Raw genomic sequence first — 230686 nt, 5'->3', positions numbered from 1 at the left:
AAATGATAAACAGAAGTGTTTATTTTTGGAAAAAAGCCGTTACCGATTACATTTGTCGAAATGCTCCTAAATCAGGGTATTGTAAATGTTCGTATTTAGAGAGACTACAGGAAAAACCGAAAACACCATGAGCCAGGAACAACTGCTGACAGCCGATTATATTGATTCCCAAATAGGAAACGTCATAGAGTATTATATAAAATGGGATTTCGAGGAAGATCCGTTTTATGGAAAAGCCAGAATTAAAGGGTTGGCCGATGATGACTTCGGGAAATTAAAAATCATATGTGATGTCATCGAAGGAAGTGACCTGGAACTTGCTTTTGAAGAAGAAGAAGTTTTTATGCATTCGGACAACCGCCCTATTTATGCCGGATCGCTTCCGGAAATATACTCGGCCAACTGGGTATCAACTGACGGAAAAAAGAAAAAGCAGATTTTCATTTCGCCACCTAATGAAAATGCAAAGGAGTATGCGATTTCCCAAACCAATAGCAAGGTAATTGTTAAGCGTATTCTTTAATAACTCATAAAGCAAGAAAGGCCGTTTCTAAATCAGAAGCGGCCTTTCTTGCTTACAAACCCTTTCTACTTTATTTTCACGAATTTCTTTGTTAACACCTTGTCTTCAAAAACGGCCCTGACAATATAAAGACCGGCAGAGGCAGAATTAAGTGTAAAATCATAAACATTTGTACTTACAACGCCATTGGTAGTCAGTCTTTGCTCAACCAGTTGACCTGACGAATTGTAAATGTAAATACCTTTAAGACCAGCCGGATGCGGGTAAAATTGAACCGATATGGCCCCGTCTGTCGGATTAGGTGTAACAAGAAATCCTTCTTCTTTAAGATTTGGATTTACCGTGACCGTCCTGATGTTGATATCATCCAGATACAAATCATTTTCGTTGCCTGCAATGTTCAGAAAGGCGATCAGTACATTTCCGCTATTGATAAAGCTGCCAATATTAATTTCTTCTTTACGCCATTCTGTTGGGCCGGGTACAAAGGCGGTTCTGGTTGTGCCTGAACGCGTAATAAGCGTTGATCCCCATTTTTTGTATAAACTTGTATAGGTCAGCCCGCAATCTGTACTGATTAAAACCTGCAATGTATCCCAAACATTATTCTGCGTGCTGGTACTTGTGTAAGACGCAGCTGCCACCTGAAATGAAACGAAAGCCGAGTCGGTGTTGGCAATATTTACAGTCGGACTTCGCAGATAGTCCTTTTGACCCACTGTCTGCAGACTATTGAAATTGGCTATCCTGACAGAAGCAGAGCCTGTTTTTGCTCCCAGTGCTGTCTTTTCCCAGGTTGTGCTGCCTGCATCTTCATTGACAATATCCCATCCAACCGGAAGAAACGTATTCTCAAAACTTTCCAGTACAGGTGGAGCAACCGGTTGATAAAACATAAATTCCTCACTTATCGCATCATTTGACACATCCTCATCGGCGGCACCGTTTGGAAGTGTGGTATAAATGGTCAAAACGTGGTTGCCTTCCTGGGTTGCCAGTGCAGAAAGTGTCACAGTTGCTTCCTGGTAGGTTGCCAGAGAACCTGTCCATCGGTAGGACGTCACAGTACCGTCATCGACCCGGGCATTGATGGTCACCGAAGTTAGTGTTTCCAGCCCCTGGTTTCGTAGAGTAATCTGCGGTGTAAAGTTTGCAGAGCACAGACGCTGGCTGGGCGATAAAATGGCTTTGGTATAGGCATCCCTGTTTTTCAAGTTGACCGGTGTAGCTCCGTTTGAAGAGGCAAGTATTGACCGGTAGGTGGTAAAAGCAGCTTCCATTCTGGCTACCTGCAGGGTTGTGAACATAAACAAACCTGCGTCCGGTGTATAGTCCATATAATTCTGATACATGATCCCGGGAGATGTCGTCGTACAATTATCAGTCAGAACACCTGTATGCAGTGAACTTGTACTATTTCCCTGGTTAGGCGTGTCGGCAATCTGATCCGTTCCCGAGCAGGATCCATTATCATCTCCCCAAATATGATATAAATTGAAGAAATGGCCCAGTTCATGTGTAAGGGTTTTACCATAATTGTAATTGGTAGTGCTGCCACCCGGAAGGCTTCCATAGTCAATTGCCACTCCCTGTTCAGCTTTGTTGCCATCATCAGGGAAAGTGGCATAACCCAAAGTGCTTCCCGACAAATCGCAAATCCAGATATTTAGATATTTATCCGTATCCCAGGATTCAGCCCCGCCGGTTGAAACATGTTTTACATAATCAGTGGTATAGTCAAAAGAAGAACGCGTGGTGGAATACCGAACGATACCTGTTGCAGGCTCGTCATTGGGCGTGCGCTGCGCGAGAGCAAACTTGATCCCGCTTTTGCCAAATAAAGACTGAAAATATGACGGAATCTTAGAAGCACTTCCGTTTAATCCGGCATAATCCTGGTTAATTGTATCCAGCTGCGCTCTGATTTGCGCATCTGTCACCAAGGATTGCCTGCTTAAAACCACATGGAAGACAACCGGAATTGTAACCAGCTCTCCTGTTTTTAACGTGTTACCAGCAGCAATCCGCTGATTTATCATTCGCTGCAAAACAGCCTCCCGGTTGGTAAAACTTGCTTTTAAGGAAGGATTGGCTCTGAATTTCTGATCAAGCAGTTCCATCGACCCACACCTGTCCTGGGCGGTAACGTAAAAAGAAGATAAAAATAAAGCTCCAAAACAGATAAGTCTTGATAATTGCTTTGTATAAGGTAATTTTAAATTCATTATAATAGTCAGGTAAAACAGTATGGCCTGCCAACTTTCAGAAATACCGTTTGAAATAAGTCTTTAATCTTTTTTATACTTACGAAAAAAGTGATCTAAATGATGCAGCAGGGAAATGTTTTAATTCGAATTTAATTGATCAGCTATTTTTCTAAAATTGCATTTACGACCATAGCGTCTAGGAAGGAATTAAATTTCTTCCAAACGGGTTCATTTTAAGTTAAGGATTCTACAAAAACCCTTACAAATCCTGGTCTGCATTATGGAAAAGTCATCTGGTGTGATACGTAAAATAATCCATATCGATATGGACGCTTTTTATGCTTCCGTCGAGCAGCGGGACAATCCTGACTACCGTGGAAAGCCTATTGCGGTGGGAGGCTCCCCTACGGGACGCGGCGTTGTCGCTACGGCTAGTTATGAAGCAAGAAAGTTCGGAGTCCGCTCAGCAATGTCATCCAGGAAGGCTATGCAGCTCTGCCCACATATTATTTTCGTATACCCAAGGTTTGAAGCGTACAAAACTGCGTCCCGAAGCATCCGGGAAATTTTTCAAAGATATACAGACATCATAGAGCCGCTTTCATTAGACGAGGCATTTTTGGACGTAACCAGTGACAAACAAAACATTGGTTCCGCCCTTGAAATTGCGCAGCAGATAAAGAAGGCGATAAAATCAGAATTAAATCTGACCGCTTCTGCCGGGGTTTCTACCAACAAGTTTGTTGCCAAAATTGCTTCTGACATTAATAAGCCAGATGGACTCACATTTATTGGTCCATCTAAAATAGAGAAGTTTATCAATAACCTTCCAGTCGAAAAATTCTTTGGTGTTGGAAAGGTAACTGCTGATAAAATGAAGAGCATGAACCTGTTTACCGGAGCTGACCTGAAGAAGTTGACAGAGGATGAACTTGTAAAACGATTTGGGAAAACAGGTTATTTTTACTACAAAATTGTTCGTGGGATAGACGAGCGGGAAGTTCAGACGCACAGGGAAACCAAATCACTTGGAGCTGAAGATACGTTCATGTATGATCTGGATACAATAGAAGAAATGCATAAAGAGCTCGACAGGATTGGCATCACTGTAGTAAACCGGCTTAACAAAAGCCAGCTTGCGGGAAGAACCGTAACTCTGAAGATAAAATATAGTGATTTCACACAGATAACCAGAAACCATTCTTTCTCAAATCCTGTCTCTGATTTAGAGACCATCACAGACACCGCCAAACAACTTCTTGGCAAAGTAGATCTTGAAGAAAAAACGGTAAGACTGCTGGGAATTTCACTCTCCAACTTTGGAGAATCAGAAATCAGATCCAGAAGATATGGCGATCCGGAACAGTTGCGGTTGTTTGATGAATATTAAAAATTAATTCAGCTTCAAAGTTGCCAGGTAAAATGAAAATTGGCTATTTAAAGTTAATTACTTTAAATTTTTGAATTACAAAAGCAATGCATCCACCCTGTGAGCCTGGACCTTATTCTCACAGCCGGACCAGGAGAAAATAGTAAAACGGCCATCCTGAGAAGCTACAAGCGCAATGGCATCATGCTGATCATGCACAAACTGCGCTGCTGATAAATGACGCGTTCCTCCGCTTTGAACTGGATGAACCACTACACCCCTATTACCGATTATTGGCTCAGTCACAAGCATCTCTTCTACCGGTTTGCCATTTGGCGATCTGCCTATCTTTGCTCCAAATGCAAGCAGTTCATATTTATCGTTGATTATCGTAGCACCATCCACAGCCGTAAGACCCGCCAGATTATTGACTGCCGAATTCAGCTTGCTCTGCCATAAAACGGGTGTAAGCTCACCTGAGTGTTGTTTGTGTAGTTCCGCAAGTTCAGAGAACGCGGGTTGCACTGCGTAAGAAATCGGATGAATAATTGATTCGCGCCAGTCCTGACTTTTAGAAGGTACCACGAGCAAAATCCCCCCGCGCCCATGATCACGCATCGAGACGGACAGTTGTACCAGCACGTTCAGCGAATCATTCCAAAGAGAGGAGGAAGTAAAACCAATCATCGATGAGATCAGTGAAGGACAATCACGCACTTTGCCGCTCTCTTCATTAATAATCTTGACCTGATCTCCTTTCAGTACTGCCACGTTGACAAATTTGCCAAAACCGTCCACACGGCGATGCTTGATCACCAGCATACCAGGCTCAATTACTTCGAGTACAAAGCATAACCCGGGAATGTGACGTGTAGTGCCCCATATATAAAGTTCATTTTCATAAAACCAAACCCCCAGATGAATCCCTGACCGTTCAACGGCTGGTGCCAGTTTAGTCAGTACATTGGCTGTAAACTTCAACCGCTCGCCGAAGATCAGCGGACTTTCAGAATTTTCCGGAGCTAAAAACGCGATCGAAACCTTTGGTGACCGGCCTTCTTCCCTTCTTAAACTTGCCCAAAAGGTTGTATCAATGATGGCCTCAATAATTTGCGCATTAGGGCGGGGAGCAACCTCCTGCTCATAGTGTTTAATCGCAGAAACATGATGTTTTTCGAAGTGGCTTTCAACCACACCTGCAACCGCACGGGCAGCCTTATAAGTGGTAACAGGTACAGTATCTCCAGGCTGAATTTTATCTTCAAAAGTATTCATTAACATACTAAGACGTTTTATCAGGTATTAATCGTTTCTTCTCCAAAAAACCACTTGCCTTCTTAAAAAACAAGTCCATATTTCATGCTAACAAGTAACGCCGGTAAAAAGTTAACGTTAATTGCATCCAATGGAATTTATTTAAGCCTTATAGAATCAGAAAAAACACAGCCCGAAAAGTTATATATACGTCTAAAGTCTATACCTTACCTGCCAGCTGGCTGAGAACAAAATCTGTTTTAAAAGTTTTTTGGCAAGCAGATTTATAGGCTTTAAGCCTTTTGGACTACGACCTGAGAATATTTTTACCCACTTTGCACGAAAATGTTTCTCTTGTAAACTTAAAAATGCCCCCTGACAATCAGGTGTTTTCTATTGATTTTTTTACAGATTGAAAAAAAACTCAGTTTTTTACGATTCATTTTACAACCATTTTTAAAGTTTCCCCGTCTAAGATAAGTCTCAATGAAAAGCTCGTGTGACAAACAGAGCTTATGCAGATTCGGTATGTGGAAACTTATTGCTGATACATAGGCCTCCGCTACCCGTAATGTTTAACAAGGGTATGTCAATCATAATCAACAAATTCCAAATAATGAAAAATAAAAACCGTCATTATCAATATTACTCTCCTACCCGTTTTTTAAAGCTTAAATATCAGCTAGTATCTTAGTTTTTATTAGGATTATTCCGCTTTCTGATACCTGGATTAAAAGTTGATTCAGGACCTTTTTCAAAAAATAATAAGCTGTTTTGTAACAGACCCATTAAAACCGGCGTATTCGCTAATAGGTTAATTGTGTTTTGGTGTAATTATTGCTTGTCCAGGCCTGACGATAATACAGCAGCGCAGAAGTTGCACAACAATTTGAACAAGCTAACACTTCAAACTTAACTGTATACTGACTATCGGATACACGCTTTACGTTACACTTAACTAGTAAATGTTGATGAGAAGCATCTCTGTGGTGATTCCGAACTATAACGGAAAACATTTGTTCGAGAAATATTTCGAACACAACCTGAAAATATTAAATACGCTGGGAACAGATGTTCAGATCATCGTCATTGACGATGCCTCCACAGATGATTCGGTGACATATCTTCAAAAACAATATGGTGATCAGATTACGCTGATTCAAAAAAAGGTTAATTCCGGTTTTTCAAATACATGTAATCTGGGCATTGAAGAAGCTAAAAACGAGTTAATCTTCCTTTTGAATACCGACGTTACCCTAGAACTGGGCTATTTCGAAAAACTTTATAAATACTTTGAAAGAGAAGATACTTTCGGAGTGATGGGAAGAATTATCGGAATGGATGACGATTTGATCCGGGAGGCTGCACGCTCTCCAAAAATCATGGGACGTAAAATTAAATCAGGGGACTTCTTCCACCTGGGTGACAGAGAGAGCTTTACGCCTACTTTTTATCTCTCCGGAGCCATTGCGTTAATGGATACACGTAAATTGAAAGCAATCAACGGTTTCAATGAAATGTTCAATCCGTACTACGGCGAAGATCAGGAGCTGTCTATCCGTGCATGGCGGCTCGGCTGGAAATGTTATTACGAGCACAATGCGGTCTGCCGGCACGAAGTCTCTGCAAGCACCAAAATGCACAACCATAAACGAGCCATCAAGAAGATCCATTTCAGGAACCGATATTATGTTCACTTCCTGCATTTGTATGGCACCGATCTTCTGCTTTGGCATATACAGGTACTTTTGTGCGATGTTTTGCTGGGAATATTTACCATGCAATTCTACAAGGTTGAAGCTTATGTTGATTTCCTTAGAAACCGCAAAGGACTTCGTCAGAAGAAAAACTCATTCAATCGTCAAATGAAGCGTTACCACTCGGAAATTGGTATCATCGACGTGATTCAAAAAATTCACATCATGCTGAAATACAAGCAGGTAATCAAACTCTGACAGAAAATTTATTGCGATTTTTATCATTAGCACCCCGGAATGCACAATCTTTGTAAACGCTTTGCGCCTTACTAGAGATTCACGGCCCGATTTTTCAGGGCTTTAATTCGAAAAATGAAAACTTATTTTAGATTATTATCCTTTGCCCGACCCATTGAAAAATTTGCCATCCCTTATGTCATTTGTACGCTGCTGGGAGTAGTTTTCAATACACTTAATTTAGCCCTTCTAACCCCTCTTCTGGATACCCTTTTTATAAGAGGCAATGAGGCTCCGGTAATTGTTAAAGAACCTTCCAGCTGGGCTAACATCACGGGCTACATGAGCTATTATGCTCAGGAAATACGTCTGGAATATGGGGCCTTCGGCGCTTTAAAATTAGTGTGTGGGGTAATTATTCTCTCCGTACTGTTTAGTAACATTTTTAAATATTTTTCTCAGCGTATCATCGAAAACCTGAGAATATATACCTTATTAAACCTAAGAAAAACAGTATTTAATAACGTAATGAACCTGCATGTTGGTTATTTCAGTAATCAGCGGAAAGGTGACATTATTGCCAAAATTTCTTCTGATGTCGGCGTGGTGCAATTCTCAGTGACGGGGACTTTGCAGGTTGTCTTCAAAGAGCCATTGCAGCTAATAGCTTATATTCTGATACTATTTTCCATTTCCTTTAAGCTTACCATCTTCGCTATTCTGGTTATTCCGATATCAGCGTTTTTAATTTCTAAAATTGTCAAGAGACTAAAAGAGCAGGCTGCACTCGCCCAGCACCTTTTCGGCGTAATGATCAGCTATCTGGACGAAGCACTGACCGGAATTAAGATCATAAAGTCCTTTAATGCGACAGAATCAATAAAAGATAAGTTTAACTCTGAAAACGTACGATTCTCAGAATTGGGAAGAAAAATGGCCCGCCGTCAGCAAATGAGTGCTCCGGTATCTGAGTTTTTAGGTGTATCGATGGTTTGTACAATTGTTCTTTACGGCGGATCACTGATCCTTAACAACGAACCGGGTAGTCTTTCAGGACCTGAATTTGTAGCTTACATTGCCATGTTTTCCCAGGTAATGCGTCCTGCAAAGGCGCTTACGGATTCTTTCAGCACCATTCACGCCGGTCTTGCGGCAGGCGAAAGGGTCCTTGACCTTATTGATGAAAAACCGCTGATCACAGATTCACCAGACGCGGTAGCGGTTACTTCTTTCAATGAATCGATCAAATTGGAAAACCTTTCATTCTCTTACCCAGGAAGGCCTGTATTAAAGTCTGTCAGTTTGACTATTCCAAAAGGGAAAACCATTGCATTGGTAGGACCATCAGGCGGAGGAAAGTCTACCTTAATGGATCTGATACCCCGGTTTATCGAAGCCGAAAGCGGCACTGTGACCGTGGATGGAAAAGATGTAAGAAAAATAAAAATGGAATCGCTTTGGTCCATTATCGGCATGGTCAACCAGGAATCGATGCTGTTCAATGACACGATCTTTAACAACATCGCTTTCGGAAATCCGGACGCAACCTATGAGCAGGTAGAGCACGCTGCCCGGATCGCAAACGCGCACGATTTCATTCTTCAGACAGAAAAAGGGTATGACAGCAATATTGGCGACCGTGGGATGAAACTTTCAGGAGGGCAAAAGCAACGTATATGTATTGCCAGAGCTGTATTGAAAAACCCTCCGATCATGCTTTTGGATGAGGCTACGTCTGCACTGGATACCGAATCTGAAAAACTGGTACAGGAAGCATTGAATAACCTGATGAAAAACAGAACATCGCTCGTTATCGCCCACCGCCTTAGCACGATCCAATCAGCAGATATGATTGTGGTTCTGGAAGACGGACAGGTTCGCGAGCAGGGAACGCATGTTGAGCTGATTCAGCACAATGGCCTTTACAAAAGACTGATTGACATGCAGACTTTCAATGAGTAAGAAAAATTTAGAGGAATTAAACGTTAGCAGGCATGTTTAAAAAGAAAAATCTGGCAGCAAGGCTTTGGCTGAAACACACAGACCGGATCAAATACAAGCAATACAAGTGGGAACTTGCCAACCACAAGCATGTTGAATTTGCCAACTTTATCACCAATGCAGAAAAATTAACGAGTCCGGGCAAGATCATTGAATATGCCAAAAAAAATGGCAGAATCCGTCTGTGTCATAGCGGCAATGCGGGTGATGTAATGTATGCGCTTCCTACCATCAGACAAATAAAGGCGCTCACAAATGTACCCGTTGAGCTTTATCTCAGGTTGGGCCAGCCCCTAAAACTGGCAGGTTATCACACACATCCACTTGGAAATGTAATGCTTAACGAGAAAATGGCAGAAATGCTCATTGCCCTGCTACGTCCACAGCACTACATTGATGTCTGTGAAATTCTTACAGATCAGACTGTTGACATTGACCTCGATTATTTCCGGGCCGGCGGAGTGCCGCTCGACAAAGGCAATATTGCCCGCTGGTGCAGTTATCTAACCGGCGTGAACCCTGTATTGTATACTCCGTGGCTGACGGTAGAACCCAATAAAGAATATGCAGGCACGATCGTAATGGCGAGAAGTGAACGTTACCGCAATTTTACGGTCAACTATAAGTTTTTGAACAACTACAAAAATATCGTATTCATCGGCGTTGAGTCTGAGTATAAAGACATCAAAAAAACGATTCCGCACATAAAGTGGGTGCAGGTGGACAATTTCCTGGAAATGGCTCAGATTATTGCCGGAGCTAAATTCTTTATAGGCAACCAGTCGTTTCCTTTTTCCATTGCCGAATCATTAAAAGTCCCGCGTATTCTGGAAACGTCATTTGAAGTAATCAACGTGGTGCCCGAAGGAGAAAACGGTTATGATTTTTTCTTTCAGGAACATCTTGAATCAATTGTCGAAATGCTTGATAAAAAATAACAACTGCGTTTTATTTTATGACAAGTAAAAAACAGGTCGCGGTTGTGATTCCCTTTTACAAACCGGAGCTTACCCGTTTTGAAGAAATCTCGCTCACACAATGTTTGAAAGTGCTTTCGGCACATCCGGTTTTCGCCATTAAACCTGAATCTCTGGATTTAACCAAAATACAGGGCAATCATCAGCTTACCGGAGTTGAATGTTTTGAGGATTCGTATTTTGACGGTATCCAGGGTTATAATAAACTGATGCTGTCGCCGGACTTTTATGATAGGTTTTTGGATTATGAATTTATCCTTATTCATCAGTTGGATGCATTTGTTTTCAGGGATGAGCTTTTACAGTGGTGTTCCAAAGGTTTTGACTACATAGGTGCTCCCTGGCTGAAACGTCTTGCAAATCCTGATTTCGTAAAAGAGTGGAAAACCCGGCTCAATACACGTTATCACATTTTTGTTAATACGCTCGAAAATGACATTCCCAGCGACCGGCAGTTTGACAACATGGTTGGTAATGGCGGTTTTTCCTTACGCCGCGTCAAAAGACTTTACGATCTTTCGATCAAGCTAGCGCCACAAATAAATCAGTATCACAAAAGAGAGGAGCATCAATTTCATGAAGATGTGTTCTGGAGCATAGAAGCAAACCGGAAATGGCGTAGGCTCAAAATTCCGCTGTACAAAACTGCACTGCGATTCTCGTTTGAAAATCGCCTCAAACAATCCATGATGCACAATAGCAATCAGCTTCCTTTTGGATGCCATGCGTGGGACCAGCATGTAAAGTTCTGGACTCCATACTTCAAAGAATTAGGCTACGACATTGCTGCAAACGCTCAATAGGCTTTACCTTCCCGTCTTCTCTTCTTACGGACTTTTTGCAAATCCAGATATATTTTGATTAAAATACGAAGTGGAAAAATTCGCGATTTTCTGCTGTCCCAGATAATCTTTCTGAGCCGCTTGTAAGACATTCCTGAATCGAGCATTCTATTGAAAAATGCTTTAAATGCCCTCCTTTCATACCTTTTCAGTGTTTTCTCCTCCAAATTATCGGTATTAACCGGAAGCAGGTGACTCCACTTTTTATGGACTTTAAGTGTATCTTCCAGCCATGCTTCACTAAAATTACCTTCTGAAAAATGCTTCAAAAGAATCTCATAGCTAACTCCAACCTGATACTGCTGATTTACAGAAAGAGAAAAATCCAGATCATAACCATGAAAATGGCGGAGCAACTGTGCATCAAAGGGATATTTCTCAGCGATCGTTTTTCGGGTGCACATCCAGCAGCCGTCAATGCAGGCTACCCGTGATAGATTTTCATTTTTAGGGTTTCTGTAATCATAAAATTCCTCACGTCCTGAATATTTAAATCCTTGTATCAAAGAGCAATAGAACTCGCCGTTCACTTCCAGGTCCGCATTATACCAACTGGATGGCACAACTGACTTATATCCTCCACCGGCAAGTCCAACCAGGCCAAATTCTGTATTTTTTTCAAATATTTCAATAACCTTCTCTCCCCACCGCTGACTGACCATTTCAATATCCTCATGCATGAAACAGAGAATGCCATATTGAGCTGCCCGGGTACCTTCATTATAAATCTCACAAATACCTTTCTGTGCATCACCATTATCAAAAGCCAGAATTTCGTAGGGTACACCAATCGTTTGTTCAATATTTGTTTTTACTAAAAGCAGATCATCCGGACTCGCCGAACATATGATTACAGATATCATTCTTTTAAATCGAAGTAATCAAATTTACAATTTTCTTTCGGCCAGCCTCGTCAGGCAGCCTGCCCAGGGCTGCCCCCAAATTATCAACGAGATGTTTTACATCGGACGTGCCCGGAATAACGCAGGTGACCGCCGTATTGGATAGTATGTATTTCAAAAAAAGCTGCGCCCAGGAGTTAATATCGTATTCGGCTGTCCACGAAGGAAGTTCCTTTCCTTTCACAGCTCTGAAAAGCGCACCCTGATCAAAGGGCTCATTAATTAAAACAGCCACACCATTATCTTTTGCAGCCTGCAGGAGACTTTTTTCTGCGTTTCTGGACCGTATAGAGAAATTAAACTGGACAAAATCCACCTGGTTTGATTTAACAATCGTTTCAAGCTGATCATGTGCAGAATTGGTATAGTGCGTCACACCAATGTAGCGAATCTTACCGGCTGCCTTCCAGTCTCTCAGTGTGCCCAAATGCGTTTGCCAGTCCTGCAGGTTATGGATTTGCATTAAATCAATCTTGCTTCGTTTCATTTTACGAAGTGAATCATTCATCTGAGCGATTCCGGCCTGCTTTCCGGTTGTCCATACTTTGGTGGCCATAAAAAACCGGTCGTTAAGTTTGAGTCCCTCACTCAAATCGCCTATTACCTGTTCGGCACGCCCATACATCGGTGAAGCGTCGATAACCTTTCCGCCCATCTCATTCATTTTTGTAAGCACGTCTTTTAACGGCAGACGTTCAGCATCTGATGGACCGACATCAAATTGCTGCCACGAACCAAGTCCGACAGCGGGCAGCTTTTCTCCTGATGACGGAATAGAGCGAAGTAACATGGCTGCATTTGTTTTAGCAGATAAAAAATCTGAGCCGGTCATTAACATACCTGATGTGAGCCCCGCAAGTTTTATCACTTCTCGTCTGGAAAGCATATTATGCTATTTTATTATTGCAATATAAAAACATACTGGCAAACAAATCATGCCATGACTTTACTTGCAAAAACAGCTTACCGCATTTGTAACGGATAAAAAATGGCAACGCACACAGGACCAGAGGCACTTTGCCATATCGAAATGAAATCCGACTACAGATTACCTGGCTGTTTGCCGGGCTTAACCGGTAATGTCACACTCAACCCTTTCCATTTTGCGTTTAAGTTTTCATTATCCTTTGAAACGATAGCCTTCTGTGTTTTTACTTTTGTTTTTCCATCCGTCAAATTGAAAGTAAATCCTAAAACAGCTTCGTTAATCGCCGACAAATCAAAGTCAGTCTCTGCTCCGGAATAAATCACGTAATCAATCCAGGAAACTTTTTCGTTTCCTCCCTTTTCCCAATGACCCTTATTATGACCAAAAATGGAGGTGAACAACTGAATATTAAACTTCAATCCATTTGAACTGATCGTGAATGCATCATGGTCTGCCCCGGGGACTACCAGTTTTTCCGGCGGCAGGTTGCCAAACTCAAATCTCAGCCGTAAATCCTTTGCTTTGAACTTTCCTGCCTGAAGCTTGTCAATGTTAATGTGTTTATCTCCGGCATTGGTCATAAAATTAATCCCAGCAAGAATGTCATTTTCCTTCTGAGCACTGTAAAAGGCAGATGCGCTAAAATCATAGTCATCGTGCAAAAACCTGACCTGTAAATACGATGGTTTTTCCGGCGTTCCCCAGTAAGCTAAAAATGGCCTTCTCTGATTCCACAAACTGGAACGGTTGGCAGAAGACAAGGCATAGCGACTGGTCAGATAAGTTGTCCCGATCACTTTTGGATCATTCGTGGTAAGCTGATCGAGCTGTGTCCGGGGAAATTGGGGATTTAAAAAATAAGGCATCAGGTACGCCGGAATTTTATGTTTGATCTTTACATCACTTCTTGGGGTTGCTCCGGGAGGATCTATTTTGCCATCGGAAGCCTGCTTCAAAAGGCCATTTACATTGGACTGCAGCAGTGAACTGTAAGAACGGCTATGAGGTCCAGCCCACTGAGCGGATGGTTTGTGATAATGCCTGGCAATAATGTCCCAGGCTGTGTTGTAAAGTGAATCGATCATTGTCTTAGCTTCGCTGGCGACGATATGCCGTTTCATTCGGTCTAGCTCGTCAAGGGCCACGATGGTGTACGTCGGGCTATTGTATTCTGTAAAACCCCGTTCAAGCGTATAATTGTAAAACTTCTTTAACCTTGCATACGCGTACACTTTCATTTCAGGGATATCAAAAAGATGCGAAATCACGTAAGTTACATAGGTTCCCATAATTGCGATGTTGGTATAATTGGGCTGGACATCCCGTTTTTGTATGGATCTGGCAGCGTAAATCAGAGATGTGCGGATTTCTGCTTTTAGCTCAACAGGAAGTTTATCGTAATGTCCCATGTAAACATCAAGCAGGCTGACTGCATTAAAATCAGCCCAGTTCCAGTCTGCCGGCGACTTTTTGGTAGCTAATGGCTCCTCCATGTAGTAGGGCCATACTCCGCATGTTTTCGAGCCTGAAATTGTATCCTGCAAGGTGATCGTTTTGTGGATCAGATCAAACGCTCTTTGCCGGTACTGCTCTTCTCCAACATCAAGCAAGCCCACAGCGTAATTGAATGATGATCGTACCTCATGGAAGGTGCCCGTTTGCGCATCGGTGTGATAGTTCCAGGCATTCAGCGTCCTGGTAAGCATTTGCTGCTGCGGATCGTATCGGTCGTGTAGTTTTCCAATCACCTCTTTCAGTAACAACTTATCTTCCGCTGTTAGATTTACCGCTTCATATTGAATAAAATCATCTTTGTAAACATGCCCGACGGAAGTTTTAGCAAAGCCGCTAAAAATCAGGACCAGGGAAATTATTTTTTTAATCATAAAATTCGTTGATTGAAGAATATTCATAATAAGGTCCAACCCTATCATATCTATTCAAATCCGCTCGATTTTTATAAATTAAAGGATAAAAATTCAGTGACACGCAGTAGATAAAAACGAGTTCACACATTGTACAAATTCCTTGGCTGCTCTACCTTGAGACTTAATTCTGTCCTAGGAGTATTTCCGGAAAGAATACTATTTTATTTAAATTATTGAATACAGCCTCAATTGAGGTTGTATTTCTTGACTAATAATCTGAAATTGCGCGCCCAAATTTTTGAAACTGATTATGAGCAATATTTCCTGCGGAATAGATTTCGGAACCTCCAATTCAAGTATAGCCGTCGCAAACCGCGGAAACATACATCTGGTCGCCGTTGAAGGTACAAGCATCACCATTCCAAGTGCTATGTTCTTTTTACGTAAAGGTAACGTGGCGTTTTACGGCAGAGAGGCTGTAAATAAATTCCTAACCAGAAACCCTGGCCGTTTGATGCGAAGTCTTAAGCGCGTGCTGGGAACGCCGATCATGAGACAAGGCACAATGGTGAACGGAGAATTGATGAAATTTGATCAGATCATTGCTGCATTTCTCCAAAACATCAAAGAAAAGGCAGATGCCGATGCCGGACAGCAAATTGAAAATGTGGTCATGGGCCGCCCGGTTCATTTTGTGGATAACGACCCGGCAGCTAATGACCGCGCCCAGGCTGAGCTCAGGTCGATTGCGACACAGTTGGGTTTCAAAAATATAGATTTTCAATTTGAACCTATCGCTGCTGCCTTTGCACACGAAGTAAATATTTCGGGCGAAAAACTAGCCCTGGTTGCTGACCTTGGCGGAGGCACCTCGGATTTCACTGTGATCAGGCTGTCAAACAGATACATTAACAAACACGACCGTTCCGGAGATATTCTGGCCAACACCGGTATCCGTGTAGGTGGAAACGACTTTGATAAGGACCTTAGTCTCGCAGCAATCATGCCAGAATTAGGCTATAAAAGCACTTATGGTACCAAAAATCTGGAAGTGCCGCTTCGGCATTATTATGATCTGTCGGAATGGAGCAAAGTCAACTTTTTGTACACGACGAAAATTATATCGCAGACCAGACAGCTCCTGTACGAATCGCACGACAAACCTCGCTTTAAAAGACTTTTGCAGGTATTGGAACAGGAAACAGGACATGCGCTGCTCGCAGTTACAGAAGAAACCAAGATAGCTCTTACAGCCGATACCAGTTACAACACACCCTTTGACTTTATTGAAGAAGGACTCACTGCCCGGGTAACCCGCAAACAGTTTGATACGGCCATTTCGATGCAATTACAGAAGATATCGGCAGCGGCTCTGCAATGTTTGACAGACGCGGGAGTAGACCGGAATGATATTGATCTTGTTATTTTGACCGGAGGAACCACCGAAGTACCATCCGTTCAGGCAGAGTTTGCTGCTTTGTTTCCTAATGCCGCCCTTGCCGATGAAAATAAACTTTCCAGCGTAGGACTTGGCCTGGCTTATGATAGTCAGAATAAATTTGGTTAATTTAATGTAACGAAAGGTCTTGTCAGGGAAGTTTTTCAACAAAGGCTTTCGTTACTCTTCTAATCTTACCATCGCTTTTTGTCATAATAAATAAATCGTGGGTGAACGGATTATATTCTATGCGAAGATCGACTCTTTTTGAACCGGACATCTTCTCAAGACTTGTTTCTTGTCCGTTCTGTACAATCATCAATTCGTGAATCGTTGAATCCGAGAGCGCTTTGTTGATATTGATGTAAAACAGTCGTCCTTTCACAATATCGCCAAAAAGATACTTGTCGTTCAATGCTTCCAGGTTACCTTCATAAACATAACCGCCACTGATTGCGTTGCCATCGATGTGGTCATACCTGGCAAAGGGCACCATTGCATTAGCTTGTGCGCTTTTGCTTACCGGAAAAACGTTTTTTAAATCTTTAGGGGAGATGCCGTAATTACCTTCCATGTTGTTCCAGCCATAGTCTCCACCTTTTACGACAGCGTTAACCTCTTCAAAATTAACTTCGCCCACGTCGGAGCTAAATAACCTGTTCCCATATTTTGAATCCCATGAAAGCCGGTGCGGATTTCTAAAACCATAAGCATAAATCTCTTTTCTTACATCCGGATCGGCACTTGTTACAAATGGATTATCCACAGGTATGCCATAGTTTCCATTTTTGCTATTATTACCCAACGGGTCAATTCTGATGATCGTACCTAAAAGAGAATGAAGGTTATGACATAATTCAGGATGTTTTGAAATGGTTGATCCGCCGTCTCCCGTGCCGATATACAGCAAACCATAGTCCTTATCCCCTTTTTTTAAGCCTGGAATAAACTCAATGTCCTGGGTTCCATGAACATTGTTAGGCACGTTAATGCGAAGCAGCTCCCTTCGAGTTCCCTCAAAAACTGTCGATTTCACATCTTTTATTTTCCATTCGGAAACAACCCACTGCATTGCCACTTTAATGGAATCGGCGTAAAAGTAATCCGCCCTTTTACCTTTGAATGCTTCTGTATGGGTGATGTATATTAAACCATTTTGAAGGTAGTCCGGATGAAAAGCAAAACTGCCCAGTCCGGTTCCCAGGCCAGGTTCGTTAATATAATTTTCAATCAAAGACCGGATGTCAAAAAACATGTTGACCTCTTTATTACTGATGCGGTATATAATGCCGCGCTGGTCGCTTACAAAAACAGAGCCGTCGCCTGACGGATGCGGACGCATGTTTGCAATTCTTGTTTTGGGCATCTTTTCGCTTGAAGCGGGAACACTGACAAAATCCTCGACCTCTATCCTAAGACCCGATTTTGAGACCGGACTGGTTAGCCGTTCGATGGTATTAGCCGTTATTTCTTCTTTTACAACCAAAGGCTGAATTGCCTTTTCTCTGGTTTCACTATCCAGATAAGAAAGTATAGACTTAATCTCAGAGTCAGCAAGAAAATCAAAGGACGGCATGACCATCTTATATTTTCGGTTCAGACTTGCCGCGCGCTTATCTCCACCCTCAATAATTTTTGCCGGGTTTTTGATAAAATCAATCAAATGTTGTTCTGCAAGTAAAGTGGTAACCCCTCCTAACCTTGGCCCAATCCCATCGTCCTGCATATTATGACACGATACACAGTTGGTCGTAAAAAGCTCTTTCCCCTGTAACAGCGTTTGCTGCAGCTTGTTTTTCTGGGACAGCGTTTGTTTGTCAGGTACCAAAAGCCGTGTTTTCTTTCCGGAAAGACAGCCAGTCAGAAAAGACAATAAAAACAGTAGTTGCAGAAAGTAAGTAATTGTCCGAAGCATTAAATGTAATTGAGTTCTGATTTAGGATGATTGTTGATAACAGGACTGCAAATTGGCAGCTTTACCCTATTTCTTTATCTCCTGGCAAAGCAACTTTATAAACAATTATATTCCCTAACAGTGTTAATTTTTTTTACACTTCTTCTAAAATACAAAAACCACACATTAACCATATTCTGATTTATGCGTGGTTTTAATTAACTATTAACTTCTTACTCGACGTTATTTCCGTTTTTATCAAGTTTAACCCTGGCTGACTCAGAACCATTCTTTACATTTAGTTCATAATATTGGGATTTGTCCTCAGCGGTGACCAGAAATGCTGATATAATTTTCCAGCCTGCGAAGGCCTCACCTTTTACGGTTTTCTTTACGCCTTCCGGCAGGTTTTCGGGTTTAACCGAAACTTTTTCCTGTAAGTTGACAGAGACATTATGTTCTGCTACAACATTTGAACCTCCTTCGGGCGTGATCGCCTCGACGGAGACAAAAGAAATAAGTGTTATGGCTAAGGCCGATGTGATTAACTTCTTCATGATCTGTAAGTTTTTAATATTAGGATGATCAGACTAAAATGTTATCGCCTTATTAAGCAAAAACATCACACCAAAATAATAAATATCTTAAATTCAAATAGTTAACAAGTGTATATAACGAACATAACTGGTTACTAATTCCACGCTTTGAGGGTTTTTTTCTTCAAAACGCTAATTAAGCACCTTTCCCTCCTTGTCTAGTTTCATCCAGGTTTCACCGTCTGCCTTCTGAACATACAATTCGTATAACTGGGTTTTATCATCATTGGTGACCAGATAAGCTTTAAGGATGTTCCATCCAAATTCCGTTTTATAACCCACGGACTTCCGCACCTTTTCAGGCAGATTATCCGGTTTGACTTCCACTCTTTTCTCTTCGGTTCTTTGCGAAATAAATGTTGGTACATCAGGAGTTTTCCGCAGTAAAATACCGGAAGTTAAGGTCAGAGATAGTATTGAAAAGGCGAGCAATGCAGGATTTTTCATGATTGAACTGTTTAATGTATCAGACCTAAAACACTGACTAAAAGCGTGCCGCCAGTAACCATTTTAAAAACTCATTAAACTTTGAACGCTTTAACTGCTACTTCTAAATTATTAACCGAGGTTTTATGTTAAAGTGATATGACAGAAACTCAAACCAGCCAACTGCTCGCTCTGCGACCTCAGATTTTGACCGGGCAAACGCAAACGCCCATTGAAGAATTTCAAAACAAATCACTCAGACCCATACTTAAACTGCAAAATGATCTGTTGATCAAAGCTTTCAGGCAATATATAGAAAAACATAAAAGTCGTTTTGACAAGCTCAACACATCAGAAAAAAATGATTTTGTTATCAGGGCATTACGACAAGACCACCAATTCCGGCATTTTCTAAGGGGAGTCGTGGTAGGTCACTTCACTGATGAAGAATGGCTGTTTTTTGAATTAAATGAAAATGAGGTTAATAAAAGGACAATGAAACTTGTCGAACAAAGGCTTTTAAGCCAGCTGGAAGTATTGTCACTGAACGGTTGAAAATGCGATTATTTTTCACCGATTAAAAAGGAATCACCGGCAGTGAACATACTGAACTGAACGTCCTGCATAGATATCAATCCATTTTTGGTGATTTTAAGTTTTTCAGGATAACGGATGACGACAACCTGGCTCTCTCCTACGACACTGACCTTTTTGCCGGTAACAATGATCGCAGTAGCTTCATCTATACCGATGCAGGTTAGATCCGGATATCTGGCAACGGCGGACAAAAGGCGGTTATATCTGCTTCTTACGATAAAATGCTGGTCAATAACCGCCTCAGTGAGCAGCCCCAAACCTTGTTTAATTTCTATGTTCTGGTCATGAACTTTACGAAAAGTCGCCCTCAAGGTTGTGTCACCAACAAGTTCTCTGCCTGAAATCATTAGTTTGCTCATTACTGCCGCTCCCGCACTGGTTCCCGCTATGGTTGCCCCGTTTTTAAAAGCTTTGTGAATTGCATTGTAAACCGCTGTATTCAAGACCACATTCATAAACCTTTCCTGATCACCACCAGTAATAAAGATAAGCCGTGCCTTTTCGAGAGAATCGAGCTTTTGGCGGTTTTCCATATCCAATGCTCTGAAATTAAGGTTAATGATCGCATTGCTGCAAACGGGCTTCATATCAGTTTTGAAATACTGGTAGGACGTATCCGGAAAAGCACTGGACATAGGTAAAACGGCAACATAATCACTGGACGTCAGTTTAGAGACTTCCACCATTTGACGCAGCAATAAAAGTGACTTGTTTCCGCCTCCGATAATCAAGAGCGTACCTTGTTTTGGCTGAGCCGACGCGGACTTGGCGCCAACAATAAAAACCGAAATTCCTAACAGAAGCAGAATCGAAAGAATGCTTTTCATAACTAAATGTAACTGAAATAAACTTTTTCAAATCGCACTGTCACCAACTTCCTGTAAAATCAATCATCAGCCTTTGAAAACTGCTGTAAAATATCGCTTTTCGTTCCACAAACAAAGTGTTTGTCTCCGTTTTTCAGCATGATCAGACTGAACCTGAAATCGGCATCAGGAACAATTTCGTCGATTTCTTCCTGTGAGATCGAAACTTGTTTTGATTCATCTTCTTTCAATTTAAATTGCCTAGCTGATAACATGATTTTGTGGTTGTGATGTTTCGCAACAGTATGTAAAATCCGTTCCAGCAACCAGGATAAAGAAATTGGAATAATCCGTAAGTCGTAAATCAGTTTATTCTTTTAGATATGAGCAGGTAAACTGACGCTGATAACAAAAAAACCGGCTTAAACATAGCCGGTTTCATTTTCACAAAACAATTTATACCCTCACCCCTTTTTTAGTTTCATGTTTATCGGATCCCAATGAATAACTTTTTTCTCGAAGTAGCTGCTATTACAGGCTAACACCGGGGCAGCGGCGCGAAAACCAAAAACGGGATCCTCAACGGTGCCAAGACTTCCCTTTCTGATATTGTCAAAAAAATCGGCAAAATGATTTGCATGTGCATCATCCTCTTTTGGCGCAATAAACTTTACTTCTTTAATGGGCTCGGCAAGACGCGTACTTTCAGGATATTGTGCATCATACTGTTTTTTGAACGCTGCCTGTTCGCTTTCTGAAAATGTATTATAACTGTCATAACCAGCGAATCCTGGTGCTTTTGGAAGCTTTTTTCTGGTTAATACAAGATTGTTTTCTGTAAATTCAATTTGTCCCTCTGTGCCAATGATCCGGGTATTGTTAGCAATTGCACCCGCATTGGCAAAGTTGACACGCAATACCATTTGAAAATTGGCATGAATATCTGTTTTAGGGTATTCCAAAATAGAGACAAGTACATCCGGAACGTCGCGGCCATCTTTCCAGTAACTCAGTTCTCCGGAAGAGAAGATTCTTTCAGGGCCCATCGAATTGGTCACAAAATGTACTCCGGTGATCAGATGGACAAATAAGTCTCCCGCAACACCCGTTCCATAATCCTTGTAATTCCGCCAGCGGAAAAAACGTTTTGCATCGAATGGTACTTTGGGCGCATCGCCTAAAAATGTATCCCAGTCCAGCGTACGTAACGAAGCATCTGTCGGAATAGAATAATTCCAGGCGCCAATAGCGTTGAAGCGGTCGTTGTTGGATTCAACGTAATTGATTTCGCCTACCTCTCCTGCCTGATAAAGCCGCTTTGCTTCGCGGAATGACGCAGAGCTAATCCGCTGACTCCCGATCTGCATCGTCTTTCCCGATTTTTTCCAGGCATCGATAACCGATTGTCCCTCATTGATCTGCTGAACCATCGGTTTTTCACAATAAACATGTTTCCCTGCTTTCAGGGAAGCTTTTGTGATATGATCATGCCAGTGGTCGGGTGTGACAACAAGCACTGCGTCGATATCCTTTCGTTCCAAAATCTGCCGATAATCCCGCGTTGTAAATACTTCTTTCCCAAATACTTCCTTAACACGGGTGAGTCTTCCGTCATAAAGATCGGCAGCTGCCACAAACTCTACCTCTTTTGAACTTCTTAAAGCCGCCCTGGTGTCACTGTGACCTTGAATCCCCATTCCTATCGTTGCAAATCTGATCTTGTCATTCGGACTAATTTTTTTTAGATTTCGAATGATGTTGAATGGTTTGGCAACACTATCCGTTGCAATCAAAGCTGATGCGGCAGTAATATTTCTGAGAAAATCGCGGCGATTAGATTTCATATGTTTTAGTGAATGGGAAAAGAAAAATTTCTCTAAAATAGCAAATGATTGCATTTGTCGCCACCGCTCAGATCCTGATATTTGTACAGACCGATATTAACAACGCTTACTGGCATGATATATTTACTATTTCTGCCAGACAGAATAACCTAAAATAAGAAAATCCATGAGTCAGGATATTAAAAAAGCGACAGTTTCTGAGCTAACCGAATTGATTCAAAAAGGAAACGCACATGTTTCATTTGAAGATGCCGTAGCAGACCTTGCTCCTAATTTGCGAACCGAAATACCAGGCGACTTGCCTTACAGCATATGGCAGCTCGTTGAGCATATCCGCATTACGCAAAAAGATATTGTTGATTTTTCCTCATCAGACAATTACAAAGAGCTTAAATGGCCTGACGAATACTGGCCAGAATTCGTATCTGAAATTGATGACGATAGCTGGAACGCGTCTCTTGATGAAATACAGAAAGACCGCCAACGCTTCTTTGATCTGTTAAATGACGAAAGTAAAGATCTTTTCAAGAAATTTGAATGGGGCGATGGGCAAACCTTATTCCGGGAAGCTGTTTTGATTGCTGACCATAATTCATATCATACGGCCGAAATCGTCGTGATCAGACGTTTGCTTAAAGCCTGGAAGTAACAGTACGCAATTAGGAATGACAATTACCAGAGTTCTTCTATGGTGATGTCTTTATAGGCAACTATGGCTTTGCCACCCCCATGAATTTGCAATGCAATCAGGCCTTCCTGCGGAATACTTTTGTCCTTCTCAGTGTAGTCGACAGTCAGCTTACCATTGAGATAAAGGCGGATGTGGCCATTTTCGCTGCGTATCTGATAGTCATTCCAAGTATCCCGTTTTAAAATGTTGCTTATTAATACATAGTCAGGGTTAGAAAGCGTCTTGTTTCTTCTGGATTCATCATATAAACTTGCCCAATATTTTTCACCCAGGTCTGCCTGATAGCCAATCATTTCATAATCAGGATTTACAGCCCTTTTACTGTTAAACTGCACACCTGCATTGACAAAGCCTTCTGTACCCGTAAGCTTAAATTTTAGCTTGAGGACAAAATCCGAATAACTTTTTTTTGTAGAAAGGAAACAATTATGGGCAAGATTCTCAGACAGTGACCCACTTACAATGGCACCGTCTTCAATTCTCCATATAGTCAAGGTATCACCCTGCCATCCATCAAAATTCTTCCCGTTGAACAGTGAAACCGGCTTGGAAGTGAAAGCTGTCAGCCCCGCCATAATAAGAAAAAAGAATGGCGCGTAAAAAAAAGAAAAGTTCCTGTTCATCTGATCTGTTTTGACAAATTTCTGCTTCTAAACTATTTAAACGAGTTTATTATATTTAAACCGGAGTAGTGACAACTTATACTGTATAATTACAGCTTCAATATTGATTTTACGATTAAGATTAAATCGTAAATTTGGTTTTTTTTGAAAGGTCTTGGATTTTTGGTATACACAGGCGACAAGAAGGATTATTTGAGATGAATGACAAACAAACTGAAACAAGTCAGAACCAGGAATTGGCTAGTGAAAGATTTAATTTGGTTGCCAAGGCTACCCATGATGTTATCTGGGATTGGGATCTGGTTAAAAGCACGGTTTGGTGGAATGAGGGTATGCAGCTGATATTCGGCTATGATCAGGATGAATTGGAGCCAGGTCCTGACTCGTGGTACAACCGGATCCATCCCGAAGATCAGGAGCGGATTTTGAAACATATACACGATGTCATTGATCACGGTGGTGCCAATTGGTCTGACTATTATCGTTTCAGGCGTGCAGATGGATCTTACTCGCACGTTCAGGATCGTGGTTACACCATTCATCAGGACGGGAGGCCGGTTAGGATGGTTGGATCCATGCAGGATGTTACTGCTCAGATTTTATCTCAAAAAGCGCGTCAGGAAAGCGAGGAAAGACTCGGTTTTGCCTTGAAGTCTGCCCAGCTTGGAACATGGAATTATAATCCGGCCAGTAATTTAGTTGAGGTTGATGAGTTAAGCAGCCACTTTTTTGGTTACCAGGGAAAATTATCTGTTACCTACCAGGAGTCTCTGCAAAGCGTTCATCCCGACGATCGCAAAAGGATCCAGACTGCGATATTAAGTGCCATTGAAAACAAAAACGATGGCAGTTACAGTGCACAGTTTAGGGCCATACACAAACATAACAGTTCGGTCAGATGGCTTCAGTCCAAGGGCCAGGCATACTTTCACAGCAATGGAGATCTTTACAGATTTTCGGGAATTGTGCAGGATATTTCAGACCAGGTCGCAAATCAGGAAAAGGCTTATTTTGCAGATCAGCAGGCAACGATGACAATTGAGGGGACCGGAGCAGGGTCTTTTCTATTGGACATTAGCACAGATGAGATCATCTATTCACCAACAATGGCTAAAATCCTGACTGGTGAAAGCTCGCTGGCTCTTTCCAGGGACGTATTCTTACGGCACCTTCACCCCACCGACATCGACATCAGAGACAGTGCATACCGGCATGCCGCCGAATCCGGGGAGCTGAATTATGAAGCACGGTTTATCTGGAATGATGGCTCTATTCACTGGGTAAAAGTGATCGGCCGGTATTTATTTGACAAAAACGGCAAAGGTGTTTCTCTTTCAGGAATTCTTTTTGAAATAACCGACCGGGTTCAGGCAGAACAAAAACTTCGTTCGAGCGAAGAGCATCTGCGCAGCCTGATCGAACAGGCACCGGTAGCAACGGCTCTTTTTGTAGGCAAGGATATGGTCATTGAGATTCCAAACAAACCTATGATAAAAATCTGGGGCAAGGGCGATTCAGTTAAAGGCAAACCACTTGCGCAGGCTGTACCGGAACTGGTTGGTCAGCCGTTTCTGGATATTCTTGACCAGGTATACCGCACTGGCGAGACCTATCACGCAGTAGGCCAGCCCGCCGAGCTGAACATGGATGGGACTTTAAAAACGTACTATTTCGATTTTACTTACAAGCCTCTTTTAAATAAAGATGGCCAGGTCTATGCCATTATGGACATGGCTGTGGATGTAACATCTCAGGTGATGTCGGGCAAAGAATTAAAAAAGAGTGAAGAACGTTACCGGCAGCTTGCCGATGAACTGGAGGTAAGGGTTAAACAAAGAACCAATGAGCTGCATGTGGCTAATCAGGAGCTTGTCAATTCCAACAACAATCTTCAGCAATTTGCATATGCAGCAAGTCATGATATGCAGGAACCGCTGCGAAAAATTCAATCGTTTAGCTCGCGGCTACAGGCAAATTATACTGAAAAGCTTGATGAAAATGGCGTGTTTATGCTCAATCGGATGCAGGATGCGGCAAGACGAATGTCAGAGATGATTGACGATCTTCTTGCCTATTCACGGCTTACCACTACAAAAGGAGAACTTACGCCGGTGGATTTAAACCTCATTGTAGCGGAAGTAATCTCAGATCTTGAAATCGTTATTCAGGAACAGAATGCTCAAATTGAAGTAGGTAATCTATCCGAAATACTGGGAAGTTCACGCCAACTGATTCAGCTGATCCAGAATCTGGTCAGCAATGCACTTAAATATCGTAAGCCGGATCAATCACCTTTTATCAAAATTACTTCGAGAAAAGTAGAATATGAAGAGGTAACAAGCTTTTCAAACGTTCTGAAAGATAATCACTACATCTGTCTTGAGATTCAAGACAATGGAATAGGCTTTGACGAAAAATACCTCGACCGTATTTTCCAGATGTTTCAAAGACTTCACGGTAAGGGAGAGTTTAACGGATCGGGAATTGGGCTTGCCCTTTGCAAGAAGGTTGTTCAAAACCATCATGGTTACATTACAGCACGCAGCAAACCCGGAACCGGCTCCACCTTTATGGTTTACCTTCCCCAACCTGCTTAAAAGCAATTAATTCAGGTATTATCTTTTCCAGACATCTGCAAATTCTTCCGGATGACGCTTAAACTGTGCGTGTACGAATTCGCATAGGGGAACTACCGTTAGTCCTTTCTCACGGACATATTTAATCATAAAATCAAACATTTTTTTGGCCAAACCCTGGCCTTCCATTTTTGGATCTACTTCGGTGTGGTACACAGTAAGTGCCGTTCCGGAGATACCTACAACCATCTCACCTAACTTTTCCTTATTTTCTTCGAGGTAAAACGCCCCACGTCCTCTTTCATCCAGCTGTAATTGAACTTCACTCATTGTGTATATTTTTAATAAAAACTTAATTAAAACGAAAACACCTTACCGGGCTAAATATACTGAGCACCTACGATAAAAGCCATTTGCTTTTACACTTAAATTTTTACCGGTAAAACGCTGTGTGCTTATACATGAAATCAATTTAAATTAAGTATAAAAATAATTCTCTTTTTTTCAGGACAATTTACATATATCAGTCTCTTAATGGATGTGACTACATAAAATCATGTTTAATCATGAAGAATTATTATTAGCAGCACACTTATGTCTTATTCAAAAAGCACAGCCTGGCCCGAAAATTCAGGAAGCATCAGTATTAATCCCGACGAAACACTGCTTTGGCAGTCGTTTCAATCAGGAGACAGAAATGCTTTTGCCAGGGTACTGGATCTTTATTACCCTCTTTTATTAAACTACGGTATTCGCCTAGAAAACGACCGTGAATTTGTCAAGGATTGCCTTCACGACCTGTTTCTTGAGATTTGGAATCGCAGGCAAAATCTCGACGAAGTCCATCATTTAAAATCTTATCTGCTGACATCCCTGCGGAGAAAGCTGTTGCGGGAATCCCGACGCCTTCGGTGGTTCAGAGAGGCCAAAGAAGTTTCGGATGATTACACCTTCGAAGTACAGTTCACCATCGAAACCTATCTGATCCGCAACGAAATTCAGCATGAAGATTTAAAAAAGCTGCAGTTGAATCTTGACAAACTCACCAAACGGCAACGCGAAATTATCTATCTGAGATTCTACCAGGAATTAGAATACGACGAAATCGCAGGGATCATGGAGATCAATTACCATTCAGCTGTCAATCTCATTTACGAAGCCTTAAAACTGCTGAGGAAAAACTGGTTTTTAGCGACCGTTTTAGGATTTATTCAGCCTTACTAAAAATAATCTGCCGTGACCGGACAGATCATAACTAAATATTTACATGAAAAATTACGAGGCTTACGGAATTGAAGATTTCATTCAGGACCTGTATTTCCGACAATGGGTTTTGGAAAAACTTCCTGAAAGAGACCGTTTCTGGAACGATTGGATTACTGCCCATCCGGAGCAGCATGTTATTATCGAACAGGCCAAAACGCTGGTTGTTGCCTTTCAATATGATGATCTGCCTGCAAATACTGAGGAGGTCAGTTTCGAAATCAGCAAAATTCTGAACGGCACTTCTGATAAAAAAAACAGTCCCTTTTACAATTCTATATGGTTTAAAGCCGCCGCTTCGGTTGTAATCGTTGGCGGGCTGATTTTATTGACACAGGATTTATGGCGTGATAGCAGTTTCACAACTGCTTTATCAGACCAATCCGGGCAGATCGACTATCAGGAAATCAATGACACGGATTTCAATAAAAATGTATTTCTTAATGACGGCTCCATTGTAACACTTTTTCCAAAAAGTAACCTCAGGATCGCAAGTAATTTTGGCCAGACAACAAGAGAAGTGTACCTGACAGGGGAAGCTTTTTTTGACATCGTGAAAAATCCGCGTAAGCCTTTTCTGGTTTATTCAGGCAAGATTGTAACCAAAGTCTTGGGAACCAGTTTTTCTATAAAAGCTTACGAACAGGATGCTGATGTATCTGTTTCTGTTAAAACCGGAAAGGTAACTGTTTTCAAAAAGGAAAAACCGGATCAGGCAAGGCTCTCGGAAGAAATCATTCTCACACCCAATCAGCAGGCCGTTTTCCTAAAAGAAGAAGAGCGCCTGGTGAAAACGCTGGTTAAAAATCCCGGGATTTTAACCGCTTCTCCCCAAACACCGTTCCAATTTGTTTACAGTGAAACACCGATTTCGAAAGTTTTTGCAGACCTGGAACACATCTATGGAGTTAAAATGATCTTCGATGAAGAGCTTTTAAAACACTGCAGCCTAACCGCTACGCTAACAAATGAACCGCTTTTTGAGAAACTTGACCTGATCTGTGAGACGATCCAGGCCAGATATGAAGTCGCTGACGGCCAGATACTTATTTATGGAAAAGGATGCAGATAATAAAGATCCGACAAAAGCAGAAAATTAACTTTAAATAAATAGCCGGAAGTGCTGCGAACACGACCGGCCAAAATTGTCCCGACTTGCTACCTGTCTGACCAGGTGAGCCGGGTTAGTCTTTGCCTGACCTTTCAAATTTCAAACAAAAACAACTGCCTGAGCAGTAAGTCAAATCTATGGAAAAACCTTTAGAACCGCAAAGCCGGCTGATTACAATCATGAGAATATCCATTGCCCAATTTTTGCTGGCTGTAATCTTTGTAAGTTTCTCTTATGCCACCGAAGTATCCGGACAAAATTTGCTGGAAAAGAAAATCACGCTCCATATAGAAGACAAGCCTTTAAAAACAATTCTTACCAAAATCCAGCGTGAGAGCGGCGTGAACTTCATGTACAGTCCGCAAGTGACGCAGTCAGAGAGACGCACTTCTGTTACAGTTCAGGACAGGCCGCTGCGTGAGGTACTGGAAATGGTCCTCAAACCTCTGCATATTTATTACCGGCTTTCGGGAAATCAAATTGTGCTGAGCCAAAAACAGACAACAGATCTTTTAAATCTTGATACCAATATCAAACCCCTCGAAATTAACTTCGCTGACCGTTCAGTAAGCGGGACCATTTCAGATGAAAGCGGCATGGGGCTGCCGGGAGTAAGCATACTTTTGAAAGGCAAACAAACCGGAACAACAACGGATTCGGAGGGCAGGTACAAACTTTCTGTTCCGGATAGTAAGTCTGTGCTTGTTTTTAGTTTTGTTGGTTATTTAACCCAGGAAATTCAGGTCGGAACAAGATCAGTGCTGGATGTAAAACTGGCTATCGACGACAAAGCACTTGAGGAAGTTGTTGTAGTCGGCTATGGAACCGTTAACAAACGTGATCTAACAGGAGCGGTTTCATCTGTCGGTGCTAAACAGCTCAAAGATGTACCGCTAAACTCCGCATCTGAGGCACTGACCGGGCGGCTGGCAGGCGTGCAGGTTACAACTACGGAAGGCACACCCGGTGCTGATGTTCAGATCCGGATACGCGGCGGCGGATCTATAACGCAGGACAACTCACCGCTTTACGTGATTGATGGCGTACAGGTTGAAAATGGCCTTGCCAGTCTCTCGCCACAGGATGTAGAATCCATTGACGTACTTAAAGACGCCTCTGCCACAGCAATTTACGGAGCCCGTGGAGCCAACGGGGTTGTGATCGTGACAACCAAAGGTGGCAGGGAAATGAAAACGACCGTCAATTACAACGGCTTTGCCGGTTTTCGTAAAATTTCCAAAAAGCTTGATCTGATGTCTCCTTATGATTTTATAGTCTACCAATATGAAAGGACAGGAAACAATGATGCTTTTAAAGGTCGTTACGGATCTACCTGGGATACACTTTCGCGTTTTCAGAACACGCCGGCCATTGACTGGCAGGACAAAGTTTTTGGAAGAAACGCCTTCTCACAAACACATAATATTAGTGTAAACGGAGGAAGTAAGACAACAACCTACAATTTAAGTGTCACAAAAAATACCGAAAACGGTGTGATGCTGATCTCGAAATTCGAAAGAAATCTTGTCAATTTCCGCTTTGATCATAAGGTGACCAGTAAACTAAAAGTCGGCTTTAATGTTCGTTATGCCGATCAGGTAACAACCGGCAGCGGAACCAGCGCGTCGGGAGGAAGTATTTCAAGATTAAGACAGACCATTAAATACATTCCTTTTATTCAAAATGAAGACGTTAGAATTGATCAGTTTGATGAAGAATACTTTAATGAAACAGCATCAGGCGGAAACGGCCTTACGTTGATCAATCCTATTTTGCTCAATGAAATGGAATATAAGAAGAACTATTCCAACACGCTTAATCTGAACGGCTCTGTGAACTACAATTTCACAAAAGGGTTGTCTTTCCGGTCGAATTTTGGAATAAACAGAAATTCCGGTGAAATTAAAATGTTTGATGATTACCGCACACCAAAGGGCTTCTACACCTATGGCGGTGAGCCCGTAGTTACGTTGCAAACCAACAAGCAGAGCACAATCAATGTATCCAATGTTCTTGCTTTTAATAACGCTGCTAAAAGCATCAAGGGCGCAAAACATCATTTTGACGCATTGATCGGACAGGAAATTTACCAGATCAATGTACAGTCTTTGGAAAATATCGTGAGAAATTTTCCAATTGGCATTACTGCTGAGAAAGCTTTGGCACAATTAAGTCTGGGAGCTTCGCTTCCACTATACCCGTCATCAAATGAAGTAGAAAGCAGAATTTTGTCATTTTTCTCGCGGGCCAATTATTCATTCAACGATAAGTATCTGGCCACCTTTACGGTTCGCGCCGATGGCTCTACCAAATTTGCAGAAGGACAGCGTTGGGGATATTTCCCTTCCGGCTCGCTGGCGTGGAGAATTTCGGAAGAGGCTTTTATGCCAAAAGGCAATTTTCTAACAGACATGAAGCTGCGCATGAGCTATGGAATCGCTGGTAACAACCGCATCGGCGATTTTCTGTATTTGACATTGTTTTCAGCAAATGCCTCGCCTTACGGTGCCGGTGAGACGTTGACTCCCGGCTATAAGGTTAATACACTTGCGAACCTGAATTTGAAATGGGAAAAAACAAGCTCCAAAAATATTGGCCTTGACCTTGGGCTATGGCATAACAAATTACAGGTTTCACTGGACGCTTACCAAAACGACACCGACGATCTTTTGCTGAATGTGCCCATCCCAAGCAGTTCGGGATACAAAACGCAGCTACAAAATGTGGGCGCAACACGAAACAGAGGTATTGAATTACAGGCAACCGGCAACATTCTGGCCACAAAAAACTTTACCTGGACTGCTAATTTCAATGCATCTTCCAACCGGAACAAAATCGTTAAACTTTCCAATTATCAAAACTTTTATTATCAGGGATCCAACTGGGGCATATCAGGACAGCTCGCCGATTTTATTGTACAGGAAGGCCAGCCTGTTGGCACGATGTATGGTTTTGTGACAGAAGGCATGTATGGTCTGGATGATTTCAGCTATGATGCTTCTACGAAGATTTATACATTGAAAGACGGGGTCACAAATGGAAACACGATTCTGGGGTTAGCCCAGCCGGGTTCACTGAAACTTAAAGATTTAAACGGAGATGGTAAAATCGATGCAGACAACGACCGGAAAATTATTGGGAACCCCACTCCCAAACTGATCGGCGGACTGAATCAACAGTTTCGTTACAAGAATTTCGATTTAAGTGTATTTCTCAACTTTGTGATCGGCAATGACATTATGAACGCCAACAAAATTGAATTTACCAATGCTTATAACACAAGTGCCAACATGCTCGCCACCATGAACGACCGCTGGCGAACTGTGGATGCCAACGGAGTGATCGTGCAGAGAACCGCTACGGTGAGCGGCGTACAGGTGGTGCAGGGAGAAGCACCGGCTGTACTGGCTGAATTAAACAAAAATGCCAGAATATGGCAGCCTCTGCGTTCCAACGGAAGTTTTACTTTGCACTCCTGGGCTATTGAAGACGGATCATTCCTGAGGTTAAGCAATGTAACGTTAGGTTATAGCCTGCCCTCACCTCTGCTAAAAAAAATCAAAATCAGTAATCTGAGATTTTATGTGACCGGAAATAATCTGGCGATTTTAACCCGCTACACAGGTTATGACCCGGAAGTAAGTGTACGCTCCTCCAACCCTGTTACACCCGGCGTGGATTATTCTGCCTATCCACGCAGTAAAGCTTTTATAGCAGGATTAAATCTTACATTCTAAACCCAACCTTAAAATGAAAATCAAATATTTTTATCATGCCTGTTTTTTAATGCTTACTACAGCGACAGGTTATCTGTTGAGTGCATGCAGCGATTATCTTAAAGTAGAACCAAAGTCATCATACGACGAAAAATATGTTTTTGACAATGTCGCAAACACAACCAGCGCGGTGCTAGGCGTTTACAATGCGCTTACCGGCGATCAGGGTTATGGCGGCCGGCTGAATTTCTTTTATCCACTCGATACAGATGAAATGCTGGGAGGTAACAACTCGGCTCCGGGAGGAGGCGACAATGGAAGCAGATCGATGGCGAGATACAATACTTCTCCGGGAAATACGCAGCTTGAAGCTCCATTCAGTCAGCTGTATTCCGGCGTGGAGCGTGCAAATATCTGCATTAAAAATATTCCGGAAATGGCTTTATACGAAAACGGAACTGAAAACGAAAAGAGGCAGCTGCAAAGACTATATGGTGAAGTTTTGACACTTCGCGCCCAGTTTTATCTTGAACTGATCAGGAACTGGGGGGACGTTCCGGCGCAGTTTGAACCCTCCTACGTGCTAACCGATTTATTTCTGGAAAAGACAGACAGAGATGTAATTTATGATCATGTTCTCGAAGATCTCAAACTGGCTGCAACGCTGGTTCCATGGCGAAATGAGGGTGGCATTGCCAACGACGAACGCATTACAAAAGGTGCAGTCAAAGCTTTGAGGGCCAAAATCGCTCTTTTCCGCGGAGGTTATTCTTTACGAACAGAATCCAACCTGATGGAACGCCGGGTCGACTATCTGACCTATTATCAGATCGCCCGTGACGAATGTAAAGAAATCATTGAATCAAGCAAACATGCGCTTAATCCAAGTTTTCTGGCTTTATTCAAAGATAACTTTGATGCACACGTTCTGGAACCAAATGGAGAAGTTGTTTTTGAAGTTGCTCTTGCCGGAGGCACAGGAATCGCAGATGGCCGGGCAGGAAACATTGATGGCCCGCGTACAGGCGCATCCACAGGAGGAGGAAACTGTCTGCTTACCCCCACCTACTTTTATGCATTTGACTCTCTGGATACCAGAAGAGATGTTACCGCTGCCCCTTACACGACCAATATCAGCAATTTCAAGATTGGTGCAGCGATAAGCGGTATTAATTCGGGAAAATTTCGACGGGACTGGATCTCAAACCCCTCGGTTCCCCTCGAGGCAAATACATTATATCACGGTGTTAACTGGCCGCTGATCAGATACTCTGACGTACTGCTGATGTTTGCAGAGGCTGACAATGAAATAAACAACGGGCCGAGTGCGGCGGCCATAACTGCTTTTGAAACGGTCAGAAAAAGGGCGTTTGCCGGAAACCTGAAAGCGATCGGAACAACCCCGGCTGGCAAAGAAGGCTTTTTTAACGCCATTGTAAATGAACGTTCCTTCGAATTTGGCGGAGAAGGCATACGCAAATATGATTTGCTGCGATGGAATCTTTTGGAAACAAAAATAAAAGAAGCGAGAGCAAATCTGACCAGGATGAAGGATAAGGTGGCACCTTACGATAAACTACCGCAGTATGTTTACTATAAATCTTCATCCACTACGCTTATATATTATAGCTCGTTTTATAAACCTGCGCCAGGCTCCACACCCACCGGTTATGCGCGTGCGAACTGGGTCATTAACATTACGCCTGCTTACATTACCAATGTGGCAGAACTGTTTGAGCCAAATCAAAAAGAGCTCATGCCCTTCCCTCAGGCCGCCATTAATTCAAACCCAAAGCTAAAACAGAATTTTGGTTACTAAACTCTAATATATCTGCATGAAAAAATCAAATCAGACCTATATTTTTCTGCTATTTTTCTTATGGGCCTTTGGTGCCCTTGCGCAGGATATAGCTTTTCCGGGTGCGCTGGGCTGGGCATCTGCTACGCCAGGCGGCAGAGGGGGAAAAATCATTAGAGTGACAAGTCTTAACGGACAAGGACCAGGTTCTTTTCTGGAGGCAGTAACCAGCACAGAACCGAGAATTGTGGTTTTTGAAGTTGGCGGGATAGTTGACCTGAAAGGGCAGATTATTACTATCCGCAGCCCGTTTCTGACCATTGCCGGTCAAACTGCCCCCTCACCTGGAATCACATTTATTGATGGTGGAATAAACATTCAGACCCATGATGTAATCGTTCAGCACATCCGGCTCAGACAAGGCGCCTCCAGGCATGTTAAAGGTTGGGAACCTGATGCGATGGCAGCGATCAGTGCTTATAATGTAGTTATTGATCATTGCTCTTTCAGCTGGGGTGTAGACGAAAACTGCTCTGCCTCAGGCCCTCGTTTTAAAGGTGAAAACGTTGATGAATGGAGGAAGAATACGTCTCATAGCATCACGATGAGCAACAACATCATAGCCGAAGGTTTAAGCAATTCTACCCATCCAAAGGGAGAACACTCCAAAGGAACCCTGATTCATGATAATGCAACGGACATTGCCATCGTTGGGAATTTATATGCAAGCAACCGTGACCGCAATGCGCTTTTCAAAGGCGGCGCAAGAGGAATTTATGTCAACAATTACATCCAAAACCCGGGCAGAAATGCAATCCGGTATGGCTTGGTGGATGAAGAATGGCAAGGCTATCCCCACCAGACCGGTCAGGTCACTATTGTCGGAAATGTCATGCAGCATGGGCCGAGCTCCTCTGATATGCCAATGATGTACGCCGGGAATGGCCCCTGCGAGATTTACATGGAAGATAATATTGCCAAAAATAAGTTAGGATTGCAGGCCCGGCTTTTCTTTGGAGACACTTTAAAAATCCGGAACGAAAAGCCGGTTTGGTTTGCCGGGATTAAACCGATAAAGGCATCGGAAGTTAAAAAATCCATTGTTAAAAACGCCGGTGCCAGACCCTGGGACAGAGACGAGCACGACAAGAGATTCATTTCAGAGATGCTTTCTAATTCCGGCAAAGTGATCGACTCAGAAACCCAGGTGGGTGGTTACCCTGCCTCCCGTCCTACCAATAAGAAGTTTGTGGAAAAGGACTGGGATCTGAAATACATGACAAAAAAATAAAACAAAAGCCGGTTTGACATCTCGCCAACCCGGCTTTTGTTTTGGATACCGAATCCAGATCACCGGTAAAGCGCCAGGATTTTCACCCCATTGTCATCTGTGCAATAAGCAGGAGAAGTTAGTGCCTTTTCGACCGCCGCCAGCAATTTTGCCTCCTGATAAGGTTTGTTTAAATACGCCTCAGGATTGGTATCGTCTGCGCGCTGGTGTGTTACGTCATCCATATAGGCTGTCAGATATATAAAAGGAATTTTCTTGACTGCCTGTATTTGACGGGCTGTTTCAATGCCATCCCATTTTCCCTTGATATTTACATCGAGTATAACCAGATCGATCCGATCGTTACGGATCATTTCCACAGCTTCCATTCCATGATCAGAAACGCCGGCAACCGTGTATCCGTTTCTTTCAAGTGTATCCTCCAAAGCCATCGCCTGGATTCCCTCGTCTTCTACAATTAGTATTCTCAATTTAACAAACGTTGATATTTAACAATCGCTTACGGTAACTATGATCCACAAATTACTCATTACGCCGCTCTGCGCGGCGAGTTTAATGGAATTTCCAATTGAAAAAATGCACCTGAGCCCTGAATAACCCGGCATTGGCCTTCCAGCTGCTTGGATAACACTTTGATCAGACGAACACCAAATGAACGGTTTGCCTGCTCCCAGGTTCTCACATCAAAGCCGGGACCATTGTCCTTAATTTCCAGCTGCATTTGATTTCTGATTTCAACAAGATTTAATGTAATGGAGGGCCTCTTTACATCATGAAATGCGTGTTTGAATGAATTTGTAATCCATTCATTGATAATAAGTCCCAACGGCATGGCGATGTCCACTTCGAGCTCTTCTACCCCAACCATGATAAACAGATCTGTATCATGCTCGTCGATTCCAAAACTTTGCATGATGCTGTCAAGAAGATCATTAATATAATCGCGCATGTTTACCATATTCACAGTTTCCTGGCTGTAAAGACTTCTGTGAATAATTGACATCGTTTCAATACGCTGTTGACCGGCCTTAATAATTCTTTTTGCATCGTCATCGGTAAGCCTGTTTCCTTGCAGACTTAATAAATTCGAAACAATCTGAAGATTGTTCTTTACCCGGTGATGCAGCTCTTTCATCAATAGCTGCATTTTTGCAGATTGTTCACTGATTTTTCGGTTGTTCTCGGCCAATTCAACATTGTTACGCCTGATCACCCGATACTGGCTGAACATGACTGCCGATAAACCAAGAACCAGAACAAGCACTGCCAGAGCTCCTGCCGTCTGCTTGGAACGCAGCTCATTAACCTCTCCCAGGGCGCTGATCTGCCGGTCTTTTTTACCTGCCTCGTATTGAACCTGCAGCTCACCCACTTGTCTTACGTTTTGAAGTATTTGTAAGGAATCGCGTATATCACTATATCTGGTATACGCCCCCAAAGCTTCCTTGTACTTACCTGCGCTTCTGTAACCTTCCATCAGATAATCATAAAGCTCCATCTGACGATGGGGCTGTTGGATTTGCTGAGAAATCAAAAGGGCTTTTTGAAGATAGTCAAGGCTCAGGGCCTGCTCACCTCTTCGGTTCAAAATCTGTGAAAGCCAGGTGTAGCTGTAAGTCAGCGAGCTTTGCTGATCGTACTTTTTAGCCAATGTTATCGCCTTTGTTACATAATATTCAGCGCTGTCCAATTGGTTTCTTTTTACGTAAACCTGAGCAATATTGTTGTAATAAGGAATACGTGCTCTTTCAAGAGACGGTACCATTTCGGCGATTTTTAATCCATCCAGGTGCATATTCAATGACCGGTGTATCATTGCCGTGTCTTTGGTATTTGCACCCAGCCCTTGCGTAAACATCGCTTTAAGCCGAATCATAAAAATGATCGATGAGGTATCTTTTAGGGTTTTTGCTATGTTCATTCCCTTATCGGCTGCATCGAGAGCCATGTCATAGTTTTGCTTTTCCTTATGCATGTTTCCGATAATACCATAAATATTGGGAATTTCTGATAAGATCCCCCATTTTTCCGCATCGCGCAAAGCGGTAACCGCATGCTTCATACCCTCTGTATGATTGGCCATGTTCCAGTAGGCGCGCGCTATGAATTTCTCCCCCCGCACAATCGCAGTGTGATTGTTAAGTCTGTTTCCTGTCGCAAGTACCCTATTGCCGATTGCAATCAATGAATCAGGACTTGAATTTCCGTAATCTTCCGCTTTTTTATATAGTGATGCGAGTTCTTCTTCCACAGCTTTGTCCCCGGATTCGGCCAGCTGCTTTTGTTTTTCACACGAGCTTAAAAAAAAGATAGCGACAACAAAGAGCAAAATTGAGTATAAGTATCTGAGGAGCATGAAGTCATAAGGTTGTCAATATGTAAAAATACACCGTTTAAAGGAATTATTTTATCAGTGATGCATTCTTTTAACGCTGTCAGATCAAATTATTTAATCGCTAATATTTCTAACGTCTTGTTTATCAATTACGAATTCAGATTCAGGTTCAAAACACATAATCTGTTGATGTTTATAGCTCATTTTCATCAAATTTTACACAGGTATAAATCAGCGCAGAATAACTTATTTTGCATACCATTTTAAATGCATACTGCTTCAAACTTCTCAGCCATGTACAAAATTCTCATCCTCTTTATCCTTTTTAGCTTTTCAGCAAAGGCACAGCTGGTTAGTGACTCGCTGTTAATTGACGGTCATTACCGGGTATTTTATTTTAATACGCCTTCTACCCAAACTAAAAATGCAAGTCTTGTCTTTGCAATACACGGTTCAGGAGGAGATCCGCTTAACTTTATGAAAAATGCGGTTAAACTTGAACAAAAAGCTGCATTGGAAAACTTCATTCTGGTTTATCCAAAAGGTTATAAATCGTATTGGAATGAGTGCAGAAAGGCGTCAACCGTTGCTGCCAATCTCGAAAATATCGATGAGGATGCTTTCTTTTCCGGCATGATCGGCTACTTTAAAACCAAATACCAGATCAACGAAAAACAGGTTTTTGCCTCCGGTTTTTCCGGTGGCGGGCAAATGGCCTATCGTATGGGGATTACCATGCCGAGTAAATTCAGAGCAATATGTGCCATGGTTGCCAATATGCCCACTGCCGAAAATATGGACTGCCCTGAATCCAAAGTGGCAATCTCAACGCTGATCATCAATGGTACTGCCGATCCTGTAAATCCTTATGCGGGCGGTGAAATGAAATCAGCGGGACTTACGCTGGGTAATGTTCGGTCGACGGATGAGTCATTTCGCTATTGGGCCGCATTGAGTGGCTATTCCGGTGTACCGGTCAGAAAAGTTTTACCAGACCCGGATACAACCAACAGTATCACCGTGGAAAGCTTCACTTTTCAAAAGAAAAAATCTCCGGAGGTTACACTATTTAAAGTAAATAACGGAAAACATGAGTTTCAGACAGACATTGACTTTTTCTCTGAAGCCTGGACTTTTTTTAAAAGACAATTATAGCACAAAATGGCTTCTGCGCCGATTCATTCAGCCAGAGGCCATTTTATTTTGAAACAAAAATTTAAAACCGAAGGCGCAAAACACACTTAAAACCACCAAAACTATCCACAGCGCGTTATAGCCAAAGTTTTCAGCTACATAACCACCACTGGCCGGCCCGATAACCTGGGCCACAGCCCACGATAAAGAGTAAGCGGCCGAGTATTTACCCCGGTTCGATTCAGTAGAGCGACTGACCACGAGCGTGTTCATATAGGGCAGTGTCAGCATCTCGCCAATGGTAAAGAGAAAAACAGTAAATGCACCAATGACAACCGGTGCGATAGCCGGAATTACCAGACAGAGAAAAGAAGCGGCAGTGAACAGCACACCTGCAATAATATAGTAATGATCAGGTTTACGACTGCCCAGTTTCTGGATCATAACCATCTCAAAAAGAGCGATAATCACCCCGTTCATGCCAAGTAAAAGTCCGATAGTTGCCTCCCCAATTCCAAGTTCCTGCTTCCAATATACTGGTACGATCCTGAAAATGAGAATAAAAGAAAACATATACAAGGTTACCAGGATAATAAAGCGCACAAAAAACGGATCCTTCCACGGCGATTTCCCGGAAGCAAATTCAGCATTTTCGATAACGTTGTTTTTAAGATTTTTACCGGAAGGAAGCAGCAAAATGATCATAATTCCTGCCACAACATAAACTACCCCGTCGACCCAAAACAAAAGGTGATAGTTGATTGCAGCCAATATGCCCCCCACAGAAGTTCCGAATCCAAAACCAATGTTGGTTGCAAGCCGGTTTAATGCATACGACCGGGTCATATTCTCCCGGGAGGAATAAGTCGCAATCGCAGAATTATTTGCGGGCTTGAATGCTTCGACAAAAAAACTGAGCACAACCGTCAAAAAGCAGAGTCCGTTGAAGTTATCTACATGGCCAAATAAAACAAACAATAAACCGCTGATAATTAAGCTGACAACCTGAACAGGATGAAACCCGATTTTATCAGTCAGATACCCGCCTGCCATCGCTCCCAGAACAGAACCGACACCAAAAAGTGTGATGATCAGTCCCGCGTCGGCGATGCTTCTGTGAAGGCTTTGGGTAATATACATACTCATAAACGGAATGGCCATGTATCCGCATCGATTGATCAGTATCACCACACTCAGGAGCCATGTTTCTCTGCTCAATCCCGTAAATGAAATCCGATAGATTCGTAGAATACTTCTGATCATACCAAAAAAAAGTTTTAAGTAAACAGTAAAACGGTCTGCATGCAATAAAAAAATCCGCTTAGTTGTGAAACCAAGCGGATTGCGAATATTTAAAATCAAAAATATAGCTACCCCGCCTGGCCGACCTTACGGTTCCAGATGACAAGTGCGCTATATGTTGACAGGTTGTTCATATTGCAAAGTTAGAAAAAATTATTTCCCGTCCTTCCCACAATACAAGAATTTCTAAATGCAGCAGATAACTACATAGAAGATATAATCTCGCAAATCAGTCAGACCCTGTGGTTGATAAGTAAATTGAGTTATTTCAGATTCTCATGCAACCCGAAGCGATAAAACAACATCTTTGTGAGGAAAGCCATGAAAAATCAAAACGCTGTTTGACCATGAACGGGAAAGAAATATTCGACTATTACCAATCCGCTGCCCTGAGAAACGGTTTTGGTTCTGCTGAATTCCGCTACGGAAACCTGCTGTTTGAAGCACTCAGGATTGAAGGAGAAGAAAAGATTTTTAAAATGCTTGAAGAAGCCCGAAGCTCGGGAAAACGAATTGGCCTTGGATATTCAACGCCGCCCAAAGACACAGATATGGAGCCTGACCTTGTAATAATGGTTTAGAGTTGTATACTAAAAATATAAAAACCGCCAGCTTGTACTTTATTACACCTGGCGGTTTTTTATTTAACGAAGGTTCACGGATAATAAATCCTTTCGGATAAACTTGTCACTGCGGGACGATCGTAACTTCCAAATCGTTCGCAGAAGGCCTTTTCCAACGATTCTCTATGATTAGGATGCGCAATACTGATCAGTGCCCGGGCGCGCTGTTTCAGGCTTTTGCCAAATAAATCGACTATTCCATATTCTGTGACAACCCAGTGAATATGGCCTCTGGTGGTTACTACACCGGCCCCTTCCTTCAAAAAAGGAACAATCCTGGAAATGCCGGTGGAAGTGACCGACGGAAGTGCAATAATCGGTTTACCACCCTGTGAAAGTGAAGCACCATGTATAAAATCCATCTGCCCGCCTATGCCTGAGTATTGGTAAGTTCCTAGCGAATCAGCACAAACCTGACCGGTGATATCCAATTCGATGGCGGAATTTATAGCTGTTACTTTTTGATTTTGACGAATGATGCTTGTATCGTTCACATATCCTATGTCCATTACACGGATGGCAGGATTGTCATTTACAAAATCATATAATTTGCGTGTTCCAACCATAAAAGAGGTAACAGACTTACCCCGGTTAAGTTTTTTTAAACTGTTGTTAATCACACCGCTTTGAATCAATGGTATCACGCCATCCGAGAGCATTTCTGTGTGCAGGCCAAGATTTTTATGGTTGCCCAGATTTTTCAGCACCTGGTCGGGAATACCACCAATACCTACTTGCAGAGTGGCCCCGTCTTCAATAAGTGAAGCAATGTTTTGACCGATCTGTACAACGGCACTTTTGCAGTTTAGTGAATAGTCTACCTCTGGTAAAGCGGATTCATGCCAAACCAATGCGTTTATTTTACTGATATGCAAAAAACCATCTCCGTGTGTTCTTGGCATGGCAGGATTTACCTGCGCAATCACATAAGCCGAATTATCTACAACAGCCCGCGCAATATCAACAGAGGTGCCCAGAGAGCAATAGCCATGTGCATCAGGTGGCGAAACCTGGATTAGTGCTACATCAATCGGCAGTCTTCCATTTTTGATCAGCTGCGGAATCTGGCTAAGAAAAATAGGGACATAATCCCCATAATCGCTGTTGACGACCGATCGCGTATTAGCCGAAACAAAAAGTGAATTGAAGAAAAAGCTGTTGTGATGTACAGGATTGTTAAAATTCACATCTCCCAAAGTGGTTATGCTTACAAATTCTACATTTTTAAGTTCCCAGTGTCGGCGCTGCAAAGCTTCCACTAAATGCACTGGCGTAGCAGCACTTCCGTGAATAAATACTCTGTTTCCTGATCGAATATATTTTACTGCTTCATCGGCTGAAACATACACTGGCGTATTCATATCAAATATATTTTTAATAAGCTGAAAGTAAGCCGGAAACCTCCCGCTAACATAAAATTTCCTTTGCAAAATTCCACTGATTAGTCTCTGCGGGAAATGATGTCTGCCGGGCTAAAAAACTGATAAATGTCAGTTTTTTAGAGGATCTACAACCACTACCGCCTTGTCCGAGCCCAAAAAATATTTGACAAAATTCACTGTAATAGAACTTTTACACGACACCATTATAGAGTTTATTTGACTGATAATCAACATTATATAAATTTTAATTTTTGTTATTTTGTAAAATATTGAATCCATCAAATTCAGTTTCATAACACACCCTATCTATCAGTTCTAAATATGCGCCCCTCTCCATTGACAATCTTTATTTGTCTGATTTTCCTGTTTCCGTTTAGCTGTTTTTCACAGCCAGCCTATCTGCCAAACCAACCCCGGGATTCAAGTTTTCATTTTACTCAATTGCAGTATTTTGCAAGCACCAGACAAACGCCATTCTGGATGCAGGCTAATCAGTTTGGGATTGTACCACAAAAAAATCCGGCAGCCTTACTGCATCTGGGAGTTGAACACTTCACGGACATTTTCAACAAATTTCGTAAAGTCAAAAACCTTAGAATCGGTGGCGGGATCGAAGCTGCCATAAGTTTTCCGAACGCTAAAATCAGATTGCCACAGCTATTTGGCTCCATCCGATTAAAAAACTGGGAATTTTTTATTGGCAGAAAAAAACAATCGGTTGGTCTGGCCGATTCGACAATTGGAATGGGCTCTTATGTTTGGTCCGGAAACGCTATGCCAATTCCAAAACTTCAGGCAGGCACCTCCGGTTTTATTACGATACCACTAACCCGCAACTGGATTGCTTTCAGTGGCTTTTACTCAGACGGCTTTTTTGAAAATAAACGTTCAATTACGTCAGGCTTGAAACTACATCAGAAAGCGCTTTACCTTAGACTTGGCCGGCTCGACTCGCGCCTGAAACTTTACGGAGGTTTTAACCATCAGGCACAGTGGGGAGGCAGAAGCCCCTATCACAGCATTGATGATAAGCTTCCGGATGGCCTGAGAAATTATTTTAACGTAGTAACCGGCAAAGCACATGTAAAAAGCGGCAAAATTACCAACTTCGACAGCACAAACCGGATTGGAAACCATTTGGGAACGATTGACCTTGCTGTGGAAGTCGAGACTTTTAGCAGCAGTATTTTCCTTTACCGACAAAACGTATATGAAGACGGCTCACTTTATCATTTAAATAATATTTCGGATGGATTAAACGGAATCCGGTTTCGGCGGAAAAATCTTTACAGCGACGTTTTCAGCATTCAAGAAGTGGTTGTTGAATTTTTAAATACAAAAAGTCAGGGAGGATCCATTGCAAATGTGGGTAGTTATGTACGCGGCAAAGATGATTACTTCAACAACGCACAGATTCGTGACGGATGGTCATATTATGACCGTACGATCGGTACACCGTTTATACCTCCAACATCAGCTACAAAATGGAACTGGCCGGTCAACGCTGATTTTCTTACAAGCAATAACCGAGTGTCTGTCTGGCACTTAGGCGTGTCTGGCGAATGTCTCAAAAACATAAACTGGACTACTAAATTCTCCTACTCTGACAATGCCGGAACCTACAATGTAAACTTTGAATCTTCTGCGAAACAATTCTCCGGATTGCTGGCTTTTCAGCTGCCGCTTAATATTTTGGGAAAAAACTATGTTAAATTGTTCCGTTGCTGCCGATCTGGGAAAGCTTTATCCAAAAACGTATGGATTTGCACTTGGAATCAAAAAAAACCAACTTCCTGGATTTTCTCTGAGATAAATCGTCCACAAAACTGGCCTGGTTTTTGAGCTAAAAAAACAGCAACCAATTTAATTGACATGGAAGACTTGATTGAAAAGCAAAAAAGAGATTTGCAGGAAAAAATCCTGGCCAAAAGACAGCAGGTAGAATTTGAAAAAACAGATATTGATATGTCTAAAAAATTTTCAGCGGATAATACGCAGAATCCGGACGTTAGCGAAGAATTTAAAAATTTTAATGATCCTGCCTCCAATGTAATTGAAAACGGTGAACTCGTAGAACTGAGCAAGTCGGAAAAGGAACTTATTGACCTGATAGACAAGCTGAACAAACTTAACAAGGAATTATGAGCATCATTAAAACAGTTGCTGCAGTTGTCTTCACCGTGATTTTTGGCTCAGATATTTTTTCACAGACCCCAAATAAAGCAGATAAGAAAAGGTACACCAAAGTCCCGGCTGGGTATCTAATGGTTTTACGGCAGGGTGACAATATTCTAAAAGAGCTGGAAACATTCGCTGAAATGGAGAAAATTCCGGCCGCCAACTTTACAGGAATGGGCTTTGTAAACATGAGATTTGGCTTTTTCAATTTTGAGACAAAAGAATACGATCCCAAAGAATTTGAAGGTGTGGAGCTTGCCAGTATGCAGGGAACGATAGCCTGGCAAAAGGGAAAAGTTTCTATTCATGCGCATGGCGTGGTAACCGATAAAAACTTCAATGCCTTTGGCGGCCATATTCTTTCCGGATCGGTGGGCACAGGTTCCGTTGAGATCATGCTTACCATTCATGATAAAAAACTTGAAAGAAATTTTGAAGATGAAATCGGTGCAAATGTTTTAAGTCTTCAACCTCAGAATTAATCACTGCTTCAGCTGTTTTTTCAGTATTTCAATGCTTATTTCAAGTTCTTTTGGTGTAGAAGAAGCAAATCCCAAACGTGTTGCGTGGCGATCCCTATTGTCATTGTGCATTTTGCCATCTGCAAAGTAAAGACCCTTTTGAAGTGCTTTTTCTGCGAGCAGTTTTAAATCAATTGCTGGATCAAAACGCGTCCATACTGCCATTCCTCCGTCTGGAATTTGAAAATCTACTTGATCGCCGAGTTCATCTTTTAAAAGATTGCAGAAAACATCCCTTCGTTGTTTGTATTCGCGAACAGACTTTCTCAGATGCCTCTGTATAACTCCGCTTTGAAGCAGGTCTGCTATTGTATTTTCCAGAATCGTGTCTCCCTGGCGATCTATGATTCTGCGTAGCTGAGAAAGGTGCGTTATCACGTTTTCCGGCCCGACCAGATAACCCACCCGAAACGCGGGAGATATTGCTTTGGTAAATGAGCCGCAGTACAAGGTCATTCCGGCCGGATCTGCGCTTGCAAGCGGCAATAGCGGTTTGCTCAGATAATGAAAGTCGTAATCATAATCATCTTCAAAAATGATGAATCCATACTGCTCGGCCAATTGAAGCAGCCTGATGCGGCGGTCGGCACGAAGTGCGACGGTAGTTGGATACTGGTGATGAGAAGTTACATAAATCAAACGAATCTTCCTTTTTTTACATAGCGCTTCCAGCTCGTCGATGTCGAGTCCATGTTGATCTGAACGGATACTTAAAATATTTGCTCCGGCTTTCTGAAAATTCATTTTTGCTCCATACCAGCCCATTTCTCCAACCACGACATTATCCCCATTTGCCAGCAGCCCGCTGCTTACCAGAAACAAACCCATAATTGTACCCCGAACAATGAGAATATTATCACAGGAAGTATTTAGCCCGCGGGTATCGTTTAGGTATGAAGATAGTTCCTTACGAAGCCAGAGCGCTCCTTTTGTATCACCGTATCCCAACCTGGCATAAGCGTTGCCAGTCAGTAGCTGACTTCGGTAAGCACGTGAGAGTTCTTCCAGAGGCGCGAGCCTGGCGTCGGGAAAACCGTCATCCAAATGCAAACTGCTGGTTACTTTCAGTGCAGGACGGTCCAGCATGGGAACAGGAGAAAAGTCAAATCCGGCCCGCTTTATAGGGTCCTCTGAAACCGATTCAGGATCCGTTAGTCTTTGCAGCAGCATCTGGGGCAAATGGCTGGCAATAAAGGTGCCGCTGCCGGAAACACTTTCAAGCCAGCCCTGTGCAAGCAACTCGTCATAAGCCTGCACCACAGTTCTTCTATGAACACCGAGTACTGCCGACAGATCTCTGCTGCTCAATAATTTGTATCCCGGTTTGAGCTTACCATTTTTGATATGTTCCATGAGCTGATTGGCAATCTGGAGATAAACAGCAGGCCTTTGGGATTTATCAATTGTAAGCAGTGAGTTTAAAATATTCACAAAGTGGACTACTGTATTTTTAAAAAATGGATGATTACAGGAATCCAATTACGCTAGAAATTTGTAAAAAAACAAAATCATGTCCACACCATCATACCTTATTCCCAGCCGTGCAGCAAAGCGTACACATTACGATCAGGAAAGCATTTATTCGATTCTAGACGAAGCTTTGTTTTGTACGATTAGCTACTCGGTAGAAAACCGTCCATTTTCTATCCCTACCTCATTTGTGCGCTACGAAGACAAGATTTACATTCACGGATCAGTGGGAAGCCATTTTATCAGGGAAATAGAAAAAGGAATTCCGGTATGTATCACGGTAATGCTCACAGATGCGCTGGTCGTTGCAAAGTCAGCTTTTAGTCATTCGGTAAATTACCGCTCCGTGATCCTGTTTGCACAGGCAGAAAAAATTGAAGATATCAGTTTAAAATCAGACGCCTTTAAATGGCTGACTGAGAAAATCGTACCCGGAAGCTGGGATTATCTGCGCCCGATGACGCAAAAAGAAGTTCGAAAAACCACTGCACTGGCTTTTTCGCTGGATGAAGCATCTGCGAAAATTCGTACCGGAATGCCCAATGATGAGGAAGAGGATAAGCAACTTCCGATCTGGTCGGGACTAATTCCACTTGAAACGAATAGAGCTAAACCTGTTGCTGATCCATCCAGCCAGACAATTCCACTTCCTGAGCATTTATCAGGTTTATAGCTAAATATCGGCCGAAATTCTATGATTTTCTGCAACGATTTGTATTTGAAAATCTGTTGTTTGGATAGTTGTAATTTTGAAAAATGGCAGGTCATGAAATAGAACTGCCATTTTTAGATTTTTTATCCGAATGAAATCCGCATGGAGTTATTAATGGTTCTTGCAGTTTTTGGCTATATCTATTATCTGCGTAATTATGCAGACCTCAGAACAAGATCAGAGAAGGAAGAACAAAATCTAATGGAAGGCATAAAACTGTATCAGGATAATCAGATTCAGGACGCCTTCAATTTTTTTGATCAGCGCATTAGGTCAAACCCACGCTCTGCGGTTGCTTATTTGTACCGGGCCAGATGTTATAAGACTTTCGAAGATCTGAAAGCTGCAATGAATGACCTCAATACAGGCCTAAGTTATGATGAAAGTGTTTTTGGGCTGCATTTGGAAAAGGGAAAGCTGCATTTTGGAAAGGAACAATACGAGCTTGCCTTAGCTTCCCTAAATAAGGCCGTGTTTAACGCAGGAGAACTCGACCCCGAATCCTATTACTGGCGGGCGTTGACCAGGCAGCATCTAAATCAGGACAAGGAAGCAAAGTCTGATTTTGAAAAAGAGGCTCAGATTTTGGAGAACAGAAAAAACGGTGCTGTAGATGCAAGGATAGACGAGCCTTTCCTTGACCGCAGACTTGTTGCCAATTCCTTAATGGTTGTTTGCACAAGCGCCATTTTGATTGTGGTGGTTAAAGATGCAGAGAGCATACATCTTCCCTATTTGATGGCGGCTTTTTCAGCTGTTGCTATTGGTTTTGTTGAACCCGTTAAAGGATGGATCCTGGCCATTATGCAATGTGTACTGATGATTGGCGGCTATTTTGTTTTAACACACGTTCCCGAAAGCGGCGGAAAAAGAGAACTGGAAAATTTTAGCTTGTATGGCTCGTCCGTGCTTGTTTTTGCGGGAAGTTTTTTAGGTGCGTTTTTAAAAAGAGCTATCAACCAGGAATAAATCCACTACTTTTTTAGGTTAATGTACGGACTGATATTTCTTTTCAGATCGGCCCCAAAGTAGGGTGCCAGATCCTTTTCCAACGCATCCATAGTGACAGTCATTTTGGCCAGTACTTCTGCCCAGGTCATAGCACTGTGGACAAATGGATCATAATACAAATTCATCTTACCAACAATACGAAAACGGTTTGCACCATCCGGCTCACAAATAGAACGCAGATTCTGTGTGTTAAAAACTTCAAGAATTTCAAAAGCTTTTTTTGTTTCAAAAACTTCTGCGGTACAAAACAGCAGAGCCCCGTTTTTATAGTTGCATATAATGTGCTTTTTCATGGCGTTAGTCAGATGATTTAGCTGTCTAGTAAAAATTATCATACCAAAGTAAGAGAGGTGTCCGTCGACTTCTTCTGATTGAAAGGAAATAATGCGATATTGTCGGCTACAAACACACCGTATATCCCTCATGAGAAAAACCAGTCTGTTTATCATGCTCTGTATTATCGCAGTAGCCTGTAACCAAAAGAAAACGCAAATGCCCGAAATAGCGGCAAGAGATGCAACCATAACGGTTAAAAACTCTTACACTGAGCTGTTTATCGATACTGCCGCATTTGAAACGTTCGCTGCATCTCACCCGATGCAGGACAGCTTGTCCAACAAAATGCACAGTTTTTATAACCATCGTAACTATCAGTATGCCTGGTTCTTCCCCGACGGATTAGCTGAATTCGTTCCTACTTTTTTAGGTATGCAAAATGACTACATCGCATATTCCGGCGACAGCTCTCTTTACAATCCAGGATTAATCACTGCGGTTGATTCACTAGCGAGGGTAAAAAAGATTAACCCGAACGATTCGTTGGTTCTGCGAACAGAATTGCAGCTCACCCAGCAGTTTTTTAAATACACCAGTCTTGCTTATGCAGGAAACAATAAACTGAAAATTCAGGAGCTTAATTGGTATATACCCAGAAAGAAGATCAATCCTGAGATTTTTCTTGATTCATTACTTAAAAACAAAGGAAAAAACCTCTCAGCTTATGAGCCGGTTAACCGCCAGTATAACTTACTAAAAGAGAAATTGCTTCAATACGATAACGTTAAGAAAAGCATGGAATGGAAACCATTGGAAACCTCGAAAAGATTCAGGGAAGGAAAATCTGATGTAGTTATAAAAGAAATAAAAAAACGTTTGTTTCTACTTGGAGATTTGCCGCAGGCCGATAGTTCTGCAATTTTTGATTCTACTTTGACTGCGGCTGTCAGAAGATTTCAGGGTAGAATGGGAATGAAACAAAGCGGTGAGACAAGCCCTGCTTTTTACAAACAACTCAACGTACCAATACAGGAGCGCATACAACAAATCCTGATTAACATGGAGCGTATCCGTTGGATGCCTGCGTCTCCTTCGACGGATTATCTGCTTGTAAATATACCCGAATTTACCCTGCACGCTTACGAAGATGGCAAACTGGCTTTTAATATGAATGTTGTGGTCGGCTCGGAAGCGAACAGCACGGTCATCTTTTCGGGTACTTTAAACCAGATCGTATTTAGTCCGTACTGGAACATTCCGCCAAGTATTTTGAAAAAGGAAATTCTGCCAGGCATTAAAAAGAGAGCGAACTATCTTGCCAAACACAATATGGAATGGAACGGCGGATCGGTAAGACAAAAGCCAGGCAAATCAAATTCATTGGGTTTGGTTAAGTTTCTATTTCCAAATAGCTACAACATTTACCTTCATGACACGCCATCCAAAAGTTTGTTTGGGGAATCGCAGCGTGCATTCAGCCATGGATGTATCCGACTTGCCGAACCAAAAAAACTTGCAGAATTTTTACTTCGCCGTGACAGCAGCTGGACGGAGCAAAAGATCACATCGGCTATGAATTCAGGTAAAGAAAAATACGTAAGATTGCGCGGTAAAAATGAGATTCCTGTTTTTATAGGCTATTTTACTTCCTGGGTGGATCAGCAGGGAAACCTCAATTTTAGACAGGATGTTTACGGTCATGATAAAAAAATGGCAGAACGTCTGTTTAGTCAGGAAAGCATTGCATTGGGCCGATAAGGAAAACGGGTCATAAAAAAGAGGACAAGCTCTCGTTTATGACCCTGATTACCTGTTTGGATTTACTTAATCAATTGTAATCCAGTTCGATTCTCCCGGCAGAATAACCGGCAGATTCTTTTTATAGTTTGGGTTAATTTGATAATTTTCTTCCGTCAAATAAAGCGTATCAATACTCGCTCCCTTTACAATGCGAAATTCATGAAAGGATCTAAGTGACCCGGCTATCCAGCTATCAAGGTTTTTTCCTGTTCTAAAAAATGTTTCAAGCAAACAAAAAAACATATAGCCCATGGCTGTTTCCCTGATCGCATAAGTGTGATAGTCGTCGCGGCTTGTTTCGTTTTCATAACGAACAATTCTATTTTCATTCATTGCCTTTGAAAACAAGGCATAATGTTCTTGTCCTGTCATCTGAATTCTTTTGGTTCTCCAATAGATTTACAGATTAACTTACGACAGAGCAATACGCACAGATCGTTTCTGATAAAAAAGTGAATGGAAAATTAGACTGCGCTATTGGTTTAGAGCATGTTACAACCTTCGTTCATCTTCGATAACTTCTGAGATGGCAGGCTTGGTTTCAGGTTTGCTGTCGTCATCCCCGAGAACCATTCCCCAGGGTTTCAAACCATCAACGCGGTCGAAAACAACCTTGATAATTGCAATTACGGGAATCGATAAAAACATACCTGTAATACCCCAGATCATCTCGCCCAAAACCAAACCGAGCAGTGCGATCAGGGTATTGATCTTCACTTTTGAGCCGACAATTTTAGGCATGATGTAGTTGCTGTCAACCAAATGAATCGAGACAACCGCTATCAGAACAAAGGCGATATCAGTGGTGGTCGCCGTCGCAAATGTGATCAGTACGGCAAGCAATAGTGCAGTGACAATCCCGATATAGGGTATCAGGTTAAAAATACCCATTATTAAACCAAGCAAAAAAGCATATTTAACACCGATAATCCAGAACGCCGCGCATGACAGGATTGTAACAATCAGCATCTGCAGAAATAAACCGACGATATACTTTTTAACAATATACTGAACCTGGGCAACAACGTCATAAACAACAACCGAATGCTCTTCGCTGAAAAGAGAGACAATGAAACGTAACAATAGCCGGCGATGCAGCAGAATAAAAAAAGTATAAAGAAAAATAAAAAGTAAAAACAGAAGTATAGATGAGAGCGATAGTAAAGTATGCCCAATTAAAGTAGTTCCGGTATCAACAGCTTTGGTAGCAGATTCAGTGATGTAATCGATCTGATCTGCTGAATTGACGTGAAATGTTGCAGAAATCCATTTTTGAACACCTATTGCTGCCGTAATTACCTGTTGTTTAAAGGCAGGCCAGTCCTGAGCAAGCTCTGTAAGCTGTGATCCCAGGATAGTGGCAATAGCAGCAATCCCCATGATCAGCGTCAGAAGCGCGAGCATTGATGATAAGGAGCGTGGTAATTTAAACCTGTATTCAAGCAGGTTTGCAAAAGGCAGCAGCAGCAGAGAAAACAAAAAGGCAAATATAAGGGGAGCCAAAAGCGTTCGTCCAACTATAGCAATATAACAAAGACAGATCAGGCAGATCAGGATGTGCGCCAGTCTGGTGTAAAATGGTGTAACTCGAATCATTAGGAAAGCTGCTGCAAATTGTAGATAAAAACTGAAAGAAGGTATAAATTATAATCGTGCCAGCTAATAAACCGCACGATTATAAAATTAAACTATACGTCGTTCATACCCAAATAACAATTCATGTTACACCAATAAATGCATGTTAACAGTTAGGGAAGTGCAAACGCCACAAACTGATTACCTTTTTTCGTTCCCAGTTTTGTTCCCCCGCAGGCAATAACCACATACTGTTTTCCATTTACCTGGTAGGTGGAGGGTGTTGCGAATCCGGCGGCAGGAAGCATCGTCTCCCAAAGCAGTTTTCCGTTCTTTTTGTCAAAAACCCTAAACTTACCATCTTTTGTCGCCGCAATAAAAAGCAATCCGCTCGCCGTTACAACAGGGCCTCCATAGTTTTCAATACCCGTGTCGGGCAGTCCCTTTGCTTTCAGTGATGCCACTTCACCAAACGGGATTTTCCATAAATATTCTCCCGTATTCAAATCGATCGCATTTAACGTTCCCCATGGAGGCGAAATGGCAGGCAAGCCGTTGCTGTCAAGAAACTTATTATAGCCCGTACTTTGATATGGCAGCACTGTTTTTTTAGATGATGGTATAATCGAAGCGGCTTCTGTTTTTTCATCTCCGAATAAAAAGGAAATCAAAGACTGCTTCTCAGCTGCGGTCAGCATGGTAAAACCGGGCATCATACCTTTACCACTGGTTATTAGGTTGCTAACAAAGGCCTTATCCCGCCTCTGACCAATATCAACAAGAGATGGATAGCCGCTTTTGGCATTACCTTTCCGCTGCGGGCCGTGACAGGTAGGACAATAGGTCGTGTAAACTTTTTCACCCGGGCTTAGTGCCGACATTTCGCTCTCTTTCGGTGTATCTTTCATTGAAAGTATCCAGGCCATTTCATTGCTGTTTACATACAGAATGCCTTCCTGCGGATCTGCTGCGGCCCCACCCCACTCTGCGCCGCCGTCAAACCCGGGCAAAATCACAGTTCCTTTTTTACTTGGCGCAGCAAACAATGCCCTGTTATAACCTCTGAATTTCGCGACAAGAGAATCATGGTCCGGTGCATACGGACTGATATCTTTATCAGTTAAAGTATGTGCCTGACGCGCGAATGAAGCCGGTTTGCTTGGCACGGGCTGTGTTGGCCAGGGAAACTCTCCCGGGAGTGCATTTTGCGGTGCAGCTACTTCTTTGATCGGGAAAAGCGGTTTACCAGTTACCCGGTCAAAAACAAAGACATATCCCTGCTTGCTCACCTGCGCGACCGCATCGATCTTTCGTGGCCGACCGTCGGGGCCTTTCTGTGTGACAGTGATCAGGTTTGGCGGAGCCGGTAGATCGCGGTCCCAAATGTCATGATGTGTCGTTTGAAAGTGCCAAAGCCTTTTGCCCGTTTTGGCATCCAAAGCCAGCAAACAATTGGCGAACAGATTTTTACCTTTTCGTTTTCCGCCGTAAAAGTCATAACCTGCCGAGCCCGTCGGAATGTAAATGATTCCCCTCTTACGGTCTATGGCCATTCCTGCCCAATTGTTTGCACCCCCTGTATAGGTATTCTTATAAGCATCAGGCGGAAAAGTTTCATAACCAAATTCACCCGGGTAAGGTATCGTATGAAAAGTCCATTCGAGCTTTCCCGTACGGACATTGAAAGCGCGCAGATCACCCGGAGCCGCCTGCGCATCTTCGGAAAGCCGGAGTGGCATGATAATCAGATCCTGAAAAATGGTCCCCGGAGTATTGGAAACCATATATTTATCTTTGGCAATTTCCGGTAGTCCGGTATGCAGATCTATTCTACCCTTATCACCAAAGGTCTCAATGGGCTTGCCGGTAGCGGCATCGAGCGCATACAGGTAAGCACCCATTGCATGCATTATTCGCTTTTCCTTTCCGTCGGACCAGTAAGTCAGTCCCCTGCTTGTATTGGAACCCACTTTTGATTTGTCACCAAACATCCATATTTCTTTCCCCGTAGCAGCATCCAGCGCAAAAGCCTGTACAGTGGAAGTTACACCATAAAGAACACCGTTGACAATGATAGGATTAACCTGCATCTGTCCCGAATCCGGGGTAGAATAAGACCAGGCCACTTTCAGATTTTTAACATTCTCGGGGTTAATCTGTGTTAAGGAGGAATAATGATTCCGGTCCGGCCCGCCAAGGTACTCATCCCATTCTGTATATGCCGGCTCCTGGTCGTTGGGAGATATTTTTTTTGCCGCAACTAAAAAAAACAAAGAAGCGACCGCAATAAATATTAACGTTCTGATCATCAGGTTTACGAAAACTATTTTATCTGAATTTGTTGTTTACAGTGATTCCCGGCCAGGTATCTGTGCGAAACGAACTTGCCGGAAAACCTTCCTTATTAAACAAATTACCATCTTCGGGAGCGTCGGCCCAGTTATATCTGACAGATACCGGTTTAGTAACCAAAGAATTGGAGACAACTACCTGATTTCCCATAATTTCTGCCTTGGCATAATGAAAAACCTTATCTTCTCCTGCAATCTCGAAGCCTTTAACATAGCCATATCTATCCTTTGTGATAAGACCGCTGTCGGCGTATTTGAATGAGATAGTTGCTTTGTTTCCTTCAACTTTTATATTCTCATAAAGCGGAGAACTAAACACGACATCCTGGCCATAATCAAATTTTAGAGCATTGACAGCCAGCCTGTGCCCAACATCCTGTTTATTTGTAGGGTGAATATCTTTTGGATTTCCAATGTCCGTCGTTACGGCCATGCCGGTTTTAGGTAAACTCAAAGTCATATTCTGCGCTTCACGCAACTCGGCCCAGTTACTTCCCTGGTTACTATTATTGTCGCTGCCAAAACTTGACAGCTGAACCCAGTAAAAGGAAAAATTATCATCCCATAATTTACGCCAGTCGTTGATCATTAAAGGAAATGCCTGACGGTACTGATAGGCGCGGCCCGCGTTACTTTCTCCCTGATACCACAGGCCCCCGCGAATCGCAAAGGGGATTAACGGAACGATCATCGCATTGTAAATTGTCGTCCCAACGTTGTTCATCAGGTGTGCATACTCATGTTTGCCAGCGAAAGAAGGCATTATTTTCCAGTCTGTTGCGATGCTTATCTTCTGCGAATCGTCTTCCAGGTAAAGATCTGCCGCTTTTCCTGACATACCTGTTCCAAACCAGGAAGCACTTATCATTTTACCAGCTTTCACAACGAGCTGGTTGCTTCCGCTTTTCCATGTGTTGGCGGGAACCGATATTTTACGAACTCCCCTGATAGTTTCAGATTTAATCAGTTTTCCATTGATATAAACATCCGTTTTACCGTCATTTTCTGCGAGCGAAAGTGTCGTTGCTTTTCCAGCCATTTCAGCTGGGACATCTATCAGTTTAGCCATGTACCCCTCACCCCGAAAACCCATCAATCCTTTCCAGTCCCACTGGCCAAGCGGATCTGCTGCATGTTGCCAGGCACTAAAATCCGCATCTCCCGAGGTATATTTTTTCTCATCATCCTCAGAAGGGTTAAAGTCAGAATTTTTAAAAAGCTGATTTTTCAGTTTTCGATCCATGACCACGTCGGCTTCCTCCCATGTTTTGGGCATCGTTTCAGCATAGCCTTTCAGCTCTTCGCTTCCCAGCATTGCCTCTTTGCTAATCCACCCTTCGATTTGTGAGCCACCCCAGGACGAATGTAGAATGCCTATGGGTACATTTAATTTTTGAAATACTTCCCTGGCGAAGAAAAAGCCGATAGCCGTAAATCCGCCCACGGTTTCAGCAGAAGCCACTTTCCATTCCCCGCTGGCAAGATCCTTTTCGGGGGTGAGTGATACAACATGATCTACCCGAAAGTGACGGATCTGCGGAAACTCCGCGTTCTGTTTTTCTTTTGCAAAATTATTGGCAGCTGAAACAGGCCATTCCATATTCGATTGCCCTGAGCAAAGCCATACTTCTCCTATTAGAATGTCATTGACCGATGCTTTGCCGGATTTGGCCGTAACTGTCATTACATGGGGTCCTCCCGCTTCCAGAGGAGTAAACTTCACTGTCCATTTTCCATCATTGGCTGTCTTAACGCTTTGTGTTTGTCCGGCAAGTGATACCGTTACCTTTTCGCCGGCTTTCGCCCACCCCCAGACAGGAATTGGTTTTTGCCGCTGTAAAACAACATGATCAGAAAAGAGCCGCGCCAGCCTTAGCTGGGCAAAAGCAGAAGTATTAAAAATCAGAAGAAAAATTACCAGAAAACGTTTCATCATTTAGGAAGAATGTTATTTCTGATAAAATGCGGAAAGGGGGATGTTTCTACTTAAAATTAGATCTGTTGATCACTTATAAAGTTTAAATAACAAGTTAATCAACGACATTTTTAATACTGCATCATCAGTTTCAACAGCTTTGTGTCCAGCTTTTGACCATGCCAGTCTTCGTAGGCAACATCGGTGCGTTTTGAATTTAATACCCCAAAATCTCCGCTAAATTCCCACAATGAAAAGCCAATTCCGTTCGAAGATAAAATATCGAGCACGTCAGCAAACCAGGCAAGAAAAACATCGTGCGGGGTTTTGTTCCAGCATCCGCACTCCCCGCAGTGAACACCTACACCTTTGCCTACCAGCTCAATCCAGGGTTTATAATATTTTTCAAGCATCTCACGGCTCAGGTATTGATTCCCAACCTGTCCGGGCCACTTCGGTTCGGGCAGATTATCGGTTTCCTTCATTGCCCAGGGTGCTTTATAATGAGATATAATTCCCGGGTGATATCCCCGGCAGCTTTGCCCTACGTCCAGATCAATGATTTCCGGAATGACCAGACTACCTACATCGTTTCCGTCGACAATGATCAAATGTCCCGAATTTTCTCTTCTAATTGATTCAGAAGCCTCAACAACCAGTTTACGGTAGAGCTCTCCCGGCACAGCCGTTCTTTTTGAGAGCTGGTCATTCATGTCAACACGCAGACTCGGTTCATTCAACAGATCGAAACTGATGTGTTTGTGTGAAACATGTTTAAATCTCTTGGCCCACATGTTCCAGTGAAAACAGAACGCATCCAGTGCCGGTTTGTCTGTCCAGAGATTGTAGGGTTCATGAAAGCCCGCATTGACGCAGTAACCAGGCGCCCGGTGCAGATTCAGACTCACGTGAAGATTGTATTTGTGTGCAGCAAGGACGAGACTTTCAATCCGTTCGACGGCTGCTTCATCTATTTGATAGACCTCGTCAGCAGTAATATTTTTACTGCGGTCAAATTTAAGATACGACGGATAGGCCATTGGAAGCCTTACAAAATCAAAACCCCAGTCGGCCATCCACTTAAAATGCTCTTCGGTTGTTTTAGTCGTAGCCCCGATGGCATTGGGTGAGAAGAAATCCAAAAGGTTAAAGCCTTTCCATTTGGGTAGTTTGTTTTTTTCCGCAGCCCTTGCAATCGAAAAAGCAGCCGGCACCATAGCACCGGCTGCAACAAAACCTGTATTTTTAATGAATGTCCGACGGTGCATGGTTTCAAAAAAGTATGTTCTCAGTATAAGGCTCTGCATACTAAGGTTTACTTACACCCAACGGTTAAACGTACGACAAAGTCGCTACTTGCTCCGTATTGTCCCTGTAACCGTATAGCCTGTGCGGCCTTTCCAGTTGTAAACCATTTCTACGCCCTCTTCTTTGACAAACTTTTTGATAAATCTTTTACCAACTTCCGCCGATTGTTTAACTCCGTTAACAATAAACTCATCGTTGCTTAACTTGTAAGACAAGCCATCTTTACTTTTTATGATACCTTCGCTGATCATGTCGCTAATCAAATCCGCTTGCAGTTTTTCGTAAACCTCTCTGGTTTTTTCTGCTTCTTTTCTGGTTACCTCGGCCTCTTTACGAATGACATCTGCCTGTTTACGAACAACCTCGGCCTGCTCACGAAATTTCGCTGCCTCTTTTCTATACTTATCAGCCTCACCACGAAACACATCGGCTTCTTTTCGCTGCTTTTCGGCATCAATCCGCACAAGATCAGCCTGCCTGCGTATTTCTTCAGCCTGCTTGCGCTGCTGATCGGCCTGCACCCGAATCTGGTCTGCATTACTACGTATTTTTTCGGCATGTTTGCGCATTACCTCAGCTTCTGCTCTTTGCTTTCCAGCTTCTTCTCTTTGCTTTTCACTTTTTTCGCGTTCGGCATCTGCTTCCTGCAGAGAAGATTTCAATTCAGATTCGTAATTTTTAATTTCGTTTTCAGGTATTGATTTTCCATCAATTTTCAATTCTGTCATTTCTCCATCCTTTATCACAAAGTCATAGCTAACCGTATTTGTGGTGATATTAACGGTCCGAACCGAAGATTCACTTGTCTTGGTTTTCGTTATTTTAGGCAATGTATCCAAACAAACAACCGGTAACGAACGAACCTCTGTCGGCTCCATTTTAGCAGGCATTTGATAATCTTCACTAACAACTGGTTTTATAACTGGCTCAGAAGGTGGAGAAAAAGCAACTGATAGCGCAGTTACGGTTATCAGACTGATTGTTACAAATAATTTTTCCATGGCGTTCAATTGTTTATTGTTATTGTAAATGATCCTTTTGATCCGATCGAGAAGGTGGTTACGTCTGCCTGCAAATGCCAATGCCTGGGCAGGGCGACTCAGTTTGTACTCCTGAAATACAACCAACGCATTCACAAATGAAGTTTTGTTTTGCATCACGGCAATTGCCAGGTCGTCGCAGCAGTGTTCTCTTTCCTGCCGGATCAGACTAGAGATCCAGAGAACAGCAGGATTAAAAAAGAATATATTTTCTGCAAAACTCTGAAAGAGATTAACCAGATAGTCCTGTCTGCGGACATGCGCCAGCTCATGAAGCAGAATCGCTTCAACCTGGCTAAAAGGAAGGCTGACTAGAAATCCAATTGGCACCAGTATGATCGGCTTCAAAAATCCGGTCACTGCCGGAACGGTTACCAGTTCCGACTCGACCAGTGAGATCCGGGAGCTAATCCCCAACTTTTCAGCAAGTACATTAGCTGTCTCCTGCCATCTGAAGTCAACCGAGCGAATTCCGTCGTTTCGTAATTTGTGTATATAAAAAAGACCGGCAGTTGCTTTAACAGACTTTAATAAGAAAAAAATCAGCCAAACCGAGACAATGATTACAGCATTTTTACTGCAAAAATCCAGTAAAAATGCGATCTGATTTCCGGTGACCTGTTGGATTTTAGTAACGCTTCCCTGCTGCGCTGCGTCAGATGTTACAGCAGTCTGTATAAAGTCACCAGTTTCTTTTTCACTTGTCAGAAGCCTGTATTCATACCAAAACGTAAAGGCATTGGCAACCAGGAAAAGCAGCAGCAACGCAGACAGTAAATTGTACCTGAGAGCTGGCCGCGATTTGCGGGACACCAATAGCAGTGCCCCTGAGGCAACGGCAAGGACCAATCCCTGCCACAGTGAGTGAACCAAAGTCCAGCTAAAAGTCTGGATCACTTCCTGCGACAGGGGTAAATTGAAAGAGATAAAATTCATGGCTAATAGATTTTGTCGTTCAATTATTGGTCAAGCTTTTTGAGAAAATCCTTAATTTCATCCAGTTCCTCTCTGGAGGTACTTTTGTTGCCAAACAGCTGCATGACCAAACTGGTCGCTGAACCGTTGTACATCGAATCCACAAAACGTTCAAGTAATTTATTTTTAGTCTTATCTTCCGCTTCAATTGGTTGATAAACATGCTTCATACTGGTTTCATCACGAGTCACGATTCCCTTTTCGGTCATGATCTGCATCAGTTTCAGTGTCGAAGAATATTGTACTGAACGTTTTTCTTCATTTAATTTATCATTCACAAACCTTACCGTAGAAGGCCCGTGCTGCCAAAGTATCTGCAGTATTTCCAGTTCTGATTTTGTAGGCTCCATATTTATCTCTGTTCAACAATCCAAAGGTAGGAAACTTTTCGTACGAACAAATATCTAGCTTCTTAATTTTTGTTAATTTTTAAGATTGTAGAAATTATATTGAATGTTCAATATCTTGCGATATTAAACTAACTTTTATATATTTAGGCTGTGAAAGATTCTATGCTAATCAACAAAGATATTTTTTCCCTGCAAAGGGGGCAGAATGCGTTTTCTGACAATTCTTATCGGAACTTCACTTGGATACGGTTGTTCAGAAAAAAGAACCGATGCTCGTGTTCCGGATGATTTTTATTTTAGAATCAAAACTGAAACCTTTCAGTATGATTCTGAACACAGTGTTTATACGCGAAGTTACGCCGGGGTTGATTCAACGATAGCAGTTAGTTTGACTTCCTTGGAATTGCAGGAAATTTACACAGAGGCAGCAAAGTTCAAATTTAACGACTTTCCAAAAGAATTTTTCTGTACGGCTTCTGCATCGGTCGAACTTCCCGCCTTTGTTAAAACAATTTCAATTTACAGAAACGGTGAGTTCAGGGAGTCAACAAATACTACGCTTTGCGAACCTAAGAAGGATCAAAGAAAGTCAGACAATTTCAATAAACTCTACCAACGCGTATATGAAATTTTGAACGCAAAGAAAGAAATTGAAAACATCAGTAAATCCAATCTGATCTTTTTGTAAGATGCATGTGACTCAATTATGCCGCAGCAAATACCGTCCTTTTGCCTTTCCCTGTAACAAAGCATCCAGCTTCTCAGACAAGTCTTCAAGACCTATTTCTTCCACCATTTCATCCAAGTGAAGCGGTTTCCAGGATGTTGCCAGTTGCTGCCATACTTGATAGCGCAAAGGCATCGGCGCCAAAGCCGAATCAATTCCGGCAAGTGTAACTCCTCTTAAAATAAAAGGAAAAACAGAAGTGCTCAGATCGGCTGATGCAACATTACCGCAGCTTGTTACTACTCCGTTTTGCTTTACCGATTTGAGAATTCCGGATAAAATCGGTCCGCCGACATTGTCAACACCCGCGGCAAAATCTGCCGGAGATAGCGGTTTTGCGTTATATTTTTCAACAAAATCTTCCCTGTTTATGATTTGCGAAGCACCCAATGTCCAGGTCAGGAAATGATCTTCTTTTTTACCTGAAACAGCTGAAACCTGGAAACCGAGTTTAGATAATATTGCCGTAGCCATACTTCCTACCCCACCGGTGGCACCACTGACTACAATGGCGCCGTCCTCAGGTTTTATACCAGCGTATATAATTTTTTCAACAGATAATCCGGCGGTAAAACCTGCTGTTCCGAGATTCATGGCTTCTCTGAGTGTCAGTCCGTTGGGCAGTGGCACTACCCAGGAAGCAGGAACCGAAATATATTCCCCGAAACCGCCCCAGGTATTCATGCCAAGGTCAAATCCGGTTACAATCACAGCGGTTCCTTCCGGGAAACCGGCATGCGTGGATTTTTCTACCACGCCGGCGGCGTCGATACCAGGAACGTGAGGATACTTTTTTGTTACGCCGCGATTCCCGGAAGCAGAAAGTGCATCTTTATAATTCAGGGATGAATAATGAACCCGTATAAGCAGCTCGTTTTCCGGCAAGTCATTCTGGTTTACTTCTTTAATTTCTTTCGAAAAGCCGGTTTCATTTTGGCTTACATAAAATGCTTTAAAAACGTTTTCCATGATCAGAAATTTTTGCTAATGTATTACTGTATGAGCAGCTGTACAATTTTCATCTGTAAGACAACCAATAATAAAAACAGTACCGGGAACCATGGAATCTATTCCACTTCGTTCCTGCTACTGTTTTGCTTAATACAATTCGATTACACCCTGACAGTTTTATAAATCGCTACTTTTCCTTCTATCAGATCGGCAGCTTCCTTCTGAAATTTTAAAATATGAGGCTGAACGTTATGTAAATCTAACCCGGACTGATCGGTCCATTCCTCGTGAAAAATAAAGAATCCGGGATCTTCTACTGATTGGTGCAGATCATACTGAACACAGGCCGCCTCATTTTTTGAATCAATGGCCAGCTGCTGTAAAGTAGCTTTTAAGGCTTCTTCCTGACCTGTTTTGCTTTTAATTGTTGCTGTAAGATAGACTGACATTTTCTGTTTGCTTTTTTAGGAAAATTTTTTCTAAATGTGCTTTGTATAACTGCATATCTTTTACAATATCTGCATTTTTTTCGACGTCATGAAAATGCATACCCTCCAAAGGAGTCATACCGGTGAAGGCGTTCATACGGTGAAAACCAAAAAGGGCTCCTTCGTCGACGCTGCGCTCATTGAAAAATTCTCCTGGTATTGTAAATGCTGCCGCAGGCGCATTCCAGGACGAGGTGACCATATATTTTCGGCCCTGCAAAGATCCTCCCGTTCCGTAATTGATGTTTGGATTTTCCTGTTTGCGGCCATCGCTGCGGTAAATGCCTTTGCGGTGTCCTTCCGTAAAAACTACATCAATATATTTTTTAAGGCCGTGCGGAACCTGAAACCACCAGATAGGCGTGTGATAGATGATAACGTCCGCCCATACGTAATTTTCCACTTCCCTGGCAGGATCATAATCTTTATTGATATCAGTCGAACGAACCTCAAACCCGGCGCCTTCAAAAAAAGCGATTGTTGTATCAAAAATTGTCTTATTGAAACGTCCGCCGGAATGTCCAAAAACCTGCCCACCGTTGATTACAAATATGTTTTTAATTTCCATTTCTGCTTTAATATTAAATTCTGGTCACAAAATTACTGTCGTCTTAACTATTATAAAAATAGTTTAAATTATACCTTTGTATCATAAATATAATATTAGTTATGGTTAACCTGGAATGGTTCAGAACATTTAAAGCGATCTATGAAACCGGCACGCTGACTGGCGCGGCAGAGTCGCTCTATATCTCACAGCCTGGCGTGAGCCTTCATTTGAGCTCACTGGAATCGCATGTCGGTTATAAATTGTTTGACCGGACATCCCGGAAGATGATCTCAACAGAGAGAGGAAAGGTTCTTTATAACTACATCCAGGAAGCGGTTTGCAAGCTTGAAGATGCTGAGCAGCATTTTCACAAGAGTACCGAAAAAGAAACTCCGACGATCAGTATAGGAATGTGTTTTGAGACGTTTCAATTTACTTTGGAGCAGTATCTGCCCACACTTAATTTTAACGTGATAATCAAATTCGGAGATTATCCCCAGATGCTCAGGGACCTTGATAATGGCATCCTGGACTTGATCATCACACCTCAAAAAGGAGATTACAAATCGTTGGTTTACGAGCCATTTTTCAAGGAAAGAATTGTCGTAATCGGCGGATCACAAACAGAAACACAAGAGTTTGACAAGCTGATCGAACAGAATGATCTCGAAGGACTTCAAAGCTGGCTCAAAAAACAAACATGGTACGGCACAACCGGCGACATGGAACATCTCCGCAGATTTTGGCACCAGAACTTTGGTAAACGGCCGGATTTCAAACCCAACTACATCGTCCCGAATATGAGTTCGATCGTGCGCTGCCTGAGCTCAGGTAAGGGTATAGCGGTTGTTCCGGATTTTTTATCCGGGAAAGAACTCAACGCCGGAAGGATTAAATTGATTTGGGAAGGATACAATGTGATAGAAAACACACTTTACTTTGGCACCAGAAAACGTACTATTTACGCCGAAGAGATCCGGCAGATTGAAGAAATTTTTGTCAAGGAAATGGTTTAACTGGGAATATTGACTTTCCAGGACTCCAGGTCTTGAAAAGTCTCAAGCCGCGCACCTATCTATTCAGCCACCTGATCGCAGCCACAACTTTCGGATCATTTTTTAAATCGCCGAAGTTATCATCTGCGGCAATCGTTTCGTCAGGCTTAATGGCTTTTGTATAAACGACTCCGTTCCGATCTTTCAGATTACTGGTTATGAATGAAAAATGCGTGTTTTCATCAATTGTAATCGTTGAATTGATTGTGACCTGCCCTCTTGTTGCTTCACCAAAAAAACGGGTATCCTTACGACCTTTAAGGGCCACGATCACATCCTCGGCAGCACTGGAACTTCCTTTGCCAACTAGTACGGCGATTTTGGGATGGTAATTCTGAACATCACATATTTTGCTTCTTTCAGTCTCCAAAACCCCGTTCACATACAAGCTTCCATTTTTCAAGGCCCACTCCTGGTTTTTCTGTGAGTCGTCAGAAGCAAAATACATGCAGGTCCCGTCACCAATCAGATTTCCCATGCCGGCTAACATCGGCCTGAAATTCCCTCCGTTATTGAGACGAAAATCTATGATCCATTTAGTTTTGTCGGTGTAATTTAGACCACAGATTGCCTGCTCAAGTTCGGAAACTTTTTGGTCAATTTCCTCTCTTTTTAACGCCCACATGGTAGGAATACGGATGTAGGCAATGTTCTCTGTCAGCATTTGGGGAGCCATACTTTTCCCGCGAACTAAAACATCAATTACAGCAGGGCTTTTAGATGACCCGTTTTTGTGCCCGACCGGATTTGGCAGGGCATTACCATTATAAATCAGAAAGCCATGATCGTCGTTGAGCACTTTAAGCAATTTATCGGCAGCAATCATCAATCCTGAATCAGGCTTACTTTTATTGACCGTGAAATAATGAAGTTTGTCAAGACTATCCCAGTTTACAGTTTTCCGATTAAGAGCATTTGCTTTTGCATGATTAAGCATTTTGTCAACCAAAACCTGCTGTAAAGGTGCAGCATTCGTTTCAATTAATTTTACCGGAAAACTTCGTCCGTTTTGATTCCAGTTACCAATAAAACTTTCCCCTTTTTTTATTGCTTTAAATGACGCGACCATTGCATCATGAATTTCCAGTGTCAAAGAATCACCGGATAAATTACAGCGGTTTACCTTGTGATTTAACAAATTGCCGGGAAATGTAATTTTACTCTTAACCGAGCCAAACAGATTTTTATCCAACACAAGAATCATTTCCTGCTCCTGCCCTGGCGCATGAATGGTACCCTTCCAATATGTAAGCTTATGCCCTATATCATAAAAACTAAAAATGCCAGCAATGAATACGCTGACAAATGCAATTGCCAATAATTTTTTCATCGATTAAAACACTCACAGATATTTACTTGACAAGACTTTCCAAGTTTCAAAAACTTGGAAAGTCTACGACACAGTCACCGAATTTATGCACCAAGGGCTTTTCTTGCATATTCCACGCATTTTGCTGTTTCCTTTATCGCATCCGAACCGGCAGGAATATCATATTCCAATTCTATTGTTGCCGGAAATTTGTATTTATTCTTTCGCATCAGTTCCAAAACAGCAATGATCGGTGTGTCACCCTGTCCCCAGGGAAGGTTTGCTCCTCCGTTTGCCTTATTTTTTCTGTCTTTCACATGCATGCTTACAATCTTGTCATGTTTGGCTTCAATCAATGGAATCGGATCATATCCGGCAGCTACGTAATGTCCCATATCAAAGTTCATAGCATTATACTTGGATTGCCCTAAGGCTACATCCCACCAGGTAGGCGTTTCCTGGGTATGTCCGTGGTAACCTGCATAAACTTTATTTTTAGCGGCAATGTCACCAAGACGCTGTGTCTGCGCCGGATCTGCGGGCAACTCCACATTTGCCTGGTTAGCACCAAGCGCCTTGGCTGCACGGAAGGCGTAATCCACTTCAGCATCCGTATTGTTTGGCCCCAACGCCGAGGGCTTGAATCCGTAAATCTTCACGCCGGCGTCATTATACATTTTGCGAAGCTGAACAAATTTATCCATTGAAACCGTCGCGCGCCATTCCGCCATTTTTTTGGTATACTCATCCTGTTCTGCCTTTTGTTCCGGTGTGAGCTGACCTCGTCCTGCCGGGCGTGCAGGTGCCTGTGGTGCTCCGGCGAATGCTTCGCCTGTTGGCCCCATAAGCTCAATGGCGCTAATGTTGCTATCAACACAATATTGAAGAATTTGCTCTGCACTGCCTGGCATGCTGCGCCAGGAATAACTGATCACGCCTACCTGTACGCCGTTAAAAAGTGAATTGGGTTTGCCCAGGTTTTTAATAATTGCAGGCATACCAAAAACCGGTACCCGTGCCATAGTAATACCTGCCAGTGCGAGCGAAGCTGCGCCCAAAAACTGACGTCTGGAAATTTCCTGATCTGCCATAATATTTAATATTTGATTGAATGTCCGTTCCTGAAAATTACAAAGACGGCACACAGGAAAAACTAATTGCCGGACGATAATACTATTTCATAAATACAGAACCGGACGGCGTTACATCCGAAGCAGAAAATGCTTTTGTATAACCTGCCTGAACCTTTGCAAGTTCTTTTGTTTTCTTTTGAGCACGTAAACTCTGATAAAGCCCAAGCATTGACCACCCGTTCGCCGGGTTCATTTCCAGATCCTGTCGGTAGGTTTTTTCGGCCAGACCTGCTTTGTTCATTTTCAGATAATAGGCTCCTAAAAACTGTCTGGCAGGAATTGGCCAGTCATTTGGTTCTGTGTATATCAGTTTGTCCTCTGTCAGAATTGCATTGTTCAGACTTTCGATTGCTTTGTCATATTTTTTATCAGAAAATAAAATCGCAGAATTTAAAATGCCTTCTGCAACTGCCGCTATCTGAACAGGTGAATTAAAAGGAATTCTGCGTTTTTCCAGAACCGGATCCTTCGCTTTTTCACGAAGCTGAGAAAGGTGCCAGGCGGCCGAATCAGCTTTACCGGTATTCACCAAAGCCATTCCTTTGGCAAAGTGATCAAGCAAACCTGCATACGTCCAGCGCGAATCGGGCTTAATACTATCGGACAAAATTTGCTGCCATTTACCCAGCCGGACCAGTGTCAGTGATGGGATCATGAACAAATACTGATCATAGTTATTTTCAGGATTTGGCGAGACGCTTTTACGACAGCGTAACGCATTCTCCATTCCTGTTTTATACATACCGCCACTCATCGAACAATAACTTTGCACAGCAAAATAATGCGGTGAGTGTTTAACCAGCGAGAGATTTTTTGCCATCTTATCATATTTCATCAAATTATCATCAGCAAGATCGTTTACCTCTACTCCTTTTGCATACAGACCATTACGCTGATATTCGTGGCTTGCCATGTGCACCATATGTGCAACGCCGGGGAGCAAATTTTTTAATGCATCCGCATTTGCCAGAGCCACTTCCGGATGGCGGGACGCCTCGGTAAGATGGATGTGGTAATGAAGCGCGGCAGGATGATTAGGATTTTGCTTCATGACTATTTCACACAGTTCCACTACTTGCGGAGTCCACTGTTTGGCTGTTCCGTTTTGGTTCCAAAAATCCCAGGCATGCATCAGCATGACCGCATCCACGTACAAGGTTTTGATATCCTGATCGTCGGGATATTTATCAATAAGCCCTTTCAGCTCTTCGGCATAGGCGGCATCGGATGTTTTAACTGAACTTCCGCCCCTGGAGGCGTCGTAACGGATGTTCATGGCTTTTATCAGATATTTTTCTTTTTCTGAAGCATTTTCCATGTTACGATTCATGGTTTGTAATACATCATTTATTCCTTCCGGTTTTACATAAGTATGGGCTGCGTTATAATAAGGCCCCATAGATAAAGCCTGTCCCCAAAACGTCATCGGACTACCCGGATCAAATCGCGAGGCTTCCCTGAATGAGGCTGTTGCCTCTTTCATGTGATAGCTGTAATACATATTCAGTCCCTGATTGAAGTAGAACTGTGCGCTGTCATGAGCAGTGGTAATCTCGTAACCATAATCGCCCCAGCCAGGAAGTGGTGTGACAAATTTTCCGTTTTCATCGCTTCGTATTTCCGGGCCAAAAGATGCTCCGCAAACCGCTATACTTTCGGCGCGTTTGTCTGAATTATTTGGAAAAGTAAACAGAACGATCCCGATTAAAAATGAAAAAACGGTTAAAGGAAAGAGGAAAAATTTCATTACAATTTGTCTGCTAGCTCTCGCAGCATTGTTTAAGGTTGAATCTTCCCCGGAGAAAAGACAATCAATTTATATCATTCCAATTTATAAACTAAAATGAAAAAAGTCTCGTAAAGGAAAGAAAACATTATCAAATGGCATAAAACCGATTGACTCTCTCCTTTTACAGGTATGTTTTTGCTTTCCCGATTTTGCAGAGCAAGCCCATTAAACAAATAATTTTCATGATTAATTGGCATATCGGGAAAAACCGATATAACTTTGCAAAATGGATCAGGTAGAAATTTTCAAAGCGCTTTCAAACAAAACAAGACTGCAAATTCTAAACTGGCTTAAAGAGCCTGAAAAGAATTTCCCGGAACAGTCCGATGGATTTGCCAACGGAATCTGCGTAGGGCAGATCCAGCAAAAGGCAGGGCTGACCCAGTCGACTGTCTCTGAGTATCTATCCGTTTTGCAGCGCGCAGGGCTGGTTTCGTCAGTCCGAAAGGGGCAGTGGACCTATTACAAACGCAATGAGGAAACCTTTGAGATTTTGAGCCGGATGATCCAGTCCGATATTTAAAAAATAATTAACCTATGAACACTGATAGTCTGTTCAAGCCATTCAGCTTGAAGTCTTTACAATTAAAAAACCGCATTGTCATGGCGCCCATGACACGTTCTTTTTCACCCAATGGCATTCCGACCGATCAGGTTGCGGCGTATTACCGTAAAAGGGCCGAAGGAGAAGTTGGCCTGATTTTGTCAGAAGGCACGGTGATCGATCGTGTTTCATCTTCAAATGATGCAAATATCCCGCATTTTTATGGAGAAACAGCCCTGAACGGCTGGCAAAAAGTAATCGAAAACGTTCATCAGGCTGGCGGGCAAATGGGTCCTCAGATCTGGCATATGGGTATTATGGATAACCACCACTCCGGTTGGCTGCCTTCACAGCCGTTTGAAGGTCCGTCAGGTCTTAACCGGCCCGGATCCGGAAATGGCAGTACGATGACCGACAGTGATATTGCTGATACAATAGCTGCTTTCGGTAAGGCAGCAGCAGATGCCAAGAGGCTGGGCTTCGACTGTCTGGAACTGCACGGCGCTCACAATTATCTGATCGATCAGTTTTTCTGGGAGGCTACCAACCAACGTACCGATATTTTCGGCGGCAAAACTTTGGTGGAAAGAAGCCGGTTTGCGGTTGAAGTGATTAAGGAAGTACGCAAACAGGTTGGAGATGATTTTGCGGTAATCATTCGTCTTTCACAATGGAAACCAGTAGATTACAACTACAAACTAGCCAAAACGCCGAAGGAGATGGAAACGTGGTTGAATCCTCTGGCAGACGCAGGAGTAGATATTTTTCATTGTTCGCAGCGTAGATTCTGGGAACCTGAATTTGAAGGATCTGATCTGAACTTTGCAGGCTGGGCAAAAAAGCTGACCGGAAAATCAACCATCACCGTTGGGTCAGTGGGACTTACCGGCGAATTTTTGGCTGCCTTTGGCGGTGAAAGTTCAGAACCCAGTTCGCTTGATGAGCTTTTGAGAAGAATGGATCGCGGTGATTTTGACCTTGTTGCAGTAGGCCGCCCTTTGCTGGCAGATCCTGAATGGGTAACCAAGATCAGACAAAATCGCACAGATGAACTGAAAGGATTTACCAAAGAGGCACTCACAGAGCTGATCCTGGCCTAAACATTGAATTTTATATTTTGCCAGACACCATTAGCCGCAAGGCTGATGGTGTTTTGTGTTATAAGTAAGAAAATGGACCAGCAGGCTTATTGACATTAATAAAAATCTGGTTTACTTTAATATACTTAAAAGACCCAAGTCACTTCATACAAATCATTGTAATGACCTACATCAAACTCATATTTTTATTTATTCTGATGATGATGGATCGTTGCGGGATCATCTCAAAAAAAGTGATCAGAAGTAATTCGCGATCAGAATTTATCGATAATCAGCCAATTACTATCGACGGAAGCTGGCGACTGTCGGATATGACAGATTCCTTGGATGGAAAACAGAAGGAAAAATCTCAGATTCAGGAAGCAAAGCTGCTATCCTTTTTTCCGGATAGTACTTTTACAGAATTAAAAAGCAGTGGTCTTTATACGACAGGAAAATGGCGCTTTACCGAATCTGATTCAGCCCTGACGATGTTTTACAATAATACAACGAATCATTTCAAAGTGTCCCCCGATCGCGATCAAAGCGGACTTCGCTGGCTTCGTTTGGCTTCTGAAAAGGAAAAACTGGCATATGGTGGCTTTGGCCGTAGTATGAGTCAGTACCGACAAGATCCCTTTTATTTAGCCAATAACCTGTGGCGAAATAAGCCATTCCAAGCTGAAACAAAATCGCAGATAAGAAACAGGCTTACCGCCTACCTTGATCATTCCCTTTTGTTAATGAAAGCTGCCGTGAGTCGCAGACAGCAGATTTTATCCTGGGAATTTTCCAAAGGTATTCTCAAAATTTATGCATCCGGTATCGGAGTGGTTCCGGAAGAGCAAATACCGGAAAGCTGGATTGACTCTTTTCATTCTAAGAAAGATGCACTTATGGCATATGCTATGCTGAAAGAATATCTGCTCACTACAAGCTATAAGGGCTCAGCGACCGGAAATTGGCTTCAAGATGACTGTGACATTTTACAGACTATTGTTCAGGGAATAAAACTCAGGAAAGAAAAGGATCTTCTGTGATATAAAACTCATGTTTTTTACAACAAAAAAAGGGCAGAAATATATCTGTCCTTTTTAACCAATCTCATTCTCTGTTTAAACCTTCTTAATTAAGGCTTGTGTCTGTTACTTCGCAGACTGACTTTTCAACTGAAGTCCTACGATAGCCGCTTTTTGTACTGCATTGTGTTTGTTGGTGTCATTGGTAATCTTTACCGCAACTGGTGCAGGCGTTTCTAGTACAGGAAGTGAAACAGGCAATACGCTGTTTACTACTGAAACTTTTGTTTTTTCTTCTATTGTATGTAGGGACGTATTGTTTGCGTTTGCATATGTAGCGATAGTCATTGCAATCATTGCACCAACTAACATGTTTTTTGTATTTTTCATTGGTCTTGTTATTTACTTGTCTTTTCTTTTGTTGTTCTTAATTGTGATACAAATATACTACATTATTCTGAATGCAAACGTTCAGCACACATTAAAACAAAATAATATTTTGCCAAAAACGATCAAATTACCAAACTGACGTTTTTAATAAATGGTATTTTTCAAATATATAAGATCAAAACTTATGACAAAACCATCGTTTAACGTCAAAAATAATTTTGCAGGTCTCACCTTCCGGTTTGACTTCTTTTATACTTCCACTGTAAACCAAATATTAATAGGCAAAGTTGAGTTCGGTAAGAATTTTATTCGGAGTGCACTTTACCAATACCCTGGTTGGCAAATTTTTTAACACTTTGACTACCTGGTTTTAAAATATTTATTAAAAAAAATTAAAAATATTTTTAGTAACTGTCAATGAGGGCTGATTTTACGGATCAATTTTGCATCAGCCCGATCAAACCGCTTTGATTTTATTGCCGCGACAAGAGAATCCGGTGGCAATCCAAAGAAAAATGATAAACTTTGTCTTCCCATGTTTTAAGAGATTACCGTAACCAGTCACAACAGGATTGGTTTCTTAATGAGTATGAAAGTTTGTATTGCTGAAAAACCGAGTGTAGCAAAAGATATAGCGGCCGTTTTAGGAGCCAGTCAGCGCAGGGATGGATATTTCGAAGGAAATGGTTATCAGGTTACGTGGACATTCGGTCATTTTTGTACCTTAAAAGAACCACATGATTATACTGACCGCTGGAAATCCTGGCGACTGGAAGACCTGCCCATGATTCCTTCCAGCTTCGGCATCAAGCTGATCGACAACGCCGGAGCGCTAAAACAATTTAGTGTAATTGAGAGTCTCGTACAGCATTGTGAAGAAGTGATCAATTGCGGCGATGCAGGCCAGGAAGGCGAACTCATTCAACGCTGGGTACTGTTAAAAGCAAAATGTGCTGTACCTATCAAACGACTATGGATTTCGTCACTTACAGAACAGGCAATCCGCGAAGGTTTTGAAAAACTAAAAGAAAGCGCGCAGTATGACAATTTGTATGCCGCAGGTAGCGCGCGTGCTATTGGCGACTGGCTTCTTGGCATGAACGCGACCCGGCTTTTTACCAAAAAATTCGGACAAGGAAAAGTTGTGCTTTCCATTGGTCGTGTGCAAACCCCTACCCTGGCGCTGCTGGTTCAGCGGCAGAAGGAAATTAACGCCTTTGTATCCGAAGATTACTGGGAGCTGAAAACGCTCTACCGCGAAACAGAATTTACTGCCAACATAGACCGGATAAGAACCGCAGAAAAAGCAGAGAAAGGTCTTGTCTATCTTAAAGAACATCTGTTCGAAATTACATCTTTCGAGAAAAAGGAAGGTAAGGAAGGTAATCCGCGGCTTTTCGATTTAACGTCTTTACAGGTTGAATCAAACAAGAAATACGGATACTCGGCCGAGGATACGCTTAAACACATCCAAAATCTTTACGAGAAGAAGTTCGTAACCTATCCAAGGGTTGACACTACCTACTTATCAGAGGATCTGCATCCTAAGATCGAAGGGATTATGCGCGATTTGACCTATTACAACCAGTACACTGCTTCAATACTTGAAAAGCCCATTCCAAAACTTAAAACCGTTTTTGATGATAAAAAGGTAACCGACCACCATGCTATTATACCAACAGGCGTTTTACCTGCAAACATAAGTCAGGATGAAAAACGAATTTATGACCTGATCGTCCGACGTTTTATTGCCGCTTTTTATCCCGAGTGCCGCGTGTCAAATACCACCGTTTTAGGAAAAGTTGGCCAGGTAGAGTTTAAAGCTACCGGAAAGCAAATTCTTGAACCAGGATGGCGTGCAGTGTATGCAAATGACGCCTCGGCGAAAAAAGATGCCGCAGAGGAGGAGAAGGTAATGCCGAATTTTGAAGTAGGTGAAAGCGGTCCGCATGACCCATGGGTTCACCAGGGTAAAACTTCACCGCCAAAAGCTTACACAGAAGCAACGCTGTTACGGGCCATGGAAACTGCTGGCCGTCAGGTTGACGATGAAGAGATGCGCGAGCTGCTGAAAGACAACGGAATCGGAAGGCCGTCGACGCGTGCCAACATTATCGAGACGCTGTTTAAGAGAAATTATATTGAAAAGAAAAAGAAAAACCTGGTTGCCACGCAGACCGGCATTGATCTGATCGACACCATACAAAACGAACTTCTCAAAAGTGCAGAATTGACAGGAACCTGGGAGAGGAAATTACGCCTGATCGAAAAAGGAGAATATGCCATGGAAACTTTTAAGCAGGAGCTGATCCAAATGGTTGTGGACTTGACAAGAGAAGTAAAAATGAACACCGGACGAATGATTTCGATTGCAGAGGAGAAGACTGATGTTAAAGCAGTTACCGGAGTTAAGGAAGAAAAAGCAAAAAAGACACCCAAACCCAAAGAGCCGAAAGAAGAAATTTCGATCGAGTCGCTAACCTGTCCGAAATGCAAATCATTTCTCCTTAAAAAAGGGCGCACCGCTTATGGATGCGCAAATTTTCAGGCGTGTGGATTCAAAATTCCGTTTGAATTCCTGGGCAAACAACTCAACGATAAAAATGTCTACGATCTTTTGAGCAAAGGCAAAACAGCAAAAATAAAAGGCTTGCTCATCCCCGGAAATCCGGAGCCTGTTAATGCCAGACTGGTCATGAACGGCGAGTTTAATTTTGAGGTAGAATAAAGCAATCCCTTACATAGGATTGTTTGGTGTTTCCACGGACGGAAGTTTAATCGTTATTCCGGAAATCTCACAAAGTGCCAGAAATTGAGTCAGACTTGGAACGGTCTCACCGGAAAATATCTTTTCACCATCTTCTCCGGAGATCCCCGCGCTTGCCAGAACAGTGTCTAAATCCTGACCCTTGGACTCGATAATATCTTTAATCTCTGAAACAATGTGCTTGGCTTGTTGATCAAAATTTGAGCTTTCCATGTTAATAATATTTGATTGTGGCTGATTCGACATGATCCAAAACTGTGCCAATGCCCGGTTATCGTAGCTGATCTTACCATTCAACAAAATACTTGCACGATATTTTAGCACACGAGATAGTCAACTTTAAACAGGATTAACATGCAGTTGTATAAAAATAAGGTAGTTCTCATTACCGGTGCGGCAAGCGGCATTGGCAAAACTGTCGCGCTGACGTATGCGCAGCAAGGTGCGAATTTAGTGATCTGGGACCGGGACGATGAAGGCCTTGCAGACACACAAAAACAGATTCAGCAAACCGGAAGCACGGCACTTTCACTAAAAATCGATCTTACCAATCCCGATGAAATCGTCACCGGGATTAAAACAGCTGCTGAAAAATTCGGGCGTGTCGATATCTTAATTAATAATGCCGGTCTGGGAAAGTCAGCATCCGTCTACGATCTTTCTGTTGACGACTGGGATTATGTAATTAATACAAATCTGAGAGGCACATTTCTTTGCTCCAGAGAAGCTGCCAGAATCATGAAAATGAATAATGGTGGTTTTATCATAAACATCGCTTCCACTAGAGCGCTGATGTCGGAACCCGATACCGAAGCTTATGCAGCATCAAAAGGCGGAATACTGGCGCTGACACACGCGCTTGCTATTTCATTGGGCCCTGATCACATTATGGTAAACGCAATTAGTCCTGGCTGGATTCAGACGGGGGATTACAGCAACTTAAGCCGGACCGATCACCAGCAACACCCTGCGGGACGTGTAGGAAAAACAGATGATATTGCCCGCGCCTGTTTATATCTGACTAATCCGGAAAACGATTTCATTACCGGAACAAACCTGGTGATAGATGGCGGAATGACAAGAAAGATGATATATGCAGAATAAAAAGGGAAGTGTCAAAATGAAAAACACTTTGACACTTCCCTGCCTTTTCAAGTCTATTAGATATTAAGCCTTCAGGCTATGAACGTTCTGAGCATTTTTTTGTGCTTTCAATGCCAGTTCGGTTGCCAGAAAGCAATGCGCCTGAGACATGGCTGTTTCGGTGCGGTTGATCACGTCATCTACCAATTGTTTGCCATACGGAAGTTCTGTCTTGCTACAATCGATATACTGGGTTTCTTTGTTGTTAACCAAAAATAAATGGTTGCCGCCGTCGCGCCCGGCAATGTCGATATTTTTACGGAGTTCAATATAACCTTCTGTCCCCAAAATTGTTAGTCGTCCATCGCCCCAGCTTTTCAGCCCGTCCGGGGTAAACCAGTCAACCCGGATATATCCGCTGCCACCGTCGCCGCGAAGCATTGTATCTCCAAAATCTTCAAATTTGGGATATTGCGGATGGGCTACGTTACCAACCTGAGACGCCACAACTTCTGCCTTTGTTGATCCTGTAAAAAACAAAAACTGGTCAAACTGATGCGATGCGATGTCACAGATAATGCCACCAAAACGTTTTTTGTCAAAGAACCACTCTGGACGCGAATTGGGCGTGATACGGTGGGGACCAAGGCCAATGGTTTGTATTACTTTTCCGATTGCACCTGCCTTTACAAGCTCACCTGCCTTGACGGTTGCACGATTTTCCAAACGCTCGCTATACATAATGGAGTAAATACGCTTGGTTTCCTTTTGTACTTTGCGCACTTCAGCAAGTTGTTCCAGCGAAGTAATCCCGGGTTTGTCCGACATGTAGTCTTTTCCGCTTTTCATCACCCGAACGCCCAGCGGTGCTCTCTCATCGGGAATGCCGGAACTTAACACCAACTGAACGGATTTGTCATCCAATATTTCTTTCTCACTGGCGGCCTGCTTCACCTGCGGATAACGCTTCGTAAAAGCCGCGGCCAGATCTGTTTCTTTTGCATAAAATGAAACAAGTTCTCCACCGCCTCTTACAACGGCTTCAACCTGACCGTAAATATGGCCATGGTTAATTCCGATGACCGAAAATTTTATTCTTGGTGCCACAATTTGTTCCTGTTCTTCTGTAAATGTCTCATTGGCAACAGATGCAATCGCTTCTGATGGCAACGTTGGTAACATAAGCAGGCTTGCAGCTGTGGTTACAGAGTTTTTGATAAACTTGCGGCGATTGTCGTTTGACTCTCTCATGTTTGTGGTTAAAGAAATGTATGCTGGGATAAAGCGTATAATACCTCAGATATAATCATCGATTTAAGAACAAGACATAAAATTCACGGAATCTCCCTTACAAATATAATTTAGGGTAAAGGGATTGGGGCATGGGAAATCGGGGTCGGCAAGTGCTTTGAAATTCAATTTATTTTTTTGAACAAAATTCGTCACAAACTCTCCTGTTTCTTCTTGTCATTTAGGTTTTGTGGAGATTTTCTACGGTTTTTACTTATTGCCGATTGAAATACCGAACGTCAGTCGCGAATCGTTTTTCTTACGTGTTGCTTCCACAACACTTTCAAAAGAATTTTCAAAACTCGTTCTCAGCGTCACAAACTTATTCAGGGGCAACTCGACAGAAAAGATCGTATTCCATCTCAAATTGGAAAGATCATTGAGTGCGGGCTGTATAAAGGTGATGTGGTTAAACCTGATTTTATCCTGCAGCAATGAATGTTTACCCTTGACCCGAAAAGAATTCCTCAGCGTAGTCACGGTTGGGAGCTCAACAAAATTAGTAGACTCAAACAATATCGCATTGGTCAGGGACAGGTCGTTATTGGCACTCTTCATCAGCCGGTAACCGATCCCGGCTCCTCCCATTTGCCGAAGTCTGATTCTGCGTAAATTGCTGGTTTCCAAAATCCCCAGGCCAAAAACGTATGTTTTTTTCTTCTTAAAAACATCCACAAACAAATCGACATAGCTGTCTCTTTCTGCCAGAATCCCGCTTTGTTTGCCATAGGTAAATCTTGGATTTGTCGCGATAGATATCACAGGGCCACTAAACAGCAATTCAGCACGTAAGACCACCAGGCTGCGGTTGACATTACCCCTTGTAAAATTGCCGTCACCTATAAAACGATAACGGACCGTATCGATCAGCACCTGTTTCGGCTTTGGAATGCTATCCAACACAGAAAGTGAATCAGAAGGAACAGAGCGCGCTGAATCTGCTACGGGCTGCTGGGCCTGCACGTATTGCGTTAAACAAAGCAAAAACAATAAGAGCAGCTTAATTGTGTGGTGGCAAAAAATATATTTCATTAAAATTTCCCGCAAAATAATAATGCCACCCGATCGGATGGCATTGAAAGTGAAGGCCTGTTTTTTTACTTTTCGCCTTCGAGCTTCGCCACCTTTGCCAAACGTCGCAGATGCCGCTCCTCTGCGGTAAATTCAGCTTTTAAAAATGCGATAGCCAGTTCCTGTGCAGCCATGGTGCCCGTTACCCGTCCGCCCAGACAAAGCATATTCAGATTATCATCTTCCACACCCTGATGCGCCGAGAAGTGATCATTGATCAGCGCGGCTCTTACGCCGGTAAGTTTGTTGGCTGCAACAGAAGCGCCTACCCCGCTTCCGCAGACAGCGATGCCACGATCCACCTCACCTGCAACAATTGCCTTTCCAAGCGGAATAACAAAATCGGGATAGTCATCTTTCGAATCCATTTGAAAGGCGCCAAAATCCTGAACCTGATAGCCAATTGAGCTTAAAAATGTTTTAAGATTCTCCTTTAATTCGTATCCGCCGTGGTCTGCTGCGATTCCTATTTTCATGATTTCTGTTTTATTTCAAATTGATTTCTCTACACCCCGCACCTGCTTCGGCACTGTGCAATTTCGTTAATTTTATTAGTTTTTTATGCCTTACTTTGTCTTATGAAAAAATGTTTTATCCTACTTGCAGTGCTGATTGCCGGATGTACGACTGCAAAAATACCCCAATCGCCGCCTGCAGCTCAAAATATTACCGCTAACGGCAAGTTATTGGCTTCACTTTTTCAACAGCGGGCTGCCGAGTATCAGGCGCTATGTTTTCAGGCTTACAACCTGGCCAAAATAAGACTGGATCAGGCTTTGCTGCTGACACATAACAAACCCCTTGCAATCGTAACCGACATTGACGAGACCGTCCTGGATAATAGTCCATACGATGTAAAACAATCTTTGGTTGGTAAGGATTATGAACAAAAATCCTGGGAGGAATGGACCGCCCTCGCCAAGGCTGATACTGTTCCCGGAGCCAGGTCATTTTTAAAGTATGCTTCTTCAAAAGGTGTAAAAATATATTACCTTACTAACCGTGCTGAAACAGAACGAAAAGGCACACTGGCCAATTTGGTCCAGAAGGATTTTCCGGATGCGGTTAATGAACAGCTCATTTTAAAAGGAGCGGTCTCCTCCAAGGAACCGCGTCGTCAGGCCATCGCCGAAAAGTATGATATTGTCATGCTGATCGGTGATAACTTAGGTGACTTCAGCGTTTTGTTTGATAAAAAAACTTCAGAGGAAAGAGCAAAAAACACGATTGCATCTGCTTCTGAATTCGGAAAGCGCTTTATTGTTTTGCCAAATCCTGTCTATGGAGACTGGGAAAATTCACTTTATAAATACAATTACAACTTTACGCCGGCTCAGAAAGATTCTGTTATCAAAAGCGTTTTGAAGAGTTATTAAATATTAAAACTAATCTCCCAGAGAAATCGCGAATGCTGAACAGTCAAACAAACGATGGATCGTTCTCAGAACTGCATGATTTTGTTTTTGTAAATCTTACGGTTTCTGCATTGACTAACAGCCATTTGCTGCAACACAGTGCCCAGCTTCCGGAGACAGAAAGCCGCGGCTATTTTGATCTGCAGCCAAAATTCATCGGTATCGACGATGCAGTTTTCAATATTCAGTCGGGTTTTGCTGATACAATAGAAGTAACTGTAAATCAAACCGGCAAGGATCTTCACCTGCATTGTGAATGTAGAATACCTAAGAAGAAACTTTGCGAACATCAGACACGTGTACTTTACAACCTGATGGACCGAAAAGACCTGCGGGCTTTTTTTGATAAAAAAACAAGAATTGAAAAGATAAAACCAGTAGCTGCTGAATACGGACTGGAAAACGAGCCGGATGTTGATCTTTACTTTGAGCTGGAGTATGCAAACCGGACACTGACTGTAAAACCGCGAAAAAAAGAGCTGCTTGCTGTCAACCCGGCTTCGGTAACGCTTTTGGAGAACCAGCTGCTGCCAATCAAATCATTGCATTTGCAAAATGCGCAGGAGACGGCAGAAAAGTCAAAAATGATTGTCGTCATCGGTCAGCATAAATATTACGATCAGTTTTACATTTCTCTATTTGAAGCGCAGACAACCAAGGACGGCAAAATCAAAAATCCGCTAAACCTGGTTAATCCGCTTGATATTTTATGGAATGTGGATGATGCCGAACAGCTTAAATTTCTTTCTGCTGTTGCCAGATTTCAAAATCACCATCGTGAGAAAAAACCGGAGACGGATCTGGAAGGCTTAAAGTCGATCGTCAAAAATCCCTCTCAACTGGAGTTCTACTATCATAATTTAGCCGCTTCGGAAAACATAAGCGCATCCTCGCTGGAACCGGTCAGGATCGTCAGGACCTATCTTGATCTTCATATTAACGTAGATCAAAAGGATCAGTTTTACGAAGTTTCAGGCAAGCTGCTGCTGGCTGAAAAAACTTTAGATCTGGAAAAATTACTGCTTCGCTACGACTACTTCGTTTTCGCCCAGGATACGCTTTATCTGATCGACAATCCTGATGTGCTTCAGGTAATCTCGTTTTTCAAAAAACACCACCAGAAAATAATCATCTTTCATGCCAAATTTGAAGAGTTCAGAACCACTGTGCTTTCTAAGCTGGAAGATAAGATCAGGCTGACCTATTCTTTTTTGAAACCGGCGACGGAAATACAAAGGGAAGAAAATGGCTTTAATGACGCCGTGCAAAAGATTATTTATTTGGAAGATTTTGGCAATTATGTACTGATCACACCGGTAATGAAATACGGAGGCGTGGAGGTATCGGTTTTTTCAAAAAAGCAAATTTACTCAACCGATAATCATGGCTATCCTTTTACGGTCGAAAGGGATCAGGATGAAGAGCTCCGCTTTTCAACTTCTCTGACAAGGCTTCATGCTGATTTTCAGGATCAGCCGGAACGACATTTCTTCTACCTGCATAAAGACATTTTCCTGAACGAAGAATGGTTCCTGGATACTTTTGAGGAGTGGAAAAATCAGAATGTTCAGGTTTTAGGTTTTAACAAACTAAACAAAAACAAGCTCAATTCTAATAAGCCCAAGATCACAATCCATGTTGTGAGCGGTATTAACTGGTTTGATACAACTGCCAGCGTTCAGTTTGGAAAGCAAAAAGTCACATTAAAACATTTGCATAAAGCCGTTAAAAATAAAAGTAAATACATTGCTCTCGACGACGGTACAATGGGAATTTTACCAGCTGAGTGGATTGAAAAATTTGCCAGCTATTTTGATTCCGGCGAAGTTACCGGCGAGACGATAAGGACGTCAAAAATTAATTTTGCCAGCATTGGCGAAATGTATGAGGCAGAACTGTTGAGCAAAGAGGTACGCGAACAAATTGGGTTTTACAAGTCCAGATTTGCCGATTTCGATTCAATTCAGGATGTTGCAGTTCCCGGCGAGCTGAATGCTACATTGAGGGATTACCAAAAAGAAGGTTTGAACTGGCTGAATTTTCTTGATGACTTTGGCTTCGGCGGTTGTCTGGCTGATGATATGGGACTTGGCAAAACTTTGCAGATTATCGCTTTTGTTCTTTCCCAAAGAAAAAAGCAATCGTTTAATACGAACCTTATCGTCGTGCCAACTTCTTTGATTTTCAACTGGCGGGCGGAAGTTGAGAAGTTTGCACCAAGTATTAGAGTACTAACCATATATGGTTCCGGGCGGGTGAAAGATGTCAATGACTTTGGCAACTACGAAATCATCCTGACCTCTTACGGTACATTGCTTTCCGATATTAATTTTCTAAAAAAATATACCTTCAATTATATTTTCCTGGATGAATCGCAGGCGATAAAAAATCCGGATTCACAGCGTTACAAAGCAGCCCGTTTACTTGCTGCCAGAAACAGGATCGTACTGACCGGAACGCCTGTCGAAAACAACACTTTTGATCTTTACGGACAGCTTTCATTTGCATGCCCTGGGCTTTTGGGAAATAAGATTCAGTTTCAAAATCACTACTCTACCCCAATTGACCGTTTCCACGACCAGGACCGGGCAAGAGATCTGCAAAGGAAGATAAGTCCTTTTGTGTTAAGAAGGACTAAAAAGCAGGTAGCCAAAGAGCTTCCGGATAAAACCGAGATGGTGCTCTACTGCGAAATGGGCGAAGAACAGCGGAAGGTTTATAACGCCTATGAAATGGAATTCTTTAATTTTCTGAATACAAAAAGTGAACTGGACATTCCAAGAGAAAGCCTGCATGTTTTGCAGGGACTCACCAAGCTGCGCCAGATCTGCGATTCGCCGGCTTTGCTCAACGACGATTTGTACTATGGAAACGCGTCAGCAAAAATTGATGTGCTGATCGAACAGATCGAAAACAAATCGCCGCAGCATAAAATCTTGGTTTTCTCCCAATTCGTTACCATGCTTGATCTGATAAAAGAGCAGCTGTTAGCGCGCAATATAACTTTTGAATACCTCACAGGGCAAACCAAAGACAGGGCCGCAAGAGTTGACAATTTCCAAAACAATGAAAATGTCCGGGTTTTTCTGATTAGTTTGAAAGCAGGTGGAACCGGACTGAATCTGACCGAGGCGGATTATGTGTACCTGGTCGACCCATGGTGGAACCCGGCAGTGGAAAACCAGGCAATCGACCGAAGCTACCGGATCGGGCAAAAGAAAAATGTTATTGCAGTCAGAATGATCTGCCCCAATACCATTGAAGAAAAGATCATGACCATGCAGGAATCTAAAAAAGATCTGGCCGAAGACCTGGTCAAAACAGACGTTTCGATTTTAAAATCACTCTCTAAAAAAGATCTGCTGGAACTTGTAAACAGATAAAATAAATTCAGCGCTGCTGACATAAGGCTGTCACGCAGCTGCTCTTCCTTTGTGTCATTCAAACAAATGACATCTATTATGAATTTTTCCGCAGTCCGCATTATTACCGCAGACATCAACCGTCTCGTTGATTTTTATGGGCAAATCACCGGCTTGCCGGTAACAAGGTTTACTGACGATTTTGCCGAAATCCGTACGCCACTGGCAACGCTTGCTATTGGAAGTATACGCACGCTTGCATTTTTTGGAGGAAACGATGTAGCCAGTGCAGCAAATAACCGCTCAGTTATAATAGAATTTCGTCTCGATGATGTGGATGATGCATATCAGCGATTAACAGGTTTTCTTGCAGACCGTGTTGTTCAGAAACCGACGACTATGCCATGGGGTAACCGCTCGCTGCTAATGAGAGATCCTGATGGTAATCTGGTTAACTTTTTTACACCACTCACGCAGGAAGCACTTGAACGGTTTTCTGAATGAAATAAACCATGGGCAATACTGCTCAGGGTTACGCCGGCAAAATTACTTGTCCGGCTTAGTTTCGATAATAAATCTAAGCGACTGGTCGCGTGTAAAAAAAGCTACGAGCCAATTGTAGAAAGTTTTAACCTGGTTCCGATATCTGATAAGCGAGAACAGATGTACAAAGAGCCACATAAAATACGCTATAAATCCCTTGAAATGAATGTTTCCAGGCAAGTCAGCCACAGCCTTGTTGACACCAATAATTGCCATGGTTCCCTTATCGGTGTAGGAGAATAATTTTTGTTCTTTCTTTTCAGCGATTCTTTCAAGATTTTCGGACAGATTTTTGGCTTGCTGAATGGCTACCTGCGCCAGTTGGGGATGCCCCTGCGGAAATTTTTCATCTGCGGTCATAAAACAGATATCCCCTATCGCATAAATATTTCTCATGCCATTAACCAGGTTATATCCGTCGACCATTACACGTTTTCCTTTACCTAAAACCTCCTTGGGCAATCCTTCAAGATTGGTAGCAGTTACTCCAGAGGTCCAGATCAGTGTTTTTGTCTCAATTGTGTTTCCGTTGTCAAAAGTAACCACGTCGTCTACATAGTCTTTCACTGCATGATTTAATAACACGTTTATTCCTAACCCCTTTAATTTATGCAGCGTTTGCTCCTGCGATTTTTTTGTCATCGGGTTTAAAACAACCGGCAGCGCGTCTACCAGATAGACCTGCGCTTCTTCCCTTTTCAACTCCGGGTAATCTTTTTTAAAGATACTTCTGTTCATTTCTGCCAGCATCCCGGAAACCTCTACACCCGTTGGCCCGGCTCCGGCAACCACAATCGTCAGCAGCTTTTTTCTTTCTAGCTCATCGCTAGTCCTGGTGGCTTTTTCTTTATTCATCAAAACATGGTTTCTTAAAACCAATGCATCCTGTACTGTTTTCATTGGCACCGAGTTCTTCTTTACATTTTCCATACCAAAAAAATTACTTTCAGTTCCGGTAGCGAAAACCAGATAATCATAAAAAAGCTCACAAGAGTCTGTTTCAATTTTGTTCAATTCAGGAATTACCCGTTTGAATTCGCCGAGGCTGAATCGGAGATTATTTTTGTCCTGGAAAAATTTGCGAAACGGATAACTGATATTGGAAGCTTCCAGAAAACCGGTAGCGACCTGATAGAGCAGAGGCGGAAAAAAGTTATAATTATTTTTGTCGACCAATGTTATTTCAAACGTTTTATTCTTAGAGAGTTTTTGCGCCAGGTTGATTCCGGCAAATCCCCCGCCAACAATGATTACTCTTTTGGTTTCCATATCTGTCATAAGTTAACAAGCATCCTATAAAAAGGAACACGCCATGGCGCCCCAGACCGATGTTTGTATCATTATAATTATGCCTTTAAACATCAGGAACTGATAAAAAACGGGAAAAGAGCTGAATTCGTCGATGGTTTAGCCGGTTGAGAAATTCTTTACTCAATTTTCCGCAGGTACCTATCCAGAGTTAATACCCTACAATAACCATTTCGGTTGGTTTAGGCTATGGCATCATTGTTTCCAACCATGCGGCAAGAAAATTTTTACGCCATTTAAATGATAAAACCATGAAATTTGAAATAGAAACAAAAGGGCAAACCCAAAGCAAACAGCCTGGCATTGAAGAAGCAATGAACCCGGAACCTGTTGTAATTCGCGAAAATTACCGGGGAAGCGGAAAACTTGAAGGTAAAACAGCTTTGATAACAGGAGGCGATAGCGGCATCGGTAGATCGGTTGCCGTTCATTTTGCTCGTGAGGGAGCGAATGTTGCAATTGGCTATCTGGATGAGGATCAGGATGCGTTAAAGACCAAGGAGCTTGTGGAAGCAGAGGGAAAAAGCTGTCTTCTGATCATGGGAGATGTAAGAGACGAGACCTTCTGTAAAGAAATGGTTGAAAAGACCGTTGCCGAGTTTGGACAATTAAACATTCTGGTAAATAATGCTGCCGAGCAGCACCCGAAGGAAGATATAGGTGATATATCTTCTCAACAGCTTACTAAAACGTTTCAAACAAATATTTTTTCATTTTTTTATATCACGCAGGCAGCATTGCCGCATTTAAAAGAAGGTGATACAATTATAAACACAACTTCTGTAACGACATATCACGGCAGTCCCGCTTTGCTTGACTATTCGTCAACAAAGGGCGCAATCGTTGCATTTACAAGATCACTGTCAGGAAATCTGGCTGAAAAGGGCATTCGTGTAAACGCCGTAGCACCAGGTCCTATCTGGACGCCACTGATTCCGTCGACCTTTACGCCTGAAAAAGTAGAGAAATTCGGAAAAGATACGCCTCTGAAACGGCCGGGCCAGCCTTGCGAGGTGGCACCAAGTTATGTGTTTTTGGCCAGTGAAGATTCGACCTATTTCAGCGGCCAGGTACTGCATCCAAACGGAGGACAGGTAGTTAACGGATAATACAAATAAGTCAACAAAAAGCGAGCGGCAGCATCCTGACCGCTCATTTTAGTTTAATAACCACTTTCGAATTGTTTTTTCGAGCGTATCTTTTAAAACCGGTTTGGTCAAATAGTCGTCCATTCCTGCGGCTATACACTTCTCGCGTTCGCCCTTGACAATCCCGGCAGTTAAAGCTATGATCGGTGTTCTGTGACCTGTTTCGAGTTTCCTGATCTTAATTGCTGCTTCATATCCATTCATTTCAGGCATTTGAATATCCATAAATATCAGGTCAGGCTTTTGCCGTACGAATGCTTCCACCGCTAGCACTCCATTCACAGCTTCAATCAGGTTAATGTTTGGTAAAATTTTCCCAAGCATTGTCCTGACTAAAAGCATATTTATCATATGATCTTCGACGACTAAAATGGTATAATTTTCCGTTATTGGCCACTGATCTGATTGGATTTTATTGCCAGGTTTGGCATTTGCATCCATATTTCTGTCAAAATCCAGATCACCCAATGCGCGAAAAAGCTGCTGTATTTTGACTGGTTTAACCAGCCGGGCCTGCACGCCCTGCTCTTCTCCGGTGTGAACCAGCATCTCCTCTTCTGACGACCTGTTCAGCAGAATGACCGGAAGGTAATAACCTATGCTGCTTTTAAGGTAACTGATCGTCTGAAGACCATCCATATCAGGCATATGGTAATCCATCAGGACAACATCGTAATTCTGGCCGGATTCAATGCGATCAATGGCCTGTCTGCCGCCGGAGACAAAGTCAGCCTCAATATTTTTATTGCTGAGCATCCGTTTGAGTATTCTTCCATTACTTACGTTATCGTCAACGATCATCACCCGTCTGATACGATCCGAATTTAACCAGACAAACTCCTGTTCATCTTCTACGGGCTTGAAATCAACATCAAAATAGAAAAGGCTCCCTACCCCTGCAGTGCTTTCCAAACAAAGCCGGGAATTCATCATGGCAAGTAGATTACTTGAAATGTTGATTCCCAAACCAGTCCCGCCGAAACGCTTGGTTGTAGACGAATCCTCCTGCTCGAATGCTTCAAAAATCTTTTGCTGGTTTTGCAACTCAATCCCTATACCTGTATCTCGGACCGAAAATCTAAATGTATGGGTATTGTCCGCTTTTACTGAGATTACCTCTACTTTAAGTTCTATTTCACCACTTGGTGTAAATTTGACAGCATTACTCATCAGATTTAGCAAGATTTGTTTTAACCTGACTGAGTCTGTATGAATAAAATGAGGTATGTCAGAAGATATATCAAGCAAAATTTCCAAATCCTTTTGATGTGCCTGATAAGTTACCAAGTCAGCAACCTGGCCGCACAGTTCAAGCAAATCGGTTTTTTCCCAAACCAGCTCTAACTTTCCCGCCTCTATTTTAGAGAAATCAAGGATGTCATTGACAATCTCCAGCAGGGAATTTGCAGACTGCAAGACCATGGACATATACTGCCGCTGTGTGTCGTCCAGTCTTGTCTTTAAGAGTAAATCCGTAAAACCAATTATTCCATTTAAAGGTGTTCTGATTTCATGGCTCATATTTGCCAGGAATTCAGATTTCAATTTGTTGGCAGCTTCTGCATGTTCCCGCGCTTCACTCAATTGCAACTCTGCCATTTTACGGGCAGTAATATCCCTGACAACCGCCTGCATCACTTTCTGACCATTGATATCAATGACATTCAATAGCACTTCGCTGATAAACTCTTCTTCAACATCATCAGTTCTGCGTATGAATGACCACTCCGCACTCAGACTCCCTTGCTGGTAGGCTGTAGCGATGTGACGTTTAGATAGTACGTCCGACTCTTCACCATTGGGCTGATGCAGCGGAAACATACTACACAAAAGTAACGGCTCCGAGTTAGGGTCTCTCTCAATATTAAACATTTTGAGCGCAGCTTCGTTACAGTCCAGAAACCCGTTCTGATCGAATAACACGACTGCATCACTTGTCGAATCGTATAAACTTCTGAACTTCGCTTCTGACCTTAGCAGCTTATCTTCTGCCTGCTTTCTGTGTGTGATGTTTTGGAGATAGCCGTGCCACATCACGCTGTTTTCCAAACGTTCGGGCAACGACTCACCTCTGAGCCAGGTAACCTGATTTTCCGGAATCAGTACTCGGAAATCTTCTTCCCATTTTTCCAAATCCTGAGCGGATTTATAAATAGATTTCACAAAACCGTTAACATCGTCGGGATGAATCAGAGACAGTAAATGGGCCCGGTCAAAATTTAAATCCTTTAAACTGGGGAGATAATCTTTTGTCAATCCGCTTGAAAAATAAGGAAAGTTTATTTTGCCATCATCAAAAAGCTGAAACTGGTACAACGAACCGGGAGCCTGATTTGTCAGTTTTTGAAGCAGTTCAGCCGACTGTGACAGCTTGTTTTCTGCTTCCTTGCGCTGGGTAATATCCTGAAAACTTCCATAAAGGCGGATGCATTTTCCATCATGAAATTCGGAAGCGCCCATGATTCGGCCCCAAATTTCATTGCCTCTTGCAGTAATCATTTCCAACTCCATATCATAGCTCCCACCATTGGCCAGACTCTCCCGAATAGCCATCTCCATTTTTTCACGCCCAGGACCTTCTTTGTAAAATAGCATCGCTGTGGCCATGGTAGGCTCAAAGTCGGGTTCTACCTCATGAATTTCTTTTGTAACCGAAGTCCAGTAAATTTTTTCATCTTTTAAAGAATACTCCCATCCTCCTACCCGGGCAACACTGTTGGTTTGTTCCAGCATCTCTCTGGTGCGTTTGAGCTCAAGGTCCGATCTTTTTCTCGCCGAAATGTCCCGCATTACCGCAATAAGATTAGTACAGGCGCCGTTGGCATCGAACACAGAAGTCACGGTAAGCTCAACCCAGAAGGCGATGCCGGCTCTGCTTGACATCCTGATTTCATCATGCATCACATCAGGGTTACACAAAACCTTTTCAAGACACCCCACCACCTGCGGTTTTGCATCTGAATCCTCTATAACATCTAAGAGCTTTCTGCCTGTTATTTCAAATTCATCATATCCGGTCTGAGCCTTAAATGCATCATTTACCCAGGCAATTTCTCCTTTCTCATTCGTGATCAGGATTAAATCCCGGGTAGCAGAGGCCACCAAAGCCAATTCACGAAGTTTCTGTTCAGAGTTTTTTAAGCGCGTAATATCATGGCTGGTGAGTATAATTTCTCCGCTTTCAGAATCTATCTTTGCCGTCGTCAGACTCCACGACCAACTGCCGTCTTTGTGAAGGATACGGTGCTCAATTCCGGGGAGCGCAACGCCGCTGGTGACAGTGTCCTGTAATGTTTTTAGACAAATTTCCAGATCATCAGGATGTACAAAAGGAATAAATGATTTACCAAGCGTCTCATCAATTTCATATCCATAGATTTCCGTCCAGCTTCGGGAAGCATAGAGAAACAGTCCTTCCGGGCTGATTATGATCAGAACGTCCCGCATATTGGCAAGCAACATCTCGGGATCGCGCCAGCGATAAATGGCTTCATTATCTTGTAGCTTCTGCTCGGGTATTGGCTCATTTTCATCAGCATGACCAAATTTTACTGCCAAAAGAATAATATTGTCTGCAATACCGCCAGCTGCAGAGCCAAGGACTTCTGTTTTTATTGCCAGTGACAGTCCGCTCTCTTTATTCTTGTAGTGGAATTTTTCGCTTACCAGAAGACCCAAACCTGCTTGTAAAACTTTTCTGATCTCATTAAGTTTATGGAGAAAATCATCGGGCAGTCTGGTTTGCTCTTGGTAGTCTGATCCGTAAAGCGTTCTTAATAATGTTTTGTCTGCCCAATAATTTCCGTCAATTCCCGTATCCGATACCAACAGTCCGTCAACCGCAAACGCTCTTATAAAATCATATAAATATTCATCTCCTTGCAGTCTCGCAAACAGCTCACCCCTAAGATAATTCATGGATTTGGGTTAGGAAAAATGTTTTCCTTTACGTTAAGTTTCTTTCCGCAGGCAATATAGTTTTTTTAAATATCGGTTACAAAGATGTTATTGGTTACTTGCAGATTCCTGACTGGTATTTAAGTTGCTTTGCAGAGCTCTGTGTATTCATTATTTTTTCAGCCGGACAGCATATGTTAACTGCACAACTTTTTATTCCGGCATGCTTTTCATAGACATTAAATAAAAATTAATCCTGCGTTTTCATGAAAGCTATTTGGAATAACGAGGTCATTGCTGAAAGTGATGATACGATTGTAATAGAAAATAACCACTATTTCCCTGCCGACTCGGTAAAAAAAGAATATTTGCGCGACTCCGAAACGCACACAATCTGTCCATGGAAGGGAGAGTGTTCCTACTATACGCTGGAAGTTGGCGGAAAAACCAATAAAGACTCTGCGTGGTACTACCCTGAAACAAAATACGCAGCGGAAAATATCCGGGGATACATCGCTTTCTGGAAAGGTGTAAAAATTGAAAAGTAACCTTAACACAAATTAGTCTTCCTCTCAATTTTCCAAGATGAAAAAATACGACGCAATTGTAATCGGTGCCGGACAAGCCGGAAGGCCGTTATCTAAAAAGCTGGCTGAATCCGGCCTTAATACTTTGCTCATCGAAAAACGATGGGTAGGCGGAACCTGTGTAAACGACGGCTGCTCCCCTACAAAAGCAATGATAGCTTCGGCTAAGGCTGCATGGACGGCTGCGAATTCCAAAAAATTGGGCCTGACCGTAACTGAATTTAAAGTCGACTTAAAAACCATTCTCAAACGCAAGGATGACATTGTTCATATGATGCGCAAAAACTCGGAAGAAGGAATTGAAGAGACTGAAAATCTCGACCTAATTTACGGAACAGCTACCTTCTCAGGAGAAAAACAAATCACTGTTTCCTTAAATGATGGCGGCCAGGAAGAATTTAAAGCAGAAATGATCTTCATAAATACCGGAGCAAAGCCATCGGTTCCGGACATTGAAGGACTTTCGGAAATCAACTACCTGGATTCGACGTCCATTCTTGATATACAGGAAATACCAGAGCACCTGCTGATCGTAGGAGGTGGTTATATAGGACTTGAATTTGGGCAAATGTTCAAAAGGCTGGGAAGCAAAGTTACTATCATCATACCTTCTGACCGGCTGATACCGAAAGAAGATGAGGACATTTCACAGGAAATGGAGAAGATTTTTGAGTTGGAAGAAATAGAGATTTACACAAAAACTAAGGTTACTTCTTTCAAACAGTCAGCCAAAGCCATTGTTGCTTCTATTGATGTTGACGGAAACGCGAGAACTTTGAAATTTTCGCACGTGCTGATTGCGACAGGCAGGATTCCACAGACGGCAGATCTCAAACTTGAACTGACAGATGTCGAAACCGACGAAGAAGGACATATAAAAGTAAACGAGTTTCTTGAAACTTCTTCAAAAGGGATTTATGCACTCGGCGACGTAAAAGGTGGCCCTGCGTTCACCCATATTTCTTTTGATGATTACAGAGTTATCCGCACCAACCTGCTTGAAAACGGCCAGGCGTCAATCAAAAACCGGCTGGTCCCCTATTGTATGTTTACCGATCCGCAGCTTGGGCGAATAGGAATAACCGAGCAGGATGCTATAGAAAAGGGACTGGATATACTGATTCCTTCCATGCCCAATTCCAGTGTAGCAAGATCAATTGAAACCGGTGATGAAAGAGGTATGATAAAAGCCGTTGTTGATGCCAAAACAGGGAAAATTCTCGGCGCATCGGTTCTGGCAGAGCAAGGTGGCGAAATCGTTTCGATACTACAAATGGCTATGATGGGCGGAATAACTTATGAGCAGATTATGGAGTCAGTCTTTGCACATCCGACTTATGCCGAGTCACTGAATAACCTGTTTATGACCATTGAAAAGTAATCATTTTCCAATAGTATTCGAAAACCCAACGTTGTTCGAAAAAAGCCTTTTCATTTCATATTCAAGCATAAATCCCTATCTTACTGCTTAAATAATGATATAAACACCGATGATCCTTGCCGAAAATATTAGTAAAACGTTTGGTAACATTCATGCGGTGAACGATATTTCTTTCGAAGTGAAAGAAGGTAGCACAATGGTTTTGCTCGGCACAAGCGGCTGTGGCAAAACCACTACTTTAAAAATGCTGAACCGCCTCATTGAAGCATCTTCAGGGAATATAAAAATTGGTGGGAAAAATATCTTCGAAGAAAAACCCGAAATCTTACGCCGGGGTATTGGATACGTTTCCCAAAATAACGGGCTTTTCCCTCACTTCACAGTTGCCGAAAATATTGCCATCGTTCCAAAACTACTGAAATGGGACAAAGACAAAATTCACAAACGGACTGAGGATTTATTGCATCAGCTAAAATTACCTTCCAGGGAATTTTCCAACAAATATCCAGATGAGCTAAGCGGTGGTCAAAAGCAAAGAGTTGCCATTGCAAGAGCACTCGTATCCGATGCGCCGGTTTTGTTAATGGACGAACCGTTTGGCGCCCTGGATCCGATTACAAGGGCAGCCATTCGTAAAGAGTTTCTCCTGCTTCCTGAACTGAAACGGAAAACAATTGTGCTTGTAACTCATGATGTGCAGGAGGCATTTGAACTGGGCGAACATATTTGTCTGATGGATCACGGTAAAATTGTTCAATCCGGCTCACCGGAAGAATTGATTTTCAACCCTTCCGGATCTTTTTCGAAAAGTTTTTTCAGCCATCAAAAATTGCAATTGGAATTAAGCTCGTTGAAATTAAGCCGAATTTGGGATAGTCTGCCCGAGAGCCAGTCAGGCAGAAGCGCCGAAATTGAAAGTCGGGATAGCTTTTGGTATGCCATGGAAATTTTATCGGATCGAACTTCCCGGGAGCTTGTAGTAAGCCATACAGGTGACGATTCTTTAAAAACAGTCACATTTTCTGCTTTGCAGGATGCCTACCTTGAAATTAAACAAAACGTCTGATGGATCAGCAGCAAAACTTATGGCAGTTTATCGTTCAGCAGTCCGATAAGTTGTTCGAGCAAACCCTGGCGCATATTGGTCTAACCTGTATATCGCTTTTTATTGCCGTGGCCGTTGGTCTGCCCCTGGGAATGTGGATCGCACAAAGAAAAAAAGCTGCCTGGATTGTACTAGGTATCGCAGGTATTCTACAAACTATACCCAGTATTGCCCTTTTGGGTTTTATGATTCCTTTGCTGGGAATCGGTTCGCTGCCGGCAGTTGCAGCCCTGTTTCTTTACGCGCTGTTACCTATTATCCGAAACACCTATACAGGCATTAGCGGAGTTGACCCGGCTATTACCGAATCTGCCAGGGCAATGGGCATGAATTACTGGCAAGTGCTCTCCGGAGTTGAATTGCCTTTGGCCATGCCGGTTATCCTGGCCGGAATACGTACTGCAACCGTGATCAATGTAGGTGTTGCCACCCTTGCTGCTTATATTGCTGCCGGCGGGCTGGGTGAGTTTATATTTGGCGGAATCGCCTTGAATAACACCAATATGATTCTGGCCGGAGCAATTCCGGCTGCTCTGCTGGCCATCTTCCTGGATTTTTTACTTTCGCTCATCCAAAAAGCGGATGTTAGAAAAACGAGAAAACTGCTATTTATCCTTCCTGTCTTGCTGCTTTTGTTTTCCTCATTTTATATTTTCCCTTATGCAGAAGAAAAAATACTGGGCGGCTTTACTCCGGAATTTATGGGACGTGAAGACGGATATCTTGGTCTCAAATCAAAATACAAACTCAATATTCCGACCGTAGTGATCAGCGATGCGGTGATGTACAAAGCCGCCTTTGAAAAGAAAATTGATGTGATTAGCGGGTATAGCACCGACGGCAGATTAAAAGCTTACGATCTGATTACTCTGGAAGACGACCGAACGATTTTCCCACCCTATTATGCTGCGCCACTGGTCAGACAGGAAACCCTCAGCAAATTTCCGGAGCTGGAACCGGCACTTAACATGTTATCGGGAAAAATAAACGATTCAGTCATGACCGAGCTGAATTACCGTGTCGATTACCTCAAGCAGCTTCCTGAAAAAGTTGCCTTTGATTTTTTAATCAAAAATAAAATATACAAAGCGCCCCGGAACGGTAACGGCGGCACGATAAGACTGGGTTCGAAAATTTTCGCCGAACAATATATCCTAATCAATATTTACAAAATGCTGATTGAAGGAAATACCAATCTGAAAGTCGCAACGAGAACCGGACTGGGCGGTACAAAAATATGTTTTGACGCCCTCACCAACAACGAAATTGACATGTATCCGGAGTACACCGGAACGGGTTTGCTGGTTATTTTAAAACCTTCAAAATCCAAATTGAATCAAATAATTGGTAACCGGGATAGTGTATTCAATTTTGTTAAATCGGAGTTTGCCTCTCGGTATCATTTAAACTGGTTACAACCAATCGGCTTTAACAATGCCTACGCGCTTATGATGCGCCGCGCTCAGGCTCATGAGTTGGGAATCAAAACAATTTCTGATCTGACACGGTCTTCTGAGACCAAGCAGGAATAATGCCCGACCTCGGTCGTTAGCCCAAGTTTACCTCACAAACGAACCTACTTACACACCTCTTGGTTATTTAGGCACAATCCTTGAATGTAACCTTGAAATATCGATTAAATTTAAATTTCTAATGACAACCACCAACATTAGGGAAGCATATATTGACGTCCGAAAACTATCAGAAACCATTTGCGAACCGCTTGAAACAGAAGATTACGTTCCGCAACCTGTACCTTTTGTAAGCCCGCCAAAGTGGCACCTGGCACATTCTACCTGGTTTTTTGAAACATTCATACTAAAAAGCTTCGATCCAACCTATCGGGTTTTTGACCCTGCTTTTAACTACCTTTTTAATAGTTATTATAACAATATCGGTGAGCGGACCGTACGGACCAACAGGGGAAATGTTACACGCCCTACGATCAAAAATGTGTATGCTTACCGGCATTATGTCGACAAGCATGTTTTAGAACTCCTTTCAGGTCCGCTTATTGAGAAGATGCTTCCCCTGATTCAGCTTGGTTTGCAGCACGAGCAGCAGCATCAGGAACTGATGATTACCGACGTTAAATATATCCTTGGACACAACCCAATTTTTCCTGTTTATAAACCAGAACATAATCTGGTAAACAGTCAGAATCCAGAGTATGGTTTTGTATCAATTACTGAGGGCGTCTACGAAATAGGATATACCGGAGAAGATTTTTGCTTTGACAACGAACTTGGCAGACATAAAACCTACATTCAGAATTTTGAAATAAGTAAATCGCTTGTGACCAACGAGGAGTATTTAGCCTTTATGGATGCAGGCGGCTATCAGGATTTTAATTTATGGCTGGATGAAGGCTGGTCCTGGGTTACTCAAAACGGGATCAATTCTCCATTGTATTGGCACAAAATGAACGGTGAATGGTTTTATTATACCCTTGCCGGCCTGCAGCAGGTAAATCCAAAAGCTATTTTAAGTCACGTTAGTTTTTACGAGGCATCTGCTTTTGCACAGTGGAAACAGATGCGGCTGCCGACAGAATTCGAGTGGGAAGTGGCATCTGAACAGCTCAGCTGGGGACAGAGATGGGAATGGACCAATAGTTCGTATTTGCCTTATCCGGGTTTTACAAAAGCTGCGGGAGCCGTCGGAGAATACAATGGTAAGTTCATGATCAATCAGATGGTACTCAGAGGCGCCTCGGTTGCGACCTCTCCTGACCACAGCCGCAGTACTTATCGTAATTTTTTCCACACCAATGAACGCTGGCAATACACTGGTATCCGGTTGGTTAAATAATTGAATTGAAACACACAGATGGAAGACAATACTTTTGCAAGAGACATAGATCAGGGATTATCGGCACCTTTCAAACAAATTTCTTCAAAATACTTTTATGACGATATAGGAAGCGGGATCTTTCAGCAGATTATGAAGATGCCCGAGTACTACCCCACCAATTGTGAATTTGAAATTCTTTCGCTTCAAAGCGATAAGATCATCGAAAAGCTGAATTTCACCGAGCCTTTTAACATTGTAGAATTTGGTGCCGGAGATGGGATAAAGACCCGTCAGCTTTTAAAAAAATTGGTTGAAAAAGGTGTTGATTTTACTTACGTCCCTATTGATATTTCTTCAAAAGCAATAGAGGAGTTAGAAAACAATATGCTTTCTGCCTTACCACAGATGAAAATCAGTCCATTGATTGGAAATTATTTTACCATGGCCGAAGAGCTGGCAAATCTGCAAATGCCTGCCTTATTTTTATTTTTAGGAGGCAACATTGGTAATTACAAATCAGATGAAGCGGGTGATTTGCTGCAGCAATTTGGACAAAATATGAGGCCAGGTGATAAGCTTTTAACTGGTTTTGATCTTCAAAAAAACCCTGCAACCATCCGCAACGCTTACGATGACAAACAGGGAATTACAAAGGCGTTTAACTTAAACCTGCTTAGCCGAATTAACAGAGAATTGGGCGGTAATATCGAGATTGGTCAGTTTGATTTTTATTCTCATTATGATCCTGAAAACGGTGAGGTCAAAAGTTATCTGGTGAGCCTGGTACCCCAAAGAATCTATCTGAGCAAAACAGACAGGACCTATTCATTTTCACAAAACGAATTGATCTGGACTGAATTATCGAAAAAATACACCTTTAAAGGAATTGAAGCGCTGGCGGCTGGAAATAATTTTCGCGTTGTAGAACATTTTATGGATTGCAAGCACTACTTTACAGATAGTTTATGGATTAAATAAATACTAAAACCCTGCTTCAAAAATGAGAGACGTTACCGTTCAGGATATGCTGGCAATTCCGGCATTGAAGGATGTACCTGAATATCAACTACAATGGCTGATCGATCAAAGTGAGCATTACGTTTTACAGCCAGGCGATTTTCTTGGCAAACCCGGAGAAGAACTCAGAGGAACCCAGTTTATCATTTCAGGCAGGATCGAGCTTTATCGAATCCAAAATAATTCAAAACTAAGCATCGCCGAACTTCCAACCGGAACGATCACCGGAACACTTCCCTTTTCAAGAGCAAAAGTAGTAATCGCCAATGTGCAGTGTCTGGAAGAATCCCAGATCATGACTTTCCCAAAGGAAAAGCTTCGGGAGATGATTACTTTGCACTACGAGCTCACACAGGCACTTGTGATTGTAATGACTTCGAGGGTCAAAGAATTTACTGAACTCGAGCAGCAGAATGAAAAAATGATGGCACTTGGCAAGCTTTCAGCGGGACTTGCGCATGAGCTCAATAATCCGGCAGCAGCGATCGTAAGGGGTTCGGCTTCTTTAAAAAATCATTTAAAACTGGAACCTGAATCTTTCAAACAGCTCATTTCTATTCAGATGAGCTCGCAGGAAATCGATTTTGTAAACAGTAAGATGTTTGCTGCACTGGAAAATAAAAACAGACCGACACTGACTATGATGCAGCGGTCGGAACTTGAAGATGATGTCACTTTCTGGCTTGAAGATCTGCATGTGCACGAGTGCATAGATATGGCCGAAAATTTTGTCGAATTTGGCTTTACAGTTGATGAGCTTGAAGAAATCAAAAGTCATACCCCTGAGAGCGACCTCGGCCCTATTCTGACCTGGATCAACAACAATTTTACCACTGAGCGAATGGTAGCCGACATTCAGGAAGCCTCCAAAAGGATCGCCGATCTGATAGGTTCTGTTAAAACCTTCACACACATGGACAGAGGAAGCGACAAGGAGTTTGTGGATATTCATTCCGGTATCCGCAATACGCTGGTGATGCTAAATTATAAAATCAAAAAAGCCGGCGTGACGTTAATTGAAGAGTTTGACGAAACGCTGCCGCATATCAATGCAATGGTTGGAGAATTAAATCAGGTTTGGACCAACCTGATTGACAATGCAACTGACGCACTGGAATCGCAGCCTGATGCAAAGCTGACGATTCATACTTACCGCGAAAAGGAGTTTGTCAAAGTTGCTATTATCGACAACGGCCCGGGGGTTCCACCGGAAATCAAGTCGCGGATTTTCGATCCCTTTTTTACAACTAAATCAATCGGCAAAGGAACGGGCCTTGGTTTGGACGTCGTTTCAAGAATTGTAAAACAACACCACGGATCCATAACGCTGGCTTCTGAGCCGGGAAGAACTGAGTTTCTGGTATGCTTTCCTATTAATGGCTGAAATGTTTGTTTAAATTGCAGCTATGAAAACACTTGCTAAGTTGGCTGGCGTGTTTTCACAAAAATGAATTTAATTAACCTTCCTGTTTCTTTTTACTCAAAACTTAAACGACTTCCAATATGGGTTTGCCCATTATATTTTCAATTGATGATGATTTACAGGTACTGAGAGCAATCAGCCGTGATTTAAAAACACATTACCGTGACAAATACCGGGTTTTAAGCACCGCATCGGTAAAGGAGGCGCTGGAAACACTGCTTGATTTGCAAAATAAAGGAGAAGAAGTTGCCATTTTTATTTCAGATCAGCGCATGCCGGAAATGCAGGGCGTTGACTTTTTGGAAAAAGCAATGGAATTGTTCCCCTATGCCAAGCGTGTTTTACTCACCGCTTATTCAGATACGGACGCAGCCATTAAGGCAATTAACGATGTTCAGCTGGATTATTACCTGATGAAACCCTGGGATCCTCCAGAAGAAAAATTGTATCCGGCTATTGATGAGCTCTTAAACGACTGGCAGGGAAATTACCGGCCAGCATTCAAAGGTATAAAAATCATCGGTTATCAGTTTTCACCAAAGTCTCATGAAATCAAGGATTTTTTGGCAGGAAACCTTATTCCTTATTTGTGGGTTGATGCTGCCACCGGAGATCAGGGAAAGCAGATTATAGCAACAAACAGTTTACAGCCATCCGATTTCCCAACGGTAATTTTCGAGGATGGCTCTCTGCTGAAAACACCGACGCTGATTGATATTGCTTCAAGGATCGGCTTAAATGCTACGGTGAAACTTCCGATTTATGATGTGGTGATCATCGGTGCAGGCCCGGCCGGACTGGCAGCTTCTGTATACGGTGCCTCGGAAGGATTGAGCACCTTGTTAATTGAACGTAAAGCGCCGGGTGGACAGGCCGGTACGAGTTCCCGGATTGAGAACTATCTGGGTTTTCCCACGGGACTGAGCGGCGCTGACCTTACCAGAAGAGCAATTACGCAGGCCACCCGTTTTGGAACCGAGTTTATTTCTCCGCAGTTTGTAAAGGAAATAAAGCTCAAAGACCAGTATAAAACGATCGTTTTGGGTGATGATACTGAGATCAATGCCAAGGCCGTTGTGATAACTACCGGTGTTGATTATCGCAAGCTTGAAACTAAGGGTATTGAAGAGTTTACCGGTAAAGGAATTTACTACGGAGCAGCCAGCACAGAAGCGCCTACCTGCGGACAGAAAGAAGTATATGTTTTAGGCGGCGGAAACTCAGCCGGTCAGGCCGCGATGTATCTTTCTAAATTCGCCAAAACGGTTTATATTATCGTTCGGAAAACGGATTTGACTTCATCAATGTCATCCTACCTGATCGATCAGCTTAGCAATACTTCCAATGTGAAGGTGCTGGGCTGTACCGAAATTCTGGAAGCAACCGGAGGTGAGCATCTGGAAGGATTGAAACTGGTGGATTTAAACACATCCGAAGAACGCACCGTTACGGCTGATGCACTTTTCATCTTTATAGGTGCCAAACCTTATACAGACTGGATTGGTCTTGAGATCATCAAGAATGATAAGGGTTTTATAGAAACCGGACGTGAGATGCACTCTTACGAACATTTCAAACAACTTTGGAAAAAAAACAGGGATCCTTACCTTTTGGAAACCAGCTCACCAGGGATTTTTGCCGCGGGTGATGTCAGAGCCGGTGCGATGAACCGGGTGACTTCTGCTGTTGGCGAAGGTTCTATGTCAATTAGTTTTGTACATCAATATCTAAATGAATCATAAAATGGCTGATTCAATATGCACTCATATCAGTGAGATTACTGAAATTACTTTTCCAAAAGAATACGTTTGTGAGGAATGTGTCAAAGTGGATGGACGGTGGCTGCACCTGCGTACCTGCCAAACCTGTGGCACGACGCTATGCTGTGACAGTTCGCCGTCTCAGCATGCAACAGCACATTTCCACGCAACTGGCCACCCCGTCGTAATATCCGCAGAACCTGGCGAGAAATGGCTCTGGTGTTATGCGGATGAATGTTTTGTGGAGTATAATTAAATATAAAGAAGGTAGCTCATTCTGATAGTTCTGGAGGAAGGCTACCTTCTTTATTTACAACTTAGCTCTATTTCTTTTTAACCACCTCGCCTGGCATAATCAGCGAGTCCCAGCCGGCCAGGTCAGCGGGTTTTACATTCGCTTTATAACCGTTAAAATTAAAGGTAGTAGGTTTATATGGCCCAACCATTTCTATATTGTTATCACCTTTAATGTCTTCTTCCATTTTCATTGCCCAAAAAGATGCGTTGATCAGCATTCTGCGAAAGCCATCATCGAGAATATCTTCAGACGCACCATGGGTCGTAGCAAAAGCCCGGCCGGTTTTGCCGGAATCCAATGTGTATTCTCTTATCCAGGCAACCGGTAAAAGTTCTTTTGTCTTATCCGGCTCCGAATCAGCTGTCATTCCGTTCAATACTTTTCCTCTTGCCAGTACAACTCCTTTTGGATAGGTTGTGTATGCTCCGGACTGAACAGCCATTTCCTTCACCCCGCGCATGATGGGATTTTCCAATTGGCTTTCTTCAATGATCAGTTTTGAAGATTGCTTGTGATTGGTACCGTAATGAGAAACCCAGGTTTCACCCAGCACAACTTCCCCGAATCCATCTTTCCAGGCCGTTTTTTCTCCTTTGTAATCCCAGCTGTAATGTGCCCACTTTGCATTCTCTTTATTATTGAAAGCATGTGTAGCAGTTCGTAATCCAACAACAGGTCCGCCCCTTTTCAGATAATTATCCAAATGCTGCATCTGGTCATCTGCCAGATTTAAAAAACGCGCGAAAATCACGAGCAGATCCGCGTTATCAAGCGCTTGAAGTCCTTTTACATCAGAACTTCCCGGCAGAATGTTTCCGTCTGCGTCCAATCCAAAAATCACAGTACAGGTAAATCCGTGATGTTTGGCGAGAATACGGGCTAATTCAGGTAAAGATTCCTCGCTTCGATATTCGTGATCAGAGGCAAGAAAAACAATATTTTTCCCAACACCAGGACCTTTGTCTCCTTTGTAAACAATCTGATATCTACCGGTATCATCCTGTTTTGTGGATGTTTTAGCATTTTTGTCAGATTCAGATTTATAACCTGAACAGGCAAGTATCAACGAAAGGAGTAATATTTTGATTGATTTAGTTTTCATATTAGCTATGTTGGTGATACATTAGAATTCACAAGATCAAACGTCAAATCAGATTTCGTATTTAAAAGAAACTGTGTGAAAATATCTACCAATAAAAAATCGGAGAGCAGATTTTCATCCACTCCCCGATCTTGATACAAGACTCAGTTTTAAATTACTTTTTCTGTTCAGAAAGGAAAGTAATTAAAGAAGCGAGTTCCTCGTACGAAAGCGCGCTGGCAAGACCGCTCGGCATCATAGAAGTTTCCATTTCCTGACGTGAAACGATATCTTTCACACGGATTGTAGAAACCTGTCCTGTGATGTCTCTCATGACCAGCTTCTCAGCAGACTCTTCGGTAACAAAACCCATATAACTTTTATCACCTTTTGCAGTGATTAACACCGAAGCAAATCCCTGTGATATAGAAGCATTTGGTTTCAGGATCGATTCAGCAATTTGTTCCCTGTTCATGATCGATCCGATCTGACCCATAAATGGTCCTTTCATCGTTTCGCCTTTGGCGATGCTATGGCAGGCAACACATCCCTGCTGGGTAAATAGCTTTTTGCCCAAGGCTGGATCTCCTTTAATTTTAGCCATTGCAAGCATTACATCTTCTATGGAAGACTCTCCTACCTGGCCTTTTTTATTTCTGATTTTATCCAGATCCACTTTCACCTCTTCCTTGGCAGCCACCACTTCATCTCCGCCGAATTCGGTAATGTCCATTCTCAGACTGCTGTTCAGATCAGCGTAAAACAGTTTACCAGCTTCGTCCGCTTTACCCCATTCCTGCATCAACAGGTCTTTAATGGCAGGTGAAGATTCCCAGGTGATCGCTTTGTAGTATGGGCCATGCGTATCCGGACGTGTGCTCCACCACCAGGATCCGTCATAGTCCGCTTCTTTTTTATAAATACGGGCCAATGTCCTTAAAATCTCCGTTTTAAGTTTTGCTTCCGTCGCCTTTTTATAGGCTGCGATCAAACCCTTCGCAGCTCTTTCATCATGCATGTAACGTAAGGCCCAAAGCGCAATCGTCGAATTTTCTGTTCCAACCGCGCTCACACAAGCATCAACTGCATTTAAAGCTACCAAGGCACGAACCGCGATGTGCGGAGTAATAATTTCAGAATTCGGGGTCGCATGCGGTCCTTCCGTTCCTTTCGCAGGTGCAACAAAAGATGCTGGAACTTTTGTTTTCAAAAGTGCCTGAGCGGCTTCCGGACGGCCCAGCCGGCCAAGACCAATTGCCGCTGCTACACGTACGCGTGCAGAAGCATCAGTCAATCCTTTAATAAATGGCTCTGTCGGAACGCTGTTCAAAAGTCCTTTTCTATCTGACAGTGCACGCAAGGCAAACTCTCTCATAGATTCTTCTGCTTCCAATTTCAACAAATTGGCTGTTGCATCTTCACCGGCAAGTTGTGTGTAGGTATACATTCCGGCAACACGGGCATACAATGGCAGGTTCTTGTCGGCAGCTATTTTCCAAACCGCTGCAGTTGACGTTTTTGCAGGACGAGTCAACAGTTCCCGCTGGGCAGCCAAACGAGCAGCTGCACTACCAGATTTAAGCAATTCCGAAAGTTGTTTCACAGAAGCTTTTTTAACATCTGCAAAAGCTTTGTACTTCCAGTTTTGAGGTACAGCACGAACGATAAATCCTTTTGCTGCACTTCCGGAATATCCAGCTCCATCCCAGGCTGCAAGATAAACCCGGCCGGACGCATCAATGTCTACATCGGTTATTTGTGGAAGCTTGATAAATTCTTCCTCCTGCTGTTTGAAAGTCGGGCCGTCCGCAGTGACGCGGTGCACATATAGCTGGCTTCTTCCCCAGTCGGCCATCATGGGTACTTTGTTGTACTTTTCAGGCCAGGTAGAATCGTCCATAAATAAAGCACCAGTACCAGAACCGCCTCCCAAATCCACAAGACCAGGAATAATTTCATTGGTGAAATGTTTAAAAAGAACCGGGTACCCATATTCTCCGGATTGGATCTGGTTACTGAAACGAATATTCCAGCCACCACCATCGTTGGTATTATCACGGGTAAAAATATTCATGAACGGATCAATGGCCACATCATATATGTTACGCATACCGTGCGTATAAACTTCCATCTCCGTACCATTTGGCCTTACGCGAACGATCCCGCCACCCAGCATGGTCAACTTTTTACCCGATCTGTCCACCGCATTATGGAAACCGAAGTCGCCAACGGCGATGTAAATCCATCCGTCTATTCCCATGCGTATACCATTGGTTGCATGGTCGGTTCCGCGGCTTTGCAGGAATTTAGGAGAACTAATACCCTGGATCAGTGGTTTTGATGGTCCGTCTGAAAGGCCGTCGCCATTTTTGTCTTCAAAAACGACAAGGTCCATTCCGGAAGCTATACCCGTTTCTTTTGAAAACGTTGTGTGCAATACAAAAACCTGATCTCCCTCTGCGATAATTCCTCTTGGGTTGTCAACCATCGCAAATGTGAAGTGTTTGTCTACCTTTCCGTCATTATTGGAATCAATAAGTTTGACGATTTTGCCTTTGCCCGGGTCTTTTCCCAGAGAACCGATCATGTCGACGCCAACAAAAACATCTCCGTTTGGAGCAACTGCAAGGCAGGAAGGGCTTGGAGTGAGATCTGGCCCGGCGAAACTGGTTACATTTAACTCCGAGGGCCAGCTTGTGGCTTTCAGTAACGAATCAATCGGTGTCTTGACAACGTAGCTTTCTCTTTTTTCGGAAGGTTTTTCGACGGGATTCAGCCAGAACAAAATCAAAAATCCGGAAAAAAGGCTAAGAGTAATTTTTAACATTTGGTGAAAAGCATTAATGGTTATTGGGGATAATATTTTTATGCAAACGATTCCGGTGGGTCAAAACAACGGAAATATTTGGGCATGGCAGTAAAAATAGCATCTAAATTTTAAAAACACGGATAAGAATTGCCCCAATACTTCATCTTATCCGAATTGCAGGCCAAAGGCTAATTTTTCTTTGGAAATATCCAACTTACTAAGTCACCAATATTTATTTAAAACCAAAAAGTAAATTTTGAATGCTTTGGAAAAACCGCCGGACGGCTTGGAATAATATTTTTAATGCAACAAAAAATATCATAGACATTATATAAACCGGACCTACCATGAAAACGCTAAAAACGATCTTTATCCTGGGCTTGCTATTTTCTCCTTTTTTGTCACTGGCTCAGAATTCTAAATCTGATACAGTAACGTACCGCAAAAAAGTAACCAGACGCACAACCACAGTCGGTACTACAACAGTGACGGACGTTTTGAAAGACACGATCAATAAGGAAAATGGTCCGATACTTAATGATAATGGTAGTATTAGTACGACGGGAACAATTGATGGGCGAAGTGCTACCGGACGGCCTGCCGATGAGCAGACAGGATATACGGTCAAAAGAAGCAAAAAAACAATCAGGTCGGGAGCAGTAGTATCACCCGACTCGACAAAACGCAAGAAGAGAAAACAGTAATTTCCTCCATGTTTACGTTGAAAGGCCCTCGCTGCAAATTTGTGCGAGGGCCATTTTTTTAAGCGCCGATAACCGAAAGTATATTCCCTGCCGGATCCTTAAACCAGGCAATGCTGGGGCCGTTACCTCTCATGATATTGTCCTGATCTGTTTTAAGCTGGGGCAAATCATAACTCTCAAAATTGACCCCTGCGCCTTTCAATTCACTTACGACCGATTCAATATCTTCTACCGGAAAATTCAACACGGTATAGGTTGCCGGCTTGTGATCCGGTTTTTCGTAAATCATAACATCACTGCTGCCATTGATATGAAGATTCAGTAACGGCATTTCCTTGTTCTCGGACACTTCCAGCTTTAATACTTCTGAATAAAACTGTTTTGCTGTTTGCAGACTATCTACCGAATATCCGCTGAATGCTTTTACGTCTTTTAACATGGTTTTTAAGTTTAGTGTGAACAACGAACATTATTAAATGGGTAAAGGAAAATATCATACATGATTAATCTACTGGCTGTCAACACCTACTAGTATTTGTACTAAAATTTTAATACCAGCTACGTGACTAACATCTATATATTTAGTCATACTGCTTCGAACCATACATGTCAATTACATCTACGCTTGTTACAAGACAATCCTAGTTAGAAAATCCGGACACTCAGGGGAAAATGAGGTACAAATAATCATCATTAATTGGAAAATGTTCAATTTTAATGAAAAAAAAACAAAATTAATTTTACAAATATTAGTGACCATGATAATGAATTTTTACTACATTAGCAGCTACAAAACATTCTACAACTCAACTAACACAAGAGAACTGTCTATGTAAAAAAATTACATCTAATTGAAAATCAAAGAATTATTCTGCCTCCACAGGTTACCTCCATTCCCTCCCTTCCCAATTTAAATATCTATCGAACTGAAAATCAATCAGTTTGAAAATATTAGCGTTTTTTAATTCAAAACTTATTCGAGCTATTAATTTCTAACTATTACCAAATTTTCTACTATACTATTTATGAGATTTTTACGACATTTATTATTTTCAGGAGGGGTGATTGCTACGATGGCAGCAGCTTCCAGTCAGTGCTTTGCGACCGTTCCACCGGGTAACGCAACGGAATCTTCCGACCTTTCGGCGGAGAAAAAATCGGATGAGTTGAAGACTGATGAGCATCTCAGTATCGTGGGTAGTTTAAATCACTCACTGGAGATTACAAACCCGTACAATACAGCTCAGAACGATCCGTTCAAGATTGTCGAGTCAACTATGACGGCGGCGGAAGCTGAAAAAGTGTATTGTGGAGGTCAATATTGGACTGACGGCCAGTCTTTGGGCTATAACAATGACGGCCCGCTCACCGTAGCCATTATTCAGCACAGAATATATGTAAAAATCGGAGGAAATGTTACCAATAACAGATATCATGTATTACATGCAGTCAATTCACCATATCCGCTTAGCAACCCCAATAGTGATCCTCTTTTAAAGCGTTGTGTCAACGATCAGGATCCAAGCACCTTTACCAACGGATATCTTGGACCATTGGAAAACGGAGTCATTAAATGTAACAACAAACCGATTACAGATAATCTTCTTCTTGGAACATTCCGGGGCGGAGACAATGTAAACACGCTCCAGATTGCAAGAATCGACAATGGTTTTCTTAGAATAGCAGCCTGGAGACAGGATGGCCGGGAATATAATCCATTTGGTTACAACTCTGGTCTTATGGAAGCTATTATAAACAGAGAAAATAATAGTTTTTTGAATCCAAGCCTTGGATATACACTTTCCATGGACGAGATAAAAAGTTGTTTTTGGGATAATCTTCCGAATTATCCCGAAGTGGATCCCAATACGCCAGCACCTAATTGTGCCTCAGGACCGACGTTGACTGGTATTTCTAATGTCAGCAAGACGGGATTAACCTTCGATTTCTCAGGTACAGGAATTTCTACTATCAAGTGGAGGATTTTGAAAAACGGAACTCCTCTTGGAAATGTAAATACTACGGGAGATCTTAGCGGTACCACATCTGTTAACATCTCTTTTAGCTCTGTTGAAGCCGGTAATTATACTTTGGAAATTCAGGGAAATAATTGTGTATCTACAGCAAGTTTATTGGCATTCACGGTAACAGAACCTGTGATTGTAATTCCGGCATGCCAAAACGGTCCGGGTATAGCTGCTATCCGTGATATCTCAGCAACCGGAGTGACCGTTGATTTTACAGGTTCAAATTTACATATATTCTCGTGGAGAATTTTAACCGGAACTTATCCGGTTGCCAGCGGAAAAACCGGTTATTTAAACTCAACTTCGGCTCCGTTGACCTTTAATTTCCTGCCTAACGGAACCTACACATTTGAGTTAACAGCGGACGATTGTATTGCTACCAACACAGTAGTTCAAAATTTCACAGTCTCCGGGCCTGATAACCGCCCGGCTTGCCCAAGAGGGCCTACGTTGGATGCGATTTTGGGATCGTCACCTGCTGGCCTTTCCTTCCGTTTCGATGGAGAAGAAATTTATACTATAGATTGGAAAGTTATGCAGGGCAGTACAATGCTGCGTCAAAATAGGGTTTCACCTGGAAGTAACAGTCCGGCAATCCAGTTTGAAACACTTCCATCAGGATCCTATTCATTTCAGATTGAAGGAGGAAATTGTAAATCTACACCTTCTGCGACTTCCTTCACAGTCGGAGTACTTCCAATATATATTTCAGAATTTAAAGGTTCAGTTGTTGAAGCCGGCGTTGAACTTTCATGGAATGTTGTGAGTGAGAAAAATGGTGAAGGATTTGAAATCCTGCGTTATGAAGAAAACATGAAAAATGCGGAAGTGATTGGGAAAGTGTCACTCACCGATGTGGGTATAGGAAAATATAAATTTGTAGATGAAAGCCCGCTGCTTGGTATAAACTATTACCAGCTAAAGCAACTTGACGCAGACGGAACATTTGTAAAAAGCAAGATTATTTCTGTAAATCCAGGTTTAATTTCCGGTACTATTGTTGCTCCTAATCCGGCGAGTGATTATGTAAATATTCTTTTTTCATCCAGAAATGCAGGACTGTCAAATGTTGAAATCTACAATGTTTCAGGCATCAAGGTGTCGACATCTCAGATAAAAATCACCGAAGGTAAAAACAGCCATCGCATAAATGTCGGAAAGCTGAATGAAGGAAATTACTTTATGAAAGTTTCAACTTCAACCGGGGAGGCTGCTAAGCTGAAATTTGTAAAAGCGAACTAAATCGTTTTTCAAAAATCGAAAAAGACCACCGCGGCGATTTTGCCACAGTGGTCTTTTTTTTGATTTTTATAAACTTAGATAGCCAATTCAACTTTACTCCGTTGTCGCAAAGAAGTTTCTTTAAAAAAACGCTCCTGATTTTGGGCAACTTTAAGAGATAAAGCAACTTGCTTTTGCCCCTCCAACAATGCAATTGCAGAAGGCTCATGCAAAATACGATTAGAAATTATCCCCTCAGGATCCGTATCCCAGATTCCTGAATGATGCCACTGATGCAGATGATCCCAATCCGGCCGGTCAATAATCGGATAGTAACAAACACCCCAAAACGGAATATCTTTTTTTAATAGCGAATCTGTCTCTTCGGCGATATAATTGATCCAGACTGGCCTGTCTTCCAGCGGGTGGCTGGTTTCAGTTAACACTACCGGCAAATTGTACCGCTCGTGCGCCTCTGTCATTAGCTCTGACAAGCTTCTCCATCGCGGATCCATCACCCGATCGTTCCAACCCATATATGCATGCGATCCGGAAACCCATTGATTATTGTAGTAATAATTAAAACCAAGGATATCCAGATATTCCGGTTTTCCTCCCAGTTCAGGACAAATATTACCGCATAACATATCTACGGATTGATACTGAACTAAGTGCTCTTCTCTGGCTTTTGTAATTTCCTGAACCGAAGCATTAAATTCCGGCACAATATTTATCAATGGCTCGGTTGTCAAAATTCTGATCGACCGATCAAATTCTTTTAAAGCAGCCACCCCTGATATGTAAGCACGCATCAGATTATATTTCACTTCCCAGCCATTATTCCTGCAATATGGGGCGGTTCCGGCCTCATCACCGCCTAGCCACGAGATAAAACTAACCTCATTAATTGGTGTAACAATGAGTGGCAGATCAGGCTCGACCGACCTATAAAACCGGGCAAATGCAACACACAGTGCTGTAAACCTTTTTGTAAAATGAGGATGAAGTGGGCTCAAATCATCAGGATATCCAAAATGACAGATGTCCCAGAGCTGTTGAATTCCGGAATCCCTACCTGCCATCATCATTGTTTTTACACTGCCAAAATCGTATTCATAAGGCCTGACCTCAACCTTACTCCACCTGATTCCTTCCCGCACTGTTTTAATATCGAACAATTTTAACAACTCATAGTCCTGCCTCAGAAAATCAAGATGCGCAGTGATATTCAAAAAATCCACCCGATCTCCGTAGAAGTTGAGTTGGTCTGCGCATTCGAACCCGCCCATCCAGAACGATTTAAACGGATTTTGTTTTTCAGTCATGTAGGTATAATATCAGGTTAAGGGATAAATTTACATTGTTGGCAGCTATTAACCGCCAACGGCTGAAACATTGTTCAACGGCATTGTAACAACTTTTCGATCGGTAAATGCCAAAGACATCAATTCAGTCATGTCCGAACATGTAAAATCCCAGGAATTGGTTAAAAGAAATTTATCCACCTTTTTGAGCCACTCTTTTCTGTCAGCAAAATCCAGATATCCCTCAATAGCATCGATAAATTCTTCCGGGCTGCTGGCAATAGAAACCAATCCGTTCTTTCCGTAAGGATTTATTACATCTCTGATCGCTGATGAGACAACCGGTTTTCCTCCCGATAGATACTCAGGCGTCTTTGTTGGGCTGATAAATTTCGTTGAATCGTTTAGCAAAAATGGAACGAGCGCTACATCCCAACCGGACAAATACAACGGAAGTTCTTCATAAGATTTCGAACCCAGATAATGAATGTTTTCGTTGCGGGGCAGTGTCGCCTGATCAATTTTAACAACCGGCCCTATCAGCATTAGACTCCATTCGGGTCTTGCCGTAGCAATGGCTTCTATCAGACCAATATCAAAGCGCTCATCAATAACACCATAAAACCCGATTTTGGGCCCTTGGATCCAAGCCTGATCCTCTGGTTCCATTCTGCTGTCCCGTGCTTTTGCAAAATGTTTTTTATCGATGCTGCTAGGAAACGCATGGATATTATCATGATTTTTTTTCTTTGACTCGTAAAGCGAATGTCCGCCTGTAAAAACGATATCTGCTCTTTCAAAAAGACTTTGCTCAAGATCTTTCAACTGCTGAGGCGCAAACTTAAAAGCAGAAAGCTCATCCATACAGTCAAAGACGGTAAGACCCGGAGTTATATGTGAAGAAAACTCCAGTGCCATTGGTGTATAATACCAAAATATAAAATCGTCTGTGTCTTTATTGATAAAAAAGAATGATGTCAGTTCTCTAAGCTGCTGGTTTATCTCATCCTGGCTTAGGCCCCTTGCCAGATGCGGCGTACAGACCCAAAGATTTGGCTGGCGCTGGGAGAATATCATGAATGGCTTTTCATTGGCTTCGAAAATTGGCTCTTCGAAAAAGTAAACTGTTGCTGATTCAGATAGTCTGGTCAGTAAATGTTGCGGTCGCTGATAAACAAAATCCCAGCGGAGGTGTGAAAAACACAACAGATTTTTCGGCAACTGATCCAGTTTAGATTCTAAACCAAGTGAAATTTTTGGAAGCGTTGTTTTGGTAACTTCTTTTTCGGGTTGAGTCCGGATCATCATATCGCAATAATGTTTAATATAATTGGTAAGTCTGTTGATATTAGGGCATAAAAAGTCTTGTATGCATTATTCATGCACTGAAAATTAAAATCAAATTGTCTGACTTTAAGGAACACGTCTCAAATCACATTCCTTCTGTGTTACGGACCAGCAAGTTCGTAACTGTTACCAGGTTTTACTTTACTGGCCGGCAAGAGAAACTGAACTTACAATTTAGTCATTTCAGATGAGAATAACTGCTATTCTGTAATTACTGTATGACTCAATCCGGCACAAACTAACAAACAACTGTGCCAAGTCTGCAAAAGCGCTTTATATCCCTTCCGACCGATAAAAATAGCAGGTTCTTATCTTGCTGATCGGTAACAGACTTTTTCGTGTAGATTGCTTTACACAACATTAATCTGATGTGCTACAATGTCAGATGTCCCGATGCAAAAAATATGCCTCAGACTAATAGTAAATCGGGAATGGTTTTTGTCTACGCCATTTGCCTTAAAGCAAGTTGCAAAACTTACAAAGTGAGGATTTCATTCGTTTTGCTACCCTTTAAGATTATGGATAAAGGTTTATTCCAATTTTCAGCAGGAAGTCTCATATTATCAAAACTCTGATAAGACTGTCACCTCAATGTTGAAGGTTATTAAATGAGGGAAAGTTTAACCTAATGCTATATACGTAGATAGCGAATTAATTTTATGTGGCATAGTGTTTGCCCTAAGCTTAACTTATTATTAAACCACTTTTTCGCTTATATGAATAGGGTCAAATTTACCTTCTCGCTGGTTAAAGAAAGTTTTTCTGAATTTATGAATGACAACGCACTGAAACTTAGTGCGGCCTTATCCTATTATACAGTATTCTCCCTGGCACCAATGCTTCTGGTGATCATTTCGATTGTAAGTATCATTTTTGGTAAAGAAGCTTCACAAGGGCAATTATTTGGCCAGATTGCCGGTCTGGTGGGTAAGGACGCAGCTGTGCAACTTCAGGAAATTATTAAAAATGCGGAGGTGTCCAACAAATCCGGAACAGCCGCGGTAATTGGTATCGTCACTCTATTAATCGGAGCCACAGGGGTTTTCGCTGAAATTCAGGATTCGATCAATTATATCTGGTCAATTAAATCCAAGCCTAAAAAAAGTTGGCTTGCGTATCTCAAAAACCGGCTTCTCTCCTTTTCGATTATCATCACGCTGGGGTTTCTTCTGATCGTTTCATTGGGTGTTAACACCTTTGTAGATCTGCTCAGCCACAGACTGGAACGTTATTTCTCCGAAGTTTCCGTCATTCTATTCTCAGTTCTTAATGTGGCTCTCGTGCTGGTTATTATCACTGCCCTCTTTAGTGTAATTTTTAAAATTTTGCCAGATGGGCATGTTCGCTGGAAGGAGTGTATTGTCGGAGCAGCTTTTACCGCCATCATGTTTGCCATAGGAAAATTTGCAATCAGTTTTTATCTCGGAAAAGCAGATCTGGGAGCGACTTACGGCACTTCGGCTTCAATTGTTATACTATTAACCTGGGTTTATTATTCTTCCATCATACTTTACTTCGGAGCAGAGTTTACCAAGGTCTACGCCAAATCAGACGGAGAAGCCATCTCTCCAAATGAACATGCGGTGTTGATTGTCAGAAACGAAATGGTAACCCATGACGGCACAACGGGAGAAAAAGCAAATGCGCCGATTCTTCAAAAGATTGTAAAAAATGGGCTCATTGACAAAGTCTCAAATCTGGTAGACGTAAAAATCGCGGCAGTAAAAGGTGAAATCAAGGCCAGAATCACAACACTAGCCACGCCTGCTTTTTTTTATGGTGTTGTAGCACTCATTGCATTCATCGTGATAATTGTATTTGTGCTGCTTATCGGTCAGCTGCTAAACCGCCTGTTCAATAGTGATTACCTGGGTTACGTTGTCTTGCTGGGATTAACACTCGTCGTGTTTTCACTCACGATAATATATGGTAAACAAATAATGGCCAAACTGCGAAAAGTCATGATAAACAATAATTCATCCCAACATTAACAGCAAAGAAAATGAAAGAAATTACAAACCTGGCTGGCGGCCTTGCCGGCGCATTAGCGCTAAATATACTGCATGAAACGGTCCGGCGCTTTGACAGTGAAGCACCAAGAATTGATTTGGTGGGAGAAGAGGCTTTGACAGATATAATTGAGAGTACAGGAGCCGACGCACCCAAAGGAAATACTTTGTACGCAGCAACCCTTGCTGGCGATCTGATCAGCAATGCGCTGTATTATAGTGCAATTGGCTTAGGCAATGAAAAAGATATTCTATGGCGTGGAGCCGGTTACGGTCTCATGGCTGGGGCGGGAGCCGTATTTTTAACTAAACCTCTTGGCTTGAACGAAGCGCCGGTGGCAAAAACGACGAAAACAAAAGTCTTAACCGCTACCTGGTATCTTTTTGGTGGGTTAGTAGCTGCTCTTGCTATCAGAGGGTTGAAGACGGTTGAAAGGTAAGCACTGATCAGTTGACTTTAAACCAACCAGCCAAACCAAGTCTGGGCTTGTTGCTTAGCAAAACTTCATGTTCGATTTCGTTGCTTCTAAAAAAGACACTCTTGCGGTTGGTTGGATCAATATTCTGTAGATGGTCATCATGATGTATACATAATTCCCCGCCATCCTCCTTCATCCATTCAGGATTAAGGTACATAATCATGGAATACTTCCGGCTGTCATTATTTCGGAACTGATCCAGATGCTTTTTATAGAAACTTCCTTTATCGTACATGGTGTAGTGAAATTCATAACCGGTAATTCCTGTGTAACAGGTTCGGTTTAAGTAACTCACGAAATCATCAATCAAGTCGAAAAATTCATTTTCTACTGCATCTTTATGACTCCTGTCCAGCCAGTAAATGACATCGCTTCTTACCAGCCGGTTATGATTGATCTGCTTATCGTTTCCGGTTCCCGCTGGCAGAAACATATTTTTTTTGTAAAGCGCTATGAGGTTCTCTTTTAAATTCTTTGCCAGAGATTCGCTTAGAAATTGGTCGGCAATACCAACATTATTTTCTAAGAAGCTATCAATGAGCTTATTGAAGTTTGTATACAATAACAGAAATGGCTACTCGCCTTTATGTGGTGAAGGTAGGCTTAATATTCGTCAAAATGTCTATACCCTCTGATCACACTCAAAAATAAAAGCATCCAGCCGTTTTGCTCTGTCTCTGGCAATTGCTGCTTTTTCTAAAAAGTCTTTCGCATTTGCCGGATCCCTGCTGCCTTCCAATTCCCTGGTGTTTTCTTCTGGTAGCATGCCAATCGCAACCACACTTTTCACTGCTTCCCATAATTTCATTTCTATCCTCTAAGTAAGGCTTGCAAAAGAGAATTTCATAACTTAAATCTTGCCCTTCTCAGAGTTTTCAAATCACTGGCATGCGCTGCGACAATGCTCCCATCAAAAGAAAGTATTTCCGGCAATAAGCTTAGCGTATCAGGCACTATATGCTGCACAATAAATGTTGCATCAAAATTTGCAGGTAGTGAGACAACAATGGCCTTTAAAGCACTCCCCCTCCTGCAGACGATCCGGTTACGATTATATCGCAGTTTCCCATAGTCGCAGATCAATTGAAATGGTAACGCGACGGCAGATTGTCAGTTTTAATTCTTATTGGACTTCTCTAAACCTGGAGATGTAACTAGTGCAGTTCACTACTTGCCGCCGCTACAAGGTTACTATCCAGCCAGTAATGACAGATTGTTTCCATCAACTCCCTTAATTCTTCAAAAATAATTGGTTTGGTAACAAATGAATTCGCCCCGGCCTGGTAACATTGCTTAACCTCCTCTGAGACGTTCTCGCTGGTCATCATTACAATTGGCAAAGTTCTCCACTGCGTGTGAGCATTATCCGGCGTTTGCCGCAACAGTTTTAAAAGCTCATATCCGTTAAGAACCGGCATTCTAAAATTCAAAATAATTAAACCTGGCAGTAAGCCCATGAAATTAGGACTTGACTGCTGAATAAGATAATGATACAACTGCTCACCTCCCTCAAACAGTCGGACAGGATACTCAGGAAGGAATTTTGTAAAATATTTTGTATTAAAAACCTTTGATCTTCTGAATCGTCTACGATTTATAACTCCTTTTTAGGCTCCATGTGGCAGTGAGTTAGCTATTGGTGTGATTCAAATCGTAAACTTCCCTTCTAATCCGAAAATACCGCTTATAGAGTCGCACCGTACAACAATCATTCCACAAGAGATAAATAGTAAACCGCCGCCTGAAATAAGCAAATTTCTGATTTTCAGGCATAGCTTTTGAACACGATGGTACTTGGTCACAAACTGAGGAATATAAATCAGCATCTATGAACATTCTTAATGGCAGAGAAAGGGTAATAATTTCCGGCGTAACTCCCCAGATCGAAGGTGGAAGGTTTCCCGCAAAACGAGCAATCGGAGAATCCCTAACTGTAGCAGCAGATATCTTTACAGACGGCCATGATGAAATCGCCGCAAGTATTTTATTAAAACAAACGGATCAGCAGCACTGGACAGAGTTTCCGATGGTTTTTTTGGTGAATGATCGTTGGCAAGTGACGCTGCCGCTTGAAAAAACAGGCTTGCATGAGTTTCAGGTCATTGGCTGGATTGATCATTTCACAAGCTGGAAAAAAGGATTGGTTAAAAAATATGACGCCAACCAGGATGTCTCCGTCGAATTACAGATCGGATCTGATATGCTTTCTCATGCGCTGACTTTGGCCGATGAGCAGACGAAGAACAACATAGAGCACTGGATTGAACAAATCGGATTGGCACCAGACATCGAATCGGCAATAAGTATTGCTTTAGGCAATGAGATCGCTGCCGTTATGCGCAGTCTCCGTGAAAAAGATCTGATAAGTAAATCCCCGGATATCTATAAAATAGAAGTTGAAAGAAAAAAAGCGGGCTTCAGCACTTGGTATGAGTTGTTTCCAAGGTCCGCTTCAACGGAACCTGGCAGGCACGGAAACTTTCAGGATGTAAAAAAACTGCTTCCCGGCATTGCCAAAATGGGTTTTGATACACTCTACTTCCCACCAATCCATCCGATTGGCGAGCAAAAGAGAAAAGGAAAAAACAATTCACTCACACCCGATGACGAAGATCCGGGGTCCCCCTGGGCAATCGGAAACAGACTTGGAGGGCATAAAGCGATACATCCTGAGCTGGGTACAATCGAAGATTTTGTAGAATTGGTTGATGCTGCCAAAGATATGAATATCGAAATTGCAATGGACATTGCCTATCAGTGTGCCCCTGATCACCCTTATGTAAAAGAGCATCCGCAATGGTTTAAGTGGCGGCCGGATGGAACTGTGCAGTACGCTGAGAACCCGCCAAAAAAATATGAGGATATTCTCCCTTTTAACTTTGAAACAGAAGACTGGCCGAATCTTTGGAGGGAGCTTAAAAGTGTGATTGATTACTGGATTGAAAAAGGTGTCCGCATTTTCAGGATCGATAATCCGCATACAAAATCCTTTGCATTTTGGGAATGGATGATCGGGGAGGTGAGACAAAAGTACCCCGAAGTCATCTTTTTAGCGGAAGCTTTCACCCGGCCACGTGTCATGGAGAAGCTGGCAAAATCGGGATTCAACCAATCATACAGCTACTTTACCTGGAGAAATTCGAAATGGGAATTCGAGCAGTACCTGACCGAACTGACAAAGACCGACCTCCAATATTATTTCCGGCCCAATTTCTGGCCAAACACACCTGATATCTTACCGCACCATTTGGTTGAAGGCGGTGAAAACGCACATATTATGAGGTTGATACTGGCAGCGACGATGTCGTCCAATTATGGGCTTTACGGGCCTGTTTATGAATATGGAGTAAATACACCACATCCGGGAAAGGAAGAATATACCGATAATGAAAAATACGAAATAAAACACTGGAACTGGGAACGATACAGCCGCACAAGAGAAATAATAACCCTTGTTAACCATATCCGAAAAGAAAATCCTGCTTTACAGACAACCTGGAATATTGATTTTACACAAACCAATAATGATCAGGTTATCTGCTACTCCAAAACAGATGCAGAAACTTCAAATTCGCTGATCATAGCAGTAAACCTGGATGCTTTCAATACCCAGGGAGCACATATCAGAGTCCCTCTGGAACGTTTCGGTATGCCTTATGACAGCAGTTATACCGTTAAGGATATGCTAAGTGGTGAAAAATATCACTGGCAGGGAGAATATAATTTCATCCAGCTAAATCCTTACGACATGCCGGCTCATATTTTTAAAATTGAAAAGACTAATCAGAACTAATATGCCAGAGAAAAAAGTAATACTCGACGAAAACCTGCATTGGTATAAAGATGCGATCATTTATGAATTGCATATCAAAGCTTTCAAGGATGGAAACTGCGATGGAATCGGAGATTTCAAAGGTCTGATGGAACAACTCGGCTATTTGCAGGATCTGGGGGTAACGGCCATCTGGTTATTGCCTTTTTATCCATCACCACTACGTGATGATGGTTACGACATTGCAGATTATTATAAAATCAATCCTTCCTATGGAGATATAAAAGAGTTTAAAGCCTTTTTAAAAGAGGCTCATAAGAGAGGACTGAAAGTGATTACCGAGCTGGTTATTAATCATACATCTGACCAGCACCCATGGTTTCAACGAGCACGTAAGGCGCCTAAGGGATCAGATTTAAGGAACTTTTATGTATGGACCGATGATCCCAAACAATTTAAGGATGCACGGATCATTTTTCAGGATTATGAGAAATCCAACTGGACCTGGGATAGCGAAGCACAACAGTATTATTGGCACCGCTTTTTCCACCATCAGCCGGATTTGAATTATGATAGCCCGCTGGTTCAGGATGAAATAATAAAAATCCTGACTTTCTGGTGTAAAATGGGCGTGGACGGTTTCCGACTGGATGCCGTACCCTATCTGTTTGAGAGAGACGGTACAAATTGTGAAAATCTTCCCGAAACACATGACTACCTGAAAAAATTACGGAAGTACGTCGATGAGAATTTTCCGGGAACATTGCTTCTTGCAGAAGCAAATATGTGGCCCGAAGATTCTGCGGCTTACTTTGGCGATGGGGACGAATGCCAGATGAATTACCACTTCCCGATCATGCCGCGCATGTTTATGTCGCTGCAAATGGAAGACAGATATCCAATCACCGACATCTTTGATCAGACCCCTGCTATTCCCGAAAATTGCCAGTGGGGAATTTTCCTTCGTAATCACGATGAGCTTACCCTGGAAATGGTGACAGATGAGGAGCGGGATTATATGTATAAAGTTTATGTCAAGGACCCAAAGGCACGAATCAATTTGGGGATCAGACATAGGCTTGCTCCGCTGATGGAAAACAACCGTAAAAAAATTGAGCTTCTTAATTCACTGCTGTTCACTTTTCCCGGAACCCCGATTTTGTACTATGGTGACGAAATTGGAATGGGTGATAATTTCTATCTGGGCGACCGCGATGGTGTACGTACGCCGATGCAATGGAGCCCAGACAGAAACGCCGGTTTTTCCCAGGCCAACCCTCAGCGTTTGTATCTGCCTTTGATTTTGGATCCGCAATATCATTATGAGTCGGTCAATGTGGAGCTGCAAACCCGCAACTCATCCTCACTGCTATGGTGGATGAAAAAAATGATCAGCACCAGAAAAAAATATAAAGCTTTCAGCCGCGGTGACATCAAGTTTTTAAGTTCTGAAAATTCTAAAATCCTGGCCTTTACCAGATCATACGAAGAGGAGACCATGCTGGTCATTGCCAACCTTTCCCGTTTTCCACAGCCGGTAGAGCTGGATCTGGACTTATACAAAGGATATCAGCCGGTAGAGATTTATAGTAAAAATAAGTTTCCTGGAGTAAAGGATGGTACCCCATACTTTTTCACAGTTGAGGCCTATGGATGTCAGAGCTTTATTTTACAAAAAACGCATCCTGAAATCGATCAAAGCATTGATCTGCCCCTGATAAAAATCGACAAATGGAAAGATCTTTTGGAACCGGCAGTCATCGAGAGGCTCGAAACAAGTCTTCTGCCGGATTACCTGATGAAAATGAGGTGGTTTGGCGGTAAAGGAAAAGGAATGCTTGGCGTAAAGATTGTTACCCATGCTGCAATACCTTTGGGAAGTAATCCTCCGGCATACATCTTTCTTTTGGAAGTTTCCTACCAGGACGGCCTTCCGGAAATGTATCAGCTTCCTGTTGCTTATGGCAAAGAACCATTTGCTTATCGTGTGAAAGAAAATTGCCCACAGGCAGTTATCTCTCTTATCCAGGTTGGCAGCGAAGATCAGGGCGTTTTGTTTGACGCTATTTACGGGCTCGAATTGCAGCAGGCATTGCTTGAAAATATGGGTAGAAATCATACTGTGCCATCGTATCAGAGTGAAATACACTTCTCGGGAAATAGGGATCTTAAAGCGCACCTGATTGAAAACGAGAAAATTAAGCCAAAGGTTTTATCCGGCGAGATGAGCAATACTTCGATTACCTACGACGGCAAGTATTTCTTTAAGCTATATCGTAAGGTAGACCGGGCTATAAATCCTGATATGGAGATTACCCATTTTTTGACTCATGAAGCCAAATTCAAAAATATACCAGGTTTTGTAGGAGCAATTGAATGGAAATACAATAAGGATTCGATGGTCCTGGGCATGATGCAGGAGCTGGTTGGTAATAGCACAGATGCCTGGGCAAATATGCTCGACAGGCTGGATAGCTTCAACGAAAAAATTCTTTTGGGAGCTGATATACCGCTTCCCACAGAACTCCGCGGAAGTCTTACCGACCCGGTTGGTTATGAAGATGTTCCTGAGGCTTTTAAAGATTTAATCGACATAACTGTTGCAGAACAAGTCCGGTTACTGGGTCGTAGGACAGGCGAAATGCATATGGCGCTCGCTTCGTCGAATGGCAATCCCGACTTTGAGCCTGAAGAATTCTCTCTTCACTACCAGCGCTCGATCTTCTCTTCGCTTCAATCCCTGGTCCGTGTGGCTTTCCAGAGTCTAGGCCGAAATGTTAAAAAACTTCCGGATGCCGTAAAACAGGAAGCAGAGGAAATTTTGGCCATGAAGGATCAGATTTTAACCAAAATGAAAAAAATTCATTCGCGTAAAATCGATGCTTACAAAATTCGTATCCATGGCGATTATCACCTGGGGCAGGTTTTGTTTACAGGTAAGGATTTTATTATTCTGGATTTTGAAGGTGAACCCGCGTTAAGTTACAGCGAAAGACGGTTAAAACGTTCGGCACTGCGCGATGTAACAGGAATGCTCCGCTCACTGCATTACGCAGCCTATGGCAGTTTGTTCCTGGATAATCAGATCAGGCCTGAGGATATCAACAAACTGCTTCCTTATGTGGAGCAATGGTACCATTACATGAGTGGATTTTTTATGAAATCGTATCTGGAAACGGTGAAGGACACGATGATTATTCCTCAGAACAAAGAAGACTTAGAGGTATTGGTACAAACATTCCTACTGCAGAAGGCTGTTTATGAGCTAAATTATGAGCTTAACAACAGACCTGGTTGGGTAATGGTGCCACTCAGAGGAATTAAAGCGATCATGAAGTCTGCGGAACTGCAAACTGTATAAACAACTGAACATGGCAAATAAAAGAACGGCAAAAACAGCCGATGAAACCGCCGGGAATACAACAAAAAAAATAATTACGGTTACTGAACAGCCAGGCTCATTTTCATTGTTTACTGAATTTGATATCAGCCTGTTTCAATCCGGAAGGCATTTTCATTTATACAATAAACTCGGAGCACACATTCAAACAGTGAATGGGGTTACCGGGACCTACTTCGCGGTATGGGCGCCGAACGCTGAAAAGGTTTCCGTAATCGGAAATTTCAACGGTTGGAACCGGGATGACTTTCCGTTAATTGGCCGCAAGGATGGTTCCGGGATTTGGGAAGGGTTTGTTGCGTCCGTCTCCGGCGGCGAATATTACAAATATTTCATCCGATCAGTGAATGGTTACGAGGTTGAGAAAGGTGATCCTTATGCCTTTCATTGGGAAACACCTCCGCACACCGCCACTGTGGTTTGGGATTTGGATTACAGTTGGAGTGATGACAATTGGCTTGCTGATCGTAAATCAAATCATCCTCTTACCAGGCCAATCTCGGTTTATGAGATGCACATTGGTTCCTGGCGTAGAAAAGAGGAGGAAGAAGGACGGTTTTTGACATATCGGGAACTTGCCGGAGAACTTCCTGCCTATTGCGATTATATGCAATTTACCCATGTCGAGTTCATGCCCGTTATGGAGCATCCTTTTTACGGTTCATGGGGATATCAGTTAACCGGTTATTTCGCACCGTCCAGCCGATTTGGAACTCCTCAGGATTTCATGTTTTTGATCGATGAGTTGCACAAGGCTGGCATAGGTGTTATTCTGGACTGGGTTCCCTCCCACTTTCCTACCGATGAGCATGGATTGGGTTATTTCGACGGTACGCATTTATATGAACATGCCGATCCCCGCCAAGGCTTTCATCCGGATTGGAAAAGTTCGATCTTCAACTTTGGCAGAAATGAGGTAAGGGCTTTTCTGATTTCGAATGCGCTTTACTGGCTAGACAAGTTTCATATTGACGCACTACGTGTCGATGCGGTTGCTTCCATGCTTTATTTGGACTACTCCCGAAATGAAGGGGAATGGATTCCCAATATTTATGGCGGGAGAGAAAATCTGGAAGCGATTTCTTTTTTACAGGATTTCAATAACGCCGTTCACCAATATTATCCCGATGTCTTCACCGTGGCAGAAGAATCAACATCCTGGCCCGGAGTCACGCAGTCTGCCAGCAACGGCGGACTTGGTTTTGACATGAAATGGATGATGGGCTGGATGCATGACACACTTAGCTATTTTCAGCAGGACCCTGTGAACCGAAAATACCATCAGGGACAGATTACTTTTAGCCTGCATTATGCTTTCAGCGAGCGGTTTACGTTACCACTTTCGCACGATGAAGTGGTTTATGGCAAAAATTCACTGATCAACAAGATGCCCGGTGATAGCTGGAAACAGTTTGCAAATCTTCGTCTTTTATACGCCTACATGTATGGGCATCCCGGCGCTAAGTTACTTTTCATGGGTGCTGATTTCGCGCAGCGGCATGAATGGCAGCATGATTTTAGCCTCGACTGGAGCGAAAACAACAATCCGGATCACCGCGGAATTCAAAACATACTGAAAGATCTTAATACACTATACAAACAGGAGCCTGCGATGTATGAATACAACTTTTCCTGGGAGGGATTTGAGTGGATTGACAGCCAGGATGAAGTAAACAGCGTACTAAGCTGGAGCAGAAAGGGCAAGGAGCAGAAAGAAAACCTGATTTTCGTAGCAAACTTTACGCCTGTTGTCAGAGAGAACTACCGGATAGGTACATCTGTTACAGGAAGCTACAAAGAAATTTTCAACTCCGACAATCTGCGGTATGGAGGCTCGGATCTGCTCAATGTTGAAAGGGTAGAAACCTATCCCATTCCAAGACACGGCCGGACACATTCTTTTCCAATAAGACTCCCGGCGTTATCGGTTATCATTCTAAAACATATCGAATAATACCTGCAAAAAGAAAGTCCTGACGTATGCCAGGACTTTCTTCATTTTTATGGTGTGCTAAAGCAATTATTCTTTCGAAACGAATTTATTAAAACGGCTCTCTTTACCGCCGGCCGTTTTTTCCTGGTATAAAAAGTCCAGGTCACTTTCATCGAATTTTTCAAAAAAGTCATCCCAACTGATTGCTTCCAGGGTATCTTTTCCGGAGTAACCTGGAAAATCTATTCGTAGAAGTCCTGCATTGTCCTTTTTTTCTGTACCTATAACAGTCGCCGGAGTACCTCCGCGCTTATCGACCCAGGCTTTTATCTCATCGTGATTTGTAGTGCGCAGCGATTGAGAACTGCCTGTCTTCTTTGTGGTTTTTCTTACCGATGCTGCCTTTGGTTTCGCAGCATTTTTGGTTTTATCGGCACCAGTGGATTTTGGTGCACTTTGTGTTTTAGTGGCCATAATCTTGTTGTTTTAATTTACCTTGTCTACAAAAAAAGTGTACCTGAATCATATCTGTAAATCAGATTTTTTGTCAAAAACAACGCCCGAAATCTTTTCAGCTTTCGGGCGTTTTTCGAATAGGCTTTTACCTAGTTATTCCGGTTTCTTCTGTTTCCTCTGGAAGTTGTGTCCTCACTGGTTCCTTTCTTTTTCATCTTAGGCATATTGCCTCTTTTATTTTTCGTGGAATCCATCAACATATCGTTGTTTTTCATACCCGATCGCCTTTGTCCCCGAATAAGCGTATCCTCTGAAGGATTACCTGTTGGCGGCTGGGTTGGCGACGAGTTAAGCTCCGTTTGCGGTTTATAAGTAGGTTCTACCTGAGGCGAAACCGGTGTGGTAGTTGGGGATGTCGGTGTCGTTTGTGTCGGCGGAACCGATGTTGGCGTCGTAGGACTGGTTGTCGGAGAAGCCGGTGTTTGTGCGAATGCCGCAGCCGATGCCATTAATAAAGTGGCCAGGGTTGCTGATTTTATATTTTTCATGTTCTGGTTTGTTTAATTTAAATAATATATGCATCTATAATCCATTGTAAGCAAATGCCATTCCAGTACGCCTAATGATCTCAGTTTGAAGAAATTCTATATCTTATCATCCGGTTACATGTCCTTAGGGGAGCAACACACAGACCCATCCTATCAGATATCTGTCATGTCCAACCGCAATTAAGCATCACAATCGTTGATTTCCACTGCCTTAGGTAGCAGGCTTGTTTTTACACATTACAGTCAGACGGCAAATTAAATAATATCCTGACGATGAGCTGATTGTAGATATTTTACGCCGTATATACCCAAAGTGTAACGGCCGTTTATGATCTTTACTGTCATAAGTCGCGCGAAGTTTTATCTGTCGCCGGTTCGTAAACTGCACGTGGCATCATTTTTTGCCGCCTGTTTTATTCTCAATTTCGATCATTGCATGAGGGATATCAAAATACCCAAAACGTTTCATTTTTACATTTCCATACTTGTTCTATTACAGGTATTTATTTTTTCTTATAACTCTGCTCAGGCCCAAAACGACTCGGTAAAAACAGGGCCGGTAAAGGTTATTCCTGATACACTGTTGTTCAGACTCGAGAAAGTTCAGGCTGAGCTCACGCAGATAAATGCCTCCAATAAAAAAGGATATAATTCTGAGAAGTTCAGAAAAAACCTTGCTCAGGCGCGAACCAACCTGGACCAGATAAGCGAAGCAATTAAAGTAAGTAACCCCCTGCCCGCTTCGAAGGATTTGCTCAATTACAGGATCATGTTGACTGATCTTCAAAAGAACAGCTCTGAGTGGAGAAACGCGCTGGCCAAATCCAATTCCGATTTACAGCGTATGTCAGATGAGATAATTGCTTTTTCTTCAGATTCGCTGTTATCGGTTGTCAATGATGATACCACCCAAAGAACACTATATGCCTCACAAATCACTGACCTTAAACAACGGCTTCAAAAATCGGGTGAGACAACGGTTGCTAATCTGGATTCGGTAAGCCGGCTTCTGGCAGAAGCATCGGCAATTTATTTTACCTCCACAGATCTACAAAATACGGTTAATGACTATTTAGAGGATTCTGATCAAAACGTGCTTGGACAGGAAGCAGATTTCCTGTGGAATTCACCTGTTACGGATAAATCACAGAAAATTGCTAAAATGATCAAAGTGACCTATTCTGGTCAGGATAAAATATTACGCTACTTTTTTAACAGTACCTGGGACAACCGGGTCTTACTAATCCTGCTTGTTGCAGGCTTTTTCGCCTGGGTATTTTATAACTACCGTCAAATCAAAAGGCCTGCACTGGCCACCCTGGCAGGACCCCTGGATTTTAAGCTGATCTCCCCAAGACCGGTTTTGGCCTGTCTGGTTGTACTCTTTACACTTACACCCCTGTTTGAGCCACATTCTCCGTCGATTTACATTGAGTTAAACCAGTTTTTACAACTGATCACCCTTACATTTCTGTTTCATAAACAGCTCGACAAACACAGAATGAAGTGGTGGCTGATTCTGGTGCTGTTATACGTTACGGTCATTTTCTTTAATGTAATTGTAAACGAAAGTCTGATCCTGAGATCAGGTTTGATTGTTCTAAGCTGCGCTTCGATTTATGTCGGTATTCGTTTTTACAGAAGAGCGGACACAATTGGGCTGGATCCCAAACACATCCGTCCTGTGTTGGTGATCCATATTATTCTGACTGCCTTGTCGGTACTTTTGAACATTTTTGGAAGATTAAGCCTTGCCAAGTCTTTTAATATCACCGGAATCAGCGGAGTCATTCAGGTAATCAGTCTGGCTATGTTCATCCAGATTGTGAGTGAAGCGCTGGAACTGCACATTAAGGTGAGCTCTTGTTCAGGTGGCGTCTTTTCAAAAATAAATGTGACAAAAAGCCGCAATTCATTGCAGCGCGGGCTCACTTTCATCTCCGTTTGGCTTTGGGTACTTGTGTTTCTTATCAACCTGAATATTCTGGATTCGGTTGGCCGCTTCATCAGTCAGATTCTTGACAAGGAACGCACTGTGGGTAATCTGAACTTTACGCTGGCCAACATCGTGTTTTTCTCTGTAATAATTTATGCAGCAAATCTTTTGCAGAAAAACATTGGACTTCTCTTTGGAGAAGGTGATGTGGATTTCTCCAACAACAAGGTGCAAAGAGGCTCGAAACTGGCTTTAATTCGTCTTTTGGTATTCGTTATCGGCTTTCTTTTTGCGACAACTGTTTCGGGCGTACCGCTGGATAAGATTACAGTTTTGCTTGGTGCTTTGGGCGTTGGTATCGGACTTGGTCTTCAAAATATCATAAACAATTTCGTTTCTGGTATCATCCTGATTTTTGAAAAACCCTTTAGCATTGGTGATTACATCGAGCTGGCTGACAAAAAAGGCCGGGTGCTCGACATTGGAATCCGGTCCAGCAAAATGCTTACACCACAGGGATCAAGGGTGATTATCCCGAACGGCGATCTGCTGTCGGGCAGATTGGTTAACTACACAACGCACGATTCACATTTGAAAAGTGAGATCATATTGAAGGTAAACCAGGATGCGGATTTGAACCTGGTTAAAAAGCTGATTAATGAAACCGTCGATTCGAGCGAAGGAATTGTTAAAAAGGCTCCCAAACAGATTTTATTCAATGGCCTTACTGCCGATAGTGTAGAGCTGAAAATATTGGTATGGATCACTGACGTTTATGCAGAACCGAATTTCAGAAGTTACTTTTTGGAACAACTGCTGCAAAAGTTCAAAGCAAATGGCGTAAAGATCATGTAACATTAGTCATTAAAAGACGCATTGCAAAAGCATTTTTTATTATCCGCGATACGTGTTTTGAGTATATTGTAGTAATATTGCCAGTCTTGGAAAATAACACGACAGATCATTTTAAAACAGCTGTCTTTTGAGTGTTTTTAAACGAGTAACTCTGCTAAAAAGGCAATAGGTAGATTACCTTTCTACTTTCCGATATTTAAGATACCCCGAGAAATTTATTATAAAACGAAGGCAATGTCCAAACAAGAGAAGGTTCTCAAAGAACTACCTGTCAGCAATGTGCCTGTCCCCATCGTTGCTATTGGTGCATCTGCCGGAGGTCTTGAAGCAGTAACAGAGATTTTAGAAAACCTGTCACCTTCAACAGGGATGGCGTTTGTTTACATTCAGCATTTGCCCATACAGCACGAAAGCCAGCTTTCAGCAATTCTGGGACGCGTAACTGAAATGCCTGTGACAGAGGCTGCACATTTGATGCCCGTTACGGCAAATCATGTCTACATTATCCCTCCAAACCAGGACATTGAGGTTGAAAACGGAACGCTGACCTTAACCGTACGGCCTGCCAAACCACATATCCATCTTCCTATCGATCAATTTTTCCTTTCTCTTTCTGAAAGACAGAAGGATGGAGCGATTGCCGTATTACTTTCGGGCACAGGGCAGGATGGCACTTTGGGACTGAAGGCGATAAAAGTTGCAGGTGGTATTACATTGGGCCAGGATCAAAGTGCACTTCATCGGGGTATGGTGCAGTCGGCCATCGAAGAAGGGGTTGTGGATATGGTACTTTCCCCTAAAGAAATTGCGACTGAGCTCGAACGCCTGGGCAGTAAAAAAGAAATATTTCTTCAAACGGCCGAACCCGAAGACCCTGAACAGGACGATTCATCGGATGAGGACCTAAGAAGTATTCTTCAATATTTAAAGACAGCGATCGGAGTTGATTTCGACCACTATAAGGTTACGACAATTCGCCGTCGGGTCATTCGGCGGATGTTACTCTATAAGCTGGAAACGTTAAAAGACTACATAAAATATATAAAATTAAACCCAGGAGAAGCCAACATACTTTATAGTGATCTGCTGATTAACGTTACAAATTTTTTCAGGGATTCTCTGACCATGGATTATGTTAAAACAGAGCTTTTCCCCCAAATCATAAAAAAGAAAACCAGCCGGGATCCGATAAGAATCTGGATTGCGGGCTGCTCGACCGGCCAGGAAGCTTACTCGCTGGCCATGATCTTGCTGGAAGTACTTGGCGAACGTGTATCCAGCTTTCCCATTCAGATTTTTGCAAGTGATCTGAGCGAATCGGCCATTGCCAAAGCCAGACTGGGGCTGTATGTAAAAAGCGAGGTAACCGATGTTTCTCCGGTCAGAATGGAGCGATTTTTCACCCAGACAGACGGTCATTACAGAATTAACAAGTCCGTACGTGATCTATGCATTTTTGCCCCGCATAATCTACTCCGCGACCCGCCATTCTCGCGTCTGGATATGATCAGCTGCCGTAATTTGCTAATCTACCTGGACAGTTCGCTTCAGCAGAAAGTGATGACTACTTTTCATTACGCCCTTAACCCGGACGGTATTCTGCTTCTTGGTAAGTCGGAAGCTGCCAGCGGGTCACCTTCGCTATTTTCACAAATTGAAAAAAATCATAAAGTATTTTCAAAAAGAAATGTCGCTACCAACAATACCTCTTTCGAAATCAGGCCACGCTACATGGGATCAACTCCGGCTGAGCGCCGTGGATTTAAAAGCAACGAGTCAAAAAATATGCCTGTAACACCCCTGAATGAGCTGGATAAGATGGTTGATACGTTGCTTTTGAGCAGATATGTGCCAGCAAGTGTTGTGGTGGATCAGGAACTTGAAATCCTTCAGTTCCGAGGTGCGACGAGTCTTTTCTTAGAGCCTTCGCCAGGTAAGCCAAGTTTTAATCTGGTAAAAATGGCAAGGCCATCACTGGTATTTGAGCTTAGAAATATCATCCATAAAGCAAATAAATCGGGAGCAACTGTTCGTAAAAACGGTCTTGAGGTAAAAATTAAAGACCAGCTCTATCAGGTCGAAATAGAGGCTGTACCGCTATTTGCGCCAAATGATCAAAGATTGTTTTTAATTCTTTTTGAAGAGGTCACGCATCTGAAAGTATCCGAGCAAGAGTCGTCTTCGGTGCGCGATCATCGTATTAAAGAACTTGAAGCAGAGCTTTCCGCATTACGTGAAGATATGCACTCAATTCTTGAGGAGCAGGAAGCGGGCAACGAAGAGCTGCAGTCGGCCAATGAGGAAATTCTCAGCAGTAATGAAGAGCTGCAAAGTATCAATGAAGAACTGGAAACCAGTAAAGAAGAGATTGAATCTGCCAATGAGGAACTGTTAACGATCAATCAGGAGCTGCAGGTACGCAACGATCAGCTGACAGAAGCATACGGATATTCGGAAGCAATACTCGCAACCATTTGCGAGGCAACGCTGATACTTGATAAGGACCTCAGGATAAAAAGTGCAAACAAAGCCTTTTATAATATTTTCAGGATTAATGAAAGTGAAACCGAAGGTCGCATGCTTTATGAGCTCGACAACCGTCAGTGGGACATGCCCGAATTGATCTCAATGCTTGAAAATGTTATCCGCCGTGATGTTAATATCAAGGCTTTTGAGGTAAAACTGATCTTTCCCGGAATTGGAGAAAAGGTCATGTTACTACATGCAAGAAAAGTTGTTCAGCAGCAGCGCCAGGAAGCGATATTACTCGTAATTGAAGACATCACAGAACATAGAAAAGCGCAAAGTCTTCTTCAGGAACGAAAGGCATGGTTTGAAGATATGATCAACAGCGCGCCAGCTCTGATCTGGGTTGCGGAAAGTGATGGAAAAGTAAACTTTTTCAATAAGGCATGGCTTGAATTTACCGGCCATGCGATGGATCAGCAAAAAAGTCTGGGAGCCGCTCAGGGTTTACATCCGGATGACCATGTTGATTACATGAACATTTTCAACGCAAACTTTATAAAAAGACAGCCCTTTACGATTGAATACAGGCTCATGCGGTCCGACGGAGCGTTCCGCTGGATGATGGAAAATGCCAAACCCAGATTCAACTCCCTGGGTGAGTTTACCGGATACATAGGTACATGCACTGAGGTGCATATGCAAAAGACGCTTACACAACAGTTGAACCTGCATGTCGAACAGCGCACATCTGAGCTTAAAGAAGCAAATAAAGAACTGGAAAGAACAAACCAGGAACTTCGCCGGACCGCACGCAGACTTCAGGCGGTGCTCGATAGTTTTCCCGGCGCGATTGGCTTCATTCAGGAAACAGGTCAGGCTGAAAATGAGGTCGAAAATTTTAGTCTTGTCGTTTGTAATCTAAAATATGCGGAAACATTCAATAAGCCTGTTGATCAGATCGTAGGCAAATATATAAAGGATTTATATCCTGAAAACTTCCTGCAAAAAATAAGGCTGGTAGTGCAAACAGGTGACTCCCTGTATGAAGAAAATAAGGAAGCCGATGGAAAATCGATTGGTATTTCAATCACAAAACATGAAACCGGAGTTGTGATCACAGCACTCGATATTACTGTGCTCAAAGATGCAGAAAATCAGCATTCGTTGTGGATGCAGGAGCTGGTAGATTCAAATCTGATGCTTCAGTCGATCGAAAGCATGAAGGATTACATTCGCAAAAGGGGTGAATTTCTCAGATCAACATCTCACGATCTTCGGGGTAGTTTTGGGGTAATTATGGGTGCTACTGCGCTGCTGGATGTGGTTGATACAGACGAAGACCGCGCACGCACGCTTTCGATGATCCAGCGTAATCTGCGTCAGGTAGCAAGCATGATGAACCAGCTTCTTGATTTTTCCCGATTGGAAACCGGTCAGGAAACATTCGAGATTGCTCCTTTTGATGCGGCCGAAATGCTGTCCGGACTTTGCAAAAGTACCCTGCCGATGGCAGCCGACAAAGGTTTGTGGCTACGATTTGAAGGACCGTTGAATCTTCCGGTACAAGGAGATTCTGTAAAGATTCACCGTATCGCGCAAAACCTGCTGATTAATTCGATCAAATATATTCAACAGGGCGGAGTATCGGTTAACTGGGGCCTGGAACCTGTAAGCGAACAGGATGAAACAACAGCCCGCTGGCAGTTTACAATAAAGGATACCGGAGACGGAATCTCCCAGCAATTGATTGATAAACTAAGCGATCAGGGCGGAAACGATCTTCAAGATTCGGGCCCGGAAACAATTCAGTTGGAGAAGGATATTATTATGCCAAAATTATTTTCAGGAGAGGGTATTGGCCTGTTTATTGTAAAACGATTATGTATGCTCATTGAGGCAAAACTTGAAATTACAAGTAACGCTGAGCAGGGTACAACATTTAAGATTATTCTCCCACAGACCTATTGATCAGGATAAGTGGGTTTCTGGCGAACTTAACTCATGATCATGCAGAGAGGAGTAATATATATCGTTGATGATTCGGAAGATTACCGTTTTATTATAAAACAGATTTTCGACAAGTTTCTTACCGATTTCCCTGTCCGGTTTTTTGATAGCGGTGACGCCTTAGTAGAATTATTGATAAATCCTGATCAATCGAAGAAATCAAATTTTCCGGCATTGATCATTCTTGACCTGAACATGCCAAAGTTAAGTGGTCACAGCACATTGACACAATTGAAAGATCCGGCAAACATGGATCATCAGTATTTAAAACAAATACCCGTGCTGGTTATGAGCGGCGTGGAAGAAGCAAATGAAATCGCAGCTTGTTACAAAGCCGGCGCCAATGCATTTTTAAAAAAACCGATTGAATTCGACAAGTTAAAGGAATTATTTTCTTCAGTTGCAGAATTTTGGCTTGATGTCAACCAGGGACCTGAAATTAAAAGTTTACCAATTCCACAGCAAAAACCAGGCGGCCCTATCAAGCCTAGTACGTTATGAAAGATAAAAGAACTTGATACCACAATTTTCGTAAGAGCTCGATTCTGCTTGTAGAAGACAATGCGGATCATGCGCAAATCATCAATCTGCCATCAAAAAATGCATCCCTGAGGTGGAGATGATTGTGGTGAATACTACGGAACAGGCTTTGCAGTTTCTGGATGAAATAGTTGAATCGAAAGCGATATTGCCAAAGCTTGTCTTGCTGGATTTATATCTTCCTCGAAAAGAGGACGGGTGGCAGGTATTACAGAAAATAAAAAAGCAGGAATCCTCCTTAACCATGCTTCCGGTGATTATCCTAAGCAGCTCGGATAGTGCTGATGATACCAGAGATGCCTATCAGCTTGGCAGCACTGCGTATTCAGTTAAACCGTTTGAATATCCTGAATGGATAAAATATTTTGAAAATATCCGTAAGCATTGGATGGAAACGGTGATTTTACCCTTTGCAAACAGATAGGTAAACCAATTTAGCTTTCGACTTCAATTACACTTTTTAGCTTAACAGAATTTAGCCCAAGCTCGCTAAAACCTTTTTTTTGGCACTTCTTTAATTGCTGATTAAGCTTAAAGTCAATCGGATTGCACATTAATTTCTCTATTTGCCATCTAAATATTCGATTACATTACCAATCATCAACACTAACTTTTGGCCGGCCCCAATAAACTACTATTTTAATTTAGTATAAATTTTATATTTAGTAGTATACGTACTAAATTTGAATTCGAAACGTGGAAATTTATAGAATTTTCACAGCTACCCTCTTCAATCTCAACTTATGAATCAGCGTTACCTAAACTCTCCGCTATGGATTGTATTATTCCTAGTTCCAATGGCATCGTTCGGAATTTATATTTTTTCCTTAGCAGTAAATGTCCCTTATAACGATGATTCGACACTTATTTCTACACTAAACGACTTCAATAATCCTGATGCAGGTTTTATAAAAACCATCCTGGAGCAGCAAAACGATCATCGTGTCGTTTTTTCAAGGCTTGCAACCATTTTAATATACCTTTTTCATGGAACAATGAATTTTCGAACCATGATCATTTTAGGGTACTTCAATCTGATTCTGCTGGGATATGCATTTTATCTGATCTTTAAGTCTGAGAACAAGCAGTTGGTTTACTTTACCCCGGTTTGCGTGCTTTTATTCTCTCCTATTGTGCAGGCCACACATTTGTGGAGTATTACAGCTTTCGAATACACACTGGCCATTACTTTTTCTCTATACTGTCTTTATTTCCTGCAGCCCTCTAAAAGAAAATACTGGCTTTTCTCTATACCTTTTGCCATGGCTGCGACCTTGTCCAACCTGGATGGACTGTGTGTGATTGCAGTTGCACTTGTTTGGTTGACTATCCAAAACAGACGGAAGGATAGTCTCATTTTTACTATTTTTTCGTTGCTATACCTATATCTTTTTTTCCTGGATTTTCACTTTTCCACATCTGCACCAACACCTTCGTTTCCAGCCATCATTGCAATTATTTTTAAAGGTTTCATAGCATTTACAGGATCCATCGTGAAGGTGATTTCGGACTCCCACGCCTATTCACTTTCGCTGATTACCGGCGGATTTTTTATCGTACTGTTCCTGATTTTCACCATCAGGAAAAGTTTTAGCACTTCCAGGTACAAAGGAATGCTTTTACCTCTCAATCTTACAGACATCAGCTTTCTGGAACTTATGGCCTGTGCTCTAATGGTTGCCGTGGGCAGAGCCGCATATGCTGCGGAAAGCATGGTCGCAATACGTTTTCAGGTTTATGCGGTGAGTATTTTGATTTTGTTCTATTTTGTTGTAATCAGTAATGTTTCCGGTAGAAGGTTAAAATCATACACCTTTGGAACATTTTTGTTGGGTTCGATTGTACTAAATCTTTTGTCGTATGTCAAATATCACGATTCAATTATACACCATAACAATGAATTGAAAGCAGATGCCTATAATTTCAATACTCATGCCCTTTTTGTACATCAATTTACAGGATCGTATAATCCTGACCTCAAATTTTACAGGCACTATCGATTTCCAGTATTCTTCCAAGATGAGGAAGTCGGAAATTGGGTAACACAACTTAGAGATCAGAGACACCTTCCAAATATTACATTTACAAATAAGGATGCTTCCGGTTTGCCCGAACATCAGGAAGTTTTTTATCCAGTTTATAATTTGGACATTGCTAATTTACCTAAAACTGTTCCGGATAAAAATGTTTTCCTGGCGCTTTTCAGAAATGGGTCTAATGAGCATCCCTTTCTTCATGCACTCAGACCGAATACTAAAGGCTGGCTAAACAATGTGTCGGGTAAAAGGAATGCATCTCCATCATTTTCCGTAACATTAATGGAAAAAATTCCAGTTGGTAGCTATGATGTTGCCGTTTGCTGGATAGATAACGGAGTTCCCGGAAGTTTGCTGATAGGCCGCAACCTTATCTTGAGTAAAAAGGCAGTGAAAAATGACCCGTTGCTGCTTAATAAGTAACTGACAAACGAGACTTATTTAATTTCATAGACGAACAACGGACTCCTTTTCCCGCAACGGAACCGCGATAAAAAAACAGGTCCCGCATTCTATTGTGCTCTCAAACCAGATACGGCCGTTTTGAGCGGCAATGTATTCAACGCAAAGCAACAGTCCCAAACCCATTCCCTTTTCACCCTTGGTGCCATAGGTGGATTTTGCGTTCAGTGAAAAAAGAGCATCCTGTCTCTCCGGCGAAATGCCAATACCGGTGTCCTTTATGCTTATAATACAATCGTCGGCATCCATTGCTGCACGTACTGTGATGCTGCCACCTGTGGGCGTGAACTTGATGGCATTTCCAATAAAATTACGCATGATCAGCTGCATCATGTCCCGGTCTGCATAAACTGCTGTTGAAGGCTCAAAGTAGTAGTCTAGCACAATTCCCTTGTGGGCAGCAATTGTTTTTTCGGTGTGCAGCGTGCTCTCCAGAAGCAGATTTAAATCCAGATTTTGCAGAAATGCCGCAGTGCCATGAGACTGCGATTTTGACCAGGCCAAAAGCTTTGAGAGCATTGATAAGGTATCTTTCGTCGAACTTAGAAGCTGCTTTTTTATTTCCAGCTTTTGTTCTTCTTCAAGTTCAAACTCGGTGAGCAGCTCCAGATAATTTTGAATACTGGCCAAGGGTGAGCGTAGGTCATGTGCTACGATGGACATCAGTTTATTTTTCTCAGAATTAATCTTTTCCAGCTCTTCGTTCTGCCGCAGAATCTGCAGGTTTTTCTGTTCGATTGCTTTTGACTTTTCCAGCGCAGACTTCTTTTCACTTTCGTAGCTCTGCAAAATGTAATCGATACAGAAAAAACTGATCAGCGCAATGACGACGTAGGCTGAGGTTTCATCAGCGAACAGGCTGAGTCTGTCTGAGTACGTATTGGGAACTAAATCAGGACGCAGATATTCAAGCACATGCAATGCAGAGACAATAAGTATGTTTACAGGAATCCATACTTTGTACTGATTTACGGGATTAATGGCTATGGTCAGAATAAGGAACAGCAGAAAGAACAAATCCGTCGGGCCGTGGATCCCGGAATTCAGAAAATAGTTGATCGAGAACAATCCCAGGCCAACAAAATTCAAAATAAAAATGCTTGCCCTAACCTGATTTTTAAACCGGGATAAATAGTAAAGCACGCTTCCAATCACCAAAACAACCAGACTTGCCACAGCAATGTAGGGCAAACCGATCAGGTAATTGAAAGGGATATTATAGGCAAGTCCGACGATTGAAATTAGCGTGACGGAATGGAAAATGCGTGCGTGAAGCGGAAACTTTGATGGGTCTCCCAACAGCTTGATCCAGAATTTGTAGAGTTTGGGCCTTATTGATAACACTTCATAACGTTTAGTGTTACAAATATAAGCCAACGCATACTCATTATGTCATGACCTAAAGAATAATATTGTATCAATTCTCAAATCAATATTACACCCCATAGAACTAAGAAAGTAGAAGAATGTAGATTTTGAAATGGAGAAGATTGGTATGCTTTTGCAGCAGACACCGATATGTAAATCGCTTGATTTTCGCCTGACTAATGTCAATTCTAAAACTTATTTTTTTTAAAATCCCCAGGCATTCTTTTCGAAATTTTAAACAAATTCAAAAATTGTAATATCTTCCAGTATGTAACACAGTTTCCTTATGAGACAATCAACTGTTAACGAAATTACTTCCACCTTCTTAGACTTCTGAAATTGACTTCTTTTAAATATTACAGCTATGAATCATAAATTGAAATTTTTGAAACGCAATATTTTTCTTTACTGTGCACTGCTGATATTCGTATCCTCGCACATGGTCTCTGCTCAGGATACCTGGCCCAAAGAAATTCCCTACTTAGCCGGTGGCATTATAACGATCTACGAGCCTCAGCCGGAAAAACTCTCAGCAGATAACCTGGAAGCACGTGCAGCAGTTTCAATTCGAAAAAAATCTTCCGATGAGCCAATATTTGGCGCTATGTGGATACAGGCTCAACTTTCTGCAGACAGCCGTGGTAATACTTATACCGTTCAGGAAGTCGTTGTGAAACAATCCAAGTTTGCCGAAGACGAGGGCATTGGAAGTGCTGATTTCAAAAAATCGGTCGAAAACGGGTTTCCGGCGCTACGTGTACAGTTTTCTAAAAATAACCTTCTGGCATCCATCAAACAGGAACAGGGAGAGGAAAACTTAAAAAACGATCCACCCCTGATTATCTACCGGGATAAACCCACTACGCTCATTATTCTTGATGGCGAACCGTTGGAAGAAAAAGATGAAGATCTGCAAATGACACGGGTGGTGAATACACCTTATCTGATCGTAAAAAATCCTGATGACAAAAAGTATTATCTCTATGGCGGAAGTTTTTGGTACAGCTCTTCCCGCGTTAAGGAAGGTTGGATAAATGTCAAAAATCTTCCTTCACGAATTCGTTCGCTGGATGCAAAAATGAAACAGGAAGAACAAAAAGCCTCCACCGAAAACGACCAGGTTAGCAAGTTTACAACACCCACATCGATTTTAGTAGTTACAGAACCGGCCGAATTGATTCAAACTGAAGGAAAACCAACTTATCAGGCGGTTCCAAATTCCACGCTACTATATGTCAATAACTCGCTTGACGAAATTTTTAAAGATATCGACAGTCAGAAAAACTACATTCTTTTGGCAGGAAGGTGGTTTCGAAGCTCGTCGGTGAACGGCCCGTGGGAATATGTATCCCAAAATGAACTGCCTCCCGCATTTGCCGATATCCCGGCGGGCTCGGAAAAAGATGGCGTGCTGGCCAGCGTGGCCGGAACCGACGAAGCTTATGACGCAGTGATGGAAGCTCAGATTCCCCAAACTGCAAAAGTGGACCGAAATACGGCGCAGGTAGAAGTAAACTATGATGGCGACCCTCAATTTGTCCCGATCGAAAATACTAACCTGGCTGTGGCTGAAAACAGCAACATCACCGTTATGCGCGCTGCGAATAACCGGTTTTACGCTTTGGAGAATGGTATCTGGTTTGTGGGGAACAGCGCTTTTGGTCCCTGGCAGGTTGCCAATGAGCGCCCTGCTGACGTAGACCGGATTCCACCGAGTAATAGTGCTTACAATGCAAGATATGTACAGATTTATGAATCAACGCCCCAGTATGTTTACGTCGGCTATACCCAGGGCTACATGGGCAACTACATATACGGACCAACGGTTGTGTATGGTACCGGATGGCGTTACCGGCCATGGAGAGGCAGATATTACCGGCCGCGACCTGCAACCTGGGGATTTGGCATGCACTACAATCCCTGGACGGGCTGGTCGATGAGTTTTGGATTGGGCTTCAATGTTGGGTGGTATCATTATGAAAGAAGCAGACCCTATTATGGAGGCGGCTGGTTCGGCCCGCCTGCATACCGTCCGCCTTATCGCCCCTGGGGGTGGAATGGTGGCTACTACGGCAATCGTCCGGGAAGCGGGCGCCCCAATTATGCCAACCGCCCAAGACCGGCAGTGATCATCAACAGACCGTCAAATGGTGACGGACGGCCCAATGCACACTACGGAAATAATTCCAATCTCTACCGCGGCCGAAAATACGTTGTTGCCACCAGAGACAATATCTATGTGCCAAACAGAAGGCCCGCAAGCAGGCCATCGACAGGAAATAACGACAGGCCTGGCGTAAGCAGACCGGGCAATGATCAAAACGGGAGGCCCGGCACAAGCAGGCCGTCAACAGGTTCGGGCGAGTATACCCGCCCCGGAACTTCGAGACCCGGAATCTCGCGTCCGGAAATATCCAGTCCCGGCAATACCCGTCCAGGAACTGCGCGTCCCGGAACTGCGCGTCCCGGAACTGACAATGGTCAAAATACAAGGCCACAGACCAGCGATGACCAGAATACAAGACCAGGTATAACGCCGCCTGACCCGGCAGTCCGTCCTTCAATTCCTTCAAATCAAAACAACCGCCTGGATGTAACCAGGCCTGCAACAGGAAACAACCAGAATAGCAGGCCCGTGACAAGACCAGAACAGTATCAAAGGCCTGTATCAGCACCATCCCAGCAGCGGCCTGTTAACAGACCGGCGACAAATCCCGGACAAAATACCCGACCGGCAGTCAGACCATCAAATCCGGCCAGAACAACAACCCAGCCGGCCCAGCAGCCTGCAAGAAAACCTACGGAAAGATCAAATTCAAGAGGACGGGAACAATAGGCATGTAGAAAAATTCAAAGAAAATAATAGACTCAGTTTAAGCTAAAAAACTAAAGGCCGGTTAATGGTTGCTCTTTAATGCAATTAACCCGCTTTTTTGTGTGATTTCAGTATCTTGGCAACGGTTACAATCCTTGCCCGAATAATAACATGAAACGCTTTTTTAAATTTCTTTGCCTGATTTTCCTCTTTGATACCGTCTCAGCGCAATCCCAGGACCCATCAAAATATGCAGCGTCAGATCTTTTTCCTGCTGCTTCATTTTTACCCACAGGTAATTCCTACCGTTCAGCAACTGGCGAGCCGGGTCCTGCCTACTGGCAAAATCGGGCAGATTACGCAATTGATGTCAGCCTTGACGATAAAAAAGATGTGATCGCGGGAACTGAAACGATCACGTTTTCAAACAACAGCCCCCATACGCTTTCTTTCCTATGGTTACAAATGGATCAGAATGTTTACAAGAAGCATTCGAAAGGACTCGATGCTAAATTATTTCTTTCCGGTAACACCAGCGATTCTAAATTTGAAGGCGGGTTTGTGATAGAATCTGTTCTTTTTAAATCTGCACAGACAACAAACAAGCTGGCCCGCTATACGATTACAGATACAAGAATGCGGATCGATCTGAATCAACCACTTGCTTCCGGGCAAAAGGTTTCCTTTCAAATTAAATACAGTTATAAATTTCCCAGAAATTTTCGAAATGCTGACTTCAATGTAAACCGGACAGATATTTTGCCAACTAAAAAAGGCGATATTTATTCCGTAGCACAGTGGTATCCACGCCTTTGTGTGCTTGATGATGTAAGCGGCTGGAACACATTGCCCTATTTGGGCAATGGTGAGTTCTACCTGGAATACGGAAATTTTGATGTTAACATCACGCTTCCTTCTGCATACATCGTAGAAGCATCAGGTGATCTTTTAAATCCGGACGAAGTATTGACACCTGTCCAGTCAGAGCGCTGGAAAAGAGCGAAGACATCGGATGAGAAAGTATTTATCCGCACCGCTGATGAGATAAGTATGCCCTCTTCCAGACCCTCCAAACCAAGCTGCACCTGGAAATTTAAATTGAATTCTGCGCGGGATTTTGCCTGGACCGCTTCAAAGGCCTTTGTCTGGGAAGGAATTGGAATTAAGCTGCAAGGTGGAAAAAAAGTGATGGGCAGTTCACTTTATCCTGTTGAATCAAAGTCGGCTGAAAGCTGGGAGCGTTCCGGGGAATATATCAAGTTCACGCTACAATATTTCTCAGAAAAATGGTATCCATATCCGTATAATAAAGCGGTTAACGTGGCTTCGAATCTGGACGGCATGGAGTACCCGGGTCTGGTTTTCTGTTCGGCAAAGGACAAGGGAAATATGTACTGGGCAGTAGTAAACCACGAACTTGGCCATACCTGGTTTCCCATGATCGTTGGAAGCAATGAAAGAAAACATGCCTGGATGGATGAGGGTTTAAATGCTTTTATGGACAACATGGCCACAAAGGATTTTAACGGTGGAGAATTCATCGGTTATCCTGAAATTGACGTTCCTGTTTTAGCACTGTTTGCCGACACGCTGGTGCCCATCATGACGCGGCCTGATGTGATCGCCCCAAATCAGGTTTATAGCGTTCAGTATCAAAAAGTAGCTTATTTGCTGACCTTATTAAGAGAGCAGATTCTTGGGAAAGAAAAGTTTGATTTGGCTTTCCGAAAATACATCAGAGACTGGGCCTACAAGCACCCTGTGCCATCCGATTTTTTTAGCAGCATCAACAATTCAACTGGTGAGGATCTACATTGGTTTTGGAAGTCGATGTTCCTGGAAAATTACAAGCTGGATCAAAAAGTAACAAAAGTTGTGAATCCTGAAAAATCCAAACCAGCCAAAGCTCAAATCACTATCGAAAACATGGAAAGGGCCGCAATGCCTTTGCTGATTGAAATTACTTTTGAAAACGGACAAACAGAGTTTCATAAATTACCCGTCGAAATCTGGCAGCAAGGCCCGGTTTACCGGTTTACACCAGATGCAGCCGGTGTTGTCAGCAAGGTAGTGTTGGATCCACAAAATGTTTTTCCTGACGTTGCACCAGCTAACAATGTCTGGCAGAAGAAATAAGCGCACTTTATAGGCGACTATGCAGCTTACAAACAGCGCCTTACTCATTTAAATCAGCGGAAAATAACGCTCCTGAATCACATTCATATGGTGAATCGGGTGACCAATAATTACAAATCCAAGTGCCAGAGCTGAAATTTCACTTTTGTAAGCAACACCTGAACGCAGCATCATTTCCTGGCTCATTCCCTGGTAGAGTGCGATTGTCGAGGCTCTTAAAACAGTAAATTCTGTCATTAAATCTTGCAATGTACGATTAGCAGCATTCGTATTTGCACCCAAAAGTTCTTCGTCATATCCTGGCAGGGCCGTTTTGTCATTTCTTGAAAACCGCAGCGCGCGGTAAGCCATGATCCGCTCGTTATCCGTCACGTGCTGAATAATATCCTTAATTGTCCATTTACCGGGAGCATAGACCTGATCTTTCAGCTGGGATAACTTTTCCATTTCATGGTAAACCTTATCTGGGCTGTACTTCTCAAAGGCTTCAAAAATATGAATGTTTTCAACCAAATTAATGTATCTGTCAAAAAAAGCAGGCATCGGGTTGATAAAGGATTTTTTCATGGTTGAAGACAAGTAAGGTTTTAATTATGAACAGCTTGCAGTTTATTATCATTTTGGGCAATCACCTGACGGTAATTCACTACAATTGCGAATGTATAAAATTCCTGTATAATTAAACGTCCCGGGCACCTCAATGGAATTTTTTGGTAAGATAATATGTCGTTCATGTAATTACTTTATGGTAAAAATCCCTAAAAAACAAGTTATACTTATATGAGCAAATCAATTTTAATCATAGGCGCAGGGCCGGGATTCAGTACAGGTGTAGCAGAAAAATTTGGATCAGAAGGATATACAGTCGGATTGATCAGCAGAAATGAAGAGAAACTTCAGACGCTCTCAGATGCTTTGAGCAAAAAAGGAATTACCAATTATTTCGCTGTCGCGGATGCAGGCGATCAGTCGGCACTTGAACATGCCATTTCGGATCTAAAAACCCAACTAGGGGGCGTTTCGGTGCTTCTTTACAATGCGGCGGCTCTTAAAAGCAAAGATATCTGGACGGAAACAACCGATGATCTGGTGCAGGATTTCAAACTAAATGTTGCGCACGCGCTGTATAGTGCCCAGCTTTTGCACGACGATCTGAAGGCAAATGAAGGCGCTGTTCTTTTAACAGGTGGTGGTTTGTCAAAAAATCCCAATCCTCAATATGGTTCACTGGCGCTGGGCAAAGCAGCCACCCTTAACCTTGCACTTCAGCTAAACAAAAGGTTGAAAGCGGATGGCATTTTTGCTGGTACGATAACGATAAACGGATTTATTCGTCCTTACAGCCCAACCCATTCGCCTGATATTCTGGCAGGAAAACTCTGGAAATTATTTCAAAACAGAACAGATGCAGAAGTTCAACATTAGTTAATTTGGACTTACCTGTTTAGGCTGATCAGAAACCTTTAATGGCATCTGATCAGCTTTGATATAAATTTAAGCAAGCTGTACTCCCATTTTACCCGCTTTATCTACCACAAATTTTCGTGCTTCATCGTATTCTTCCGGCGTTCGCAAATGTTCGAGCATAAAAGGTACCGGCCGGGGTAAAGCCACCACATTTCTAATATAGGTTTCATAATCAATTCCTCCTTTCCCCGGCATCGTTTCTGCCAAATGAACATCTTTGCCAATCAGATCTTTGGCATGACAGGACGTTATGTAACGTCCCAGTTTTTTGAAAGTATCGTCAATGATCGTTTTATTCTTATAGAATCTCTCCGGGCTGTTTAGGATGTTGGCAATGTCAACATGCGCACCAAATGCTGGCCGGTCAATTGCCTTGATAAACTTCAAATAAGAATCCGGCCCGTCAGGCAGGCTCCATCCCATCATCTCCAGTGAAAACTTTGCCGTTTTGGGTTTGACGGCATCAATTACTTTGCGGCAGTTCTCTACGGTTGCATCGAAATATTCTTTGGTTAAATTTCTCGGGTCAGGCCCGTCCCATTGTTTTGTATTATAAGATCCGCCGATGTTAACACAGTTAAGCGCTCCTATTTCCTCAGCAAGCGCCAGTCTTTGAATTACATAATCTAAATTTTTAGCCCGTTTTTCAATATCACTATCCAGCATGTTCACCCACGCACCTACTTCCGCAATCATGACGTTTCGATCAGCGAAAGCTTTTCGTAATTCTCTGATTTTGCCTGAATCGCCCGGATTTACATCTGGTACATAGGCAGCGCTGTAGCCCAGGCGCCGATGTTCTGCTGCCAGCTCAGCTGGATCCTCACTTTTAAGAAAAACCGGACCTCCCAGCCTCAACAAATTTGATTTTGCCTGCCTGTTATAGGAAAAGCCTGTCAGCGCCATGGTTGCGCCCAATCCGGCAAATTGCAAAAAATGCCGGCGTTCCATTGATTTCATTATGGCGATCGATTTAGCTACTTTCTTAAAACCAACTGCTTGTATCGTTCTCCTCATTTTAGTCAACCGGCCACTGAAATTTTTTAGAATTGAAAACACCTTTCACGGAAAAACACGTCTATCTTATTTAAAACAGCATAAAGTCAAAAAACAAAGCTATTTTTACTCATTCCTGACTTTGAAATAAACCTGATGATCAGCAACGACGCGGCTGTGCTTGGCCTTTTAATGGTAATTCTTGCCCTGATTTTTTATACTGCTTCTTTGCCTGGCAGGAGCTGGCAGCGCTTTTACTCGGTCATTCCACCCCTACTTTTATGTTATTTCATTCCCGGACTGCTCAACTCATTCGGGATCATCAACGGAATCACATCGCAGCTCTACCCAGTTGTTTCCCGTTACCTGCTTCCGGCTTGTCTGGTTTTATTCACGGTGGGAATGGACTGGAAATCACTGGCCCGATTAGGCCCTCAGGCTTTGATTGCCATGCTGGTAGGGACGGCTGGTATTATGCTCGGGGGACCGTTGGCTTTGTGGATCGTGGGTAGTTTTAGTCCATCAACCGTAGCTGGTGAGGGTGCAGATGCAGTATGGCGCGGACTGGCCACTATTGCTGGCAGCTGGATCGGCGGCGGTGCGAATCAAACAGCACTTCGGGAAGTATTTCATCCCAGCGACAAGCTGTTTTCTCAAATGGTGGCGGTCGATGTACTTATTGCCGAGCTCTGGATGGCTTTTTTGATATATGGCGCGGGAATTTCAGGAAAGATTGATACCTGGCTTTGTGCAGATAACCGCCAAATTGCCGAAGTGAAAGAGCAAATGGACAAAGACAATAATGCCAATGTCAGAATCCCGGCCGTAAGAGACTATATTTATCTGGCAGCTGTCGGATTTGGCGCAACCGGACTGGCACATGCTTTGGCTGAAATTATTACCCCTTATTTATCTGCAAACTATCCGGCACTGGAAAAATATAGTTTGACCTCTAACTTTTTTTGGGTTATCGGTATTGTCACCTTTATCGGGATCCTTCTGTCTGCAACACCGCTTCGAAAGTTGGAATATGCCGGAGCATCTAAACTTGGGGCCGTATTTTTATATATTCTGATAGCTACCATCGGCATGCAGATGGACCTGGGTGCAGTCGCAGACAATCCAGGATTATTTGCCATTGGTTTTATCTGGATCCTGATTCACGCAATCATTCTGATCGTCGTTTGCAGATGGCTTAAGATACCGTTTTTCTTTCTTGCAGTCGGCAGCCAGGCCAATGTGGGCGGCTCCGCCTCGGCTTCCGTCGTAGCGGCATCGTTTCATCCCTCATTAGCGCCGGTTGGTGTTTTGCTTGCAATTTTAGGTTATGCAATCGGCACATACGGCGGATATTTAACCGCTTTGATGATGCAATGGGTTAGCGAAGGATAATGTTTTGTATATTCATCAGGATAACTTTTGAAAAAAATGGAAGAAAAAGATAAGCTGGATAAAATAGTAGAGGCAAGGCTGAAACTAAAAGCGCGTTTTGAGGAGAAAATGAAAGATACACCGTCGGTTTCGGATCCCAGGCCGATGGGCACGGGTGAAACCAACCGTCACGGAATGCCAAAACTTCCGATCGGACAGATAAAAACAGTAAAATGGCCTGTATTGGATCTGGGTTTTAAACCAGACGTATCTTTGCTTCAATGGAAATTAATCATTGATGGTGAGGTGGAAAATCCGGTGGAACTCTCATGGAGGGATTTTATGGATTTACCTCAGACCGAAGATGTAAGTGATTTTCATTGTGTGACCACCTGGTCGCGGATGGACGTTCCCTGGAAAGGTGTCAAACTCGCTGATCTGGCAGCTTTGGTTGTCCCCAAGCCGACAGCTACACACGTACTGTGTCATGCATACGATAAATACACGACCAATCTCTCACTGGAAGAAGCCTTAAAAGAAGATGTACTGCTGGTTCACACGGCCGACGAAAAACCTTTGGAACGCGATCACGGCGGACCGGTACGTATGATCACACCGCAGCTTTACGCCTGGAAAGGGAGTAAATGGATAAAACGAATCGAATTTTTACCAAAAAATAAACTGGGATTTTGGGAAGAAAGAGGTTATTCAAATACGGCGTATCCCTGGAGGAATGACAGGTACAGTTAAATAATGAAAACCCACGGTGAGAGCCATGGGTCTTCATTTTAGCTTATATACTTTAATGGGCCGCAGAAGTATCCACTTTTCCTTTTCCGCTTTTTGTCCATAACACAAACGGAACACAAATCAGAAACATCAATCCCAAATATAGAAATACATCCATGTAAGACATGACCATAGCCTGTTTGGTTACAGTAAGGTCGAGAATTTTATAACCGCTATTCAGCGCAATATCAGGAGACATTCCTTTTGCCAGAAAAGTACGCTGCAAACCTTCTACCCGCTGCTGAACTGCCGGATTATTTACATCTAGTTTGCTTACCAGATCGTTGCGGTGAAGCATATTCTGACGGGCGATGAATGTTGTAATTACCGCAACTCCGAAAGAACCACCCAACTGTCTCATCATTCCGGTAAAAGCCGCACCTTCACCGATTTCACGTCCCTTCAAAGTTGAAAGAGCAAGCGTGGAAATTGGCACAAATAATAATCCCAAACCAATCCCTCGAACGATCAGCATATTAAAAAAAGCATCTTTACCCGTATCAGGAGTCAAAATCAAATAGCCCCAGTAACTATAAATAAAGAAGAATATCATTCCGGCTGCAACCAGATATTGCTGTTTCACACCTCGTTGCAGAAGTTGTCCTACCACTGGCATCATCATCGCTGTTACAATGGCTGCGGGCACCATCAGCATTCCGGATTGCGTTGCCGTCCAGCCCAGCGTTGCCTGGGTGTAAAGCGGAATAATAAAAGTTGATCCGTAAAGACCAAACCCCAGTATGAAGGAAAGAACCGTTCCAACTCTTAGGTTTCCGTTTGATAAAACACGCAGATTCACAATCGGATTTTTGTAGGTCATTTCCCTCCATACGAAAAAGAAAAAACCAAAAACGGTGGTAACAGTAAGCGCAGTGATGATCGGATCATTAAACCAATCTTCCTCCTGCCCTTTTTCTAAAACATATTGCAAAGACCCTACTGCAATTGCTAAAAGAACGATACCCCAGTAGTCAATCTCACTGGCTGATTTTTTCTCAGAATATTTCGGGCTTCTTACAAACTGAAGAGTTAGCAAAGCCGCAATGATTCCGAGCGGGATGTTGATGTAGAAAATGTAAGGCCAGCTGTAATTATCGACAATATAGCCTCCCAGCGGAGGGCCCAAAGTCGGACCTACAATCACACCAAGACCATAAATTGCCTGGGCAATGCCTCTTTTTTCAGGGGGATAACTTTCAGTGATCAATGTTTGTGCAGTCACCAGCAAAGCACCTCCTCCGAAACCCTGAATCAAACGGAAAAATACAAGCTCCCAGATGTTATCAGCCTGTCCGCAAAGAAAGGAGGCAACTGTAAAAATAATAATTGAAGCGGCAAAGTAATTCCTTCGGCCGAATTGCTGTGATAGCCAGCTGGTCATAGGAACAATAATAACGTTTCCAATCGCATAGGCGGTAATAACCCAACTTACTTCCGAGAGCGTTCCTCCCAAATTACCCCGCATGTCGTTGAGGGCAACGTTAACGATGGTCGTATCAACGATTTCCAGCAAAGCACACAGCACCGCAGTCAGCGTGATGATTACCCTCCGAAATCCGTATTCAACAAGCGATTCCTGTAATTCCATTTATTTAAGTTTTAAGTCAACAGTTTACAGTATACAGTATCTCAAATGATGTTCTGTTTACTGTGAACTGTGATCTGTTTGCCAAGAACTAGTCCAACTCTACGTCTACAAACACGTTCATACCCGGGCGTAATTCGGAAATAAATTCACCTTTTGATTCTTCAAACTCAATTCTAACCGGAAGTCGTTGTACGACTTTAACAAAGTTTCCGCTTGCATTATCCGGAGGAAGAAGGGCAAAACGAGCACCTGTTGCAGGTGAAAAAGATGCTACTTTTCCAACAAATTCATGTTCAGGATACGCATCCACATGCACGATAACACGTTGCCCCAGTTTCATTCTCGTAAGCTGTGTTTCTTTGAAATTAGCTACGACCCATGGTTTATGCGTCGAAATAATGCTGAACAAAGATTGTCCGGCCTGCAGATACTGTCCTACTTGGGCATTTACCTTTGAAACACGGCCATCGGTTGGAGCAGTAATCACAGTATAAGAAAGCGTTAGTTCTGCATTGGCAATTTCTGCCTGACGAACTTTAATGTTCGCATTAGCAATATTTGTTTGACGGGACGTAGCCTGCGTTTGTGAGCTAGCTGCTTTTGCCTGACGTTGAGCTGCATTTTTTTGTGCTTCCAAAACAGCCAGCTGACGTTCCGCTTTTTGCTTGGTTGCCTGCGCCTGCTCAAATTCCTGCTGCGTGATCGAATGGTCTTTAATCAGATTTTCATATCTGGCAAAATCCTGATTGGCTCTCCAGACATTTACTTTTGCCTCTTCAATCTGAGCAGCCACAACGGACACGTTTGCCTGATAGGTTATTCCGCTTGCGGCAGACGCAGACGTTGTTGCGTTGGCAGCAGTAAGGTTGCCCTCGGATCCTGCCAGACCGGCCCGCGCCTGTTCCAGTTTTATAATCTGGTCACGGTTATCTAAAACAATTAATGTATCTCCTTTTTTAACGGACTGGTTATCTTTCACCCGGATTTCTGTTACGTAACCCGATATACGCGGGATCACCGGACTAATATCGGAATCGATCTGTGCATCATCTGTTTCTTCATGATGCTGACCATGATTGTATTTGTTATAACCCCAGGTTCCCCCTACAATAACCAGTAATGCAAGTATGATGACGAAGGTGTAATTTTTCTTTTTTGGCATTTCTTCTGTTGTGATGTTCTGCGTGGTTTCCATATTAGTATGATCGTTCGAATGGATAGAATGTCTTTGATTTATATGTTAGTTGATTACACCTGCTGTTTGCTCTAACCGCTTGAAAGCAACTACAGCATCTGCTTTTGCAGCCTCGTAATCGATTCTTGACTGTACCTGTGCCACATCAGCATCCAGCAAATCAGTTGTGGTCACCAGGCTGTTATCATATTTATTTTTAGTGATCCTGTAATTTTCGTCTGCCTGCTCAACTGCCTTGGCATACACATCGATTTTTCTTTGACTCAGCACATAATTGTAGTATGCTGTGTTTACTTCCAGGTGAATACGGTCCAAAAGAATTTCTTCATTTGTTTTAAGCTGCCCAACCCTTACGCGCGCCTGTTCTATCTTCGTACCCGATTTCCAAAGAGATGCTACATCATATCTCACTCCGATTCCTGCGTTCATCGCATTTGGGATCATGGCAACACCCGGAATATTGAGCGCAACATAACCGGCAGTTAACGCTACACTTGGATAAAGATCTGCTTTGGCTGTTTTGATATCTGAATCTGCTGCCTTTTGACGAATGCCGTTGGCAGCAATGTCTTTGCGGTGTGAAAGTGCTGTTTGTTCCCATTCACTTACGTTTCCGGCCGCTTTCAGCGAAATAAAACTATTTGAATCGGCAACAAGGGCAGTGTTTTCAGGTAGGCCCAGTAACAAACCCGTATTAACCATCGTAATTTTCAAATCGTTCTCTGCATTAAGTAAAGCCAGCTGCACATTGGATTCCTGTAATTGAGCCTTCATCAGATCATTACGTGCAAGCAACCCATTTTTTTCACGATTTGTAAATTCTACTACCCTTTCATGCTCACGTTTCAGGTTTTCCGACACCAGATCAACCGCCTTTTTTGATTTATATAAATTACTGTAAGCCGAAATTGTATTTTGTATCACCGCATCACGATCATACTCCGAATCAAGCTTGGCAGCCTGTTCCAAATAACGGGCAGATTCAAGTCCGTATTTAAATCTGAATCCCGAAAATAAAGGAAGTGAGGCGCTCGCCATTCCGTACATAGCCTGGTGTACCTGAAAGGAGCTACCAGAAGATGTACTGTCGCTTTGTCTGATTTTTAAATCAATGTTAGGCGAATTCAGACGCAGATAAGAGGCCGAGACACTAAGGCTTGGCAATTGATTATCTTTAATCTGCCGAATGTTCAAAGCTGCCAGATCTACATTTGTCTGGCTTAGTTTTAACTGTTTACTATTTTTCAAACTCATTTCTACGGCTTGCTCCAAAGTTATTGTTTGGGCAGTTTGTGCGTTGGAACGAGATGTCGCGACAATCAAAACAAAAAAGACTGTCAGCGATAGCATGTTTCTAGTGCTGATTCTGATGTTCATTGGATACTGTTAATTTAAATAAATTCTTTAGATGCTGACTCAGTTTGCGTTTCATTAAGTTTTGGAATTCTTCCTCACTCAAATCTTCCAGATGGTTTATTTTTCTGTAAAAATGCTGCGTGGCAATGGCCTGATTAATCGTGCCGTAAAGGGTTGTGGTCATCAGGCTGAAATCTATATTTTTCCGAAAAACACCGGCATCCTGACCTCCTGTTATCAGCGTCTGCATTAGTTCTGTATTCTTCATTTTAAGGTTCATGATGTGGTCGGAAATAATTGGCGTCCGCTCTGAAGAGAGTTGTTCACGCATCATGATGTTATGAAAGCATTGATTCCCCATCAGCCGTTCAATCACACTATCTATCAAAATATAAACCTTCTGTATCGGAGTCAAATCATCATTTGATATGATCGTTTCAATCCTGGACCGTGACTCCACGGTACGAATCTTAAACAATGCTTCGATCAGCTTTTCTTTTGATCCGAAATAATATGAAATCATCGAAACATTAATATCTGCCTCCTGAGCAATGTCCCTGACCGAAGTGCCGGAAAATCCCTTTTGTGCAAAGAGCCTTTCGGCAACTTCAATGATCTGTATCTGCTTTGCGTTATAATCCATTATCCATTGCTCTTTACCTGATTATAATTGACTTTTGTTAATTAACAATGCAAACGTAACAGATAGAAAAATAAAAATCAAACGATCGTTTGATTTTTACAAACAAACGTTTAATTCATTCAAGGATTTATCAAATTAATACCATTAAAATTTTTTAATCTCGTATAGGTCAATTGAAGAGCCGCCCGGCTCGTAGACAAAATAATGAACCTGAACCGGTCGGCACAAATAAGCAGAAGCGGTTATAATGATGGGGTAAAAAACGGAAAGATTAACTGTTTATCGACATCGTGAAGCTATTTTACTCTTTCGGGATTCTCACTTACAAACGCACCCCAGCCGCCTTTTTTTGATTTTTTGGAAGATGACGTCGAAGAGGAAGCAGGCGAGTTAGCATGGTAATGGTGACAAATAGCAATTGCTATCCCGTCTGTTGCATCCATAAACTCTTTGCTAAGCTCCATGTTGAGAATCTTTTCGAGCATGTAAGCGACCTGTTCCTTCGAAGCACTTCCACTGCCTGTAACGGACTGTTTTACTTTTTTTGGTGAATACTCAACAATCGGAATATCACGGGATAACGCAGCGGCCATTGCCACCCCCTGAGCTCTTCCCAGTTTAAGCATTGACTGCGGGTTTTTACCATAAAACGGATCCTCTATTGCCATCTCATCGGGAAGATAGTCCGTGATCAGCTGTGAGATTCGTTCAAAGATTTTCTTTAACTTCAGTTCGTGGGTAGTATATTTGCTTAAATGAATCACACCATACTGAACCAATGTAATTTGCTGCCCTTTCACAGAAATCACGCCATATCCCATTATCTGGGTACCAGGGTCTACACCAATAATCACCTTTTCGGTAGCGTCTGCCTGCTGCATTTTTATCATGGTGCAAGATAAGGAACTCTCCACACCAAAAGAAAAAAGAAGTCTCAGAAAACTGCTGTGGGCGGGCAAGCTTCTGGTCACCCTGCTGATTTTAAGCTATATATACAACACATTTCGAAATGAACAAAAAGGAATTGCTGATGTTGCGCATGTTTTCAGTAAAATCCTGATACCTGCAAATTGGCTGAAACTTACCTGCATGGTATTGCTGGTGCCAGTCAATTGGGCTTTGGAAAGCTTAAAATGGAAACAGCTTGCGCAACGGGTGGTTGTATTGAGTTTCTGGGATGCTTTCCGCGGAATTTTAACCGGACTGGCGATCGGTGTGGCTGCGCCGGCCCAGTTGGGCGACACAGTTGGACGTATTGCAGTGCTCAAATCAGACAATCGCTTAAAGGCCATTGGCGCCGCATTGGTTTCTAATGGCATTCAATTCTATGTATCTGTGCTGGCAGGCGCCATCGGCTGGATCGTAACCAGAAAACAACTGCCAATTTCTAATTCCGCTGCAAATTTGCTCGATTTGCTTTTAGGCCTCACCGTTTTGATTGGCGTGGTTTTGATGGTCTCGAGAAAAAAGCTGGTTTACTGGCATCCATCGAATAAATACCTGCAAAAAATTCAGAGTTATCTACACATCGTCGGAGTTTACACAACGTCGGATTTGCTGAAGGCAACAACTTATGGAACGTTACGTTACCTTGTCTTTCTAACCCAGTTTATACTGGCGATATCCTTTTTTGATTTTCCCCTTGATTACTTCGAGCTTGCCAGTTGCGTGTCCCTCGTTTTTTTGGCCAAGACACTTATTCCCGCTGTAAACGTTATAGGAGATCTTGGTTTAAGAGAATTTACCGCACTATTTGTGTTTAAACAGTATAATCTACCAGCGGAAGAAATTATAACAGCAACATTTTTGATCTGGGCAATAAATGTCTTAGGTCCAATTCTGGTTGGTATAGTACTGGTCTGGAAATATAAATTCAAGAGCATCATCAACATCCAGCCCTGACATGCAGCAACTTTTATCCGTGCTTATAGTTTCAATCTGGCTGTTGCTGATCAGCTATGCAGTCTTTACGTTAGTTCTGCAATTTTTATGGAAGCGGTTACCCGCCAAATTTCCGAATAATGTGTCGGCAGATTTCATTTCCGTGATCATACCAGTCCGCAATGAGGCTGAAAATATCCTGCAACTTCTATCAGATTTAAATAGCCAGACCTTCCCTTCAGCACAGTTTGAAGTGCTTGTTATGGACGATGGTTCGACAGATCTGACAGCTTCCATTGTGCAAAGCTGTTCAGTGGAATTTGATATATTTATCAGATTGATTAGTATCCCTGACACGCCGACAACTTCTCCAAAGAAACGGGCGATCGAAACCGCCATTGCGCAAGCTAAGGGCAATTTGATTCTGACAACAGACGGCGACTGCAGGGTTGGTACGGGATGGCTGGCTGCATTCGCTGCATGCCACAGCTCCTCCAATGCTAAGCTCATCAGCGGTCCTGTAACCTTTGTGGAAGAGGAAATGGTAACTGATCATCTTCAAACAGTCGAATTTTCCAGTCTGATCGGAAGCGGCGCCAGCGCTATTGCGGCGGGATATCCTTCTCTTTGCAACGGAGCCAATCTGGCTTACGAAAAAAGCGTATTTTATGAAGTAAACGGCTATGACGGCGTAAGGCATATCGCTTCCGGAGACGACGAATTCCTGATGCATAAAATCGCTGCACGATATCCGGACCGAATCCACTTTTTAAAGGATCCCGAAGCAATTGTCCGCACCAAACCACACAAACAATGGGAGCTATTCTTTCGCCAAAGAAAGCGATGGGCAAGCAAATGGAAACATTATCAAAGCAAAACACCCTTGATACTGGCCCTGTATATATTTCTATGTAATTTCTCCTTTATTGCAACCATCATCCTATTCTTAACCAATCAAATCGGTGCTTATAACCTGGGCGCCCTGATTGCTTTAAAATGTTTGCCTGAATGGCTTTTCTTAGGCAGCGTACTTAGTTTTCTGGGAAAGCGCAGGTCTATTTTTTATATCCCCCTGACACAAACTTTCTACCCGTTTTATGTATGCTTTTTTGGGCTCGCTGCGCAGAAACCGCAGTATGAATGGAAAGGAAGAAAACTTAAATAAAAAAACTTCCGAAGATGACTCCGGAAGTTTTAAGTTCACATAACGCTATAAAGCCTTACTTTTTAAGAATCTTGGAAGTGTGTTTACCTTCATTGTTTACTACATTGACGATGTAAAGTCCCTGCGCGAAATTCTGCACATTTACTTTAAAGTCCGTAAGACTTGTACCGGGAAGCATCTGATAAACCCTCTTTCCTTCGGCTGTGATGATTTCCATTGCTTTTATAGGGGAGAAGCTTTTTACATTAATCTCATCCTGTGTTGGGTTAGGATAAAAATCAACCGAAAGTCTTGCATCACACTGCCCGGCGTCCACACTTCTCACAGAACTGTAATCAGCAGTCTGGTCAAGATCTACTTGCTGCAAACGGTAGTAGAAAAATTTTGAAGGCGCATTGTTTTCAGATGAAAATGGAGAATCCATGTAGCTGTATTCTTTATTTCCTTCAACGTAATTGACACGACTTACCGAAGTATAATTTTTCGCGTCAGCCGAACGCTGCACAACAAAGTGTGAAAAATCCTTCGCATCAGCTACTTTCCATTTAAGCTGGACATTGCAGTTTGCTTTTTCAGCAGTGAAGCTGGCAAGTGTAACAGGAAGTGAGCCTGAGATTGGTCCGGCAGTACACGTACTTGTTGCAGCAGGATATGTGATCGAAACCGTTTCAGAAGTCGTAACAGTAACCCTGATCTTAGCGCCCGGATCCAGGATACTTGAAAACATATCTTCTACTTTCACCCATTTGCTTCCCTGCAAAGCCCATCCCGGCCAGGCAACACCCACTCCTTCGCCAGACACGGCAGCACCCGGGAACAAAATGTTACCACTCAGCGGCTGGCTGTTATTTTCGTGGATTACTTTTCCTGCTGAATTGATCCATTCGATTTTAGCAGATTCGCCTGTTGTACTAAAATTCGCCGTAACTGAATAGGTCAAATACGGAGCACTTTTCACACATTGAGATGCAGCTGTAACACTAATCTTTTTTACAACCGGCTCCGCAATTGATGGTAGTAAAGGGAAGAAGTGAATTTCTCCGCCATTGTGCATTAAACTATTTGCAATAACCTGCCCGTTTATATTGTTTGATCCCTCTTTAACCAAATTCGCTTTTGGGGCCAGAATTGTTCCGTTGATCTCTGTACTTCCTGAAAGTGTAACAGTTTCGGTTGCATCGGGAAAGTTATACACTACATAGCTGCCCTGCGAGGATGCCAGACCGCCAAACTGCGGGAAACGGATCGTATTGCCTTTGCTTGCAACGAACGCAGGATAGTTGATTATGTTGATGATCAGGCCAAAAGGTCCGGTGTAGTTTTTATCTCCGGCCTGAAATCCCTGCGGAATACCTTCGATGTTACTGTTTTGAATACTGTTCCAAACTTCGGCAGATACAGTCAAAACGTTGATTTTAGTTGGATCAACAATTATCTTCGGGTTATTATCTATTGCTGACGGAGTAAGATATGGCCCCATTGGTGCACTCATTTTTATTTTACCATTCTGATCACGAATTGGCAGGTTATCAGCCATTCCAGCCAATTGTCCGGATCTGGCCACGAGTTTGGTAAAAGCACCGTCCACATCAATCTGTCCTGATGCAGTTCCGAAGATAGTATTATCACAAACCTGATTGACCACACCATTGGTAGTAAACATATTTACATTGGCATTGATGTTAATGTTAGGACTGGAATCATAACCACCTGTCGAAGATGTAATACGAATGTTGGAAGCAGCATTGTTATTGTCTTTATACCAAACTTTGAGATTTGTCAGGCTTGCATCGTTTGGCGCACACTGTCCGACCTTTATATAATTGTTACCATTAATTGCCAAACTTCCGTTATTAAGCTTAACGCCTCCCCTAACTGCCAGTGCTATTGAAGCATCGTTTACTTTATACACACCAAGCTTTGAATCGAAACTGATTTGATACTGATTGGTGGTAACGTTACCGCCGATTGCTATGGGCCCTTCCGATTCATGCTGGCTTAACGTAGCATTACCTTTCACAAAAACATTAAAATTCATTGCTGCACTGGTTGGGCTTTGTGCTTTTACTTTATTGGCAGACAGTGCATAACAAGCTAGTAAAAATAGTAGTGAGTATTTGAGTGACATTGTTGAATTAAGTTGATTTGAGTTTATCTTTTCACTCAACAAATGTATATGCATGCTTAAAGGCTCTCTACTTTTTTGTGACCAGCCGGCCTATGTTTGGGGTTAAAAGTTAAAAAAAAGGGGTCAGAAAATTCTCGTTTTGGATTAAATGAATACGACATCGAAGAATCAAACAACAAAATCTACTAATGCAAAAGCTATTTCTTCATTTAAAAAAGTTTGTTCTACGATCAAAAAAAGCACTTTTCGACATTTATTTGTAAAATGATTACTACCAATAACTTAATAATGTGCCGACACAGCTGACGTTAACTATTTGTACTAAATTAAGACAAACCGCCATTGTTATTACCGAAGCTTTGTTTATCAGATGAAGGTCTGCCAGTCAATTCTTTAATTTCATTCTGCATTTCCTGAAGCATTTTCAAAAGCTGCTGCATGTCGGTTTGAGGTTCAGGCAACTGTTTGCTGTGGAAACTATAATATTCCCAAACCTCGATCACATCCGATAGCGGTACGGTATAAGCAAAATATTGTTTGTTAAACGATTGAAGCAGCATCGTTCCGTCTTTGTATATAGTAACCTGCTTGAAGACAAAATCCTGATCTCCTCTTAGTATCACAATACAAGGCGTTTGCGGTTTGAGTTTTGTCCAGTCCTGAACATAACGTGTAATAATATCGCTCCCTTCAGGAACCGGAAGCATACTGTCTCCGACGGTAGGAAACATACGGAATGTTCCGTTTTTGGGTAAGTTGGGCAAATTGAACTTTGGCAGCCCGGCTAAAAATTCGGGATCACTGTAGCCCGAACGGTAACCTGCCTTTGCCTTGATAGGCACATATTCCACATTCTCATTTTCATCCTTATCTACCGTCACTGCCAGTACCCGGATGTTGCTGCCCTGCATAAATAGTTCGCTTCCGGCTTCGAGATCTTTGATCTTTTGTTCGGATAGCTTTCCCAGGTCAATTTTTAAAAGACTATCAATACTCATCCTGAAAAACTCAGAAAAGTTAATCAGATCATCTATGGTCGGATTAGCGGTCCGGCCACTTTCATGCGCATTTAGTTTTACACGCGTTATCCCTAATTTTTCTGCCAATGTCTCCTGGCTTAGCTTTTGACGCTGGCGAAGAAACTTAATATTTACAGACCAAAACATTTCCTGAGCTCTCATAATACATTGATATTTTAAAAATCAAACATAAGATACTTACAATATCAAATGTAGTATCAAATTTTATTTTTCACAAAAATTCACTAAAATAATTTTGTTTAACTATTTTTGACAAAAGTTAAACAAAATGTCAACATACTCTATAAAGGATCTTGAAAGGATAAGCAACCAAAAGGCGCATACCATTAGAATTTGGGAACAGCGCTATGGACTGCTCACACCCGAAAGGACCGATACGAATATCAGATATTACAATGACAGCCAGCTAAGAAAGCTTTTAAACGTTTGTACGCTGATTAACAAAGGGATGAAAATCTCACAGATCAGTAAATTAACTAAAAAGCAAATTGCCGAACAGATTGATCTGATTATAGCAGATTCGTTTCAGGGCGATGTGCATGTAGAGGCCATTATAAATGAAGCACTGGTTTCGCTGGCTACCTACGACGCGCTGCTGTTTGAGGAGCTTTTTTCTAATTCTGTAAAAAGACTTGGTTTAAGAAAAACATATCTAAGGATCATTTACCCGCTATTGGTGCGCACCGGGCTGATGTGGATAAAAGATGATCTGCTGCCTTCTCAGGAGCATTTTTTATCCAACCTGATACGTCAAAAACTTTTTGCGGCAATAGATTCACTTCCCTTCCCCGTAAATCCCGACCAGACATGGCTATTGTTTCTCAACGAAGAGGAAGACCATGAAATCGGTTTGCTGTTTGCGTATTACCTGCTCCGGCAGCATGGGAAACATGTGATTTATTTAGGTGCCAGAGTCCCATATCGGGATCTTTCGAATGTGATCCAACAGTGTCAGCCTACCCACATCTACACATTCTTTGTCAGAAACCAACTGGAACAAGAATTGGAGCAGCTTCTAATTAGGCTGAAATCTGATTTTAATGCATGCACCATATGTATTTCGGGCGGAGATGATAAGATACAAAGTATGGCTGAGAGCCTTGATGTGCTGCGGGTTACTACTGTGGAAAGCTTAACAGATTTATTAAAAAGTAACAATGAGTTATATTAACCGAGTTCATAAGACAAACAACATTGCGGTAATTGGTTCAGGTTTTTCGGGTATGGCTGCTTCTGCAGTCTTGGCCAAAAACGGCAGCAATGTTACGGTCTATGAAAAAAATGCTGACACCGGAGGAAGAGCAAGAACTTTTGAAAGCGACGGCTTTATTTTTGACATGGGCCCCAGCTGGTACTGGATGCCGGATGTATATGAAAGTTATTATCAGCTGTTTGGCCATACGACCTCAGATTTTTATGAATTAACGAAACTTGACCCCGGTTTCGCTGTGGTCTTTGGAGAAGGCGAGGTGTGGGATATTCCCGCTGACTTTGATGCAATCTGCACTTTGTTTGAAAATGTGGAAACAGGCGCAGCTGACAAGCTGCGAAAGTTTATTGCTGAGGGTGAATTTAAGTATATGGTTGGCATGAATGACATGGTATACAAACCTGGTCATTCAGTAACTGAGTTTTTTAGTTTCAAACTATTTAAGGATGCTTTGAAACTTCAACTATTTACCTCCTTTAGTAAACATGTCAGAAGGTTTTTCAAAGATCCAAGGCTATTGGCACTCCTTGAATTTCCTGTACTCTTTTTAGGCGCGATGCCTAAGGACACACCTGCTTTGTACAGTCTGATGAACTTTTCAGGTTTAAAGCAGGGAACATTTTATCCCATGGGCGGTTTTGGCCAGGTTGCCGGGTCTTTCAGAAAAATAGCCGAAGAAAGCGGTGTTAATATTCAAACCTCTCAGAGAGTCAGTCTTTTGGAGATAAGCAAAAGCTATATCAGCCACATTCACGCCAATGGAAATTGTAGTCAGGTAGATGCCGTCATTGGCTCGGCCGACTATCAGCATATCGAAAACACACTGTTGCATGAACAATACCGGTCCTATCCCGAATCTTACTGGGAAAGCCGCACCTTTGCTCCTTCTTGTCTTCTGTTTTATTTGGGGGTAAACAAGAAAATTCAAAAGCTAAGGCATCACAATCTTTTCTTCGATCAGGACTTTGAGCGGCATGCTGTCGAAATCTATAAAGACAAAAAATGGCCTTCTGACCCGCTTTTCTACGTTTGCTGCCCATCGAAAACCGATCCGGCCGTAGCTCCACAAGGAAGTGAAAATCTGTTTGTGCTCATGCCCATTGCGATTGGTTTAGCTGATTCAGACCAAATCAGAGAGCAGTACTACGATTTGCTGATGAGCAGGCTTGAAAAATTTGCCGGCGAAGATATCAGAAGCCACGTTGTTTTCAAGAGAAGTTATGCCACCAAAGATTTCATCCACGATTATAATGCATATAAGGGAAATGCATACGGCCTTGCCAACACTTTGATGCAAACTGCGATTTTTAAGCCAAAGCTTCAGAGTAAAAAAGTAAAAAATCTCTTCTATGCCGGTCAGCTAACTGTACCTGGCCCCGGCGTACCACCCTCCATCATATCCGGCCGCGTTGCCGCTCATGAACTTCAAAAATTCCTAAACAGGTAAACTATGAAAATCCTTTTTGACAATTTGTCGGCCTCATGCAGTAAAAAAACCACACAGTTATACAGTACTTCATTTTCATTGGGTATCCATTTCCTGAAGTCTGATTTTCATGAACCCATTTATGGAATCTATGGCTTTGTTAGACTTGCTGACGAAATTGTGGATAGCTTTCATGATTACAACAAGGCGTTTCTGATGAATAAGATCAGAACCGATACCGTCGAAGCGATCCGGGATGGCATCAGTATCAATCCAATTTTAAATAGTTTTCAAAAGGCGGTTCATACCTACCATATTGAATGGGAACTCATAGATACTTTCCTGAAAAGCATGGAAATGGATTTAGCCAAAACCGTTCATAACAGCGCATCCTATGAGCAATACATCCTTGGCTCGGCCGAAGTGGTGGGCTTAATGTGCCTTCGGGTCTTTGTGGAAGGCAACGGTGCGATATATGATGAGCTTAAACCGTACGCAATGAAACTGGGCTCAGCCTTTCAAAAGGTAAACTTTTTACGGGATCTTCAGGCTGATTATCAACTTCTGGGGAGAACGTATTTTCCAGGCGTTAATTTCGACCGGTTCTCATTTCAGGAAAAAGAGGCGATTCAAAACGAAATCGAAGCGGATTTCAAACAGGCGCTGATTGGTATCAAAAAACTTCCGTCAGGCGCAAGGCGCGGTGTTTATCTTGCTTATTATTATTATAACAAACTATTTTTGCGGATTAAAGAGACACCACCCGAAAAAGTGATGAATGCCAGAATACGCATTCCTGACTACAATAAAGTGGGACTCATGTTTCGTTCCCTTGTAAGACATCAGTTTGATCTTTTATGATATTTTTTTGTTGTAAAATCAGCAACAGAATTTAATGATTAGTAAAATGCTATTAGCCCCTGAAAATCCTGTATCCGCATTTATGCACGACGATGTTGTTTTGGTCAACGAATATGATGATGAAATAGGATTCATGCCAAAACTTGAAGCACATCAAAAAGGCGTTTTACACCGCGCTTTTTCCGTATTTATTTTTAATTCCAAAGGAGAATTGCTTCTGCAGCAAAGGGCCCTTGGCAAATACCATTCGGAAGGACTTTGGTCCAACACCTGCTGCAGCCATCCGCTACCCAATGAAGCAACGGCCAGCGCCGCCGTCAGACGTCTGCAGGAAGAAATGGGATTGCAATCCTCTCTTGACTTTGTTTATTCCTTTTTATACAAAGCCGAGCTGGATAACGGACTGACCGAACATGAGCTAGATCACGTATTCTGGGCCGTTTCGGATCATGAACCGATTATCAATACAGCAGAAGTATCAAATTACAAATATGTGAGTCCTCAGGCACTAAGGGAAGATATGAAAAAGCATCCGAACCATTACACCGAGTGGCTTAAAATCTGTTTTGATGAGGTCATGAAAAAAATACAGCAACCCTGAACAACAGCGAATTAATCCCAAGAAAGCAACTTCAGACTGAACAACTAACATGGCTCCCTGGATTATCAATACAATCATTGTAATTGCCGCATTTGTAGGCATGGAATGTGTGGCATGGCTGGCACATAAATACCTGATGCATGGATTTTTATGGTTTCTTCACCATGATCATCACCAGCGTGATGACGGCGATTTCTTTGAAAAAAACGACTACTTCTTTGTTATTTTTGCCATACCCGGAATCCTTTGTCTGCTCTTTGGTTTGAATGCTGGCTTCAGCCCTCTTTTTTGGATTGGACTGGGTATTACCATTTACGGCTTTGCCTACTTTACGGTTCATGACATTTTCATTCACCAGCGGTTTAAAATATTTCGCAATACCGACTCCATTTATTTAAAAGCCATCAGAAGGGCACACAAAATGCATCATAAGCACCTTGGAAAATACCAGGGAGAATGTTTCGGAATGCTGTGGGTGCCTATGAAATATTTCAGAGAAGCCAGGAATCAGCGGACTGTCTTGAAGGAGAGAGGTTGAGGATGCGGAATCAATTAAAATCTTTTCCCATGTGTCAGAGACACAAGTTTGCCCGTTACCAGGGGAATTCTGCTTAATAGCTTCAAGGCCAGATCGGTCGTGTTTTTTTTACCAAAAAGATGCTGAAGGTAATATCCCGCTGCAATGCGCCTTCGGAAGGACTTATTCCAGGCCAGGCGGTAATTCTCAGAGAGCTGATTTACGGATTGTTTTTTTTTGAAATATAAAATCAACTCTGCCGCCAGGATTTTTGATGCGCGCATGCCCATACTCATTCCATTACCACATAATGGCGTGATTGATCCGGCAGCATCTCCCAGCAAAAACACACCATCCGTTTCAGTCGTTTTTTTATTAAATTGAACATTGCTGATTACAAGCGGCTGGTTATAAATAAATTCAGACTCCGTAAAGATTTTTTTTAGAAAAGGATTTTTATAAAGAACATTTTCCTCCATTGTCTTGATGTCTTTTCCACTTTCAATAAGATTTTTAGCCGTGGTCAGATAACACAAACAGTGCCACTCGTTATCCACTTTGGAGATACCACAATATCCGTCTTTAAAGTTGTGCAGTTCGATGCGGTTAGCGATCTGATCCGCTTTGATGTGATACTTCACCCCGATGAAATTGTCTTCACTTCTGGATTTTTCCTGCTTAAAAAATGAAGGGACATATTTGCCATAGCTTCCACAAACGAGTTTTGCTTCGAAAATTCCCTCCGAAGTATTAATATGATAAACTTCGTTTTCCTGCACGTTTACCCCTGAAACCTTGCAATTTTCAATAACAAACACACCTTTTTCTTTGGCGATTTTATACAAATAATCGTCAAGAGTGTACCGGCTAATGCCAAATCCTCCAAGTTTTAAGGTATGATTGAGCATAAACCCTTTTTCGGAGCTGATTCCGAGCTGATCGATCACGGGAAGGTTCATGTCTGTAAGCGGAACACCAAGGGAAGCGAGAAAATCCCAGCTTTCCATCGAAATATATTCACCGCAGACTTTATGAAACGGATAAGCATTTTTCTCTATCAAAATGACAGAAATCTCGGCATCAGCTAGTTGAACAGCGAGGCTAAGACCAGCTAAACCTCCGCCAATAATGGCACAATCGAATGATTTGACACCTGTTTGCATAGAAATCAGCGGTTGTTGCCGTAAACAATTACCTCATGACGAAATGCCCATTTATTATGCACTGAATATTTCTGAGCACCCGATTTTTCCAAAATCACCTGCCACTCTTGCTTCTTAAATCCACGTAAAACAGATAAAGGCGCATCATTTTTCACAAGATATGATCTTGAAAACAGCCGGGTTAAAATCCTGATAGAATAGTAGGCAAAAGGGTTTCTTTCTAAATCGTTGATCACCAGTATCGCCTTATTTTCTAAAACAAACTGCACCAGCCCTACCAGCTGCTGTTCTGATAAGTGATGACAAAAAAGACATGCATGAATGATGTCAACACTTTTTATATGACTAAAAATATTGCGGTAATCATCGCAGATAAAACTTACCGATTCATCTTTGAGATGCTCATTGGCATAAGCAATACAAACAGGCTTTAAATCGATTCCATATAAATCCAGGTCAAAGCCTTTCTTTTTATTCCATTGACTGATCCGCTTAAGCGTATCTCCTCCCCCACAGCCGATATCAACCAAGGTGTATCTTCTTGCCGGTTCCAATATTTTTTTGAGCGCTGAAAATGAGATGTTGTAGCCTCCAAGCCAATGATTAATAAAATCAAGCTCTTTTAAGTTTTGATAAAGGTCTTTTGAAGGAATTTCTTCCTGATCCAATAATTCTTTCTGCGCGCTGCGATTTTTAAACATAGAGCAGCTGCATGGTTTCAATACTCAACCCGGGACCAAAAGCGGCAGTAAAAGCGCGGCTTCCTTTATGCTCAGGTTTTACTTTTTCAAGAACATCTTTCAGCACAAACAGTACAGTTGGTGAGGACATATTGCCATAGTTTTTAAGCACAGCGTAGGCTGGGGCTAATTTACAGCGGTCAAGTTCAAGTGCTGCGGCAAAATCATCTAAAATACGCTTTCCACCCGGATGGATTGCCCAGTGTCTGATATGCTCAGGATCAAGACGGATCGACTTCAACATAGGGACCATATTTTCTCTGATCAGGTCCGGAACGTAGGATGTCAAATTCATAATGAAACCTGTTTCCGAAAGCTGCCAGGCCATATCATCATATCCATTATGCAATATCAGGGAATCAAATCGATCAATTTTAATCTGGTTAGCATAACTTCCTGTGGGCTGTGAGCTCACCATCACTGCTGCCGCACCGTCAGCAAAAAGCAGGTTTGACAAAATGTAATCATCATTATACCGCTTTTGAAAATGAATCGTGCAAAGTTCTGTACAAACCACGAGCACGTTTGCGTCAGGCTGGCTTTTGCAAATGGCATCTGCATTTTTAAGTGCGATAATTGCTGCATTACAACCCATAAAATTAACGCTGCTTCTTTGCACAGATGGCTTCAACTTTAAAGCCCGCATCAGCTCAATATCCAGTCCCGGTGCAAACAGTCCTGTACAGGTGACTGTAATCAGGTGGGTAACAGAAGACTTAATTTTCTCAAATTCCGGAATTCTTTCGATCGCTTTCTGAGATAGTTTTGTAACATGTCGCTGATACAGCCTCATTCTCTCTGTAAGAGTCGGCTCAGGGATCAGAGACGTCGTTTTACTAAAAAACTCGTATTCTTCTTTAGATTTATCGAAATCAGAAATGACGGAATACCTTGTATCAATACCTGTTTTTCCCGCAACGATCCTGATTTTTCTCTTACTTATCAGATCATCGGTAGAATTGATGTAAAACGAGGCCAAACTCTGCTGTGAAAAACAATGATCCGGAACAGCTGTCTCAATAGCGGTGATGTAACTCAAGGGAAAATGATTGATAAAAATTAGTACTGTGAAACAACTATTCATGCAAAGCGCTGCAATCCAGTTCATGCGCATTGTGTTCCTGAAATTTGCATTTCTTACATTTCGGCGAACCAGAAGAAACCAGTATCCAAAATATACAACAATGGGAACAAAGAACAGCTGAATGATGTAAAAAACCGTTCCAAGATCCCTGGCGGAAAAATACAGGTAATAAAATATGTTGCAGAAAAGAAACATTACTGCGGTAAATACAAACGTTCCGGTGTAGCCCAGTTTATAACTTAATGTCGTTACGCCATCTTTCAGATCCTGCTGATGCTGATATATCTGCGTTAAAGGGTATGCTCCTGCGATCTGAAAAGTACATCCCAACAACACATATATATTCTCCCTGCTCAATGTTAAAGCTTGCCCCGTTATCCCCGCCACAGACATGTAGTAAGTGAAGGCGCCCTGAAAAATAACAACAACAAGAAATCCGGCGAGGGCATACTTTTTCAGTCTGATTTGTCGTGAACTATAAGCTCTGGACGCAGCGATATATAACAGCAGGCAACCGGCAAATAGCATACTTACCAAAAAAGCCGCCAGAAGGATCGCGGTTACATCTAAAAAAATGGTTGTGTAAAAAAGGCTTTTTGTAGGCAAGGGTGGTTTTTCTAGTCCACCGATGCTATCCTCGTCACGGTCGACATAACTGTTATAACCATTACTTGCCGGGTATATCAGAAAGTGAATGATAACAAAAGACCAGACTGCCTTTGACACCGATATCGTATGAGCCTGACTGAGCGCAAAAAGGAACAGAGGCATCAAAAAAAAGAAAAAAGGTAACCTCAGAAGTTTGATTGTATTTCGGTCAGGCAGCATAAAACAAATATCCATTATTCAGGCGATTTTTCTACCAGGATATCGTAAAAAATATTGCCAGAAAAAAACAAACTTGAAATTCTGGTATGCGAGCGCCACCTGGCTGTTAGCTGTATCGTTTATTCCGGGCAACCATACATAAAAAATGTGCTGTTAAACAATGAGCAACTAATCTGATTAACTATTAATTTCGAATTATATTCAAAATAACAACATAAGAATTGAATATAATTCTGAAATATATTAATTTTACAGAATGATAAGCGGAAATGAAATCATTTTGGATAAAACGGATCTGAGCATTCTCAGATTAATGCAGGAAAACGCAAGGATTTCCAATGCCGATCTGGCGCGTGAGCTGGAAATGGCTCCGTCCGCTGTGTTGGAAAGGGTTAAAAAGCTTGAACAGAAAAACGTAATTCTGCAATATACGACCCGGCTTAATCCCTCGGCTGTGAATCAGAAACTGCTCGCTTTCATCTCTATGAAAGCATCGGATGTGATGGGATCGAGTGATACAGCAAAACAGCTTGCCAAGATACCTGAAGTTCAGGAAGTTCACCACATTGCAGGTGAGGATTGTTATCTGGTCAAGGTGAGAACTGCGGATTCAGCTTCCTTGATGGATTTGATGCGCAACTCCTTTAGTAAAATCCCTAATATTCTTTCAACCAGAACAACTATCGTTCTGGAAACAGTCAAAGAAGCTCAGCAACTGGTTATTCCGGAAAAATAAAAAGTCATGGAAACACAGCAAAGTAAATCACCGTCTACCCTTTTAGTCGTTCTGGCCTTCGCCACAGTTTATATCGTTTGGGGGTCAACCTACTTTTTTATACAAAAAGCGTTGACAGGCTTTCCACCCTTTATCCTGGGCACTTTCCGCTTTATTACAGCCGGTTTGCTGATGATGGCTTGGTGTATCATAAAAGGTGAAAAAGTATTTCATGTAAAGTACATCAAACCGGCTCTGGTAACCGGTCTGCTTTTACTTTTCGTCGGCAACGGGGTTGTCATTTGGGTAGAGCAGTTTCTTCCCAGTGCTATGGTAGCCATTATGGTTTCTTCCTCTCCGCTTTGGTTTGTTCTGCTGGATAAACCCAGGTGGAAAGAAAATCTTCAAAATACATCTACCATCATAGGTTTGGTTGTCGGTTTTGCTGGTGTCGTACTTTTGTTCAGTGAGCGGATCATGAGCTCGTTTTCTTCTCTGAACAGCAGTAGGGACCTTTTTGCTATGGGATTGGTTTTGTTGGGTTCGATGGCATGGGCGGGCGGCTCGCTTTACTCCAAATACAATGCAGGCCAAAACTCGGCGACTGTAAACAGCACCTGGCAAATGCTTGCAGCTGGTGTTGCGTTTTTTCCCGGCAGTATTCTGAGTGGTGAATTTGACAATTTCAGCATTGGGCAAATCCCCGGCGATTCCTGGTTCGCCATCATATACTTGATTATTTTCGGCTCGATCGTCGGTTTCAGTGCCTATGTGTGGCTTCTGAAAGTCCAGCCTGCTACCAAAGTAAGCACCTATGCCTATGTAAATCCGGTAGTTGCAGTGATTTTAGGCGTCTTTTTTGCGTCAGAGTCTATCTCTAAGCTACAAATTCTGGGGCTGATTATCATTCTGGGTAGTGTGCTTCTGATTAATCTGCGCCAGTACAGAAAGTCTCATAAATCTTTAAGGGCCACCCAGGCCTAAAATAAAAGAGTCATCAATCTGTTTAACCTCAGATTGACGACTCTTTTAAAAATTACAAATCAGTACTTTACTACCTTGTGTGTGTGAATGCTCCCATCTGCCGAAGTGAAATGTATCATATAAAGACCTGTCTGCCAGTTTTTTACATCAATTTTTTTTTCTGCATTGATTTGGAAGGGTACCAATTTACCCGACACATTTGAAATGTGTAGATCGGTCACCTTTACCCAATCGACGTTTACAAACGAAATCTGATCCACGACAGGGTTAGGAAAAATAACGATACTGACAGTGTTTTTAAAATCAAGACGGACTATGCTGCTGTAAGCAAAAGTTTCGTCTTTGTCGATCATTTTGAGCCTGTACAGATTTTCACCGTTCAGGGGGCTGCTGTCAGAGAAATCATAAGTTAATTTTTCGATACTTTCTCCTTTTGCCTTCACCTGGCCGATAACCTGCCACTTATTTCCGGTATTTCGCTGAATAATAAATTTCTCAGCATTTTTTTCCGAGCTGGTTTGCCATTTCAGGTTTGCCTGACCGCCCTCTTTTTTTGCGTCAAAGCTAACCAGTCTCACAGGAAGCGGGTAGGAAAGACAAGAGCTGTGAAAGCTAAACCCCGTAGATTGAGTGATATTCCCGCCGATCACCGCCGGACCGTTTATCTCTCCGGTTTGAACGAATAAATTAGCCAGTGGCGCAAGAATCCCCCCTTGGACGTTGTAGTCACTCAGCAGAATGCTTGTCGCATTAGGAAAATTGAACAGTGTTGTCGCTTTGTGTACGTCTGACATTGGAACAGATGTTTCGGTCGAAGCAATTACAACATTGGTATTTAATACGTTGATCAGAATTCCTGAACCAGCTGGAATATTGACAAATTGAACACCAGAAATGGCATCTCCATCGACTGACACATTAAAGACATAGTTTTTAATTGTGTTATCTCCTGTTAAAACGATATTACCATCAGAAATAATCGGATCGGGTGCATTGGACGCAGCCTGGTTTTCATAATCGTTACTTAGGCTGATATAATGTTGTTGTAACCCTGAAAAATTTATCCGGTTAGTTTGGTTAAAGTTTGCTCCTTCACCAGGGCTGTGAATGGGTGCAGGACTGGCACTTTGCAGAGAGCCGTAGTAGGAGTTTCCTCTGACTACAATATCTTTTCCGGTAGTATTTGTCAGTAGACCATTGACTATAAAATTATCTCCGCCCACTGGTGACAAAGCGGTAAGACCTGCTTTGTAGCCAACCAAAGAGCTATTGAGCGTAAAATTACCGCCGACTGCGAGACGGCCGTCGGTTCCTCCGTCGCCTGTATTATAGCTGCCCAGCACAACCGCATTAAAGTTACCGTCACCGTTAAAACCCGATCCTAAAAACTGACTGGGTATGGTCAGAGCATTTGTCGCTGTACACTGGGCTTTTACGTTAAAGCTGCTAATTGCCATTAAACCAACTGCGACCGCGCCGGCAAAGTTGATTAACCGAAGATTAAGACTTTTTTTCATGACATGCTGAATAGATAAATTGATGTTTAGGAAAATTGATAAGTTAAGCAGCCTGCTAGCGCCAGTAAGGCATTTCCGCATTTTGCAAAATTTCTGTCCGGTTAACTCCATTCAAATCCATTGTATAAATGTTTCTGACCGAGAAGCCATCATTACTGGTGCTGGTAAAGATGATCTTGGCTCCGTTTGGCGAAAAGCGAGCATCAAGGTCATTGTTACCAGTTGTTTTATTAATAGAAATATCAGAAGATACACCGCTGGCCACATCGACAATAAAGATTCGGGAATCCAGTTGTCTGCCTTCATTATTTTGAAAGTTGCTCACATCAAGAGTGAAAACAGCCTTTGTACCGTCTACGGAGAAATCCGGATTCCCCATTTTTCCCGGCCGGCCGGTTACCAGTCTGTTAAGTACTCCTGTGCCCGGACTGATTAGATATAACTCGTTGTCGTAAACCGAGCTTCCGGTAACCCTGGCAATGATTTTATTGCCTTGCGATGTCCAGTCGCATCCTGCAAAAAAACGTCCCGCGGGTGCTTCTGCCACCACCCGTAAACCGCTGCCATCTGCGTGTACAGCGTACAATTTGTTATAGTTTGGATAAAGCAATTCCAGACCGTCAGGTGACCAGCAAAAGGAAAGATCCATTAGCGACACACCCGCAATCGGAAGAACAGTCACCTTTTTGACCTCACCACCTACCCTGTTTGATATAAAAATATGGGGATCAGTATTGATATTTGAGATAAAAGCAACCCTTTCACGATTTGGGCTCACCACGGGTCGCCAGTTGCCGCCAAAGGTCGTCAACTGTATCGTTTCCGTTCCGTTAGAAGAGAATATCTGGCTGTTTTGATTGATCTGGCGGGTAAACAGATAGGCAAAATCAGGAACAGGTTTGGTTTTAAAAGACCAGACTTCGCTGTAGACGGGTTTGTTGATACTATCCGAGGTAATTACCTGCCAGTAATAGGTTGACTCATATTCCAGATTACTAACAATCAGCGAATCAGCATGCAGATTCATAGCGATAGGAACTGTGGTGCTTTGGCCTTCCCTGAAGAGAATGACGCTATATCTGAGCGAGTCCTTATCTGGGTCAGAAGTTTTCCAGGCAAGCACTGTGGACAGAGCCACACCAGTGGCTTTAATAGCAGGTTTTACAACCGTTGGCAGCAGCGGGGATTTGTTTTGATTGTTGTCAGGTATGAGAAAAACAGAAACTGCGGCCGCTTTGTTTTCTTCTACTTCTACAGAGGTCAAATCGGTTTTGTACTTATCTACCGTTGTCTGAATACTGTACTTGCCTACAGGTAAACTGTCCGCCCGAAAATTTCCGAGCGAATCAGGTGTGATGCTTTTTCCGGAAGGACTGATCCTTACGAGTACATTTTTTAAAGGCGTCTTGTCTGCAAGTGTTAATACCTTTCCGGAAATAGAACCGTAAAGCTTCGGTTCTACAAACGTCTCTTCGGTACAGCCCATAATGAGCAGCAGCGCTAAAGAACTTAAAGCCGCCAGACGCTTATAGATGATAGAGGATTGAAATATTTTCACGTTGAATGAGGGTTTTCGGAATTCTGAATAAGATTTTAGTTTGATTTTTTGGAATAACTTCCTCCAAAGTAGATCGACAGCCCGACAGAAGCCCGCCAGTAAGCGTCATTAAATGCCCCGCTTACACTACCGTCAAATTCATCTTTAACAAAGTAGTTGTATTGCCCGGAGACATTTAATCCAAGCCACCTGTTTAAAGCAATTTCTGCTCCTGCACCGGCATTGATCATCCTGTCTTTTTTCCCGTTAAATTCAAAAACGGAATTGTTACGTGCCGAGGTAACCCCGCCACCAATTTGCAGAAAAGGATTAATTTTTTGAAAGGGCAGAGTACGGTATTGCAGATTCAGCTCACTGATCGTTACATCTTTTGAAAAATACTGCTTGGCCGCGATGGTGCCAGAGGTGACTTGGAGTTGAAGGTTCCAGTTCTGTGTAAGTCCGACATTGAATGCTGCACCGTAACCTGCTTTATTGACCGGCTGGCTATAATCCCCGGAATAACGCAGCAGTGAAACCGATGGCATTACAGAAAATCTTTTCCGAACAACGTTATCACGCGCTCCGTATACATCCGTTTCTTTTGCAACCTGCTGCTCTTCCTGATAATCCATTAAAAGAAGTTTGACTTCTTCACTTTTCTTGGAATCCGCATTCCATAACCCGTCTCTGACTCCTTCTATGATCATGGACTGAACCGATTTTTCAATCGCCTCTGTGACTGCCAGCTGAGAAGGTTCGTTGGTAGTAAAACCAGTTTCTGTTTCCAACAGGCGCTTAAATTTTACAAACCGAAACAAACTCGCATTCACTGATTGGGAAAGAATCGTCTTTGAAGTGTAAACGGTTTTAAGAATTTTCCCCGTTTTGGTCGCTACCGCTCTGAGGTAGACAGTCACGCGGTCCTGGCGATACTGAGTAGATCCGCCAGCTCCAAAATATTTAAGCCCCGCTCCTCCTGTAATTACGTTGGCGTCATAAGATACAATACCACCTTCCAGGATAATTCCGGCAAAAAGCAATGGAGGCAGGTTCTCATTCTCCGGCTTAAACTGTGCCATACTTGAGCGGATAATTTTCCGTTCATTGAGCAGATTACTGACATTTTCGCGCTCAATTGCCACAAACCATCCGCTTTCTTCGAGTGCTTTTAAAAGAATGTTGGTAGCGCCCTGTGTTACCGCAGTTGAATAGTTGATACCGTTGTCCGAGGGTTTGTACTGACCCGTCTGATCACGAAATTTGTAGACCGCCGCTACCAGCTTTTCCGACGGGCCAGGCAGTGTACGCAGGCCCGGAGTGACACGCGTATCCTCGCCCAGGCGGGCTTTTTTTTCCTTTGTAGGCTGATGAAAATACGGACTGCATCCACTTATAAATGAGAATAGAATCCCGCTCATAAGGTAAGCGAACCGCTTCTTATTGAGTATCAAGTTCATTATTAAAGTTTTCCGAAGAGTGAGGGTTTATTTTTGTCGAAGGCTCATTTCCTATTTTAAAAATAGGGAACAGTAATGGCCGTCTCGCCGCCTTTGCCATCCGTGATTTTTACAACCAGCCCTTCCGAGCCCGGAGAGACGTCAACGACAAAATCACCATACTGATACGTTCCTTCTTTGATTCCGTCTTCACCAAACTGATTGGAGAAAAGCTGGCGCGAAAGTGTACTAAGCAGCTGACGGTTAAGTCCGGTTGTAAACTCTTCAAGCGCGCTGGCATCCTTGTTTGCCGTTGTACTTTTTGCAAGCGACGGATCTTTGGTTTTATCCTGAACCTGAGCTGAACTCAAAAGCCAGTTGTAGTTGAAGGTATCTCCTCCAAAGGAAGGGTTAGTTGGCCGGTATATGAGCGCCTGCGCGGAAGCTGAAAACGCAAACAGAAAAACTGTAAAGAATAAAATGTAATATTTTTTCATAACGTTAAATTTTGTCCTGATCAAAAAATGCCGGTTCCGGACTGATCCTGGCTTCCGAGCTGATTTTGAATATCCTGGTAACTGACGAAATATTGAAGAACCTGTTGAACTGCTTCGGCAACCTGCGCTTCCATGGCATCTGCTCTGGGCTGCACAAACTGCTGCCAAACCAATAAATCACCTACTTTTATGGCAATCATGTTGCTAAGGCCGGGTGATGGAATCTCTTCCATCTCTATGATTAATTCTTCGTTTGTTGAGACACTGTTTTTAAACTGAACTTTTGATGCTGAATCCAGCTGCATTCCGCTCCACTGACGGTAAAATTCCTCGTACAGATCGCGGCCTATTTTTGTTTTAGTGTTATCCAGAATAAAAGTAATAGATGCACCTTCATCGAATAAAGACTCATCGATCGGATCCATCGAGTACATACTGTTATTTTCCAGAAGCGACTCTTCTGACTGAGCCGATACCTGAAACGAAAACAGGCTTGCCACCAACAAGGCGATGAAACGAATCATGGTTTGCCGAAAATCGGATTAGATTCAATAATAATTTTCATACCTCCTGTCTGTTCAATTTTCATTGACTGAAGTGAGCCGATGCTACCCCCTTGAAGAATCAGACTATTGCCTCCATCCTTCTGTGTTGACTGGAAATTGATGCCGCTGCTTTTGATGTTCTTCATTTGAAGCTCATTGCTGTTGCCGCTTTGTTCAAGCACATACTGACTGTTGGAGCCGTTTAGATCCAGATTAAGCTGGTTCAGATCACCAATTTGAGAAGTAACAATGTTGTTTCCATTGCCTGTCAGATTCAGATTCAGACTGTTTTGATTACCACTCTGAATTACATTGGCATTTGAACCTGGCCTGCCCGTGCCGCCGAAGCTGCTGATTACGGAAATTTTTGCCTGATCGCTCAGGTTCGAAAGTGATTGAGCAGATGATCCGAACGAGGCTTCACCAGGAACTTGCTGTGCGTGTAAAGCGCCAAGAGACAGGGCTGACAACGATAAATTAATTAGAAAATTTTTCATAACGTATTGTGCAATTTCAACTTACTTTTACTGTTTTTTCTTTTCTGGTCCAGACTGGTAAACGGATACAGTATTTACTTTTACCACTTTGCTCTATTATGACACGAATTTGACTACCTATTAATTGACCGAAAAGAGTCGGGCAAACCCTCGGAAGAACCATTCAGACTATAATAAGCAAGATTACCGGCACTTTGAAAAATTTCAGTTTCGGTAAATGCTTGATTTACAAATTAGCTATTTATCAAATAAGCAATTATACGCTTACAGTATCGTTTTCTTTGAATACATCCGCACACCCCCGATAGTAATAGATTAATATCACTTGCGTAGTTTGGGTATTTGTTAAAATTACAAATGGGCGCTTGAAGCAAAATATACTTCAAACGCCTATTTATCAAAAAATTAAGAAAAATATCATGGAATTGCGTTTGTTTGTACCACCAAACCACTATTCATATTTCCAGTCTGAATAATACTGGATGTATGAGAAGAGCCACCCTGATTTAATCTTGCAGTATTATCATTTCCTGTTTGCAAAACTAATGACGTTTGTGAATCTCCATTTTGGTTAATTCTCATTAGGTTGTCATTGCCATTTTGCCAAGATTGGCTCAAATGATTTTCACCATCCTGATTGACTACTCCCCTGTTGTCATTACCCGTTTGAGCTGCACCGTTAACATCCCCAACAACTCCGCTTGGAATACCGGTAACTTTATTATCATCTCCAATCTGACTTACATTGAACACGTTACTATTACCCAACTGGGTCAGCTTTGCCCAGTTATCAGAGCCGTCCTGAGATAGGTCTGATTTGTTTAGTTCGCCAACTTGTTTTACAAAAGCCAGATTTCGACCATTTTGATCAACCGTAGATTTGTTATTTTCACCGTCCTGCAGTACCTCGGCCTGGTTACCAGAAAGAGTAAAACCATTTTGGGTAACGGTTGATTTATTGCGATCTCCAAGTTGTTCCACGTCTGCAATATTTCGGTTGTCATCCTGTGTTATATCAGACTGATTCCGATCACCTTCCTGATACAGATATGCCTCGTTAAGAGCACCATCCTGATCAACAGCAGATTGATTTCTGTTACCTTCCTGGTCTACATCGGCAAGGTTTCCTAAAAGTAAAGTTCCATCCTGGAGGATAGTAGACTCGTTAAGATTTCCATCCTGGTAAACTGTGGCTGAATTACCTAAAACGTTCGTGCCTTTCTGATCAACCGATGAAGTATTTTTGTTTCCTATCTGTTCAATTTCTGCATCGTTTGAAGCACCATCCTGTAATACATCAGACTCATTGTCGTTACCATCCTGATAAACGTCAGCCGTATTTCCTAACAATACAGTTCCATCCTGATCAATAGTGGAAGTATTTCTGTTTCCTAGCTGATCAACGTCGGCTCCATTGCCTGTTAACGTCGTTCCGTCCTGATGTACAGTTGATCCATTCGCATTTCCGTCCTGATATACGTCTGCATTATTCAGGTTATTCTCTTGTGCTACTGTCGATCCGTTTTCATTACCTTGTTGCTCAACCGTAGCATTGTTTCGGCTGTTTTTCTGATTAACTCCCGATTGGTTTTCGTCTCCTTGTTGGGTAACATCTGATACCTGTCTGTCGCCAGCCTGAGTAGAATTGGAAAGGTTTTCTCCACCAGCCTGCCAGATAGTAGCATTTTGGCGATTGCCCCCCTGTGTTACATTGGATTCATTACTTCCCGTTGGGTTTCCGCCATTTTTCTGTGTTACTGTTGCGTAATTTTGTCTTGTTGAGGTTGTTCCGCTTGCATTCTGATTCACATTTGAAAGCTGAGAATTACCTCTTTGAACTACATCAGCATTGTTGTAATTACCCGACTGATTAAGATTCGAGGTGCTACTCTGAGCAAAAAGGTAGGTTCCTGATAATAGGATGGCTACGGTAAGTGTAAGTTTTTTCATAAGAATTCAGTAAATGAGAAAGGATTGATAAGTGAAAAATGTGTATAAATAACCTATTGAATAGATTCAAATTAATGATCGCTCTGCGTAACGATTCCGTTGTTTAATGCGCCGGACTGGTGAACGGTTGACTTGCTCAAATTACCTGTCTGCAGAACAGTTTCGGCATTATTGTTTCCAAACTGCCCCGAAATGATGGTCAGATCATTGCCATCTTGTGAGAAAATACCTGTGTTGAAATCACCGAGCTGGAGAGCTCCTGAAGCAGTGGTTCCTTTTATTGTATTGCGGTCACCATCCTGACCAATTTGAAATTTATTGTTGTCTCCGATTTGCGATAGCAGTGCCTTGTTATCCGTCCCGATTTGCTCGGCGTTAGAATAAATATTTCCCGACAGTCCAACAAGATCGTTACGATCGCCCATTTGACTCGCTGAAAAACTGTTGTCGGTACCGTGCGTGTAGACCCGTGCGTTATTGAAGTCACCCATCTGACTTACCTTGCTCAGATTATCTGCGCTGGCACCTCCTTCAATCCACTGAAATGCATAATTATCATTATCAAACTGCTCAACTCTGGCTTCGTTACGCAAACCGTCTACCTGCTGCCAGACATCATTGCGATTGCCGGATTGCTGAACATGTCCTTCTGATGAGACAGCCCAGGAAGCAATTTGATGTGAATTGTTTGATGTACCAGCCTGATTAAGAGACAATAAAGATTCAGTGGCAGACGAACCACGCACAATTTGTTTTGCAATATTGGCTGTTCCGTATTGTATAGCAGATGTTTCGTTATCAACATTAGCACCAACCGAGGTTCCATCGGATCCGATGTAAGCTTCCAGCGAATTCTGCCCGGTTTGAAGCACAGTGGTCAGGTGGGAATTTCCGTACTGCTCAACCTTGGAAGTACTGTTGTTGGTCTGAAATCCGGGAATATTGTTTTGTGTCACTAGCGCCTGGTTCTCACCAGATACACTTGCCGCAGTACTAATTTGCAATACAGAAGAAGTATGCGTGCCCGACTGATTGATAACCGACTTGTTAAAGTCCTCAATCTGAGTTACAGTAGACCCGTTATTCTGGGCAAAAACATGAAATCCGCCTAGTAGCGTGGCTACCGTCAGGGTAAGTTTTTTCATAATGTGTTTGTCGTTGAGGAGAGTGTCCGAATCTTTTTTAGGCCCGGATATTACATTAGTCGTATCTCGAATTCAATTATCCTGCACTTTTCCGGAAAAAAATTTAACAAAACCATTATAGAATTGATTATTAGCAGGTTACACAAAAAAAATTTTTTATATAATTTTTCGATGTTACAGTACTTGTAGTAGTTGTATTATATGATAGAATTAATGCGTATTAAGTAGTTCTACAAATTGTGAATGACTTGATTGTTGTCTAATTTAGTTCTATAAAAAAATATTATTTTATATAGTAATACTTTTATATTTGCGGTTACAAACCCTTATAAGTTCATAACTCGCAAAGTTTCTAATCATGAAAAACCTCAACCTCGGCTCGCTAACCCCTTCGAATTCCTATCTTTTACTGATTAAAATGCATCTTCCCGGCAAAAGCTGAAGTTTTTTATATGTTGGCAGTATAGCTTGTTGCAGCATTTACAGTTCTGTATCAAGGATTTGCATGCCTCGATGAGTTGAAATTTTTCAAATATGTAGGATTAATTCCTAAAAATTCCGAAATTTTTTCCACAAGAGAGTCATCATTTTTTTTGAAATTCTGCAATAATATTCGGGTGATTTCCTTACCAAACTCATCTAAGATCCCATAATCCAAGATAGGACTGGATTGCCGTAACGAATATTCATCCATGCGATGAATTGCCTAAACAGCAAAAGATGTGAAGTTGCCTGCCATTTGCCAAAAGCACTTGATTATTTGTGCATTTGCACTATTTCTTACCGATGCCAATCGAATGAGCACATTGCAGAAAACGAAGGCCGACGAGTTTGAACTTGTCGCAGCCATCAAAGCCGGCAGCTTTGAAAAAAATAAATATGTTAAATTGTTGATCAGTGATCACCAGGGCTATATATATAAGCTTCGTACAGAAACCGGTCTGGATGAGTCCGTCTTAAAGGACATTTACACCGATACTGTTCTTTTAATTTTACAACATATTGAAAATGATACTTTTCGCGGAGATAGCAGATTATCAACCTATTTTTATAAAATTTTCTATTTTAAAACCGTAGACTATATCCGCCAGAACGCATCCAGCAGAATTGAGTATACCGACGAGCTGCCGGAGCACAGTGATGAAACGCAGAATATCACGCAGATAGTTGAAGCAAAGGACGAAATGAATCTGATCATAAAACTACTTGACAAAATGTGTTCACCATGCAGAGAAATTATCATGGACTGGGCTTACTGGGGATTTAAACCGGATGAAATAGGTCAGCGGATTGGAGAAACAGATCCGGTTAAGTATTCCAAAATCAAATACAATTGTATCGACAAGTTCAAAAAGCTATGGCATAAAAGAACAGCGGCTATGTAGCCCGAATTTGCTACATAGCCGCTGAATTAGATCGATAGAATAGCCACTTTAACCTTTTTAATCAAGATGCCAGATTAAGTGTTTTACTTAGGCTTTCACTCTGTTCTTCAATTCGGTCTGACTGATAAATTCGGATAATTGCCTTCACAATATGATCGATTTCCTCTATTGTATTAAATTTACTAAAAGAGAAACGCACAATTTCCTTATCCGGATTCTTATAAATTGCCGCGATTACGTGCGAGCCGCCATCGGCTAGATTCGAGCAGGCACTTCCACCGGAAACTGCTATGCCTAATGCATCCAGTCTGTTAACCAGGCTTCCGGAAGATAAGCAAGGAAAGGCAACGCTTGCAATATTACTCAGGCTTTTAGTAAGTGATCTGCTTTCACCATTGAAGGTGATACCTCCGATCGTGAGGTCATCAAGCCGGGAAATAAAATGTTTTTTCAGTCCTGTCACATGGTTTTGTACGATAGCCTTACTACGGTAGGACAACTCCAGCGCCTTGGCTAAACCAACAATTCCCACAACATTCTCCGTTCCTCCCCGTTGTCCCTTTTCCTGACCGCCACCGGTAATGATCGGTTTAATTTTGTTGTTTTTGTTGATGTAGATAAACCCAACTCCCTTTGGACCATGAAATTTATGGGCCGATCCAACCAGAAAATCAATGTTGGCTTCTTTAAGATTAAAAGCAAGTTTACCTATCGTCTGAGTCGTGTCGGTATGAAAAATTGCATTATAGCGTTTTGCAAGATCTGCGATTGCATAAATGTCTGTGATATTGCCAATTTCATTGTTTCCGTGCATCAGACTGATCAGTGTCTGAGGATTGGCATTCAGTAAATTCTCTAAATGTTTTAAATCAACATTACCAAAATCGTCTAATCTCACAAAGCTAATTTCAATATCTCCCGCTTTCTCATATCTGGCCAAAGTCTGAAGAACGGCCTTGTGCTCGATTTTGCTGGTAATTACGTGCGTGATGTCATTTGCCTGAATCGCTCCTGATAAAGCAAGATTGTTTGCCTCGGTCGCGCCCGACATAAAGAAGATTTCTTCCGGTTCGGCCCCTAACAGATTAGCAACTATTTGTCTGGCCGAAGCAATGGCCTCCTTTACTTTTCTCCCCGCCCAATGACCCGACGAAGGATTACCATAATTTGTAGTAAGATAAGGTAATATTGCCTGTATTACCTCCGAATCAATTGCCGTTGTGGCTGCGTTATCGCAGTATATTTCCATTCTTTTAATGAATTTAAAATTAACAATTCAGGTAATACAATTACCTGTTTTTATTTACTGGTACTCTTGCTTTTGGGTTTCAGATTTATCGTTAGAATTAGGTTGGGGCACCTTAACAGGTCATAGGTTGCCAGAAGATCATAGAGCCTAACCTCTCCCTTCATTCTTTATAAATCTACTAATTCGATAGACAAAGATTGTTTTTATTTTTTACAAAACCAAAATCTGGTTTGGTTTTTGTACGTTTTGTTGTAAAATGTCAGCGTTTCCGAAAGCCTGGTTTTGGATAGTGATTGATTATTAGTCGAATAACAAAATATTCTTTGATAAAAAAATGCAGTTGAATCGTCAGCAAAGAGCAGTTCTTGACTTTATGAAGGAATGCCACGCAGATCAAAAAAGAAAATACGATCACGCCCCTTACTGGACGCACCCCTATGCTGTTGCAGCACTAGCATCGGCATACATCAAAGATGAAGGTGTGATAGAGATTGCCTTTTGTCACGATGTTCTCGAAGATACAACGTGCGATCAGCATCAGCTGAGTGCAGAACTGAAAAGGATAGGATACAGCACCGGCAGTGTGAAAACAATTATGGACGGAATAATAGGTCTAACGGATGTTTATACAAAAGAAAATTATCCTGAACTAAACCGGAGAGAACGTAAAAAAAGAGAAGCAACAAGACTTGGACAAACAAATTATCTCGTGCAGTCTGTAAAGTATGCTGACCTGACCGATAATACAAAATCAATTGTCTCCGGCGATCCGGGTTTTGCACGTGTGTATGTTGGTGAAATGATTGATCTTCTCGATCAGATGCGCATTGGCAATATTCATCTGCTGATCGCCAGCTGTCATGAGCTATCGCTGGCACTGAATCAAATAGATGCCAGGTAAAGTTAAGATTTTGATTTTATACGCTCTACCCAGCGAAACCAGCCTAATTAAAAAAGCACCTAACAAATGAATGTTAAGTGCTTGGTGATCCCAATTGGATTCGAACCAATGGCCCTCATCTTAGAAGGATGACGCTCTATCCAGCTGAGCTATGGGACCCTACAATTTAAATTCTTCACAAAATAAAAAGGCAGTCAGCAGTTCGCAGTGAAATCTGCATACGGCCTACTGCCTAGTTATTTGTCGGGGAGACAGGATTCGAACCTGCGACCCTCTGGTCCCAAACCAGATGCGCTACCGGGCTGCGCCACTCCCCGCGGTAATTTTACCAAATGGATTTAATTAAAAAGTTGCAATCCTTTAAATTAAATCTCTGCTAATCAGAAACATTGTAGAGGAAGCGGGATTCGAACCCGCGGTACCCTTGCGAGTACGGCAGTTTAGCAAACTACTGGTTTCAGCCACTCACCCATCCCTCCTTCGTTCCGTTCTGGGTTGCAAATATAGCGGGATGTCAATCAGAAAAACAAACAATTTCTAAAAAAAACTTTACCAGAAGCTACAAATGCCTATTTTTGAAAAACTTTAATTTATACAAAACGTTCAGAATGAACTGGAATTACCCAATAAGTACCACTGAATATTTTTTTATTTTTTTTTTCATTCTTGTCTATGTTGCTTATATAATTCGCACAATTCGCATTGCCCGACAGCTACAGACTACAGCAAGAACCATTATCATCAAGCTTTTTTTGCGTAGTATCGTTCTTGGTCTACTAATCATCAGTTTGCTTGGACCATCCTTTGGCGAGGCCGACCAGGAAGTTTCAGCTAAAGGAAAGGATATTTATCTGATTGTAGACCTTTCCAAATCCATGGATGCGGCTGATGTAAATCCTTCAAGACTCGAGAAGGTAAAATTTGAGATGAATCATTTCATACAGAATCAGAAAGCAAGTCGTATCGGAATTATTGTTTTTTCAAATGACGCATTCGTTCAGGTCCCGCTGACCTATGATGCCGCTGCACTCGAACTTTTCATTCAGTCTCTCCAAACCGATCTTTTGCCAACAAGCGGAACGAATATTTGCTCTGCGACTGAACTCGCATACAACAAACTTATGAACGGAACAGATCCGACAGGTCGCTCCAAAATGATGGTTTTATTTTCAGATGGTGAAAGTAAAAACGACTGCAGTAGAAGTCTTTTCAATAACCTGAGGCGATTTGGCATTGGCATCTATGTGGTGGGAGTCGGAACAATAAATGGAATCAGTCTGCGGTCACAGGGAAAAACGCTGATGGATGAAAATGAAAAAATTGTAATTTCTAAACTGGATGAAAATTTCCTCCAGTCCTTTTCATCAAACACGAAGGGAAAATATTATGAATTAAATAATGCCAAAAACGATGTTGGTCAGATGATTAACGATGTCAGCAAAGCGGAGGGCACGCTGGTAGACTCCCGAACTGTGACGGTTGTAAGTAATAAATACTATTATTTTTTGGGAGCAGCATTGATTTTGATCTTGCTGGATGTTTTAATTACTATCGGAACGTTTCGTCTCTGAGTATCTATTCTTATTTTTGCAGATCAAAAAAGCCAAAATTTCATGACGGCATTGATTCTTTACGTTTTACTTTGGCTATGGGACAACCAGAACTTCGATTCTATTACCAGAGCAAATGAGCGTAAACTGGGAGCCGAAAAATCTTTTGAGGATAAAAAATATCTGGATGCGGCCAAACTTTATTACCAGATTACATATGGGTCGATTTTTTCTGATCCGGCGGCGCGCCTGAATTTGGCGCATGCATATTTCCTTGCGGGCAAACATGATCTTGCATTGAAATATTACCGCCAGTTAAGAAGAGTTGACGACAAAACACTGGCATCCATAGCCAATGCGCAGATTGCGCTCATCCAGGTTGGAAAACAGGATACGGCGACTGCCTTGGTTAATTTAAAAACCGCTTTGCGTCTTGAACCGGGAAATGATCTGGCCCGGCATAATTATATCATATTAAAGAAGAATTTTTCGGGCATTGAGAAACCGACTGAAACTAAGATTACAAAAAAGCACCAGAATAATCAAACGACCAGCAACGCACCTGCTGCTGCGAAAGAGGAAAATCTGCAGGTGGAGCAGGATGTAAAACGAGAACAATTATTGCAAAGCCTGAAAGAGATGAACATGTCTGAGGATCAGGCGCGAGCAATATTGGATGCGATGAAATCAAACGAATCCCAATATATTTACCAACTCCGAAGAAAACAATACGCAAAAAAACCGGAGCAGAAAGACCAAATTGAATGGTAATTTTTATAAAAAACCAATGAACAGTATACCCGCAACAAATTTCCAATTTCCTAACCAGACAGCCTTTTACAAAGGAAAGGTACGTGATGTTTATTCCTTTGAAAAACATCTGGTGATGGTGGCAACCGACCGTATCTCGGCCTTTGATGTCATCCTTCCGCGTGCCATTCCGTTTAAGGGACAGGTATTAAATCAGATTGCCGCGTACTTTTTAAATGCAACGGCGGATATTGTTCCAAACTGGTTGGAAGAGGTTCCGGATCCTAACGTTACGATAGGCATCAAATGCCAGCCGTTCCCGGTCGAAATGGTGGTGCGCGGCTACCTTGCCGGCCATGCCTGGCGGGAATACAACGCTGGTAGGAGATCTGTTTGCGGCGTCACACTCCCGGACGGACTGAAAGAAAATGATAAATTACCTCAGCCAATCATTACCCCCACAACAAAAGCGCATCAGGGTCATGATGAAGATATTTCAAGAGAAGATATTCTAAAACAGGGTTTGGTCAGTGAGCAGGATTACGAGCATCTTGAAAAATATACGCTCGCACTGTTTAACCGTGGCACGGAAATGGCTGCCGACCAAGGCCTGATACTGGTAGACACTAAATACGAGTTTGGTAAACTGGATAATATGATCTATCTGATCGATGAAATTCATACACCGGACTCTTCCAGGTATTTCTATAAAGATATTTACACGGAAAACCAGCGTTTAAACCTTCCGCAAAAACAGCTATCAAAGGAATTCGTTCGTGAATGGCTTATCCAAAATGGCTTTCAAGGCAAAGACGGACAAACGATTCCTGAAATGGATGATGAATGGATCGAATTGATTTCTGAACGCTATATTGAATTATATGAAAAAGTGACGGGCATTAAGTTTCAGAAAAATAAAACTGAAAATCCGGTGGATCGTATCGAAGCAGCAATCCGAAAAGCAACTGAAAATTTTTAACAGATTATTAAAGCATAAAATCAATTTGGTTTAAAACAAAAAGTGCCATGAACCATAAATTAGAAAAAAAAGAACAATACGTATATATTGAGCTGGAAGAATCCGCTTTTGCAGAGGAGGTTCCGGCTTCTTTCGAAACAGTAGCAAAGTCGTTGTTTCGCGAAGGATATCACAGTCTGATTGTTAATATGCAAATGACCAAATCGGTCGATACGCAGGGCATAACTATATTAAAGAAAGTAAACTGGCTCTGCGCTAATGACCTGGGCCTGCTGGTAATCGTTACCCGTGATGATGATTTTATCGATTCATTGGAAGCACTGAAAATTCCGGACTTACAGGTACTTCCTACCAAAGAAGAAGCCATTGACGCTGTGTTTATGAACAATCTTGAAAATGAATTCGGCGCAGGTGACGATGATTACGACGCGGAAGACTATGAAGGCGTCAGCGAATCCAGCGAACCCTGACAAACAGAACTAATAAAATTTGATAAATATCTCATCTCTGTTTCGGGGATGAGATATTTTTTTAACGGTACTATCCGGGAATTATCTTAGACTATACTCATTTAAAAGTACATTTCCAAACCACAAATACCACAATTTTCATTTTCATTTTTGTAACAAATAGTTGCATACTTTGTCATATTATCAATATTTTTAGAATATTTGTAAATAAAATATCAAAAATAACCCAAGAAAGAAAATTTTGCCATTCGGGTATTACACCAAATATTTTTTATGATTATCTTGCGTGGCTTTACCCTACGCATAATACAATAGAGGTTTAGCAAGTTTTTTTAAGTGCTTATTTATAAAAATTCTATATACGAATTTGTTAATTACTCTACACTCTTCGATATATGTCGCAAATGTCTGAACCAATGGTAGAAAATCAGGGGCTTTATCGCCCGGAATTTGAGCATGATGCATGTGGAATCGGTTTCCGGGCCAACATTAAAGGTCGCAAGTCACACCAGATCGTAGCTGATGCTATTCACATGCTGGAACGCATGGAGCATCGGGGCGCTACGGGTTTTGACCCTAACACGGGTGACGGTGCCGGTATTCTGATACAGATACCTCATGAATATTTTGTAGACGAGTGTTTACAGCTTGGCTTTCAATTGCCTCCCGCAGGTGAGTATGGTGTGGGGATGATTTTTTTTCCCAATGACGATACCATGCGAGGGGAATGCAAGGATATTCTGAACCGTAAGATCAAAAAACTGGGTCTGCATCTTTTAGGATACAGAAAAGTGCCAACGCTGAATAATACGCTTGGTGAAGGCTCCTTATCAGTTGAACCGCATGTGGAGCAATTATTCATCAAACGCCCGGACGATGTTACCGATGATCTGGGCTTTGAACGTAAACTTTACATTCTACGTCAGGTTTCAGCCAGATTGATTACCGATACGGTAAAAGGTTCAAAAGGACGTTTTTATTATTCGTCTTTATCATGCCGCACGATTTCATATAAAGGACAGTTAACTACTGCGCAGCTTAAATATTATTTCCCGGATCTGGAAAACGAAGCCGTTGTATCTGCCCTGGCAGTTGTACACTCCCGCTTTGCAACCAACACTTTTCCGGCATGGGAACTGGCTCAGCCTTTTCGTTACATCGCCCACAATGGGGAGATAAATACCGTTAAGGGAAATGTGAACTGGATCCGTGCCGGAGAAAAATCTTTTTCTTCTGAATTTTTCAGCAAGGAAGAAATGGATATGATCCTGCCAATATGTGACAGAAATCAATCTGACTCGGCCAATCTGGATAACGCTATTGAACTATTGCATCTTTCCGGACGCTCACTGCCTCATGTAATGATGATGCTCGTACCGGAAGCATGGGACGGCAACGATCAGATGGATCCTGCACGCAAAGCATTTTACGAATACCATGCTGCCATTATGGAACCTTGGGATGGTCCTGCTTCTATATCCTTTACGGATGGTAAAATGGTTGGAGCAACCCTTGACAGAAACGGTCTTCGTCCTTCCCGCTATTGGGTTTTGGATGATGATACCATCATCATGGCATCTGAGGCAGGTGTTCTGGATGTAGACCAGGCAAAAGTGGTTACAAAAGGACGTTTACAGCCTGGCCGCATGTTTATTGTGGACATGGAGCAGGGCCGCATTATTCCTGACGAAGAAGTTAAAGCAAGCGTTTGCTCTTCTCAGCCTTACCAGCAGTGGCTGGACGAATATAAATTACACGTTGATGTATTGGATCACCCAATACGCACCTACCGGCCATATGAAGAAAATGCATTGCTGAAACGGCAGGTCGCATTCGGTTATACTTCGGAAGATTTGCGCATGATCCTTGCTCCAATGGGCCAAACAGGTCTGGAGGCGATTGGCTCGATGGGTACGGATGTACCGTTGGCGGTTTTGTCTGAACAAAGCCAGCATCTTTCCAACTATTTTAAACAGCTTTTTGCTCAGGTTACCAATCCGCCTATTGATTCAATCCGCGAGCGTGCGATTATGTCGCTGATCTCGTTTGTCGGAGGAACCGAGAACATCCTGACAGAAACACCAAAACACTGCCGCCAGATTGCGCTGCAGCATCCTGTTCTTACAGTGCATGAGTTTGACAAACTGCGTTTTGTTGACAAAGCCGGTTTTCAGGCAAAAACAATCAACACCTATTTCCGCGCTGACGAAGGTGGCAAGGCTTTGGAAAGAGCCCTGGAACGCATCTGCCGCTATGCAGTAGACGCCATAGAGGACGGTTTTGAAATTATCATTCTTTCCGACAGGGCCATTGATTCGGATCACGCGCCAATTCCTTCTCTTCTTGCCACAGCAACAATTCACCATCACCTGATCCGTGAAGGACTGAGAGGAAAAGTTGGTCTGCTTGTCGAAGCCGGAGATGTTTGGGAAACCCATCATTTTGCTACCCTGATCGGTTACGGAGCCGCTGGTGTTTGTCCATATATGGCCTTTGAAACCCTTTCTTACATGAACAGGAAAGGCATGATTGAAGAAGGATTCACTGACGAAAAATTACATTACAATTATATCAAGGCTGTCAATAAAGAACTGCTTAAGATTTTCTCTAAAATGGGAATTTCAACTTTGCAGTCCTACCAGGGTGCACAGATCTTCGAATGTGTCGGTTTAAACAAAGATGTAGTTGACCGGTACTTTACCGGGACTATCTCACGTATTAAAGGGATGGGCATTTCGGAAATAGCCAGAGAAATTCTGGTACGCCATAAAGTGGCATATCATGAAACGCCCGAGCAACATCCGAAACTGGAAGTGGGTGGATTTTATCAGTGGAAACAACGTGGTGAAGCACATATTTTCAATCCGCAATCTGTTCACTTATTACAGCAGTCTACAAAAAACAATAGTTACGAGCAGTTTAAGAAATTCTCAAAACTGATTGATGATCAAAGTCATAAGGCCCTTACGCTGCGTGGTTTAATGAGATTCAAGAAGGGAACACCAATTCCAATCGATGAGGTTGAGCCGGTTGAGAATATTTTCAAACGTTTTGCGACGGGTGCAATGTCGTTTGGCTCGATCTCCTGGGAAGCGCATACAACCCTTGCGATTGCCATGAACCGGATCGGAGGAAAATCCAATTCGGGGGAAGGCGGAGAGGATGAATTAAGATACAAAAAGATGCCAAACGGCGACTGGATGAACTCTCAGATCAAACAGGTTGCCTCCGGACGTTTTGGTGTAACCAGTCATTATCTGAGCAATGCAGGCGAACTGCAAATCAAAACGGCTCAGGGTGCTAAACCAGGTGAAGGCGGACAGCTTCCGGGATTCAAAGTTGATGACTGGATTGGCCGGACGCGTCACTCGACACCGGGTGTTGGCTTGATCTCACCCCCACCTCACCATGATATTTATTCGATTGAGGATTTGGCTCAATTGATATTTGATCTTAAAAATGCCAACCGTGCTGCCAGAATCAGTGTGAAATTAGTATCTGAGGCTGGTGTGGGTACAGTTGCTTCCGGTGTTGCAAAAGCACATGCGGACCATATTCTGATCTCGGGATACGACGGCGGAACAGGTGCTTCTCCCCTAAGCTCGATTCGTCATGCCGGATTACCCTGGGAACTTGGCTTAGCCGAAACTCATCAGACACTGGTTCGAAATAAATTGCGTGGAAGAGTTACTGTGCAGGCTGATGGCCAGCTTCGTACAGGAAAAGACCTTGCCGTTGCGGCACTTTTGGGTGCTGAGGAATGGGGCGTTGCTACGGCTGCCCTGGTTGCCGCAGGCTGTATCATGATGCGTAAATGCCATTTGAATACTTGTCCGGTTGGCGTTGCCACCCAGCGCAAGGAACTTCGGGCTTTATTCTCAGGCAAGCCTGAGCATGTGGTAAACATGTTTACTTTCATGGCAGAGGAGCTTCGCGAGATTATGGCTCAGCTTGGTTTCCGTACTGTGAATGAGATGGTTGGACAGGCTCAGTATCTGGAACTGCGTAACGATATCAAACACTGGAAATATAAAAATTTAAACTTCGATGCGATCCTTTACAAAGAAGGCGGCATCAATGTTGCTCAGTTTAAACAGGAAGAACAGGATCACGGAATTGATAGCATTATTGATCTGGATCTGATCAAATCGGCGAAGGCTGCGCTTGAAAACAAAGAAGAAGTTTATGGTGAGTTCCCTGTGAACAACCTCAACCGCGCAGTTGGAACGATGCTTTCAAACGAAATATCAAAGATTTACGGCGGCGTCGGGCTTCCGAAAGGAACGATTCATTACAAGTTCCGTGGTACTGCAGGACAAAGTTTTGGAGCATTCAATACAACCGGGCTTCGTCTCGAGCTGGAGGGAGATGCAAATGATTACTTCGGAAAAGGACTTTGCGGAGCTGAACTGGTAATCTATCCGGACCGTGAATCTAAATTCAAACCTGAAGAAAACATCATTGTTGGTAATGTGGCATTTTATGGTGCAACTTCCGGTGATGCTTACATCCGCGGTACAGCCGGAGAACGGTTCTGCGTTAGAAATTCCGGTGCGAAGGTAGTAGTGGAAGGCGTTGGCGATCACGGATGCGAATACATGACAGGCGGACTGGCGATCGTACTGGGTGAAACAGGACGGAACTTTGCAGCCGGTATGTCAGGTGGTGTTGCGTATGTGTTGGATAGAGCAGGTGATTTCAAAGAAAAGGTTAATATGGAAATGGTTGCACTTGATCCATTGAATCCGGAAGATGAGGGAATACTTCGCGAGTATTTGGATAAACATTTTCAATACACGACCAGTAACGTAGCGTTCCAGCTACTTCAAAATTGGGAGCAGTCAGTGAAGCTATTTGTAAAAGTGCTTCCTTCTGATTTCAAGAAAGCTTTGGAAGGCCGCGGTATATCACTGGCTCAGCAAATTGCTGATAAAAATGTGGTCTATCAGGATATCGTTGTTGATGTTGACCACCTTTAAGAGCAGTAGCTGTTAGCGATCAGCTTTCAGCATGCGCGTTATAGAAATTAATTTGGCCCAATTGAATCACGTTTAATAAGGAAATATAAGAATGGGAAAACCAACCGGATTTTTAGAGTTTGAAAGGGAATTGCCTAAGAAAAGAGCAGTTGAAGAGCGTATTCATGATTATAAGGAAATTGAAACCGCTCCCACCGATTCCAACTCCAAACAACAGGCTGCCCGCTGCATGGACTGCGGTATCCCCTTTTGTCATAATGGCTGTCCTTTGGGAAATATAATTCCGGAGTTCAACGATGCCGTCTACGACAGTAACTGGGCTCTTGCCTATGAGATCCTAACCTCGACAAACAACTTTCCGGAGTTTACCGGAAGGATTTGCCCTGCGCCTTGTGAAGCTTCCTGCGTGCTGGGAATCAACAAGCCGCCTGTGGCCATAGAATATATTGAGAAATCCATTATTGAAAAGGCGTTTGAACTTAACCTGGTTAAGCCTCGGATCCCAAAACACCGCACCGGCAAAAAAGTGGCGGTCGTAGGATCGGGGCCGGCGGGACTTGCAGCGGCGAGTCAGCTTAACCAGGCAGGACACACAGTTGTATTGCTTGAAAGAGCAGATCGTATTGGCGGCTTGCTTCGCTACGGAATTCCGGATTTTAAACTGGATAAAAGAGTAATCGACCGCCGTCTTGAAGTTATGCAGCTGGAAGGTATCGAATTCCGCACCAATGTAAATGTGGGCGTGGACATCAAGGCCGATGAATTGCAAAATGATTTCGACGCCGTTGTGCTTACGATGGGCTCTACTATTCCAAGAGATGTAAAAATTGAAGGAAGACAATTTAAGGGAATCCATTTTGCAATGGAATTTTTGAGTCAGCAAAACAAAAGAGTTTCCGGAATTGACCCTGTGGTCGACCACCGTGGCTCAGCATATACCAATGGTCAGCTTATGGCTACGGGCAAAAATGTCGTTGTAATTGGTGGTGGTGATACCGGTTCTGACTGTGTGGGTACTTCCGGGCGCCATGGAGCTAAATCGATCACGCAGATTGAATTAATGCCCATCCCTCCAAAAGACAGGGACTCAAGTACGCCCTGGCCGAATTGGCCGATGATGTTACGCACCTCAACTTCACATGAAGAAGGCTGCGACAGACACTGGTCGATTAATACCAAGGAGTTTATCGGGGATGAAAACGGACATTTAAAGGCAATCAAAATTGTAGATCTTGACTGGCAGAAAGATGCTGAGACAGGTCGTCTGCAAATGAAAGAAGTGGCTGGAAGCGAAAGAACGATTCCATGTGAGCTGGCTCTTTTTGCAGCAGGTTTTCTTCATCCGCAACAAGAAGGTCTGCTTACTGATCTGGGTGTTGAATTTGACGACCGTGGAAATATCAAAGCAAACGGATATCAGTCGACTACGAACGAGAAAATATTTGCAGCGGGCGACTGCCGCCGGGGACAATCATTGGTTGTCTGGGCAATCAGCGAAGGCCGTGAGGCTGCCCGTTCAGTTGATGAGTATCTGATGGGCGAATCTTTTCTGGAAGCGAAAGCCGTTTCGATGTTTAATCCTGCATTTGCACACGTTTAAGGCTTAAATTTAATTTTGCATATGAATTGAAACCGTCTTAAAGGGCGGTTTCTTTGTTTAGTTTTCAGTCGTAATGAATCTGATTTTACAGATCATACGTATCTTTACAAAACCTGTTGCCAATCAATCCGTTGATGTTTTTACACTATTCCCCTTTTTGGTTAAAAGCCTTTTATTCCCGGTACATCTGGCATATACCGACCGAGGAAAATAAATTATTTTTAACTTTCGACGACGGCCCTATCCCCGATATCACCGAATTTGTGCTTAACACGCTCAAAACATTTGACGCCAAAGCAACTTTTTTCTGTATAGGCGACAATGTCCGCAAGCACCCTGATATTTTTCAAATGCTTCTTGATCAGGGACATTCGGTTGGCAACCATACTTTCAATCACATGAATGGCTGGAAAACACAGGACCAGACCTTTATCGAAAACATTGCCTTATGTGACAAACAGCTGAGTATTGATACAAATCTTTTCCGCCCTCCTTATGGAAGAATGAAAAGCAGCCAGATGAAATTTATCCCGGAAAACAGAAAAATTATCATGTGGGACGTTTTGAGCGGAGATTTTTCACCACAGATTACGCCTGAGATCTGTTTGCAAAAAACGATAAAGTATACCAGGCCCGGCTCGATCATCCTTTTTCATGACAGTGTGAAAGCTTCTAAAAATATGCAGTACACACTTCCACGATTTCTTGAACATTTTACGAAAAAAGGATTTAGTTTTGATGTTTTGCCCATGAATTGAGTCAAAACAGGAAAATGTAGCCATTAGGCTCGTTTCTTTTACAGGCTCGGATTTCGCTTTTTAATTTAATAGATGTCATTTTCAGAAAATCCGGTTCAGGTAAGCATATTGTTGGCAGCCCGTAATGAAGAAAACAATATAGAGAGGTGTCTCCTGTCACTTTTTGAGTTGGATTTCCCAAAAACACAGTTAGAAATTCTCATTGGTGATGACGATTCGAGCGATAAAACAGCAGAAATTATCCATAATTTTATTTTGGATAAACCTCTTTATCGGTATTTTAAAATAAAGGATCACACAGTTGGGCTGAAAGGAAAAGCCAATGTTCTTGCCCAGCTTTCGCATCAGGCAAAAGGCAAATATTTTTTCTATTGTGATGCAGACATTGCTGTTCCATCAACATGGATTTATAGTATGCTGGAGCATTTTCAGGATAACACCGGTGTCGTAGTAGGTCTGACCAGAATGAAACGCTCGCATCTATTCGCTGACTTTTTATCACTTGAATGGCTATTTACATTATCCATACTGCGTTTTTTCTCCATTTTCAAAATTGCGCTGACTGGTCTTGGCAACAATATGGCCGTCACAAGAGAGGCTTATTTTAAAGTTGGAGGGTATGAAAAGATCGGGTTTTCAATCGTTGAGGATTATGCCCTTTTTATGGCCATCGTGAAGGCAAAATATAAATTTGTTCAGACTTACAGCGATAAAGTTCTGGCATACTCCGAGCCATTGAATTCTTTTTCCGAATTAAAAACACAGAGGCGCAGATGGATGTATGGCATCATGGAATCTCCGCTTATTCTCCGTATCTGTGTAATCATGTCTGCTTTATATGTTCCCATTATTGCTCTTATCGCAATCTGGGATCCACATCGAAGCTGGAACATGGCAATATCACATTATGCGCTGATAACAGCCGTGGTATTGTTTGCTGTTGTATTTTTGAAACAAAAGGACCTTTGGAAAACCGTTTTCTTCTTCTGGTTTTATCTGATGTCGGTTTGCGTCTGGATGCTAATTATTTACCTGTCTCCGGGAGAAACGACCTGGAAAGGCAGGACTTACTGAGAGTTAAAATGAACGAGAATGATTGAAACGCACGCGCATATATATAGCGACGATTACGCAGAAGACCGGCAGCAAATGCTGGACAGAGCCTGGGCGGCAGGCATCAAACAGATTTGGATGCCCAATTGTGATCATACAACCATACCTGGTATGATGGATCTTGCAGCACAATATCCAGGGCGCTGTTTGCCAATGATTGGCCTTCACCCTACCTATGTAAAAGAAGATTTTGAAAACGAATTGCAGATTGTTGAAGAGTGGCTTGGCAAATATAAATTTATAGCGATTGGTGAGATCGGAATGGATCTTTTTTGGGATAAAACCTTTCAAAGCCAACAGAAAGAGGCGTTTTTGTTTCAATGTGCTCTTGCCAGAAAGCATAATTTGTGGATCGATATACATTGCAGAAGTGCATTTTGGGAAACTGTGGAGTTAATTGAAAAATTTGCAGATGCTAAACTTACCGGCATCTTTCATTGTTTCACCGGCACATTGGATGAAGCTCAAAAAGCAATCGAACTTGGTTTTAAGCTTGGAATCGGTGGAGTTGCTACGTTTAAAAATGGCGGTTTAGATAAAGTCATTCCTTTTGTAGATCTTGAACATCTGGTGCTGGAAACGGACAGTCCCTACCTGGCTCCCACTCCGTTCCGGGGTAAAAGAAATGAAGTTGCCCACATTGCACTTGTTGCCCAAAGGGTTGCGGATTTAAAACATATGTCAAAAGAAGAAGTAATCGCACAGACAACTAAAACGGCGCTAAAACTTCTTCAATAATTTTAATTTGAGATGTCATACAACATCATTCACATTAACCCCATTTCACCAGAGCCTACCCAGGGATCTGTTTTGGTCATCTATACAGGAGGAACACTGGGAATGGTTTACGAGACGAAAGGCAAACAGCTGGTACCATTCAACTTTGATCAGATCATTGACAAGGTGCCAGAAATAAGCAGGCTGAATTTCGGAATCACGTTTCTATCCTTAAAGGAACCGATCGATTCATCAAATATGAACCCCGGGATTTGGATCGAGCTTGCAACAATCATTGAGGACCATTACGATCAATATGACAGCTTTGTAATTCTTCACGGGACCGACACGATGGCTTATACTGCCTCCGCTCTGAGTTACCTGCTTGAAAATCTGAACAAACCGGTCATTCTAACCGGCGCGCAGTTGCCTATCGGGGTAGCAAGATCAGACGCAAGGGAAAACTTTATTACGGCACTTGAGCTGGCTGCGGCTATCGGAGAAGACGGCATGTCTGTCCTTTCGGAAGTTTGTATTTATTTCAACTCCGTTCTGCTTCGTGGCAACCGTTCTAAAAAACAGGAAAGTTCAGATTTTAACGCGTTTCACTCTGAGAACTATCCCAATCTGGCCAATGCGGGCGTAAGGATCGAATATAATTTTCCTTACCTGAAACCGCATCAGAAAGACCAAGAATTAAAAGTTCACAAGCGACTGGACTCCAATGTTGCATTTCTTAAAGTCTTTCCTGGCATCAACAAACAGGTGGTAGAGTCGATCCTCAAAATTGAGGGTTTAAAAGGTGTGGTGCTGGAAACATACGGCGCCGGAAATGCCACAACTGAATCCTGGTTTCTCGACGCTGTCAAAGAAGCAATTGAAAAGGGAGTCATCATCTTTAACGTTTCGCAGTGCAACGGCGGCCGGGTCAATCAGGGACAGTATCAAACGAGCAAATTTCTAAAGCAGGTCGGTGTCGTAAGCGGCTCAGACATTACGGCAGAAGCAGCTATCACTAAAATGATGTACATCTTTGGCAACGAAAATGATGCTAAGACCTGTGTTGAAAAACTCGCCCAGCCACTTTCCGGAGAAATGAGCATTTGATTTGTTTATGAAATAAGTTACACTATCTTTGCACCCTGATTACCACAAAGAGAGGTGTCCGAGTGGTTGAAGGAGCTACCCTGGAAAGGTAGTATACGGGTAACTGTATCGAGAGTTCGAATCTCTTCCTCTCTACAAAACCCCCTTGGGATTACACCCAAGGGGGTTTCACATTTTCTGCTACCCTCATTGCTACTTTTTTACGCAAGGCCCCTACGATGTACCCTTATATTGAAGCGAAATTATTTAGGAGAAAAGAAGATCTTACAAAACGTTGGTACATCGAGTTCGGAGCGTGGAACGAACAAACTGGATCGATAGAAAAAAAGAAGATTTATTGCCCGGCGAAATTTAAAACCGCAAATCAAAGAGAGATTTGGGCAAGGGCTATTTGTGCTGAAATTAATGCCGGTCTGCAAAAGGGTGCGTTAATGGTAACAGAATCCAACGTTAAACAGGAACCGGAAAAATTAAAGCTAATTAGCTCGTTTAGCACGACGCTAGATAACATTAAAAAGACCATACGCAGCAAATCGGCAATTACGTACAATTCCGCTATTAAGAAGTTACAAGTGTATACAGACAAAATTGATACTGATTTCGAGCTGCTTAACTTCACATCGACGCAAACAATAGCTTTTAGAGATTATCTGCTAAATGAACTCAACAACAGCCCACGTACCGCAAACAATACTATTGAACATCTTAACACTATTTATATTCATTTATCATCCCGCAAAGCTCTTCCTGCTTCACCGTTCAAAATCAAAAAATTAAAGGAAGAAGTAACAAGCAAAAACATTGCTTTTTCTGATGTTGATAGAAGGAAAATTGAAGATCACCTTAGAGAACACGAACCGGAATTGTATCTGTTTACGCGAATTATGTACTACGCGTTTATTCGTCCGGGTGAATTGAATCATATTACCCTGGCTGACGTCCGCTTGATTGAAAGATATATTTTGATCCGTGGTACTGTCAGCAAAAACGGGAAAACGGAAACTGTGCAGATTATCCCCCCACTCTTTGAAGCATTAAAGCAGGTCAACATCACTGATGAAAAACAGTTTTTTTATCTCTTTGGAAAAGGGTTAATACCATCCCGTTACCTAAGTGCCAAAGAGGTTGCATTTAGAAGGCATCAAAAGGTTTTAGAAAAAATTGGGTTGAAAGAAACAGGATACACGCTTTACAGTTGGAAACATACGGGTGCTGTGAATGCTTACCGTGCCGGTGTTGGTGTGAAGGAATTACAGAAATTACTGCGTCATTCGTCGGTATCGGTAACTGATATTTATTTAAAATCACTTGGTCTAAGGACTGATCCTAACATTCAAAATTACTCGTGGTAACAATACAATATTTGGTATGACAGGGTAAAAAACTCCGGATCTGCACCGGCTCCGGCGGTGGCCACGCTCTGATCAGGGGCTAGTCGGTCAAATTATCAGCTGACACACCAAATAATGTTCGGTTTTTTACGTCAGGATTTTAAATGTGTAAAGTTATCAAACAGTAATTCTTTGGCCTCATTAAGACTTTCGATTTCGCCCCATTGGTTTGCTTCCAACACTGAATCACATTTTTCACAATAAGCGGTAACTTCTGCAAATTCTTCACCTTCTTCGTTACTGCTATTTCGTACGCTTATGTTGTCGTCCGTAATCAAGTGATTATTAATGCATCTTATAATCATAGTTATTATTGTGTAAACTGTAAATTGATAAAGTAGTTAAAGGGCATAAAATCCGTCGACCATAGATAAAAATAACTATACTGGCCAACACAGTTGTTATTAGCTATGAGGACCATACAGTCAGAACCGTCTGTGTTTTCCGGACCACACAGATAGAAATATCTATGTTTGCCGGCAATCACAGCTAGAAGTAACTATGTAGCCAGGTTGTACAGTTAAAACCGTCTGTGTTACCGGGTACATAGACGGTTTTGTCTATACCAGATGTGATAATGCTTGAATGATGGCATTCCTTTCTTTGGCAGGCAGGGAAACCAGTTTTTGCACCTCCCTTTGTATTTTTCGTTTCACGCGCTGTCTATCAATGTAATCGTCTCCCAGATAGTCGTATTGGTGCAAATGGCCTTCATCGTTGTGATAATTCATATAAAGAAGTTCAGTTGCCAATCCAGCTCTGGTTTGTGCGGAAAAACTATGTAGGTTCCAATTTTTAAGAAATTCAGTATATAATTCATTTTCATAAGTGCTGATCAGGACATCTACGTTTTTAGGCAGTGCTAATACCACTTTTAAAAGCTGCTCGTGTTGCTGATCGGTCATTTCATGCTTATAAACATGCCTGTCAGAACGGCGGGAAAGTAGCGGATATGGCGGATCGAGATAAATGCAGTAACGGTATTGCGGGATAAAATCAAACGTTGAAAGAAATTCTATTGCGCATTTATTTGATATCACACAGTCAGGAATATCTATGCCGGATCTCAGTGCCTGAAAGACCTTCACGTTAATTTCATTAATGTAGGTCTTAACCAGCGCCGGTTTTTTGAATTGGGCAATTGCACCCGATCCGCCACATGGTTCTATATAAATATCATGCGGCATAATCTGGTTGATGATCTGATGACGCACACCTGATCCGTTCTTGCTTCCGAAATAGTTTTTATAAACTTGGTTTTGTATCCGTGACATATTTCCCTTTCATTATAAGCGCTGTTTCACGCCGTGACATTTTAAATAACCACTCGCCCTGATGGGTCACATGTGACATTTTTAGGTGCAACTCCCTCAGGAAATTCACACCGTGACAAATTTCGGTTCAATTACACCGGTTAAATCACACGTGACATTTTGATATTTAACTGTGATCAATCCGTCACGTTTCCTTGACAAACGTTTCCTGCAGGTCTGGTTTGCTGTAACCTGTTTCCCAAATACGAACCTACCGCAACCACAAGCACATAACTTTGAATTGAAAATTGTAAATGGATTCTCGCTTGTTAATGCTTCCAGAATGGCACGGCTCACTTCATTGGAAACAGCGGCATGAACGCCATTTCCTACGGCTCTGTATTTTGCCACTTTATGAAGTTCAGGAAGATCATAACCCGCCGGTAAACCTTGTAGCTCACAGAATTCCTGAAAACTTCTTTTGCCTATCCTGCTACCTTCCGTTGCTGTTACACAAGGTTCGGCTACCCCTTCAAAATCCATTCGTTTGATGTTAAGGATCAAACCAGTTTTCGAACCAAATTGAAAGTGTCGTAATCGAGATTGCTTGTGCCCGACATGAAGCGGGGAAAGATCAAACCTTTGGATATGGTAACCATCAATTTCAAGACTTGGTACGCCTGGGACATTTTCCATCAGGAACCAATCACAATCAGATTCCAAAACAATCCTGCAAAATTCGCCCAGCAATTCAAGCCCTTCACCTGTTGGTTCTGTTCGTCGCAATCTTGAAAAATCCTGACATGGTGGCCCCCCAATGATGCCGGTAAAAAAACCTTTACTGCAATGAAAATTCCTGACATCACCACCAAGTATTTTTTCCGGTGCCCTGACCACGCAGAAACCGTTTGATTCAAAGCCAGAATCCAATAGCCCGATGCCGGAAAAAAGAGATAATACCAACTGTGAATTTATCATATTTAGTAGTCCTGGTTAAGTCACATTTGGCATGTGACATTTTTTGTTTTCGCTTTATCCGGAACGTCACATTTGGTGTGACGTTTTAATTATCCTTTCGCGCTGCCGTTTCACATTTCGGCTGCAGTATAGTCATAATTATCTATGCTACCAAATCAAAAAAAGGGGCGTTCCTTTCGGTTCGCCCCTTTTCTACTTGCACCCCGCAAAGTAGATTCTTTAATATACTTTCAATGCTGGCTGTCTTCCGTACACACGTCCAATGTTGTGGCCGTTCACGGTGACGTTGTCTTCGTATTCGTGTGGAGCAAGGAAATCGTTTTGGTATATTACTACTCCGCCACCATCACCAGTGCAATCAATAGCAAAGCCTTTTTTGCCTTCCAGAATATCACGTTCACAGAACAGATTGTGATTGATTGGCATTGTGCCGCCGTTCATGTGTAAACCCTGTGTTCCCGGTGTTGGCGTAAAATTACCCCGGCTGCTTGTGTAGGCTGCAAAATGTGGCACTTTAATTCGGTTCCTGATTCCCCAGACTACTTCCATCGCTGCAACGGCTGCATCCTGTGTAGCGGCAAACATGGAGTGCATCAACCCTGTGTAACTGTCTCCCGGTTGACCGTTTTGTCCGGGTGTCCAGTTTTGCCAGTTCCCGCCGGTTGGTCTAAACCTTGGCATTACATCATTTGGGTTGTTCTGCCAGAAATGCAGTTTGGTTGTATCGTCTCCGAACTGTGAATTAGGTGCATCCCACATTGCAGAACCTCCTACCAGAATGAGAGACCAGAAAGCAATTTTAAACTGTTCATCCCAAGGCGCTGCTACCTGCGTGAACTTGGTTTCGATTTCGCCGTTCGGGAATGGGATAATGTCGCCAGTTCTGGCACCTTCAATTCCTACACGTCCGCCGCCTGCTCTTTCTACAAAACTTTCTGTTTTGGTACAGGTGAAGATTGAAACCTCACATTCATTGTTTTGTCCCTGATACGTCATTGTTCCCACTTTTACCCGGTTACGTACGTATGCAAATTCCATCGGGAAGTGATATTTGTTTTGGAACAAATAATACTTCTGGTTAACATTTCGGTTTATGTGGTGATTGCGGGTAAAGAATTCGCTTATACCGCTGAAACCGTCTGTTGGATCGTATTTATTATGAACGTGCGTTGTTACGCTTTTCTCGTAATTTTCGCGTGTCATCCATTGCAATTCAGGACGAACATAGCCGTAAAACTGATCACCACCGTAATCACCCCAGTTTCCTTTCTTGGTTCCTTTTTTAATTCGGGCACCTTCATAAAACGCAGAAGTTTTCCCGTAAATATCCGGATCATTATTCTGCATATTTTCCGCAATCTCTGAACTCAGATAAGAACTTGTGGAATTACCCATGTGTTCCATTGCAGCACCGCCCATATCTTTCAACGTTGCCTCGGAAACGATACTCGAGTCACCTTTCATCCAAGTCCAGAACGTTCCGGGTTGTGTTCCCTGTCCGATTGCAATGTAAGGCTGCACACCCAGCGCAATTACTTTTTCCCGGCTGTCCTGAATATTACGGTGTCCTACTGCATGGTGCTTGTTGTACGGCTCCCAGTTTTTAGGCTGCGCAACGGACGGCCAAAGCAGTTGACGACTTGCAACCGACCATACAGGCCAAATAGAATTAGCTGTTGGTTCGTCTGAGTGAACAGAAAGGAAAATTTGCGACATCCTGCCATTATCGGTGTTAACCCCGTCGTTCCAACCATCAAATTTATTATCAAACGTTGCAAGGTCTGGTATTTTGTTTGATTTCATTACGTACTGCGCAATAGTGTGACCGCCATCAGGAGCAACATAGTTTTGCAGATTGTTATAACTTCCATCTGCATTTTTCAACGGGAAATTACCGATAGCATAAAACACGTTGTCGTCACCCAGTTTATTCAATCCACCGGCTGTTCTAACCAACCCCGGCGTATTGTCGGTGATTCCGTTCCCTGTGATCTGAATACTGAATTCAGGCGTTTTATTGTAGTGGTACTCCCTGCCTGAAACCTTTGTTGTGTAAACCCCTTTCGGTAAATCTGCACTTCCCGGCGTCCACGTGTAATCAGGTAAAGGTGTCACCGTACCCGGATTCGTTGGTGTGGGCGTTGTTGGCGTTGTATTCCCTGTCAGGAATCCCGGGCGCAAACCTGTGTAACTTGGTGCAGCGGCTACTGCTTCGGCTGCTTTCTTTCTGGTGAAGAAATATAAGACAATTACACCCATCACAAAGAAAATCAGCTGCCTGTTTTCTTTCTTTTTAAGCCATCTTTCGAATGATTTCATATTCGTTTTGCTTGGGAGAATTAAATTTTTGAAGGAAACCAACCCGTCGCATTAATGGCCGCAATCATGGCATCAGAGATCGCCTTTTGTGCTGTTGGGTGAATTGTGTCAGATGCTAAGTAATTTGCGGTGTTGGTCCGGTCAAATGCATTGGCCAAACTTTCGTATTTCAGGTTCGGCGAATTGATTGAGGCAACAATTGAGGCCTGTATTTGCCTGCCTAATTCAATTCTGGCCTCTGTGGTGTTATCTGCAGACGGGGTTGAGCCAAAAATCATAATTTTGGCATTCGGGTACATTGCTCTGTTGTAATTGATAATGAACCTCATGTTATTTTCGAAAATTACCCTATTTGCTGGTGTGGACATACCACCGGAACCAAGATTATTCGCATCGTTTGCGCCAATCATAATACAAATAAGATCAGCTCTTTGTATGTCGTAATAACCCCACTTAATGGCTTGAACCATTCCATCAGTCGTCATTGACCCTTGACCTTTATTGACAGGGCGCGATCTATACCCCCGGCTTTTTAAGTGCCTGTTAATTTGCAGCGAGAAATGTTCCGTGTTTCTATCATTCTCAAAGTACCCAGCACCCGTACCATTTGTTATTGAGTCACCATCAAACCTGAACACAAAATCCGCGTTACGATCTAATTGTTTAGTAATCGAGTGACCAACAAAAACGATGTCCAAATCAAGCGGGGTAGTATCAGTTGCATCGTAACCAGCGACAACAAACGTCACTGTACTCATCCAGCCAATTTTCAGAAACTCGTGCTCAATCTCAAAATATTGATTGGGTACTAATGGATATGGTGCATTTATTCTGCTGTAACCGTTTGGTGCTAGGTTGTCGTTAGGGCCTTTAAATATATTATTGGCAATATTATCAACCCTGATACTTATATCTATTTTTCTATTGGACTTAACCCTTAAACTCGATATATAGGGAAAAAAGGGCGGTGAAATGTTATAGGTACTTCCGAAACTGAAATTCACCAATGCCAAATCCTGACCTACACTAGTAATTGCAGTTCCTCTTAGCCTCGTTACATATGTCCAAGGCATACCTTCCGTTTCGCAAATATCCTTCATTGTGATATTTACCGGATTGCTTCTTACCAGACCACCGTCTTTTAAAATCTTCGAGGCATTAAAAGAATCCTTTATTCCATTGTAATAAGTTTGGTCAACTTTTACAGGAAAACCAGATTGTCCAAAGGCAGAAACCGCAAACAGAAGCGGTATTAAAAACTTAAATAGATTTTTCATATTTTAAATAAGGTTGGATACTTTGTCGAATGGAACTGCGTAAAGATCAGCCTTGGTTAATGCTGACCCGTCATTGTAATAAAGTTGCTTTTTTGGGGTGTCACTAAAATTTATATCCAATGAAGCAAGGATGAAACCGGCACGCTTCATTGGGAATGTTAATTCGTTAATTGTGGACGTGTGAAAGATTTGGTTCGTTTCAAAATCCGCAACCAGACTGGTATAGCGTTTATCCTGATCGATCAACAGTTGCTTATAGTTATTGTCGGTTGAAACAACTACCGCGCGTCTCCTGAAAATAACAATCAGGATGATGATAATCAGAATAATATGCTTTGCTTTCATAGTCCTATAAAATTAAAATGACGGTTCTAACCACTGCAACGGCAATAAATACCGCTATTGTTTTGCCCCGCCTTTTGGTTTTTGCTTTGTATTTGTCGCGGTCTCTTTCTGCCTGAATTCGTGTTGCTGCCTGATCTTCAACCTGTTTTAAAAGACTGGAATTGTAGGCTTTCAGGATGTCGCGTTCAATTGTGATCTGATCACAGATTTGCAGGTCTCTAACGATCAGTTGTTTTGTTGTCGGAATTCGGGTAACGTTTTGACAAATACCCGTCTGCCTGTTCATCAGTAGGCAAAGTATTAAACAGGCTATCTTGGCGGCGTTGTAAAGTTTTGATTTGGGTTTCATAAGCCTGATTGGTAACGATAAGATTAACGGGTTTTTGCTCACTGCAACGGCTTATCCCGGATACAACCAGACCGCCAACAACGGCAAAGAAAAACGGACGTAGAGCCGCAATGATAGATTTTGCTTTAACAAGAATTTCGAAAGTGTTCATTCTGGATCGTCTTTTGTTAAGTCTGCAGGGTTTCCCGAACCCATAAATTTGTTTAGCCTTTTTATTATGAACGGCGGTACATAAGCCGGATCAATTGCGTTAATATTCCTTGCTGCGCTCAGTGATTCTTTTGCAACCATGTAGCCATACAAAACCACGTCAATCCATGTAAAAAGAAAATTTGGTTTGTCGTGGATGGTGAAAGATGTGAGTACGTGGGAAAGAACCAAAACCCCGAAATAGAGAAAAACTTTTACTATGAATCGTTCAGCCTGGGTGAAACTTAGTGACCGCCAACCGCCGTATTTTATTGCTTTCCAAGTGCCGAAAAATGTATCAAGCATTACCAACACAAACAGGAACCCTACAAATTTCCAATCATCAAAAATGTACTTTGAGAACAGTTCTGCGAAAATTGCAAACCAGACGGCAAAGACAGTTGAACCCTTTGTAAACATTGAGGATAGGTATTCGTATAGGGTATTAATCATTGCTTTGAACTTCACTTTTTATTTTTTTTTCTTCTGAGATAAAACACGATTGCTACTACCAGTACTATCCAAAAAAAAAAGCTACTGCCTGCTACGGCTCCACTTGAATACATCCGTATTTCTTCCTCACGGCGTTTAATTAGCCCGTCGCTAATTCTCTTTACACCGTTCACAGTTTCGTACTTCCATTTGCGCCACTCAGCAAAAATTGCTTCCGTGTTGTTTGGATTGGCGTTGATCAGTTTGCGAAGACCGGAATTTGCAAAAGCAGTTGTACCGGCATTGTAGACAAAACTTACACAGGCATCGAATTGACCTTGCAGCAATGAAGCGGTGATATTTTTGTTTACACCATTTACCGCGATACCAATGTGATAATTAAGAAGCTGCACGGCTCTGTCTTGCGTGATGGTTTGCCCGGATTTTACCCGGCTTCCATCTTCATAGTAAGTAAAACCCCAACCAATCGTTAAAGTACCATTTGAATCAGGATACGCTTTAAGTCTTAGTTTTTCGCGGTTTTTGAGTACCTGAACACCGGAAGAACTGAATTGCATATTGGCCATACTGTCAGGATAATTGTTGTTGATTATTCTTGTACAGGGCTGCAACGTATTCCGAAAGTTCAGCAGGTGAAAACCAGTCGATCAGATCAGTGGTTAAATTCCGGTTAAACTGCTTTAAATACTCAGCTTTAACACCTTCATAATCACCTGTGAAAGATGCCAAATCTATTTGCCAAGGAATTTCAATACCTTCATCATTGGTAATATATGTTCGCACACCATCAGCAATAAGAGATCGGTACATTCCGGCTAATTGCTGATTAGTCATAGTTAGACGCCTTAACCCTCCTTTGCTTTGAACATACAGGTATAGAAACACCGCTGCAATAATCCCGATGATCCAATATTTTTTATTTTGAGCTTTGGTCATGAGTTCAGGATTTGAAGAAATTTATTATAATCGGAATCTGAAAGTTCCGCCTGCAGGTCTTTTGTCAGATCACGTTTGTACAGCGTGTTATACTGATTATAAACAGCCTTGTACATTTGTCCACGTGATTGAGCGGCAAGCCCAAATATTAATTCTTCGTTAGTTCCGTCCGAATCAATTGCCCACTCCCAGCCACTTGGATTTATTGCATTTTTGAACGATGTAGCCAGGGCATTTGCATTAAGATAACCGCCTGTGTTTCCACCAATCCCGGAATTTGCTTTGCTTTCCGCCGCTGCTTCCGCCCACTTACGCAGAATGAAATACGCAGCAATCGCAATCAGGTATTTTCTTTTCCCCTTCACTAACGATCCTGATAATGCCACAAAGGCCGGGAGAATAACAGATAACAGATTGATAATTAATGCGTAGTTCATTCTATGTAAGTTTTAAGCGAAAATGTTCATGTTTTTGACCATGCTAAGTACTTTTTTAGCTTCGGTGATACCTTTCTTTGTCATTAGCTCAGCAATCATTTTTGGTTCGCTTTCTACGAACTGTTTAAGCTCAACCACCGTTTCCGGGTTGGTTTGAATAAACTCTGTCATGCTGTCAAGCATTGCGCAGGTTTCGTCTGTACCGATAACCGTTGCTGATGTTTGTACAAATCTGAGTAACGATTCTTTTAGTTCTTGTTCCGTTTTCATTAGGTTGACTTTTGCGGGGAATGGATAATTATTTAGATTGTCACGTTACTAAAACCGTTTGGCCCGGCTGTGAATGACTTTGCCGTTTTGATCAGGTTGAAAACCTTACCGAGCTTTTCCAGTGGATCAATATCATTTTCCTTGTCTTCGTCAGCTTGCGTGTAAATTACCAGTGCAAGTGCGTCAAGCTTTTCTTCGATCCTGACAAGCCGTTGAGATGTTTCTATTTCCCGCTTCATCCTTTCGTAGTCTGATTCCGGGTTAAAATTATTTCGGGTTAAACTCATGCTGGGTTGTCGGTCTGGCAAGGTGAATTCATCAGTAAAACCGCCTTTCTCACCATTGCTATTTTTATAAAAAACTATTTTGTAATTACCGCCCGGTCGGTTTTCAAGTTCGGTCTGTAAAAGCTCAATAGCCTTTTCCCGACTTTTTACCGGATTTTCTTCCACATCGCAAACACTCAGACGGGTAGTACCTCTGTACAATTTCCAGAAAGGTAGATTCCTTCTTTCGGCGGATGCCAGTACGTATTCCATTCCGTTCATACTCTTTTACTTTTACGGGGATTTTTGAAATAAACATGTGATTGTCCAGGTGTTTGTTTAGCCTGGACAATCACAGGAAGTCGAATTATTTTTTGCCCTTTTCAGCAGAAATTGCTTTTCTTAATGCAGCAATTTTTTTCTTTTCTGCTAACTTCTCCTGTTTAACCTTGTTTACTTTTTTGGCCGCTGCCAGTTTCGTTTCAAGGGATTTTACAGTAACTTTTTTTGCCTTAGCCATATCTGATACCAGTATTTAAAATGAATGATTTGAATAAATGCCCGTACTCACATGTAGTACGGGACTTTTGCAGAGCAATACTTTTTGAGATCGGTTTCTTAGAAGATTCGTTTCAGTGCCTTTTTGCCACTTTTGGTAAGTGTTACATACAGTACGATTGCAACGAAAAGCGTAAACCATGGATAATCCTGCATGAACTTGAAAGGGTTGCTCAGGCCTGAAAAGTCGCTTGGAAAGAAGCTGCTGGTAGCAGGAGTTGTTCCTGTTGCGGTGTCGGTACCAGAAATAACCGCGGTTTTGGTCTTCAATTCGTCAATTTCAGCAAGGGTTACGCCTGCACCTTTCAAGGTATACGCAGCTTGCGCAAGGAACAAACGAGGCAAACCATCAGCACCCGTAACATTTGTAATTGTGGGAAAATACGCGCTGTTTCCTGATCCTGCTGTTACAAAGTTTGGTTCAACCGTGTCAATCAATTTAGACAAATTGAAATCACTTTGAATTGCAAAATTTGACGCGCCAATCAATGTTTCAATCTGGCTTCTACGCATGTACGTAAACCGCTCTGCATTGTTTTCAAGCACTTTGATCATAGCGGCATATTGCCCGTCCGTAGACTTACCGACATAAATAATGCCTTGTCCGGCAGCACCGCCATAATACCCGATGTTGGTTATTAATTTAACATCCATTGTTTTTTGTATTTAAGTTGTTTTAAGGTTGCTTATCTGTTACTTTTTCTTCATTAAAAACACGATCAACACAATTGCAACTGCTACGATAACCAGCAGGTTATTGTTATTCGAGCTTGTTTGCGCGTAGGGTGTGGGTATGTATCCTGTGGTTGGTTGAGCTTGCGCGTTACCGCCGAATATGGCAGTAACTAACGCTGGCACAACTCCAATAACTTGTTCCCACCATTTTGTACCTGTTGTTGCCGTTGCCGGTTTTGGTGCTGTTGAATTCGTGTAGGTCACATTCCCAGACGGATCCGTTGTAAATTGTAAAATCGGTATGTCATCCATTTTTTTATCGAAGTCTTGGTAGGTTAAAACTCACTGGTATATCGACGTTTACATAAAAACCTTCGACGTTCAAACGGCCTTTTAAGCGGATATCCAAAACCTGATCTTTCAGGCCGTTTGCAAAACCGGGTATTGCCGCCGCCAAACTTGTAAAAGATGTCCTTACGATTGTCCGTAGCTCCGACGGTCCGTAGGGTAATATCTTTTGGCTTGAAGAAAAATAAGCCTGTCCAATGTTTTGATTTTCAACCCAGATTAACAGATCAATTGAGCCAATATTCAAAGTTCCGTCACTGGCATTAAATGCACGAATTGGCAGTTCGAAAAATATTTCATTAATGCCTTGTATCCTGAAATTTCTTGGTAATCCCGGAGTTAAGGATAAACTTTGAAATGCACGTCTTTTTTGCAGGATCACGAAAACCAATGCTACTATGCAGGCAGTGATTAAAATCTTTTTTTCTTTCTTCATTTTCGCGATTTGATAAATAGGAATAGAAGAATTCCGCCAATCCAGTACTTTATTTTTGAATTGCTTTCAACCGTGCTTCCTTGAACAATATTTCCGTTTTCATCCATTTGATACGGTATTTCGCTTGATCCGGGGCCGGTTGGGTTATCAATAATACCTTCCTCATTGTAGCGCACGAAAACGTTCACCCAAAGCGGAATAGTTGTTTGAACGGCCTTGCCTTGGCGGTTGAAAGGAAATGTTGCTTTCACTTCAACCGAAAAAAGATCGATACGTCCGAACGGTGATTTCTTGGCAAAATAATTTCCTGTATAACTCCCAACTACCTGATTAACCGGCGTTGAACACTGCTCTTTTGTTTTACCATCCACACCGAAAAGCGTCGCCTGTTCTTTGTCTTCCCAAAACCGTAAAAGGTTGGTAGTGGAATACAGTATCTTTCCAACAGGCGGCAATATTTGACCGCTTGCCAATACTAATTTGGTTTCAGTCGGAACCGGGGTCGGGTCGGGTAGCTGTGAATCTGGAACCGCAACGGTCGAGTAAACCGGGCCGCGTCCGTCATCTGATGCGCTCCTGACATTATTGGCAGTCAGGTAAAATGAACTACCGTACCCTAATCCTGTGATATTATTTAGAACTACGTAACTCATTTCTTTTTCTTTTTTTTACGAAGCAGCAAAGCAGCTCCCACTGCAACAGCTCCTAATGTTGTTGTACTAATGCCGGTTGTCGGCGGCGGAATAACCGTTGTGTCGGGTGTTGTGCCCGGCCTTACCTGATTAATGTATGTCGGGTTATATCCCTCAGTGGTGCCCTTGTCGCCTCTTGAAGGCTCTCTTGTGTATCCACTCATTGTTTATAAATGATAAAAGCCGCAATCCCAAATAAGGCAAGTGGCAATAAATTTAATTTTTGAACTTCCGCTGTGTAGTTGTCGTAATAGGTCTTGATCTGGATTATTTCCGCCTGAACTTCCCTTGCTTCTCCAACCAGTGCAACCAGTGCTTTGCTGTCTTTTTTCTTTTCTGCTGCACTAACTATAAATCCCGCAATCTGTAAAACCGCACCGCCTATCTGTGTGTATGGTGTCGGTATTGCCGTTGCCACACTTCCGATTCCTGATAACCAACTTGCCGCCGTGCTTTTACCATCCAGTTTCGCGCCCTGCTCAATCATTCCCTGCATTTGCGCTGCATATCTGTTCAGTGCCGATTCCAGATTGATTATTTGCACATTTAGCCACGCCTTGCGATCCATTGTGTTCGCATTGTAAGCCAAAGCCGCCTTTCTGAAATACTCAGCATTGAGTGTCGGAGTAGTTTTGACGGTTACATAGGACATAGGATTTTTTGTGCATTTTTTCTGTTACAAATGTGTAATATCCTGTTTTATAGGATTATAGAAATTCGTATCTTGTATAGCAATCCATCACAAATTATTAGCATGAATCAGGATTATAGAGCGCAAATTTTCCCAAAATCAAAAAGTGAACTGTTTCTGGAATACGAAGACACAATTTCCATTTGCACATTCAGGAAATGGCTAAAAGAATTATCCGATGATGGAAAAATCAGGAAGGGAATTAAGATTCTGACCTCAAAAGAGGTTGCAACTGTCTACGAAGAACTTGGAATACCGTCAAAAACGGTAATTTTGAAGGTTTGACGGCGATTTTTACACTTTTTTCTACCGATAAAAAAGTGATTTCAGAGCGATAATGGTAGCGATATTGATAGCGATTTCGAAATTTGATTCGAATTGATATAAAATTTATAATATTCTGTCAAAAGTCAGACGGACAATGGACAGGACATATTTATATATAGGCAAAGTTGTCTGTCTGTCCAAAATATTATACTGAATTGGCAGGGTGCTGCACCGAAAATACAGCGATTTTATTCTGTTTGACATATCAAATCGGACTGTTTTATGCTTGTTCTTAGGACAATACTATTTGTCTTTTTGTCTATCTCCCAATAGACAGACACTTTTTTCCCCTATATGTATTTATGTCTGTCTGTCTATATGTGTATGCGCGTGTCTGTTGGCGGTTGACTATTTGAAAAATTCAAAAATTAATTAATCCATCAGGCACAAAAAAGCCGCTCTGAAAATTTCAAAGCGGCAAAAGACATTTTCTGAAATTCGAATTTAATAACCGTACGCAGTACCAGATTGGATGCTTTCAGGATTGGAATAATACATTTTACGTCCGGTTGTCTCATGCTGTTGGATAAAAACAACGTGAGCACCCATTTCAATAGCATCTTTCTTTATGCGTTCAGTTGCTTTTTTGTCAGCACCTTTTACGGTACGCATTCCCCAATAACCACCGGCTTTGCCTTTAACCTCACCTTTGCGCTTTAGACCAATAACCTCGTTTGGATTGTTTGTAATAATCACATGCTGCCATCCTTCCTCGCCGGAAACATCTACCTTATCTGAAATTGTTTCTTCTCTACCGGATGCATATTTTACTTTGTTTACAGCGGCCTTACCGATCGTATTAGTTACAGTCTCACCCGGGAACGTGTACGAAATACTGTTTTCATTCACAGCAAGAACTTTAACCTGCATGTTGTTTCCGCCGTGCGTGGTAATCAAATCTTGTGACATTGCCGATGTAGTTAGTAAAAAGGCAACGGCAAAGAGTAAATTTTTCATTTTGTTTGAGGTTTATGTTTGTGTAAAGAAACCAAAAAACCGCTCAACATGGAGCGGTTTTTTTGAATTTAATTAACAGCCGGTTCGGTAGTTGGTGTGACCACATTTAGAACTTCCGGTTTTTTGACGGGCGGCAATGGCAGTTCCTTTGCTTTCTTGGCAAGCGATTCTCGGGCCGCTGACAGTTCCTTTTGTGTGATCAGGTTCGTTTCCAGCTGTATACTACGATTCGGGCCAATGATCGCATGAAGGTAACCTTCAACCCCTACTGGTAAAGCGTCTAAGGCTTTGATAATGGCATTTTTTGTTGCATGTGACATAATTTGAATTGTTTGATTGTTATGGTAAATAAAAATTGGTAATACCGTTTTTAGCGATCGTAGATAGTAACAGGGCGTTATCTTTCCTTAATTCTTCCCTTTGCCACATCAACCGCCTGATCTGGGCATCCTTTGCGGTCTGAAAAACATTTCTCCAATTTGCATTAAGGCGTTTTGCTGTTACCCTGGGTGTGGTGATTGAGTTCATTCGTTCGAGTCTGTTAAATTGTTGTGATACTTCCAGATTGGAACATTGTGAAACCGATCTGATTTTCTAAGTGCTCAATAATTTTGAAGGCTTCCGGATCATTTATTTTAACTTGATGTACATCGTGAGCGGACATATAAATACATACTCGACAACTAAAACGAGATAGATATTTATAAACCGGATGTAACGGGATGTTATGCATTTTTAAGTAATTGAATACCTGATCACTATTCCAGTCTTTAATTGGGTTCCAGTCCCACACAGTTCGACGCGAATTTGTCATTGATTTATTCCTTGAAAGGTGTTTTGCTTTTTTTCGGTTTGGACTTTCTTCACTACGTATTCCCATGCAGTTAATAACCAGTTTATCAGTGACATTCTGCCTGATCCACGTCTGAATAGGTCCGCGTTTCAAATCGCTGGTGCATTGTCTGGTCTGCATGCCGGGAAACATCTTTCTACGTACCACCATTTCTAAAAAGGTCTTATTAGGATTTCTCGCAACATTCAGGTGCAGACCGAAACTTTCTACGATACCACGCGACCAGCTTTCTGCATCTTTATGCTCCCATCCTGTGTCAGCAAAAACAACATGCTTTTCGGTGTCTGGATACTTTTCACACAAGTAAGCCAACATTGCACAACTATCTTTTCCACCTGAAAAATTAATAACCAGTACCATTATTCGATTCAGTTAATATTAATAATTCATTTTAACCACACAATTCGCCTTGTCCAGTTCCGCATTATTCACAATCTCCATGACTTCCTGTATCAGCTCCCGGTTGGTTACAATATCTAATTCCATTTGCCAGTCAGGCTCCATCGACTTCATAGGATCGTGCAAAACCATGTTGAATTGTTCGCAATCAGGAACCGACACGCAAACCTGCGCAAGAAGATCTTGAATTTGTGTTTTTAAACCTTGTACTGATATTTTCAGATTCGCATTCATAAGTATTACTCGTTTATGGTTATGGTTTTGTTTTCGTCATTGTAGCTGATTATTCCGAACTGAATTGCGGATGCAACCTTCCGTTCACAGGTCTTAATTGAGCAGGAAAGAATATTAGCCAGTGTCTTTTGAGCCTGACTTTTATCAAGCGTCTTAAATCCGCCAAACAGGTTTTTCATTGCTGCATGGAGTTCATCCCGCTTGCGTTCTTCGGCACTCTTAGACCGTTCGTTTTTGAAGCTGCTTTTTACACTTTCATCAGCCAGGGCAAACCGTTTCAGCTCGTGATTCCATTGAAAATATATGGCTTCAAAATCAGAGGTTCCGCGCAAGTATCTGGCTTGTATCCAGTGTAATTGTTTTTCTCTGTCTTTCTGGATGCTGATCGCGCCGCCGCACTTCCGTTCCGCTTCCGATCCAATGTGGCCGCGATACTTGCCGCCGTTCGGATTTTCGTGGATTGCCAGAATGATTGAGGTATCCTTTTCACTTGATTTTTTCATCAGGTGATTGATAAACTTGTTACTTTCTTCCTCGTTATTCACGCTGGTAACAAAGTCGGTGACACCGTCAATGAAGTATAAGTGCTCGTTTTCAAATTCTTCAAAACACTGTTCAAGCCATTGTATGCGCTCTTCTACGGAATATTCACGTAGGTTAAAAACATATAGGTTTTCAGGCTCCTTTTCCAGTCCGGCTATTTCCATCACCTTACGTACAATGCCCATCGTATAGGGCTTAGGCTGTTCGGTATCAATGTAGATCACCGGATTTTTTCCTGCGTTGACTGATTCGATCAGCAACGTTTCTTCCGGGTTGAAATTTGCCGGAACAAAGCAGGATGCAAGCATCATGTTGATAATGTTGGTCTTTCCTGCCTTGGGTGCACCGGATACAAAGGAAATATCACCTCTCACCGCAAAATTTGACCCGTTGATTTTGACAACGGGTACAAGCTCCTTAATCTGGGTTTTTAGCGTTATGCGTGCATCGAATATTCCCTTCTTACGGAACTGCTGACTTACTGTTGGTTGAACTGTTAATTTGATCGGTTCCGGCGGTTGGTCGGGTTGTTCGTCCTGTAAGAAGCTCGCTACTATACTCATGGTAAAATTGTAATGCTAATTTTTTGTTTAATGCGTCAGGCAGTAGCCGGGCTAACTGGAAAAATATCATTGGCCGTACTTGAATCGCTTCAACTTTGCCCGTAAAATGAACCAACGCCGGGCGGTGAATCATTAGTTGGTTAAATGCAGCCTCGAACAATTCAATCAATGCTGTGAGCCGTTCAATAGTCTTTTTTAGCTTGCCTTCCCGTTCCTTTGATTGGAATAATGCGTTTGCAATCGCTTCGTGATCATCGATAAAATTCAGCTCGTTTTGTAGCCATTTTGGAATCGGCTGTGATGGTAAAATCTTACTCTCGAGATATGTCCGTTTATTTTTGGCCTGAGCCAAAACCGCCTCTAATTGTTCTCTGGTCATAATATCTCAGTGAAGTAATCAGAAAATTGACTTTCATAAATGGTCATGAAAAACGGAACCTTTTCACTGTTATTATTGAAAATCATCACCTTATCAACCGACATTAGTGTCACGACGTTTAAGTGAATTTCTTCACCAGCCTTTAAATGCTTGACATTCTGTTTTGCAACGTAGTTACCCGAAAATGCTCTTACTGCTCTTAACGTGGCTTTCTTTGGAATCTCCTTTTTCATGGATGCAGATCGGTAAGAGACGCTTTAAAATGCATTTTTGAGAATTCGAGATTCATTTTAATTCTACGACCAAAATGAATCTTGTGGGTAGATACCGTAGTTGTAGTAATTCTTTTTGCCAGTGCTACAACCGTAGAACCCTGCCCAACTCTAAATATAAATCCTGTCGTTATCCCAGGAATATCATTTTTATCAAATGTGTACTTGTCAATTTGCGAGCCGCCATAAGTGAATATGTGACCGGCTAGGAATCTCTCTTTGTTGCTCATGGGTGCTGATCGGTTAGAGGTTCGATGAAATTCATTTTAGAAAACAGAAGGGACTTATTTATCATATCTGACAAGTGCAGTCTCTGGGTTTTCACAGAAGTTTTAGTGAAACCTATTACCATTGCTTCATACCCTTGGTTTCTATCCACACGAAAGATGTTTGGTTTAATCGCCATGTCTCCAGAATCCACATATTCAAATTCTGAGTATTTCCAGTTATTGTATGTGAATTTGTGATTCGCTAAAAATCTCTCTCTATTGGTCATTTGGATTTAAATTTTTATAGTCTGAAAAGAACTTATTGGCATAAATTAAGGCCTTATCGAAAGCGGCCTTTGTAGTCTCCGGTCTATTGTCAGTTACCGGCGTCGGGTGCATTTGCAGTTTGCAGATCAGGTTCGTAGGTGATATTACAACCTGCATCTCAAAGTCATAATCTGGCTGGATGGCGGAATAAATTACGACTCCATAATCCGTTGTTTCCTTTCTGTACTTCATAGCATAAAATGTTTTTCGTACAGGTCCATCAGGAATGACAGGAAACCATAGAGCGCAAACCAACCGGCTGCAAATAGTAATGCGTATCCTAAGAAAGTTCGAATCGTTTTCATCACGCAGGAATGGCAATGCCGTATTTGGATGAAAGATTTTTTGTCAAATATTGAGAATCGTACACCAGTTCGGATTTAGCCACATTGTAACAATACCCAGTCTGATCATATATGAATCTCAGAAAACTGGCCTTTGGGTCTGCCTCCTTTATTGCTCGGTAAAAAGTAGCGTTAGAACAACTGAATCGCAATAAATAGCTGTTTTTGAACTCGGTAGCCTCAGATGGTGATAGTGATTCATACCAATCACTAATTTTTTTGAAAGATTTTTCTGATTTTCTCATTATTTGATATTTAAGTTTCATTATTTGATACTGTCAAAGGACGTATGAAAAACTCGTATTATCAAATTTTGAGAATAATAATTATCAAATAATGAGAAATAATTTTAGAGCAGGTAAAATTTTAACTGACCTCGCTGAAAAACAAGGCTGGACAATCGAAGAGTTGGCCGGTATACTGGAAATAGCCCCCTCAAACTTATATAAGAAATTAAAAATGAATGATTTAGATACCAAGTTCCTGCGAAAGGCCGCGGATGCCGCTGGTGTGGACATTAGCAGGCTTTTCGCTGTTCAGGTCACCCAGACCGGGAAATTCAACACATTTGGAGATGCTCAGGTTAATTATAAATCAACCCTTCAAAATTTAGAAGATGCGGTATTGACAGAAAAGGTAACCGGATTGGAAAAAGAAAATATTGCCTTAAAACAACAGATTGCAACACTTAATAAACTTGTAAGCCTCTATGAATCTGCGAAATAATTGCTACTCTATCTGCTACTTTTTTGCTGCTACTTTTGCTATTTTTTCGTTTGTAAGCCTAATTCACTGGCTTACAAACGGTTATTTTAATTTTTCAGAGAATCTCTTCCTCTCTACGTAAATCCTGTAAGTCAAAAGCTTGCAGGATTTTTTGTTTTTTGACGCTAACTTTTGGGAAGGCATATGGAGAGTTTCGAATCATATTCTCATTGTTCGTTACAATTTCACATTTTCTGACCCGTACCCTTGGCCCGTTTCTCTACCGTACAACGGTCACCTTAAGAAACGTTGCGGGAATTGAAGTTGTGTTTTTGTTTTTACTCTGGTTGTGACTTTTAAACAAAACTTCCAGTTCACCGTGAAGGTCGTCAGTCCTGCCATTTTTTTCGGCCGCTTCGAACGCGTTCATCGTAGGGCCGTAATAACTCCTGAAATTATCAAGGAAAACCTGCGGCGCATAAGGGGCCTGAAATGTGAACGTCTCCCGACTGAATGATATATTTTCTGTCTTTACACCAGCCGCAGTGAAACGTTCGGTAACACTACTTTCCACTCCCCAAAGCATTGGGCTTATAAAACCTTCAGGTGGTGCAGGCGTGTAAGCAGAGCTCACTTTCAATATTTGTGCTACCAGAGTTGGGTCACCCGGAATCCAGTTTCCCATTACAATTCTTCCACCGTGACGCGTCACACGCACAAGTTCTTTGGCTACACCAAACGGTCTTGGGGCAAACATTGCTCCAAAAATACTCATGACCAGATCGAATTGCTCATCTTGAATGTCCTTTAAATCAACCGCGTCACCGTGTTGAAATACAATGTTCGTAAGACCTTCTTTACAAATACGTGCATTACCCGCATCGACAAGGTTTCTTGCAATATCGACGCCCAGAACATTTGCTCCGAGTCTGGCTGCCGGGAGCGCTGTAGTACCGTCACCACAACCCAGATCCAACACATTCATTCCCTTAGAGATACCCAACTTCGCCACCAGATCGGCACCGCTTTGGCGCATGGTTTCTGCCAGACGAGTGAAATCCCCTTTTTCCCACAAAGCTTGATTTGCATTCATTTGTCTTTTCCGTTTTGCTACAACAGTACAAAACAAAATAATACAAATCAGCAGATCACTACCGATTAATCAAATTGTGCTTACACCCTTTCTCAGCGTTTTGGTTTTGAGAATTTTTGCGCTAAAAAGATATTGAATTTATTAAACGGGTAGCTTGGAGCGGGAAATCAACAATAAGATACTGCTGATGCTACTGGCAGACAATACCTTGATTTACAGAATGATCGGATAGGGTGCATTGATTTCAAACAAAAAAAACCGGAAGAAAATCTCCCGGCCTAGCATGCAGAATATACTGCACTTAACTTATAGTTTGAAACGACTCAATCTCTGTAAGGGCCTGAGCAATTCCTGATCTTTGTTTTTGTAGCAGACCAAGATGATCTGCGTGTTCCACATAATTCTCCAGGGCAGCATCGAATTTATCTATTGCTGCTTTTTCGCCGGTGGTAACCGCTTCTAAAATAGCACTATCCTCTTTACTGCTTAGTGCCTGTTTAATATCAATCCATGTTCGGTGTAATACGCCTAAAATTCCTCCTTCCTCATTTGTAGACTCGCCGCCATGGGTGGCAATATGGTCTTTCAGTTCCTGCGCATAGCCAGCACGTTGTGTAGAAAACTTAGTAAATAGTGCTTTCAGTTCAGGATTATCGGTAGCGTCAGCCGCAGACTCATAACCCTCTTTACCATCGTTGATGATATCTACAAGACCTTTCAGATCACTAATGATTTCATTGTTATTTCCCATTGTTTCTAGTTTTTGATATGCGTACAGACAACTATATGCCGGTAATCCTATGATAAAAATTGTGCCTGATTAGTCGTAAATGTTTCAGAAACATTTTGTAACCTTCAATCCTCATTATGGTTACCGAAAAGTTCACTTGTTTTTTGCACGACTGATGATACGATGAAATTAAATTGCCGTATATTGTTTTTTCTGAGGTTCAACCAATAGTCCTCCCCCCAAAACATTGTATTGGTGTTTCGAAGGATGAGTATTTAATAAAATTCGAAACATCTCTCGTTATGAAAGTTTGCAATCCGAAATCACGTTATCATCTATCGATAAAACGAAATTATAAAGTTCTGGAAGTTGGGCCTGGAAACTATCCTCATCCCCGATCGAATGTACTGGTTGAAAAGTTTCTTGATATTAATTACCACAGATCAGGTGATGTGCGTGTGCTAAAAAATCAAAGGTTAATCGCTGCCGAAGGGGAAGATCTTCCGTTTTCAGATAATTCATTTGATTATACAATATGCAGCCACGTATTGGAACATGTTGAAGATCCTGTCAGGTTCATTTCTGAGCAGACCCGCGTATCTCCAAGGGGTTATATTGAAACTCCCTCTATTATTGGGGAATACCTTATGCCAAAAGAATCGCACAAATGGGTGCTGCTGGAAATCGATGATAAAATTGTAATGTATGAAAAAAGCAAAATAGGGTTTAATACCTGCCCGGATCTTGGATATTTGTTTCTGGACTATCTACCAACGACTTCGATAGGATACAAAATTCTGCAAAGAACGAATTTTGGCCTGACCAATGTAAGTTATGAATGGCGTGAAAATGTCGATCTTTTAATCAATCCCGATAGTTCTTATTATATGGATTTTTTCACCAAGCCGGTTGGGGAAATTTTTTGCAATAAAATATTCAGCAAGCGAAGCATCGCAGACGAAGCAAAAATGGCACTTTGGGCAGTATCCGATATATTCAAGTACGCCTTTAAAAGCAAAATATTAAAAATCAAAAGTTGAGGATAAAATCGTCAAAGTAATTTGATGTCATTCGCAACAACAGTAAGGTCATCGTTAAACTGATGGCCACCTGCTTTAATTTCGCGAAAAGATGCCCAGGGAAGATTCTGCTGGTAGGTTTTCATTTGTGTGGATGGAACTTCCTGGTCATCCATGCAATGATAAAAAAACAATGGAGTTTTTTCGTTGAGCCGTCGGGCAAAATCCGGCTTTAATTTGAATGGTACCACCCAATCTTCTTCACCATGCCAGAAAGGTGTCGCGATAAGAAAAATACCTCCAATCTCTTTTTTAATATTAGTTTCAGAAAGGCAAGCCAGTAACATGGAAGCTCCAAATGAGTGACCGACCAGAATAACACCATCTTTACTTTCTGAAATTTCCTTTTCGATCTGTTTGCGCCTTCCCAGGTCGGGCGTGCCATTGTCGGGCAAAAAGGGATAATGAATCAGGAAATCCGGACCCAATTCTGATTTTAAAGAAGCAACCAGTTTTTCATCCACTTCATAATCCTGCTCTGATCCACCACCATGGAAGAATATAATTTGATTTGCCATATCCGAATGCTTTAATAGCTGTGATATAATACGCCAAATAATTATACCAATATGAACGCTAAACAATCAAATCTGTGGGCGCCTTACCAAATTTTTTCTTGAAGGAATGCGAAAAATGAGACAGGCTCTCAAATCCCAAATCGAGGTAGATTGCGGACGGTTTTTTGTTTTTACTCTCTATCAGATGCCGGGCTTCGATAAGTCTTTTTTCCTGTAACCAGTGCCGGGGAGCCATACCGAATATTCTTTGAAAATCGCGCTTAAAACCAGCCAAACTTCTTCCTGTAAGCACTGCAAATTTCTCTACCGGAACGTTGTAGTGAAAGTTGCTTAGCATGAACCGTTCCAGATCCATTTTGTAGGGCTCTGAAAAGTCAAATAATAGTTCTGCCAGTTCGGGCCTGGTGTAAAGGAGCAGATGAACTGCCTCCTTTACTTTTAACATGCCCATCGAATTAATTATTTTTTCCTGTGGATTACGAACATAGGGAAGCACGGACTGAAAAAAAGCACGCAGATAATCATTGGAAGGAATCAGAATATTGGGCGGACCAGTGTACCTTTGCCCTATTTCTATTTGCTCTTCTAACACAATTTTCCGAAGCAGATCTTCCTGTAGACTGATGACAATGGTCTGGTATTCTTCGTCCTCCACAGGCATTTTAGTCAGTGTGGCCAGTTGATTTTTTTGTATCAGCATCATCTCACCACGTCCCATTGAAATCCGTTCACTGGCAGTTTCCAGCGTAAAATGGCCCGAAACCTGCATAACCAGTGTATTGTGCTCCATAAACGCTACTTTCTCCTTTCTCATCGTTGAGTAATAAGAGAAAAATATCACCCCCGGAATTATTACAGTCGGACTAGTCATCAGGTAAAGATATTAAAAAACCAAAAGGATTTAAGTCTGCATTTAACGCTGAAGATACGTACTGCCAAGTATCGCTCCCTGTGCGAAATGGGTGTTAAGCATGTTCATCTCATGATCGGTAAACCGGATATCCATTGCCTGCATATTTTCAGGCAAACGCGACCGGCGGCTCATGCTTACCAGCGGCATGATATACCCGCCCTGCGCGTTTACCCAGGCAATAGCCAGCTGAGCAGTCGTGTACCCTTTTTCTTTTGCCAGGTTTTTCAACACTTCAACTTTTTCAAGATTCATGGTCAGATTATCACCCTGAAAACGCGAGAAATGATTGTGGTAATCATCCGCCGCAAGAGGAGCTTTCATTTCTCCTGTCAGCAGTCCCTCAGCTGTATTTGCAAATGCAACAACACCAACTCCCAGCTCTCTGGCTGCTACAAGCAGATCACTTTCTATCTGCCGGTCGGCCAGTGAGTAACCTATCTCCAAAGCTGCTACCGGGTGAATACTATTTGCTGCGCGCAGTTGGTCAGCTGTTATTTCAGAAACGCCCAGATACCGTACCTTACCTTCTTTAATAAGATCCGCGACGGTTCCGATTACGTCCTCCAACGGAACACTGCCATCCAGCCTGCTTGGTTGATAAAGATCAATGGTGTCAACTCCAAGCCGCACCAAAGAGTAATTAATGAAATTCTTGATTGCAACCGGCCGAAGGTCCATTCCGATCCATTGCCCATTGTAAAAAATCGCTCCAAATTTAACGCTAATAAAAGCGTCGTCCCGCCTCCCTTTAACTGCCTTTCCAACGAGCAGCTCGTTGTGTCCGCTTCCATAAAAATCACCGGTATTCAAAAAATCAATACCGTTGTCGAGTGCCATTTGAATGGTAGCCACACTTTCTGTCTCGTCATTGGTTGGTCCTCCCCAAACCGAAGACATACGCATGCAGCCTAATCCCAGTTTAGAAACGAGCGGGCCATGATTGCCCAGTTTTATTTTTGGTATCCTCGTCATCTGTTATGTTTATGATGTTACGATACAAAGGTTGCTGTTGCTTTGCCGAACCCATTTCCTGTACAGCTCAAATAACTTGTCTGTACGGTTCAGTTATTTGTTAGTAAATGTAGCCATCCTCTTTCAACAGTAGTAACACCAGGGTCCGCTGCTGTTGCTGCTCATCGGACAAGGCCATTTTTTCCCAGACATTGACGTTATCGGTATCCGGATAGTGTCTTTTCATATTCATCTCATTAAAGTTTTTAAGTTGTTCAAAACGCTCATTGAGGAATATATTTTTCTCCTGCTGAAAAAACCTGATTCGGTACTGTAAAAATCCAAAAACTCCTTTTGTAGCCTCATCCATTTTAAAGATAAAGGAGGCAACATTTGGCCAAATACAGAATTGTTTGTGTCTGAGTAAAGATGCTTCCAGGCTTTTAGGCTTGTAGGCTTGTAGGTCCGGTAATGCCGGAAATGATCCGCTATCATCTGTTTCTTTTCATTGAACAAGAACCTTTGATATTCTGCCCGTAGAAATTCAATTTTCGCCTGTTCGCCGTCCAGCCAGCCAAAAGGCAAACAATCCGGATCTTCGAAAAATCCGGGAAGAAAAACCTCGTTGAGGAATTTTAGAAGATCCTGAACACTGTTTAGATCATTAACTCCGAACCGACCCTGCTCGGCAAGGTCCAGGGAATAGCTTTCCAAATGCTGGTTTCTCGCATCCTCATAGCGGGTAAACTGCTCGGAATCAAGTATGCGATGATAAACATAAGATTCGTAATCAGATTCCTCCCAGACCGAAAGAGATGAGCTGGTCAACACTGAATATTCCTGTTCGTAAAGAAGGATTTGCTCTGCCTGACCGAAGGTGAGATTCAGGTAAGCATGCCTGCTTCTTACGATTTCAACAGACCATTTGTATTCATCTGAAGACATATTATTAAAACTATTGTAATGTAAATTTTACTTAAGCTGCTCATTTTTAAAAGGATCTGCAACTATAAAAAATTAATTCGTGGCAGTATCCAAAATGGCAGACTTTTTGCCCTCGCAAACTGATGCCACCCGCTTTGAGTCACGAAATCAAATCTTCTAACCGAGCTCGTCTCAAATTTCAGAAGTTCACCGATTAATCATAAAAAACAGCAACGAGCTTGCTGTAAAAACATGCCCGTTACTGATGCTGATGATCTGACAACAAATTACCAGCCAGGGTTTTGTCCTAACTGCGGATTTCGGGTGCGATCCGTTTCTGGTATGGGGTAAAGGTATTTTTTATCAGCCCATTCCCTTTGCCCCGGATTCCAGACCACCTCACCGGAAGTCCCGTTTGAAAGTTGCAACCTTCCCACTGCTGTGGAAGGCGTCACATCAACAAAGGCTATTCCCGGTGTTGTTGAGGCTGGCTTGGTACCCTGGTAAAAATAAACATCTTTGGTTCCATCCCCATTCAAATCATACTCGCCCAAAGCAGGAACATACATCCCATTCATTGGCGCTGTCTGAAAAAGCTCTCCAAGCTTCCATCTTTTGAGATCATCCGTGCGAAGTCCCTCAAAGATCATTTCAATACCTCTTTCACGGAGTACTTCCAGCAGGATCGGGTTTGAGAATTTACCTCCCAAAAAACTGATCATATATGGATCGGCTACAGTTGGCAGAGTTGTCAGCGTTGCACCCGTAATACCTGCTCTTTTACGCAGCGCACCTATTGTTGAGGCCCAATCAGTTGTTGTCATTTTACCAAGTTCTGCAAGCGCCTCAGCTTTATTGAGCAGCACTTCTGCCCAACGCATAATAATGTGCGCATTGTCATTACGGCTCTCATCATCATAAGGGAAGCGCTCATCATAGCTCCACTTGATGGGTTGGTAGCCGGTATAAGTCTGGGTAAAATTTGGCGGAGAAGCAACCGGAATACCATTTTCCGTCCTTTTATAATCACCAACACGGATGGTTTGTTTTAGACGCAAATCACGGTTTTTGACCTCCTCGACAAAAGGCGTTGTTTGATAACCAGCCTTGCTGGTAAATGGCGTGCCGTCCAGATTCAGGTAAGTATTAATAAAACGGCGGGTTAAACTCGGTCGGTTACCATAGGTCGGACTAATAAAGCGGCGGTTAGCTGAGCTGAAAACCTGTAAACTCGCGCTCAGCGCTACTGAAAGTATAGTCTCATCGGTGAAAGCTGTTTTGGCAATGAACATGTCCCTATAAGCCCGTTCCAGCGATGGCCCCTCATGCAATGTAAAGCCGGTGATGCTGTTTGCTTCTTTTACCACTTCCTCATACCAGGTATTGGCCGTCGACTGTTTGTTGTATTGAGTATGATACTTTCGGAACGACGCTTCAAAAAGACAAATGCGCGTCTTGTATGCACGTGCTACATTTTTAGTGATTCTCGTAACACTTGGATCAGAGGTTAGCGTAATGTTTGCAATGGCATAATTCAAGTCCGCAAGTACGTTTTCCATTACTTCAAACCGGTTTGTCCTCGGGCCGTACAGTGTTGTCTGATCATTTACATCGATCGTTTTGTCAATCCACGGCACATCTCCGAAGCGTTTTACTTTGTCAAAATAAAACAAGGCGCGAAAAAAGCGGGCAACTCCCAAATAGTGCGTTTTGGTGATCACCTGACTCTTTTCTGCATTTTCGATAAAATAATTGATGTTTCTAAGATCAGCCCATGACCATCCTGAACTGGTAACCGGGCTAAGTGCATTCGGTGCCAGATAGTTATCGACCCCGTTGCGCGCAACCAGGTCTGAAATGTCGTCGTCCTGAAACACACCCACATCAGTACCGGGAAGCAAATCGTAAAATGAGTTAACATACAGATCCAAACCGCTTTCCGATCCGAATACAGCTTCATTGGTCGCGGTGTCTACCGGTACTTCGTTTAAATCACAGGAGCTGACACCGCATACTAACAACAAGGCCAGCGTATAGTTGTATATATTTTTAGTTTTCATCAGAATCAAAAGTTAAGGGTAAGACCTACTGAAACTGCTTTCAGCATAGGATAGTTATATCCGTCTCCGCTTGTTCCGCCGCTTAAATCGCGGTCAGAACCGAAAATACTGGTTACATCCGTATCGCGTGTCCACTTATACATCGGCGACCAGGTCCAAAGGTTTTCCCCCGACAAATACACTTTCAGATCGCGTGCATGGATTTTAGAAACAATTCGGTTTGGAATCGTATATCCAATTTGCAGACTTCTCAGGCGGATATAACCCGCATTTTGCAAATACCGGTCGTTGGCAACATGCAGTGCACGATTGCTTTGAGCAATGTATCCAACCAGACGAGGCAGATAGGCATCGAAATTGCCAAGTTCCTCACGGAACATATTATCCTGCTGCCATCTCGGATACGCATTGTACGGGCGGTTATATTGTCCCCAAAAACGTGCTTCTGCGGAGGGATACCAGTTTTGCTTCATAACACCCTGAAAAAAACCGGCCAGAAAAAACCCGCTCCAGTCCCCCGAGAGGTTCAGACCATAGGTGTAGCGGGGCTCAGAGTTACCGATAATGGTTTTATCTCCCGAATTACCTACCCGGTTTAACCCCTGGTAAATCACATTGTCCCCGTCGAGGTTTCTAAATTTTAGATCGCCCACGTATGATTTTCTCGTATTGGTGCTGGGAATATTACTTTGTGAAGGCGAATCGGCAATCTCAGCCTGAGATTTGAAAAGGCCTTCTACGCGGTAGCCCCAAATTTCACCTACCTGCTGACCTTCATAGTAATCTGTTAGATTTTTATCAGGATTGTTGTATTTGGTGATAATGGCTTTGGAATCCGCAAGCGTAAAGCGAGCGCTGTAGTTAAAAGGACGTGAGGCCATTGTGAAATGATCAGACCAGTTTAAAGACAGCTCCCAGCCACTGGTTTTCAAATCAGCATAATTGCCTTTTGGCACTGTTGTACCAAAAATTGCAGGAACAGTAGGCCCGACAGTAAACATATCGGATGTCCAGCGGCGATACATATCCCCGACAAAACTCAGTCGTTTGTTGAGCGAACTGAACTCAAGACCCACGTTGCCGGTTGTAGAAGTTTCCCAGGTCAGCCCTTGCGGAACTACGCCTGGCTGGCGGGTTACCTGCGGACGTATGCCATTGATAACACGGCCTGATTGTGAGATCCCGAACTTTTCATAAAAAGAATAAGGATCTATATTACCATTTCCCAGCGAGCCGTACGACCCGCGCAGTTTTACATTCGAGAGCACTTTGGGATTAACCTTCCAGAATCCTTCCTCGGAAATTCGCCATCCGGCGGAAACAGAAGGAAAAAATGCCCACTGCTGTGTAGTTGGAAATTTAGAGGAACCATCATAGCGCCCGTTTACTTCCAATAGATAACGTTCGCGGAAATTATAATTTACACGGAAGAAACCTCCGGCGATGGCCCATTTCTGATAGCCTCCGCTGGTTACAATACTCTGGCCTAATGCCAGATTGATGTCGTCAGCACCTGCATAAACAATTCCGTTACGCTGAGCAGAAAGGTTACTATAAACTGATTGTTCGTAGTTAAATCCGGCTAATAAAGAGAAATTATGGATGTTATTAAACGATTTGGTATAATCAGCATAAAAGTTCGTAGCCAGATAATTGGTCGTTCTTTTCCTTTCCAGAATATCATTTGTATTTGTACCCGTATAGCCAAGAACGCCCTTAGCCCGGCTGTAAGGCACCTGCACGCGGTTTTGCTGGGTTCCAATATCGGTGCTTTGAAAAGTAAGGTCAGCACGTACGGAAAGCGCTTTATCAAAGAATTCTGACTTTGCCGATATCTTATTTTTCAAAAAACGCTGCGTATTATCAATTCCATTGCGGCCAATGTAATAATCGCCGACGGTGTAAGCTGCGGAGAAAGACAGGGTTCCGTCCGGGTTTAGCAACGGTGCCAATGGATGTCCTTCATCAGCGATGTTTCGATAAATTCCGCTTCCCTCACCTACGTTCAGGGGTTGATGATATTTTTGGGTAGAATATTCGGTGTTGTTGTCGATTCTTAGCCATGGAGCTACCTGTATACTTCCCTTTGCACGTAAGTTGTACATCTGGTAATCGTCGGTATTGTAGCGAAACAGACCGCTCTGTCCGTTATAACGACCGCTGAGATAAAATGTAGCTTTGTCACTGCCTCCTGAAAGTGATAAATTATGATCCTGGGCACTAAAACGCTCCTTATATAATTCTTTATACCAATCCGTGCTGTAGTAGTACTGATATTCACCAGTCGACGGATTTACCTCTACCCTGGGCAGTGACGGATCCTCCCATCTTCTTTTTATCTCAGCGAGGTAGGCAGGCGAAAAGCTAATGGTTTTATTAATGGCCGTTGGCGTACTTCCGTTGTCATTCCAACGCGACCAGGCATCGCTGAAACCTTGCGCCCATGGATAAGAATCCGTAATGTTATCCGGGACTTCGGTCGGTGATTTTATGGAATAATTTGCAGAATAAGAAATGGCTACTTTCCCCTCTTTGGGAGTTTTGGTTGTAATCAGCACGACTCCGAATGCAGCCCTTGCACCATAAATTGAAGCTGATGCGGCATCTTTAAGCACTGATATGCTTTCTATATCATTTGGATTTAAAAAACGCGGATCCGCCTCAACACCGTCGATGAGCACCAATGCATTTCCACCCTGCCCGATCGAAGTCGTTCCACGGATATTGAAGCTTGGGGATTGCGTGGGTTTTCCGTCAAGCATTCTTAAGTTCAGGTTGGGCACCGCGCCGACCAGCCCCTGTGCGATATTAGGAATGGGTCTGTTTTGAAATACTTCCTGACCGACCTGGTCGACCGCGCCGGTTAGGTTAACCCGCTTTTGTGTTCCGTAACCAACCACTACCACCTCACTAAGAGATTTTGAATCTGCTATTAGTTGTACACTGATATTGCTTTTTGACCCGGTTTGAATTTCCTGGCTAAGATAGCCAACGTATGAGAATACCAATACCGCGCCAGCATCCGGAACGCTCAGACTATAGTTACCGTTGGCATCAGTTACGGTTCCTGTCTGACTTCCCTTAATTACAACGTTTACTCCTGGTAGTCCTGTCGGCGTGGCAGCGTCAGTCACTTTACCGGTTATTAGTTGATCCGGCTGGGAATCGAATGAGTTTATGGAGGATTTGGCCGGTGAAGTCAAAATTCCGGACTTCTCCGGAGTTTCAGCCAAGCTTGCAGCGCCCACCAGGGCGATTAACGCAAGCTGAGCCAGCGAGCTTTGTAAGGCACTCCCCAAGGAAGAAACCTTGTTTTTACAGCAATGCATACGTGTAGATGTGTTTTATGTGAAAATAAATTGAAGTGAATAAATAGGCAATTAACAACAACCCCTGGCCGCGGAGCCATTATTATACAGCAAACGACCACCAGCAGAACCGTCACAAAATTCTGTAAATGTTGGTAAAACTACTTTCGTGAAATGCTGATTTAACAATTTCATAATTTTTAGATTATAGGCCTAAAATAACAAAAAATATAATTATTTTATTATTTTACAAAGGAAAACGTTTTAGATACCCTTTTGTGTTAGCGGTTTGAAAAGAACTCCACGCTGGCCAGAATGCCCGGTTATGCGGCCTGGAGCTAACCCTGACACAATTCGTTCAGAGTATAGCGATCAATGCAGAACGGGCACGTCTATTTCAGATTGACAATAATTTTTTTGAAATACCGGACGGGATTTAGGCATGGAGCAAGGTTTACCAGGCAGGAGCTGCGGCACAACCAAACTCAGCAGGCAGTCGATGGAAGGCAAAATCAGCCTAAGAGTCATAGGATGCTGTCAATACACCCACTTTTAGTTTAGCCAAACTTAGATTATTATTTGCAGCCTGAATATTAATGACCTTGGGGTCATATGGAATTTCATCCAGCAAGCACCAGACTTGTAGTCACTCTGTCTGATGTAATGAAAAATTTACACAAAAATATCGGACGTGCAGTACAAATTCTTAGCCTAACTTATCGGACAGCCTATTCCCGTTAGAATAACGAAGGATCATTGAATACCAACAACCACAAAATACCATCAAACTACTTCGTAACGTATATGATAACTACTTATCGGATATTTGATTGTGATTGATCAAACTTGCCTTTATTTTAAAAAACTTAAGAAAACCTTAAGAATACCAAGACATTTATCTTTATACATTTGACCATAACCTAAAGCAAATCGATTAATTATTTATCTCACCTATACACACAAATCATTAGACGTTAAAATGATCAACAAATTCTATTAGCTGCCAACAGTCAACTTGTTACTTTGCTTTATGAATAGTACTTAACAATGTCATAAAAATCAAAAGGAATTATGGCTCTACGAATCACACGAGAAAACGATATTCTGATTTTGTTAGTCATAATCATTTTTATTTGGGTTTTTCTGATTTACAGGTCTGGTAATAAACAGTAGCAGGTTTCCAGCCGGGCCTACTGCGATTGTGATAACCACAGCATCTGCCGTCTGAGGACACAAGCGGTTGGTTGTAGAGCGGTCAACCGGTGGGAGGTACATAAAATACAGGGTGCGTATTAATAATAGGAATAATTCTAAATTTTAACTTAAGTGTTAAATCTTTTTTAACCTGTGTAATTTTGGAGCAAACTCAACATTTACACACATGATACAGCAAAAGAAGCTTCGCAAAACGATTCCGCTTACGGAATCTCAAAGCCGAAGGCTGCATGAATTGAGTGAGTTCGACGGTCTGGATCCATTGGAACACTCTATGAGAGCAATCGACGAATATCTTAGAAAACAAAATATAGATATCCAGCCGCCAAAGGAAAATGAAATTCAGGCAGAGTTAAAGAATCTTACGGCTGAGTCAAGCACGTCAGGAGCGTTCTGGATATCTGGCACGGTTGATAAATATGAGTTTTCGGCTTTATTTCTCAAGTTACCTTCAAAGTCCGGAATTGATAAGGGGAAAGTCTCGAAGCTTTCTATCTGGGATCCGCAGGTGCTCGAAGACAGCAAGAGCTTCATTGGAGCATGCATTGTAAATTATGACCGAGGCTGGGATATCAAGCCCAGCAAAATTGCTGAACCGTTATATAATAAGGTAAAAGTTTTGCTGGATAGCTCAGGCGAACAATATATCAAGAAACGACGCCTTAGGTAACCGGGAAGTGGCTGTCGACAAATTTTAAGGCGATCTTAAGAATTATTTAAGATAATTTAAAGTCTCATACCATTTACTTAGCTGCCTAAGTCGCATGAAGTAATCAGACTTTCCATTAAAGGTTTAACCCGCTTAAAATTACATCTATGAGAATCCTGATAGCAGAAGACGAAAAGGGTATCCTGAATTTTCTTCAGCAGGGATTAGAGGAAGAATCTTACGCAGTAGATGTAGCCAGTGAAGGAACAGCCGGTCTGGACATGGCTCTTACAGGCAACTATGATCTGTTGCTTTTGGACTGGATGTTACCCGGCAAAAGTGGTTTGGAGATTTGTTGTGAATTTAGAAAACATTTTGCCAAGACACCTGTCATATTCCTCACCGCACGCGATACAGTCCAGGACACGATCTTAGGTTTACAGTCAGGAGCCAACGATTACATCAAAAAGCCTTTCAGTTTCGATGAACTTTTGGAAAGGATAAAAGTTCAACTGCGTCCGGTGTCTGGAGAACAAGCCGAGTTTACACTGGGTCCGATACGTATTGACACCCAATCACATCAGGTTTTTAAAGAAACCGAAGAGATAAAACTTACCCAAAAAGAGTTTGGACTGCTGGAATATCTACTGCGAAATAAAGGTAAAGTGTGCCGCAGGACCAGAATTATCGAAAGCGTCTGGGACATCCATTTTGAATACAATACGGGTGTGATCGATGTATATATCAATTCATTAAGAAAAAAACTTAAACTGGCAAAAGAAGAGGATTACATTCAGACCATTCGGGGAATCGGTTATATTGCAAAAGAGATCTGACCGAAACGATAATGGCAACTTCCTTTAAAAACAAGATCGCGCTGAATTTTACTTTAAGCACTGCATTTTTAGTGGCTGTCATTTTCTTTGTTATCTATAACATCGTCAGTCTTACCGTTTTTAACGAACTTAGAAACGAAATCAATTTAGAAGCTGATAAACACTTTTACGAGGTTGGCGTAAAAGACGGAATGCCCTTTATCGCTGACAAAGCCGAATGGCTGGAGAGAGAACATCGCGAACTGGAAATAAATCCGGTGTTTGTTCAAATAACGGACAGCCGTGGAATTATTATAGAAAAATCACCAAATCTGAAACTTGATGGCCTGAATACCGACCTGTCGCAGGAAAATAAGGCCTTCTTTCAAACGCAACTCAAAGGCCAGGCCATCGTACAGATACAGGTAGCGCTTAAAGATAAGAGCGAAATTGCTGGTTATCTGATTGTTGCTATTCCAATTACGGAGTCTGAAAAAGTACTGTACAACCTTAAAAGCGTGTTATTAATTTGTTTTCCGGTTGTGTTGCTGGTGCTGTTTTTTGTGACAAGGTTTATCGCAGGCAAAAGTATTCAGCCCGTGCTGAGTGTTATTTCAACGGCAGGTAAGATAACTAATGAGAATCTCACGGCCCGAATTCCGGTGCCTGCCAGTAAAGATGAGCTGCGAAAACTGGTCGTTACCATCAACGATCTGATGGATCGTATCGAAAATGCCGTAGAACGTGAAAAACAGTTTACTTCTGACGCTTCTCATGAATTAAGAACACCGCTTGCAGTCATTAAAGGAACTTTGGAAGTTCTAATCCGTAAACCCCGATCCATTCAGGAATATAAAGACAAAGTGGCATTTGCGATTAAGGAGATCAACAGAATCAGCTATCTGGTAGATCAATTGCTTCTGCTGGCCCGATTCGAAAGCCAAAAAAAAGCGATGGATCACCAAAAGATCGACCTGTCGGAACTGACAGCAACGATTCTGCTGCGACAGCAACAGCAAATTTTAGAAAAAGGGATTTCAGTCAGTTTTGATACGGAAGATCAATACTGCGTATACTATGATCCGTATGTTGTTGATATCATCATTGAAAACGTGATTTCAAACGCTGTGAAGTACTCAACCCAAAGTGGAAGAATCAGAATCAGGATCAGCAAAAACGATTCAGAAATAATCTATTCAGTTGCAGATAAAGGAATAGGAATTGAAGCGAATGAAATAGAGAAAATCTTAAAACCCTTCTACCGTTCAAACCCTTTGCAACACCCACATATCACAGGCAACGGATTAGGTTTGTCAATTGTGAAAAGAATGTGCGAGTTGCTGCGCATTGAATTCTTAATTGAAAGTCAGCCTGGCAACGGAACGACAGCCAGTTTTGTTTTCAGATCTTAAGAGAACTTTAAGATACCCTTGAGACAAATCTAAGAATACCAGGGTTACTTTTGATCCGTAACAGCGATTCATACCGACTTTCTGTTTATCACAACAAAGCGTCTGACAGTTAAGTATTTAACCTACTGTCGGTTCAATAAATCCTTATGTTAAATAAAATAATCGGATTTGCCGTTGGTAACAAGCTCATTGTAGCGCTCTTCGTGGTCGCCCTGGTGGGCTACGGAACTTACGAGCTCACAAAGCTTCCCATAGATGCCGTCCCGGATATTACAAACAACCAGGTCCAGGTAATCACCATTGCTCCCTCCTTTGGAGCCACCGACATAGAACGACTCGTGACCTTTCCGATTGAACAGGCCAACAACAACATTTCGGGTTTAAAAGAAATTCGCAGTTTTTCACGGTTTGGCTTGTCGCTGGTGACCATTGTTTTTGAGGACGATGTCGACATTTACTGGGCAAGACAACAGGTTTCCGAGCGACTTGGAAAAGTACAGAACGAAATTCCAAAGGGAATAGGAACCCCTGAACTTGGCCCGATCAGTACCGGTCTGGGAGAAATTTATCAGTATGTGGTCAGGCCAAAACAAGGCTACGAGCATCGTTACAACGAGACGGATCTTCGTACGATTCAGGACTGGATCGTACGCCGGCAGTTGCTGGGCGTTAAAGGCGTTGCCGAAGTAAGCAGCTTTGGAGGAAAACTCAAACAATATTCGATCGAAATTGATCCGCAGAAACTGCTTTCGTACGGCATAACCATTAGTGATGTCTTTGTTGCACTGGAAAACAATAATGAGAATACAGGAGGTGCATACATAGAAAAAGGTCCGACCGTGCTGTTTATTCGAAGCGAAGGATTAGTTGAAAACCTGGATGATATAAAAAATATTTCTGTAAAAAATCTCTCTGACGGCCAGCCATTACTGATCCGGGATGTTGCCGATGTAAAGACCGGCTTCGCAACACGTTACGGCGCAATGACCTACAACGACAAAGGAGAGGTGGCGGGAGCCGTGGTGATGATGCTGAAGGGTGCAAACAGCAGCGAGGTGATTAGAAATGTGAAAGAGCGTGTAGCGCAGATCCAAAATACTCTTCCGGAAGGCGTTGTAATAGAAGCATTTCTGGATCGCACCAAAATGGTCAACAATGCCATAGGAACCGTTGAAAAAAATTTGCTCGAAGGTGCCCTTATTGTTGTCTTTGTCCTGGTGTTGTTTTTGGGCAATCTAAGAGCAGGTCTTCTGGTGGCATCCGTGATACCTCTGGCAATGCTGTTCGCTGTGATCATGATGAATACATTTGGTGTAAGCGGAAATCTGATGAGTCTGGGCGCTCTGGACTTCGGATTGATTGTGGACGGAGCCGTCATTATCGTCGAAGCGGTCATGCACCAGATTACGCATAGCAAAAAGTTCACCGGACTTCCGAAGATCACCCAAGTTCAGATGGATCAGGAGGTCAGCGAATCCGCAGACCGGATGATGAATAGTGCCGTTTTTGGGCAGGTCATTATTCTAATCGTTTACCTTCCGATATTTACATTGCAGGGAATTGAAGGAAAGATGTTCAAACCTATGGCACAGACCGTTGCCTTTGCTCTTCTGGGTGCATTTATTTTGTCGCTGACCTACATTCCAATGATGAGCGCTGTATTCTTAAGTAAAAAAATCAAGACTGCACCTGGCTTTTCCGATCGGATCATGGACAAACTTTCTGGCAAATACCGTTCCGCACTCGAGCGTGTAATTATACATCCAAAAATGATTCTACTGGCTGTATCGATCCTGTTTGGCTCTGCGATATACGTATTGACGAGCCTTGGCGGTGAGTTTATCCCTGCTTTGGAAGAGGGCGATTTTGCTGTCGACACCCGCGTGTTGACCGGAAGCAACCTGACGACAACTATTGCAAACACACAAAAGGCCGCTCACATTCTGAAATCACAGTTTCCCGAAGTTTTGAAAATAGTTACCAAAATCGGGAGCGGAGAAGTCCCGACCGACCCGATGCCGATGGAGGCCAGCGACATGATGGTGATTTTAAAAGACAAAAATGATTGGACCTCCGCCAAAACTTTTCCGGAGCTATCTGAAAAAATGAGTGAGGCATTAAAAGAGGTCCCGGGAATTACAGCCGGATTTCAGTTTCCGGTTCAGATGCGGTTTAATGAACTTATGACAGGAGCCAGACAGGATGTGGTCTGCAAAGTATTTGGGGAGAATCTCGATACGCTCGCGATGCTGGCAACACAACTCGGTGCGCAGGCCGGCCAGGTTAAGGGAACAAAAAACCTCTACATCGAAGCGGTTTCAGGAATGCCGCAGGTAACAATACGTTACAACAGAAGTGCTCTGGCGCAGTTCGGTCTTGGAATTTCAGCTGCGAACCGAACAGTCAATACGGCCTTGGCAGGACAAATTACGGGAATGGTTTTCGAAGGTGAAAAACGTTTCGAACTGGTCGTAAAACTGAGTGGAGAACGGAAGAAAAACCTTGCAGACATCCAAAACCTGCTCATACCGCTCGCGAATGGAAATCAGATTCCGCTATATCAGTTAGCCGAAGTGAAAATTCAAAACGGCCCAAACCAGATACAAAGGGAAGATGCCAAAAGACGGATCATTGTTGGATTCAATATTGCAGGAAGAGATGTGCAGACGATTGTTAACGAGCTGCAAACAAAAGTCAACAAAAATCTTAAACTCCCCACCGGTTACTACATTACCTACGGAGGATCGTTTGAAAATCTCAACGCTGCCAAACAGCGGCTAATGATCGCTGTACCTGTTTCGTTGGTACTGATTTTTGTGCTTTTATTTTTTGCATTTAATTCTGTCAAGGACGGGCTATTGATATACTCAGCCATCCCACTGTCTGCCATCGGGGGCATCTTTTTTCTTGCTTTACGCGGAATGCCTTTTAGTATTAGTGCAGGAGTTGGTTTTATAGCACTTTTTGGCGTTGCCGTTTTAAACGGAATTGTCCTTGTTGCAGAATTTAACCGAATCCGGAAAGACGGCCAAAAAGATATCAGGCAGGCGATTCTGGAAGGAACACAGCATCGGCTCAGGCCGGTATTAATGACAGCTTTTGTAGCATCTCTGGGATTCTTTCCCATGGCCGTAAGCAGCGGAGCCGGTGCAGAAGTGCAGCGCCCTCTTGCAACTGTAGTCATCGGAGGGCTTCTGGTAGCGACCTTTCTGACCCTTTTTGTCTTACCGGTTCTATATCTTTTTTTTGAAAATGGTTTTAAATTTAAGCTGAAAAGCAAGGCGGCTTTACTTTCATTTCTGATTTCATTTTTTTTCCTGTCAGTCAGCAACTGCGCTTTTTCGCAAAAAAAGATCGATTTGAAAACAGCCCGGCAAATCGCTTTGGCCAACAACCAGAATCTAAAAACAGAGAAGCTCCGCACACAATATCAGAAAGCATTGATACAGACAGCAGCGGTTGTGCCGCAAACAAATTTCCAGTTTGAAGCAGGACAGATCAATAGCTACTACTCTGATACACGCTTCAATATCACACAGTCGGTAAGCCTTCCGGTTGTATACGCACGGCAGCGAATACTCTATCAAAGTGAGCTTGCTGCCAGCGTTTTGAATGTCGCCGTTCGGGAAAATGAGCTGAACAGAAATGTTGGACAGGTATTCTATCTAATCCTTTTTCAAGGCAAAAAACTTGAACTTCTCGAATCGTTGGATAGCTTGTATACGGGCTTTTCTCAAAGAGTGCAGCAGCGTCTGGAAAAAGGAGAAAGTGACATTCTCGAAAAATTAACCATAGAAACACAGCTGGCTGAAACAAAATTGCAGAGACAGCAACTGGAATTCGATCTGATTCTGAGCAAATTACAGTTTCAACTACTACTTA

At 42.4% G+C, this 230686-nt stretch carries 199 protein-coding genes, 4 tRNA genes and 1 riboswitch (1 of these 204 running past the window's edge); of the genes, 90 read left to right on the top strand and 113 right to left on the bottom strand.

The features are described from left to right. The first annotated feature begins 127 nt into the window (after window positions 1-127). On the top strand, window positions 128-523 hold the full coding sequence (locus tag E0F88_RS13105; protein ID WP_131958708.1) for a hypothetical protein: 396 nt from the start codon (window positions 128-130) through the stop codon (window positions 521-523). A gap of 65 nt (window positions 524-588) precedes the next feature. On the opposite strand, the gene E0F88_RS13100 is transcribed toward E0F88_RS13105, so the two are convergent. Then, window positions 589-2748, bottom strand: a complete 2160-nt coding sequence (locus E0F88_RS13100) for a M43 family zinc metalloprotease (protein WP_229213760.1) — start codon at window positions 2746-2748, stop codon at window positions 589-591. Between the two features lie 262 nt (window positions 2749-3010). Here E0F88_RS13100 and dinB point away from each other — a divergent pair, with 262 nt between their 5' ends. Next, entirely contained in the window at window positions 3011-4120 is a 1110-nt protein-coding gene (gene dinB, locus E0F88_RS13095) for a DNA polymerase IV (protein ID WP_131958707.1), read from the top strand. Window positions 4121-4195: 75 nt separating this feature from the next. Here the strand turns inward: dinB and E0F88_RS13090 are convergent, their stop codons facing one another. Continuing rightward, on the bottom strand, window positions 4196-5374 hold the full coding sequence (locus E0F88_RS13090) for a putative sensor domain DACNV-containing protein (protein WP_131958706.1): 1179 nt from the start codon (window positions 5372-5374) through the stop codon (window positions 4196-4198). A 950-nt stretch (window positions 5375-6324) separates the two neighbouring features. On the opposite strand from E0F88_RS13090, the gene E0F88_RS13085 reads away from it, so the two are divergent. The 4 genes from E0F88_RS13085 (at window position 6325) to E0F88_RS13070 (ending at window position 11068) form a co-directional block, all read left to right on the top strand. After that, window positions 6325-7308, top strand: coding sequence for a glycosyltransferase family 2 protein (locus tag E0F88_RS13085; RefSeq protein WP_131958705.1), 984 nt, complete (start codon window positions 6325-6327; stop codon window positions 7306-7308). 114 nt (window positions 7309-7422) lie between these two features. Then, complete coding sequence (locus E0F88_RS13080) at window positions 7423-9249, top strand: ABC transporter ATP-binding protein (protein WP_131958704.1); 1827 nt, start codon at window positions 7423-7425, stop codon at window positions 9247-9249. Window positions 9250-9281: 32 nt separating this feature from the next. After that, window positions 9282-10226 carry a hypothetical protein gene (locus E0F88_RS13075; protein WP_131958703.1) on the top strand — a complete coding sequence of 315 codons (945 nt, stop codon included), beginning with the start codon at window positions 9282-9284 and terminating at the stop codon, window positions 10224-10226. 17 nt (window positions 10227-10243) lie between these two features. Beyond that, a complete protein-coding gene (locus E0F88_RS13070) occupies window positions 10244-11068 on the top strand; it encodes a DUF5672 family protein (protein ID WP_131958702.1) in 825 nt (274 codons plus the stop codon). On the opposite strand, the gene E0F88_RS13065 is transcribed toward E0F88_RS13070, so the two are convergent. From E0F88_RS13065 to E0F88_RS13055, 3 genes are all read right to left on the bottom strand, one after another. Continuing rightward, entirely contained in the window at window positions 11062-11970 is a 909-nt protein-coding gene (locus tag E0F88_RS13065) for a glycosyltransferase (protein WP_131958701.1), read from the bottom strand. The genes E0F88_RS13070 and E0F88_RS13065 overlap by 7 nt on opposite strands. Before the next feature lie 4 nt (window positions 11971-11974). Next, entirely contained in the window at window positions 11975-12895 is a 921-nt protein-coding gene (locus E0F88_RS13060; protein WP_131958700.1) for an aldo/keto reductase, read from the bottom strand. 155 nt (window positions 12896-13050) lie between these two features. Next, the gene (locus E0F88_RS13055; RefSeq protein WP_131958699.1) at window positions 13051-14823 is read right to left on the bottom strand and encodes a DUF8769 domain-containing protein; all 1773 of its coding nucleotides are present in this window, start codon (window positions 14821-14823) and stop codon (window positions 13051-13053) included. A 292-nt stretch (window positions 14824-15115) separates the two neighbouring features. Here E0F88_RS13055 and E0F88_RS13050 point away from each other — a divergent pair, with 292 nt between their 5' ends. After that, window positions 15116-16372, top strand: coding sequence for an Hsp70 family protein (locus tag E0F88_RS13050; protein WP_131958698.1), 1257 nt, complete (start codon window positions 15116-15118; stop codon window positions 16370-16372). A gap of 22 nt (window positions 16373-16394) precedes the next feature. On the opposite strand, the gene E0F88_RS13045 is transcribed toward E0F88_RS13050, so the two are convergent. The 3 genes from E0F88_RS13045 to E0F88_RS13035 form a co-directional block, all read right to left on the bottom strand. Beyond that, window positions 16395-18158, bottom strand: a complete 1764-nt coding sequence (locus E0F88_RS13045) for a PQQ-dependent sugar dehydrogenase (protein WP_131958697.1) — start codon at window positions 18156-18158, stop codon at window positions 16395-16397. A gap of 212 nt (window positions 18159-18370) precedes the next feature. After that, on the bottom strand, window positions 18371-18694 hold the full coding sequence (locus tag E0F88_RS13040) for a hypothetical protein (protein WP_131958696.1): 324 nt from the start codon (window positions 18692-18694) through the stop codon (window positions 18371-18373). A 171-nt stretch (window positions 18695-18865) separates the two neighbouring features. Continuing rightward, on the bottom strand, window positions 18866-19180 hold the full coding sequence (locus E0F88_RS13035; RefSeq protein WP_131958695.1) for a hypothetical protein: 315 nt from the start codon (window positions 19178-19180) through the stop codon (window positions 18866-18868). Window positions 19181-19318: 138 nt separating this feature from the next. Between E0F88_RS13035 and E0F88_RS13030 the strand changes: the two genes are divergently transcribed. Next, window positions 19319-19714 (top strand): glyoxalase, encoded by a 396-nt coding sequence (locus tag E0F88_RS13030; RefSeq protein WP_131958694.1) that lies wholly within the window; start codon window positions 19319-19321, stop codon window positions 19712-19714. Window positions 19715-19722: 8 nt separating this feature from the next. On the opposite strand, the gene E0F88_RS13025 is transcribed toward E0F88_RS13030, so the two are convergent. The 3 genes from E0F88_RS13025 to E0F88_RS13015 form a co-directional block, all read right to left on the bottom strand. Beyond that, window positions 19723-20583: a cyanophycinase gene (locus tag E0F88_RS13025; RefSeq protein ID WP_131958693.1), complete on the bottom strand. Its 861-nt coding sequence runs from the start codon at window positions 20581-20583 to the stop codon at window positions 19723-19725. Between the two features lie 59 nt (window positions 20584-20642). Beyond that, window positions 20643-20837 carry a hypothetical protein gene (locus tag E0F88_RS13020; RefSeq protein WP_131958692.1) on the bottom strand — a complete coding sequence of 65 codons (195 nt, stop codon included), beginning with the start codon at window positions 20835-20837 and terminating at the stop codon, window positions 20643-20645. 189 nt (window positions 20838-21026) lie between these two features. Continuing rightward, window positions 21027-22406 (bottom strand): Gfo/Idh/MocA family protein, encoded by a 1380-nt coding sequence (locus E0F88_RS13015; RefSeq protein ID WP_131958691.1) that lies wholly within the window; start codon window positions 22404-22406, stop codon window positions 21027-21029. 166 nt (window positions 22407-22572) lie between these two features. Between E0F88_RS13015 and E0F88_RS13010 the strand changes: the two genes are divergently transcribed. Further along, window positions 22573-23055 (top strand): DinB family protein, encoded by a 483-nt coding sequence (locus tag E0F88_RS13010; protein WP_131958690.1) that lies wholly within the window; start codon window positions 22573-22575, stop codon window positions 23053-23055. A 23-nt stretch (window positions 23056-23078) separates the two neighbouring features. On the opposite strand, the gene E0F88_RS13005 is transcribed toward E0F88_RS13010, so the two are convergent. Continuing rightward, on the bottom strand, window positions 23079-23720 hold the full coding sequence (locus E0F88_RS13005) for a 3-keto-disaccharide hydrolase (RefSeq protein ID WP_131958689.1): 642 nt from the start codon (window positions 23718-23720) through the stop codon (window positions 23079-23081). 197 nt (window positions 23721-23917) lie between these two features. On the opposite strand from E0F88_RS13005, the gene E0F88_RS13000 reads away from it, so the two are divergent. Continuing rightward, window positions 23918-26317 (top strand): PAS domain-containing sensor histidine kinase, encoded by a 2400-nt coding sequence (locus E0F88_RS13000; RefSeq protein WP_131958688.1) that lies wholly within the window; start codon window positions 23918-23920, stop codon window positions 26315-26317. A gap of 18 nt (window positions 26318-26335) precedes the next feature. Here the strand turns inward: E0F88_RS13000 and E0F88_RS12995 are convergent, their stop codons facing one another. Next, window positions 26336-26626, bottom strand: a complete 291-nt coding sequence (locus E0F88_RS12995; protein ID WP_131958687.1) for a GNAT family N-acetyltransferase — start codon at window positions 26624-26626, stop codon at window positions 26336-26338. A 264-nt stretch (window positions 26627-26890) separates the two neighbouring features. Between E0F88_RS12995 and E0F88_RS12990 the strand changes: the two genes are divergently transcribed. From E0F88_RS12990 to E0F88_RS12970, 5 genes are all read left to right on the top strand, one after another. Further along, window positions 26891-27520: an RNA polymerase sigma factor gene (locus tag E0F88_RS12990; RefSeq protein ID WP_131958686.1), complete on the top strand. Its 630-nt coding sequence runs from the start codon at window positions 26891-26893 to the stop codon at window positions 27518-27520. 43 nt (window positions 27521-27563) lie between these two features. Continuing rightward, window positions 27564-28631, top strand: coding sequence for a FecR family protein (locus tag E0F88_RS12985; protein WP_131958685.1), 1068 nt, complete (start codon window positions 27564-27566; stop codon window positions 28629-28631). Window positions 28632-28807: 176 nt separating this feature from the next. Further along, the gene (locus tag E0F88_RS12980; protein WP_131958684.1) at window positions 28808-32407 is read left to right on the top strand and encodes a TonB-dependent receptor; all 3600 of its coding nucleotides are present in this window, start codon (window positions 28808-28810) and stop codon (window positions 32405-32407) included. Window positions 32408-32420: 13 nt separating this feature from the next. Continuing rightward, entirely contained in the window at window positions 32421-34205 is a 1785-nt protein-coding gene (locus E0F88_RS12975) for a RagB/SusD family nutrient uptake outer membrane protein (RefSeq protein ID WP_131958683.1), read from the top strand. A gap of 16 nt (window positions 34206-34221) precedes the next feature. Next, complete coding sequence (locus E0F88_RS12970) at window positions 34222-35475, top strand: pectate lyase family protein (protein ID WP_131958682.1); 1254 nt, start codon at window positions 34222-34224, stop codon at window positions 35473-35475. Window positions 35476-35534: 59 nt separating this feature from the next. Here the strand turns inward: E0F88_RS12970 and E0F88_RS12965 are convergent, their stop codons facing one another. Continuing rightward, a complete protein-coding gene (locus E0F88_RS12965; protein ID WP_131958681.1) occupies window positions 35535-35945 on the bottom strand; it encodes a response regulator in 411 nt (136 codons plus the stop codon). A gap of 59 nt (window positions 35946-36004) precedes the next feature. Beyond that, the gene (locus tag E0F88_RS12960; protein WP_131958680.1) at window positions 36005-37831 is read right to left on the bottom strand and encodes a sensor histidine kinase; all 1827 of its coding nucleotides are present in this window, start codon (window positions 37829-37831) and stop codon (window positions 36005-36007) included. A gap of 273 nt (window positions 37832-38104) precedes the next feature. On the opposite strand from E0F88_RS12960, the gene E0F88_RS12955 reads away from it, so the two are divergent. Beyond that, window positions 38105-38965 (top strand): CE1 family esterase, encoded by an 861-nt coding sequence (locus E0F88_RS12955; protein WP_131958679.1) that lies wholly within the window; start codon window positions 38105-38107, stop codon window positions 38963-38965. A gap of 27 nt (window positions 38966-38992) precedes the next feature. On the opposite strand, the gene E0F88_RS12950 is transcribed toward E0F88_RS12955, so the two are convergent. After that, window positions 38993-40207 (bottom strand): MFS transporter, encoded by a 1215-nt coding sequence (locus E0F88_RS12950; RefSeq protein WP_131958678.1) that lies wholly within the window; start codon window positions 40205-40207, stop codon window positions 38993-38995. A gap of 386 nt (window positions 40208-40593) precedes the next feature. On the opposite strand from E0F88_RS12950, the gene E0F88_RS12945 reads away from it, so the two are divergent. Further along, complete coding sequence (locus E0F88_RS12945; RefSeq protein WP_131958677.1) at window positions 40594-40827, top strand: hypothetical protein; 234 nt, start codon at window positions 40594-40596, stop codon at window positions 40825-40827. A gap of 74 nt (window positions 40828-40901) precedes the next feature. Here the strand turns inward: E0F88_RS12945 and E0F88_RS12940 are convergent, their stop codons facing one another. Next, window positions 40902-42230 (bottom strand): acetyl-CoA hydrolase/transferase family protein, encoded by a 1329-nt coding sequence (locus E0F88_RS12940; RefSeq protein ID WP_131958676.1) that lies wholly within the window; start codon window positions 42228-42230, stop codon window positions 40902-40904. A gap of 342 nt (window positions 42231-42572) precedes the next feature. On the opposite strand from E0F88_RS12940, the gene E0F88_RS12935 reads away from it, so the two are divergent. From E0F88_RS12935 to E0F88_RS12925, 3 genes are read left to right on the top strand one after another with little or no spacing between them, the layout of a single operon-like run. Next, window positions 42573-44093 carry a capsule assembly Wzi family protein gene (locus E0F88_RS12935; RefSeq protein WP_131958675.1) on the top strand — a complete coding sequence of 507 codons (1521 nt, stop codon included), beginning with the start codon at window positions 42573-42575 and terminating at the stop codon, window positions 44091-44093. 30 nt (window positions 44094-44123) lie between these two features. Further along, the gene (locus E0F88_RS12930; protein ID WP_131958674.1) at window positions 44124-44396 is read left to right on the top strand and encodes a hypothetical protein; all 273 of its coding nucleotides are present in this window, start codon (window positions 44124-44126) and stop codon (window positions 44394-44396) included. After that, window positions 44393-44911 carry a PPC domain-containing DNA-binding protein gene (locus E0F88_RS12925; RefSeq protein WP_131958673.1) on the top strand — a complete coding sequence of 173 codons (519 nt, stop codon included), beginning with the start codon at window positions 44393-44395 and terminating at the stop codon, window positions 44909-44911. The genes E0F88_RS12930 and E0F88_RS12925 overlap by 4 nt, the downstream gene beginning before the upstream one ends. On the opposite strand, the gene E0F88_RS12920 is transcribed toward E0F88_RS12925, so the two are convergent. After that, window positions 44912-46381 carry an aminotransferase-like domain-containing protein gene (locus E0F88_RS12920; protein WP_131958672.1) on the bottom strand — a complete coding sequence of 490 codons (1470 nt, stop codon included), beginning with the start codon at window positions 46379-46381 and terminating at the stop codon, window positions 44912-44914. A 79-nt stretch (window positions 46382-46460) separates the two neighbouring features. On the opposite strand from E0F88_RS12920, the gene E0F88_RS12915 reads away from it, so the two are divergent. Both E0F88_RS12915 and E0F88_RS12910 read left to right on the top strand, forming a co-directional pair. Further along, window positions 46461-47093, top strand: a complete 633-nt coding sequence (locus tag E0F88_RS12915) for a pyridoxamine 5'-phosphate oxidase family protein (RefSeq protein ID WP_131958671.1) — start codon at window positions 46461-46463, stop codon at window positions 47091-47093. Between the two features lie 141 nt (window positions 47094-47234). Then, window positions 47235-48101: a tetratricopeptide repeat protein gene (locus tag E0F88_RS12910; protein ID WP_131958670.1), complete on the top strand. Its 867-nt coding sequence runs from the start codon at window positions 47235-47237 to the stop codon at window positions 48099-48101. A 5-nt stretch (window positions 48102-48106) separates the two neighbouring features. On the opposite strand, the gene E0F88_RS12905 is transcribed toward E0F88_RS12910, so the two are convergent. Next, complete coding sequence (locus E0F88_RS12905) at window positions 48107-48436, bottom strand: hypothetical protein (RefSeq protein WP_131958669.1); 330 nt, start codon at window positions 48434-48436, stop codon at window positions 48107-48109. A 130-nt stretch (window positions 48437-48566) separates the two neighbouring features. On the opposite strand from E0F88_RS12905, the gene E0F88_RS12900 reads away from it, so the two are divergent. Beyond that, window positions 48567-50177: a L,D-transpeptidase family protein gene (locus tag E0F88_RS12900; RefSeq protein WP_131958668.1), complete on the top strand. Its 1611-nt coding sequence runs from the start codon at window positions 48567-48569 to the stop codon at window positions 50175-50177. Window positions 50178-50243: 66 nt separating this feature from the next. Here the strand turns inward: E0F88_RS12900 and E0F88_RS12895 are convergent, their stop codons facing one another. The 7 genes from E0F88_RS12895 to E0F88_RS12865 all read right to left on the bottom strand — a co-directional run bounded on the left by E0F88_RS12895 (window position 50244) and on the right by E0F88_RS12865 (window position 59733). Then, entirely contained in the window at window positions 50244-50591 is a 348-nt protein-coding gene (locus tag E0F88_RS12895) for a hypothetical protein (protein ID WP_131958667.1), read from the bottom strand. A gap of 120 nt (window positions 50592-50711) precedes the next feature. After that, the gene (locus E0F88_RS12890) at window positions 50712-51815 is read right to left on the bottom strand and encodes an AI-2E family transporter (RefSeq protein ID WP_131958666.1); all 1104 of its coding nucleotides are present in this window, start codon (window positions 51813-51815) and stop codon (window positions 50712-50714) included. A 152-nt stretch (window positions 51816-51967) separates the two neighbouring features. Continuing rightward, on the bottom strand, window positions 51968-54103 hold the full coding sequence (locus tag E0F88_RS12885; protein WP_131958665.1) for a pyrroloquinoline quinone-dependent dehydrogenase: 2136 nt from the start codon (window positions 54101-54103) through the stop codon (window positions 51968-51970). 19 nt (window positions 54104-54122) lie between these two features. Then, window positions 54123-56081, bottom strand: coding sequence for a sialate O-acetylesterase (locus E0F88_RS12880; protein WP_229213759.1), 1959 nt, complete (start codon window positions 56079-56081; stop codon window positions 54123-54125). A gap of 110 nt (window positions 56082-56191) precedes the next feature. After that, window positions 56192-57328: a glycoside hydrolase family 5 protein gene (locus E0F88_RS12875; protein WP_131958974.1), complete on the bottom strand. Its 1137-nt coding sequence runs from the start codon at window positions 57326-57328 to the stop codon at window positions 56192-56194. An 84-nt stretch (window positions 57329-57412) separates the two neighbouring features. Then, window positions 57413-59344, bottom strand: a complete 1932-nt coding sequence (locus E0F88_RS12870; RefSeq protein WP_131958664.1) for a M56 family metallopeptidase — start codon at window positions 59342-59344, stop codon at window positions 57413-57415. Between the two features lie 23 nt (window positions 59345-59367). Beyond that, window positions 59368-59733: a BlaI/MecI/CopY family transcriptional regulator gene (locus tag E0F88_RS12865; RefSeq protein ID WP_131958663.1), complete on the bottom strand. Its 366-nt coding sequence runs from the start codon at window positions 59731-59733 to the stop codon at window positions 59368-59370. Window positions 59734-59938: 205 nt separating this feature from the next. Here E0F88_RS12865 and E0F88_RS12860 point away from each other — a divergent pair, with 205 nt between their 5' ends. Continuing rightward, the gene (locus E0F88_RS12860; protein ID WP_131958662.1) at window positions 59939-60421 is read left to right on the top strand and encodes a hypothetical protein; all 483 of its coding nucleotides are present in this window, start codon (window positions 59939-59941) and stop codon (window positions 60419-60421) included. Window positions 60422-60433: 12 nt separating this feature from the next. Here E0F88_RS12860 and E0F88_RS12855 read toward each other — a convergent pair whose 3' ends face one another. The 3 genes from E0F88_RS12855 to E0F88_RS12845 all read right to left on the bottom strand — a co-directional run bounded on the left by E0F88_RS12855 (window position 60434) and on the right by E0F88_RS12845 (window position 62467). After that, a complete protein-coding gene (locus E0F88_RS12855; protein WP_131958661.1) occupies window positions 60434-61429 on the bottom strand; it encodes a YhdH/YhfP family quinone oxidoreductase in 996 nt (331 codons plus the stop codon). Window positions 61430-61572: 143 nt separating this feature from the next. Next, on the bottom strand, window positions 61573-61860 hold the full coding sequence (locus tag E0F88_RS12850; RefSeq protein WP_131958660.1) for a putative quinol monooxygenase: 288 nt from the start codon (window positions 61858-61860) through the stop codon (window positions 61573-61575). Further along, window positions 61832-62467, bottom strand: coding sequence for an NAD(P)H-dependent oxidoreductase (locus E0F88_RS12845; protein ID WP_131958659.1), 636 nt, complete (start codon window positions 62465-62467; stop codon window positions 61832-61834). Before E0F88_RS12845 ends, E0F88_RS12850 begins: the two co-directional genes overlap by 29 nt. 101 nt (window positions 62468-62568) lie before the next feature. On the opposite strand from E0F88_RS12845, the gene E0F88_RS12840 reads away from it, so the two are divergent. Further along, the gene (locus E0F88_RS12840; protein WP_131958658.1) at window positions 62569-63465 is read left to right on the top strand and encodes a LysR family transcriptional regulator; all 897 of its coding nucleotides are present in this window, start codon (window positions 62569-62571) and stop codon (window positions 63463-63465) included. Window positions 63466-63520: 55 nt separating this feature from the next. Here the strand turns inward: E0F88_RS12840 and E0F88_RS12835 are convergent, their stop codons facing one another. From E0F88_RS12835 to E0F88_RS12825, 3 genes are all read right to left on the bottom strand, one after another. Beyond that, window positions 63521-64834 (bottom strand): S41 family peptidase, encoded by a 1314-nt coding sequence (locus E0F88_RS12835; RefSeq protein ID WP_131958657.1) that lies wholly within the window; start codon window positions 64832-64834, stop codon window positions 63521-63523. Between the two features lie 83 nt (window positions 64835-64917). Beyond that, window positions 64918-65904, bottom strand: coding sequence for a sugar phosphate isomerase/epimerase family protein (locus E0F88_RS12830; RefSeq protein ID WP_131958656.1), 987 nt, complete (start codon window positions 65902-65904; stop codon window positions 64918-64920). 82 nt (window positions 65905-65986) lie between these two features. Continuing rightward, window positions 65987-67693, bottom strand: a complete 1707-nt coding sequence (locus E0F88_RS12825; protein WP_131958655.1) for a tetratricopeptide repeat protein — start codon at window positions 67691-67693, stop codon at window positions 65987-65989. A 268-nt stretch (window positions 67694-67961) separates the two neighbouring features. Between E0F88_RS12825 and E0F88_RS12820 the strand changes: the two genes are divergently transcribed. The 3 genes from E0F88_RS12820 to E0F88_RS12810 all read left to right on the top strand — a co-directional run bounded on the left by E0F88_RS12820 (window position 67962) and on the right by E0F88_RS12810 (window position 70398). Next, entirely contained in the window at window positions 67962-68258 is a 297-nt protein-coding gene (locus E0F88_RS12820; protein WP_131958654.1) for an ArsR/SmtB family transcription factor, read from the top strand. A gap of 14 nt (window positions 68259-68272) precedes the next feature. Continuing rightward, window positions 68273-69379 carry an NADH:flavin oxidoreductase gene (locus tag E0F88_RS12815; protein WP_131958653.1) on the top strand — a complete coding sequence of 369 codons (1107 nt, stop codon included), beginning with the start codon at window positions 68273-68275 and terminating at the stop codon, window positions 69377-69379. A gap of 161 nt (window positions 69380-69540) precedes the next feature. Next, window positions 69541-70398 (top strand): hypothetical protein, encoded by an 858-nt coding sequence (locus E0F88_RS12810; RefSeq protein WP_131958652.1) that lies wholly within the window; start codon window positions 69541-69543, stop codon window positions 70396-70398. A 105-nt stretch (window positions 70399-70503) separates the two neighbouring features. On the opposite strand, the gene E0F88_RS12805 is transcribed toward E0F88_RS12810, so the two are convergent. Then, window positions 70504-70767 carry a hypothetical protein gene (locus E0F88_RS12805; RefSeq protein WP_131958651.1) on the bottom strand — a complete coding sequence of 88 codons (264 nt, stop codon included), beginning with the start codon at window positions 70765-70767 and terminating at the stop codon, window positions 70504-70506. A 589-nt stretch (window positions 70768-71356) separates the two neighbouring features. On the opposite strand from E0F88_RS12805, the gene E0F88_RS12800 reads away from it, so the two are divergent. Beyond that, a complete protein-coding gene (locus tag E0F88_RS12800) occupies window positions 71357-73495 on the top strand; it encodes a type IA DNA topoisomerase (RefSeq protein ID WP_131958650.1) in 2139 nt (712 codons plus the stop codon). A 9-nt stretch (window positions 73496-73504) separates the two neighbouring features. Here the strand turns inward: E0F88_RS12800 and E0F88_RS12795 are convergent, their stop codons facing one another. Beyond that, window positions 73505-73747, bottom strand: a complete 243-nt coding sequence (locus E0F88_RS12795) for a transcriptional regulator (RefSeq protein WP_131958649.1) — start codon at window positions 73745-73747, stop codon at window positions 73505-73507. A gap of 141 nt (window positions 73748-73888) precedes the next feature. Here E0F88_RS12795 and E0F88_RS12790 point away from each other — a divergent pair, with 141 nt between their 5' ends. Next, the gene (locus E0F88_RS12790; RefSeq protein ID WP_131958648.1) at window positions 73889-74638 is read left to right on the top strand and encodes an SDR family NAD(P)-dependent oxidoreductase; all 750 of its coding nucleotides are present in this window, start codon (window positions 73889-73891) and stop codon (window positions 74636-74638) included. 63 nt (window positions 74639-74701) lie between these two features. Here the strand turns inward: E0F88_RS12790 and E0F88_RS12785 are convergent, their stop codons facing one another. The 3 genes from E0F88_RS12785 to E0F88_RS12775 all read right to left on the bottom strand — a co-directional run bounded on the left by E0F88_RS12785 (window position 74702) and on the right by E0F88_RS12775 (window position 77454). Further along, window positions 74702-75868, bottom strand: coding sequence for a Gfo/Idh/MocA family protein (locus E0F88_RS12785; protein ID WP_131958647.1), 1167 nt, complete (start codon window positions 75866-75868; stop codon window positions 74702-74704). A gap of 249 nt (window positions 75869-76117) precedes the next feature. Then, window positions 76118-76939: a DUF481 domain-containing protein gene (locus E0F88_RS12780; protein ID WP_131958646.1), complete on the bottom strand. Its 822-nt coding sequence runs from the start codon at window positions 76937-76939 to the stop codon at window positions 76118-76120. 65 nt (window positions 76940-77004) lie between these two features. Further along, complete coding sequence (locus E0F88_RS12775; protein ID WP_131958645.1) at window positions 77005-77454, bottom strand: RpiB/LacA/LacB family sugar-phosphate isomerase; 450 nt, start codon at window positions 77452-77454, stop codon at window positions 77005-77007. A 102-nt stretch (window positions 77455-77556) separates the two neighbouring features. On the opposite strand from E0F88_RS12775, the gene E0F88_RS12770 reads away from it, so the two are divergent. The 3 genes from E0F88_RS12770 (at window position 77557) to E0F88_RS12760 (ending at window position 82259) form a co-directional block, all read left to right on the top strand. Further along, window positions 77557-78354 (top strand): 5'-nucleotidase, lipoprotein e(P4) family, encoded by a 798-nt coding sequence (locus E0F88_RS12770; protein ID WP_131958644.1) that lies wholly within the window; start codon window positions 77557-77559, stop codon window positions 78352-78354. A gap of 32 nt (window positions 78355-78386) precedes the next feature. Continuing rightward, complete coding sequence (locus E0F88_RS12765) at window positions 78387-81776, top strand: DEAD/DEAH box helicase (RefSeq protein ID WP_131958643.1); 3390 nt, start codon at window positions 78387-78389, stop codon at window positions 81774-81776. A gap of 78 nt (window positions 81777-81854) precedes the next feature. Further along, complete coding sequence (locus E0F88_RS12760) at window positions 81855-82259, top strand: VOC family protein (protein ID WP_131958642.1); 405 nt, start codon at window positions 81855-81857, stop codon at window positions 82257-82259. 42 nt (window positions 82260-82301) lie between these two features. Here the strand turns inward: E0F88_RS12760 and E0F88_RS12755 are convergent, their stop codons facing one another. Next, a complete protein-coding gene (locus E0F88_RS12755; protein ID WP_131958641.1) occupies window positions 82302-83567 on the bottom strand; it encodes an NAD(P)/FAD-dependent oxidoreductase in 1266 nt (421 codons plus the stop codon). 290 nt (window positions 83568-83857) lie between these two features. Between E0F88_RS12755 and E0F88_RS12750 the strand changes: the two genes are divergently transcribed. Then, window positions 83858-84715 (top strand): SDR family oxidoreductase, encoded by an 858-nt coding sequence (locus tag E0F88_RS12750; protein WP_131958640.1) that lies wholly within the window; start codon window positions 83858-83860, stop codon window positions 84713-84715. A gap of 48 nt (window positions 84716-84763) precedes the next feature. On the opposite strand, the gene E0F88_RS12745 is transcribed toward E0F88_RS12750, so the two are convergent. After that, window positions 84764-88672: a PAS domain-containing hybrid sensor histidine kinase/response regulator gene (locus E0F88_RS12745; protein WP_131958639.1), complete on the bottom strand. Its 3909-nt coding sequence runs from the start codon at window positions 88670-88672 to the stop codon at window positions 84764-84766. Window positions 88673-88917: 245 nt separating this feature from the next. Here E0F88_RS12745 and E0F88_RS12740 point away from each other — a divergent pair, with 245 nt between their 5' ends. From E0F88_RS12740 to E0F88_RS12700, 9 genes are all read left to right on the top strand, one after another. Then, the gene (locus tag E0F88_RS12740) at window positions 88918-89199 is read left to right on the top strand and encodes a DUF427 domain-containing protein (protein ID WP_131958638.1); all 282 of its coding nucleotides are present in this window, start codon (window positions 88918-88920) and stop codon (window positions 89197-89199) included. A 37-nt stretch (window positions 89200-89236) separates the two neighbouring features. Continuing rightward, a complete protein-coding gene (locus E0F88_RS12735) occupies window positions 89237-90619 on the top strand; it encodes a mercuric reductase (RefSeq protein ID WP_131958637.1) in 1383 nt (460 codons plus the stop codon). 109 nt (window positions 90620-90728) lie between these two features. Next, entirely contained in the window at window positions 90729-91685 is a 957-nt protein-coding gene (locus tag E0F88_RS12730; protein ID WP_131958636.1) for an ABC transporter ATP-binding protein, read from the top strand. Continuing rightward, window positions 91685-93256 carry an ABC transporter permease/substrate-binding protein gene (locus E0F88_RS12725; protein ID WP_131958635.1) on the top strand — a complete coding sequence of 524 codons (1572 nt, stop codon included), beginning with the start codon at window positions 91685-91687 and terminating at the stop codon, window positions 93254-93256. The genes E0F88_RS12730 and E0F88_RS12725 overlap by 1 nt, the downstream gene beginning before the upstream one ends. A 121-nt stretch (window positions 93257-93377) precedes the next feature. Beyond that, window positions 93378-94535, top strand: a complete 1158-nt coding sequence (gene egtB, locus E0F88_RS12720; RefSeq protein ID WP_131958634.1) for an ergothioneine biosynthesis protein EgtB — start codon at window positions 93378-93380, stop codon at window positions 94533-94535. Between the two features lie 18 nt (window positions 94536-94553). Next, a complete protein-coding gene (locus tag E0F88_RS12715) occupies window positions 94554-95495 on the top strand; it encodes an L-histidine N(alpha)-methyltransferase (protein WP_131958633.1) in 942 nt (313 codons plus the stop codon). A gap of 22 nt (window positions 95496-95517) precedes the next feature. Beyond that, window positions 95518-96918 (top strand): ATP-binding protein, encoded by a 1401-nt coding sequence (locus E0F88_RS12710; RefSeq protein ID WP_131958632.1) that lies wholly within the window; start codon window positions 95518-95520, stop codon window positions 96916-96918. Between the two features lie 119 nt (window positions 96919-97037). After that, window positions 97038-98699 carry a response regulator gene (locus E0F88_RS12705; protein ID WP_131958631.1) on the top strand — a complete coding sequence of 554 codons (1662 nt, stop codon included), beginning with the start codon at window positions 97038-97040 and terminating at the stop codon, window positions 98697-98699. 1 nt (window position 98700) lies between these two features. Continuing rightward, window positions 98701-98973: a UBP-type zinc finger domain-containing protein gene (locus E0F88_RS12700; protein WP_131958630.1), complete on the top strand. Its 273-nt coding sequence runs from the start codon at window positions 98701-98703 to the stop codon at window positions 98971-98973. A 67-nt stretch (window positions 98974-99040) separates the two neighbouring features. Here E0F88_RS12700 and E0F88_RS12695 read toward each other — a convergent pair whose 3' ends face one another. Then, window positions 99041-100117: a ThuA domain-containing protein gene (locus E0F88_RS12695; RefSeq protein WP_131958629.1), complete on the bottom strand. Its 1077-nt coding sequence runs from the start codon at window positions 100115-100117 to the stop codon at window positions 99041-99043. A 154-nt stretch (window positions 100118-100271) separates the two neighbouring features. Then, the gene (locus tag E0F88_RS12690) at window positions 100272-102923 is read right to left on the bottom strand and encodes a DUF7133 domain-containing protein (RefSeq protein ID WP_131958628.1); all 2652 of its coding nucleotides are present in this window, start codon (window positions 102921-102923) and stop codon (window positions 100272-100274) included. Window positions 102924-103252: 329 nt separating this feature from the next. Between E0F88_RS12690 and E0F88_RS12685 the strand changes: the two genes are divergently transcribed. Next, window positions 103253-103609 carry a hypothetical protein gene (locus tag E0F88_RS12685; protein ID WP_131958627.1) on the top strand — a complete coding sequence of 119 codons (357 nt, stop codon included), beginning with the start codon at window positions 103253-103255 and terminating at the stop codon, window positions 103607-103609. Between the two features lie 58 nt (window positions 103610-103667). On the opposite strand, the gene E0F88_RS12680 is transcribed toward E0F88_RS12685, so the two are convergent. Further along, a complete protein-coding gene (locus tag E0F88_RS12680) occupies window positions 103668-104048 on the bottom strand; it encodes a VOC family protein (RefSeq protein WP_131958626.1) in 381 nt (126 codons plus the stop codon). 586 nt (window positions 104049-104634) lie between these two features. On the opposite strand from E0F88_RS12680, the gene E0F88_RS12675 reads away from it, so the two are divergent. Beyond that, window positions 104635-106878, top strand: coding sequence for a T9SS type A sorting domain-containing protein (locus E0F88_RS12675; RefSeq protein ID WP_131958625.1), 2244 nt, complete (start codon window positions 104635-104637; stop codon window positions 106876-106878). Window positions 106879-106952: 74 nt separating this feature from the next. Here the strand turns inward: E0F88_RS12675 and E0F88_RS12670 are convergent, their stop codons facing one another. Then, the gene (locus E0F88_RS12670; protein ID WP_229213758.1) at window positions 106953-108182 is read right to left on the bottom strand and encodes an amine oxidase; all 1230 of its coding nucleotides are present in this window, start codon (window positions 108180-108182) and stop codon (window positions 106953-106955) included. A 48-nt stretch (window positions 108183-108230) separates the two neighbouring features. Continuing rightward, window positions 108231-109469, bottom strand: coding sequence for a glycosyltransferase family 1 protein (locus E0F88_RS12665; RefSeq protein ID WP_229213757.1), 1239 nt, complete (start codon window positions 109467-109469; stop codon window positions 108231-108233). A 755-nt stretch (window positions 109470-110224) separates the two neighbouring features. Here E0F88_RS12665 and E0F88_RS12660 point away from each other — a divergent pair. Both E0F88_RS12660 and E0F88_RS12655 read left to right on the top strand, forming a co-directional pair. Beyond that, window positions 110225-111499: a YihY/virulence factor BrkB family protein gene (locus E0F88_RS12660; protein ID WP_131958624.1), complete on the top strand. Its 1275-nt coding sequence runs from the start codon at window positions 110225-110227 to the stop codon at window positions 111497-111499. Window positions 111500-111510: 11 nt separating this feature from the next. Then, window positions 111511-111957: a hypothetical protein gene (locus tag E0F88_RS12655; protein ID WP_131958623.1), complete on the top strand. Its 447-nt coding sequence runs from the start codon at window positions 111511-111513 to the stop codon at window positions 111955-111957. 7 nt (window positions 111958-111964) lie between these two features. Here E0F88_RS12655 and E0F88_RS12650 read toward each other — a convergent pair whose 3' ends face one another. From E0F88_RS12650 to E0F88_RS12640, 3 genes are all read right to left on the bottom strand, one after another. Next, window positions 111965-112429, bottom strand: a complete 465-nt coding sequence (locus tag E0F88_RS12650) for a 2OG-Fe(II) oxygenase (protein WP_229213756.1) — start codon at window positions 112427-112429, stop codon at window positions 111965-111967. 189 nt (window positions 112430-112618) lie between these two features. Further along, window positions 112619-112804 (bottom strand): hypothetical protein, encoded by a 186-nt coding sequence (locus E0F88_RS12645; RefSeq protein WP_131958621.1) that lies wholly within the window; start codon window positions 112802-112804, stop codon window positions 112619-112621. Between the two features lie 346 nt (window positions 112805-113150). After that, window positions 113151-113594, bottom strand: a complete 444-nt coding sequence (locus tag E0F88_RS12640; RefSeq protein WP_131958620.1) for a response regulator — start codon at window positions 113592-113594, stop codon at window positions 113151-113153. A 230-nt stretch (window positions 113595-113824) separates the two neighbouring features. Between E0F88_RS12640 and E0F88_RS12635 the strand changes: the two genes are divergently transcribed. From E0F88_RS12635 to glgB, 3 genes are read left to right on the top strand one after another with little or no spacing between them, the layout of a single operon-like run. Further along, window positions 113825-115789 (top strand): alpha-1,4-glucan--maltose-1-phosphate maltosyltransferase, encoded by a 1965-nt coding sequence (locus E0F88_RS12635; RefSeq protein ID WP_131958619.1) that lies wholly within the window; start codon window positions 113825-113827, stop codon window positions 115787-115789. Window position 115790: 1 nt separating this feature from the next. Next, on the top strand, window positions 115791-119129 hold the full coding sequence (gene treS, locus E0F88_RS12630; protein WP_131958618.1) for a maltose alpha-D-glucosyltransferase: 3339 nt from the start codon (window positions 115791-115793) through the stop codon (window positions 119127-119129). Window positions 119130-119139: 10 nt separating this feature from the next. Beyond that, window positions 119140-121122: a 1,4-alpha-glucan branching protein GlgB gene (gene glgB / locus E0F88_RS12625; protein ID WP_131958617.1), complete on the top strand. Its 1983-nt coding sequence runs from the start codon at window positions 119140-119142 to the stop codon at window positions 121120-121122. Window positions 121123-121188: 66 nt separating this feature from the next. On the opposite strand, the gene E0F88_RS12620 is transcribed toward glgB, so the two are convergent. Next, window positions 121189-121575, bottom strand: a complete 387-nt coding sequence (locus E0F88_RS12620; RefSeq protein ID WP_229213755.1) for a hypothetical protein — start codon at window positions 121573-121575, stop codon at window positions 121189-121191. 131 nt (window positions 121576-121706) lie between these two features. After that, on the bottom strand, window positions 121707-122105 hold the full coding sequence (locus E0F88_RS12615; RefSeq protein WP_131958616.1) for a hypothetical protein: 399 nt from the start codon (window positions 122103-122105) through the stop codon (window positions 121707-121709). Between the two features lie 328 nt (window positions 122106-122433). On the opposite strand from E0F88_RS12615, the gene E0F88_RS12610 reads away from it, so the two are divergent. The 5 genes from E0F88_RS12610 to E0F88_RS12590 all read left to right on the top strand — a co-directional run bounded on the left by E0F88_RS12610 (window position 122434) and on the right by E0F88_RS12590 (window position 132371). Further along, entirely contained in the window at window positions 122434-124896 is a 2463-nt protein-coding gene (locus tag E0F88_RS12610; protein ID WP_131958615.1) for a mechanosensitive ion channel domain-containing protein, read from the top strand. 234 nt (window positions 124897-125130) lie between these two features. Continuing rightward, on the top strand, window positions 125131-129333 hold the full coding sequence (locus tag E0F88_RS12605) for a CheR family methyltransferase (protein WP_131958614.1): 4203 nt from the start codon (window positions 125131-125133) through the stop codon (window positions 129331-129333). 39 nt (window positions 129334-129372) lie between these two features. Continuing rightward, on the top strand, window positions 129373-129873 hold the full coding sequence (locus E0F88_RS12600) for a response regulator (protein WP_165940054.1): 501 nt from the start codon (window positions 129373-129375) through the stop codon (window positions 129871-129873). Between the two features lie 91 nt (window positions 129874-129964). Continuing rightward, window positions 129965-130336, top strand: coding sequence for a response regulator (locus E0F88_RS12595; protein WP_262709883.1), 372 nt, complete (start codon window positions 129965-129967; stop codon window positions 130334-130336). A gap of 319 nt (window positions 130337-130655) precedes the next feature. Next, window positions 130656-132371 (top strand): hypothetical protein, encoded by a 1716-nt coding sequence (locus tag E0F88_RS12590; RefSeq protein WP_131958611.1) that lies wholly within the window; start codon window positions 130656-130658, stop codon window positions 132369-132371. Between the two features lie 24 nt (window positions 132372-132395). Here E0F88_RS12590 and E0F88_RS12585 read toward each other — a convergent pair whose 3' ends face one another. Beyond that, the gene (locus E0F88_RS12585) at window positions 132396-133754 is read right to left on the bottom strand and encodes a sensor histidine kinase (RefSeq protein WP_131958610.1); all 1359 of its coding nucleotides are present in this window, start codon (window positions 133752-133754) and stop codon (window positions 132396-132398) included. 388 nt (window positions 133755-134142) lie between these two features. On the opposite strand from E0F88_RS12585, the gene E0F88_RS12580 reads away from it, so the two are divergent. Continuing rightward, on the top strand, window positions 134143-136614 hold the full coding sequence (locus E0F88_RS12580) for a hypothetical protein (protein WP_131958609.1): 2472 nt from the start codon (window positions 134143-134145) through the stop codon (window positions 136612-136614). Between the two features lie 150 nt (window positions 136615-136764). After that, window positions 136765-138729 (top strand): M1 family metallopeptidase, encoded by a 1965-nt coding sequence (locus E0F88_RS12575; protein ID WP_131958608.1) that lies wholly within the window; start codon window positions 136765-136767, stop codon window positions 138727-138729. Between the two features lie 48 nt (window positions 138730-138777). Here the strand turns inward: E0F88_RS12575 and E0F88_RS12570 are convergent, their stop codons facing one another. Further along, window positions 138778-139296, bottom strand: a complete 519-nt coding sequence (locus E0F88_RS12570; protein ID WP_131958607.1) for a DinB family protein — start codon at window positions 139294-139296, stop codon at window positions 138778-138780. Window positions 139297-139509: 213 nt separating this feature from the next. On the opposite strand from E0F88_RS12570, the gene E0F88_RS12565 reads away from it, so the two are divergent. Continuing rightward, complete coding sequence (locus E0F88_RS12565) at window positions 139510-140154, top strand: SDR family NAD(P)-dependent oxidoreductase (protein ID WP_131958606.1); 645 nt, start codon at window positions 139510-139512, stop codon at window positions 140152-140154. A 69-nt stretch (window positions 140155-140223) separates the two neighbouring features. On the opposite strand, the gene E0F88_RS12560 is transcribed toward E0F88_RS12565, so the two are convergent. After that, window positions 140224-141156 carry a sugar phosphate isomerase/epimerase family protein gene (locus E0F88_RS12560; protein ID WP_131958605.1) on the bottom strand — a complete coding sequence of 311 codons (933 nt, stop codon included), beginning with the start codon at window positions 141154-141156 and terminating at the stop codon, window positions 140224-140226. Window positions 141157-141348: 192 nt separating this feature from the next. On the opposite strand from E0F88_RS12560, the gene E0F88_RS12555 reads away from it, so the two are divergent. Continuing rightward, the gene (locus E0F88_RS12555) at window positions 141349-142584 is read left to right on the top strand and encodes a DUF819 family protein (RefSeq protein WP_131958604.1); all 1236 of its coding nucleotides are present in this window, start codon (window positions 141349-141351) and stop codon (window positions 142582-142584) included. A gap of 36 nt (window positions 142585-142620) precedes the next feature. Continuing rightward, on the top strand, window positions 142621-143313 hold the full coding sequence (locus E0F88_RS12550) for a molybdopterin-dependent oxidoreductase (protein ID WP_131958603.1): 693 nt from the start codon (window positions 142621-142623) through the stop codon (window positions 143311-143313). Window positions 143314-143365: 52 nt separating this feature from the next. Here the strand turns inward: E0F88_RS12550 and E0F88_RS12545 are convergent, their stop codons facing one another. The 5 genes from E0F88_RS12545 to ruvC form a co-directional block, all read right to left on the bottom strand. Beyond that, window positions 143366-144940, bottom strand: a complete 1575-nt coding sequence (locus tag E0F88_RS12545; protein WP_131958602.1) for a DHA2 family efflux MFS transporter permease subunit — start codon at window positions 144938-144940, stop codon at window positions 143366-143368. Window positions 144941-145028: 88 nt separating this feature from the next. Then, window positions 145029-146135 (bottom strand): HlyD family secretion protein, encoded by a 1107-nt coding sequence (locus E0F88_RS12540; RefSeq protein WP_131958601.1) that lies wholly within the window; start codon window positions 146133-146135, stop codon window positions 145029-145031. Between the two features lie 45 nt (window positions 146136-146180). Continuing rightward, complete coding sequence (locus E0F88_RS12535) at window positions 146181-147512, bottom strand: TolC family protein (RefSeq protein ID WP_165940053.1); 1332 nt, start codon at window positions 147510-147512, stop codon at window positions 146181-146183. Continuing rightward, on the bottom strand, window positions 147490-148134 hold the full coding sequence (locus E0F88_RS12530; RefSeq protein ID WP_131958600.1) for a TetR/AcrR family transcriptional regulator: 645 nt from the start codon (window positions 148132-148134) through the stop codon (window positions 147490-147492). Before E0F88_RS12530 ends, E0F88_RS12535 begins: the two co-directional genes overlap by 23 nt. Before the next feature lie 296 nt (window positions 148135-148430). Next, window positions 148431-149024 (bottom strand): crossover junction endodeoxyribonuclease RuvC, encoded by a 594-nt coding sequence (gene ruvC / locus E0F88_RS12525; protein WP_374756312.1) that lies wholly within the window; start codon window positions 149022-149024, stop codon window positions 148431-148433. Between ruvC and E0F88_RS12520 the strand changes: the two genes are divergently transcribed. Both E0F88_RS12520 and E0F88_RS12515 read left to right on the top strand, forming a co-directional pair. Next, the gene (locus E0F88_RS12520) at window positions 149023-150036 is read left to right on the top strand and encodes a lysylphosphatidylglycerol synthase domain-containing protein (protein ID WP_131958598.1); all 1014 of its coding nucleotides are present in this window, start codon (window positions 149023-149025) and stop codon (window positions 150034-150036) included. The genes ruvC and E0F88_RS12520 overlap by 2 nt on opposite strands. Window position 150037: 1 nt before the next feature. Continuing rightward, window positions 150038-151180: a glycosyltransferase gene (locus E0F88_RS12515; protein ID WP_131958597.1), complete on the top strand. Its 1143-nt coding sequence runs from the start codon at window positions 150038-150040 to the stop codon at window positions 151178-151180. Window positions 151181-151235: 55 nt separating this feature from the next. On the opposite strand, the gene E0F88_RS12510 is transcribed toward E0F88_RS12515, so the two are convergent. Next, entirely contained in the window at window positions 151236-153308 is a 2073-nt protein-coding gene (locus tag E0F88_RS12510; RefSeq protein ID WP_131958596.1) for a choice-of-anchor A family protein, read from the bottom strand. 326 nt (window positions 153309-153634) lie between these two features. Next, the gene (locus E0F88_RS12505; RefSeq protein WP_131958595.1) at window positions 153635-154489 is read right to left on the bottom strand and encodes an XRE family transcriptional regulator; all 855 of its coding nucleotides are present in this window, start codon (window positions 154487-154489) and stop codon (window positions 153635-153637) included. A 127-nt stretch (window positions 154490-154616) separates the two neighbouring features. On the opposite strand from E0F88_RS12505, the gene E0F88_RS12500 reads away from it, so the two are divergent. The 5 genes from E0F88_RS12500 to E0F88_RS12480 are packed head-to-tail and all read left to right on the top strand — an operon-like array spanning window position 154617 to window position 158984. After that, a complete protein-coding gene (locus E0F88_RS12500; protein WP_131958594.1) occupies window positions 154617-155519 on the top strand; it encodes a MerR family transcriptional regulator in 903 nt (300 codons plus the stop codon). Beyond that, entirely contained in the window at window positions 155506-157005 is a 1500-nt protein-coding gene (gene crtID, locus E0F88_RS12495; protein WP_131958593.1) for a bifunctional phytoene desaturase/3,4-desaturase, read from the top strand. Before E0F88_RS12500 ends, crtID begins: the two co-directional genes overlap by 14 nt. Before the next feature lie 3 nt (window positions 157006-157008). Continuing rightward, entirely contained in the window at window positions 157009-157845 is an 837-nt protein-coding gene (locus tag E0F88_RS12490) for a phytoene/squalene synthase family protein (protein ID WP_131958592.1), read from the top strand. A 46-nt stretch (window positions 157846-157891) separates the two neighbouring features. Beyond that, a complete protein-coding gene (gene idi / locus E0F88_RS12485; protein WP_229213754.1) occupies window positions 157892-158446 on the top strand; it encodes an isopentenyl-diphosphate Delta-isomerase in 555 nt (184 codons plus the stop codon). A 49-nt stretch (window positions 158447-158495) separates the two neighbouring features. After that, window positions 158496-158984 (top strand): sterol desaturase family protein, encoded by a 489-nt coding sequence (locus E0F88_RS12480; RefSeq protein WP_131958591.1) that lies wholly within the window; start codon window positions 158496-158498, stop codon window positions 158982-158984. 14 nt (window positions 158985-158998) lie between these two features. Here E0F88_RS12480 and E0F88_RS12475 read toward each other — a convergent pair whose 3' ends face one another. Genes E0F88_RS12475 through E0F88_RS12465 form a run of 3 tightly spaced genes read right to left on the bottom strand, consistent with a single transcriptional unit; the run spans window position 158999 to window position 162793 of the window. Continuing rightward, the gene (locus E0F88_RS12475; protein WP_131958590.1) at window positions 158999-160126 is read right to left on the bottom strand and encodes an NAD(P)/FAD-dependent oxidoreductase; all 1128 of its coding nucleotides are present in this window, start codon (window positions 160124-160126) and stop codon (window positions 158999-159001) included. Window positions 160127-160131: 5 nt separating this feature from the next. Continuing rightward, complete coding sequence (locus E0F88_RS12470; protein WP_131958589.1) at window positions 160132-160827, bottom strand: methyltransferase domain-containing protein; 696 nt, start codon at window positions 160825-160827, stop codon at window positions 160132-160134. Continuing rightward, on the bottom strand, window positions 160820-162793 hold the full coding sequence (locus tag E0F88_RS12465; protein ID WP_229213753.1) for a UbiA family prenyltransferase: 1974 nt from the start codon (window positions 162791-162793) through the stop codon (window positions 160820-160822). The genes E0F88_RS12470 and E0F88_RS12465 overlap by 8 nt, the downstream gene beginning before the upstream one ends. Window positions 162794-163034: 241 nt before the next feature. On the opposite strand from E0F88_RS12465, the gene E0F88_RS12460 reads away from it, so the two are divergent. Both E0F88_RS12460 and E0F88_RS12455 read left to right on the top strand, forming a co-directional pair. Further along, window positions 163035-163514 carry an Lrp/AsnC family transcriptional regulator gene (locus E0F88_RS12460; protein ID WP_131958588.1) on the top strand — a complete coding sequence of 160 codons (480 nt, stop codon included), beginning with the start codon at window positions 163035-163037 and terminating at the stop codon, window positions 163512-163514. 6 nt (window positions 163515-163520) lie between these two features. Beyond that, on the top strand, window positions 163521-164477 hold the full coding sequence (locus E0F88_RS12455; RefSeq protein ID WP_131958587.1) for an EamA family transporter: 957 nt from the start codon (window positions 163521-163523) through the stop codon (window positions 164475-164477). 59 nt (window positions 164478-164536) lie between these two features. On the opposite strand, the gene E0F88_RS12450 is transcribed toward E0F88_RS12455, so the two are convergent. From E0F88_RS12450 to E0F88_RS12415, 8 genes are all read right to left on the bottom strand, one after another. After that, window positions 164537-165994, bottom strand: coding sequence for a collagen-binding domain-containing protein (locus tag E0F88_RS12450; protein WP_165940052.1), 1458 nt, complete (start codon window positions 165992-165994; stop codon window positions 164537-164539). A 55-nt stretch (window positions 165995-166049) separates the two neighbouring features. Next, window positions 166050-167552 carry a carboxypeptidase regulatory-like domain-containing protein gene (locus tag E0F88_RS12445; protein ID WP_229213752.1) on the bottom strand — a complete coding sequence of 501 codons (1503 nt, stop codon included), beginning with the start codon at window positions 167550-167552 and terminating at the stop codon, window positions 166050-166052. Between the two features lie 35 nt (window positions 167553-167587). Further along, a complete protein-coding gene (locus tag E0F88_RS12440) occupies window positions 167588-168952 on the bottom strand; it encodes a CsgG/HfaB family protein (RefSeq protein ID WP_131958967.1) in 1365 nt (454 codons plus the stop codon). 95 nt (window positions 168953-169047) lie between these two features. After that, a complete protein-coding gene (locus tag E0F88_RS12435) occupies window positions 169048-169467 on the bottom strand; it encodes a curli production assembly/transport component CsgF (RefSeq protein WP_131958585.1) in 420 nt (139 codons plus the stop codon). Between the two features lie 20 nt (window positions 169468-169487). After that, window positions 169488-169991 carry a CsgE family curli-type amyloid fiber assembly protein gene (locus E0F88_RS12430; RefSeq protein WP_131958584.1) on the bottom strand — a complete coding sequence of 168 codons (504 nt, stop codon included), beginning with the start codon at window positions 169989-169991 and terminating at the stop codon, window positions 169488-169490. Beyond that, window positions 169988-170509, bottom strand: a complete 522-nt coding sequence (locus tag E0F88_RS12425) for a hypothetical protein (RefSeq protein WP_131958583.1) — start codon at window positions 170507-170509, stop codon at window positions 169988-169990. Before E0F88_RS12425 ends, E0F88_RS12430 begins: the two co-directional genes overlap by 4 nt. Window positions 170510-170926: 417 nt before the next feature. Beyond that, window positions 170927-172459, bottom strand: a complete 1533-nt coding sequence (locus tag E0F88_RS12420) for a hypothetical protein (RefSeq protein WP_131958582.1) — start codon at window positions 172457-172459, stop codon at window positions 170927-170929. 71 nt (window positions 172460-172530) lie between these two features. Further along, window positions 172531-173604, bottom strand: a complete 1074-nt coding sequence (locus E0F88_RS12415; protein ID WP_131958581.1) for a hypothetical protein — start codon at window positions 173602-173604, stop codon at window positions 172531-172533. A gap of 797 nt (window positions 173605-174401) precedes the next feature. Between E0F88_RS12415 and E0F88_RS12410 the strand changes: the two genes are divergently transcribed. Beyond that, complete coding sequence (locus tag E0F88_RS12410) at window positions 174402-174989, top strand: RNA polymerase sigma factor (RefSeq protein WP_131958580.1); 588 nt, start codon at window positions 174402-174404, stop codon at window positions 174987-174989. Window positions 174990-175050: 61 nt separating this feature from the next. Here the strand turns inward: E0F88_RS12410 and E0F88_RS12405 are convergent, their stop codons facing one another. Beyond that, window positions 175051-176238: a cysteine desulfurase family protein gene (locus E0F88_RS12405; protein WP_131958579.1), complete on the bottom strand. Its 1188-nt coding sequence runs from the start codon at window positions 176236-176238 to the stop codon at window positions 175051-175053. A gap of 82 nt (window positions 176239-176320) precedes the next feature. Beyond that, a riboswitch (SAM riboswitch) is annotated at window positions 176321-176414 on the bottom strand. A 158-nt stretch (window positions 176415-176572) separates the two neighbouring features. Here E0F88_RS12405 and E0F88_RS12400 point away from each other — a divergent pair. Beyond that, on the top strand, window positions 176573-177139 hold the full coding sequence (locus tag E0F88_RS12400) for an HD domain-containing protein (protein ID WP_131958578.1): 567 nt from the start codon (window positions 176573-176575) through the stop codon (window positions 177137-177139). A gap of 82 nt (window positions 177140-177221) precedes the next feature. On the opposite strand, the gene E0F88_RS12395 is transcribed toward E0F88_RS12400, so the two are convergent. The 3 genes from E0F88_RS12395 to E0F88_RS12385 all read right to left on the bottom strand — a co-directional run bounded on the left by E0F88_RS12395 (window position 177222) and on the right by E0F88_RS12385 (window position 177618). Beyond that, a tRNA-Arg gene (locus E0F88_RS12395) sits at window positions 177222-177298 on the bottom strand. Window positions 177299-177382: 84 nt separating this feature from the next. After that, window positions 177383-177456: transfer RNA gene (locus E0F88_RS12390), tRNA-Pro, on the bottom strand. 75 nt (window positions 177457-177531) lie between these two features. Then, a tRNA-Ser gene (locus tag E0F88_RS12385) sits at window positions 177532-177618 on the bottom strand. 273 nt (window positions 177619-177891) lie between these two features. Here E0F88_RS12385 and E0F88_RS12380 point away from each other — a divergent pair. From E0F88_RS12380 to E0F88_RS12325, 12 genes are all read left to right on the top strand, one after another. Next, window positions 177892-178710 carry a vWA domain-containing protein gene (locus tag E0F88_RS12380; RefSeq protein ID WP_229213751.1) on the top strand — a complete coding sequence of 273 codons (819 nt, stop codon included), beginning with the start codon at window positions 177892-177894 and terminating at the stop codon, window positions 178708-178710. A gap of 42 nt (window positions 178711-178752) precedes the next feature. Then, entirely contained in the window at window positions 178753-179460 is a 708-nt protein-coding gene (locus E0F88_RS12375) for a hypothetical protein (RefSeq protein WP_131958576.1), read from the top strand. A 16-nt stretch (window positions 179461-179476) separates the two neighbouring features. Beyond that, on the top strand, window positions 179477-180418 hold the full coding sequence (locus E0F88_RS12370) for a phosphoribosylaminoimidazolesuccinocarboxamide synthase (protein ID WP_131958575.1): 942 nt from the start codon (window positions 179477-179479) through the stop codon (window positions 180416-180418). Window positions 180419-180465: 47 nt separating this feature from the next. After that, window positions 180466-180888, top strand: a complete 423-nt coding sequence (locus tag E0F88_RS12365) for an STAS domain-containing protein (RefSeq protein ID WP_131958574.1) — start codon at window positions 180466-180468, stop codon at window positions 180886-180888. Between the two features lie 395 nt (window positions 180889-181283). Continuing rightward, complete coding sequence (gltB, locus tag E0F88_RS12360; RefSeq protein ID WP_131958573.1) at window positions 181284-185867, top strand: glutamate synthase large subunit; 4584 nt, start codon at window positions 181284-181286, stop codon at window positions 185865-185867. 91 nt (window positions 185868-185958) lie between these two features. Then, a complete protein-coding gene (locus E0F88_RS12355; RefSeq protein WP_131958572.1) occupies window positions 185959-187467 on the top strand; it encodes a glutamate synthase subunit beta in 1509 nt (502 codons plus the stop codon). Between the two features lie 134 nt (window positions 187468-187601). Further along, complete coding sequence (locus E0F88_RS12350; RefSeq protein ID WP_131958571.1) at window positions 187602-188225, top strand: polysaccharide deacetylase family protein; 624 nt, start codon at window positions 187602-187604, stop codon at window positions 188223-188225. Between the two features lie 72 nt (window positions 188226-188297). Continuing rightward, entirely contained in the window at window positions 188298-189299 is a 1002-nt protein-coding gene (locus E0F88_RS12345) for a glycosyltransferase (protein WP_131958570.1), read from the top strand. Window positions 189300-189317: 18 nt separating this feature from the next. Beyond that, window positions 189318-190076 (top strand): TatD family hydrolase, encoded by a 759-nt coding sequence (locus E0F88_RS12340; RefSeq protein WP_131958569.1) that lies wholly within the window; start codon window positions 189318-189320, stop codon window positions 190074-190076. A gap of 12 nt (window positions 190077-190088) precedes the next feature. Beyond that, a complete protein-coding gene (locus tag E0F88_RS12335; RefSeq protein ID WP_131958568.1) occupies window positions 190089-191162 on the top strand; it encodes an asparaginase in 1074 nt (357 codons plus the stop codon). Window positions 191163-191210: 48 nt separating this feature from the next. After that, window positions 191211-191297: transfer RNA gene (locus E0F88_RS12330), tRNA-Ser, on the top strand. An 83-nt stretch (window positions 191298-191380) separates the two neighbouring features. Beyond that, the gene (locus tag E0F88_RS12325; protein ID WP_131958567.1) at window positions 191381-192514 is read left to right on the top strand and encodes a tyrosine-type recombinase/integrase; all 1134 of its coding nucleotides are present in this window, start codon (window positions 191381-191383) and stop codon (window positions 192512-192514) included. A 131-nt stretch (window positions 192515-192645) separates the two neighbouring features. Here E0F88_RS12325 and E0F88_RS12320 read toward each other — a convergent pair whose 3' ends face one another. The 20 genes from E0F88_RS12320 to E0F88_RS12230 all read right to left on the bottom strand — a co-directional run bounded on the left by E0F88_RS12320 (window position 192646) and on the right by E0F88_RS12230 (window position 204986). After that, the gene (locus E0F88_RS12320; RefSeq protein WP_131958566.1) at window positions 192646-192858 is read right to left on the bottom strand and encodes a hypothetical protein; all 213 of its coding nucleotides are present in this window, start codon (window positions 192856-192858) and stop codon (window positions 192646-192648) included. A 255-nt stretch (window positions 192859-193113) separates the two neighbouring features. After that, window positions 193114-193827: a DNA adenine methylase gene (locus E0F88_RS12315; RefSeq protein WP_131958565.1), complete on the bottom strand. Its 714-nt coding sequence runs from the start codon at window positions 193825-193827 to the stop codon at window positions 193114-193116. A gap of 105 nt (window positions 193828-193932) precedes the next feature. Beyond that, a complete protein-coding gene (locus E0F88_RS12310; protein ID WP_131958564.1) occupies window positions 193933-194784 on the bottom strand; it encodes a DNA cytosine methyltransferase in 852 nt (283 codons plus the stop codon). Window positions 194785-195003: 219 nt separating this feature from the next. Next, window positions 195004-197103 (bottom strand): hypothetical protein, encoded by a 2100-nt coding sequence (locus E0F88_RS12305; protein WP_131958563.1) that lies wholly within the window; start codon window positions 197101-197103, stop codon window positions 195004-195006. A 20-nt stretch (window positions 197104-197123) separates the two neighbouring features. Further along, entirely contained in the window at window positions 197124-198380 is a 1257-nt protein-coding gene (locus tag E0F88_RS12300) for an SGNH/GDSL hydrolase family protein (protein WP_131958562.1), read from the bottom strand. A 3-nt stretch (window positions 198381-198383) separates the two neighbouring features. Continuing rightward, window positions 198384-198725 carry a hypothetical protein gene (locus E0F88_RS12295; protein ID WP_131958561.1) on the bottom strand — a complete coding sequence of 114 codons (342 nt, stop codon included), beginning with the start codon at window positions 198723-198725 and terminating at the stop codon, window positions 198384-198386. Between the two features lie 4 nt (window positions 198726-198729). After that, the gene (locus tag E0F88_RS12290; protein ID WP_131958560.1) at window positions 198730-199074 is read right to left on the bottom strand and encodes a hypothetical protein; all 345 of its coding nucleotides are present in this window, start codon (window positions 199072-199074) and stop codon (window positions 198730-198732) included. 147 nt (window positions 199075-199221) lie between these two features. Beyond that, window positions 199222-199731, bottom strand: a complete 510-nt coding sequence (locus tag E0F88_RS12285; protein ID WP_131958559.1) for a phage holin family protein — start codon at window positions 199729-199731, stop codon at window positions 199222-199224. Then, complete coding sequence (locus tag E0F88_RS12280) at window positions 199728-200282, bottom strand: lysozyme (RefSeq protein ID WP_131958558.1); 555 nt, start codon at window positions 200280-200282, stop codon at window positions 199728-199730. Before E0F88_RS12280 ends, E0F88_RS12285 begins: the two co-directional genes overlap by 4 nt. A gap of 4 nt (window positions 200283-200286) precedes the next feature. Then, on the bottom strand, window positions 200287-200652 hold the full coding sequence (locus tag E0F88_RS12275) for a hypothetical protein (protein ID WP_131958557.1): 366 nt from the start codon (window positions 200650-200652) through the stop codon (window positions 200287-200289). Next, window positions 200649-201089 carry a hypothetical protein gene (locus E0F88_RS12270; protein WP_131958556.1) on the bottom strand — a complete coding sequence of 147 codons (441 nt, stop codon included), beginning with the start codon at window positions 201087-201089 and terminating at the stop codon, window positions 200649-200651. The genes E0F88_RS12275 and E0F88_RS12270 overlap by 4 nt, the downstream gene beginning before the upstream one ends. A gap of 12 nt (window positions 201090-201101) precedes the next feature. Then, window positions 201102-201359 carry a hypothetical protein gene (locus E0F88_RS12265; RefSeq protein WP_131958555.1) on the bottom strand — a complete coding sequence of 86 codons (258 nt, stop codon included), beginning with the start codon at window positions 201357-201359 and terminating at the stop codon, window positions 201102-201104. A gap of 32 nt (window positions 201360-201391) precedes the next feature. Further along, the gene (locus tag E0F88_RS12260) at window positions 201392-201907 is read right to left on the bottom strand and encodes a hypothetical protein (protein ID WP_131958554.1); all 516 of its coding nucleotides are present in this window, start codon (window positions 201905-201907) and stop codon (window positions 201392-201394) included. Window positions 201908-201992: 85 nt separating this feature from the next. Beyond that, entirely contained in the window at window positions 201993-202145 is a 153-nt protein-coding gene (locus E0F88_RS33685; protein WP_165940051.1) for a hypothetical protein, read from the bottom strand. Window positions 202146-202243: 98 nt separating this feature from the next. After that, window positions 202244-202837: a hypothetical protein gene (locus E0F88_RS12255; protein ID WP_131958553.1), complete on the bottom strand. Its 594-nt coding sequence runs from the start codon at window positions 202835-202837 to the stop codon at window positions 202244-202246. Window positions 202838-202876: 39 nt separating this feature from the next. Further along, the gene (locus tag E0F88_RS12250; RefSeq protein ID WP_131958552.1) at window positions 202877-203170 is read right to left on the bottom strand and encodes a hypothetical protein; all 294 of its coding nucleotides are present in this window, start codon (window positions 203168-203170) and stop codon (window positions 202877-202879) included. 4 nt (window positions 203171-203174) lie between these two features. Beyond that, on the bottom strand, window positions 203175-203642 hold the full coding sequence (locus tag E0F88_RS12245; protein WP_131958551.1) for an LEA/WHy family protein: 468 nt from the start codon (window positions 203640-203642) through the stop codon (window positions 203175-203177). Further along, window positions 203639-204295 carry a hypothetical protein gene (locus E0F88_RS12240; RefSeq protein WP_131958550.1) on the bottom strand — a complete coding sequence of 219 codons (657 nt, stop codon included), beginning with the start codon at window positions 204293-204295 and terminating at the stop codon, window positions 203639-203641. The genes E0F88_RS12245 and E0F88_RS12240 overlap by 4 nt, the downstream gene beginning before the upstream one ends. Next, window positions 204292-204498: an LPXTG cell wall anchor domain-containing protein gene (locus E0F88_RS12235; protein WP_131958549.1), complete on the bottom strand. Its 207-nt coding sequence runs from the start codon at window positions 204496-204498 to the stop codon at window positions 204292-204294. The genes E0F88_RS12240 and E0F88_RS12235 overlap by 4 nt, the downstream gene beginning before the upstream one ends. Further along, window positions 204495-204986, bottom strand: a complete 492-nt coding sequence (locus E0F88_RS12230; RefSeq protein WP_131958548.1) for a hypothetical protein — start codon at window positions 204984-204986, stop codon at window positions 204495-204497. The genes E0F88_RS12235 and E0F88_RS12230 overlap by 4 nt, the downstream gene beginning before the upstream one ends. A gap of 102 nt (window positions 204987-205088) precedes the next feature. Between E0F88_RS12230 and E0F88_RS12225 the strand changes: the two genes are divergently transcribed. Beyond that, window positions 205089-205310: a hypothetical protein gene (locus tag E0F88_RS12225; RefSeq protein WP_131958547.1), complete on the top strand. Its 222-nt coding sequence runs from the start codon at window positions 205089-205091 to the stop codon at window positions 205308-205310. 486 nt (window positions 205311-205796) lie between these two features. On the opposite strand, the gene E0F88_RS12220 is transcribed toward E0F88_RS12225, so the two are convergent. The 10 genes from E0F88_RS12220 to E0F88_RS12175 form a co-directional block, all read right to left on the bottom strand. Continuing rightward, entirely contained in the window at window positions 205797-206309 is a 513-nt protein-coding gene (locus E0F88_RS12220; protein ID WP_131958546.1) for a hypothetical protein, read from the bottom strand. Between the two features lie 68 nt (window positions 206310-206377). Then, window positions 206378-206629, bottom strand: coding sequence for a hypothetical protein (locus E0F88_RS12215; RefSeq protein WP_131958545.1), 252 nt, complete (start codon window positions 206627-206629; stop codon window positions 206378-206380). Window positions 206630-206648: 19 nt separating this feature from the next. Continuing rightward, the gene (locus tag E0F88_RS12210) at window positions 206649-206837 is read right to left on the bottom strand and encodes a hypothetical protein (RefSeq protein ID WP_131958544.1); all 189 of its coding nucleotides are present in this window, start codon (window positions 206835-206837) and stop codon (window positions 206649-206651) included. 13 nt (window positions 206838-206850) lie between these two features. Further along, a complete protein-coding gene (locus E0F88_RS12205) occupies window positions 206851-207522 on the bottom strand; it encodes a phosphoadenosine phosphosulfate reductase family protein (protein ID WP_131958543.1) in 672 nt (223 codons plus the stop codon). Between the two features lie 18 nt (window positions 207523-207540). Continuing rightward, a complete protein-coding gene (locus tag E0F88_RS12200) occupies window positions 207541-207795 on the bottom strand; it encodes a hypothetical protein (RefSeq protein ID WP_131958542.1) in 255 nt (84 codons plus the stop codon). Between the two features lie 5 nt (window positions 207796-207800). Next, entirely contained in the window at window positions 207801-208901 is a 1101-nt protein-coding gene (locus E0F88_RS12195; protein WP_131958541.1) for a hypothetical protein, read from the bottom strand. Continuing rightward, on the bottom strand, window positions 208801-209280 hold the full coding sequence (locus E0F88_RS12190) for a hypothetical protein (RefSeq protein ID WP_131958540.1): 480 nt from the start codon (window positions 209278-209280) through the stop codon (window positions 208801-208803). The genes E0F88_RS12195 and E0F88_RS12190 overlap by 101 nt, the downstream gene beginning before the upstream one ends. After that, complete coding sequence (locus tag E0F88_RS12185; protein ID WP_131958539.1) at window positions 209277-209513, bottom strand: hypothetical protein; 237 nt, start codon at window positions 209511-209513, stop codon at window positions 209277-209279. The genes E0F88_RS12190 and E0F88_RS12185 overlap by 4 nt, the downstream gene beginning before the upstream one ends. Further along, the gene (locus tag E0F88_RS12180; RefSeq protein ID WP_131958538.1) at window positions 209510-209782 is read right to left on the bottom strand and encodes a hypothetical protein; all 273 of its coding nucleotides are present in this window, start codon (window positions 209780-209782) and stop codon (window positions 209510-209512) included. The genes E0F88_RS12185 and E0F88_RS12180 overlap by 4 nt, the downstream gene beginning before the upstream one ends. Window positions 209783-210037: 255 nt before the next feature. Next, a complete protein-coding gene (locus E0F88_RS12175; RefSeq protein WP_131958537.1) occupies window positions 210038-210280 on the bottom strand; it encodes a hypothetical protein in 243 nt (80 codons plus the stop codon). 488 nt (window positions 210281-210768) lie between these two features. Here E0F88_RS12175 and E0F88_RS12170 point away from each other — a divergent pair, with 488 nt between their 5' ends. Continuing rightward, complete coding sequence (locus tag E0F88_RS12170) at window positions 210769-211158, top strand: helix-turn-helix domain-containing protein (protein ID WP_131958536.1); 390 nt, start codon at window positions 210769-210771, stop codon at window positions 211156-211158. Between the two features lie 259 nt (window positions 211159-211417). On the opposite strand, the gene E0F88_RS12165 is transcribed toward E0F88_RS12170, so the two are convergent. Together E0F88_RS12165 and E0F88_RS12160 are read right to left on the bottom strand one after the other, a co-directional pair. Beyond that, window positions 211418-212230 (bottom strand): class I SAM-dependent methyltransferase, encoded by an 813-nt coding sequence (locus E0F88_RS12165; RefSeq protein ID WP_131958535.1) that lies wholly within the window; start codon window positions 212228-212230, stop codon window positions 211418-211420. 301 nt (window positions 212231-212531) lie between these two features. Beyond that, entirely contained in the window at window positions 212532-212981 is a 450-nt protein-coding gene (locus E0F88_RS12160; RefSeq protein WP_131958534.1) for a ferritin-like domain-containing protein, read from the bottom strand. Between the two features lie 281 nt (window positions 212982-213262). Between E0F88_RS12160 and E0F88_RS12155 the strand changes: the two genes are divergently transcribed. Continuing rightward, entirely contained in the window at window positions 213263-214000 is a 738-nt protein-coding gene (locus E0F88_RS12155; RefSeq protein WP_131958533.1) for a class I SAM-dependent methyltransferase, read from the top strand. Between the two features lie 11 nt (window positions 214001-214011). Here E0F88_RS12155 and E0F88_RS12150 read toward each other — a convergent pair whose 3' ends face one another. The 7 genes from E0F88_RS12150 to E0F88_RS12125 form a co-directional block, all read right to left on the bottom strand. Further along, complete coding sequence (locus E0F88_RS12150) at window positions 214012-214557, bottom strand: alpha/beta hydrolase (protein ID WP_131958532.1); 546 nt, start codon at window positions 214555-214557, stop codon at window positions 214012-214014. Window positions 214558-214615: 58 nt separating this feature from the next. Further along, on the bottom strand, window positions 214616-215371 hold the full coding sequence (locus E0F88_RS12145) for a helix-turn-helix domain-containing protein (RefSeq protein ID WP_229213750.1): 756 nt from the start codon (window positions 215369-215371) through the stop codon (window positions 214616-214618). A gap of 99 nt (window positions 215372-215470) precedes the next feature. Further along, window positions 215471-216442, bottom strand: a complete 972-nt coding sequence (locus E0F88_RS12140) for an aldo/keto reductase (RefSeq protein WP_131958530.1) — start codon at window positions 216440-216442, stop codon at window positions 215471-215473. Between the two features lie 100 nt (window positions 216443-216542). Further along, window positions 216543-216668, bottom strand: a complete 126-nt coding sequence (locus tag E0F88_RS34530) for a hypothetical protein (RefSeq protein ID WP_262709881.1) — start codon at window positions 216666-216668, stop codon at window positions 216543-216545. A 2-nt stretch (window positions 216669-216670) separates the two neighbouring features. Further along, entirely contained in the window at window positions 216671-217366 is a 696-nt protein-coding gene (locus tag E0F88_RS12135) for a hypothetical protein (protein ID WP_131958529.1), read from the bottom strand. 266 nt (window positions 217367-217632) lie between these two features. Continuing rightward, on the bottom strand, window positions 217633-219405 hold the full coding sequence (locus E0F88_RS12130; RefSeq protein WP_131958528.1) for a RagB/SusD family nutrient uptake outer membrane protein: 1773 nt from the start codon (window positions 219403-219405) through the stop codon (window positions 217633-217635). A 5-nt stretch (window positions 219406-219410) separates the two neighbouring features. Then, complete coding sequence (locus E0F88_RS12125) at window positions 219411-222734, bottom strand: SusC/RagA family TonB-linked outer membrane protein (RefSeq protein WP_131958527.1); 3324 nt, start codon at window positions 222732-222734, stop codon at window positions 219411-219413. A gap of 1360 nt (window positions 222735-224094) precedes the next feature. Here E0F88_RS12125 and E0F88_RS12120 point away from each other — a divergent pair. The 4 genes from E0F88_RS12120 to E0F88_RS12105 form a co-directional block, all read left to right on the top strand. Beyond that, window positions 224095-224598, top strand: coding sequence for a DUF7678 domain-containing protein (locus tag E0F88_RS12120; RefSeq protein WP_131958526.1), 504 nt, complete (start codon window positions 224095-224097; stop codon window positions 224596-224598). Between the two features lie 146 nt (window positions 224599-224744). Next, entirely contained in the window at window positions 224745-225413 is a 669-nt protein-coding gene (locus E0F88_RS12115) for a response regulator transcription factor (protein ID WP_131958525.1), read from the top strand. An 11-nt stretch (window positions 225414-225424) separates the two neighbouring features. Next, window positions 225425-226804 carry a sensor histidine kinase gene (locus tag E0F88_RS12110; protein WP_131958524.1) on the top strand — a complete coding sequence of 460 codons (1380 nt, stop codon included), beginning with the start codon at window positions 225425-225427 and terminating at the stop codon, window positions 226802-226804. 146 nt (window positions 226805-226950) lie between these two features. After that, window positions 226951-230686, top strand: partial view of a CusA/CzcA family heavy metal efflux RND transporter gene (locus E0F88_RS12105; protein ID WP_131958523.1) — the 5' portion only. 623 nt of this gene lie beyond the right edge of the window; the window shows 3736 of its 4359 coding nt (coding positions 1-3736); its start codon is at window positions 226951-226953; the stop codon falls past the right edge of the window.

It is taken from the genome of Dyadobacter psychrotolerans, assembly GCF_004349265.1.
Lineage (GTDB): Bacteria > Bacteroidota > Bacteroidia > Cytophagales > Spirosomataceae > Dyadobacter > Dyadobacter psychrotolerans.
This window is presented reverse-complemented; position numbering and strand designations above follow the sequence as displayed.

Bases quoted from the DNA above. Each gene is read 5' to 3' on its own strand.
- E0F88_RS12915 (WP_131958671.1), top strand. From the start codon at position 46,461: ATGTCCACACCATCATACCTTATTCCCAGCCGTGCAGCAAAGCGTACA.
- E0F88_RS12510 (WP_131958596.1), bottom strand. From the start codon at position 153,308: ATGTCACTCAAATACTCACTACTATTTTTACTAGCTTGTTATGCACTG.
- E0F88_RS12745 (WP_131958639.1), bottom strand. From the start codon at position 88,672: ATGAATTATCTTAGGGGTGAGCTGTTTGCGAGACTGCAAGGAGATGAA.
- E0F88_RS12890 (WP_131958666.1), bottom strand. From the start codon at position 51,815: ATGATTCGAGTTACACCATTTTACACCAGACTGGCGCACATCCTGATC.
- E0F88_RS12960 (WP_131958680.1), bottom strand. From the start codon at position 37,831: ATGCTCCTCAGATACTTATACTCAATTTTGCTCTTTGTTGTCGCTATC.
- E0F88_RS12785 (WP_131958647.1), bottom strand. From the start codon at position 75,868: ATGAGAGAGTCAAACGACAATCGCCGCAAGTTTATCAAAAACTCTGTA.
- E0F88_RS12910 (WP_131958670.1), top strand. From the start codon at position 47,235: ATGGAGTTATTAATGGTTCTTGCAGTTTTTGGCTATATCTATTATCTG.
- E0F88_RS12275 (WP_131958557.1), bottom strand. From the start codon at position 200,652: ATGACCAAAGCTCAAAATAAAAAATATTGGATCATCGGGATTATTGCA.
- E0F88_RS12895 (WP_131958667.1), bottom strand. From the start codon at position 50,591: ATGACAGGACAAGAACATTATGCCTTGTTTTCAAAGGCAATGAATGAA.
- E0F88_RS12945 (WP_131958677.1), top strand. From the start codon at position 40,594: ATGAACGGGAAAGAAATATTCGACTATTACCAATCCGCTGCCCTGAGA.
- E0F88_RS12870 (WP_131958664.1), bottom strand. From the start codon at position 59,344: ATGAATTTTATCTCTTTCAATTTACCCCTGTCGCAGGAAGTGATCCAG.
- E0F88_RS13080 (WP_131958704.1), top strand. From the start codon at position 7,423: ATGAAAACTTATTTTAGATTATTATCCTTTGCCCGACCCATTGAAAAA.
- E0F88_RS12580 (WP_131958609.1), top strand. From the start codon at position 134,143: ATGAATCATAAATTGAAATTTTTGAAACGCAATATTTTTCTTTACTGT.
- E0F88_RS12865 (WP_131958663.1), bottom strand. From the start codon at position 59,733: ATGGAGCCTACAAAATCAGAACTGGAAATACTGCAGATACTTTGGCAG.
- E0F88_RS12790 (WP_131958648.1), top strand. From the start codon at position 73,889: ATGCAGTTGTATAAAAATAAGGTAGTTCTCATTACCGGTGCGGCAAGC.
- gltB (WP_131958573.1), top strand. From the start codon at position 181,284: ATGTCGCAAATGTCTGAACCAATGGTAGAAAATCAGGGGCTTTATCGC.
- E0F88_RS12575 (WP_131958608.1), top strand. From the start codon at position 136,765: ATGAAACGCTTTTTTAAATTTCTTTGCCTGATTTTCCTCTTTGATACC.
- E0F88_RS12335 (WP_131958568.1), top strand. From the start codon at position 190,089: ATGTCATACAACATCATTCACATTAACCCCATTTCACCAGAGCCTACC.
- E0F88_RS12410 (WP_131958580.1), top strand. From the start codon at position 174,402: ATGAGCACATTGCAGAAAACGAAGGCCGACGAGTTTGAACTTGTCGCA.
- E0F88_RS12210 (WP_131958544.1), bottom strand. From the start codon at position 206,837: ATGAACTCAATCACCACACCCAGGGTAACAGCAAAACGCCTTAATGCA.
- E0F88_RS12270 (WP_131958556.1), bottom strand. From the start codon at position 201,089: ATGAACTACGCATTAATTATCAATCTGTTATCTGTTATTCTCCCGGCC.
- E0F88_RS12355 (WP_131958572.1), top strand. From the start codon at position 185,959: ATGGGAAAACCAACCGGATTTTTAGAGTTTGAAAGGGAATTGCCTAAG.
- E0F88_RS12660 (WP_131958624.1), top strand. From the start codon at position 110,225: ATGAATAGGGTCAAATTTACCTTCTCGCTGGTTAAAGAAAGTTTTTCT.
- E0F88_RS12345 (WP_131958570.1), top strand. From the start codon at position 188,298: ATGTCATTTTCAGAAAATCCGGTTCAGGTAAGCATATTGTTGGCAGCC.
- E0F88_RS12195 (WP_131958541.1), bottom strand. From the start codon at position 208,901: ATGAGTATAGTAGCGAGCTTCTTACAGGACGAACAACCCGACCAACCG.
- E0F88_RS12615 (WP_131958616.1), bottom strand. From the start codon at position 122,105: ATGAAAAATATAAAATCAGCAACCCTGGCCACTTTATTAATGGCATCG.
- E0F88_RS12245 (WP_131958551.1), bottom strand. From the start codon at position 203,642: ATGAAGAAAGAAAAAAAGATTTTAATCACTGCCTGCATAGTAGCATTG.
- treS (WP_131958618.1), top strand. From the start codon at position 115,791: ATGCCAGAGAAAAAAGTAATACTCGACGAAAACCTGCATTGGTATAAA.
- E0F88_RS12840 (WP_131958658.1), top strand. From the start codon at position 62,569: ATGGTTAACCTGGAATGGTTCAGAACATTTAAAGCGATCTATGAAACC.
- E0F88_RS12150 (WP_131958532.1), bottom strand. From the start codon at position 214,557: ATGGCAAATCAAATTATATTCTTCCATGGTGGTGGATCAGAGCAGGAT.
- E0F88_RS12340 (WP_131958569.1), top strand. From the start codon at position 189,318: ATGATTGAAACGCACGCGCATATATATAGCGACGATTACGCAGAAGAC.
- E0F88_RS12565 (WP_131958606.1), top strand. From the start codon at position 139,510: ATGAGCAAATCAATTTTAATCATAGGCGCAGGGCCGGGATTCAGTACA.
- E0F88_RS12770 (WP_131958644.1), top strand. From the start codon at position 77,557: ATGAAAAAATGTTTTATCCTACTTGCAGTGCTGATTGCCGGATGTACG.
- E0F88_RS12775 (WP_131958645.1), bottom strand. From the start codon at position 77,454: ATGAAAATAGGAATCGCAGCAGACCACGGCGGATACGAATTAAAGGAG.
- E0F88_RS12795 (WP_131958649.1), bottom strand. From the start codon at position 73,747: ATGGAAAGCTCAAATTTTGATCAACAAGCCAAGCACATTGTTTCAGAG.
- E0F88_RS12225 (WP_131958547.1), top strand. From the start codon at position 205,089: ATGAATCAGGATTATAGAGCGCAAATTTTCCCAAAATCAAAAAGTGAA.
- E0F88_RS12610 (WP_131958615.1), top strand. From the start codon at position 122,434: ATGATCTTTACTGTCATAAGTCGCGCGAAGTTTTATCTGTCGCCGGTT.
- dinB (WP_131958707.1), top strand. From the start codon at position 3,011: ATGGAAAAGTCATCTGGTGTGATACGTAAAATAATCCATATCGATATG.
- E0F88_RS12240 (WP_131958550.1), bottom strand. From the start codon at position 204,295: ATGAGTTACGTAGTTCTAAATAATATCACAGGATTAGGGTACGGTAGT.
- E0F88_RS12220 (WP_131958546.1), bottom strand. From the start codon at position 206,309: ATGAAAAATTTACTCTTTGCCGTTGCCTTTTTACTAACTACATCGGCA.
- E0F88_RS12845 (WP_131958659.1), bottom strand. From the start codon at position 62,467: ATGGAAATTAAAAACATATTTGTAATCAACGGTGGGCAGGTTTTTGGA.
- E0F88_RS12520 (WP_131958598.1), top strand. From the start codon at position 149,023: ATGGTGCAAGATAAGGAACTCTCCACACCAAAAGAAAAAAGAAGTCTC.
- E0F88_RS12310 (WP_131958564.1), bottom strand. From the start codon at position 194,784: ATGATAAATTCACAGTTGGTATTATCTCTTTTTTCCGGCATCGGGCTA.
- E0F88_RS12350 (WP_131958571.1), top strand. From the start codon at position 187,602: ATGTTTTTACACTATTCCCCTTTTTGGTTAAAAGCCTTTTATTCCCGG.
- E0F88_RS12765 (WP_131958643.1), top strand. From the start codon at position 78,387: ATGCTGAACAGTCAAACAAACGATGGATCGTTCTCAGAACTGCATGAT.
- E0F88_RS13090 (WP_131958706.1), bottom strand. From the start codon at position 5,374: ATGAATACTTTTGAAGATAAAATTCAGCCTGGAGATACTGTACCTGTT.
- E0F88_RS12560 (WP_131958605.1), bottom strand. From the start codon at position 141,156: ATGAAATCAATGGAACGCCGGCATTTTTTGCAATTTGCCGGATTGGGC.
- E0F88_RS12535 (WP_165940053.1), bottom strand. From the start codon at position 147,512: ATGAACATCAGAATCAGCACTAGAAACATGCTATCGCTGACAGTCTTT.
- E0F88_RS12830 (WP_131958656.1), bottom strand. From the start codon at position 65,904: ATGGCAGATCAGGAAATTTCCAGACGTCAGTTTTTGGGCGCAGCTTCG.
- E0F88_RS12690 (WP_131958628.1), bottom strand. From the start codon at position 102,923: ATGTTAAAAATTACTCTTAGCCTTTTTTCCGGATTTTTGATTTTGTTC.
- E0F88_RS12940 (WP_131958676.1), bottom strand. From the start codon at position 42,230: ATGAATACGCCAGTGTATGTTTCAGCCGATGAAGCAGTAAAATATATT.
- E0F88_RS12680 (WP_131958626.1), bottom strand. From the start codon at position 104,048: ATGTTAAAAGACGTAAAAGCATTCAGCGGATATTCGGTAGATAGTCTG.
- E0F88_RS13065 (WP_131958701.1), bottom strand. From the start codon at position 11,970: ATGATATCTGTAATCATATGTTCGGCGAGTCCGGATGATCTGCTTTTA.
- E0F88_RS12970 (WP_131958682.1), top strand. From the start codon at position 34,222: ATGAAAAAATCAAATCAGACCTATATTTTTCTGCTATTTTTCTTATGG.
- E0F88_RS13000 (WP_131958688.1), top strand. From the start codon at position 23,918: ATGAATGACAAACAAACTGAAACAAGTCAGAACCAGGAATTGGCTAGT.
- E0F88_RS12265 (WP_131958555.1), bottom strand. From the start codon at position 201,359: ATGAAAACGGAACAAGAACTAAAAGAATCGTTACTCAGATTTGTACAA.
- E0F88_RS13020 (WP_131958692.1), bottom strand. From the start codon at position 20,837: ATGTTATCAGCTAGGCAATTTAAATTGAAAGAAGATGAATCAAAACAA.
- E0F88_RS12675 (WP_131958625.1), top strand. From the start codon at position 104,635: ATGAGATTTTTACGACATTTATTATTTTCAGGAGGGGTGATTGCTACG.
- E0F88_RS12435 (WP_131958585.1), bottom strand. From the start codon at position 169,467: ATGAAAAAATATTACATTTTATTCTTTACAGTTTTTCTGTTTGCGTTT.
- E0F88_RS12480 (WP_131958591.1), top strand. From the start codon at position 158,496: ATGGCTCCCTGGATTATCAATACAATCATTGTAATTGCCGCATTTGTA.
- E0F88_RS12515 (WP_131958597.1), top strand. From the start codon at position 150,038: ATGCAGCAACTTTTATCCGTGCTTATAGTTTCAATCTGGCTGTTGCTG.
- E0F88_RS12155 (WP_131958533.1), top strand. From the start codon at position 213,263: ATGAAAGTTTGCAATCCGAAATCACGTTATCATCTATCGATAAAACGA.
- E0F88_RS12600 (WP_165940054.1), top strand. From the start codon at position 129,373: ATGCAGAGAGGAGTAATATATATCGTTGATGATTCGGAAGATTACCGT.
- E0F88_RS12405 (WP_131958579.1), bottom strand. From the start codon at position 176,238: ATGGAAATATACTGCGATAACGCAGCCACAACGGCAATTGATTCGGAG.
- E0F88_RS12235 (WP_131958549.1), bottom strand. From the start codon at position 204,498: ATGAGTGGATACACAAGAGAGCCTTCAAGAGGCGACAAGGGCACCACT.
- E0F88_RS12375 (WP_131958576.1), top strand. From the start codon at position 178,753: ATGACGGCATTGATTCTTTACGTTTTACTTTGGCTATGGGACAACCAG.
- E0F88_RS12370 (WP_131958575.1), top strand. From the start codon at position 179,477: ATGAACAGTATACCCGCAACAAATTTCCAATTTCCTAACCAGACAGCC.
- E0F88_RS12950 (WP_131958678.1), bottom strand. From the start codon at position 40,207: ATGATCAGAAGTATTCTACGAATCTATCGGATTTCATTTACGGGATTG.
- E0F88_RS12420 (WP_131958582.1), bottom strand. From the start codon at position 172,459: ATGAAAAAACTTACACTTACCGTAGCCATCCTATTATCAGGAACCTAC.
- E0F88_RS12500 (WP_131958594.1), top strand. From the start codon at position 154,617: ATGTCAACATACTCTATAAAGGATCTTGAAAGGATAAGCAACCAAAAG.
- E0F88_RS12175 (WP_131958537.1), bottom strand. From the start codon at position 210,280: ATGAAGTACAGAAAGGAAACAACGGATTATGGAGTCGTAATTTATTCC.
- E0F88_RS12430 (WP_131958584.1), bottom strand. From the start codon at position 169,991: ATGATTCGTTTCATCGCCTTGTTGGTGGCAAGCCTGTTTTCGTTTCAG.
- E0F88_RS12805 (WP_131958651.1), bottom strand. From the start codon at position 70,767: ATGAAAAATACAAAAAACATGTTAGTTGGTGCAATGATTGCAATGACT.
- E0F88_RS13100 (WP_229213760.1), bottom strand. From the start codon at position 2,748: ATGAATTTAAAATTACCTTATACAAAGCAATTATCAAGACTTATCTGT.
- E0F88_RS34530 (WP_262709881.1), bottom strand. From the start codon at position 216,668: ATGAAAAGACACTATCCGGATACCGATAACGTCAATGTCTGGGAAAAA.
- E0F88_RS12550 (WP_131958603.1), top strand. From the start codon at position 142,621: ATGGAAGAAAAAGATAAGCTGGATAAAATAGTAGAGGCAAGGCTGAAA.
- E0F88_RS12230 (WP_131958548.1), bottom strand. From the start codon at position 204,986: ATGTCCTATGTAACCGTCAAAACTACTCCGACACTCAATGCTGAGTAT.
- E0F88_RS12440 (WP_131958967.1), bottom strand. From the start codon at position 168,952: ATGAGCGGGATTCTATTCTCATTTATAAGTGGATGCAGTCCGTATTTT.
- E0F88_RS12655 (WP_131958623.1), top strand. From the start codon at position 111,511: ATGAAAGAAATTACAAACCTGGCTGGCGGCCTTGCCGGCGCATTAGCG.
- E0F88_RS12850 (WP_131958660.1), bottom strand. From the start codon at position 61,860: ATGTCAGTCTATCTTACAGCAACAATTAAAAGCAAAACAGGTCAGGAA.
- E0F88_RS12530 (WP_131958600.1), bottom strand. From the start codon at position 148,134: ATGGATTATAACGCAAAGCAGATACAGATCATTGAAGTTGCCGAAAGG.
- E0F88_RS12200 (WP_131958542.1), bottom strand. From the start codon at position 207,795: ATGAATGCGAATCTGAAAATATCAGTACAAGGTTTAAAAACACAAATT.
- E0F88_RS12755 (WP_131958641.1), bottom strand. From the start codon at position 83,567: ATGGAAACCAAAAGAGTAATCATTGTTGGCGGGGGATTTGCCGGAATC.
- E0F88_RS13050 (WP_131958698.1), top strand. From the start codon at position 15,116: ATGAGCAATATTTCCTGCGGAATAGATTTCGGAACCTCCAATTCAAGT.
- E0F88_RS12125 (WP_131958527.1), bottom strand. From the start codon at position 222,734: ATGCATTGCTGTAAAAACAAGGTTTCTTCCTTGGGGAGTGCCTTACAA.
- E0F88_RS12325 (WP_131958567.1), top strand. From the start codon at position 191,381: ATGTACCCTTATATTGAAGCGAAATTATTTAGGAGAAAAGAAGATCTT.
- E0F88_RS12990 (WP_131958686.1), top strand. From the start codon at position 26,891: ATGTCTTATTCAAAAAGCACAGCCTGGCCCGAAAATTCAGGAAGCATC.
- E0F88_RS13105 (WP_131958708.1), top strand. From the start codon at position 128: ATGAGCCAGGAACAACTGCTGACAGCCGATTATATTGATTCCCAAATA.
- E0F88_RS12455 (WP_131958587.1), top strand. From the start codon at position 163,521: ATGGAAACACAGCAAAGTAAATCACCGTCTACCCTTTTAGTCGTTCTG.
- E0F88_RS12250 (WP_131958552.1), bottom strand. From the start codon at position 203,170: ATGGATGACATACCGATTTTACAATTTACAACGGATCCGTCTGGGAAT.
- E0F88_RS12750 (WP_131958640.1), top strand. From the start codon at position 83,858: ATGAAATTTGAAATAGAAACAAAAGGGCAAACCCAAAGCAAACAGCCT.
- E0F88_RS12980 (WP_131958684.1), top strand. From the start codon at position 28,808: ATGGAAAAACCTTTAGAACCGCAAAGCCGGCTGATTACAATCATGAGA.
- E0F88_RS13005 (WP_131958689.1), bottom strand. From the start codon at position 23,720: ATGAACAGGAACTTTTCTTTTTTTTACGCGCCATTCTTTTTTCTTATT.
- E0F88_RS12930 (WP_131958674.1), top strand. From the start codon at position 44,124: ATGGAAGACTTGATTGAAAAGCAAAAAAGAGATTTGCAGGAAAAAATC.
- E0F88_RS12115 (WP_131958525.1), top strand. From the start codon at position 224,745: ATGAGAATCCTGATAGCAGAAGACGAAAAGGGTATCCTGAATTTTCTT.
- E0F88_RS12670 (WP_229213758.1), bottom strand. From the start codon at position 108,182: ATGACTGAAAAACAAAATCCGTTTAAATCGTTCTGGATGGGCGGGTTC.
- E0F88_RS12635 (WP_131958619.1), top strand. From the start codon at position 113,825: ATGAACATTCTTAATGGCAGAGAAAGGGTAATAATTTCCGGCGTAACT.
- E0F88_RS12710 (WP_131958632.1), top strand. From the start codon at position 95,518: ATGAGAGACGTTACCGTTCAGGATATGCTGGCAATTCCGGCATTGAAG.
- E0F88_RS12315 (WP_131958565.1), bottom strand. From the start codon at position 193,827: ATGTCACGGATACAAAACCAAGTTTATAAAAACTATTTCGGAAGCAAG.
- E0F88_RS12465 (WP_229213753.1), bottom strand. From the start codon at position 162,793: ATGGATATTTGTTTTATGCTGCCTGACCGAAATACAATCAAACTTCTG.
- E0F88_RS12425 (WP_131958583.1), bottom strand. From the start codon at position 170,509: ATGAAAAATTTTCTAATTAATTTATCGTTGTCAGCCCTGTCTCTTGGC.
- E0F88_RS12880 (WP_229213759.1), bottom strand. From the start codon at position 56,081: ATGATGAAACGTTTTCTGGTAATTTTTCTTCTGATTTTTAATACTTCT.
- E0F88_RS12400 (WP_131958578.1), top strand. From the start codon at position 176,573: ATGCAGTTGAATCGTCAGCAAAGAGCAGTTCTTGACTTTATGAAGGAA.
- E0F88_RS13060 (WP_131958700.1), bottom strand. From the start codon at position 12,895: ATGCTTTCCAGACGAGAAGTGATAAAACTTGCGGGGCTCACATCAGGT.
- E0F88_RS12875 (WP_131958974.1), bottom strand. From the start codon at position 57,328: ATGCACCGTCGGACATTCATTAAAAATACAGGTTTTGTTGCAGCCGGT.
- E0F88_RS12905 (WP_131958669.1), bottom strand. From the start codon at position 48,436: ATGAAAAAGCACATTATATGCAACTATAAAAACGGGGCTCTGCTGTTT.
- E0F88_RS12295 (WP_131958561.1), bottom strand. From the start codon at position 198,725: ATGAAAGCAAAGCATATTATTCTGATTATCATCATCCTGATTGTTATT.
- E0F88_RS12820 (WP_131958654.1), top strand. From the start codon at position 67,962: ATGGATCAGGTAGAAATTTTCAAAGCGCTTTCAAACAAAACAAGACTG.
- E0F88_RS12135 (WP_131958529.1), bottom strand. From the start codon at position 217,366: ATGTCTTCAGATGAATACAAATGGTCTGTTGAAATCGTAAGAAGCAGG.
- E0F88_RS12605 (WP_131958614.1), top strand. From the start codon at position 125,131: ATGTCCAAACAAGAGAAGGTTCTCAAAGAACTACCTGTCAGCAATGTG.
- E0F88_RS12665 (WP_229213757.1), bottom strand. From the start codon at position 109,469: ATGATGATCCGGACTCAACCCGAAAAAGAAGTTACCAAAACAACGCTT.
- E0F88_RS12885 (WP_131958665.1), bottom strand. From the start codon at position 54,103: ATGATCAGAACGTTAATATTTATTGCGGTCGCTTCTTTGTTTTTTTTA.
- E0F88_RS12130 (WP_131958528.1), bottom strand. From the start codon at position 219,405: ATGAAAACTAAAAATATATACAACTATACGCTGGCCTTGTTGTTAGTA.
- E0F88_RS12450 (WP_165940052.1), bottom strand. From the start codon at position 165,994: ATGAAAAAAAGTCTTAATCTTCGGTTAATCAACTTTGCCGGCGCGGTC.
- E0F88_RS12170 (WP_131958536.1), top strand. From the start codon at position 210,769: ATGAGAAATAATTTTAGAGCAGGTAAAATTTTAACTGACCTCGCTGAA.
- E0F88_RS12280 (WP_131958558.1), bottom strand. From the start codon at position 200,282: ATGGCCAATATGCAATTCAGTTCTTCCGGTGTTCAGGTACTCAAAAAC.
- E0F88_RS12855 (WP_131958661.1), bottom strand. From the start codon at position 61,429: ATGGAAAACGTTTTTAAAGCATTTTATGTAAGCCAAAATGAAACCGGC.
- E0F88_RS12650 (WP_229213756.1), bottom strand. From the start codon at position 112,429: ATGTTTCTGCCAGCGGGAACCGGAAACGATAAGCAGATCAATCATAAC.
- E0F88_RS12505 (WP_131958595.1), bottom strand. From the start codon at position 154,489: ATGAGAGCTCAGGAAATGTTTTGGTCTGTAAATATTAAGTTTCTTCGC.
- E0F88_RS13045 (WP_131958697.1), bottom strand. From the start codon at position 18,158: ATGCTTCGGACAATTACTTACTTTCTGCAACTACTGTTTTTATTGTCT.
- E0F88_RS12780 (WP_131958646.1), bottom strand. From the start codon at position 76,939: ATGAAATATATTTTTTGCCACCACACAATTAAGCTGCTCTTATTGTTT.
- E0F88_RS12685 (WP_131958627.1), top strand. From the start codon at position 103,253: ATGAAAACGCTAAAAACGATCTTTATCCTGGGCTTGCTATTTTCTCCT.
- E0F88_RS12320 (WP_131958566.1), bottom strand. From the start codon at position 192,858: ATGATTATAAGATGCATTAATAATCACTTGATTACGGACGACAACATA.
- E0F88_RS13085 (WP_131958705.1), top strand. From the start codon at position 6,325: ATGAGAAGCATCTCTGTGGTGATTCCGAACTATAACGGAAAACATTTG.
- E0F88_RS12645 (WP_131958621.1), bottom strand. From the start codon at position 112,804: ATGAAATTATGGGAAGCAGTGAAAAGTGTGGTTGCGATTGGCATGCTA.
- E0F88_RS12740 (WP_131958638.1), top strand. From the start codon at position 88,918: ATGAAAGCTATTTGGAATAACGAGGTCATTGCTGAAAGTGATGATACG.
- glgB (WP_131958617.1), top strand. From the start codon at position 119,140: ATGGCAAATAAAAGAACGGCAAAAACAGCCGATGAAACCGCCGGGAAT.
- E0F88_RS12730 (WP_131958636.1), top strand. From the start codon at position 90,729: ATGATCCTTGCCGAAAATATTAGTAAAACGTTTGGTAACATTCATGCG.
- E0F88_RS13015 (WP_131958691.1), bottom strand. From the start codon at position 22,406: ATGAAATCTAATCGCCGCGATTTTCTCAGAAATATTACTGCCGCATCA.
- E0F88_RS13025 (WP_131958693.1), bottom strand. From the start codon at position 20,583: ATGAAAAGCATTCTTTCGATTCTGCTTCTGTTAGGAATTTCGGTTTTT.
- E0F88_RS12140 (WP_131958530.1), bottom strand. From the start codon at position 216,442: ATGACGAGGATACCAAAAATAAAACTGGGCAATCATGGCCCGCTCGTT.
- E0F88_RS12835 (WP_131958657.1), bottom strand. From the start codon at position 64,834: ATGAAAAAATTATTGGCAATTGCATTTGTCAGCGTATTCATTGCTGGC.
- E0F88_RS13075 (WP_131958703.1), top strand. From the start codon at position 9,282: ATGTTTAAAAAGAAAAATCTGGCAGCAAGGCTTTGGCTGAAACACACA.
- E0F88_RS12955 (WP_131958679.1), top strand. From the start codon at position 38,105: ATGTACAAAATTCTCATCCTCTTTATCCTTTTTAGCTTTTCAGCAAAG.
- E0F88_RS12900 (WP_131958668.1), top strand. From the start codon at position 48,567: ATGAGAAAAACCAGTCTGTTTATCATGCTCTGTATTATCGCAGTAGCC.
- E0F88_RS12555 (WP_131958604.1), top strand. From the start codon at position 141,349: ATGATCAGCAACGACGCGGCTGTGCTTGGCCTTTTAATGGTAATTCTT.
- E0F88_RS12810 (WP_131958652.1), top strand. From the start codon at position 69,541: ATGACCTACATCAAACTCATATTTTTATTTATTCTGATGATGATGGAT.
- E0F88_RS13070 (WP_131958702.1), top strand. From the start codon at position 10,244: ATGACAAGTAAAAAACAGGTCGCGGTTGTGATTCCCTTTTACAAACCG.
- E0F88_RS12160 (WP_131958534.1), bottom strand. From the start codon at position 212,981: ATGGGAAATAACAATGAAATCATTAGTGATCTGAAAGGTCTTGTAGAT.
- E0F88_RS12255 (WP_131958553.1), bottom strand. From the start codon at position 202,837: ATGGATGTTAAATTAATAACCAACATCGGGTATTATGGCGGTGCTGCC.
- E0F88_RS12925 (WP_131958673.1), top strand. From the start codon at position 44,393: ATGAGCATCATTAAAACAGTTGCTGCAGTTGTCTTCACCGTGATTTTT.
- idi (WP_229213754.1), top strand. From the start codon at position 157,892: ATGCTATTAGCCCCTGAAAATCCTGTATCCGCATTTATGCACGACGAT.
- E0F88_RS13010 (WP_131958690.1), top strand. From the start codon at position 22,573: ATGAGTCAGGATATTAAAAAAGCGACAGTTTCTGAGCTAACCGAATTG.
- E0F88_RS13055 (WP_131958699.1), bottom strand. From the start codon at position 14,823: ATGATTAAAAAAATAATTTCCCTGGTCCTGATTTTTAGCGGCTTTGCT.
- crtID (WP_131958593.1), top strand. From the start codon at position 155,506: ATGAGTTATATTAACCGAGTTCATAAGACAAACAACATTGCGGTAATT.
- E0F88_RS12760 (WP_131958642.1), top strand. From the start codon at position 81,855: ATGAATTTTTCCGCAGTCCGCATTATTACCGCAGACATCAACCGTCTC.
- E0F88_RS12860 (WP_131958662.1), top strand. From the start codon at position 59,939: ATGCGTTTTCTGACAATTCTTATCGGAACTTCACTTGGATACGGTTGT.
- E0F88_RS12145 (WP_229213750.1), bottom strand. From the start codon at position 215,371: ATGAGAAAGGAGAAAGTAGCGTTTATGGAGCACAATACACTGGTTATG.
- E0F88_RS13035 (WP_131958695.1), bottom strand. From the start codon at position 19,180: ATGAAAAATCCTGCATTGCTCGCCTTTTCAATACTATCTCTGACCTTA.
- E0F88_RS12365 (WP_131958574.1), top strand. From the start codon at position 180,466: ATGAACCATAAATTAGAAAAAAAAGAACAATACGTATATATTGAGCTG.
- E0F88_RS12735 (WP_131958637.1), top strand. From the start codon at position 89,237: ATGAAAAAATACGACGCAATTGTAATCGGTGCCGGACAAGCCGGAAGG.
- E0F88_RS12120 (WP_131958526.1), top strand. From the start codon at position 224,095: ATGATACAGCAAAAGAAGCTTCGCAAAACGATTCCGCTTACGGAATCT.
- E0F88_RS12935 (WP_131958675.1), top strand. From the start codon at position 42,573: ATGCGCCCCTCTCCATTGACAATCTTTATTTGTCTGATTTTCCTGTTT.
- E0F88_RS12415 (WP_131958581.1), bottom strand. From the start codon at position 173,604: ATGAAAAAACTTACCCTGACGGTAGCCACGCTACTAGGCGGATTTCAT.
- E0F88_RS12290 (WP_131958560.1), bottom strand. From the start codon at position 199,074: ATGAAACCCAAATCAAAACTTTACAACGCCGCCAAGATAGCCTGTTTA.
- E0F88_RS12715 (WP_131958633.1), top strand. From the start codon at position 94,554: ATGGAAGACAATACTTTTGCAAGAGACATAGATCAGGGATTATCGGCA.
- ruvC (WP_374756312.1), bottom strand. From the start codon at position 149,024: ATGATAAAAATGCAGCAGGCAGACGCTACCGAAAAGGTGATTATTGGT.
- E0F88_RS12825 (WP_131958655.1), bottom strand. From the start codon at position 67,693: ATGAAATTTTTCCTCTTTCCTTTAACCGTTTTTTCATTTTTAATCGGG.
- E0F88_RS12545 (WP_131958602.1), bottom strand. From the start codon at position 144,940: ATGGAATTACAGGAATCGCTTGTTGAATACGGATTTCGGAGGGTAATC.
- E0F88_RS12490 (WP_131958592.1), top strand. From the start codon at position 157,009: ATGAAAATCCTTTTTGACAATTTGTCGGCCTCATGCAGTAAAAAAACC.
- E0F88_RS12725 (WP_131958635.1), top strand. From the start codon at position 91,685: ATGGATCAGCAGCAAAACTTATGGCAGTTTATCGTTCAGCAGTCCGAT.
- E0F88_RS13030 (WP_131958694.1), top strand. From the start codon at position 19,319: ATGACAGAAACTCAAACCAGCCAACTGCTCGCTCTGCGACCTCAGATT.
- E0F88_RS12215 (WP_131958545.1), bottom strand. From the start codon at position 206,629: ATGTCACATGCAACAAAAAATGCCATTATCAAAGCCTTAGACGCTTTA.
- E0F88_RS12185 (WP_131958539.1), bottom strand. From the start codon at position 209,513: ATGAAAAAGGAGATTCCAAAGAAAGCCACGTTAAGAGCAGTAAGAGCA.
- E0F88_RS12165 (WP_131958535.1), bottom strand. From the start codon at position 212,230: ATGAATGCAAATCAAGCTTTGTGGGAAAAAGGGGATTTCACTCGTCTG.
- E0F88_RS12305 (WP_131958563.1), bottom strand. From the start codon at position 197,103: ATGAAATCATTCGAAAGATGGCTTAAAAAGAAAGAAAACAGGCAGCTG.
- E0F88_RS12995 (WP_131958687.1), bottom strand. From the start codon at position 26,626: ATGAGTGAAGTTCAATTACAGCTGGATGAAAGAGGACGTGGGGCGTTT.
- E0F88_RS13040 (WP_131958696.1), bottom strand. From the start codon at position 18,694: ATGAAGAAGTTAATCACATCGGCCTTAGCCATAACACTTATTTCTTTT.
- E0F88_RS12475 (WP_131958590.1), bottom strand. From the start codon at position 160,126: ATGCAAACAGGTGTCAAATCATTCGATTGTGCCATTATTGGCGGAGGT.
- E0F88_RS12705 (WP_131958631.1), top strand. From the start codon at position 97,038: ATGGGTTTGCCCATTATATTTTCAATTGATGATGATTTACAGGTACTG.
- E0F88_RS12985 (WP_131958685.1), top strand. From the start codon at position 27,564: ATGAAAAATTACGAGGCTTACGGAATTGAAGATTTCATTCAGGACCTG.
- E0F88_RS12975 (WP_131958683.1), top strand. From the start codon at position 32,421: ATGAAAATCAAATATTTTTATCATGCCTGTTTTTTAATGCTTACTACA.
- E0F88_RS12570 (WP_131958607.1), bottom strand. From the start codon at position 139,296: ATGAAAAAATCCTTTATCAACCCGATGCCTGCTTTTTTTGACAGATAC.
- E0F88_RS12590 (WP_131958611.1), top strand. From the start codon at position 130,656: ATGAATCAGCGTTACCTAAACTCTCCGCTATGGATTGTATTATTCCTA.
- E0F88_RS12180 (WP_131958538.1), bottom strand. From the start codon at position 209,782: ATGAGCAACAAAGAGAGATTCCTAGCCGGTCACATATTCACTTATGGC.
- E0F88_RS12540 (WP_131958601.1), bottom strand. From the start codon at position 146,135: ATGGAAACCACGCAGAACATCACAACAGAAGAAATGCCAAAAAAGAAA.
- E0F88_RS12800 (WP_131958650.1), top strand. From the start codon at position 71,357: ATGAAAGTTTGTATTGCTGAAAAACCGAGTGTAGCAAAAGATATAGCG.
- E0F88_RS12460 (WP_131958588.1), top strand. From the start codon at position 163,035: ATGATAAGCGGAAATGAAATCATTTTGGATAAAACGGATCTGAGCATT.
- E0F88_RS12470 (WP_131958589.1), bottom strand. From the start codon at position 160,827: ATGTTTAAAAATCGCAGCGCGCAGAAAGAATTATTGGATCAGGAAGAA.
- E0F88_RS12300 (WP_131958562.1), bottom strand. From the start codon at position 198,380: ATGAAAAATCTATTTAAGTTTTTAATACCGCTTCTGTTTGCGGTTTCT.
- E0F88_RS12700 (WP_131958630.1), top strand. From the start codon at position 98,701: ATGGCTGATTCAATATGCACTCATATCAGTGAGATTACTGAAATTACT.
- egtB (WP_131958634.1), top strand. From the start codon at position 93,378: ATGACAACCACCAACATTAGGGAAGCATATATTGACGTCCGAAAACTA.
- E0F88_RS12260 (WP_131958554.1), bottom strand. From the start codon at position 201,907: ATGAACGGAATGGAATACGTACTGGCATCCGCCGAAAGAAGGAATCTA.
- E0F88_RS12695 (WP_131958629.1), bottom strand. From the start codon at position 100,117: ATGAAAACTAAATCAATCAAAATATTACTCCTTTCGTTGATACTTGCC.
- E0F88_RS12205 (WP_131958543.1), bottom strand. From the start codon at position 207,522: ATGGTACTGGTTATTAATTTTTCAGGTGGAAAAGATAGTTGTGCAATG.
- E0F88_RS12620 (WP_229213755.1), bottom strand. From the start codon at position 121,575: ATGGCCACTAAAACACAAAGTGCACCAAAATCCACTGGTGCCGATAAA.
- E0F88_RS12190 (WP_131958540.1), bottom strand. From the start codon at position 209,280: ATGACCAGAGAACAATTAGAGGCGGTTTTGGCTCAGGCCAAAAATAAA.
- E0F88_RS12110 (WP_131958524.1), top strand. From the start codon at position 225,425: ATGGCAACTTCCTTTAAAAACAAGATCGCGCTGAATTTTACTTTAAGC.
- E0F88_RS33685 (WP_165940051.1), bottom strand. From the start codon at position 202,145: ATGGCTAAGGCAAAAAAAGTTACTGTAAAATCCCTTGAAACGAAACTG.
- E0F88_RS12815 (WP_131958653.1), top strand. From the start codon at position 68,273: ATGAACACTGATAGTCTGTTCAAGCCATTCAGCTTGAAGTCTTTACAA.